At 41.8% G+C, this 177,793-nt stretch carries 144 protein-coding genes and 1 riboswitch (1 of these 145 running past the window's edge); of the genes, 89 read left to right on the plus strand and 55 right to left on the minus strand.

Translation table 11 applies throughout. The features are described 5' to 3' along the window. From Q7J63_RS19735 to Q7J63_RS19755, 5 genes are all read right to left on the minus strand, one after another. Positions 1–1,277, minus strand: the 5' portion of a protein-coding gene (locus Q7J63_RS19735; protein ID WP_304888693.1) for an FAD-dependent oxidoreductase. 76 nt of this gene lie to the left of the window's left edge; only the first 1,277 of its 1,353 coding nucleotides appear in the window; its start codon is at positions 1,275–1,277; its stop codon lies beyond the left edge, outside the window. A gap of 160 nt (positions 1,278–1,437) precedes the next feature. Then, on the minus strand, positions 1,438–2,280 hold the full coding sequence (locus tag Q7J63_RS19740; RefSeq protein ID WP_304888694.1) for a sulfurtransferase: 843 nt from the start codon (positions 2,278–2,280) through the stop codon (positions 1,438–1,440). Positions 2,281–2,735: 455 nt separating this feature from the next. After that, entirely contained in the window at positions 2,736–3,683 is a 948-nt protein-coding gene (locus Q7J63_RS19745) for a carboxylesterase (protein WP_304888695.1), read from the minus strand. Continuing rightward, positions 3,680–4,213: a hypothetical protein gene (locus Q7J63_RS19750; protein WP_304888696.1), complete on the minus strand. Its 534-nt coding sequence runs from the start codon at positions 4,211–4,213 to the stop codon at positions 3,680–3,682. The genes Q7J63_RS19745 and Q7J63_RS19750 overlap by 4 nt, the downstream gene beginning before the upstream one ends. Before the next feature lie 155 nt (positions 4,214–4,368). Next, positions 4,369–5,517, minus strand: coding sequence for a methionine aminotransferase (locus Q7J63_RS19755; protein WP_026333528.1), 1,149 nt, complete (start codon positions 5,515–5,517; stop codon positions 4,369–4,371). A gap of 383 nt (positions 5,518–5,900) precedes the next feature. Here Q7J63_RS19755 and Q7J63_RS19760 point away from each other — a divergent pair, with 383 nt between their 5' ends. The 13 genes from Q7J63_RS19760 to hisB all read left to right on the plus strand — a co-directional run bounded on the left by Q7J63_RS19760 (position 5,901) and on the right by hisB (position 18,508). Further along, complete coding sequence (locus Q7J63_RS19760; RefSeq protein WP_022582340.1) at positions 5,901–6,851, plus strand: arginase; 951 nt, start codon at positions 5,901–5,903, stop codon at positions 6,849–6,851. Positions 6,852–7,027: 176 nt separating this feature from the next. Continuing rightward, positions 7,028–8,818 (plus strand): arginine--tRNA ligase, encoded by a 1,791-nt coding sequence (gene argS / locus Q7J63_RS19765; protein WP_304888697.1) that lies wholly within the window; start codon positions 7,028–7,030, stop codon positions 8,816–8,818. A 2-nt stretch (positions 8,819–8,820) separates the two neighbouring features. Then, positions 8,821–9,411, plus strand: a complete 591-nt coding sequence (locus Q7J63_RS19770; protein ID WP_019596965.1) for a glutathione peroxidase — start codon at positions 8,821–8,823, stop codon at positions 9,409–9,411. A 77-nt stretch (positions 9,412–9,488) separates the two neighbouring features. Then, positions 9,489–10,394 (plus strand): 1,4-dihydroxy-2-naphthoate polyprenyltransferase, encoded by a 906-nt coding sequence (locus tag Q7J63_RS19775; RefSeq protein WP_304888699.1) that lies wholly within the window; start codon positions 9,489–9,491, stop codon positions 10,392–10,394. Positions 10,395–10,463: 69 nt separating this feature from the next. After that, entirely contained in the window at positions 10,464–11,309 is an 846-nt protein-coding gene (locus tag Q7J63_RS19780) for a universal stress protein (protein ID WP_019596968.1), read from the plus strand. A gap of 7 nt (positions 11,310–11,316) precedes the next feature. After that, positions 11,317–11,673, plus strand: coding sequence for a translation initiation factor (locus tag Q7J63_RS19785; RefSeq protein ID WP_304888701.1), 357 nt, complete (start codon positions 11,317–11,319; stop codon positions 11,671–11,673). 177 nt (positions 11,674–11,850) lie between these two features. Continuing rightward, on the plus strand, positions 11,851–12,603 hold the full coding sequence (locus tag Q7J63_RS19790) for an SGNH/GDSL hydrolase family protein (RefSeq protein WP_304888702.1): 753 nt from the start codon (positions 11,851–11,853) through the stop codon (positions 12,601–12,603). Between the two features lie 140 nt (positions 12,604–12,743). Further along, positions 12,744–13,142: a VOC family protein gene (locus tag Q7J63_RS19795; RefSeq protein WP_304888703.1), complete on the plus strand. Its 399-nt coding sequence runs from the start codon at positions 12,744–12,746 to the stop codon at positions 13,140–13,142. Further along, on the plus strand, positions 13,139–13,711 hold the full coding sequence (locus Q7J63_RS19800; protein ID WP_304888704.1) for a hypothetical protein: 573 nt from the start codon (positions 13,139–13,141) through the stop codon (positions 13,709–13,711). Before Q7J63_RS19795 ends, Q7J63_RS19800 begins: the two co-directional genes overlap by 4 nt. 270 nt (positions 13,712–13,981) lie before the next feature. Then, on the plus strand, positions 13,982–14,842 hold the full coding sequence (gene hisG, locus Q7J63_RS19805) for an ATP phosphoribosyltransferase (protein WP_019596975.1): 861 nt from the start codon (positions 13,982–13,984) through the stop codon (positions 14,840–14,842). A 188-nt stretch (positions 14,843–15,030) separates the two neighbouring features. Next, entirely contained in the window at positions 15,031–16,323 is a 1,293-nt protein-coding gene (gene hisD / locus Q7J63_RS19810; protein ID WP_019596977.1) for a histidinol dehydrogenase, read from the plus strand. Beyond that, on the plus strand, positions 16,323–17,381 hold the full coding sequence (gene hisC, locus Q7J63_RS19815; RefSeq protein ID WP_304888707.1) for a histidinol-phosphate transaminase: 1,059 nt from the start codon (positions 16,323–16,325) through the stop codon (positions 17,379–17,381). The genes hisD and hisC overlap by 1 nt, the downstream gene beginning before the upstream one ends. Before the next feature lie 32 nt (positions 17,382–17,413). After that, positions 17,414–18,508: a bifunctional histidinol-phosphatase/imidazoleglycerol-phosphate dehydratase HisB gene (gene hisB / locus Q7J63_RS19820; protein ID WP_026333530.1), complete on the plus strand. Its 1,095-nt coding sequence runs from the start codon at positions 17,414–17,416 to the stop codon at positions 18,506–18,508. A gap of 69 nt (positions 18,509–18,577) precedes the next feature. Here hisB and Q7J63_RS19825 read toward each other — a convergent pair whose 3' ends face one another. The 3 genes from Q7J63_RS19825 to Q7J63_RS19835 form a co-directional block, all read right to left on the minus strand. Then, on the minus strand, positions 18,578–19,648 hold the full coding sequence (locus Q7J63_RS19825; RefSeq protein WP_019596980.1) for a hypothetical protein: 1,071 nt from the start codon (positions 19,646–19,648) through the stop codon (positions 18,578–18,580). A gap of 22 nt (positions 19,649–19,670) precedes the next feature. Next, complete coding sequence (locus tag Q7J63_RS19830; protein WP_019596981.1) at positions 19,671–20,096, minus strand: hypothetical protein; 426 nt, start codon at positions 20,094–20,096, stop codon at positions 19,671–19,673. A gap of 304 nt (positions 20,097–20,400) precedes the next feature. After that, complete coding sequence (locus tag Q7J63_RS19835) at positions 20,401–21,282, minus strand: RimK family alpha-L-glutamate ligase (RefSeq protein ID WP_304888710.1); 882 nt, start codon at positions 21,280–21,282, stop codon at positions 20,401–20,403. A gap of 105 nt (positions 21,283–21,387) precedes the next feature. Here Q7J63_RS19835 and Q7J63_RS19840 point away from each other — a divergent pair, with 105 nt between their 5' ends. Further along, positions 21,388–22,140: a polyprenol monophosphomannose synthase gene (locus tag Q7J63_RS19840; protein WP_304888711.1), complete on the plus strand. Its 753-nt coding sequence runs from the start codon at positions 21,388–21,390 to the stop codon at positions 22,138–22,140. Here Q7J63_RS19840 and Q7J63_RS19845 read toward each other — a convergent pair. Beyond that, on the minus strand, positions 22,118–23,335 hold the full coding sequence (locus Q7J63_RS19845) for an FtsX-like permease family protein (RefSeq protein ID WP_304888712.1): 1,218 nt from the start codon (positions 23,333–23,335) through the stop codon (positions 22,118–22,120). The two genes, Q7J63_RS19840 and Q7J63_RS19845, sit on opposite strands and share 23 nt — an antisense overlap. 41 nt (positions 23,336–23,376) lie before the next feature. Between Q7J63_RS19845 and Q7J63_RS19850 the strand changes: the two genes are divergently transcribed. Both Q7J63_RS19850 and Q7J63_RS19855 read left to right on the plus strand, forming a co-directional pair. Next, a complete protein-coding gene (locus tag Q7J63_RS19850) occupies positions 23,377–24,576 on the plus strand; it encodes a DUF1343 domain-containing protein (RefSeq protein WP_304888714.1) in 1,200 nt (399 codons plus the stop codon). A gap of 101 nt (positions 24,577–24,677) precedes the next feature. Beyond that, the gene (locus Q7J63_RS19855) at positions 24,678–25,550 is read left to right on the plus strand and encodes a TraB/GumN family protein (protein WP_304888716.1); all 873 of its coding nucleotides are present in this window, start codon (positions 24,678–24,680) and stop codon (positions 25,548–25,550) included. 59 nt (positions 25,551–25,609) lie between these two features. Here Q7J63_RS19855 and Q7J63_RS19860 read toward each other — a convergent pair whose 3' ends face one another. The 7 genes from Q7J63_RS19860 to Q7J63_RS19890 form a co-directional block, all read right to left on the minus strand. Next, complete coding sequence (locus Q7J63_RS19860) at positions 25,610–26,113, minus strand: hypothetical protein (RefSeq protein WP_304888717.1); 504 nt, start codon at positions 26,111–26,113, stop codon at positions 25,610–25,612. Next, the gene (locus tag Q7J63_RS19865) at positions 26,091–27,200 is read right to left on the minus strand and encodes a 6-bladed beta-propeller (RefSeq protein WP_304888719.1); all 1,110 of its coding nucleotides are present in this window, start codon (positions 27,198–27,200) and stop codon (positions 26,091–26,093) included. Before Q7J63_RS19865 ends, Q7J63_RS19860 begins: the two co-directional genes overlap by 23 nt. Positions 27,201–27,529: 329 nt before the next feature. Then, positions 27,530–27,991 (minus strand): SRPBCC domain-containing protein, encoded by a 462-nt coding sequence (locus tag Q7J63_RS19870; protein ID WP_304888721.1) that lies wholly within the window; start codon positions 27,989–27,991, stop codon positions 27,530–27,532. Positions 27,992–28,002: 11 nt separating this feature from the next. Then, positions 28,003–28,410, minus strand: a complete 408-nt coding sequence (locus Q7J63_RS19875) for an SRPBCC family protein (RefSeq protein ID WP_304888723.1) — start codon at positions 28,408–28,410, stop codon at positions 28,003–28,005. A 2-nt stretch (positions 28,411–28,412) separates the two neighbouring features. Next, complete coding sequence (locus Q7J63_RS19880; RefSeq protein ID WP_304888725.1) at positions 28,413–28,769, minus strand: iron chaperone; 357 nt, start codon at positions 28,767–28,769, stop codon at positions 28,413–28,415. Between the two features lie 398 nt (positions 28,770–29,167). Then, complete coding sequence (locus tag Q7J63_RS19885; protein WP_304888727.1) at positions 29,168–29,890, minus strand: class I SAM-dependent methyltransferase; 723 nt, start codon at positions 29,888–29,890, stop codon at positions 29,168–29,170. Positions 29,891–30,123: 233 nt separating this feature from the next. After that, positions 30,124–31,461 (minus strand): polysaccharide deacetylase family protein, encoded by a 1,338-nt coding sequence (locus tag Q7J63_RS19890; RefSeq protein ID WP_304888728.1) that lies wholly within the window; start codon positions 31,459–31,461, stop codon positions 30,124–30,126. A 687-nt stretch (positions 31,462–32,148) separates the two neighbouring features. Between Q7J63_RS19890 and Q7J63_RS19895 the strand changes: the two genes are divergently transcribed. The 4 genes from Q7J63_RS19895 to Q7J63_RS19910 all read left to right on the plus strand — a co-directional run bounded on the left by Q7J63_RS19895 (position 32,149) and on the right by Q7J63_RS19910 (position 36,465). Beyond that, positions 32,149–33,075, plus strand: a complete 927-nt coding sequence (locus Q7J63_RS19895; RefSeq protein ID WP_304888730.1) for an NAD-dependent epimerase/dehydratase family protein — start codon at positions 32,149–32,151, stop codon at positions 33,073–33,075. A 118-nt stretch (positions 33,076–33,193) separates the two neighbouring features. After that, complete coding sequence (locus tag Q7J63_RS19900) at positions 33,194–34,327, plus strand: DEAD/DEAH box helicase (protein WP_304888732.1); 1,134 nt, start codon at positions 33,194–33,196, stop codon at positions 34,325–34,327. A 21-nt stretch (positions 34,328–34,348) separates the two neighbouring features. Beyond that, on the plus strand, positions 34,349–34,798 hold the full coding sequence (locus tag Q7J63_RS19905; RefSeq protein ID WP_019597006.1) for a hypothetical protein: 450 nt from the start codon (positions 34,349–34,351) through the stop codon (positions 34,796–34,798). A gap of 593 nt (positions 34,799–35,391) precedes the next feature. Further along, complete coding sequence (locus Q7J63_RS19910) at positions 35,392–36,465, plus strand: PAS domain-containing sensor histidine kinase (protein WP_019597009.1); 1,074 nt, start codon at positions 35,392–35,394, stop codon at positions 36,463–36,465. A gap of 119 nt (positions 36,466–36,584) precedes the next feature. Here the strand turns inward: Q7J63_RS19910 and Q7J63_RS19915 are convergent, their stop codons facing one another. Next, positions 36,585–37,703 (minus strand): Gfo/Idh/MocA family protein, encoded by a 1,119-nt coding sequence (locus Q7J63_RS19915; RefSeq protein WP_026333533.1) that lies wholly within the window; start codon positions 37,701–37,703, stop codon positions 36,585–36,587. A 1,722-nt stretch (positions 37,704–39,425) separates the two neighbouring features. Here Q7J63_RS19915 and Q7J63_RS19920 point away from each other — a divergent pair. After that, positions 39,426–39,659: a hypothetical protein gene (locus Q7J63_RS19920; protein ID WP_019597016.1), complete on the plus strand. Its 234-nt coding sequence runs from the start codon at positions 39,426–39,428 to the stop codon at positions 39,657–39,659. Positions 39,660–39,698: 39 nt separating this feature from the next. Next, positions 39,699–40,778 (plus strand): MBL fold metallo-hydrolase, encoded by a 1,080-nt coding sequence (locus tag Q7J63_RS19925; RefSeq protein WP_019597017.1) that lies wholly within the window; start codon positions 39,699–39,701, stop codon positions 40,776–40,778. Positions 40,779–40,836: 58 nt separating this feature from the next. On the opposite strand, the gene Q7J63_RS19930 is transcribed toward Q7J63_RS19925, so the two are convergent. Beyond that, complete coding sequence (locus tag Q7J63_RS19930; RefSeq protein WP_304888737.1) at positions 40,837–42,213, minus strand: MATE family efflux transporter; 1,377 nt, start codon at positions 42,211–42,213, stop codon at positions 40,837–40,839. Positions 42,214–42,386: 173 nt separating this feature from the next. Here Q7J63_RS19930 and Q7J63_RS19935 point away from each other — a divergent pair, with 173 nt between their 5' ends. From Q7J63_RS19935 to Q7J63_RS19970, 8 genes are all read left to right on the plus strand, one after another. Next, positions 42,387–43,868, plus strand: a complete 1,482-nt coding sequence (locus tag Q7J63_RS19935) for a potassium/proton antiporter (RefSeq protein WP_019597019.1) — start codon at positions 42,387–42,389, stop codon at positions 43,866–43,868. 4 nt (positions 43,869–43,872) lie between these two features. Next, positions 43,873–44,691 (plus strand): universal stress protein, encoded by an 819-nt coding sequence (locus tag Q7J63_RS19940; protein WP_019597020.1) that lies wholly within the window; start codon positions 43,873–43,875, stop codon positions 44,689–44,691. Positions 44,692–45,514: 823 nt separating this feature from the next. Beyond that, the gene (locus tag Q7J63_RS19945) at positions 45,515–45,949 is read left to right on the plus strand and encodes an Rrf2 family transcriptional regulator (protein ID WP_019597023.1); all 435 of its coding nucleotides are present in this window, start codon (positions 45,515–45,517) and stop codon (positions 45,947–45,949) included. Between the two features lie 229 nt (positions 45,950–46,178). Then, positions 46,179–46,904: an iron-sulfur cluster repair di-iron protein gene (gene ric / locus Q7J63_RS19950; protein WP_304888741.1), complete on the plus strand. Its 726-nt coding sequence runs from the start codon at positions 46,179–46,181 to the stop codon at positions 46,902–46,904. 354 nt (positions 46,905–47,258) lie between these two features. After that, positions 47,259–47,726: a hemerythrin domain-containing protein gene (locus Q7J63_RS19955; protein ID WP_019597025.1), complete on the plus strand. Its 468-nt coding sequence runs from the start codon at positions 47,259–47,261 to the stop codon at positions 47,724–47,726. 54 nt (positions 47,727–47,780) lie between these two features. Next, positions 47,781–48,299 carry a pentapeptide repeat-containing protein gene (locus tag Q7J63_RS19960; RefSeq protein WP_304888855.1) on the plus strand — a complete coding sequence of 173 codons (519 nt, stop codon included), beginning with the start codon at positions 47,781–47,783 and terminating at the stop codon, positions 48,297–48,299. A 198-nt stretch (positions 48,300–48,497) separates the two neighbouring features. After that, entirely contained in the window at positions 48,498–48,944 is a 447-nt protein-coding gene (locus Q7J63_RS19965; RefSeq protein ID WP_019597027.1) for a hypothetical protein, read from the plus strand. A gap of 29 nt (positions 48,945–48,973) precedes the next feature. Then, positions 48,974–50,131 (plus strand): methionine adenosyltransferase, encoded by a 1,158-nt coding sequence (locus Q7J63_RS19970; RefSeq protein ID WP_304888744.1) that lies wholly within the window; start codon positions 48,974–48,976, stop codon positions 50,129–50,131. Between the two features lie 251 nt (positions 50,132–50,382). On the opposite strand, the gene Q7J63_RS19975 is transcribed toward Q7J63_RS19970, so the two are convergent. After that, positions 50,383–50,775 carry a hypothetical protein gene (locus Q7J63_RS19975; RefSeq protein ID WP_139189644.1) on the minus strand — a complete coding sequence of 131 codons (393 nt, stop codon included), beginning with the start codon at positions 50,773–50,775 and terminating at the stop codon, positions 50,383–50,385. A gap of 921 nt (positions 50,776–51,696) precedes the next feature. Between Q7J63_RS19975 and glgP the strand changes: the two genes are divergently transcribed. Together glgP and Q7J63_RS19985 are read left to right on the plus strand one after the other, a co-directional pair. Further along, entirely contained in the window at positions 51,697–54,240 is a 2,544-nt protein-coding gene (gene glgP, locus Q7J63_RS19980) for an alpha-glucan family phosphorylase (RefSeq protein ID WP_304888746.1), read from the plus strand. Between the two features lie 225 nt (positions 54,241–54,465). After that, positions 54,466–55,695, plus strand: coding sequence for a DEAD/DEAH box helicase (locus Q7J63_RS19985; protein WP_019597033.1), 1,230 nt, complete (start codon positions 54,466–54,468; stop codon positions 55,693–55,695). Between the two features lie 74 nt (positions 55,696–55,769). Here the strand turns inward: Q7J63_RS19985 and Q7J63_RS19990 are convergent, their stop codons facing one another. Beyond that, a complete protein-coding gene (locus Q7J63_RS19990; RefSeq protein ID WP_304888749.1) occupies positions 55,770–56,429 on the minus strand; it encodes a DUF6629 family protein in 660 nt (219 codons plus the stop codon). Positions 56,430–56,523: 94 nt separating this feature from the next. Beyond that, entirely contained in the window at positions 56,524–57,561 is a 1,038-nt protein-coding gene (locus Q7J63_RS19995; RefSeq protein WP_304888750.1) for a zinc-dependent alcohol dehydrogenase family protein, read from the minus strand. A gap of 232 nt (positions 57,562–57,793) precedes the next feature. On the opposite strand from Q7J63_RS19995, the gene Q7J63_RS20000 reads away from it, so the two are divergent. From Q7J63_RS20000 to Q7J63_RS20035, 8 genes are all read left to right on the plus strand, one after another. Beyond that, the gene (locus Q7J63_RS20000; protein ID WP_019597038.1) at positions 57,794–58,537 is read left to right on the plus strand and encodes a response regulator transcription factor; all 744 of its coding nucleotides are present in this window, start codon (positions 57,794–57,796) and stop codon (positions 58,535–58,537) included. Positions 58,538–58,711: 174 nt separating this feature from the next. Next, the gene (locus tag Q7J63_RS20005; protein ID WP_304888752.1) at positions 58,712–60,076 is read left to right on the plus strand and encodes a sensor histidine kinase KdpD; all 1,365 of its coding nucleotides are present in this window, start codon (positions 58,712–58,714) and stop codon (positions 60,074–60,076) included. Between the two features lie 72 nt (positions 60,077–60,148). Beyond that, positions 60,149–61,723: a SulP family inorganic anion transporter gene (locus Q7J63_RS20010; protein WP_304888753.1), complete on the plus strand. Its 1,575-nt coding sequence runs from the start codon at positions 60,149–60,151 to the stop codon at positions 61,721–61,723. 2 nt (positions 61,724–61,725) lie between these two features. Further along, on the plus strand, positions 61,726–62,406 hold the full coding sequence (locus tag Q7J63_RS20015) for a carbonic anhydrase family protein (RefSeq protein WP_304888857.1): 681 nt from the start codon (positions 61,726–61,728) through the stop codon (positions 62,404–62,406). Positions 62,407–62,973: 567 nt separating this feature from the next. Further along, complete coding sequence (locus tag Q7J63_RS20020) at positions 62,974–63,231, plus strand: hypothetical protein (RefSeq protein WP_304888754.1); 258 nt, start codon at positions 62,974–62,976, stop codon at positions 63,229–63,231. A 188-nt stretch (positions 63,232–63,419) separates the two neighbouring features. Further along, the gene (locus tag Q7J63_RS20025) at positions 63,420–63,767 is read left to right on the plus strand and encodes a hypothetical protein (protein ID WP_304888755.1); all 348 of its coding nucleotides are present in this window, start codon (positions 63,420–63,422) and stop codon (positions 63,765–63,767) included. Positions 63,768–63,769: 2 nt separating this feature from the next. Continuing rightward, complete coding sequence (locus Q7J63_RS20030; protein WP_304888756.1) at positions 63,770–64,060, plus strand: hypothetical protein; 291 nt, start codon at positions 63,770–63,772, stop codon at positions 64,058–64,060. A 230-nt stretch (positions 64,061–64,290) separates the two neighbouring features. Beyond that, a complete protein-coding gene (locus tag Q7J63_RS20035; RefSeq protein ID WP_304888859.1) occupies positions 64,291–66,753 on the plus strand; it encodes a DPP IV N-terminal domain-containing protein in 2,463 nt (820 codons plus the stop codon). A gap of 212 nt (positions 66,754–66,965) precedes the next feature. On the opposite strand, the gene Q7J63_RS20040 is transcribed toward Q7J63_RS20035, so the two are convergent. Continuing rightward, positions 66,966–67,676, minus strand: a complete 711-nt coding sequence (locus tag Q7J63_RS20040) for a 6-phosphogluconolactonase (RefSeq protein ID WP_304888758.1) — start codon at positions 67,674–67,676, stop codon at positions 66,966–66,968. A gap of 236 nt (positions 67,677–67,912) precedes the next feature. On the opposite strand from Q7J63_RS20040, the gene Q7J63_RS20045 reads away from it, so the two are divergent. The 3 genes from Q7J63_RS20045 (at position 67,913) to Q7J63_RS20055 (ending at position 69,304) form a co-directional block, all read left to right on the plus strand. Next, complete coding sequence (locus tag Q7J63_RS20045; protein ID WP_304888759.1) at positions 67,913–68,299, plus strand: hypothetical protein; 387 nt, start codon at positions 67,913–67,915, stop codon at positions 68,297–68,299. Between the two features lie 221 nt (positions 68,300–68,520). Beyond that, entirely contained in the window at positions 68,521–68,805 is a 285-nt protein-coding gene (locus Q7J63_RS20050) for a YtxH domain-containing protein (RefSeq protein ID WP_304888760.1), read from the plus strand. Between the two features lie 46 nt (positions 68,806–68,851). Next, complete coding sequence (locus Q7J63_RS20055; RefSeq protein ID WP_139189647.1) at positions 68,852–69,304, plus strand: hypothetical protein; 453 nt, start codon at positions 68,852–68,854, stop codon at positions 69,302–69,304. A gap of 371 nt (positions 69,305–69,675) precedes the next feature. Here the strand turns inward: Q7J63_RS20055 and Q7J63_RS20060 are convergent, their stop codons facing one another. The 3 genes from Q7J63_RS20060 to Q7J63_RS20070 form a co-directional block, all read right to left on the minus strand. Next, on the minus strand, positions 69,676–70,692 hold the full coding sequence (locus Q7J63_RS20060) for an alkaline phosphatase D family protein (protein WP_304888761.1): 1,017 nt from the start codon (positions 70,690–70,692) through the stop codon (positions 69,676–69,678). Then, entirely contained in the window at positions 70,689–71,336 is a 648-nt protein-coding gene (locus tag Q7J63_RS20065) for a Crp/Fnr family transcriptional regulator (RefSeq protein WP_304888762.1), read from the minus strand. The genes Q7J63_RS20060 and Q7J63_RS20065 overlap by 4 nt, the downstream gene beginning before the upstream one ends. A gap of 272 nt (positions 71,337–71,608) precedes the next feature. Further along, complete coding sequence (locus tag Q7J63_RS20070; RefSeq protein WP_304888764.1) at positions 71,609–74,809, minus strand: carboxypeptidase regulatory-like domain-containing protein; 3,201 nt, start codon at positions 74,807–74,809, stop codon at positions 71,609–71,611. 384 nt (positions 74,810–75,193) lie between these two features. Between Q7J63_RS20070 and Q7J63_RS20075 the strand changes: the two genes are divergently transcribed. Next, entirely contained in the window at positions 75,194–76,945 is a 1,752-nt protein-coding gene (locus tag Q7J63_RS20075; protein ID WP_304888766.1) for a SulP family inorganic anion transporter, read from the plus strand. Then, positions 76,945–77,562 carry a carbonic anhydrase gene (locus Q7J63_RS20080; protein ID WP_019597057.1) on the plus strand — a complete coding sequence of 206 codons (618 nt, stop codon included), beginning with the start codon at positions 76,945–76,947 and terminating at the stop codon, positions 77,560–77,562. Before Q7J63_RS20075 ends, Q7J63_RS20080 begins: the two co-directional genes overlap by 1 nt. Positions 77,563–77,684: 122 nt before the next feature. Here the strand turns inward: Q7J63_RS20080 and Q7J63_RS20085 are convergent, their stop codons facing one another. Next, a complete protein-coding gene (locus Q7J63_RS20085; RefSeq protein ID WP_304888768.1) occupies positions 77,685–78,341 on the minus strand; it encodes a Crp/Fnr family transcriptional regulator in 657 nt (218 codons plus the stop codon). Between the two features lie 114 nt (positions 78,342–78,455). Continuing rightward, entirely contained in the window at positions 78,456–79,220 is a 765-nt protein-coding gene (locus Q7J63_RS20090; protein ID WP_304888770.1) for an SDR family NAD(P)-dependent oxidoreductase, read from the minus strand. Positions 79,221–79,366: 146 nt separating this feature from the next. On the opposite strand from Q7J63_RS20090, the gene Q7J63_RS20095 reads away from it, so the two are divergent. Further along, positions 79,367–80,194, plus strand: a complete 828-nt coding sequence (locus tag Q7J63_RS20095; protein WP_019597060.1) for a universal stress protein — start codon at positions 79,367–79,369, stop codon at positions 80,192–80,194. A gap of 252 nt (positions 80,195–80,446) precedes the next feature. Here the strand turns inward: Q7J63_RS20095 and Q7J63_RS20100 are convergent, their stop codons facing one another. The 6 genes from Q7J63_RS20100 to Q7J63_RS20125 all read right to left on the minus strand — a co-directional run bounded on the left by Q7J63_RS20100 (position 80,447) and on the right by Q7J63_RS20125 (position 88,583). Then, the gene (locus Q7J63_RS20100) at positions 80,447–82,141 is read right to left on the minus strand and encodes a Na/Pi cotransporter family protein (RefSeq protein ID WP_019597061.1); all 1,695 of its coding nucleotides are present in this window, start codon (positions 82,139–82,141) and stop codon (positions 80,447–80,449) included. A 65-nt stretch (positions 82,142–82,206) separates the two neighbouring features. After that, on the minus strand, positions 82,207–82,770 hold the full coding sequence (locus Q7J63_RS20105; protein WP_031326975.1) for a PepSY-associated TM helix domain-containing protein: 564 nt from the start codon (positions 82,768–82,770) through the stop codon (positions 82,207–82,209). A 79-nt stretch (positions 82,771–82,849) separates the two neighbouring features. Next, positions 82,850–83,704, minus strand: coding sequence for a hydroxymethylglutaryl-CoA lyase (locus Q7J63_RS20110; RefSeq protein ID WP_019597063.1), 855 nt, complete (start codon positions 83,702–83,704; stop codon positions 82,850–82,852). A gap of 178 nt (positions 83,705–83,882) precedes the next feature. Beyond that, the gene (gene metF / locus Q7J63_RS20115) at positions 83,883–84,836 is read right to left on the minus strand and encodes a methylenetetrahydrofolate reductase [NAD(P)H] (protein WP_019597065.1); all 954 of its coding nucleotides are present in this window, start codon (positions 84,834–84,836) and stop codon (positions 83,883–83,885) included. Continuing rightward, on the minus strand, positions 84,833–87,547 hold the full coding sequence (gene metH, locus Q7J63_RS20120; RefSeq protein WP_304888774.1) for a methionine synthase: 2,715 nt from the start codon (positions 87,545–87,547) through the stop codon (positions 84,833–84,835). The genes metF and metH overlap by 4 nt, the downstream gene beginning before the upstream one ends. Then, entirely contained in the window at positions 87,540–88,583 is a 1,044-nt protein-coding gene (locus Q7J63_RS20125; RefSeq protein ID WP_304888776.1) for a homocysteine S-methyltransferase family protein, read from the minus strand. The genes metH and Q7J63_RS20125 overlap by 8 nt, the downstream gene beginning before the upstream one ends. Positions 88,584–88,649: 66 nt before the next feature. Continuing rightward, positions 88,650–88,751, minus strand: a riboswitch (SAM riboswitch). A gap of 231 nt (positions 88,752–88,982) precedes the next feature. Between Q7J63_RS20125 and Q7J63_RS20130 the strand changes: the two genes are divergently transcribed. Continuing rightward, positions 88,983–89,543: a RidA family protein gene (locus Q7J63_RS20130; RefSeq protein WP_304888778.1), complete on the plus strand. Its 561-nt coding sequence runs from the start codon at positions 88,983–88,985 to the stop codon at positions 89,541–89,543. Positions 89,544–89,607: 64 nt separating this feature from the next. Here Q7J63_RS20130 and Q7J63_RS20135 read toward each other — a convergent pair whose 3' ends face one another. Both Q7J63_RS20135 and Q7J63_RS20140 read right to left on the minus strand, forming a co-directional pair. Next, on the minus strand, positions 89,608–90,915 hold the full coding sequence (locus Q7J63_RS20135) for a hypothetical protein (protein ID WP_370691936.1): 1,308 nt from the start codon (positions 90,913–90,915) through the stop codon (positions 89,608–89,610). A gap of 64 nt (positions 90,916–90,979) precedes the next feature. Further along, on the minus strand, positions 90,980–95,305 hold the full coding sequence (locus tag Q7J63_RS20140) for a PAS domain S-box protein (protein ID WP_304888782.1): 4,326 nt from the start codon (positions 95,303–95,305) through the stop codon (positions 90,980–90,982). A 151-nt stretch (positions 95,306–95,456) separates the two neighbouring features. On the opposite strand from Q7J63_RS20140, the gene Q7J63_RS20145 reads away from it, so the two are divergent. From Q7J63_RS20145 to Q7J63_RS20160, 4 genes are all read left to right on the plus strand, one after another. After that, positions 95,457–97,616, plus strand: coding sequence for a S9 family peptidase (locus Q7J63_RS20145; protein ID WP_304888784.1), 2,160 nt, complete (start codon positions 95,457–95,459; stop codon positions 97,614–97,616). Positions 97,617–97,668: 52 nt separating this feature from the next. Further along, on the plus strand, positions 97,669–100,611 hold the full coding sequence (locus tag Q7J63_RS20150; RefSeq protein ID WP_304888786.1) for a prolyl oligopeptidase family serine peptidase: 2,943 nt from the start codon (positions 97,669–97,671) through the stop codon (positions 100,609–100,611). A gap of 341 nt (positions 100,612–100,952) precedes the next feature. Next, entirely contained in the window at positions 100,953–101,879 is a 927-nt protein-coding gene (fmt, locus tag Q7J63_RS20155) for a methionyl-tRNA formyltransferase (RefSeq protein ID WP_304888788.1), read from the plus strand. Between the two features lie 103 nt (positions 101,880–101,982). Continuing rightward, positions 101,983–102,909, plus strand: a complete 927-nt coding sequence (locus Q7J63_RS20160; RefSeq protein ID WP_304888790.1) for a DUF4412 domain-containing protein — start codon at positions 101,983–101,985, stop codon at positions 102,907–102,909. A gap of 52 nt (positions 102,910–102,961) precedes the next feature. On the opposite strand, the gene Q7J63_RS20165 is transcribed toward Q7J63_RS20160, so the two are convergent. Next, positions 102,962–103,231, minus strand: coding sequence for a hypothetical protein (locus Q7J63_RS20165; RefSeq protein WP_304888791.1), 270 nt, complete (start codon positions 103,229–103,231; stop codon positions 102,962–102,964). Between the two features lie 14 nt (positions 103,232–103,245). Between Q7J63_RS20165 and Q7J63_RS20170 the strand changes: the two genes are divergently transcribed. The 4 genes from Q7J63_RS20170 (at position 103,246) to Q7J63_RS20185 (ending at position 107,336) form a co-directional block, all read left to right on the plus strand. Next, complete coding sequence (locus tag Q7J63_RS20170) at positions 103,246–103,746, plus strand: dihydrofolate reductase (protein WP_304888793.1); 501 nt, start codon at positions 103,246–103,248, stop codon at positions 103,744–103,746. Beyond that, complete coding sequence (locus Q7J63_RS20175; protein ID WP_019597078.1) at positions 103,743–104,528, plus strand: SDR family oxidoreductase; 786 nt, start codon at positions 103,743–103,745, stop codon at positions 104,526–104,528. Before Q7J63_RS20170 ends, Q7J63_RS20175 begins: the two co-directional genes overlap by 4 nt. 141 nt (positions 104,529–104,669) lie before the next feature. Then, entirely contained in the window at positions 104,670–105,935 is a 1,266-nt protein-coding gene (locus Q7J63_RS20180; protein WP_019597079.1) for a competence/damage-inducible protein A, read from the plus strand. Positions 105,936–106,019: 84 nt separating this feature from the next. Beyond that, positions 106,020–107,336: a dihydrolipoamide acetyltransferase family protein gene (locus Q7J63_RS20185; protein ID WP_304888796.1), complete on the plus strand. Its 1,317-nt coding sequence runs from the start codon at positions 106,020–106,022 to the stop codon at positions 107,334–107,336. A gap of 13 nt (positions 107,337–107,349) precedes the next feature. On the opposite strand, the gene Q7J63_RS20190 is transcribed toward Q7J63_RS20185, so the two are convergent. The 5 genes from Q7J63_RS20190 to Q7J63_RS20210 all read right to left on the minus strand — a co-directional run bounded on the left by Q7J63_RS20190 (position 107,350) and on the right by Q7J63_RS20210 (position 115,550). After that, positions 107,350–110,154: a PAS domain-containing hybrid sensor histidine kinase/response regulator gene (locus Q7J63_RS20190; protein ID WP_304888797.1), complete on the minus strand. Its 2,805-nt coding sequence runs from the start codon at positions 110,152–110,154 to the stop codon at positions 107,350–107,352. Between the two features lie 92 nt (positions 110,155–110,246). Then, positions 110,247–111,272 carry a Cache sensor protein gene (locus Q7J63_RS20195; RefSeq protein WP_304888799.1) on the minus strand — a complete coding sequence of 342 codons (1,026 nt, stop codon included), beginning with the start codon at positions 111,270–111,272 and terminating at the stop codon, positions 110,247–110,249. A 4-nt stretch (positions 111,273–111,276) separates the two neighbouring features. Next, positions 111,277–111,516 carry a hypothetical protein gene (locus Q7J63_RS20200; RefSeq protein WP_304888800.1) on the minus strand — a complete coding sequence of 80 codons (240 nt, stop codon included), beginning with the start codon at positions 111,514–111,516 and terminating at the stop codon, positions 111,277–111,279. Then, positions 111,513–111,929 (minus strand): OsmC family protein, encoded by a 417-nt coding sequence (locus Q7J63_RS20205; protein ID WP_304888802.1) that lies wholly within the window; start codon positions 111,927–111,929, stop codon positions 111,513–111,515. The genes Q7J63_RS20200 and Q7J63_RS20205 overlap by 4 nt, the downstream gene beginning before the upstream one ends. A 240-nt stretch (positions 111,930–112,169) precedes the next feature. Beyond that, a complete protein-coding gene (locus Q7J63_RS20210) occupies positions 112,170–115,550 on the minus strand; it encodes a methylmalonyl-CoA mutase family protein (protein ID WP_304888804.1) in 3,381 nt (1,126 codons plus the stop codon). A gap of 358 nt (positions 115,551–115,908) precedes the next feature. Here Q7J63_RS20210 and Q7J63_RS20215 point away from each other — a divergent pair, with 358 nt between their 5' ends. The 9 genes from Q7J63_RS20215 to Q7J63_RS20255 all read left to right on the plus strand — a co-directional run bounded on the left by Q7J63_RS20215 (position 115,909) and on the right by Q7J63_RS20255 (position 133,694). Then, entirely contained in the window at positions 115,909–116,994 is a 1,086-nt protein-coding gene (locus Q7J63_RS20215; protein ID WP_304888806.1) for a site-2 protease family protein, read from the plus strand. A gap of 10 nt (positions 116,995–117,004) precedes the next feature. After that, positions 117,005–119,650, plus strand: a complete 2,646-nt coding sequence (locus Q7J63_RS20220; RefSeq protein WP_304888808.1) for an HAD-IC family P-type ATPase — start codon at positions 117,005–117,007, stop codon at positions 119,648–119,650. Between the two features lie 7 nt (positions 119,651–119,657). Beyond that, positions 119,658–120,950 carry an acetyl-CoA hydrolase/transferase family protein gene (locus Q7J63_RS20225; RefSeq protein ID WP_019597088.1) on the plus strand — a complete coding sequence of 431 codons (1,293 nt, stop codon included), beginning with the start codon at positions 119,658–119,660 and terminating at the stop codon, positions 120,948–120,950. A gap of 218 nt (positions 120,951–121,168) precedes the next feature. Then, a complete protein-coding gene (locus Q7J63_RS20230; RefSeq protein WP_304888810.1) occupies positions 121,169–123,928 on the plus strand; it encodes a substrate-binding domain-containing protein in 2,760 nt (919 codons plus the stop codon). Between the two features lie 719 nt (positions 123,929–124,647). Next, positions 124,648–127,797, plus strand: coding sequence for a TonB-dependent receptor (locus Q7J63_RS20235; RefSeq protein ID WP_304888811.1), 3,150 nt, complete (start codon positions 124,648–124,650; stop codon positions 127,795–127,797). Between the two features lie 12 nt (positions 127,798–127,809). Next, a complete protein-coding gene (locus Q7J63_RS20240; RefSeq protein ID WP_304888813.1) occupies positions 127,810–129,552 on the plus strand; it encodes a RagB/SusD family nutrient uptake outer membrane protein in 1,743 nt (580 codons plus the stop codon). Positions 129,553–129,741: 189 nt separating this feature from the next. Further along, the gene (locus Q7J63_RS20245; RefSeq protein WP_304888814.1) at positions 129,742–131,250 is read left to right on the plus strand and encodes a glycoside hydrolase family 32 protein; all 1,509 of its coding nucleotides are present in this window, start codon (positions 129,742–129,744) and stop codon (positions 131,248–131,250) included. Positions 131,251–131,407: 157 nt separating this feature from the next. Next, the gene (locus Q7J63_RS20250; RefSeq protein WP_019597096.1) at positions 131,408–132,751 is read left to right on the plus strand and encodes a sugar porter family MFS transporter; all 1,344 of its coding nucleotides are present in this window, start codon (positions 131,408–131,410) and stop codon (positions 132,749–132,751) included. Next, the gene (locus Q7J63_RS20255; RefSeq protein WP_304888815.1) at positions 132,744–133,694 is read left to right on the plus strand and encodes a carbohydrate kinase; all 951 of its coding nucleotides are present in this window, start codon (positions 132,744–132,746) and stop codon (positions 133,692–133,694) included. Before Q7J63_RS20250 ends, Q7J63_RS20255 begins: the two co-directional genes overlap by 8 nt. Before the next feature lie 380 nt (positions 133,695–134,074). Here the strand turns inward: Q7J63_RS20255 and Q7J63_RS20260 are convergent, their stop codons facing one another. The 5 genes from Q7J63_RS20260 to rsmA all read right to left on the minus strand — a co-directional run bounded on the left by Q7J63_RS20260 (position 134,075) and on the right by rsmA (position 138,519). After that, entirely contained in the window at positions 134,075–134,473 is a 399-nt protein-coding gene (locus tag Q7J63_RS20260) for an HIT family protein (protein WP_019597098.1), read from the minus strand. A gap of 51 nt (positions 134,474–134,524) precedes the next feature. Continuing rightward, positions 134,525–134,998: a transcription elongation factor GreA gene (gene greA / locus Q7J63_RS20265; protein WP_019597099.1), complete on the minus strand. Its 474-nt coding sequence runs from the start codon at positions 134,996–134,998 to the stop codon at positions 134,525–134,527. Positions 134,999–135,362: 364 nt separating this feature from the next. Beyond that, entirely contained in the window at positions 135,363–136,292 is a 930-nt protein-coding gene (locus tag Q7J63_RS20270) for an NAD(P)-dependent oxidoreductase (protein WP_019597101.1), read from the minus strand. An 89-nt stretch (positions 136,293–136,381) separates the two neighbouring features. Further along, positions 136,382–137,749, minus strand: a complete 1,368-nt coding sequence (gene mgtE / locus Q7J63_RS20275) for a magnesium transporter (RefSeq protein WP_304888817.1) — start codon at positions 137,747–137,749, stop codon at positions 136,382–136,384. Further along, positions 137,737–138,519: a 16S rRNA (adenine(1518)-N(6)/adenine(1519)-N(6))-dimethyltransferase RsmA gene (rsmA, locus tag Q7J63_RS20280; RefSeq protein ID WP_019597103.1), complete on the minus strand. Its 783-nt coding sequence runs from the start codon at positions 138,517–138,519 to the stop codon at positions 137,737–137,739. Before rsmA ends, mgtE begins: the two co-directional genes overlap by 13 nt. A 197-nt stretch (positions 138,520–138,716) precedes the next feature. On the opposite strand from rsmA, the gene pdxA reads away from it, so the two are divergent. From pdxA to Q7J63_RS20345, 13 genes are all read left to right on the plus strand, one after another. Beyond that, entirely contained in the window at positions 138,717–139,742 is a 1,026-nt protein-coding gene (gene pdxA, locus Q7J63_RS20285; protein ID WP_304888819.1) for a 4-hydroxythreonine-4-phosphate dehydrogenase PdxA, read from the plus strand. 180 nt (positions 139,743–139,922) lie between these two features. Further along, positions 139,923–140,495 (plus strand): DUF177 domain-containing protein, encoded by a 573-nt coding sequence (locus Q7J63_RS20290; protein WP_304888820.1) that lies wholly within the window; start codon positions 139,923–139,925, stop codon positions 140,493–140,495. Positions 140,496–140,511: 16 nt separating this feature from the next. Then, entirely contained in the window at positions 140,512–140,703 is a 192-nt protein-coding gene (rpmF, locus tag Q7J63_RS20295; protein ID WP_019597106.1) for a 50S ribosomal protein L32, read from the plus strand. A gap of 301 nt (positions 140,704–141,004) precedes the next feature. Beyond that, a complete protein-coding gene (locus Q7J63_RS20300) occupies positions 141,005–142,003 on the plus strand; it encodes a beta-ketoacyl-ACP synthase III (protein ID WP_019597107.1) in 999 nt (332 codons plus the stop codon). A gap of 23 nt (positions 142,004–142,026) precedes the next feature. Further along, positions 142,027–142,590, plus strand: a complete 564-nt coding sequence (gene efp / locus Q7J63_RS20305) for an elongation factor P (RefSeq protein ID WP_019597108.1) — start codon at positions 142,027–142,029, stop codon at positions 142,588–142,590. 101 nt (positions 142,591–142,691) lie between these two features. Further along, on the plus strand, positions 142,692–143,162 hold the full coding sequence (gene accB / locus Q7J63_RS20310) for an acetyl-CoA carboxylase biotin carboxyl carrier protein (protein WP_019597109.1): 471 nt from the start codon (positions 142,692–142,694) through the stop codon (positions 143,160–143,162). A 31-nt stretch (positions 143,163–143,193) separates the two neighbouring features. Next, entirely contained in the window at positions 143,194–144,543 is a 1,350-nt protein-coding gene (accC, locus tag Q7J63_RS20315) for an acetyl-CoA carboxylase biotin carboxylase subunit (RefSeq protein ID WP_019597110.1), read from the plus strand. Between the two features lie 269 nt (positions 144,544–144,812). Then, positions 144,813–147,125 (plus strand): PSD1 and planctomycete cytochrome C domain-containing protein, encoded by a 2,313-nt coding sequence (locus Q7J63_RS20320; protein WP_304888824.1) that lies wholly within the window; start codon positions 144,813–144,815, stop codon positions 147,123–147,125. 1 nt (position 147,126) lies between these two features. After that, positions 147,127–148,584, plus strand: coding sequence for a DUF1501 domain-containing protein (locus Q7J63_RS20325; protein ID WP_019597112.1), 1,458 nt, complete (start codon positions 147,127–147,129; stop codon positions 148,582–148,584). Positions 148,585–148,606: 22 nt separating this feature from the next. After that, positions 148,607–150,748 carry a c-type cytochrome domain-containing protein gene (locus Q7J63_RS20330; protein WP_304888825.1) on the plus strand — a complete coding sequence of 714 codons (2,142 nt, stop codon included), beginning with the start codon at positions 148,607–148,609 and terminating at the stop codon, positions 150,746–150,748. A gap of 504 nt (positions 150,749–151,252) precedes the next feature. Beyond that, a complete protein-coding gene (locus Q7J63_RS20335) occupies positions 151,253–151,813 on the plus strand; it encodes an AraC family transcriptional regulator (protein WP_304888826.1) in 561 nt (186 codons plus the stop codon). Between the two features lie 116 nt (positions 151,814–151,929). Continuing rightward, the gene (locus Q7J63_RS20340; protein WP_304888828.1) at positions 151,930–152,250 is read left to right on the plus strand and encodes a hypothetical protein; all 321 of its coding nucleotides are present in this window, start codon (positions 151,930–151,932) and stop codon (positions 152,248–152,250) included. A gap of 5 nt (positions 152,251–152,255) precedes the next feature. Beyond that, the gene (locus Q7J63_RS20345; protein WP_019597117.1) at positions 152,256–152,411 is read left to right on the plus strand and encodes a lmo0937 family membrane protein; all 156 of its coding nucleotides are present in this window, start codon (positions 152,256–152,258) and stop codon (positions 152,409–152,411) included. A 190-nt stretch (positions 152,412–152,601) separates the two neighbouring features. Here the strand turns inward: Q7J63_RS20345 and Q7J63_RS20350 are convergent, their stop codons facing one another. Next, positions 152,602–153,486, minus strand: a complete 885-nt coding sequence (locus Q7J63_RS20350) for a PPK2 family polyphosphate kinase (RefSeq protein WP_304888830.1) — start codon at positions 153,484–153,486, stop codon at positions 152,602–152,604. 191 nt (positions 153,487–153,677) lie between these two features. On the opposite strand from Q7J63_RS20350, the gene Q7J63_RS20355 reads away from it, so the two are divergent. The 5 genes from Q7J63_RS20355 to Q7J63_RS20375 all read left to right on the plus strand — a co-directional run bounded on the left by Q7J63_RS20355 (position 153,678) and on the right by Q7J63_RS20375 (position 157,692). After that, positions 153,678–154,829, plus strand: coding sequence for an acyltransferase family protein (locus Q7J63_RS20355; protein ID WP_304888832.1), 1,152 nt, complete (start codon positions 153,678–153,680; stop codon positions 154,827–154,829). Between the two features lie 209 nt (positions 154,830–155,038). Beyond that, entirely contained in the window at positions 155,039–155,962 is a 924-nt protein-coding gene (locus Q7J63_RS20360) for a universal stress protein (protein WP_019597120.1), read from the plus strand. A gap of 316 nt (positions 155,963–156,278) precedes the next feature. After that, positions 156,279–156,827 (plus strand): RNA polymerase sigma factor, encoded by a 549-nt coding sequence (locus Q7J63_RS20365; protein ID WP_019597121.1) that lies wholly within the window; start codon positions 156,279–156,281, stop codon positions 156,825–156,827. Positions 156,828–156,862: 35 nt separating this feature from the next. Beyond that, a complete protein-coding gene (locus Q7J63_RS20370) occupies positions 156,863–157,237 on the plus strand; it encodes a hypothetical protein (RefSeq protein WP_019597122.1) in 375 nt (124 codons plus the stop codon). A gap of 11 nt (positions 157,238–157,248) precedes the next feature. Then, the gene (locus tag Q7J63_RS20375) at positions 157,249–157,692 is read left to right on the plus strand and encodes a hypothetical protein (protein ID WP_031326977.1); all 444 of its coding nucleotides are present in this window, start codon (positions 157,249–157,251) and stop codon (positions 157,690–157,692) included. Positions 157,693–157,742: 50 nt separating this feature from the next. Here the strand turns inward: Q7J63_RS20375 and mscL are convergent, their stop codons facing one another. Then, on the minus strand, positions 157,743–158,162 hold the full coding sequence (gene mscL, locus Q7J63_RS20380; protein ID WP_026333542.1) for a large-conductance mechanosensitive channel protein MscL: 420 nt from the start codon (positions 158,160–158,162) through the stop codon (positions 157,743–157,745). Between the two features lie 165 nt (positions 158,163–158,327). On the opposite strand from mscL, the gene Q7J63_RS20385 reads away from it, so the two are divergent. The 3 genes from Q7J63_RS20385 (at position 158,328) to pfkA (ending at position 161,845) form a co-directional block, all read left to right on the plus strand. Next, positions 158,328–160,376 carry a S9 family peptidase gene (locus Q7J63_RS20385; RefSeq protein ID WP_304888835.1) on the plus strand — a complete coding sequence of 683 codons (2,049 nt, stop codon included), beginning with the start codon at positions 158,328–158,330 and terminating at the stop codon, positions 160,374–160,376. Between the two features lie 108 nt (positions 160,377–160,484). Continuing rightward, the gene (locus tag Q7J63_RS20390) at positions 160,485–160,877 is read left to right on the plus strand and encodes a methylglyoxal synthase (RefSeq protein ID WP_019597126.1); all 393 of its coding nucleotides are present in this window, start codon (positions 160,485–160,487) and stop codon (positions 160,875–160,877) included. Then, entirely contained in the window at positions 160,859–161,845 is a 987-nt protein-coding gene (gene pfkA / locus Q7J63_RS20395; RefSeq protein ID WP_019597127.1) for a 6-phosphofructokinase, read from the plus strand. The genes Q7J63_RS20390 and pfkA overlap by 19 nt, the downstream gene beginning before the upstream one ends. Before the next feature lie 40 nt (positions 161,846–161,885). Here the strand turns inward: pfkA and Q7J63_RS20400 are convergent, their stop codons facing one another. The 3 genes from Q7J63_RS20400 to Q7J63_RS20410 form a co-directional block, all read right to left on the minus strand. Further along, positions 161,886–163,430, minus strand: a complete 1,545-nt coding sequence (locus Q7J63_RS20400) for an alpha-amylase family glycosyl hydrolase (protein ID WP_304888838.1) — start codon at positions 163,428–163,430, stop codon at positions 161,886–161,888. Between the two features lie 67 nt (positions 163,431–163,497). Continuing rightward, positions 163,498–164,559 carry a class II fructose-bisphosphate aldolase gene (gene fbaA / locus Q7J63_RS20405; RefSeq protein WP_019597129.1) on the minus strand — a complete coding sequence of 354 codons (1,062 nt, stop codon included), beginning with the start codon at positions 164,557–164,559 and terminating at the stop codon, positions 163,498–163,500. Between the two features lie 21 nt (positions 164,560–164,580). Further along, on the minus strand, positions 164,581–167,379 hold the full coding sequence (locus Q7J63_RS20410) for an alpha-amylase family glycosyl hydrolase (RefSeq protein ID WP_304888841.1): 2,799 nt from the start codon (positions 167,377–167,379) through the stop codon (positions 164,581–164,583). Positions 167,380–167,606: 227 nt separating this feature from the next. On the opposite strand from Q7J63_RS20410, the gene Q7J63_RS20415 reads away from it, so the two are divergent. The 4 genes from Q7J63_RS20415 (at position 167,607) to Q7J63_RS20430 (ending at position 173,635) form a co-directional block, all read left to right on the plus strand. Next, complete coding sequence (locus Q7J63_RS20415; RefSeq protein WP_019597131.1) at positions 167,607–168,647, plus strand: LacI family DNA-binding transcriptional regulator; 1,041 nt, start codon at positions 167,607–167,609, stop codon at positions 168,645–168,647. 200 nt (positions 168,648–168,847) lie between these two features. Continuing rightward, positions 168,848–171,274, plus strand: a complete 2,427-nt coding sequence (locus Q7J63_RS20420) for a glycoside hydrolase family 31 protein (protein WP_304888843.1) — start codon at positions 168,848–168,850, stop codon at positions 171,272–171,274. A gap of 47 nt (positions 171,275–171,321) precedes the next feature. After that, positions 171,322–172,656 carry an MFS transporter gene (locus tag Q7J63_RS20425; RefSeq protein WP_304888845.1) on the plus strand — a complete coding sequence of 445 codons (1,335 nt, stop codon included), beginning with the start codon at positions 171,322–171,324 and terminating at the stop codon, positions 172,654–172,656. A gap of 109 nt (positions 172,657–172,765) precedes the next feature. Then, on the plus strand, positions 172,766–173,635 hold the full coding sequence (locus Q7J63_RS20430; protein WP_019597134.1) for a hypothetical protein: 870 nt from the start codon (positions 172,766–172,768) through the stop codon (positions 173,633–173,635). Here the strand turns inward: Q7J63_RS20430 and Q7J63_RS20435 are convergent. The 4 genes from Q7J63_RS20435 to ribA all read right to left on the minus strand — a co-directional run. Next, the gene (locus tag Q7J63_RS20435; RefSeq protein ID WP_304888847.1) at positions 173,610–175,562 is read right to left on the minus strand and encodes a tetratricopeptide repeat protein; all 1,953 of its coding nucleotides are present in this window, start codon (positions 175,560–175,562) and stop codon (positions 173,610–173,612) included. The genes Q7J63_RS20430 and Q7J63_RS20435 overlap by 26 nt on opposite strands. A 181-nt stretch (positions 175,563–175,743) precedes the next feature. Next, positions 175,744–176,526: a 5'/3'-nucleotidase SurE gene (gene surE / locus Q7J63_RS20440; RefSeq protein ID WP_026333544.1), complete on the minus strand. Its 783-nt coding sequence runs from the start codon at positions 176,524–176,526 to the stop codon at positions 175,744–175,746. A 6-nt stretch (positions 176,527–176,532) separates the two neighbouring features. Beyond that, positions 176,533–177,168: a hypothetical protein gene (locus tag Q7J63_RS20445; protein ID WP_304888849.1), complete on the minus strand. Its 636-nt coding sequence runs from the start codon at positions 177,166–177,168 to the stop codon at positions 176,533–176,535. A 111-nt stretch (positions 177,169–177,279) separates the two neighbouring features. Then, positions 177,280–177,793: GTP cyclohydrolase II (gene ribA / locus Q7J63_RS20450; protein WP_304888851.1), on the minus strand; the 514-nt coding region annotated here is incomplete at its 5' end.

Below are 177,793 nucleotides of genomic sequence, written 5' to 3' on the forward strand. Positions count from 1 at the left end.
GCGAAAACCAGATCTCTTGCTGTCATTTTGGCCTGAAGGGCAATGGCGATCACATCTATTCTTTTACCCGCTCCCTTGCCACCAACTATTTGGCCTCCCAGGAGTCTTCCGCTGGCTTTTTCGCTCAGCAATTTTACGGTGATTTTTTCACTGTCCGGGAGATAGGATGAAAAAACCGAACTTTCAATCAGGGCCACATCATAATCCATCCCCTCTTGGTTTGCCTCTTTTTCTGACAATCCTGTACGGGAAATTTCCAAATCTTTGAATTTTGTAATTGCTGTTCCTACGACTCCCGGGAATTCGGCTTCCCCTCCGCTGATATTGATCCCAGCGATTTGCCCATGTTTGTTGGCCACTGTACCCAGTGAAATGAAAATTTCTTTCCCACTGACCAAATGGTACGACTCTGCACAATCTCCTGCTGCCCAAATATGTTCTGCAGAAGTTTCCAGTTTTTTATTCACTTGAATGGCGCCGCCGGCACCGATCTGTAGACCTGCAGCTTCTGCTATCTTCGAGTTGGGCTTCACTCCTATTCCCAAAATGACCAAGTCTGCCTTGATGCGCTTCTTGTCAGTCACGACAACTGATACCGTTCCGGATACGTCCATTTCCAAGGACTCCAGTTTTTGTCCCAGAAAAAGATCAACACCCTCCTTTTTCATATAGGCAGCGATAATCTCAGACATATCTGGATCTAAGGTTGCCATCACCTGTGGCGCCATATCAATCAGACTCACTTTCATACCCAGGTGGAGAAGGGCTTCTGCCATTTCTATTCCTATATATCCACCACCGATGATCACCGCTGTTTTTGGCTGGTGCTTTTGGATGTATCGGTCCGCAGATTTTCCGGATTCCAGTGAGGAAAATGCAAATACGCCCTTGGCTTCAATCCCTGGAAGTTTGGGTGAAATCGGGGATGTTCCTGTTGCAATCAAGAGATCATCGTATTTTTGCCAGAATTCTGTTTTATCAAGGAGGCTCAGTATCAAAATTCTTTTTTTGGATACATCAATTTCGAGCACCTCGTGTTGGATTTTCACCTCAATATTTTGGTTCAATAGAAATTCTTCTGGTGTTCGGGCAATCAGCTTTTTTGCAGATTTTACTTCTCCACCGATTAAATACGGTATTCCACAGGCAGAAAATGAGGGATGTTTTCCTTTTTCAAATACCAGAATCTTCTTTTTGATATCCAGCCTTCTCAATTTGGAAGCGGCACTCATTCCCGCAGCATTTGCTCCTATTACAACCAGTAATTCGTTTTTCATCTTTTTTTATTCGCTTTCCCAATTGGAATTTTTTTTGCAATCAATTGAAAAGTTATGGATTGCAGGGTTTTCCTTTTGGGTTCAATTCACTTTACAACCTTCTCCTTTGCTTTATTTGTTTTACCAAGAGCCACAATTAGGCCAAAATAAGGTTCGACTGTCAATTTTCTTTGGTGACCATCGGTTTATTGTTTCTTGACCATTCGCTCCAGGAGCCAACATAGAGTTTTGGTATTTCCAAACCAGCATGCGCCATAGCCAACAAGGTGTGGCAAGCTGTGACGCCTGAACCACAATGCACGATCACCTCATTTGATTTTCGCCCTGCTAAGATTCCCTCATATTTTTTCTTTAAGGTTTCGGGAGAAAGAAAGAAACCGTCCTCATCCAAGTTTTCCGTAAAAGGGACATTATTTGCTCCGGGAATATGACCGGCAACCAAATCGATCGGTTCCGTTTCGCCATGGTATCGATTTGCGTCCCGGACATCGATCACAAGGTGGTCTTTGTCTTGGGAAACCTTTTCTACTTCAGCCATATTGGCAATGGAAAGCATCCATTTCTCTACTGGATAAGGTGGGGTCTTTTTGACCGTTTCCATTCCAGAGGACATTGGAAAACCCACTTTCTCCGCTGCCTGAAACCCACCATCAAGCACCTGTACGTTTTTATGACCGATGGATGCCAACATCCACCATAGCCGGGCGGAAGCATTTGATGCATTTTTGTCATCATAAATCACCACATGGCTTTTTTCTGAAATGCCAAGCGCGGACAAGGTTTCCGAAAACTGTTTGAGGGGCGGCAAGGGATGTCTTCCCCCTTTGGAAAAATCCTCGTCAATATGGGCCAGCTGAAGATCCAAATCCACATATACTGCACCTTGCAAATGCTTCGCTTCATAATTTGATTTGGCATCTTTCCCTGCACGGGCATCCACAAGAACCAAGTTTTCCAGCTGCGCTAAACTTGGCAATTCATTGACATCAAGGATGGGTTTCATAAGCAATTGGTTATGTGGTTATGATGATTTTTTTAGATTCAATACACTTGTTGAATTTTTCCAAACGAATGGATTCACTTTTGTTGGCAATTATCCCAAAGATTTGAAGATTCGAAACCCTAAAATAATGAATCACTTTCTCACTTCGCTCAAAAACATTTCAGCCTTCTTAGATTGCTTCTGCCTTGGCTTTATTTGAAGCCAAAATATGCAATAGGTTCTCCAATAGGTGTTGAAACTGCAAGAAAATCAAACCCTGTGGAGAATAAGGCATTGTACCAAAACGGTGAAGTCATAAACAGTAGACAACCGACTGATGATGAATCATTTTTAGGATGGAATGGGATTGGAAATGCATAAAACGGGTTGAATGGAAAAAACAAGCAAAGGAAATTAAACCCAACAATACTGATGATTTTATAAGCAATCCTTTGATGCCCAATCCCGAACCAACCCTAGTTCAATTTCGCTGCCATTTGTGTAAAGACATTCTGCTGATTGCTTCGCTCCAGCGGTGAGACGCTCGGCCTCAGGCTCAATCTCGTGAAAACATGAATCTCTGAATCCATGATCTGTACCTCTATTTTATTCCCGTCAGAAAGCCGGAGACCTTTATAGATAAGAACTGTACTCGTCGTGCTGGCGGTAGGGTCAAATTTTGAATGGAATGATTTGATGAATGTTCCACTGGGTGCGACAATTCCTTTTTCAAGACCTTTTCGGACTTTTTGTATGACTTCATTGAGCTCATTTATCGTTTGGTAGGGTCTGAAGCGGTACCAGTATTTATCTTCCTCAGCCGGCTGATCGGCTTCGAGGTAGACCAACATGGGCCCGACGATATCCACGATAGTTTGAAGCTTTGCCGTAGGCACCACGATTGGATCGACAAAGAAAATGTTTTTGGGTTTTACATGCTTGTCAAAATAACCTGTCTCCATCAACTCCAAAAGCAATGCTCCACTTGTAGAAGAACCCACAAAACTAATTTTGGTATAGCCCAGTCTTTCCAACAACTCAAATTCCCGAATAATGGCGGCACGCCAATCTTCCCACTTGGAGGCTTTGAAATCTCCATAAGTGCGGCCATGCCCATCCAACAAGAGAGAGGAAACCCTATAGTCCGCATCGGCTGACCAATCCACAAATTCCTGCCACTCAAAGGTGGAAGCAGAGTAACCATGGGAAGCAATCAAAATGTGTTTGTCTAGGTCATCGGCACTCGGATTGGGGAATTTTGCGGAGACCAGATACTCCTCAGGGGCATAAAGCGAGGGATCAAACAGCACGTCCCCATCAAGAAGCGAATCGGTGATTTCAGGTGCATCGCTGCAAGCAAAAAAGAGTGAAGCCGTCAAGAATAGAGGGCCAGCGATCAAAATATTTTTCAAGAGAGTTTTCATTTTCTGTTTTCAAAAAGTTTGTAGTACAAAGTCATGTGATAATAAAGCGGTTGGAACGTTCCGGGCGTTTTGCTTTCCTCCTGCGTGTTGACATAAAACCCAATTCCAGTATTGAAAGAAAATGGGAGATTCTTTGGCGAATAATTCAAGCCCAATTCAGGCGCCATGAGGACAGCGGAGGATGGGAGTTCAGCAAAAACATCTTCTTCCAAGTCGGTATTCAAATAACCCGCATTCAATCTACCAACAAGATGCACTTGGCGCTTTTTGAAAAAATGCCAGCTTCCTGAAAATATATAACTGTCCTGTTTGAGTGCATTGGAATTGAAAGCAGTTCCCAGCCGGGAAGTCACGAAATCAAAACCCACAAAAAGTCGATCCGGTTTGAAATTCGCAAAGGAATACTGGGCGGAAACCCCGTTTTCCCAATACATCTGGTGGGTTTTCTGCAAGCGGATGCCTACGTTGAGTTGCTGGGCCTCTGCAAAGCCGGCGCAGAAAAGCAGATAAAACAAAAAGTACTTCTTCATAAGGCGTTCATGATTGATTTGTGGTGATTAATACTTAAAATAGATTTTAAAGCTAATCAAATTAACATAGTTTCCATCAGGCCAAATTCAATCTTCATCTAAAGCTGGTTTTCTCGAAACGCAATCAATCGTTTATTTGATATTTTGAAGCGTTCTTAAAAAGACAACTTTGCCAGTTTTTCCAAAGCCATTTCCAAATCCCGATCGGTTTTGGCAAAGCAAAAACGCAGCAATTTGTGATCGGTTTTCCCTTGGTAAAAAACAGAAACGGGAATGCTGGCCACCCCGATCTCCTTGGTGAGTCGGACAGCTAGATTCCTATCCGATTCATCAGTCAAGTGGCCAAAAGACACCATTTGAAAGAAACTTCCCTCAGCAGGAGAAAACTTAAATGATGTCTGCCTCAAACCCTCCAAAAACAGATCCCTTTTATCTTGGTAAAACAAAGGCAGTTCCAGATATCGGGAAGAATTCTCCAGGTATTCAGCCAAAGCATATTGCAAGGGTGTAGCAGTGCTAAAAGTCAAAAACTGATGGATTTTGCGGAATTCCTTGGTCAATTCCTTTGGGGCAAGACAATACCCGATTTTCCAGCCGGTAACATGGAACGTTTTGCCAAAGGAACCGCACACAAAAGTCCTTTCCCTTAATATCGGATGCGTCATCAGCGAAAGGTGTTTTCGTCCATCAAAAACGATATGCTCATACACTTCGTCACTGATTACATACACATCCTGGTCTTGGACTATCTCGGCCAAGGTGTTCAGATCATTTTGGTTCCAAACATGGCCACTTGGATTATGGGGAGTATTGACCATAATCAGTTTTGTTCTTTCTGTTATCGAGGATTTGACCAAGTCCCAATCCACAGAAAAATCCGGTAGCCGAAGCGGGACATAAATTGGAATTCCACCACTTAAAAGCACCGCCGGAGCATAACTGTCATAGGCCGGTTCCAGCAGAATCACCTCATCTCCATTTTTCACCACAGCAGTTACTGCCGCATACAAGGCCTCTGTGGCGCCCGACACGATCGTGATTTCTTCCTCGAAATCATATTCTACCCCATAACACAATTTGGTTTTTTCTGCCAGTCGCTCCCGCAACACTGGCACACCGCTCATGGGCGCGTATTGGTTAAATCCAGCCTTCATGTATTTGGTCACCAAATCCAATAAATGCGGATCACAATCAAATCCGGGAAAACCCTGCGAAAGATTGATAGCCCCATGGTCTGTGGCCAATTTTGACATAATGGTAAAAATCGTAGTCCCAACATGGGGAAGTTTGGAAGAAAGCGGCATGGAAGAATATTCTTGGACGGAATGTAAACTAGACCTGAAATCAAGCAATCGGTCACACTATATTATCGATATTAGGATTGAGAAAAAAGTCTTCACTGGATTTGTTTGGTGAAGAATTCACAACAATACATTTTAGCTTTTTGAATCTTGCTTGTCAAAAGTTAAAATAATAAGACTGATTCATTTTCAGACCCATGATTCACAAATCCAAGAATAATCTTGTAATCTTACTTGCACCCAAAATTGTAGCTTATACTCGGCTTTACCGAACATTTCTACAACCAACCTTTAAAGGGAAAGTCCTTAATCTGGTTATTCATTCAATTTTACCTACTTTTGCGGCGTCAAACAGAATAACAATCAGGCCCAACGCGAATAACTTTATGAGAAAAATCAAATTAGTGGAAGTTCGTTCGGAGATCGCAGCAGGAACCCGTGGCGCAAGTCTTGGGATCGACGCACTCAAAATTGCGAGTTTGGATAAGAAATCAAATTTTTTCTCTCGATTTGACCCGATCAATGTTCCTGATGCCAACAGTTACCTTTGGAAAGGGAATAAACATTCCTATGCCAAATACATTGATGGCGTATATCAGATCTTAAAAAATGTGTACAGTACCATTGAGTTGCTCAGGATGGAAAAGAAATTCCCCATCATCCTGGCTGGCGACCACTCCACAGCGGCAGGAACCATCATGGGCATTAAATCTGCCAATCCCGAAAAACGACTCGGTGTGATTTGGATCGATGCGCATGCAGATCTGCACACGCCCTACACTACCCCATCTGGCAATATGCATGGAATGCCTTTGGCCATGTGCCTTCAGGAAGACAACAAAGATTGCCAAATCAATGAAATCCCAGATGAAACCATTCAGTACTGGGAAAAAATCAAAAAAATCGGGGGTGATTTCCCAAAGATGAATGCCAAGGACATCGTTTTCATTACAGTGAGAGATACGGAAGAACCTGAAGACCACTTGATCCAAAAATACGGCATCAAAAATTTCAAAACCGAAGAAGTCAGAAGTTTGGGCGTTCCCGAGGTTGCCAGACAAGCCTTGGAAGTCCTGAAAGACTGTGAACAAATCTACATTTCCTTTGACGTGGACAGCTTGGATTCTTCCATTTCTGTGGGAACAGGCACACCGGTCGCCAATGGACTGACAGTGGAAGAAGCCATTGAACTGAACACCACTTTGATCAAGGACAAAAGGGTTTGCTGTTGGGAAATAGTGGAAGTGAATCCAACACTGGATACGGAAAACCTAATGGCAGAAAACGCCTTTGATATCTTGGAGGCGACCACAAAGTCATTGGTCGATAACTTTTAATTCAACGGGAATCAAAAGGGCATTGACCTGAGAGAAAGACAATAGATTTCCTGTGGTTCCTCACTGTGGTTTTTACACATTAAGATTATATTTGTTTTGCGAAAGAGACAATTGAAATTTCCGCAGGACAAAAAATAAAAAATCATCAAAAATTCAAGTGCAATACGGTTCATGCCATGACGATAGAACAACAGATCATAACGGGAATAAAAGAAGCTTTCCAAACACTTTTTTCACATGAGCTCAGCGCGGGTGAACTTGTTCTTCAGCCTACGCGGAAGGAATTTGAGGGAACTTTCACCTTTGTGGTTTTCCCCTTTGCCAAAGTCACCAAAATGGCTCCGGAAGCTTCCGGGATCAAAATCGGAGAATTCCTAAAAGCCAACACCAAAGTGGTGGATGACTACAATGTCGTCAAAGGTTTCCTGAACATATCCGTTGGAAAAAATGCTTGGCTCGGGGTGTTTGACAGTTTATACCAAAATCCCGATTTCGGACAATTGCCAAAAAACGGGCAAAAGGTAATGGTGGAATACAGTTCCCCCAACACCAACAAACCCCTTCACTTGGGACATTTGAGGAATAATTTCCTAGGCTATTCCGTATCCGAAATCCTAAAGGCCAATGGGTATGATGTGATCAAAGCGAATCTAGTCAATGACCGTGGCATCCATATCTGCAAATCCATGGTCGCGTATCGTCACTTCGGGAACGGAGAGACACCTGAGTCAAGTGGGTTGAAAGGTGATCATTTGGCCGGAAAATACTATGTGATCTTCGACCAGCAATACAAAAAACAAATACAAGAACTCACCGAAAAAGGCCAAACTGAGGATCAAGCCAAGAAAAATGCACCTCTGATCTTGGAGGCGCAGGAGATGCTGCTCAAATGGGAAGCAAACGATCCTGAAGTCATTGCCCTCTGGAAAACCATGAACACTTGGGTTTACGCAGGATTTGATGCCACTTACAAGAAAATGGGCGTGGATTTCGACAAGTTTTATTACGAATCCGACACCTATCTTTTGGGCAAGGACATCGTGGACGAAGGCCTCGCAAAAGAAGTCTTTTTCAAGAAAACCGATGGATCCGTTTGGGTGGATCTTTCAGCAGAAGGACTTGATGAAAAATTGGTACTTCGTGGAGATGGCACTTCCGTCTATATCACCCAGGACATGGGTACCTGCGATTTGAAATACCAGGATTTCAAGTTTGACAAGTCGGTTTATGTGGTGGGAAACGAGCAGGATTATCATTTTGATGTCCTGTTCAAGATCATGCGCAAATTGGGCCGTCCCTACGGAAATGGACTTTATCACCTTTCTTATGGAATGGTGGATCTTCCCACTGGAAAGATGAAATCCCGTGAGGGAACCGTGGTGGATGCAGATGACCTGATGCAGGAAATGATCGACACTGCCGAAAGCCACACCAAAGAACTGGGCAAAATTGATGGTTTCAACGCAGAGGAAGCTGCCGCTTTGTATGAAACCCTTGGCATGGGCGCTTTGAAATATTTTCTTCTCAAAGTGGATCCAAAAAAGAGAATGCTCTTCAATCCCAAAGAGTCGATCGAATTCCAGGGAAATACCGGGCCTTTTATCCAATACTCACATGCAAGGATTGCTGCCATCCTAAGAAAGGCCGATCAGCTCGGTGTGGATTTCAGCACAAATGGTTATGCTGGCATGGATAAATTGGAAAATGCGGAGCGGGAACTGATCGTGGTATTGTATGATTTCGAAAAGAAGATCAAAGCTGCGGGAGAGGAATTTTCACCCTCTCTGTTGGCGCAATATTTGTTTGACCTGGCAAAGGAGTACAACCGTTTTTATGCAGACCTCTCCATTTTTAATGAGTCTGACCCGAAAGTCCAGTCTTTCAGAATAGCATTGTCGGCCATGACGGCCAAAACAATAAAAGCAGGCATGAAGTTATTAGGTATAAATGTTCCAGACAGAATGTAACTATGAAAGCAATTTTAACTATTTTCACCCTAATCGCTTTGGCATGCACCTCCAGTGTTCAAAAACAAATACCGGTGGAATCGGGCCAAGCCTTTGATATAGATCAAACGAATATGGAAAAATCATTTTACGATTTCAAAATGAAGGATATTGACGGAAACGAGGTCGACTTCAACCAGTACAAAGGAAAGAAGATTTTGTTGGTAAATGTCGCCTCAAAATGCGGATATACTCCTCAATATGAGCAACTTCAGGAATTGAATGAAACCTATGGGGACAAGGTGGTCATCTTGGGTTTTCCTGCCAATAATTTCGGCGGACAGGAATCCGGAACAAATGAGGAAATCAAACAGTTTTGCACTTCCAATTTCGGGGTGACCTTCCAAATGTTTGACAAAATTTCCGTGAAAGGAATCGACAAGCATCCCCTGTACAGATGGCTTTCCGACAAAAGCCAGAATGGATGGAATGACAAAGAGCCCTCTTGGAATTTCTGCAAATATTTTATCAACGAAAAAGGTGAATTGAAACAGTTTTTCTCTTCCTCTGTCAATCCCTTGGATGAAGAAATCATAAAATTAATTGAAGCATAATAATTAGTTGTTTTTTTGCCCTAAGACCCATTTCCGCCGGAAACTGGGTCTTTTTCTTAGCTCTAAAAAATATTGATTTGGACATTACAGCGCAAAGTAAAAATAAAGCTTGGCTCTTAGCCATTCGGTTAAGAACACTCCCATTGGCATTGTCCAGTATTTTGATGGGTTCATTTCTGGCCGCATTCCAAAATGCTTTCCGCCTTGAAATCCTTCTTTTGGCAAGCGTCACCACCATCTTTTTACAAATCTTGTCCAACTTGGCCAATGACTATGGCGACACCATCCATGGAGCGGACAGTCCGGACAGGCAGGGGCCCACGAGAGCGGTTCAATCCGGTGTGATAAGTCTTGCCGAAATGAAAAAAGCCGTGATTCTCTTCGCGATTCTTTCGCTTGTAAGTGGAATTCTGCTGCTGTTTTTTGCTTTACAAGACTGGAAACTTTTTTTGGTTTTTCTGGGATTGGGGATCGCCGCAATCATTGCAGCCATTACTTATACCTCGGGAAAAAAGCCCTATGGATATGCCGGTTTGGGAGACATTTCGGTGTTCCTCTTCTTTGGATTGGTGGGGGTAATCGGTACTTATTTCCTGCATACCTTAAGTTTTGATTGGTCCATCCTCTTGCCCGCTATTTCCTTGGGACTATTCAGCACCACAGTTTTGAATATCAACAATATTCGCGACATTGACTCGGACACCAAGGCGGGGAAAAAATCCATCCCGGTGAGGATTGGCAAGAAAAAGGCAATCCTTTACAACTGGGTTTTGATTCTTGCCGGCAATTTTGCTTTGCTTGGATTTGCCTATTCCCAGCATGCGTGGTGGGCATTATCCCCTCTGATCGTATTGCCTTTTATGATCCATGTTGGATTTGGCGTCTCCAAATCGAAATCGATTGATCCCTATTTAAAAAAAATGGCTATCGCAACATTATTTTGGGTGGTTTCTTTTGGGTTAGGATTACTAATTTTTTCATAATTGTAGGCAAGGAATTTAAAAGAACAGCTTATTTTTTGTATTTTCCACTCTGAATCAAACCCTCAAAACATGAAGACTATTCTTGTACCTTACGATTTTTCAAAAGATGCTGAAAACGCCTTTGATTTTGCCCGCGGATTGGCGGCCAAAACAAAACATCATCTCAAACTGGTGCACGTAATCGAAATCCCCACTGCACATTCTTTAGGAACAATGGGTGGGGCAGAGACTGGTTATGAAATGAACCAGATATTTGTCCTCGAGCTTGTCGAAAAGCGGAAAAAACAAATGTCAGAACTGGAAGCCATGTACAAAAACCTTGGTTTTTCCTTCAGTACAAAGCTTGTTTTTGGTAATCCATATGCAGGTATCTCCAAGGAAATCGCAGAGATCGGTGCCGACCTTGTGGTCATGGGATCAAGAGGATCCAGTGGACTGGAAGAGTTGCTTATCGGTAGCAACACGGAAAAAGTCGTGCGGCATGCCACTTGCCCCGTCATCACCATCAAAGACAAAAGAGACCCGGATAACATCAAAAAAATAGTTTTTGCCAGCGACTTTCAGGAAAGCTCTAAAAAGGTGGTGACAAAACTGAAAAAACTTCAAGAGGTCCTCCAAGCCGAGTTATTCTTGGTTAAGATCAATACGCCAAGCATGTTCGAAAACAGCAGGGAATCGCTTAAAAACATCCATGCATTTATCTCTGAAAATGAACTGCAAAATGTTTCAGTGGAGATTTTCAATAGTTCCTCAGAGGAAGAAGGGATAATCGAATATGCAGAGGATATCGATGCCGATATGATTGCATTGGCCACGCATGGCCGTACGGGTTTCTTGCATCTTCTAAGCGGAAGTATTGCCGAAGATGTCGTCAATCACGCGCAGAGGCCAGTTTGGACAATGAAAGTGAAATAAATAGGAAATGGCAAAAAACAAAGGAAGCGATTGGAAAAGCAGAGAAGGTGTGGTCTACTCAACATCCGATGCATTTGAATTCAAAAATTCAGGTGAGGAGGAAATGGAAACCCTTCCCCCTGCTCACCAAAAGCTAAAAGTTACCCTTGACAAAAAGTCGCGTGGCGGCAAACAGGTAACCTTAATCGAGGGATTTATAGGCTCGGACGAGGACTTGAAAGCTTTAGGGAAAATCCTCAAAAACAAATGCGGTGTAGGTGGAAGTGCCAAAGATGGGGAGATTCTCATTCAAGGAGACCATCGGGACAAAATAATGGGTTTTCTTACCCAAGAAGGTTACAAGGCCAAGAAATCGGGAGGCTGATCAAAAAGTTTGATTTGTGAACCTTTGGAGGGCATTTAAAATCAATGTTTTGCGCATGATCAGGAGACCAAAGCCTGATCATGCCATTCACCCAAATCCCCTATCCTTTTTTCATGAATTCTTGAAGAGTTTCGGATAGATTTCTGATTGGTACAATCACCACAATCCACCAATACCATGAAAATTCAATTGCTTTATTTTTTGGAGCGTGTCCTCTTGGTCCCTTGTTTACCTTTCTTGTATTTTTCTGGAAAAAAAGCAAGGGGAAAAATCAAGAAATTGCCTCCCCAATCCGATTACCAATATATCCCCTCACTTTCCAAAGAAAATACGCTGTTGATCATCGGAGAATCTACCGTGGCGGGTGTCGGCGCAAGCAGTCCCCAAACCACTTTCGCTTCCAATATTGACCTGCTCTCTTTCAATGGGTTTGAAATCCACAACATCGGTAAAAACGGACTTCGCGCCGGGAAGTTGATGGGATTATTGATGGGCAATCCCGCCGCCAAAGAAATGCCATTTACAAGTGCAATCGTGATGATCGGGGCCAATGACTGCTTCAAATTAACGCATCCGAAAAAATTCAGAAAGGATTTGGAAATGTTTTTGCAGTTTTTGATAATGGAAAAAGGGGTGAAGAAAATCATCATCCCGATGGTACCACCGGTGCATGTTTTCCCCGCAATTCCAGGATTGCTCCGCTTTTTCATGCGGATCCACAGGTACATGTTGACCTCAGAAATCACAAGCCTCAGCCAAAAAATCATTCCACTTCATTTTGACGTTTCCAAACAGGATTTCACCGGCGAATTTTTTGCCGCGGACGGCATTCACCCTTCTGACCTGGGATACAGCATGATGGCTGAATCGGTTTTTGCGCATTTTAATTTCATTGAAAAGAAAAAGGAGGCTGCGAAGCCTCCCCTTTAACCAAAAAAAATTGAACCACAAACTAAACCAATATTCTAAAATGTTTATTCAACCAAACTATTTACCTAACTGAAAGAATATACGAATCCCGAAATGGATTTGGATTGAATGGGTTTAAAAATATTTTAAAATCACCAAAAATGAAACAAACAATTGCCCAATTTGCCTTGGTTGTGCGGGATTATGATGAAGCCATCGACTTCTATGTAGGCAAACTTGGCTTTACCTTGGAAGAGGATACGGTCATGAGTGAAACCAAAAGATGGGTAAGAATAGCACCTCCAGGTTCCGAACCCGGTAATTGCCAGGTTTTGTTGGCCAAGGCAGTTGGGGAAGAACAGGAAATGGCAATTGGCAACCAAACTGGTGGTCGGGTTTTTCTTTTTTTGCATACCGATGATTTCGAAGGTACTTATCAAAATCTCCTGTATCACGACATCAAGATCATCCGAGAAAAATCTGAAGAAAGCTTCGGGACAGTCGCCGTATTCGCCGACCTATATGGCAATCTCTGGGATTTGATCCAGCCAAACACGTGAATACTCTCTCACTTGCCAAATGGATTTCAATAATTGGCCACCCCCTCTTGCTGGGCAGCATTTATGTGGTTTTTGTCAGTTTCTATAGAATGGAAAGACCTGCTGCCATTTTGGTCAGCGGCTTGGTCATTGGATTGGTTGTGGTACCCATCACCCTCCACAATTGGCGAAAGGTGAAAAATGGGAAGTATGGGAATTTCGACGTTTCCGACCAACAACAACGGAAAAATTTCTACCCCTTTGCCCTGATTTTATTCGTGGTTCTCTTGCTGCTTTTTTATTTCCTCCAACTGCCGAGTGAGCTGATCATGACAAGTCTTGTTTTCTTTTTTTTACTGCTCATCATGGGTATTGTCAATCTGAAACTGAAGGCATCGTTGCATGCAGCAATAGCATTTTTCATCAGTCTGAGCCTCTTTGCATTGTCAATCGGGTTTGGATTGGCGCTACTTGTTTTCGCCATTGCCATCAGCTGGTCAAGATTAGTCAAGAGAAGCCATTCTCTCCAGGAACTTGTAGTTGGCGGTTTTCTGGGTGCCGCATTCGGTGGGATAAGTTTATGGGTCTAAAAATTCATGGCAAAACGAAAATAAAAACATCCTGAACTCTTTGGTAGTTATAAATAGGTCTTTAACTTTACAATTCAAATGAACAGTCGCCTTTCCCATACCGCCAAATTTTTCGCATCAGCCCATGCTGATTCTGTTCATCATTCCCACCATTCCTCCTAAGGAGGAAAATCAACATTATATCGCCCACTGGAGGCTGGTAAACCATTTGCCCGGCCCATTTATCCAAAACAACCATTGGTATTCCCATACTAAACTTATATTGCATCCATGGAAAACATTATCCGTATAGCGGTTCAAAAGAGCGGCAGATTAAGTGAAGATTCCCTCAGCCTTATCAAAGAATGTGGAATCAAATTTTACAATGGCACCGGCAAGTTAAAATCCACGTCGACCAATTTCCCCATCGAATTCCTCTTTTTAAGAGATGACGATATTCCAGGCTATGTGGCCGATGGTGTCGCAGATCTGGGAATCGTTGGAGAAAACGAGTTGGTGGAAAAGAACAAGGAAGTCAATACACTCAAGAAACTGGGATTTTCCAAATGCAGGCTTTCCCTTGCCATTCCAAAAGGCCAGGATTATCCAGGGTTGTCCTTTTTTGACGGAAAAAGCATAGCAACCTCCTATCCAAAAATCCTCGGGGATTTCCTGAAATCAAAAAATCTTCAAGCAGAAATCCATGAAATAAGCGGATCTGTAGAGATTGCTCCCAGCATCGGTTTGGCGGAAGCCATTTGTGATATCGTAAGTTCTGGATCCACCTTGATGATGAACGGATTGAAGGAAGTAGAACAAATCTTCAAATCCGAGGCAGTTCTGATCAGCAACAAAAACCTGAGCCCAGAAAAACTATCCATTGTTGATAAATTGCTGTTCAGGATGAATGCGGTACAAACCGGAAAAAGCAACAAATATGTATTGCTGAATGCACCCAACCATTCCCTTGACAAAATCATTTCCCTGATCCCGGGAATGCGCAGCCCAACCATTCTTCCCTTGGCTCAAGAAGGCTGGTCCTCTGTACATTCTGTATTGAGCGAGGAGCAGTTTTGGGAAAACATCGAAGGCCTTCGTGCTGCAGGTGCCGAAGGAATTTTGGTGGTACCAATCGAAAAAATGGTGGTCTAAAATCTATTGTCATCCACAAAAAATGACAAAAGAGTCCAACTGCCCACGTGAAATTTATAAACAAAGACATCCCTAGGCTTTATTCCCAACAATAAATTGCCTTGCCCTAAAATAAAAACTCCAAATGGTAGGCTTTTGGTTTTGGGGATACGGTACAGATATTCGGCTTCGGACAAAAAACAGAGATTATGAAAATAATTATCAATCCCCCCAGACCGGAATGGCTAAAAGCAATGGCCAGACCCGTTCAAAAGACAAAAGACATAGAGAAGATCGTCCGTCCCATCATGCGGAAGGTGAAAAGACAGGGCGACAAAGCCTTGAAAAAATTCGCTTTGGAATATGACCATGTCGAAATCCAAAATCTCCAAGCAAGCAGGGAGGAAATCAAGGCCGCCAAAGCACTTGTAAGCCCAGAACTGCAGGAGGCGATTCTTCAGGCAAAAGAAAACATCGAGAAATTCCACGAAGCCCAAGCCACTCCAGATTTGGAAATGGAAGTGATGGAAGGTGTAACTTGCATGCGGAGAAGTGTTCCCATCCAAAAAGTAGGTCTTTACATTCCGGGAGGCACAGCTCCTCTTTTTTCGACCGTTTTGATGCTGGGCATTCCGGCTAACCTCGCGGGTTGTGAACAAATCATCCTTTGCACTCCACCAAACAAGGAGGGGAACATTCACCCTGCGATTTTATATGCAGCGGATCTCATCGGCATCGATAAAATCGTAAAAGCAGGAGGAGCACAAGCGATTGCAGCACTTACCTACGGCACCGATTCCGTCCCAAAAGTGGACAAGATATTTGGTCCCGGAAATCAGTACGTGACTGCTGCAAAGCAAATGGCAGTGAAGAAAGGTGTCTCCATAGACATGCCAGCCGGACCATCAGAAGTGTTGGTATATGCGGACGAAACGGCCATTCCGGCATTTGTGGCAGCAGATCTCTTGTCTCAAGCCGAACATGGCGTGGACAGTCAGGTTATTTTGGTGGCCTCCTCCGAAAAAGTGGCCAATAAAATCCTCAAGGAAGTGGAGACTCAATTGGAGAAATTGCCCAGAATGGAAATGGCGAAAAAAGCATTGGGAAATTCAGTCGCTTTCGTGATGCCCAACCAGGACAAAGCAATCGACTTGATCAATGAATATGCCCCCGAGCACTTGATCATTTGTGTGGAAAATGAAGACGAAGTCGTGTCCAGAATCATCAATGCAGGATCGGTGTTTATCGGGAATTTCACCCCCGAATCCGCTGGGGACTATGCCTCAGGGACCAACCATACATTGCCCACCTATGGCTATGCCCGCAATTACAGCGGAGTTTCCTTGGACAGTTTTGTCAAAAAGATCACGTACCAAAAGATCACCGAAAAAGGCCTGCAAAACCTGGGTCCAACCATCGAGGTCATGGCAGCGAACGAACTGTTGTTTGCACACAAAAATGCGGTCAGCATCAGACTCAAATACCTAAAAGACAACCAATAATGGCTTTCGACCTTAAGGCTTTGCTTCGGCCACATATCGCCAATATTAAACCCTACTCTTCCGCGCGAGATGAATACTCAGGAAAGGAGGGTATTTTCTTGGATGCCAATGAAAACCCATTTGGTTCGGCCACGGCGGAGGATTTCAACCGCTATCCGGATCCCTACCAATGGGCAATAAAAGAAAAATTGGCCATTGTCAAAGATGTTCGCCCCAATCAGATTTTCATTGGAAATGGAAGCGATGAGGCCATCGATTTATTGATTCGCGCCTTCTGCAGGCCTGGAAAGGACAATGTGATCCTTCTCCCTCCTACTTATGGCATGTATGAAGTGAGCGCTGAAATCAATGATATTCAGATTAAAAAGGTCAACCTCAGCGCAGATTACCAACTCAGGCCGGATGCCATTTTGGCTGCCACAGATGAATTCACCAAAATCATCTTTATCTGCTCTCCAAACAATCCCAGCGGAAACAAAGTCGTCCGGGAAGATATCCGAAAGATCCTTGAAAACTTCAAAGGTTTGGTTGTGGTGGATGAAGCCTACACGGATTTCAGTGACGAGCCAAGTTTCACGACGGAATTGGACCAATATCCCAATCTTTTGGTGATGCAGACTTTCTCCAAGGCTTGGGGTCTGGCTTCGCTTCGATTGGGGATGGCATTTGCCTCACCCGAGATCATCAAAATTCTCAACCTGATCAAACCTCCCTACAACATCAGTGGACTGACGCAACAAAAAGCATTGGAGGCATTGGAGGGAAAAGAAAAAATGGAATCCTTGGTAAAGGACATCTTGCTGGAAAGGGAATATTTGTGGCAGGAATTGACCCATTTGGAATTTGTGTTGCATATTTATCCTTCCCATGCCAATTTTCTATTGGTCAAAGTCACGGCAGCAAGAAAAATATATGATTTCCTGATCGACAGCCAGATCATCGTGCGAGATCGCTCCAAGGTTTTGCTTTGTGACGATTGCCTAAGGATTTCTGTGGGAACAAGAGAGGAAAATGTAGCATTGATCAAAACGCTGAAGAAATTCCCAGTAGTGGGATAAAAAACAAAAATCATCCTAAACCGAGAACAACCATGAAGAAAGTACTTTTTATCGATCGAGATGGGACCTTGATTATCGAGCCACCGATTGATATGCAGGTAGATAGCCTGGAAAAACTGGAATTCCTGCCAATGGCTATTTCCAGCCTAAGAAAGATTGCAGAAGAAACGGATTACGAATTGGTGATGGTCACCAATCAGGACGGCTTGGGAACAGATTCTTTTCCAGAAGACACCTTTTGGCCTGCCCAGAATAAGATGATGACTACCCTGGCCAATGAAGGCATCCACTTCGCTGCAGTGCACATCGACCGTTCTTTTGAGCATGAAAACCTTCCTACCCGCAAACCAAGAACAGGTTTGTTGGGCCAGTATTTTGACGGGACCTATGATTTGGAAAATTCCTTTGTCATCGGAGACCGAAAAACAGATATTCAATTGGCCAAAAATCTGGGAAGCAAATCCATTTTCATTGGCGAAACTTATGAAGAGCCGACCATCTGTGTAAACTCTTGGGAGGAAATCTATCAATTCCTGAAGTATCCTTCCCGCACCGCCACCGTCGAAAGAAAAACCTCAGAAACGGAAATCAACATCAAACTCAACCTTGACGGTACCGGCAAAACAAATATCAGTACAGGCATCCACTTTTTTGACCACATGCTCGACCAATTGGGGAAACATGGCGGCACCGATCTAGACATTCAGGTGAAGGGGGATTTGCATATCGACGAGCACCACACCATCGAGGACACCGCTTTGGCCTTGGGCGAAGCTTATTTAAAGGCATTGGGTGATAAAAAGGGAATCTACCGATATGGCTTTTTGCTTCCCATGGACGATGTCTTGGCACAGGTTGCCATTGATTTTGGAGGAAGACCTTGGATGGTTTGGGAAGCCGAATTCAAAAGGGAAAAAATCGGGGAAATGCCTACGGAGATGTTTTACCATTTCTTCAAATCCTTCAGCGACACTGCCAAGTGCAACCTCAACATCAAGGCAGAAGGCAACAATGAGCACCATAAAATTGAGGCGATCTTCAAAGGTTTTGCAAGAGCCATCAAGATGGCCGTACAAAAAGATCAAACAGCACTGAATCAACTCCCAAGTACAAAAGGAGTATTATAAAAAATATGGACTGGAAGTTGAATTTCTTCATTTTCCAGTCCATATCAATTTTTGACCAAACTAATATTTTTAGCCTTGTACAATCGCTCCTTTTAAACCTGGGCTGGTCAAAAGACCTCCAAATTCACCAATCACGGAAGTAGGTACATTCAACTCAACCGCAGCTTCCACTACAGCCTGAATAAACAGATCGTAATCTGCTGAAGTGATCAAACCAGTCATTCTGGGATTGGTAGCGGGATTGTGTGCATCAACCATATTCAAACCATTGTATTCGATGTTTTGAGAACCGATGCTTTCGGCCAACAAATCACTGAAATCAGATACCAGCATGGTAAAACCCGAAGTATTTCCCGCACCAACTTCTGCCAAAAGTACTGAGAAATAAGGTTGAAGGGAATTGTATTTGCCACCTTCGTTGGTCGCAATGATCAATACAGTACCCGTCACCACCGCTCTCAATGGAATATATCCAGCCTCAATCAATTGACCTTCGTTATCGGGATCAGCAACTAAACCAGAGCCACCCAATCGGGAATAAAGGTCAAGCGATGCTCCATCGGCACGCTGTACAATGGGTTGTCTTACAGATTCCAACAACTGTCCAACAGGTCCAATCACGTCAGCAGAAGTAATTCCAGCCTGGGCTGCACCTTCCACCACTGCACCGATGAAGAGGTCATAATCTGCATTGTTGATCGTTCCATTCATCCTGGAATGCAAAGCAGGATTGTGCGCATCTGCCATGCTCAACCCCGTATAACTGAAATTTTTCGAACCTGTGGCTTGCGCCAAAAATTCTGAAAACTCCATTACCAAATGGTTTAGACCTGAGGTTTCACCTCTTCCAACCTCGCTTAACAATACGCTGAAATAAGGCTGTAAGGCATCATACTTCCCACCTTCATTCGTGGCGATGGTAACAACAGTATTGGTCACGACGGTTCTGAGGTTCAAGAAACCCTGCTCAATCATCTGACCCGAATTCATGGGATCAGCCACTCTGGTTTCTCCACCCAACTTGGTGGAATAAAACGAATCATCCATAATGGGTTCCGGTCCATCCTCCCTGTCACAGGAAGACAAGGCGACAGAAAACCCAACAAGCGCACTGGCTAACCAGTAATTTACCTTTCTCATAGTTGTTAAAATTTAGTTATAATTAATTTTCAAAGGTTTTTTGGAAAAATGCCCCCAATTTATAAGTGAGGGAGCTTTTGTTGATTGCAGGACAGCTTTGCGCCAGCATGTCGTCTGAGGGTTGGAAAAGCACAGCAGAAGTCATGAAATTGTCATTGATGTCAGACACGATCTCCTGTGGCGATTTTTGGTTGCGGTCATAAAGGCAGACAAGGTGCCCCATAGAAAGATTGACTCGGGTATCTTTCATGCCATCCGTGTTTTTGACAAAATCCCTGATCGCATAGCCTTCCAAAGAATCCAAAGCGGAGGGAAAATCAATACGGCTCATGGTCATGGTAGGCATTGCACCTTCTTTGGGTTGTGTCACCAAGTAAATGTGTATGGCCAGCGTCGCTACCAAAAGGAGTACGATGGCAACAGCTCCTATCAAAATCTTTTTAATCATGGTCTTTCAATTTCGTTTGACCACATATACGACCCCCATTTTCCTTTTGGATTTAGGGAGATTGAAAAAATCGAAATAAATTCTGATTTTATGGTTCTAAAAATTTCTCCTCCAAAACCTAAATGGCTTGATTATTCTTGGAATTGGAGATGGGTTACCGCAGTATGAACACGAAAATCAAAAATCAACTTTCGTCGAAAAGTAGAGCCTTTTAGAAGGTTTTTGCAAAACACAAAATCCAAAGTATTGCTTGAAAAAAACAATTGCACTTTGGCACGCCTAAAAATAAAACACTGGATTCTGCCTAAATCAGATCCAGTTTCTCCTTGATTGCCCCGCGATAATTGGGGATCGCTTGTTCTTCTATAAACAAAAAAAGATAGGGTTCGATCAACTCCAATTCCATCAGATAAAAGACACCTTCAATCCAAACGCCATCTACCCTGGCATAAAGACAATTCTTCGCAAAAGCATTTACTAATTGCTGTAAACAGTTCAAATCTTCAGGTTTGGGAAGGACTTTACTGATATTTCCCCCAAAAAAATGTTGCACCCTGAAATCTCCTTTTTTGGCACTTTTGAGTACGGCATGGGAAAACTTCCCATTGAAATACAAATAAGAATATTCGCCCTCCTCCACTATTTGCTTGACAAATGGCTGCACCATGAAATCTTCTGTCGCCATCAATCCAATCATCTCCTCCTTTTTGGATAGCCACATTTCCCGATCCAACTTGATCGTGTTTTTGGCTCCTCCACTGACGGTGGGCTTCAACACCAGTTGGTCCGTCTTAAAAACATCAAAGTACTCGGCCAAGTCAAAGGGTTGTTGCTTGGATAAAAAGCGGGTCGGCACAATCTGAAATCCCTGCTTTTGGACTTCCTCCAAATATCGTTTGTCCGAATTCCAAAGGATCGTTTCGATGTCATTGAAAACCGGTATACCCAGTTTCTTGATGCGCTGACACCAGTCCAAAAATTCCGAATACCGATCAAAATAGTCCCATGGGGATTTGACCAGCAGATGCGAATATGTTTCCCATTTCACCGAAGTGTCCGACCAAATCTCAAATTTGAATTCCAAACCCAGATCAATCAGGATTTCCGCCAGTATTTTATCTTCATCCAAAACGTTGGTTGCCGCATAGGAAATCTTTGATTCATAGGTAACTACAGCAATACGCATGGTTTTTTGTTTAAAGATTAATGGTGAATTTGGCCAAACTTCTGCATTTTATTAAACCGAACAAAAAAAAACTATCAATTTATTATACTTTTGGGGTCCAATCGTATGCAAAAAGAAAAACTCGTCATCATCCCCACTTACAACGAACTCGAAAACATTCGAGAGATGGTCATTTCCATAATGGAACTGGAAGGTGATTTCGATTTATTGATCATTGATGACAATTCCCCTGACGGGACCGCCCAAGAAGTCTTGGCGCTCCAAAATGAATTTGGGGAAAGACTTCACATAATTCAAAGAGAAGGTAAATTGGGATTGGGAACCGCATACATCAAAGGGTTTAAATTTGCCTTGAATTCCGGTTACCAATTCATCTTTGAAATGGATGCCGATTTTTCACACAATCCCTTGGACCTTATCAAACTCTACAAAGCTTGTGCAGAAGAAGGATTTGACATGTCAATTGGATCCCGCTATATCACAGGAGTGAATGTCGTGAACTGGCCGATGGGCCGGGTCCTGATGTCTTTTATGGCGAGCAAATATGTCCAGTTTATCACCGGAATCCCCATCAAGGATACCACTGCAGGATTCAAATGCTACAGAAGAAAAGTGTTGGAAGCGATTGATTTGGACAGCATCCGTTTTATCGGTTATGCCTTCCAAATTGAAATGAAATTTACCGTCTGGAAATTGGGTTTCAAAATCGTGGAAGTACCGATCATCTTTACGGACAGAACCAAAGGAACTTCCAAAATGAGCAAAAACATTTTTCGTGAAGCGGTACTGGGCGTGATATTTTTGAAACTGAAAAGTATCTTCAAAGGCTACAAACCTAATCAAAGCGAATTGCCTTGATGGGTTTGATATTGCTGATGAGCATTGCCGGCACGAAAAGCACGAGTGTGGTAACCAGCAAGATCATCAGATTCATCGCGATAAATACCGGCCAATTCCAATGAATCGGCACGAAAGCCATATAATAACTTTCAGGGTCCAAGGGGATCAGTTTGAATTGGTCTTGTAAAAAGCCGAGTCCCAATCCGATTGCATTGCCGATCAACAGTCCCCGACCAATGATCCGGATGCCATTCCACACGAATATTTTTCTGATTTGTGAGTTTTTTGCGCCGACGGCTTTCAGGATACCGATCATTTGGGTCCTTTCCATGATCAAGATGAAAAGAATCGACACCATGTTAAAGGCCGCCACAAACAAGATCAATCCAAGGAAAACGTATACGTTGTTGTTGAGCAGGGTCAACCAATCAAAAATCTCCAGGTATTTGTCCGTGATCTTGATCAACTTCAGGTCAAAATCCATGATCTCATACAAAGGATCGATGTAGACGTCCAATTTGGAGGGATCGTCCACAAAAATCTCGAAACCGCCCACTTGGTCATCGGTCCATCCATTGAGATTCCGAATCGTTTGGATGTCCCCAATCAGGATTTTGTCATCAAAATTTTCCAGATAGGTTTCGTACAAACCCACGATTTCAAATCTCCTGAATCTTGGGGGCTCCTGGACAAAGTACATGGTGACGCTTTCTCCAACATCCAAAAGCAGCTTGTTGGCCACTTTTTTGCTAAGGAGGATTTCATTGCTGGCGGAAGAATCCGAAAAATGGATGAATCTACCCTTGGTGATGGATGCCTTGAAAGTCAAGGAATCAAAATTTTTGTCGACGCCTTTCAACAGGACACCCTCAACTTCCTGGTCACCTTTGAGCAAACCAGGTTTATGGGCATAGACCTGAACATGTTTGATAAAATCGACCTCGGGGTAGTTTTGGTAAAAATCCGACTTCGTGGAAGTGGGTGATTCTTCGAAAGCATTTCCTGACATGAATTTCATGCCTTGATAATGTCCGGTAAAACTAAAAACCTTGTTCGAAATTTCATTTTGAAAACCGCCCAAGATCATGAAAGATATCAGGGAAATGGCCAAACCGATGGCGACACTCGCCACCGCAATCCTGTGGATGGTACCCGTGAAGCCTCCTGTACGTTTAAAACTGATTCTTTTGGCAATGAAATAGGAAAGGTTCAATGAAGTTTATTTAATTTGGTGCAAATCTAGCGCAAAATAACATGAAGCATATTAAAATAACATTTCTCTTGACTTTTTTACTTCAATTCATGGCTTTTTGCAAAAGCCCGGAAAAAGTCCCCATGAAGGAAGTTGAAAAGCAGGATACCCTTATTTTGCCAGCTGCCGATAGACCGGAAGCGTATTTGCCACTTTTGGAGGGAAAGCGCGTAGGCTTGGTGGTCAACCAAACAAGTATCCTCTCCTCAAAAGACAATATGCACCTGGCGGATTTCCTGATGATGGAAGGCATAAACGTGGTGAAGGTTTTTGTGCCAGAGCATGGCTTTAGAGGGGATGCCGATGCTGGAGAAACTGTCAACAGCGAAATTGACAAGAGCACGGGACTTCCCATTGTTTCGCTTTATGGAAACAACAAAAAACCATCGGCCGAATCGCTGAAGGACTTGGACATCATCATTTATGACCTTCAGGATGTTGGGGTTAGATTTTTCACCTACATCAGTACACTCCATTACCTGATGGAGAGTTGTGCCGAGAACAAAATGCCGCTATTGATCTTTGATCGACCCAATCCCAACGGCAATTATATCGATGGTCCGGTATTGAAAAAGGGATTTGAAAGTTTCGTGGGCATGCATCCCATCCCAGTGGTCCATGGGTTGACCGTCGGTGAATTGGCAAAAATGATCAATGGAGAAGGATGGTTGAAAGGCGGAATCAAGAGTGATATCACGGTGATCCCTGTTGCACATTGGGACCATGCCAAAGCCTACAGCTTGCCCATCAAACCCTCCCCCAACCTGCCCAACGATGTCGCAATCCGACTTTATCCTTCCCTCTGTTATTTTGAGGGAACAGATGTATCCGTTGGCCGCGGCACCTATTTTCCTTTTCAGGTTTATGGATTTCCCGATAAAAAATACGGGGACTTCAGCTTCACGCCCGTCAGCATCGTGGGCATGTCCAAAACACCCCCGCAGCAGAACAAGGAATGCTTTGGCAGGGACCTGAGAAATGAATCCCTGGACCATCAGTTCACCCTTCAATACCTCATGGAGGCTTATCAGGTGTCTGGCAAAAAGGAGAAATTTTTCAACAACTTCTTCGACAAGCTTGCCGGCAATGACCAACTCAGGAAGGACATCTTGGCTGGAAAGCCAGAATCAGAAATAAGACTGGGTTGGCAAAAAGATTTGGATGCGTATAAGATAATGAGGGCGAGGTATTTGATCTATTGAGCTTGTCCGGAGTCAAATATTATCCCCGTCATTCAACAAGGAAATAAAAATATCCCTTTTGGGATTGTAACAAAAGGTCTTCATCATCAATAATTAAATTCATGCGCATTACTCTTCAAAAATCCCTTTTTATAAGTGTTTTCTTTTTAGGATTCATCCATCAGGGATTCACTTTAGGAACCGAAGAAAAATCCCTGCTCTGGAAAATCTCCGGAAAGAATCTCAAGCAGGATTCTTATCTGTTTGGCACCATCCATGTCATTTGTGAAAATGATTTTTTTATGGATGCCCGGATAGAAAATGCCTTGAAGGAAAGCGAAAAATTGGTCCTTGAAATCGACTTGGGAGATCCCAACATGATGATGGAGATGCAGAAAATATCGATGAATCCTGAGATGAAGAACATTTCCGAAGAAATGGAGCCCGAACAGATCGTTGCACTCGATAAATTCCTGTTGGAAGCTTATGGCGCAGGACTTGATCAGTTTGGGATATTTAAACCTTTGGTCCTTTCCTCGATGGTCATGCTCAAAATGCTTCCCTGCACAGCCCAGAGCAGCTATGAAATGTACTTTATGGACAAAGCCAAGGAGCAGGAAATGTCAATAAAAGGATTGGAAACCGTTGGTTTTCAAATGGGCATATTCGACAATATCCCAAGAAAACTCCAGATTGATGAATTGGCCAAAATGGTGGTCGATGAAAATGGCATGGAAGAGTTCGGCGAACTGACCCAAAAATACCTTGAGCAGGACCTTGACGGATTGTACGGCATCATCACGGAGAATGGTGTTTTCCAGGAATTCGGAGACCAGTTGCTTACCAACAGAAACAAAAACTGGATTCCCCTGATCGAAAACCACATTGAGGAAGGTTCAACTTTCATCGCCGTCGGTGCGGGACATCTCCCCTCCGAAACGGGAGTCATTTCTCTGCTCAGAAAAGCTGGATATACGGTGGAAGCTGTGAATTGAGTGGTTAAAATGAAATCAATTTTTAGCAAATCCTTTTCAACTTCAAGATAAAATTGAATTCAATCTTGAGACAATAACTCCCTAAGCACTTTTTCAAAATCCGGTTGAGAAGGATTGGAGAAGTCAATAATGCTTCCTTTTTTCACTACAAATGAAATTGAAGTTAATTTTTTGTCTTTGATATTGTCCCTTTTAAACTCACCATCAATATCGAATAAAACGGGAGATGAGAATTTATTTAGGGACAACCATTCTTTTAAGGCCACGGTATCAGCGCCTGAATAATAAAAGATAAAATCAATTTCTGGATGGTTTACAATGTATTCTTCCCAAGCAAAATTTAGAAAAGACCACTTGGTCAAGCTCGTCGTATACGTAACAATTTGATGTTGACCATTCGTTGAGGGTATTTTGTGTTTGGTTTGAGGAACAACAATAGCTCTGAAATTTTGAGCATGGTAAATGGGATTTCCCCCTATTTTATTGTTTTCAACACTGCCACATTTCAAAAATAGACAGCAAACGAGAATAAGAGTAGGGTTAAAAATTCGGGATTTTCGCATAAATGATAACAGGATTATCCTCTTCGACAATGGCATCCATGGTCATTATGAGTTCATTTGATATATTTAAGTTGTCCTTATTCCTCACCAAGTAAGGTGCATAGCTGATGAATAATAGGTTGTCATTCTCTATTCCAATCGGGGTTAAAAAATGGCCATTCTTTTCTGCTTCAACTTTTAATTTGCGAACGTCTTTCGTATCCTTGTTTAACAGTATAATTTCCTTCCAAATCGCATTTTCTTTTTGAATGAATATATCAAATATGACAAACTGGCTGTTTTCCGATACAAATTCTATATTGGCAAAACCATTTTTATTAATCATTTCAAATCCTGACATCGCATCCATTTCCCAATAAGCATCAGGGACTTGCAATTCACCGAAACTAAAACTATATTTCAATTCAGGTCCACTTTCATTCATCTTATATACTTTAGGCTTAAATGACTCTCTAAATAATGTTTCGCCATCGCCTTCAAAAAATGAAGATTCACTAAGGGGCAACATATTTTCGTTAAAATCATTTTTGAGAAAGCTATTGATCACCTGGCCTCCAGCATCGATTGACAATAAACGGAATTCTCCTGCCATTTTATTGTAGCCAGAATATAACCAATAACCTTCCTTATTATTGATACAAAAAGTAAAGCAGTTGATGGGATATCGATCCTTAGACAATAAAGTGTTGTCGCTGGAATAGGTGCTTAGATTTATTTCATTACCAAGATTTGAGAGCGCGATGATCTTATTATTTGATAGGGTAAAGTCCAACAGATTATCAAGTTGTCCAGGTCCCTCCCCTTTTACAGCAACGTATCCAATGGATTCACCTTCCCAATTAAAGCCATGGATGGCATCCATGTTGTCTTTATCCAATATCCAAAAATCATCCTTGTTGTACTTTACATTCAAATAAGGCCCCAATAAATTGGATTGGCTTGAAGCAAGAGGAATTATCTTCGTAATAAGAAGTTTATCTGAAACCAACTCAATTTCTTTGAGCTCCAAAACCTCTGGGAAATCATGCTTATTATTACATGAAAGTAGAATGAGGATGCAAAAATAGATCTTGAGATTTTTGACCATAATTGTTTTAAATAAAAATATAGTTCAAACTAAATATATTCACTAACAAATTGATCAGGAATTACTAGAGTGGTCATTATTTTTTACCTGTGGCATTTAGCCTTTGAAACAGATTAAAATAATGGATGAACCCCAAAAAATTAGGAATATATTCTTTTTGGGGAAAACTTTTACTTTTTCTTTTGAATTTCCGGGACGTCAAATTTTTCAAAAATCTTTGTATTGTCTTTTTTTAACAAATCCAAGCGAGATATACATTGCCTTCATGAGTTTTGTTCAAAGGACTTTTTCTCTTGACCTCTTTTTTCAAGACCCATTTTGACTCTTTTTTAAGATTTCTCAATGATTTCTTTCAACTTTTTCAATGCCTTTGGATAAGTTTCCCCGAAATATTCCAGGTGGCTTTCTGCGACATCCAGATCCACGGTGATGGTTGTTTTATGGTCTGATTCTTCAAAGGTATAGTTTTCGAAACCTCCAGTCCACTGCTCCACCTCTGGTCCTTCCAAAATCTCTTCATCCCCACTGAGTACGCCAATATGTTGGATGGATAAAAATTTATTGGGGATGTTCTCGGCGATCAGGGAAACCATTCCACCGATTTGGCCATTTTCATCAGTGCCTAGAAAATGAATTTTGCTGTCTTTTTCCCATGACCCTTCGAAGGTGGATGTTGGGTTAAACTCCCCTGTCCATTGCTGATAGGTTTCCTTGTTTTCAAGTCCCAACATGGTTACGTATGCTTTTTCGGCTGAGGAATTCACATCGATTTTATAATGTAGTTTTTTCATTGCATTGGAGATTAGGATTCAACGTATTTTTTGAAATTATTGAGAATGGCTTGCCAACCTTCCCTTTGCAAATCAATTGAATTTTCTGATTCTGGATCAAAATTGATGGTCACATCGGTGGTGTCGCCAAGATCCTGAAAAGCAACCGTGACTTTCCGGCCATCTCCCAAAGTATAGGTGAATTTTTCACCAATTTTGATTTCATCATAAATGCCCTCAAAGTCAAAACCAAAACTACCGTCTTTGGCTTCCATTCTCGCTGAATACTTCCCTCCGACGCGCATGTCATTGCTTGCCATCGGACATTGCCAATCATCTGTGGCAAAATTCCATTTCGTAATGTGTTCAGGAAGCGTATAGTAATCCCAAACTTTTTGCCTATCAGCCAAAATAGTGGCCTGAATCAATATTCTCTCCATCTTTATTTTTGTTGGTTTTCGGTAACTCTAAATCTCACGATTTCTGCAATCAAATCCAGTGGTAAAGACGCGTCCAGTGGAAACTGAACGGATCCTTTTCCCTGTATATAGCCCGAGAGTTTGTCTTTGAATTTTTCATGCCCCGTCGGTGTGGCATAAAAGCCAATATGCCTGTCAAAACCTCCAAAATACACGAGAGGCTTGTTGTTTGTTTTGTAGGCAGGCATTCCGTAAGCCATACTCTCGATCGCTGCAGGAGCATTTTCCTTGATGGTCTGCCGAAGAGATTTCAACTTCCCTTGAATTTCCTCGGGAAAACCAGCGATATAATCGTCAACAGTCTGGATTTCTTTGTCCATTTTATCTTGGTCAAGGATTATTGTGAATATTGGATTTTCACTACCCCCTTTAAAATTGTTCTTATTGAAATAAAAATGCCCTTTTATCCGGTTTTGGTCATTTTAAAAAACAGATTAAATTTTGGCCGAACTACTGAAAATGAAATTTTAAATCTGCTTTTATGCCTTTTTGAAATCCCGGCAGATTGAAATACCTAGACTTTTTTAAGTTGGGAATGTATCTATTCAAAATTAGCGAAAATGAGGAATTGTAACACGCTCTTTTTTTGGAATTTGGAAATTTCTTAAAAAATTATCTGTCCTCAAATCACCAAATAAGATCTTTTTAAACAAAAATGGTTATCTACCTGTGGGTAAACACTATTGATCCTCAGTTAAAGCACCAATTGGCATCGTACTCATTCCTTTTCAAAAACCAAAAAATGCTGGATATTCATAAACTGCCCATTCTCAATGAGCCTGAACCCATTGGCCCCTAATTCCTTTGTGACTTGCTTCACGCTCATCTTGTGCAGCCTTTTGATCATCACCTTGGGGTCCTCCGCTCGGTATTCAATCAGGAGTAATTTCCCGTCGGGTTTCAGCGATTTCCTGATCTCCTGCAAAACTTCCTGGGGATGGAGCAACTCATGATAGACATCCACCATGATGGCCAAATCGATCGCATTTTCAGGGAGATTGGGTGATTTTTCGCTACCCTTTACCGTGATCACATTGTCAAATCCCATTGCTTTGCTCCGCTCTTTCAAGTATTGGATCGCCGGGTCCTGAATTTCCACGGCATAAACTTTTCCTTCCGGAACCTTTGGCGCAATGCGGAAGGTATAATACCCAGATCCTGCCCCAATATCGGCCACCACACTGTTCTTGTCAATGGGAAGGTTTTTGATGGCCAAAGCCGTATTTTCCTCTTCCGGCCGGCTTGCCCGCTCCAACCAACTCATCCCCATAAAATTCATGATGGAGGAAATCTCACGGCCCATATACACTTTACCCGTTCCATCAGGAGCTGGGCTTTTGTAGGAATAAACAGCATCCACTTCCTTTTCCAGTCGCTGGCCTTGACCGTAGCAAAGCGTGATGCTCAGAAAGATTGAAAAAAATGCCGTCAGTTGTTTCATGAATTTTGGATTTACTGTCAATGTCGAAGTGGATTTCTGAAGAAATTGTCCCTATAAAACCCAATAAATACTTTTAATGTTTGCGCTAGATTGAAAGGATTTCTACTTTACACGAGAATATCAATCAAGATAATTCAAGACTTTCTCTATTTCAAACCTACATCAAAGCGCTTCTAATTAAAAATAGGACAAAACAAGGATGCACCATAAATCAAAATCTTCATAAATATGTTTTATTTGTTGGAAATCAATATTTTATCCTTATTTACAAAAGCTTGGTAGAGAATGTATGATCCATTTTTGTCCTTGAGTACATTCAATTCCTGAACATCATTCCCCTGCTTTACCTGAGTCTTTTCCCAATCCTCGGAAACATAGGTTTTGAGCGTCAGGGGAAAATCGTACAATTCTCCCAGATCGTGTGTCAATTCCACTTGGATTTCGTCTTGGCCCGGTGTCACCGTTACTTTCGATGCCATTTTTTCACGCATGTATTTGGTCACATCACCGAAAGTCCCAACCCAAATATCTTCTTCCAAATCATGAATATATTGGAAATAAGCCCTTATGCTATCACTGCTTTGGGGTTCCCAACCGATGCCATCAATCCCATGGTACACCAATACCAGCCAAGGAGTATTGGCAGACTGGAGACTTCGGTCAATCCAGGATTTCTTTTCCGCCAAGGTGGTCTTGCTCAAAGGCCCTCTTTGCCATTGTGTATATTCCTTTTCATTGTAGGTGGGATCAAAATCCCCGGAGCGGTTGATTTCGTGCAAATAGGATTCGGGCATTCTGTTCCTCAAGGCTGGGAATTCTTTTAACGCGAACGCCATGACGCGCTCATTCTCTGTCCCAAAAGGACACTCCGCCGAAAAGGTATGCTCCATTCCCAAATTGGCCTCAATGTCCTCTTTACATTTCATCAATTCATACATCAAGTTCTCCTCATCCAAAACCGCCAATCTAGGATGGGAAATGGTATGGACCCCGAACTCGTGTCCCTGGTCTGCATATTTCTTGATTTCCTCCCAATCGATCATTTCCCCATCGATGATTTGAGGGGTTTTGAGTTGACGGATATTTTTCACTCGGATTTCTGAATATCCTTTATCGATCAAGGCACATGCCTCCTCTACCCTTCCCCGCTCAAACAGAGCCCCTGCCTGATCATGGTAAGCCACCGCTCCTTCCAGATCCACAAATCGAATGGCGGTGGCTCTTTCGAACAAGTTCTCCTCGGTGGTTTTGCTTTTGGAAGTTTCGGCGATGATTTCCAATATATCCCTGCCGATGTATTTTGCAGAGTACTGTGCCCCTGGGATTTCGCCGGTATTGATAAATATGGTTCCATGCATTCCGAGATCGTTCATGATGGGAATGGCTTTTCTGAATTGATTTAAAGTACCATCGTCATAGGTGATGGAAACTGCCAGTTTTTTTCCTTCATGCCAAGGAAGTACCTCCGTCTTCCCAATGTTTTGGGAGTCTATTGTGTTTGAATCACATCCAAAAAATAAACCTGCGGATAGCATGGCTCCTAACTTCAGAAAATTTTGTGTTTTGGTCATAATTTTGGGTTAAAGCTTACAAAGTAAAGATAAGGAAAGGCGTTTAAGTGCTGAATTCCTTGCGTAATATTTTTTTGAAAACGATTATTGAATGAGCGGCAATTCCTTGGTAGAGTTTACGAGAAATTGGTTATCGCAAAGGACGCGGGTGTCACGCGGAGAGCGCAAAGGGTTTTTCTTTGGGTTTAAAATTTGATGGTTTTCGGGAGTTTGGGGAGAGTTTAAGTTTTTTTCCTTGTGGGTTTTGCTATTGGCTTTGCGGACACTGCGGGAAATTGGTTATCCCAAAGGACGCGGAATATCACGCGGAGAGCGCAAAGGATTTTTCCTTAGGTTTAAAATTTGATGGTTTTCGGGAGTTTGGGGAGAGTTTAAGTTTTTTTCCTTGTGGGTTTTGCTATTCGCTTTGCGGACACTGCAGGAAATTGGTTATCGCAAAGGACGCAGAGTGTCACGCGAAGAGCGCAAAGGGTTTTTATTTGGGTTTAAAGATGGGATGGTTTTCGGAAGGATTTTGGACCTCTGAGAGGGATTTCATTCCCGTTGGGTGTTGCGAAACACAGGGTGAACTTATAGATAAATCTTGTTTGGCGAATGAAAAACAAGAATGTTGGCGATAAAAAAATCGATATATTCATAAAGTAAAAACATTGACGCTCTCTATTTTTAACCAAAACCAAAATCTTTATGCCTTCCTCATCTTTTCATACTGTTCTCGGCTCAACCGGAAATATTGGAACTCAACTGGCCAAAGAACTGAAAATGTACACGGACATTATCCGGTTGGTCAGCAGGAATCCCAGGAAAATCAATGACACAGACCAAATAATGAAAGCAGATTTGCTGTTGGAAAATCAGGTCGATGCGGCTGTGGCCGGATCAGACACCGTATATCTGGTGGCAGGGATTACCTACCGGACCAAACTCTGGCAAAAACAGTGGCCCGTCATTATGGGGAATACGATCCAAGCCTGCATAAAACACAATGCCAAGCTGGTCTTTTTCGACAACATGTATTGCTATGACCCGATGCATGTGGGTCATCTTACCGAAACTACACCAGTCAATCCCAAAAGCAAAAAAGGAAAAGTAAGGGCTGAAATCGCTCAAATGATATTGGACCAAATCGCTGCCGGGAAATTAAAGGCGATGATCGTCAGGGCTGCGGATTTTTATGGTCCGAATGCAAAACTCAGTTTTCTCAATGAATCCGTCATCAACCGGATGAAAGCCGGAAAAACTGCCCAATGGCTTTACGCCAAGAACAAAAAACATTCTTTCACCTACATTCCGGATGCCGCTAAGGCTACTGCTTTTTTGGCCCAACAACAAAGTGCCTGGGATCAAATTTGGCACTTGCCTACTTCAAAAGAGTACCCTAGTGGTCAGGAAATAGTCAATATTTTGGCCAAGGAATTGGACATGGCGCCAAAGCTGCAGGTTTTGCCGGGATTTATGGTTGGGATATTGGCTGTTTTTATCCCGCCATTAAAAGAGGTTTCCGAATTGAGTTATCAGCTGGAACAGGATTATTGTTTTGATTCTACCAAAATAGAAAGTACCTACAATTTGAAGGCTACTCCCTTGGAGGAGGGATTGAGAAATTGTCTTTGATCAGAACGGCCAAAGTCCCTAAAAATCAGTTTCCAATTGCCTTCAAAACAAATTAACCCGAGAATTTGGTTAAACCCCATGGAAATAAGTCCTAACTTTGCCCCTTAAATCTTTAAAAATGAACTTTTCCTCCCTCGGTTTATCGGAATACCTTTTGGAAGCCATCAAAAAGGCACGTTACGAAGAGCCCTACCCGATTCAAATAGAAGCAATTCCCGCTATTTTAAATCGCAAGGATGTCTTGGGCATCGCGCCAACAGGCTCCGGTAAAACAGCCTCCTATGTGCTCCCTATTTTGGAACTCCTGATCAAAAAGGAAGTTACCAAAAGCAGAAGTGTTAGGGTTTTGGTGGTGGTACCTACAAGGGAATTGGCCACACAGGTGGACACCGTGATCAAAGGTTTGAGCGAATTTTTGCCAAGATCGATCAAGACCATGGCGGTATTTGGAGGGGTTTCGATCAATCCCCAAATGCTGAACCTCTTTGGAACAGAGATTTTGGTGGCGACGCCGGGCAGGTTACTGGATCTGGTATCCAAAAATTCAGTGCAGATTTCGGATATTGAAATATTGGTGCTCGATGAAGCCGATAAGGTATTGAATTTGGGTTTCCGGGATGAGATAGAAGAAATTTTTGCATTGTTGCCCAAGAAAAGGCAGAATATCCTCTTTTCGGCGACAACCGAAGACTCTCTTAAATCACTGATTGCCAACCTGCTTCACAATCCTGTCACCATTGAAGTCGAGCAAGAAACGATTACACCTGATTTGATTTCCCAATCTGCCTACCTTGTTTCGCAGGAAAAAAAAGGACCTTTGCTTCGGTATTTGATCGAGAAGGAAAACTGGAATCAGGTTTTGGTATTTACCTCTTCCATTCGGGCAGCGGACAATTTGACCGTGAAGCTGAAGAAAAACGGGATTGATGCCCAAGCTTTCCATGGCGATAAAAGCCAAGGCGCAAGAACGGATGCATTGACAAAATTCAAGGCGGGAAAACTTCGCGTTTTGGTGGCAACGGATTTGGCTTCAAGGGGCATCGACATCAAGTTTCTGCCATTTGTGGTCAATTATGAATTGCCGAGGTCTCCAAAGGATTACATCCACAGGATCGGGCGAACCGGCCGTGCAGGAACTCCCGGACAGGCGATTTCACTGATTTGCGAAGAAGACAGGCATCATTTCAAAGTAATCCAGAAAAAAATGGGCCGCTGGGTAGACCTGATTGATTCGGGAAATTTTGATTTGTAATCTTTGTTCACATCTTGTAAAATGGAAGTAAAGGAAAGTATTTACAGGCAATTGCAGGAAATGCTTACTGCCAAAATCGAGGTGACAACAGCCGCTATCGCTTCCCTGAGAACAGCAAAAAACAGCGACACCAAAAGCAGCGCCGGGGACAAATATGAAACCGGAAGGGCCATGATGCAAATGGAGTTGGATAAGGAGGAGCAGCAATTGAATCAAACCAATCGGCTGAAAAATGAACTTTCCGCAATCAACCTCGAAAAAATTTATACACGGGTTGAATTCGGGAGTTTGGTGGAGACCAATCAGGGAATTTATTTTATTTCCATTCCGGTAGGAAAAGTTACTCTGGCGGATCGCGCTTATTTCGTCCTCTCTTTGGCCTCCCCCATCGGGAAACTCTTGGAGGGTAAAAAAATTGGTGAAAAGGCTATTTTCCAAGGAAGGGAATTTGTGATCCAAGGAATCCTTTGACACATTGGTTGCTGCAGAAATCCACTTTTACCCGAGTAATAGATTACCAATTCTATACCAGCCTGAAATCACCCAAAAATCGGTCTTTGTTTACAATTTTTGACTTCACCTTTTAGGCAAAATGCGCTATTCTCCAAATAGTTTGACTGCCCTTCCTTTTCAATCGCATTTGAAAACCTCTTGCATATTTCAGATTAAAATTTACGGTGACTATTATTTGTTTTTGGTTGTCAGAAACATGCATTTTGCATTTTAAGCTCATTGTCTATGGTTTTTTTTTTCCAAAACACATTTTGAATCGATATTTCCTCCCAAAATTAATCCTTAACTTTCAAACGGAAATAAACCCGATCGAATCAAATGTAAAGAGCCATTTCAAATCTTAAACCCGTGTTATGCATTACCAATTCTATTCCATCGTGAAACCGCTTAACAATAAGACTTTGTTTACTGGGGTCGGCTTCACCAAATTGGTGCCAGTCCTTAATCTCCAAGTGGTTTGATTGTCTTGCTGTTTCAAACCCAATAGATAACGGAATACATATTCCGGGTTAAAAGAAAAGTCACCACCTACATAATTCTAATTCCCCACAATGGATCCCTCTGAATTTTCAAAAAAACTAGAACTGTTTTTCGACATGTCTCCGGATCTGCTGTGCGTAGCTGGTTATGATGGTTTTTTTAAGCGGATTAATCCTGCTGTTTCGAAATTGCTGGAGTACTCCGAGGAGGAATTGTTTTCCAAACCAATCAATGAATTTGTCCATCCCGAAGACCAGCATTTTACTTCCAAAGTGAGGGAAGAGCTAAAAAAAAGCAATCCACTGCTCAATTTTGAAAATCGCTATTTGACAAAAAGTGGAGAAGTAATCTGGCTTTCATGGACCTCGATGTCCATAGATTCCGAAAAACTTGTCTTTGCCATTGCCAAAAACATCACACAAAAAAAGAAGATTGAAGAGGGCCGAAATTTACTTTTGGCCCAGTTGACCCAGTCAAACAAGGACCTCAAACAGCTCAGTTATACGACCTCACACGATCTCAGATCACCGATCAATAATTTCACCGCCATATTCAACCTTTTGGATTTCTCCAAAATTCAAGATGCCGAAACGGTGGAGCTTTTGGGTTACCTGAAATCCATCAGTGGAAATCTGAATAAAACCATCAACGATTATATCGATGTTTTGTGTCAAAAAGAATCCCTAAACGCCCAGAAAGAAAACCTTAATTTGTACCATTCCCTAAATGAAGTCCTGGACTCCATCAGTTCCTTGATTTCAAATTCCAAAACTTCCCTAACTGTTGATTTTTCTGAATTTGATGAAATTCTTTTCAACAAGGCATACCTTGAAAGCATCTTTTTGAATTTGATCACCAATTCGATTAAATACGCCAAACCGGACACCCTGCCTAGTATTTCCATTCGTACCAGAATATTCAATGGCGTCAAGCAGTTGGTTTTTTCAGATGAAGGGATGGGCTTTGACATGAATAAAGTAAAAGACAGAATATTTGGATTGAACCAAAAATTCCACAACAACATCGATAGCCACGGCATCGGGCTTTATTTGGTTTACAACCATGTATCGAACATGGGTGGTCGTATAGAAGTCGAAAGCAAAGTCAATGAAGGGGCTTCTTTTATCATTTCTTTTGGAGAATGATTGCGGATTTTGGGCTTGATGATTTTCCAATTGTTCTCAAAACCAAAATCCACAATCCCTCGCTTTAAGGAATCAAGACCAGTCCCATTGCCAACTTTTCCTTAAGAAAGCAGATTGGATCAATCCTTTAGCTCCACTTTTTGTCCGGTTTGGACGGCTAGATAAATCGCATCGATAATCTTCAAATCCTTCAATCCCTCCTCTCCATCAACAGGCACCGTTGGGATTTTATTTTCAAAAATTATCTCAGACATTTCGTCCATTTGTACCGTTTGGTGGGTGATATGCGGCAATTCCAAAGGGCCTTTGTTTGTTCGGCCCTTGATCGGTCCATATCCTGTAGAAGGCTGGAGTTCGGCAAATCCTTTTTCTCCATTTAGGAAAAAGCGGTCCAAATTGTTCATACTATAAGTGGAAAGGCATGAAGCCACTGCACCGCTAGGAAAGCCCAATTGAAATTGAATCGTTTCGTCCACACCTTCCTTGAATTTGACCGGGTCTGTCTTGGTTTCCTGCGCAGTCACCCAAATGGGTTCTTCTCCGACCATATACCGGGATCCGTTCACGGCATAGATTCCAATGTCCATCATGGCTCCACCTCCTGCCAATTGCCTATTCAACCTCCACTGACTTGGATCACCTATCTTGAAGCCGCACAATCCTTGAAAAAACATGATTTTCCCCAATTCCCCCTCTTTCCTCATCCGGATAATTTCAAGGGTATTGGCCTCAAAATGCATCCTATATCCCACCAATAATTTGACATTGGCAGACTTGCAGGCGGCAATCATTTCTTCTCCCTCTTTGGCATTCAACCCCATCGGTTTTTCACAAATGACATGTTTTCCGGCTTGGGCAACGCGAATGGCCTGATCGCGATGAAGGCCATTGGGCGTGATGATATAGACGGCATCGATGTCCGGATTATTTCTGATCCGATCAAAATTATCGTAGTTGTAACAGTTTTTGTCGGGAATGTCATACTTGCGTTGCCAAGATTCGAATTTGGAAGGAGTCCCGCTGATGATCCCCACCAATTTGGCCTTGGTGCAGGATTCCATTGCCTCTGCCACCCTTGTGGCATAACTTCCCAGCCCCATGATGGCCACCCGAAGGATTTTTCCCTTATAAGGTTTTTCAGAGATCGCCTCTTGGTTTTTTGCGGAATAACTGGATAAAATAGGGAGTGCTACGGCTGAAAGCGTAAGCTTTTGCAAGAAGTTTCTTCGTGAGTTCATTTTGAATAGTTTAGGTTTAACATCATGGCAGGCTTGTCGATTGACATTTATACCAAAATCATTGAAAAACATGGAACAAATATTCTATAAAATCAGAAATTAGTCAGTATGAAAATTGATCCGACTAAAATTATGAAAAGAATTAAAAGAGAAAAAGAGGTTCAAATGTCATTGTTTTCTTGGCAGATCCGAATGCCTTTGTATTTCCGGAAAGGAACGACTAGAAAGATACAAAAACCAAACAAATCTATTTCAAATAGCTATCGGATTTATAAACCGAAAAAACCAATTTCACCCGAGTTCTACCCGAGTTCTGCATGGCCAATTCTATTCCAGCCTGAAATGGATTGATAATCAGTCCTCGTTTGGTGTTTTGACTTCAATTTTTTGAAAACATGCATTATTCTCCAAATAATCTGATTTTCATGCAACCTCAACCCAATTGGGAATCCTAATGCATGTTTCCGTTTTAACGCAATGTCCATCCGCAATATTACCAGTAACCACCAAAATTCAAAAAACCCTTAAACGAAATCTTTATTGGAAGCTTCTTCCAGCTTCGTCCCGAAAGCTTTCGAGATTCACCCCTTTTCTTCTAAAATATTTTTTATGGCACGGTAGCGGATGATCATTTAACATAATTTAAAAATGAAGATCAAAGTGGTACATCACCCATAAAAACGGATTCCTACCTCACCATTATTAAACCCGTTTTATGCATTACGAACTCAATTCAATAGTATAATTCACTGATAATCATTTAGTTGTTTACTATTTTAACTTCTCCCTATTGGAGTCAGGAATTTTTCTCCCAATAGTCTGATTTTCTTGCAGTTTCAATCCAATTTGGAAACCTATTTCATATTTCGGGTTAAAGGAAACGCAGTCACCATCCAAATCTTGAAATTCAATTGCCAAAGAAACATCTCACCTAAATGCTAATCCCGCTGGTTTGTATATGAGGAAACGAAGTGTTTGAAAATGGGCAAGGAATCCATAAAAATCTGTTTCCTGATCTTTGGGTATTTTTAAAAATAATGATCAAAAACTGGGTGAAATCCTCCGCTGACGCCCACTTCTACTTGTCAAGTATGGACACATTTTTTTGATATAATACACTGATAATAAGTATTTAATAAATGAATTCTGTTCTCAACAATTTCAAAAACATCAATATTGTTTTTTCCTTAGACTGTCTTTTCATCCCAATAAAAAATCAGGGGTTTTTACTGGGAGTTTGAAGATCAGCAAGGGTACAGGCAATTTTTTGATTGACCATTCCTTTGTTTCAAAATTCTCAAATGGATCAAATAAAGAAGCATATGCAAGACATTTTTTGGATTGTAATTCCGCTGCCCAAAACTCCAGAAATCCTTACCCCTCTTATTGGTTTCTAGATCCTTATCCCCATTTATGCAGCTGCAATCCATGAACCAAATTGGAACTTAAACCTTATTCCCAATGCAAACGTAAATGGTGAATATTGATAAAAAGAATAAGTTTTCAATGTTCATATTTGCCCTTTTCCAGTTAAAGAATGGCTTCTAGAAAACCAAATCCCAATTCGACATTATCAATAAAAATTGTATTTTTTAAATAAAATATAATTTTACCAATTAATGTTTAACAAATTTTAAAAAATAAGGTTGTTTAATTGTTAATTAAATTAAGATTGAATTTTCTACATTTGTTTTTATTTGAACCCTTTTAATCACTATACCCATGAAAAACATTTCAGCAATGAAAAAAGCCATCGGGATTTTCCAATCTTATGGCATCCCACTTACCGGCAAGAGAAAATCTGCGAATTTTTACAGGGAATTGGATATGGACAAAATCTTTGTTTCGGGCTTGGTATTCGAATTGGAGTACGGCTTGAACAAAGAATTGGCAGATGAAAAGGCAAATCAAGTAGAAACACCATCAGAATTGATTGGCTATTTGATGAGTGCTTAGAAACTTTGTGCTTGGGATCTGGGTTGGGTTAATGACATTATGAAATCAAAAAAATATTTATTCCTCACACTGATTCCAATTTTCACGCTTTTCTATTTCAACAATCCTGAAAAAGAGCACAAAATGACTTTTATTTCCAATCCCGAATTAAATACCATCTCCGGTTTGAATAATTGGAAAGGTACGCCGATAGATGAAAAAGGGAATTTCCAGAACCTTTATCAACCTTTTAAATCCAGTTTTGGAGACCTGCTGAAATGGCAAACCAGCAAGAATCCCCAAAAGAAAGAGAAGAAAAATGAAACCAGACGGCTTTCTGTTAAAGTTGACAACGACGCACTTCAGGGCGATGCCGATTATCTCATTTGGTTGGGTCATGCAACCTATCTCATGCAAATCAACGGGAAAGTACTGCTTACCGATCCTGTATTGATTGACAATTTATTTTTAAAAAGGGAAAGCAAATTGCCGATCTCTCTGGATAATTTGCCTGCTCTGGATTATATCCTGCTCTCACACAGTCACCGAGATCATTGCGATGAGAAGACCTTGGAATACCTTTCCGAAATCAATCCTGGAGTCACATTTTTGACAGGACTTGGCATGAAGGATGTGATTATTTCATGGACGAAAGGTCAAATGATTCAGGAAGCCGGATGGTACCAGCAGTTTGACATTCCCGGTTTGGATTTTGAGATCACCTATGTGCCCAGCAGACATTGGTCGAGAAGGGGCCTGTTCGATGAAAATGTAAGTCTCTGGGGTGGATTTTATTTAAAGACCAACCAACAATCCATCTATCTCATGGGGGACAGTGGTTCCGGACCTCATTTCAAAGACATCAGTACTGCCCTTGGCGAGCCTGACTATTGTTTGATGGGAGTTGGCGCATACAAGCCGGAATGGTTCATGAACCAAGCCCATATCAGCCCATTGGATGCAATTGATGCTTTCAATGAAATGGGGGGGCGCTATTTTATCCCTATGCATTTTGGAACTTTTGATCTTTCGGATGAACCGAGGATGGAACCCCTGGATGTGTTGATCGAACATGAATCCAAACTCGAGGGGGAACTTCTCCGCGTAGTTTTGGGAAAAAACCTTTTGGTTGGAAAATAAAGAAATCCTTTGAACGAGAACAACGGGCCTAGAGCTTGGCCCCTGAACCTTCAACAAATCAAATTTTAACGGACTTCCATTTCCCCTTTCTAAATATGTAAAACGCCACCACCGCATGCAGGGAATGGCAGAAGGCAATGCTGATATAAATCCCCATCATTTCCCATCCCACCACAAAGGCCAAAAAATAAGCCAAAGGAATTTCAATCACCCAAAAAACCCCAATATTGATCAGTGCAGGGGTTTTTGTATCTCCGGCACCATTGAAAGCATTGGTCATGACCATTCCCACGGCAAAGAACACATAACCCAAAACGATCACCTTCAAGCCATCTGCCGCCAATTCCCGGACAGCATCCGTGTCGGTAAAAACACCTGCCAATACATCTCCCGCCAATAAATAAAGGACGGTTACCAAAGCGAGGAAGATCACATTGTACCTCGCCGTCAGCCAGACTGAAATTTCAGCTCTCCTGTATTTTTGGGCGCCCAAATTCTGTCCCACCAAAGTGGCAGCAGCGCCGGACAAGCCCCAAGCTGGCATCAGCGTGAAAAGCAAAATCCTAAAGGCGATGGTAAAACCAGCCACTGCCACACTACCAAATTCGGCGGCCATCCTCGTGAGCGCAATCCAACCCACCGAGTCAATCAGAAATTGCCCCATTCCCCCAACAGAAATACTCACAATCCGCTTAATCACCAGAAAATTGATCGTCAAATTCTCCTTTAAAATAACCAATTTATGCTTCCCATTGAACAGATGGTACAATTGATAAATTACCCCGACGCTTCGCCCTGCTGTAGTGGCGATGGCTGCGCCTGTCAACCCAAATCCCTCAAAACTTCCCAATCCAAAAATAAACAGGGGGTCCAAAACAATATTCAAACCGTTTGAAATCCACAATGCCCGCATGGCCAAGTGCGGCTGCCCAGCACCTCGAAAAGCCCCATTGAGCAAAAAAAGGAGCATAATCGCCGTATTTCCAGCGAAAATTATTCTACTATACTCAACACCTATTGCCAACACCTCGTTCTCAGCCCCCATCATTCTGAGTAGGTCTTCGGCAAAATAAAATCCCAACAAACCCAAGATAACCGATACCACACCCCCAAAAGCAAGCAACTGGAAGGCCGCATTTCCGGCTTCCTTATACTCCTTTTCCCCTACCCTTCTTGAGATCAATGCCGTCGCCGCCATACTGATCCCCATACCGATGGCATATACCAAGACAATTACCGCCTCTGTCAGTCCCACCGTGGCCACAGCATGCTCACCCAACCTTCCCACAAAAAAGATATCGACCACCGCAAAGAGTGATTCCATCAGCATCTCTAAAATCATGGGTATTGCCAACAAGACAATGCCAGTTTTCAAATTGACTTTTGTATAATCCTGCTCCTTGCCACCTAGGGCATCTTTTAGTAGCTGCAACATAACTGTGATTGAACCACAAATGTACTTTAAAATTCAAAAAGTGGTTCCGGAAAATTAGGTCTAAACCGGCTATTTAAAGGCCCCTAAAGACTTCTTTCTAGAATTTAAACAATTGATTTTGCCTATATTGGATGCAAATAGAAAAGCAGAAAACCTTAGTAAAATAATGACCGATGACCTTAACCATTGAAAACATCTTATTAATTGGCTCTTTATTGCTCTTTATCAGCATCATCGCTGGCAAAACTTCCTATAAATTCGGTGTCCCAACATTGGTCTTGTTTTTATTGATTGGCATCTTGGCTGGCTCTGAAGGAATTGGTGGAATCAATTTCAATGATCCCGCAACAGCCCAATTCATCGGGATCGTATCGCTGAATTTTATTCTTTTTTCGGGGGGATTGGATACGAGCTGGACATCCATAAAACCAGTTTTGTGGCAGGGTATTTCACTTTCGACCATTGGCGTCCTTCTTACTGCGGTTTCATTGGGCACATTTGTCTGGGCAATTACGGATTTCACCATTTATGAAGGTTTGCTATTGGGCGCCATCGTTTCCTCCACGGATGCCGCTGCTGTTTTCTCCATACTTCGTTCCAAGAGCCTGGCTCTCAAGTCAAATATACGTCCCACCCTTGAGCTTGAAAGTGGGAGTAACGATCCAATGGCCTATGTTTTGACAATCGCGTTTTTGGGCTTGGTCATCAATCAGGACCTCGGCATCACTTCCATCATTCCATTGTTTCTCCAACAAATGATTTTTGGGGCATTGGCGGGATATCTTTTTGGAAGGATTAGCAAATATGTTATCAACAAAATCAACCTCGACTTTGAAGGGCTATATCCAGTTCTCGTAATTGCTTTGATGTTTATCACTTTTTCCGCGACTGATTTCATAGGGGGAAATGGATTTTTGGCGGTCTATTTGTGTGCGGTTTATTTGGGGAACAGTGAACTGATGCATAAAAAAACGATCCTGAAAATGTTTGACGGATTGGCTTGGCTGATGCAAATTGTGCTTTTCCTAACTTTGGGTTTGTTGGTTTTTCCTTCACACATTGTCCCAGTTGCAGGAATTGGATTACTCATTTCACTTTTCCTGATTTTCGTGGCAAGGCCCGTCAGTGTATTTTTGAGTCTGATTTTTTTCAGAATGAAAATCAGAAGGAGGTTTTACATCTCTTGGGTAGGCTTGAGGGGAGCAGTGCCGATCGTGTTTGCAACCTATCCCCTTTTGGCTGGAATCGACAAGGCGGAAATGATTTTCAACATCGTCTTTTTCATTTCCCTGACCTCGGTTCTGTTACAAGGGACCACTTTGACCCTCATCGCAAAATGGTTGCATGTGGCTTTACCGGAAAGAGTCAAGCCCATTGCCCCCACGGACATGTTTTTATCAGAAAGGGTGAAAACAGCCATGGTGGAAATTAAAATTCCTGAATTGGGATATGCCGTTGGAAAAAAAATCATCGATCTGCAGTTCCCCAAAACGGCAATCATTGCCATGATCAAAAGGGGTGAAAAATTCCTCACGCCCAATGGTGCGACGGTCATAGAGGACCATGACACCTTGATTGTGCTTTCTGACACGCAAGCAGGAATTGAGAAAGTTTATGATTGCCTACAAATCCCAATGTTAACCACTAAACTATAAAACCATGAAAAAGCGCTTTATCGTCCTAGTTGATTTTTCGGAACATTCAGCCAATCTCATCCAGTATGCCTATGATTGGTCAAAATTGGTGGATGCAAAATTACTGCTCTACCACAAAACAACAATAGTATCCCCAGCCCTTGCTGACAATGAGACGCGGCATTCGATTGCGCAAATGATCAATGAAAAAGCACTTGATAAGCTCAAAACTTTGTCAAAAAGTACTTTGCCCGAAAACGCCAATGTTCAATATTCTGTTTCCGAAACCAATTTGTTGCTTTCTCTTCAAAATTTTCTGGAAGAACCCTTTGAACATTTGATTTTTACCGGAATGAAAGGCACTGGGTTTCTAAAGAAAATTTTCCTCGGAAGCACCACTATCCAAATTATAGAAAACATCAATAATCTAATGGTTGCGATCCCAAAAGATATTTCAAGCTTTTCGCCCATTGATTTATATGTTGCCGTGAGCGAAAATCATCCTTTGAATATTTTGGAATTGAACAGACTTCTGAATTTCACGGGAGGAAAATCCAAAAAAATCACTTTCTTCTATTTTGCAAAAGACAACGAGGAAACGCTGGGAATGGAAAAACAACTGAGGGATTTGACCTTACTTTTTGGGGAAAAATACATAACGGATTTTGAAATTTATCAGGGAACAGATGCCTTTGAAAAAATCAAATTGGTGATCAACAACAAAACCAAGGAACTGCTTGTCATTCAAAAAGGATCGAGAGAATGGACAGATCAGCTTTTTCGGAAGTTTATGATCAATGAACTCGTTTATGCTGGGGAAACACCATTGGTCATTTTGCCTTAAGGAAAAAAACAGATTTTTGGAGGCCGTCATAGAATTCTACAAAATTTAAGTTTGTGTTGCTTCCTCATATTCAAGAGCACTTTTTCGATATTTTAGCCCATTTTATGCATTACGAACTCAAATCAAGATTGTATTTTACCAATAATTCAATAGATGCTGACTGTTTTTGACTTCACCGTATTTGGCGTCAGAAATTGGTCTCCAGATAGTCTGATTTTCTTGCAATTTTAATCCCATTTGGAAACGGAATGCATATTTCGGATTTAACAGAAAGGTATTTTTGGATACTTCGGTATGAATTCGAGTATAGCCGTTGATTTTCGGACAAAAAACCTTGGAAAATTAGAGTTTAAAAAAATTTTTTCACAAGACCTGGTTGAATTAAAAGGCAACCCCAATTGCCTCAGCTAAACTTTAGCTGCACTGGCCAAGCAAAAAGTAAATGATGACAAAAACCAAAATGGTTCCAAAACATCCTCCACCCAACTTATAGGCACCGTAACCTGCAATCAATCCTTTGAACATATTATTCATATTTTCCTTTTTTAGTTTGTTAATCTATGGCACACAATCCTTAATGCAATCTAATTATATTCCAAAAATAAAAAAACCTACTCTTTCACTTTTTGATTTGGCAGATTCTATCCGAGTTCTGCTGAGAATTCGGGTTTTTTGATGAGCAAAAATAAGGAGCAATTGAAATTCATTTCTTACAAGGATTTTCAAAAAGCTTATAACATTTACTGATTTTAGCATAAATATTTAATCGGATAAAAACGTCCGATTAAATATTTATGCTTACATTTGAGAAAACTAAAGAGAAATGTTTTCAAAAACTTGTCAATACGGTATCAAGTCAACGCTTTACATTGCCTTGCAATCGATAAATGAAAATCGTGTAAGCCTCAAAGACATCGCAAAGGAAATAGATTCACCTGAGGCATTTACGGCCAAGATTCTCCAAAAACTTGTTCACGCAGGAATCATCATATCCGTGAGAGGACAAATGGGAGGTTTTCTGATTGAAAGAGAGAAAATGGATTCATTGAAATTAATCCAAATCGTAAATGCGATAGATGGGGATCACATTTTCGTGGAATGCGGATTGGGATTGAGTCAATGCAATTCAAGTTTCCCTTGTCCCCTACATGAACAATTTTCAAAGATCAGGACGGATTTGAAAGCCATGATGGAGACAACCAGCCTCTTGGGTTTTGCCACTGGACTGCACGATGGGCTTACCTTCCTGAAGCGTTAAAAAAAATTATTCAAATAAAGGATATTAGAGTCTTATTATACCTTAATCATTTAATCAAGAGAATTTACAGCAAAACAACCCAAAACAGGACGTCAAAATACTGGGGGAATTTTCAATTCTCAAAATCAGAATAGCCTCTTTTCTTCAAGTGAAGACTATTCTGATGATTTAATCATGAATTTATTTCATTGGAATTCACAAAAATATTCATAAAAAAACACATAAAAATATGACAACAGTACAGTTAAAAACAATCGGAGAAATGGTAGCAGCGGATTACAGAACCGCTCAAGTTTTTAAGAATCACAATATTGATTTTTGTTGTAAAGGCAACCGAAGCATTCAGGAAGCCAGCGAGAGTCAAAACGTAGATCCGGCTGTGGTAATCCGCGAAATTGAGGCTTTGCAAGAATTGGGAAAAGAAGAAAACGAGAATTACAAATCATGGCCACTGGATCTATTGGCGGATTACATCGAGAAAAAGCACCACAGTTATGTCTCGACCCAAATTCCCATTTTGAACCAATATTTGGAGAAACTCTGTCAAGTACATGGAAAGGTCCATCCTGAATTGTTCGAAATAGCCGAGGAGTTTAAACATTCAGGCGGCGAATTGACCGCACACATGAAAAAAGAAGAATTCATTTTGTTCCCTTTCGTACGAAAAATGATGCAGGCCAAACAAAGCAATTCTAAGCTGGAAAAACCCCATTTCGGAAAAGTTGACAATCCGGTTCAAATGATGATGCATGAACATGAAGTGGAAGGTGACCGCTTCAGGAAAATCGCTGCGCTGAGCAATGATTTTACCCCTCCAAAAGATGGATGCGGTACTTATCAAGTGACATATGCTTTGCTCAGGGAATTTGAAGAGGATTTGCACCTCCACATCCATTTGGAAAACAATATTTTATTTCCCAAATCCATCGCAATGGAAAAAGAATTGAACGGATAATCCGCCGTGGGTTTCAAATAAAAATAAGAAATGACGCTAAGGAGAGAAACCAAAAGTTGCCTTCAGAGTGATCATTTCTTGTTTTATAATCGCATACCTGTCAAGGAACATCAAGGAGTCAGTCTTTGGCTTGAAAAAATTGATTTTGCGAAAATTTTGAAAACTCAAGATTAATTTAAGCCAGAAATATGCACTAGGCTTCCTAAGAAGGTTGAAACTGCAAGAAAATCAGACAATTGGGATAATAATTCCTGACATTGATATGGTGAAGTCAACAAAAGTCAACAACTGACTAATTATGAGATAAATACAGTATTGAGCAGCATTCTCAGTATATAAAACGGGTTAAACATCATGACTGACAAAAAGCCACTTAAAAGGAATATCGAACTCCAACCCTTAAGCAGGGAGCACCACCACAGCCTTTTGTTGTGCTGGAAAATCAGAAAGGGATTTTCCCTTGAGATTCCGGTAATTAGAATAAAGTCCTATGCAGATTGGTTTTTTTTGAATTATCTTCAACCCCATTTCAAGATTGAGGAAGATTTCCTCTTCCCCATACTAGGATTGGAACATCAGTTGGTCAAAAAAGCGATCGGGGAACACCGTAGACTTGCCAGATTGTTTCACAAGGAGAAGGAAATCGAAAAGTCCTTAAGTTTGATCGAAGAAGAATTGGAAAAGCATATCCGTTTTGAAGAGCGAGAACTGTTCAATGTCATTCAGCAATCTGCCACTGAAGAACAAATGAAAGCTCTCATTGAAAACCATACTGAGACTGCTTTCGAGGAAAACCCGATGGATGAATTCTGGAAAAAATAAATGGAAAAACTAATCTACGAAGATCACACATTTGTCAATTTGGCCTTCGCCGAAATGGAAACCAAAAACAGGGAATTCGAAAACTGTTTATTTAAGAATTGCGATTTTTCGAATGGGATTTTTCTATCCTCAAAGTTCATGGATTGTACCTTTACAAACTGCAACTTTTCACTGTGCAAACTCCCTCATTGTCAAATGAACAATGTATCCTTCAAGGATTGTAAGATATTGGGCGTGAATTTCAGTAAATGTTTGGATTTCCTTTTTGAGGTAAAGTTCGAAGATTGCTCGTTGGATTATTGTTCCTTTTCCAGAAAAAAATTACCAAAAACCCAATTTATAAAATGCTCCATGCGGCATGTGGATTTTTTTGAAAGCGATCTGTCAAAATCCTCCTTCTCCGAAACGGATTTGACAAATGCCATTTTTAACAATACAATTTTGAAAGAAGTGGACTTCACCACCGCGTCAAATTACAGCATCGATCCAGAAAGAAACACCATTAAAAAAGCAAAATTCTCCCTTCTAGGAATCGAAGGACTTTTGCACAAATATGATATCAAGATAGAGTGACTAAATGGTGCATTAAAAATTTTAAATTCAACCTCAATCCCCAAATTCTTCAATTCTTATTTCAAGTTTTTTTAAGACAATATTAAGACTATCTTAAATATTCTGCAGGTTTTAACTTCTATTTTTGTATAATGGATCTCAGCAATTGGATTCATTAAACCTGTCAATAATCAATGGTTATTTTGTAAATTTAAGAATATGAACCAAGCCCATTTGCATCTCGTTTTCAATCATTTACCGATAATTATACCGATAGTAGGCCTTTTGGTTTTGATTGGTGGATTGGTCGTCCGTTCTGAAATAGTCCAGCGGACTGCATATTTGCTTTTTGTTTTGGGTGCACTGAGCACCATTCCCGCCTTCCAAACCGGAGAGGGTGCCGAGGAAATAGTGGAGGAGATGCCTGGGATAAATGAGGAATCCATTAAAATCCATGAAGAAGCTGCCGAAACTTTCAGCTTATTTTCCTACGGCCTAGGTGCGGTATCTCTTCTGGGAGTGTGGGCCAATTGGAAGAAGAAATCCTTTTCAAGAATGATTTCTATCGTAACCCTGGCGGTTTGTTTGGTGACATTGTTTTTTGCCCAACAAACAGGAAATACAGGAGGAGTAATAAGGCATCCAGAAATAACCAATAAAAATTAACTTCCCCTAAGTCAATTAAAGAAAATACGATGGCCATCCTGATTTCCAGAGAGAATTTTTATTCAAAAAGCTTTGAGGTGGCCGAAACCAAAGGATTGGGTCATCCTGACACCATTTGTGATCAAATCACCGAACAAATCTCAAGAGCACTTTGCCGCTTTTACTTGACTGAATTCGGAAGTATTCAACACCACAATGTGGACAAGGCCCTTCTGATCGGCGGTCAATCCGAACCTATATTTAATGGTGGGAAAATCCTTCAACCCATCTCTCTGATCATCGCCGGCCGGGCCACCCATCAGGCACAGGATAAATCTGTTCCCGTGGAAGAAATTGCCATCCAAACCGCCAAGCAGTGGCTCGCGAAAAACATCAGGAATCTCAATGTGGAAACCGACATCCAAATCATTTCAAAGATCAGAAAGGGAAGTATTGAATTGGTCGAGTTGTTCAACAGGTTTGGGAAAGGCGAAATCCCATTGGCCAATGACACCTCGTTTGGAGTCGGCTACTATCCACTTTCATTTTTGGAAAACAACATCCTGAAAATTGAGCGCTTATTGAACCATCCCCTAACAAAGATGAAATTTCCATTTATTGGAGAAGACATAAAGGTCATGGGCGTCAAAAATCAAAGTGAACAACTATTCACTGTCGCCATCGCAATGGTCGACCGACATATTTCTGATTTATCGGATTACATTTCAAAAATCGAAAAGGTAAAAACCTACCTGAAGGAAACGCTGAATCTGGGCCAATGCTCGATAGACATCAATACTGCCGATGATTATGAACGGGAAAGCATTTACCTGACCGTATCGGGGACGAGTGCGGAAAGTGGAGACGATGGGCAGGTGGGCAGAGGCAACCGCATCAACGGATTGATCAGCCCCTATCGCCCCATGAGCCTTGAGGCTGCCTCAGGAAAAAACCCTGTCAGTCATATTGGAAAAATATACAATTATTTCGCCATGGATTTGAGCAGAAGCCTCGTGGAAAATCATTTTGCGAGCCAGGCATATGTCTATATAGTATCGCAAATTGGAAAACCCATCACTGAACCACAACTGCTTCATATCCAGATAGATTACGAAAATTCAAATCCGGACAATCTTGATGATTTTGTAAAGGAGAAACTCCTGGAACTTCCCCGATATTGGAGAAGAATCATTGAATTCAAAGATTGAATACTTCCAGAAAATTGATTTCACCCCGGCTTATGGATCAACAATTCCATTCCAGCCGGCAATTGCACAATAACCTTCCTGTGTTTTCTGTTTTTTGATTTCAGCATATTGGTTAGACGACTTACTCTCCCAATAGTCTGGTTTTCTTGCCGTTTCCCTACCCTTAAAAATCCTAATGAATAGTTCGGGTTTACCCTCCAATTCTTGAAGAAACACGTTTTGAAGAGGATAAAATGAAGGCCAGTGGCCCCTCAATTATAATGATAGTGTGGTATTTCGTTGGAAACACCATCCCTTTTATTCGCTATTGGGATAGTGGGGGTAAGTAGCGCATTTTTCGCCAATCGAAAAAAATAAACCATCCAACTCACAATGCCTATCATTTTTGCCACCATTCCAAAAAGCACTGGATCAAAAAATCCCAACTGCATCAAATCAATCGTCAAAGAAACAGCAAAGAAAAACATAGAGATGCCCAATAGGCTATAATCGGTCCTACGAATCAACGAATGATAGGCGGTAAGGTACAACATCAAAAATGCCCCATAACCTGGAAGAATGAATATCCTGAAAATACCGAGAAAGGCTGCTACTTGTTCATGGATAAGAAACACATCATCCAGGAAAAAAATCAATGTTAACATACCGGACACAAATAAAAACCGACTCATCCTGGCTCTTCCTGCCCGACTGGAAAGAACCTTGGATACAAAAAAACATATTGTTATCGACACAGACCAAAAGAACCAACCAATCCGAAAAAAAATCCCCGTATACAAGGGGGACTCCAAGAGCGTCATCGGATGCTGGAGTAGTGTAGTGTAGGGCGCATTGGCCCACGCTTTCCCTATCAATAAGCCACAAATTAAAATTATGCAAAGCAATAGGGTCAAACCGATTGCAGCACGATTTGATTTACCTCCATTGGGCAGAAACGAAAATTGTATATTCATTTATTTTTGATCAAAAAATGTAACCCCCAGATCAATATTCAATTCTTAAATTCACCCAACAGCATTGGTATTAACTGATTACTCAAATTCAAAGGCACAATATTATCCGATTGAATATTACTTTTTGAATTGAAGCAATATAACCAAAATAAAATTTTAACGGCTATCCTTAAAATGATTTAAAAAATATTTTCATGTTTTTTCTTATAAAAATCACCACCATTCCATATCAATTGACAGAAAATAAATTTTATTTCATATTTTGATTACCTATTAAATATTAAAGTAGTATTTTTATAACTATTTCAATATTAATTGTAATCATAAAAAATCTAAACTTAGAGAATATAGAATTTGAAAAATAGAAATGAAGAAATCGCTCTCCCAATCGATTAAAATCACTTCAGTAAAATTTGACTCAAGGTGTTTTTGAGTTGATTTCAGAATGCCCAAAATCACTTTATAGTATCCACTTGATGGTGACAATGAATTGGGAGCCTCCAATACCGCTATTTTTGATGCCAAATCATTGGCATTGACTAGATTTTTTCTTTGAAAACAACACCAAACAGAAGAGGAAAAAAATCTTCTGTTTTATCTAAAACCAATCCGATGAGCGAACAAACTTTTAGCACCAATCAATTGTATGGTTTTTTACCATCCACTATCGAAGGAATCAATTCCCTGGCGGCACTTGCCCTTGACATGAGGTGGTCATGGAACCATACAGCGGATAAATTATGGCAACAGCTTGATCCAGACCTTTGGGAACTTACCAATAACCCCTGGGTGGTTTTACAGACAGTTTCACGGGATAGGGTTGAGCAATTGTTGTCTGACCCCGGTTTTCGCGAAAACCTGGATTCAATTTTACAAGCAAAGGAACAGGCCAATACCCTCCCTGCTTGGTTCCATAAAAAATTCCCAGATGTCAAACTTACTGCTGTTGCTTACTTCAGCATGGAATTTATGCTTAGCGATGCGCTTCCGATTTATGTAGGAGGCTTGGGAAATGTAGCCGGTGACCAACTTAAATCAGCAAGTGATTTGGGTGTTCCCGTAGTGGCGATCGGACTTTTTTATCAACAAGGCTATTTCCATCAAGAAATCGACAAAAATGGCAATCAGTTGGAACGCTATCCCTACAATGACCCTGGACAGTTGCCCATCACCCCCTTGAGATTGCCAAACGGCGAATGGCTGAGATTGAAGATCTCAATAGCCGGATATCCTGTTTGGCTGAGAACTTGGCAGGTTCAGGCAGGAAGGGTGAAGCTTTTTCTCTTGGACAGCAACGATGCCGCCAACCTTCCCGTCCATCGAGGAATCACCAATGAACTTTATGGAGGAGGGGCTGACCTTCGGATGAAACAGGAACTGATTCTGGGGATTGGTGGCTGGAGATTGCTCCGAGCATTGGGGATAAAACCAGAGGTTTGTCACATGAATGAAGGGCATGCTGCATTTCTGGTTTTGGAGCGCGCCAATGATTACATGAAGGAAACAGGCACTTCCTTTAAGGAGGCATTGATGGTAACGAGATCGGGAAACCTATTTACGACCCACACCGCTGTCCCAGCTGGTTTTGACCATTTCAAACCCTCATTGATGCAACAAATGTTAGGGTCCTATTCGCAGGAAGAACTGTCCATTGATTTCGATGAATTGATGGCCCTCGGAAGATGGGACCCAAAGGATCAAACAGAGGATTTCAAGATGGCTTACTTGGCCATCCGTGGTTGTGGAGCCATCAATGGGGTGAGCAGTTTACACGAAAAGGTAAGCAAAAAACTGTTTATGAATCTTTTCCCCCGATGGCCGGTGGAAGAGGTCCCGATTGGACATGTCACCAATGGGGTGCACATGCCAAGCTGGGATTCTGAGATTTCGGATAAAATCTGGACCCAAACTTGTGGAAAAGACCGATGGCGAGGAAATCTTGGGAATTTGGAGGAGCAGATGGTGGCCGTTTCGGATGAGACGCTTTGGCAAATGCGCAATTCATCCCGCAGCAATCTCGTCAATTTTACCCGCAATCAATTTGAACGGCAGTTGAGCATTTCCGGTAGGTCGACGGAGATGCTTGAGATTGCCAGACAGGTTTTCAATCCCAACACCTTGACTTTGGGTTTTGCCCGACGTTTTGTCCCCTACAAAAGACCAAACTTGCTTTTACACGACCCGGAAAGGTTGATCAGGATCCTCACCCACCCCACACATCCCGTTCAACTGGTTTTGGCGGGGAAGGCAGCCCCCTTTGACGAAGTCGGAAAGGCATTGATCCGAAAATGGATCCAATTCATCAACCAAAACAACTTGCATCACCATGTTGTCTTTTTGGATGATTATGACATGTCCTTGACCGAAAATCTGGTCCGCGGTGTGGATGTTTGGATCAATACCCCAAAACGGCCTTGGGAAGCCTCCGGAACAAGCGGAATGAAAGTATTGGTCAATGGCGGCATCAACATATCCTCACTGGATGGCTGGTGGGCGGAAGCATACTCACCGGATGTGGGTTGGGCAATAGGCGATGAGATGGATCATGGGGATGACCCTATCTGGGATATAAAAGCAGCGGAAGAACTTTATGATCTCCTTGAAAAGGAAGTGGTACCGACATTTTACAACCGTGACCCAAATGGTATACCGACGGCATGGATCAAACGAATGCGGAACAGCATGGCAAAACTGACCCCGAGATTTTCGGCAAATCGAACCGTCCGAGAATATACCGGGAAATATTACTTGCCCGCAGCTGAAAAATATTTGAGACGAGCAGCCGATAATGGGAAATTGGGAATCAAACTGATCCAGCAAAAATTGGAACTTGAGGAAAAATGGCACCAGCTGAAATTTGGAATTGTAGAGACTTCCGGCATTCAAAATGGATATTTCTTTAAGGCGGAGGTCTATCTGGGTGAAATAAAACCCTATGAAATCATGCTGGAACTCTTTGCCGATGGAATCGATGGGAGTGCGCCCAAAAGGATAAAAATGGAACCAAACTCCAAGAATCCAGAGTCGGAAGGGCTGTATTACCAGGCAGAGGTCATCACATCGAGACCGGCAGACGACTTTACGGCCCGAATCATCCCCAACTTGGAGGGATTGACGGTTCCCCTAGAGATCAATCTCATTCACTGGCAAAGGTGATGGACTTCCTCGTTTTTGAATGATTTTCAAAAACAAGGAAGTCTTCCCCCAACCCAATTATCACCTGTATTCCCAAAGTCGTATTGGCCATGAATGCTTTTACCTAGGATTCGGCATCGCCACCGAAAAAAGGATTCCAAGTATAATTGTCTTAACTTGCAGGAAATTACCGATTGCTTTTGTTTGGATTCGGTACAAAATCTTATTTCACACTTGTTATCATATATGCAATTCCAATCATTAAACATCATTGAACCTATTTTAAAGGCCCTTCAAGAGGAAGGTTATACTACTCCTACCCCGATTCAGGCGCAATCCATACCCATCGTTTTGGAAGGGAATGACCTTTTGGGCTGTGCCCAAACAGGCACGGGAAAAACGGCAGCTTTTGCCATCCCAATCCTTCAGCGCTTGGCCAACAACAAAACATTCAACAAAAAAAGAAAAATAAGAAGCCTCATCGTCACTCCTACCCGGGAATTGGCCATACAGATTGACGAAAGTTTCAAAGCCTACGGAAGACACACTGGATTGACCTCGATGGTGATATTCGGTGGCGTAAACCAAAACCCACAAGTCGCAAAGCTGAATGCAGGCGTAGATATTTTAATCGCTACACCTGGAAGACTTTTGGACTTGATGAATCAAGGATATGTCTCCCTTCGTGAGGTGGAGATTTTTGTACTTGATGAAGCTGACAGGATGCTGGACATGGGATTTATCCATGATGTCAAAAAATTATTGGCCGTGCTACCCAAAAAGAGACAATCGCTTTTCTTTTCGGCCACCATGCCACCAGAGATCATCAAACTTGCCAATACCATTCTGGACAATCCTTTGGAAGTTTCGGTTACACCGGTATCCTCCACTGTTGACATCATCAACCAATGCGTTTATTTTGTAGACAAAGGAAACAAAAACGCCTTGTTGGTCGAATTGCTCAAGGACAAAAAAATCAAAACCGCGCTCGTCTTTACCCGCACAAAACATGGTGCTGATAAAGTGGTGAAAATGCTTGTCAGCCACAACATCAAAACTGAAGCGATTCACGGAAACAAATCCCAAAACGCAAGACAACGCGCTTTGACCAATTTCAAGGACCAAACCACGCGTGTATTGGTGGCTACGGATATTGCCGCTAGGGGAATTGACGTGGATGAATTGGAATATGTCATCAATTATGAGCTTTCCAATATCGCAGAGACCTATGTACACAGGATCGGAAGGACAGGAAGAGCTGGTGCAAAAGGTACGGCCATATCTTTCTGTGATGCGGAAGAAAAAGCCTATCTCAAGGACACCGAAAAATTGATCGCCAAAAAAATCCCTGTTATTGAGGACCATCCTTTCCCTTTGATGGATCACAATCCGGTGAAGGCTCCAAAGCAACAAGGCCGAGGAAATGCTGGCCATTCCAGACCAAAACCTGCACACAACAATTCTTCAAAAAGGTAGGGAGAGAAATGATAAAATAAAATGTCTGCTTTTTTGAGACATTGTTTTATGAACTTGAGAAATAGACCGGAACTTTATCCTTCCGGTCTATTTTTTTTTGCATTCATCTTTATGATCACACCCAGAACCATCACACTCAGTAGCGCCGCAAAAAAACACCAAACCGAAATCAAGTGGTCTTCGAAATACAATTCGGCTAGCAAAAAAGAAAATAGGTTTGCCAGACCCAGTAATGGCATCCCCTTGGTACTGGAAACAAATGGACTGAACACGATGGGGATGAAGTAAAAAACAGCACTCCAAGTCACCAGTGACTTGGAAAAGTCCAGTGTATATTTGATGTGATCCCCCCTAATCTCCGCCGAGAAACCATATTCCTGGATACTATACAATAAATAAAGGGCAACGGTGAAACCCATTGCCATAAATCCACCGAGCACCATTTTTTTCAACCTATTTGTTTCAAGTAGAAAAATTGAAACCGGAATCCAAACCGGCCATACCACCTGTGCAAATCCAAGAAAAATCAAGGCGGACCAATGGCTCCAAGAACTATGGCTTGGTGCTGACAATGCTATCCATAAAATCCCTTCTGACAATTGCTGAAAGGCAAACATCAAGGGAATAGCAGCAAATGCAAATTGAGAACGTGTTTTCACCTTTGATACCGCTATTGCACCGATACTTCCAAGGACAATACTGGCTCCAAAACTTGCTTCAGCAGAGAAACACATCCGTTCTTTTTTTCGGTTTGAAAATGGGATTATTTAACAATTGTGCGCAAAAACAAGGGAATTGGCCAACGCAGGTAAAATATGCTTTTTAATTTTAGTCCTCTATTGGGAAAACAATCACTTTAGCACCTTTCACGTGCTTATGTTTCAAATCCATGATAGCTTCATTGGCTTTTTCAAAAGGGTAAGTCTCCACCACAGGCTTGATGGGGATCGATGCCGCCAGAGCCAGAAAATTTTCAACGTCCGATCTTGTGATGTTTGCTACGGTTTTGATATTCTTCTCCATCCACAAGTGATCCTGGTAGCGGATCTGTAAGAGTGCCCGCTGGTCAGTCGACTCCTTCCTGATCGCATTGATGACCAGTCCTCCACCAGGTTTTAGGTGAAACAATGCCTGTACTATCGTATTCCAAACCGGAGTGGTATCGATGATTGCGTTGAGCTTATTTGGCGGAACTTCGGAATGGTCCCCAGCCCAATTTGCACCAAGTTGAAGTGCAAATTGTCGCTCATGGAGATTCCTGGCAAAAACAAATATTTTGGATTCGGGATAGAGGTATCTTGCCATCTTCAAAACCAGATGCGCAGATGCTCCAAAACCAGATAGCCCAAGTATCTGCCCATCCAAAAGTCCTGCAAGCATCAATGCCCTGTACCCAATCGCACCCGCACACAAAAGAGGGGCCGTTTCAAGGTCTGAAAAATCACTTGGGATTTTGAAAGCATAAGACGCATCAATCACCATATATTCCGCATATCCCCCATTGGCATCCCTTCCTGTGGCCCTAAAATCAGGACACAGATTTTCCAATCCCGACAAGCAAAATTCACACTGTCCACAAGCGGAAAATATCCATGCGACACCCACCCGATCTCCTTTTTGGAATCGAAAGGTCTCTACCCCACACGCTTCAACTATTCCCACGACTTGATGACCCGGAACCACCGGGAAATAGGCAGGTGGCGTTCTTCCCTCAATTTCATCCAATTCCGTATGACAAACCCCACAGCAACGCACTTTAATCAGTATCTGATTTTTCTTTGGAACAGGCAAAGGAATATCCACCAGATGCAAAGGCTTTGTTTCTAGTGCTAGATCCGAAATATTTTGGATAAGCCAGGCTTTCATTTTTTTTTAAATCTTCAAAAGTGAGAAAAAAAATCACCTCCTCAACGGCGCCAAAAGGAATTAAAATATTGTTTTTCAATATTTTAAGGTAACGAAAATGACTGACTTATTCCTTTTTCCATTTAAGAATGTTCAAACCTTTTTGGTTGATCTATTTCCTGGTGACGAAAACCTCCCGAGAGTTCCCGGGCTGCAGGAGATCATTTTCAAATACCAAGCATACAGAAATTAAATGTTAACTTTACAATTCACCCACTGGAATCAGGACTTGAAAAGGATTTTGCTCGTAGAAGACGACCCTGCATTGAACAGGAATATCAAGGATGCTTTGATGGAGGAACAGATGAAGGTAGAAACGGTCTTTGACGGGTTGCTGGCGTCCAAAATGCTCCGCAAATCAAATTATGACTGCGTCTTGTTAGACATCAATCTGCCCTATAAAAACGGATATGATTTGTGCCAAGAATTCAGAAAATACAACAAGGAAACACCTGTGTTGATGCTGACTGCCTTTGATGAAATCGAAGACAAGGTCTTGGGATACGAATCCGGTGCAGACGATTATCTGACAAAGCCATTTTTTATGAAGGAATTGGTCTTAAAAATCAATTCCCTGATCAAGAGAAGAAGCACGAATATAAATGCCGCTAAGGTCTCCCAAACCATCATCATGGGAGATTTGATAATCCAAACAGAAATCAAAAAAGTGACTCGTCAGGGGATTGAGATCCAACTCACGCCAAGAGAATACCAAATCCTTTTGCGGCTGGTGCTTTCCAGAGGGGAATTGGTGGCCAAAAAATCCCTGATCTCCGAGATTTGGGGAACCTCATTTGATGCCAACTCCAACACCATCGAGGTGTACATCAACTTTTTGCGGAAGAAAGTTGACAAACCCTTTGGGCAAAACTCGATCAAAACCAAAATAGGCTTTGGTTACTTTTTTGAAGACAACACCGGAACCATAGCGGGATGATTAAACCCGAAATATGCAATAGGTTTCCAAATGGGAATGAAACTGAAAGAAAATCAGACTACTGGGAGAACAATTCCTAACACCAATAGGGTGAAGTCAAAAATAGTCAACACCTAATTGATTATCAGTAAATTAAAATATTAAATGGAGTTCGTAATGCATAAAACGGGTTAAATGAACATCAGGAAAAAAATAATCTGGAATTTCTCCGTGGTAACCATTGTTTTGGTGGGCATCACTTTGGTTTTCATTTACATGTTGTTTTACGATTACCGGAAGGAAGAATTTCAACAGCAGCAACAGGACAAAATCCTCACGACGCTGAATTTCCTAACAGAAATCAGGGAAATCGATGAAAAACTGATCGGTACGATGGACCGTATTTCTATTGACGAATATTACAATGAAAAGATATTGATCTTTGACGCTAACCAAAAACTGATCCACTCCAGTATCCAGCAGTCACAAATCACCTTTACCCAAAACATTCTGAATGAATTGGCTCAGGAAGTGGACAAAGTTGAGCTAAAAGAGGGGGAATTTGAAATCCTAGGAATCAAGGTTGAAAGTAAGGGTTTGGTCTATTACGGGATCAGCAAGGCGCACGATTTGGCAGGATTTCATTACTTGGATTACCTGCGGTTTATTTTTTCGCTCACTTTCATGGCCATCTCTGTGATCATCATCCTGATGTCACATTATCTATCCAAAAAGATCACAGACCCTATCGTCTCCCTAACCAAACAAATCAAGGATTTTAATTTTGAAGTCAAATTCAATCCAATAGTGACCACCGGAAGCAAGAATGAAGTGGCCATCATGGGACAGCGGTTCAATGAACTGATGCAACGCATGAACGAGGCTTTTTCCTTTCAAAAAAATGCAGTCCAACATATTTCCCATGAATTGAAAACGCCCATTGCGGTGTTGGTTTCAAATTTCGAAAGGATCGAACAGGAATCCGATTTGGAGAAAATCAAATATCTCATAAAAAACCAAAAAGAGGATACCGAAAACCTCAGCAAAATCATCAATTCCCTGATGGAGATTTCCAAAACGGAATCGGGAAGTATTCCAAAATTGACCAAAATAAGGGTGGACGAACTGATTTTTGACTTGGCTGAGGAGTTTGGTGTGCTTCACCCCGAATTCCATTTTTCCATTGAGTATGCCGAAACCATTGAAGACGAGCAAAAACTAACGGTCCCGGCAAATTTAAGGTTGTTGAAAGCGGCTTTGTCCAACTTGATGATCAATTGTATTCAATACAGCGATGATTACAAAGCTAAAATCAACATCATTCCCCGGGCAAAACTTTTGCAACTTGAATTCATCAATAAGGGCCCGGTAATCAATGAAGACGAAAAAAAGTATATCTATGAGCATTATTTCAGGGGGAAAAACAGCCAAGGAAAAAGAGGCTTTGGTTTGGGCTTGGTTTTTATCCGGAAAATATTGAGAATGCACCAAGGAGAAGTCGTCTACAGCAATGAAGATTTGATATCAAATAAATTCACGATCACCCTGCCTTTAAGTTAATCTTTATCCTTTTTAAGGCCATTTTAAGGTGCTCTTTCGGATCTTTGAAGATCAAATCAGCACTATAAATAAATGAAATTCAATTCCCAGTATTTTAAAACAGACATTTTAGCAGGCCTAGTTGTATTTTTGATAGCCCTCCCCTTGTGTCTAGGTATTGCGCTTGCCAGTGGAGCCCCTCTTTTTTCGGGGATCATTTCGGGAGTCATCGGAGGTATAGTCGTAGGCTTTCTGAGCAATTCCAATTTAAGTGTTTCAGGTCCAGCAGCTGGCCTTACCGCAATCATCTTAGCGGCAATCATCGGCCTTGGGTCTTTTGAAGCACTCTTGGTATCCATAATCATTGCCGGCTTTATCCAGCTTGCCCTTGGATATGCCAAAGCTGGTACCATCTCCAATTATTTCCCCTCCAATGTAATCGAAGGAATGTTGGCTGCCATTGGGATCATCATCATATTGACCCAACTTCCCCATGCGATCGGCTATGATGTCATCCACGAGGGAGAATTTTTCTTCATTGACAAAAACGGCACCTCCAGTCATTTGATTTCCGATATTAAAGATGCAGTCAATTTTGCCCATATGGGGGCCATCATGGTCACGGTGGTTTCTATGGCGATCCTGATCAGTTTCAATAAGATCGGTTTCCTTCAAAAATTAAAACTTCTTCCCGGTGCTTTGGTGGCCGTGGTGGTCGGAACTTTGATGAATGAATTTTTTATCAGAACGGGATCTCCTTTTGACATCAGTCAGGAGCATTTGGTCAATCTTCCGATCCCGGCTACTTTGGATGATTTCCTTGGACAATTTGCCACTCCGGACATTTCCGCAATCGGCAATCTTGATGTTTGGATCATTGGGATAACCATAGCCGTAGTGGCCAGTATAGAAACATTGCTTTGCATAGAAGCCGCCGATCAAATTGATCCCTTGAAACGATTTACCAACACGAATACCGAACTGAAAGCCCAGGGAATCGGAAACATCCTGAGCGGACTAATCGGAGGCCTACCCATGACATCTGTCATCGTAAGAACTTCTGCCAACGTTAAATCAGGAGGAAGAACAAAAGTGGCCGCCATCACCCATGGTGTTTTCCTGGCAGGTGCAGTATTGGCAATCCCTTTTATCCTGAACAAGATTCCGCTGGCCAGTCTTGCCGCTGTGCTGATCATGGTGGGTTATAAACTGGCTAGTCCAACCGTATTCAAACACATGTGGGACAATGGAAAATTTCAATTTATCCCCTTTTTGGTAACAGTTGTGGCGGTAGTAGCCACCGATTTATTGAAAGGTGTGGGAATCGGATTGGTAGTAAGTGTCTTTTTTATTTTGAAAGGCAATTTAAAATTGGCATATTTCTTCAAGAATGAAGATCATGTGGAAGGGCAAACTGTATATATTGAACTGGCACAAGAAGTCTCTTTTCTTAACAAAGCAGCGATAAAACAGACCATCATACATTTGCCAGAAAATAGTAAAATTGTTATTGACGCCTCCAAAACGGTTTATATCGACTTTGATGTTTTGCAGTTGATCAAGGATTTTATTGCCATAGGCGCAAAAGACAAAAACATTACGGTAACCCTCATTGGTTTTAGGGATGCTTATAAAATAGAAAATCAAACTCACGTACTATCAGTTTAATGATGAAAGCAATCGACAAAGAATACCAATCGAGTATAACTCCAGAGAGAGCCTTGGAAATTTTGAAGGAAGGAAATGAGCGATTTATGAACAACCTCAAAGCCAACCGAGATTTGCTTCAACAAGCCAATCAGACCAGAAACGGACAATGGCCCTTCGCCACCATCCTGAGCTGCATAGACAGCAGGACTTCAGCTGAGTTGATTTTTGACCAAGGGTTGGGAGATATTTTTTCCATCCGGATCGCCGGTAACATCGTCAATACCGACATTATCGGGAGTATGGAATTTGCCTGTAAACTCGCCGGCTCCAAACTATTGGTGGTGTTGGGACATTCCCGATGTGGAGCGGTAAAAGGGGCTTGTGACCATGTGGAAATGGGAAACCTAACCGAATTGCTTGCAAAGCTTCAAACAGCTGTATATCTGGAAAAAGAAACGCTTGACGAAAGCCAAAGGAATTCTTCCAATGCAGTTTTTGTAGAAAATGTGGCGACCATTAGCGTAAAGAGATCGGTTCAAGCCATCATCGAGAGAAGTTATATCCTCGAGCAAATGATCGAAAAGGGTAAAATTGCCATCATTGGGGCCATGCATGACTTGGACACAGGAATGGTTGAATTTTATGAGGATACCTTGATCACACATTCAAACATTGAATCGACCCGTCGCCAAGACGATTAGGCAAAAATTGATTGTTTGGGGAGGGAAACCTCTTTTTTAAAATTCTTTCGCGAGAATAGGGAAAACTCAAAAATCATATTGATGAGAATTGGCTTTGATTATGGCTCCATGAAAATAAAAGCATTCTTTATGCTATTATTTTCATGGAGCCTTGTGTTTAGAATTGGTTTGAGATTTATCGGGTTCGATCATTCATTTTTTTAGAAAAATCGCATTTCAGAAGAGCATATTTTTTTGAATTTTTTTCACCATAGCAAGAGTCAATAGCAATTCGATCAATTCCGAGGATCCAAAAACAAGGAACAATACCTTAAAAAAATTTCATTTTTCATAGCTTTTCAAATCTGTAAATTTGATTAAGCGGATTGTTTACCCTATCACAGTATAATTTTAATGATTTAGGTCAATTGGGTCTTTGACTATCTCCCAAAACAGATAGTTACCATCGATCGACCCAAAGAAGCTTTTGCCTAAATACCGGCTTATTGAGTAAAGTAAAAATTCAATTCTTTAGCATCCGAAAAAGGCGATTTTTCAAAGTCTTTGTTGAGGTAAAATAACATTGCAATGGAAAATATTAAACTGGTGATTTGGGACCTAGATGAAACCTTCTGGCAAGGTACGCTTTCAAAGGAAGGCGTAAGCCCTATTGAAAAAAAACACATCTGGTCAAAACCCTCACCGAAAGAGGGATTTTCAACAGCCTTGTTTCCAAAAACGATTATGAGCAAGCCAAAGAAAAACTGGCTGAATTTGGGATTTGGGATTATTTCGTTTTCCCCGCCATCGAATGGCAACCAAAAGGAGTCCTTATCCAAAATGTAATCCATCAATGTCAGCTTCGGGATGTCAACGTTTTGTTTTTGGACGACAATCATCTGAATTTGGAAGAAGCAAAATTCTACAATCCAAATCTTAACATCCACCTGCCCGACTTTACGGAACAAATCCTAGAACATCCTGCATTCAAAGGGAAAGATGATCAATCCGATTCAAGATTATAGCTGTACAAGTTGCTTGAAGAAAAAGGCATCGCCATGACCTCCTTCAATAGCAATATCGAATTCCTAAAAGCTTCCAACATCAGGATTCATTTCATCACGGATTTGACAGACCAAAAAGAAAGGATTTTGAAATTATTGGAACGGACGAACCAACATAATTTTACCAAAATAAGATCTGGGTCAGCCGAACTGGAAGCGCTGATCAATGACGGTGATTATTCCTCAGCCATCATCCAAGTAAAAGACAATTATGGGGATTATGGTGTAGTGGGTTTTTACAGTTTAGACCGTCAAACCCATCATCTTAAGCATTTCGTTTTTTCCTGCAGAATCCTAAATATTTGGGAAAAAATGTGAAAATGCGGCACCAATTGATGAATGGTGTTTTGGACGGCTTTGTCGAAAAAACCGAAAACTGTCACCTTTTTGGCTTGGGAAAAATAGTGACGCGCGAATCCCCATTGACTTTAAGTTCCAGGCACTTTCAAAGAGAAATTTACAGCATGATTCCCCTGGAGCTCCTCCAAATCTTAAATATTGCCTTGGATCGCAAAATTGAAGAGAAGTTAAGGCTGAAATCAAAACTGCTTTCCAAAGCACATGCTTTGGTGGACATGGCAAAAAAAGTAAAAAGAAAGATTCTCAAATAGCCCAGAATATCCATTAATTCAAATTTCATGTAGTTAAAATTCCGGAATACTTAAGGTTGAATACCATTGGTTTTTTTCCATTGATTTTTCATGGATTGCAGCACCTGCCGGAGGTGACTTGCCTCCCTCTTAAATTTGCGATTTTTACACCAATGGTTCCCCAATATTCTATGATTGTTTTAGTTTCGAAGTCTGAAATTGACATGAATATGAAAAAAAATTTAACAGTTATGGGTTTCCTTTTGCTTTTCCAGGTGGGATTTGCACAGGAAAACGTAGAAAAAGGCAACTATGAGCTTGCCGCTAGATTTTCACCCGAAAAGCTTAAAAAAATGATTTTCTCCACCTCTGTGGATCCACATTGGCTAAAGAAATCAAACAAATTCTGGTATGAGTACGAAACCCCAGAAGGTAAATTTTATTACTTGGTAGATCCTGTCCAAAAGTCAAAAACCCAATTGTTTGACAGGGATAAACTGGCCATGGAAATCACCAAGATCGTCAAGGATCCATTTGATGGACAAAACCTGAAATTGGAAAACTTGAAATTCATGGAAGATGAAAACACCATCAGGTTTAAAGTGAAAGGCACTGAAGAGGTCCTGAAAAAGGATTGGGCTGAAATCAAGGAAAAAAACAAGAGTGCCAAGGATTCCTTGGAAAAAAAGACCTTTGTTTTCCAATACAACCTGTCCAATCGACAACTCACCGAAATCAAGGATGCCGCTAAAGATCCAGAGCGTCAGGCTTGGGCAAACATTGCCCCGGATTCCTCCAAGGTGGTATTCGCACGCAACCACAATCTCTACTGGATGGACAAGGAGAATTTCCTGAAAGCCGTGAAAGATGAAAAAGACAGTACCATCGTGGAGCACAAGCTTACTGAAAACGGGGAAAAGGATTTTGATTATGGCAGTGGCGGAAGAGGAGAAGACAACGAGGAAGAAGAAAAAAACAAGGACAAACGAAAAAGAGCCGGCATCCTATGGGGACCAGACGCAAAGCAGTTTGTTTTTTCGCGAACCGACAACCGGAAAGTAAAAGATCTATGGGTATTGCACAATTCCAGAAATCCCAGACCCACTTTGGAAACCTACAAATATGCCATGCCGGGAGAAAAAGAACAGCCGGTACAAGAGCTTGCACATTATTCTTTCACAACTGAGAAATTAAATGTCCTGCCCGTGGGCACTTACAAGGACCAATCTTTGGGTCTTTGGTCAGAAAGTTTGCCGAAAAACGCAAGGGATGATGACTTCAAGCCTGTGAAATGGTTGGGAAATAAGGATTCATTTTACTTTTCTCTAAGTTCCAGAGACTTGAAAAAAATTGACATCTGCAGATGGAACCTGACGACAAATCAAAAAGAGGTAGTTGTAGAAGAAAGAAGCAACACCTATATAGAAATCGTAAAACCAGAAATCATCAATGACGGGAGAGAAATCATCCATTGGTCAGAAAGGGATGGATGGGGTCATTTGTACCTTTATGGAGCAGATGGCAGCCTTAAAAGGCAACTGACAACCGGTGCTTTTCATGTGGACGGCATTGAAAATGTGGATACAAAAGGCAGAAAAGTATTTTTTGTGGCCAATGGCCGTGAAAAAGGAGAAGACCCCTACTACACCCATCTTTACAGTGTCGGATTGGACGGTGGTGCTGTCACGCTGCTCAACAACGGGAATTTCAACCATGACGCCAACCTAAACGATCAGGGAAGTTATTTTGTCAACAATTCCTCCAGGGTCAATACCGCACCCGTTTCCGTCTTGCATGACGCCAATGGCCGCAAGGTGATGGATTTGGAAGCGACTGATTTATCCGCATTGTTTGCCGCAGGCTACAAATTTCCAGAGCCTTTCCAATTCAAGGCCGATGATGGAATCACGGATCTTTATGGGGTGATGTACAAACCTTTTGATTTTGACTCCACCAAGTCCTACCCGATCATCCAATATGTGTATCCGGGACCACAAACGGAAGCCGTCAACAAGGCCTTTGGCAGAGGGATGGATCGTGTTGATCGATTGGCACAATTTGGTTTTGTAGTCGTGACTTTGGGCAACAGAGGTGGACATCCAGGTAGGTCTAAATACTACCACAATTATGGGTATGGAAACCTTCGGGATTATGGATTGGCGGACAAAAAAGCAGGTGTCGAGCAATTGGCTGACAGGCATTCTTTTATCGACAAGTCAAGAGTGGGTATCCACGGACATTCCGGAGGTGGATTCATGTCCACTGCGGCCTTGTTGGTTTATCCAGACTTCTTTAAGGTCGCGGTGTCCAGTGCCGGAAACCATGAAAACAACATCTATAACCGTTGGTGGTCGGAGAAGCACCACGGCGTGAAAGAGCAGATTTCGCCTAAAGGAGACACTACCTTTGTCTATCAGATCGAGAAAAACCCTGATTTGGCCAAAAACCTTAAAGGAAAGCTCTTATTGGTCACTGGAGATGTAGACAACAATGTCCATCCGGCCAATACAATCCGAATGGCAAATGCACTCATCAAGGCCAACAAACGCTTCGATTTCATCATCCTGCCAGGGCAGCGACATGGATTTGGCGACATGACAGAATATTTCTTCTGGAGAATGGGCGATTATTTCGTCCAGCACTTATTGGGCGATAACTCTCCCCCACCTGTGGATATGCTGGAGGTCCAAAGAGAAAAAGCGCTAGTCAAGTAAATGAAAAAATCCAGTGGTAATCACCACTGGATTTTTTTTGTTTTCTTGGAGGGCCCTCTTTGTAGAATCCTATTTCATCTATTGACCCGATTTTCCAATCAAAAAGTTGGGATAGATTCAATTCGTTATCGATTCCAATTTTTGTTGGTGAGAAAACAACTTTTCACTAACGCAAAAACAGGCTTGTGAGAACACTCGAAAATATGTTTTCTTTAGCAACTCGTTTTGTCGATCAGACATTCTACATCTCCATGAAGCCAAAGAAATGAGGCCGGCAATTGGGTGGAAATCTCCTTTTCCATAAGCTTTTTAATCGCCTCTTGTTTTCCGCTTCCCGTGATGAGCAACAGTATTTTTTTGGATTGCATAATCCCTTTCATTCCTACAGTCATTCCGAAACTTGGGGTTTGGGACATCGCTTGAACCAAGGGATGGTCAATGGTCTCGGCACTTAGCTTTGCAACATGGCAATCGGAATACAAGATTGAAGCAGGCTCATTGAAACCAATATGTCCGTTTTTGCCCAAACCCAGAATACAGCAATCAATTGGTCCCGTATGGTCAATTTCCTCTTGGATCCGCCGGCATTCTTCCGCTGGATCCGGTGCAGCTGAATCAAAAGCCAAATACCGGTCTGAGCTGACATGAAGGGGTTTCAACACCTTCTCGTTGAGGTAGGAATGACAGGATCCTGGATCAGACATTGGAATTCCTCCCCATTCATCGAGTTTCAAAACCCTGAGTTTTTCAAATAATTCCGGATCGAATTGATATCTTTTCTCCAGCATTTGATAGAGGCCTTCGGGAGACCCTCCAGTCGCAGCAGCAATCAGCAAATACTGCTTTTTTCTCAACTCATTGAGAACCATAAGTGATGCAAATGCACTCATTTTTGAACTGTCATCAAAGTAGGTTATTTTCATAGGATTAAGATTTTTTTGATTGTTTGTTTCCAATATGAATCTGTGTTTCAGGCCTAAATACTCCCTAATTTACACAAATCACATCTTAAAAAGGCAAAATCATCTTTGTTGATCAATAATGTATTTCGTATTCTCTTTTCAGTAATTTATGTAATGTATTCTTAAAAAGTTGTAAGGTAAATTTTTTATTGTTTTCGAACTTTGCAGTTCTATTACAATAAAACCAATTTTATAAAATGATGAATCAGTTTTCTACTTCCGCAGATAAAAAGCAGAAGGTGCAAAAAGAGAAATCGAATGCTTCCTCACCAAAATATTTTTATCAATTTGCTTTCCCCAGTTTCAATAGGAACATCCTGAAAAAAACAGGGATCCTCATTTCACAATTGGGTTTCCTGATCATTATGCTCAAAGTGTTCAACTTAATGGCTGTCCACAGCACATCCCAATTGAACCAAGCACACAGAGTGGTTGAAAACGAATATCTGTATTCGAACATCTTCAACATCGGATTTTTTATCTTGTTGATTGGAGCTATTGTGTATTTATTGGGGGTACAAAAGGTTAATTTCCCCCTTCTAAACAAGGAAAAGGGATTTATGGTCAAAAATTCAATGACCTAAACTTCAATAAAGCATTTGAATATTGGAGAGTTGCCGACCTTTTTTGGCCCAAAGCCAAGATTTTTGCTTTGGTTCTATGAAGTCGCTAAAAACTGCAGCCAGAACAAGTGAATTATATAAAAAAAGCGCTCTTTACTGTAACTTTTTGAGTGACTTCTTTTCTCAACTTTGTCATGTTGAAAATCAACATCTTTTTATTACAACCCTAAAATATATTCACTATGAAATACTCAATCAACAATGGGAAGTCGCTAGGGACCATCATTACCTTAGGACTTCTTGGAGCTGCTGTTGGCGTAATGCTTATTCCTTACAAGAAGAACAAGATCAGAGAAAGAGTCATTGTTGGCGCACAGGATCTGGCTAATTTTGTCTCTGATATCTTGAAAGAGAAAGCAGATGATTTGCTTTCAACCACCGAAAGCGTCATTGAAAAAAGCAAAACCAATTTCAACCAATTTACCCACGAGGTGAATGATAAGTTGGAACAAGGTAAATACAAATAACAGGGACAAGGATACACACATTAATATTATACCAAAAAAAATAATTATGAAAGCAAACTTCCTCAAAATGGTATTCGTAGGTGCAGTGGCATTGGGAACAATGATCAGCTGTGAGAACTCCACGGAGAAAAAAATCGAAAAGGCCGAACAGAATTTAGCGGATGAAAAAATGGATGTTGCAGAAGCAAAGCAAGATCTCGAAACAGCCCGTATGGACTCTGGCGAATTCCTTGATCTTAAGTCCAAATGGGACAATAGAATCAATGAAAATGAGCTTAAAATTGCGGAATTGAAAGTGAAGGCCAAAGACCAAAAAACGGAAGTACGAAAAGAGTATGAAAAGCAGCTGGACAACTTACAGGCAGAAAACGCAAGGATAAATAACCAAATCCTAAATTACAGAGTAGACAACGGTCAAAACCTGAAAGCATTCAAAATCAGCTTAGACCAGGATCTGGATAAACTTGAAAAATCAATTGCTGCAATTTCCAAAAGATAATTAGAAATCAGCGATTCAACCCTTTTTTTGATTATTTGGTTGGGTATTTTTTATTAAAAAGGAGCGGCAATAATTGGCCGCTCCTTTTTTATTTTTTTAAGATTTAAAACCCAATTGGACCCGAAATATGCAATAGGTTTCCACATAGGATTGAAATTGAAAGAAAATCAGACAATTGGGAGACCAATTCCTGACACCGATATGGTGAAGTCAACAAAAGTCAACAACTGACTAATTATCAGACAATTAAAGTATTGAAAGGCATTCGCAATGCATAAAACGGGTTGAAGGATTCCATGTATCCTAAAATTTTTCCTGATAAATACTCTTCAGCGTTCCATTTTTGTCAGACCAAGGAATTTCAGGAGTGTTTATTGCACTTGAATTTTTTGTTCCAAATAAACCTGACCTTCTTCCCCCTTGATTTGAAAGACCATATTTCTTTCCTCCCAATCGAATTTCACGGTTCCATAATGAAGGTTTGCAATCATATTTCCGACTCGGTAGGGATTGTATTCCTCTCGGTATTCCTTCCAAGTATGTGTCAAGCCACTTGAAGTGATTTCATACAATCCTGCCGGAAAACGAGCATCCTTTAGGAGAGAAACTTCAGCGATGTGCCTGTCACCACTCAATAAAACCGGGTTTTTGGTTTTTGAACTGGCGATCAGATTCAATAGCCTTTGCCTCTCTTTGGGGAAATTTTCCCACTTTTCGAAGGGGTGTTCCGTAGGAATAAATTGGATGCCCCCGGCTATAAGGTGGACGGCTGCATCACTTGTCTTCAATTCATTTTCCAACCAGGACCACTGCGCATCTCCAAGAAGAGAACCTTCCTCATTGGGAATGTACATTTTATCTTCCTTCAAAAGCGTATCTCGGTGGTATCGGGTGTCCAAAAGGATCACTTTAATTTTATTTTCCCCAATCCCATAATCATAAGAAGCATATACCCCTTCTTGATTCCTTCTTGGACTTGTCGAAGGCTCTCCCAAAAAATCCAACATGATTTTTTGGGATTCTTTTTTCTGCATATAGTGCACACCGCCGTCATTGATTCCATAGTCGTGGTCATCCCAAACGCCGATGATATGGGAGGATTCCTTCAGCTTTTGATACTCGGGAATACTGGATTGGACATCATATTTTGATTTCAACAGCACCATGTCATGCGTATCTCCATAGATATTGTCCCCCAACCATATCCATACATCCGGGCTGTCCCGAAGGATGGGATTCCAAAGAGGCTGCGGAAGGTCATGTTTGTTGCAGGAACCAAAATTGATGGTTTCCACCTTCAATTTCTTGGCTTTTTGATTTTGGGCTAGGGAAAAATTGAACAGACAAGAACCTATCAAAAGGATTGTCAATGTTGTGGTTTTGATCATTTTTGCAAAGATTGATTGTTTAAAGACTTTATTTTTTTGGTTTTGAACAAAGGCATTCCATGAACCCTTTGATAGGATTTCAATAGCTTGGCGACGGTCTGTCGGGTTAGTCCGGTCAGTTGGGATATTTCCAAATCGGTCATCAAAGAAGGCAGGTGAATGAATTTCCCATTGGAATCTTCTATTTTCTGATCCATTTCCTGAAAAAGAGAAAGAATTCTATCCATTGGAGAAAGCGTACAAATCTTGAACAGTTTGGTTTCCACTTTGCACCACCTGGACACCACCATCCTATTGAACCACTCCGAAACGAGGTGATCATGAACGATAATTTTCTTGTAGAAACTGAGGTCATAGGTGGTCAATTCACAATCCGTCACCGCCTTTGCAAATTCAAAAAACTGACCATTCAAGTAACTTAAATTTCCAAAGACCTCTTGCCGAAAAAGAAAATCATAACAGACTTCATCGCCATCGATCGTGTAACTCCCGATCTTCACTACTCCCGAAACCATTTGAAAGACCTCATTGGGCTTTGTCGGAGGCATGTAGATGTATTCCCCTTTTTGAAATCTTCGTTGTCCCAAGACAGCGCTGCTGTGTTGAGGTTTGACCTCTTCCAATATGTACTTTTTCAGGTCCATTTCCGCCTATGAATACAGTATAAATTTGGACATAATTCTCTTGTTTTTAAGTACTCTTTTTAGGACTTCTCTAAAACTTAACCTCCCTTTAACCTGCTATTAACAATCGTGCCCCCAGGTTTCCCCAAGATTAAAAACATGGGATTTTCATTGCCAATTCTTACCCATTCATTCATGGATCATGATTTTTTAAATCCCAGAAAGTTTACCATCATAGATGGTCGTCTTCCTGGGATAATATTTTCAAAGAGGATGCTCTCTGTTTTAGGGATTTAAAAAGAATACCGCAATCCCAACTGAACTCTCCAAGGCGTTCCGTTGATGGGCAGGATGCCGACACCGGATTCTACATTATAATTGTACCGCTGCGTGGCTTGATCAAAACCTCTGATGCTTTGGAGATTTCTTCCTCCGTTCAGATTGTTGTTTACACCCCATTCCTTGTCAAGCAAGTTCATGAAGTTGAAGATGTCCCCTGATAGCTCGAGTGACTGCGACTTGAAGGTTTTGATGGTCTTGAGCAAGCGCAAATCCATGGTGTAGAAAAAGGGGTTTTCACCACCATTTCTTTTGGCAATTTTCCCAAAACTGTCCCTTAGGTATTTTTTGGTACTTTCCGAAGTGTTGGGATCATCTAAAATAGCATTGATACCGGTACGTACATTTTCGGGTGTGTTGGGGTCATTGGGATCAAAAACATAAGCCAAGGCATTGTTCAAAGGAAAGTCCCCTTGCAAAGATCCGTTGGCGACCAAAAATGAATACCTAGAACCGCCTATCCCGACCAATGAAGCACCAAGCACGAATCCTTTCCAGGTCGGTGAAGCGCCATTCAATACCAATTTGTTCTTGAATTGATTGTCAGAGTATCCCCAATTCAGCTTTCTCGAATCATCCACTACGGGAAGAAAGGTGGACGTATTTGCCACGCAACAATTGTAGGAAGAATTGTCGAACGCCTGGTTGTAGGTGTAGGATGCGGTGAAATAACCGTCTTTCCCAATTTTGACACTTCCATCCAATATCAAGGCATACTGATAAGCTTTTGCAGTAGAATTCAATTCCAACACCCTACCCAAATTGGTAGATTTTCTTGAATTCAGCCAATTGGTCTGTCCATTGGTTCCGATGGTATTGGCGGGCACAAACACTCCCCTATCTGCTTCATTGGCCAACCTGAAATAGGGATTGTCCACCAAGTTTCTTTCCAGATAAACATAATTGTTAAAGGTCTGACTGAAAAGCACATTGGCACCAAGCCTAAATCGGCTGCCCATGAATTTATTGTAGCTCAAATTGGCTTTAAAGGTATTGGGGACCCTAAAATCCGGGTTGATCGCATTGATGGTGGAAATGAAGGAAGCACCTTCGGGAATCCCCGGAGCTTGAACACCATTCCTGTACCCTACAAAATCCGCCTCGGGAACCAAATCTCCCTGAACATCAATGGCGGCAAGTAATTTTCCAGAATTCTGAATATTGTTTACTTGGGCATAATAATGTGGCTGGGCAGAGAACAAACCTGCTCCAAATTTGATCACGTTCTTATCCTGTCCCTTGATATTCCAGGTCATCTGGGCACGGGGTTGAAGATTCCTGAAATCGGCTGGCTTCACTGCTGTGTTGATTCCCAGTTCATTGAAAAGCGTTTCGTTATAAGCCGCATCGTTCATAAAGAGGGTTGCGTCATACCTGAGCCCAAAAACCGTATTGACATCCTTGTGTGGATTGAATTCCACTTGTCCGAACAATGACAAATCCAGCACAGTCTGCTTCACGATTGGCAATCCCCTGAGAGGAACTTCCCTTGCATATCGGAAAGGCGTATTGTTTTCGAATTCCTGAAGGCTATTGTAGAAAAACCTGCCGTTTTGTTCATTGCTGAGCAGGGTTTCCAGATAGGTCACCATATTGTCAGTACCCAAGGTAATGTTGAATTTACCCCTTTGCATGTAGGTGGTATTGACAAAATGAAGCTGCCTTTCAAGGTTGGTCTCGGGAGTGAACCGTTGCCCCCCGATTTGCACATTGGTGGTCTGGACAGCATTTGGATTGGCTGCTGTCGGAAAAGGGGAAACTACCCTGACAATGGCGCGCGGAATGTTGGCAAAAGGCAATTGGGTATTCGCAGTGAAAGCCCTTTCGGCATGTTGGAATTGGACCTTGAGCTCATTGGTGGTGGAAGCATTCACCATGGATCTCAAGGAGACCAAAAGACTGTTTTCTTTGGAAGAAAAGTCACCATAAACCTCTGACAAATTGATGGCGGTATTGTCATTCACACTCAAAGGGTTTGACCAATCCGTATAATTGTTTCTGATCGTCAATTTATTTCTATTGTTGATCTGCCAATCTATCCTGGCAAAGATAGTATTGGCGACCGTTTTCCGAGAAAATTCCCCGATTTGCTGGTCATTGCTTACCCCATAAAGTCTTCGGGCAATGTCCACAAATTTATCCAAACTATCTTTTCTGATCCTGAGCCTGCGCTCATCGTCTTCGCCTCTGATATCGCCGATAAACACGGGATCTCCTGCATCCTGACGATCAAAAACCGTGAAAAAATGAACTTTATCCTTGATTATCGGGCCTCCAAGACTGAAACCCCACTGCGTATTGTTGAAAGTAACTTCTCTCTTCACTCCACGGATGTCGTTTGGACTGGCCAAATTATCATTTCTATGGTATACAAAAGCCGATCCTTCCATCGTATTGGTACCTGCTTTGGTGACCGCATTCAAGGCGCCTCCAGCTTGCCTTCCCTGAGTGACATCATAGGAGTTGGTGGCAACTTCAAATTCCCGGATCGCTTCAATGGAGACGGTGTAGGGACCACGTCCAATTTGACCAGCTGTAAGTTGGTTTCTTGCATTCACCCCATCCAAAGTGACGTTGGTGGAAGTCCCCCGTTGTCCGCCAAGGTTGAGCCCTCCCCCACCTTGCAAAGGCGATAATGCCGTGAGGTTGGTGAAATTTCTTCCTTCGATGGGAAGATTTTTGATTTGCTTGGCATCAATGGAGGTGACAGCTCCCAATTTTTCGATTTGGTTTTGAAATCCCTCTCCAGTGATCACTATTTCTTCGAGTTCTCTATTGCTCGATTCCATCTTGATTTCCACATTGATCCTATCCCCCAGATTCAATTCATATCCAGTAAATCTTTGCGTGGAAAACCCGATAAAAGACACTTGGAGAGAATAGGGTTTACCCAATGGCATTTGCTGTAAATTGAAACGTCCGTCCTGGGAAGTCACCGTTCCTGTCTGAAATCCTGTTGATTCGTTTATGACCAAGATCGATGCCCCGATCAAGGGTTGTCCAACATCATCTAGAACCAATCCGCTAAAGGTGGAATTGGTGGCTTGTGCAAGTCCTTCATCATGGAATACAAAAATGATACATAATGCAAAAACGATAGCCTTCCAATTGGCCATTGATTTTACTTGGTAAAGAAAGGTGAAATTCTGTTTCATAAAATAGGTTGGTTTGTAAAACAGCAGCAAAAATCACCTTCCTGAATTCCTAAAAATGTTAAATATTAACATGTGAAGGATTGTTAAAGATTTGGTAACAGGGAGTTTTATTTGGAATGATTTCATCACGGTAAACCGTCACTAAGGACCGATTCCAAAAATGAAAATTCCCAAATGAAGGAAAAACAGATCCAAGGAAATTACACTTCAAAAAAATCAAAGCGGCCATGGCCGCTGACTTGGTTTCCCATTTATTAGGATGGAAAGCGGATTTGTAACAAATATCACTTCAACAGCGCGTTTATCTTTTCAATTTTGTATCAGAATTTAGGATACAGATAATGCTATTCTAATTTTCATTAACTTCATAGTGCCGAAAAAAATATGAAAAATACAGTTCTCAATAGAGTCAAAACCTTTCTACCCATTTTAGATTGGTTGCCCAGCTATAAAAAGTCCGATTTGCAGGGAGACCTTTCCGCTGGTCTTACGGTGGGCATCATGCTGATCCCACAAGGAATGGCTTATGCAATGTTGGCTGGACTAGAACCCATTCACGGGCTTTATGCAGTCACAGTTCCCTTGATTTTATATGCGATCTTTGGGACCTCCAGACAGTTGGCCGTCGGTCCAGTAGCCATGGTCTCCTTATTGACTGCGGCAGGGATTGCTAGTCTAAATGCTTCCTCGCCCGAACAATACTTGATGTATGCCTTATCGTTGGCATTTTTGGTAGGATTGATCCAATTTGGAATGGGCGTGCTCAGACTTGGATTCGTAGTCAACTTCCTTTCTCATCCCGTGATAAGTGGATTTACTTCGGCAGCCGCGATCATCATTGGTCTCAGTCAGATCAAGCATCTTTTCCGCATCAACCTTCCGAGTACTGAATACGTCCAGGAAATGATTGTGGCCATCTACCAAAACATCGGTGACATCCATTGGATTACTTTTGGAATTGGTGTTCTGGGGATCATTATCATCAAGTTTGGCAAAAAAATCCACAAAAGTTTTCCGGCACCCCTGGTCGCGGTGGTTTTGGGTATTTTGTTGGTTTGGGGATTTGACCTGACTGCACAGGGCGTAAAAATCGTAGGGGATGTTCCAGGTGGATTACCTTCCTTCTCTTCCCCTTCCTTTGACTTACAAACCTTAAAAACCTTGTTGCCGATAGCGCTCACCATTTCCCTTGTCGGATTTGCCGAGAGTTTTGCGGTAGCGAAAACCATTCAGGCAAAACATAAAAATTACAGGCTCAATTCCAATCAGGAATTGATCGCTTTGGGTATGGCCAATTTTGGGGCTGCTTTCTTCAAGGGTTACCCTGTTACCGGTGGTTTTTCCAGAACAGCTGTTAACAACGATGCTGGCGCAAAAACCACGATGTCCTCGATTTTCAGTGCTATATTGATCGTGTTGACGCTACTCTTCTTTACGGGTTTGTTTTACAATCTACCCAGTGCAATCTTGGCAGCGGTAGTATTGGTGGCCGTATCAGGTTTGATCGACTTCAAGGAACCTGTGCATTTATGGCACAAGGACAAATCGGATTTTGCCATGCTGGTCGCTACCTTTTTGATCACCTTGACTATGGGAATAGAAACCGGCATTATTTCCGGAATGGTCCTTTCCCTCGTGGTAGTGATCTATCGTGCATCCAGACCACATATGGCACAATTGGGACGCGTGCCGGGCACAAATGTTTTTAGAAACATTACCCGGTTTTCAAACCTTGAGCAAAAGGAAGATGTCTTGATGGCCAGGATAGATGGCCCTATTTATTTTGCCAACGTAGAATTTATAAGAGACAAATTGAACCTTTGGCTCCTGGAGAAAAAAGAGAAGGTCAAAATGATTGTCCTGAATATGGAAAGTGTTCCTAACATTGACAGTACAGGTGCGCACGAGCTCAACGAGTGGATCATATCATGGAGAAAAATAGGGACTGATGTATGTATGACTGGAATCAAAGGCCCGGTAAGAGACGTTCTGAACAGGTGGGCCATTTTGGAATCCGTCGGTGCAGACCATGTTTTCATCGATGACAACACAGCTGTCTCTGCATTTGAAAAGGCAATTGAGCAAGATGTCTTGGAAAAATATACGCCGTATGCCACTCAAACCAATGTGAAATAATGTGCAAACTTGACGTTGATAAATATTTCGCAAACAACCGAGAATGGGTGAAAACAGTTTTGGGGGAAAATCAAGACTATTTTCAAGAAATAAAGGAAGGCCAACAACCTAAGGCTTTGCTTCTCGGGTGTTCGGATAGCCGGGTATCGCCAACCACCGTTTTGGGTACCGAATTGGGTGAGCTCTTTATCCACAGAAACATTGCGAATGTAGTTTCGCATTCTGACCTCAATTTTCTATCCGTGATGCAATATGCAGTAGAGAGTTTGGAGGTCCGCGACATCATCGTCTATGGACATTATGGTTGCGGGGGCATCAAGGCGGCTTATGAAAACAAAAACAATGGATTGATTGACAACTGGCTAGCCAACATCAAGGACGTCATTCGGCATTACAACGCAGAATTGAAAGCGATTGAAGATGAAGAGGATCGCTTGAAAAGATTGGTGGAGTTAAACGTATTGGAGCAAATCGCCAACATCAAACAGACCTCTGTTTACAGGGATGCTTTGGACAAAGGGCTACAGATCCGATTGCATGCCTGGGTTTTTGATTTTTCCACTGGGATCGTCCATGACCTCAAGAAAAAATACAATATCATTCCTGCTGTTCACTAAATAAAAAATCCGGTCTGTCAAAACCGGATTTTTTATTTTATTATGGGTAATGATTTAACACGAAATATGCATACCGTTTCAATCCTATTGGGAAACGGAATGCATATTTCGGTTTTAATTATTTATTGACTGATCAACTCTTCGAAATCGTCTCTAATATAGATGACATTCCTTCCCAATTCAATCCATTTTTTCTTTTCCAATTGTTTCAGAAGTCTGGAGATCACCTCTCTTGAAGTTCCCAATTCATTGGCGATCAATTGGTGGGTGGTATTCAGTTCATTGGACTTTTGCTGTTTCATTTTGGTCACAATGTACCGCATCAACCTTTCATCCATCCGTTTGAAGGCGACGGCATCCAGTGCTACCAGCAATTCCTGAAAGCGTCTTTGGTAGGTATTGGCTACAAATTCCTTCCATTGCTTGAATTCATCTGTCCATTGTTCATGAATTTGGACGGGAATCCCCAACAAAACGGTTCTTTCCTCGGCCACAGCCCTGATTTCACTCGGTTTGGAGGCCGCACAGCAGGTGAGGGAAAGCGCACAGGTTTCACCAGCCTCAAGATGATACAAAAACAATTCTTTCCCTTCTTCATCCATCCGCATGATCTTGATGGCACCTTCTAGCACCACAGGAACCATTTTGACGAATTGACCTGGCGCCAAGATTACTTTTCCAGACTCAAAAACATGAATAGTGCCTTTTTCCAACATGGCCTTGAGAAGGTTGGGGTCAGTGATATTGGGTAATTTTTGTTTTAAATCTTCTAATTCCATATTGATAATTTATCTAAAAATAAGTCCGACCAAGAACTCAATTTAGTGATAATAGTCACACAAAAAAAATGGAAACAGTTCTTCCCTCCCCCATTAAAAACATCCCATTGGCAATCAGGCTCTTGAACGCCTATCAACCATGTAGGTGGCGCCAGATATGGATTTGCTATCGTCAGAACCCAAAAAAGTGACTAATCTTGCAATATCTTCGTTTGTGGCATAGTACTCCAAGGGAATCCGCTGTTGATACCCTTTTTTAACTTCACCGCAGGTATTAGGGGAAAAAACAGAATCGAAAGGCTTGATGAGTTTATTCCCAAGGGGCTTTGGAAAGATCGAGTTGATACGGATTACATTGGGTTTACCTTCCAATGCCTTTATCCGAATTGACCCCAAATTGGAATGTTTTTTAGTGGTATTGGCCATTAACTCTGTGGTTTCCTTCAATCCCTCGATCGAAGAATTGATAATCACAGATCCTCCCCCGTATTTTTGCATGTAAGGAAATGCATACTTCAGTCCCAACCAAACTCCCTTGACATGCACCCCTAGGACATTGTCAAAAACCTCCTCTTGGTATTTGGACAGCGATTTGACCGCTTCCTCCTTACCGGCATCCAAAAACAAAATGTCAATTCTTCCAAACTTATCTATGGCTTTGTCAATGTAAGCTTTTGAAGAACCTGCGCAGCTAACATCTGCCACGAAATAAAAAACCCTTTTGCCATTCAATTTTTCTATTGCAGATTTCAATTTCTCCTCCTCAATATCCACCAAAAGAATCCCGGAAATCCCCTCATCCAGAAATTTCCTAGCTGTAGCCAAACCAATCTCACCAGCCCCACCAGTTATAACAGCTATTTTATCTTTTAAAGTCATCAATAGTTAGTTTAATTGCCCTTAAATTTATAAAAAATATTATTATATTCAAATAATTAATATCACATTTTGAAATGACTTTCATCATGAAATTCAAAATTTATTTTTAGGAAATTTACCAACACAAAAACCAAAAGAACCATAACATGAAAAGGATAATAGTTCCAATCGATTTTTCCTCATATTCTGAGTATGCACTTTTGAGCGCCTTGAAAATTGCATCAAAGGGAAACAGCAGCATCACCTGCGTGAATGTAATTGTTTCCAGCCTGGACTGGAAGAGTCTTCCAGATAAAGAGAAAAGGAAAAATGAAGACATTCTGGATTTAGAGGCAGAAGCCAAGGACAAGCTCAAGGCATTTATCTTGGAGCACAAGTCACCTGGCGTTCCAATAGAAGCAGTGGTCGAGGTCGGAATTCCCCACGAAATCATTGTGGACATTGCAGACAAACAAGCCGCGGACCTTATTGTCATCGGAGCGTATGGAAAGGGTTTTCAGGAAGGAAAATTCATCGGCTCCAACCTCCAGAAAGTCCTTCGATTTGCAAACTGTCCAGTCTTGGCGGTGAAGAAAACCATGTCAGGGAATGATCTGCGAAAAATGGTTTTTGCCTCTCATTTTAATGAGGAATCCAAACCTGCGTTTACCCGGATGCTGCCCCTCATCAAGCAGCTGCGTTGCACCGTTCACTTTGTCTACATCAACATCCCAGAAAAATTTTCCAACTCGCCTGATGCGTCGCTAAAGATGCAAAAATATGCCCTGGGATTGGAAGACATCGTGATCCACAAACACATCTTCAACCATACAGAGGCCGAAAAAGGAATTGTGGAATTCGCTGACACAAACAAAATGGGTTTTATTGGAATTGCCACCAACAATCGGAAATTAGCCTCTGGATACCTGATAGGAGTCACCGAAACCGTTCTTTACAAATCAGAAATCCCGGTTTTGAGTGTTAAATTCAACTAAACCGACTTGTCTTTGCCATTGGAGCAGTGCATTTGGTCAGGCTGTAAGCCAAACGAAAAATTAACCTTCAAACTTTTCGCTGAATTGATTTTGCGAAAAGACCTGCTAGATAAAGATTCACCTCTATTCGGCCACTAGGAAGAATGGAGGTGTTCATTTTTTTGGAAGTGCATTGATTTTTCGACCAATCATCCATAAGCGATTAATCCTTCCGATGATCAAGAATCCATTCCCTGAAACAATTCTCTTTCCTTATTTAATTGATGGGGATGAAACAGTTTCTTTGGGTTGCTCTTCAATTTTCGAATCGATCACTTCTTTTTTCAAATGTTTCCAATGGATGACGGCACTCCCCAGATTGTCTAAACTCGAGATGATTTGTTTGATGACGTTGGTTAGGCTAGAAATGGGGATCTCAGGTTTCTTTTTCCCTACATGAATAAATAGGTTAGAGATCAAAGCCTGGTATTTCTTGTCATTTTCACCAATCCAATTCGGAATGACAGACAAGTCCGGAACGGTTTTGATATATTTTTTTAGTTTTACCAAAAAGTCAAAACTATAGGTCTTTAGTTCGACATAAAGGTCTTTCACCAACCTGTCTTCCGCATCCTCCATTTCTCGGATATTGTGCATCACATCCTTGATATCTTTGGCTGAATACACCAAGGTACGCAGGCAAAGCATCAAAGAGGTCATTTTCTTGGCATCCTCTTGGGATAAGTTTTCTTCCTGAATCCCCAAATGATAAGCAGTCAATTCATCTTCCAGACTTTTGATGCCTTGGTATTGGGAAAGCAAATCATAGGGCTGTTGGATAATCTTCCTCCAAATGGTCATATTTGACCCGTTTTTTTCGGAACCATCCCAAACTTTAACAATAAAATCCATGGTTTTTTCAAGACCCAATGCAATGTCCTTTTCCATGGCTGCAATGGCCGCCTCTGGCACTTTGATACTTACATTCTTGATATAAGTGGAATAACCTTGCGGTTCTGATTCCTTAAACCTTTGTTTCAGCCAAGACTCGAATTTATTGATGAAAGGATAAAAAATCAAGATGCCAAAGAGATTGATAAAAGTGTTGAGCAGCACGATTTCAATCAATGGATCCTCGATGGAAAAAACGGTCAAGGTAAAATCAATCAGTTGGGGAATAAATAAGAAAATGATTCCTCCTGTAACGATATTGAAAATAAAATGCGCCAAAGCCAGCCTTTTTTTGTCGGCGGCACCGTTCAATGACCCTATCATCACCGTAATCGTTGTACCGATATTTGCCCCCAGCATCAGGGCCACTCCCTCGGGCAGTCCGATGATCCCCGCGCTGACACCACTCAGGATAATAACCACCATAGCCGAACTGGATTGGATCAATGCCGTCACGACGATACCGATCACAAAATAAATCCACAATCCATAGGTGGCGAATTCACTGAGGTCTATCTGGTCGGCCACATCTTCAATGGCTGTTTTCATAAAATCCAAGCCTAGAAAAAGAAGCCCAAAACCCACGGCAAAGGCTCCGATATTCTTGAGCATTGGGCGATCTGAAAAAAACAGATAGACCAAACTACCCAATCCCAAAAAAGGCATGGAAAAAGCGGCAATACTAAGTTTAAAGCCTAAAGTAGCGACTACCCAAGCAGTGAGAGTCGTCCCAAGGTTTGCGCCAAAAATCACCCCGATTGCATTTCGGAGATTCAACACACCCGCACCCAAAAATGCCAGTACCATCAAGGTCACCAAGGAACTGCTTTGGAGTACGGCTGTGATCAGCGTTCCGACCAAAATCCCTTTCAAGGGAGTTTCAGTCCATTTCTGAAGGATATTCCGAAATGATCTGCCTGCAAGTTCCTTCAGGGAAGATTCAAGTTGATTCATCCCCCAGAGAAATACCCCAATTCCAGCTAAAAACTTCCAAAAATCAAATATCTCCTCTTGCATGTCTGTTGGTTACAGTACCAAACAAATATAAAAATATAGGTGGATAATATTGAAAAACCAGCGTTTCATTGAGTGGTTTGGGCCTTAATTTTTTTTATTTTTCTTGGATTATGCCATAAATAAAAACCACTGATGCACAAAAAAATCAAAACAAGTGAGGTGAGTGTGCTGTAGATCAATTTTGCTCTTTCACTGTTTGGGTCAATCAAAAAATCAATGATACTTCCGTCATGGATTTTTTCGATCAGGTCCGAATTTCTTTGCTTGACGGAAAGTATCTCTCCGGTAAACCCATCGATCTGGAGTTCTGTAAAATGGCCTTTGAAAACCACTTTCGCAATCCCTTTGCCCGGCCTTACATCTAACCTATCGATTTCGGCTGTCTTGCCTAAACTGTCCCGCATGTACTCCTGTCCGATGATGATCATGGAATCCAAACTGATCCAGTGTGTCCGCACTTCTACCCTCGTTCCCTGGGTCTTTGGGACCAATTCCAACTGCTTCTTCCAAGCCAATAAGATGGCGGTTGTCCCTATCACCAAAAGAAAAATCACAAATGGGATACTGATCCATTTGTGAATATTTCTGTAAATCCTTGTTTTGAAAGCTAATTTTGAGGTTTTGTTCATTCCAACATTTTCAATTCGAAATGTATCCCAAATAAACACATGGTAAAAATTCATTCCTACCAACGGCAGTATTCTAAGATTAACCTATTGGAAAAATCACATTGGCCATCTTAAGGGCTTCCCCAAACTCTATTTTATTCAATCCAAGATCGAAACCCTTTTTTTCGAGCAATTCGACCAAAACTTCCGTGGCCACATTTCCCACCAAATCATCTTCGGCCATCGGGCAACCACCGTAACCTTTCAAGGCCCCATCGAACCTTTTGCAACCAGCGGCTAACGCTGCTTCAATCTTGGGTGCCAGACTTGTAGCTTTTGTATGCAAATGAACTCCAAATTCAATATTTGGATAGGCCATTTTGTTTACCAAAAATAAATCCTTGATCAAATCCGGCGTTGCTGCACCTATAGTATCAGCAAAGGATATGATTTTTAGGTCCAATTTATTCAGTTTTTCCACAAATTCGGCAACCAAGTCTGGGGAGTAAGGATCCCCGTAAGGATTTCCGAATCCCATGCTCAGATAAGTCACTAAGGTCTTTCCATTAACTTCGCAAAGGTTTTGGATTTTCTCAACTTCGATTAAGGCTTCCTGAATGGATTTATTGGTATTTCTTTGCTGAAAAGTCTCGGAAAGGGACAGGGGGAATCCCAAATAATCAATTTGCTCAAATAAGATCGCTTCCTCTGCTCCCCTCAGATTGGCAATAATGGCCAAAAGTTTGGATTTGGATTCAAAAAGATCCAGTTGGTCCAATACCTCGGCCGTATCCCGTAGCTGCGGAATCGCCTTGGGACTGACAAAACTCCCAAAATCTATGGTGTCAAAACCCACTTGGAGGAGCTGGTTGATGTAAGCTGCCTTGATGGCAGTATCTATAAAACCAGGCATTCCCTGCATCGCATCCCTCGGGCATTCAATTATCTTGATCATGGTCCGAAGGTATGATTTTGGGACAATTTTTCATAATGGACCAAAAAATCTAATGCTCACCAAGGGTTGCGAAAAATGAGAAAAAGCCTGCTTTCCTTCGTTTCCTAATGAAAGCAGGCTTTTCAAAAACATTCCTTACCAAAGGTCAACAGGAGAATTGATCTTGGTGGGGAAAAATCTAAAAAACTTCTTTAGCTATTCTGTATGTTGCATCCGCCTTACTCATGGTATAATAATGCAACACCTGTGTGCCATTGGCAACAAGCTCCTTGCTTTGTTGGATGGCCCATTCGATACCCACTTGTTTAACATCCGCATTGGTCTTACATTTCTCCAATTCATCCATCAAATCATCCGGTAAATCAAGGAAAAAAGTCCTCGGCAACATGGAAATTTGGCCCAAAGTAGTGATGGGTTTTAGCCCGGGAATAATAGGGATCGTAATGCCTGCCTCTCTTGCCTTTTTTTCAAAATCAAAAAATTTCTGATTGTCAAAAAACATTTGAGTCACGATATATTCTGCACCAGCATCCACTTTTTCCTTCAGATGTTTGAGGTCAAATTTCATGCTGGGTGCCTCGAAATGCTTCTCGGGATAACCTGCTACTCCCACACAAAAATCAGTATGAAAACCTGTTTCAGTCTCTTCATGCAGGTATTTGCCATTGTTCATCCCGATAATCTGCTTGACCAGATCTGTGGTATATTCGTGTCCATTGGGTTCTGGTGTAAATTTACCTTCATTTTTAGGCGCATCCCCCCTGAGGGCCAATACATTTTGAACACCAATAAAATTGAGGTCAATCAGTGCGTTTTCAGTCTCTTCCTTGGTAAACCCACCACAGAGCAAATGAGGCACCGCTTCTACATGAAACCTGTTCATGATAGCCGCACAAATCCCCACTGTTCCAGGTCGTTTCTTGGTGCTTACCTTTTCCAACAATCCATTGGGATGCTTTTTATAGATAAATTCTTCACGGTGGTAAGTCACGTCCACAAATTGCGGCTTGAATTCCATCAAAGGGGCGATCCCTTCCAGAAGGTCTTTTAAGCTTTGCCCCTTTAGAGGGGGCAGTATTTCGTAAGAAAACAGGGTTTCTTTTGCCTGCTGGATATATTCATTGATTTTCATAAGCTATTTATTTCAACTTTTAATGAAGGTGTGTAGGCGAGATTTGGGGAAAGCCATCTTTCGGCCTGCACTTTATTTACCCCTTTTCTTTGGGCGTAACTCGCCACTTGATCTTCCCCGATCTTGCCCAATCCAAAATACTTGCTTTCCGGGTGTCCGAAATAAAACCCACTCACCGAGGAAGTCGGATACATCGCGAAACTATCGGTAAGGGAAATCCCAATTTTTTCCTCGACTTTCATAAGTTCGAAAAGGGTTTTTTTCTCCGAGTGTTCGGGACAGGCTGGATATCCCGGGGCTGGTCTTATCCCTTTGTATTCCTCCTTGATCAGGCTGTCATTACCAAGGTTTTCTTGACTGTCATATCCCCAAAGCTCTTTTCTGACCAATTCGTGAATATATTCGGCTCCTGCCTCAGCAAGTCTGTCTGCCAATGCTTTGAGCATGATGTCATTGTAATCATCGCCTTCAATTTTGAATTCTTCCAATTTGGATTCGATCCCCAAACCTGCTGTCACGGCAAATCCCCCAAAATAATCCACCTTATCGGGATGGATAAAATCGACAAGCGATCGGTTGGGAACACCTTTCCCTTTCTTGCCCTGCTGGCGAAGAAAATGAAAGGTAAACGCAGTTTCATTCCCTTTTTCCAACAAAACCAAGTCATCCTCTTTTCTTTGGACAGGATAAAGTCCGATCACCGCTTTTGCATGAATCCATTTTTCGGCAATGATCCTATCCAATGTTTTCTGGGCTTCCTCGTAAAGTTTTGTGGCCTCCACCCCAACGATGGGATCCTCCAAAATTTTCGGGAATTTTCCCGCCAGCATCCAGGTGCTGAAAAAAGGTGTCCAGTCAATATATTTTCTGAGCAAGGAAAGGTCCAAGTTATCCAGAACAGTTTCTCCCAAATGGGCAGGCACAAAGGGTTCATAATTCTCCCAATCAATGAAACTGGGATTGGATTTGGCTTCTTCATAGGACACCATTTGTTTCACCTGTTGTTTGGCCTCATGTTCCACCCGCAATTGCTGATAGGTTTCTTTTGTCTTTAGATGGAAGGCTTCACGGGTTTCTTCGCTGATCGCCTCGCCGGCAATGGGTACCGATTTGGAGGCATCAGCGACGTGGATCACCATACCGCTGTAAACAGGATCCACTTTCACCGCAGTATGGATCCTGGAAGTAGTTGCCCCACCGATCAGCAAAGGGATTTTCAATCCTTGCCTTTCCAATTCAGAGGCCACGTTGACCATCTCGTCCAAGGAAGGAGTGATCAAACCACTTAGCCCAATGATATCCACTTTGTTTTTGATTGCCTCGTCGATGATTTTTTGGGCATCAACCATCACACCAAGATCGATGATCTGGTAGCTGTTGCAAGCCAAGACTACACCCACAATATTTTTCCCAATATCGTGGACATCTCCTTTTACAGTCGCCAAAAGGATCTTCTTGACGGCACTTTGCTCGACATTGTAGTCCAAATCCCCAACTTTGGGCATAAATGGTTCGAGATAGGCTACGGCTTTTTTCATTACCCGGGCAGATTTGACCACTTGGGGCAAGAACATTTTCCCCTCACCAAACAAGTCTCCAACTACATTCATTCCATCCATCAATGGGCCTTCGATGACTTTAAGTGGATTGCCAAAGGCAATTCTTGCCTCTTCAATGTCATCCAAAATAAAATCGAGAATCCCCTTCACCAAAGCGTGTTCGATCCTTTTGCTTACTGGATCTTCGCGCCATGCTTCATTGACCACTTCTTTTTTATCCCCTGCCTTTACGGACTCGGCGAAGGCCAACAATTGTTCCGTAGCATCCTCGGATCGATTGAAGAGTACATCCTCCACTTTTTGCAGCAGGTCTTTTGGGATGTCATCATAGATTTCCAGCATGGCCGGATTCACAATTCCCATGTCCATTCCATGCTTGATGGCATGATAGAGAAAGGCGGAATGCATGGCTTCTCTCACTGGGTCATTGCCCCTGAAAGAAAAACTCACGTTGCTGACTCCACCACTGACCTTCGCACCGGGAAGATTTTGTTTGATCCATTGAGTGGCATGGAAAAAATCGAGGGCATTGGTTCTGTGCTCCTCCATTCCTGTGGCCACAGGAAAAATATTCGGATCAAAGATGATGTCATGTGGATTGAAACGCACCTCCTTGACAAGGATGTCATAACTTCTTTTGCAGATGTCAATTCTCCTTTGGTATGAATCGGCCTGACCTTTTTCATCAAAGGCCATCACCACCACAGCCGCACCGAATTTCTTGATGGTTTTGGCTTGAGATATAAATTCTTTTTCTCCGTTTTTTAGGCTAATGGAATTGACAATTCCTTTTCCCTGCACACATTTCAATCCCGCCAGGATGATCTCCCAACGGGAACTGTCGATCATTACGGGAATCCTGCTGATTTCGGGCTCTGAGGCGATTAAGTTTAAAAATCTCTGCATGGCAGCAACACCATCCAACATCCCTTCATCCATACAGACATCCAGAATTTGGGCACCACCTCTCACCTGATCCAGCGCCACTTCCAAGGCTTCGTCGAAATTTCCATTCAGGATCAGTCTGGCAAATTTTTTCGAACCGGTGACATTGGTCCGCTCTCCGATGTTTACGAAATTGATTTCGGGAGTGAAGACCAAAGGCTCCAACCCGGAAAGCTTCATTACATTTTGATGTCTAAGATTACTCATCTGATGTCGTTGAAAATTCTAATTTTCTGGGCGCATACTTTGCGGCGATTTGGGCAATGGCGGCAATATGGTCCGGTGTTGTCCCACAGCAACCCCCGAGGACATTGATCAAGCCGTCTTTCAGGAATTGTTCAACTTGTGCGGACATTTCCAAAGCTCCCTGATCGTATTGGCCAAATTCGTTGGGAAGCCCCGCATTTGGATATGCACTTACATAGAAAGGTGCTTTTTCAGCCAATACTTTCAAATAGGGCCTCAATTCTTTGGCGCCCAATGCGCAGTTCAAACCCACACTGAAAAGTGGGACATGGGAAACCGAAATCAAAAAAGCCTCCGTGGTTTGACCTGTTAGGGTCCTGCCCGAAGCATCTGTGATCGTCCCAGACACCATGACCGGAATCCCCCCTTCCTCTGGTTGCAGAGGCATATCACGCTCCTCGAAAACTTCCTGAATAGCAAACAATGCCGCTTTTGCATTCAATGTATCAAAGATGGTTTCGACCAAAAGGATATCCGCTCCTCCATCCAGCAATCCTCTGATTTGCTCCTTGTACGCATCCGAGAGCTGATCGAAAGTGACTGCCCTGTATGCAGGATCATTGACATCAGGAGAAATCGAAGCGGTCCTGTTCGTGGGCCCGATTGCTCCTGCGACGAACCTTGGTTGGCTGGGGTTTTTGGCTGTAAATTCCGCCGCTGCCTCACTGGCGATTTTCGCTGACTCATAGTTGAGTCGGTAAGCAAGGTATTGCAATCCATAGTCCTCTTGTGCGATGGAAGTACCACTGAAGGTATTGGTTTCGATGATGTCAGCACCCACTTCCAAGTAAGCGACATGGATGGCTTTGATGATATCAGGTCGACTTAAGGAAAGTAAATCGTTGTTTCCCTTGAGGGATTTGGGGTGGTCTGCCAGCTCGGGAGTTCTAAAATCCTCCTCGGACAATTGATATCGTTGAATCATGGTGCCCATGGCACCATCCAAAATCAATATCTTCTTTTTGGCTTGCGAAAGTAATAGATCGGTTTTATTCATTTTGCTCTGGTATATAAAAACTTAATCGAGCAAGAACCGGTAGAAAAAAGCAAAAACTTTATCAACCACTCATCTTTTTCCGGCTATTCCGAAAAGGGATTTAGCACCTTGTTTTTTCAGGTTGCTAAGACGTCATAGGGCCCTTCCCTCGGTCTTTCTCGATAAGTAAACTCAAATGTAAACCAAAAAAAATTGAATTTTGTATCTCTTTCGAGAAAATATTTGAGACTCATGGTTTTTCTATGCCATATTGAAAAATTCACAAACCCATCGATCACCTCTTGCAAACCATCCATTTTGCTTTTGTTTGATAGCCTTTAAAAATCAAATGCCAAAGAGATCAATATTTTTTTTTATTATTACATGGACAACAAACTGAAAAACCTAACCCCTTGATTTATGAAAAACCTTTTGGTTGCTTTCTCCTTTATTTGCCTACTCGCATGTAGCCCTGAACCCACGGCAGTCACCACTGTTGAAAAATCGACTTCAAATGGCTGGGATGCCGAAAAGCGCATTGAAGAATTGGGCATCACGCTTCCCATACCGGCAGTTCCTGTGGCCAATTATGTGAATGCCGTTCGGGTTGGAAATTTGATTTTTCTGTCAGGTAAAGGTCCTTCGAAACCAGATGGCACTTCCATCACCGGAAAAGTAGGGACTGACCTGAGCATCGAAGAGGGACGGGAAGCGGCAAGGCTTGTTGGGATCAACCAATTGGCGGTCCTTAAAGCGGAGCTTGGAGACTTGAATAAAGTAAAAAGAATCGTTAAGGTTTTGGGAATGGTCAATTGCCAATCAGATTTCACGGAGCAGCCCAAGGTAATGAATGGCTTTTCTGACCTAATGGTAGATGTTTTTGGAGAAAAAGGAAAACACGCCCGATCCGCGGTTGGCATGAATGCATTACCCTCCAATATCGCAGTGGAAGTTGAGCTAATCGTGGAAGTTGAGGACTAAAAAAACATTTTAAGATGCCTATCTTGAAGACTTGCTTTTTTAAATTTCTTGTTGAAACAAAAACTTAGGGCCTAAGACCGAGGCTCAACTGCAGATATGGGTTTGCCATATAACTTGACATCCCCACACCGCCAAGGGAATAATTTCCCAAGGGCAATTCATAACCTCCATGAAGGGATACGATCATGCTGAAGAGATTCTTGTTTGTCAAGGGAATCCCGTATGCAACATACAACTCTGGTTTCCCCATCAAACCCCTTGCTTTAAGATGGCCGTCCCTATCAGGCTCTTCGAACAATGCCGGGAAATCCGGTTTGTCAGTGGAAGTAAGTGTGTATCGAAGATTTGCATATCCCAATCCTGCCAATCCCCCCAATTCAAGGTTTCTTCTTTCGAAAAACTTAAGTCCTCCATTGAGGTAAACCCTGACACTGTTCAAGGTATGGTTAGAGGATTCCGTAGCCGCACCACTGAGGCCTAGGTTATAAAAATCAATTCCATACAGAAGGCCTTTGCTTTCCCCTAATAATTTCAACCCCAGGTTATTGGGTCTTCCCTCAAAAGGGCGATACCCATTTTCCACCAAAGCCGCATTCAAAACATCAGGTTCCGTAAAATGCAATCCATAACTTAGGTGAAGTCCCAGGGAGGCATCTTTGTAAAAAAAATTATGGTCTGGAAGCGTGATTCCTGCCCCAAATCTCAAAAACGGCCCACTTTGGGCATTTCCAAAAGCGATGTCTTTCATCAACCATGAATCTTCAAACGGACTGAAGGAATAGCCGAACTTGCTAATAACTTGCACCATTTCCTCCCTTCCGGGAATTTCTATATCATAGCTCAACTGAAAACCGATTTCTGTCAGAAATCCAGCAAAATGTTGGCTTCCTTTATGGATATCCCCGTCCCTGAGAATGAAACCATGGGCCGGGTTTTGGAGGAAACCATCAAGGGTTTTTTTCGGATTCCCCCTAAGCATCTGGAAATTCATGAATCCAGACCCCAAGGACATGTAATGAATCAACTGGAATCTACCTTCTTCGGTAAATGAATAGCCTACGTTCAAGTATACCCTCGTCGTTCTATAATCCAACTCATAGCCATTGAAAAGGGATTTCGGTCCGTTGTTTTGAAATAGCTCGAGTCCGAGGACAAAATCATTGTACCGGGTTTGGTACCCAAAGCCAAAATTTCGATATGCCTTCCGCATGGGAGAAAGCCCCTTTTGGTCAAGCATTTGGTTAAACTCCCGAAGATTTGCACCTGTGTTTCCATAAGTGAAATAAACACTGGATCTATTGCTGGGCATCTTCTGTGCCTCGGCCAACGAAATACAGAAAAAAAACAAAAACAAAAACAACCTCATTTTCATGCCATTCAATTTACCCTCAAAATTAAACTTATTCCATTACAAACGTTGCCATTCGTGTAGGATTTTAAACTTTGAGGTATTTAAGAATTTTGGCATAAAGATCGTCGGGACTAAACGGTTTGGGGATATAATCATTCATGCCCACCTTTTCCAATTGATCCCTCACCTCCAAAAGGGAAGATGCCGTCAGTGCAATGATCGGGGTATCTCTTCTGCTTTTATCGGGGTGATTCCTTATATATTCCGCCACTTCATACCCATCTTTATTGGGCATCTGCAAGTCCAGTAGAATCAAATTGAAGTGTTTTTTGTCGAATTCCTCCATGGCTTCCACTCCGTCATTTGCCATGACGACTTCTTGTACTTCCCATTTTTTGAGGAATTTCCTGATCATGATCTGGTTGACGATATTGTCCTCCGCCACCATGATCACAGCATTCTTCAGGTTTTTATTCCCATCACGGACAATGTCATTTGAAACCTTGGTGAGTTTTTTTGGTTTTTCAAAATTGATTTCAAAACTAAAATGGGTACCCCCCTCCTTTCTTCTTGACACCTTGATTTCCGATCCAAACAGCTCAACTAGTCGTTTCACAATGGCCAATCCCAATCCAGTACCTCCGTATTTACGGGTAGTTTCAGCGCTTGCCTGGGTAAATGCCTCAAAAACCGATTCCAGCTTTTCAACAGGAATCCCGATTCCGGAATCCAACAAATCAAAGCGAACCTTGATTTCATTTTCAGTTTGGGAAACCATCTCCAGGGAAATCTTGACAAATCCAGCTTCTGTGAATTTAATTGCATTGGAAACCAAATTGTTGATAATCTGTGCAAGTCTTACGGGATCGCCAACCAATATTTTTGGTATCGATTTGTCTGCGTCAAAGATGATTTCCAAATCTTTTTCCCTCACCTGATAGGAATAGGAATGGAGAATCCTGGTCATCAAATTATTGAGGTCAAAGTTGACTTTTTCCAGTTCGATTTTTCCGGAATCGATCTTGCTATAATCCAAGATGTCATTGATCAGGCCGAGGAGATTTTCTGCAGAAAACTGGAGAGTCCTGAGGTTTTCGAGTTGGTCAATTCTGGGATTGTCCTCAATGAGCAAATGGGCCATCCCAATCACTGCATTCATCGGAGTCCGGATCTCATGACTCATGATGGACAAAAATTGGGACTTCACTTTATTGGCTTGTTCGGCCCTCTCCTTGGCAAAAAAGAGCTCTTTTTGGGCTTCTTTGAGCTTGGTTATATCTCTGGCAATACCGGTGTAATGCCTGAACTTCCCCTGTTCATCTTGGATGGATTTACCATTGGTACTGAATATCCGATAACCTTCATTTTTGTGACGCAACCTGAATTCCAGATATTGATTTTCCTCAAAAAAATTGATGCCAGTTGCGAGTTTTTCACCAAAAACAGAGAGATCTTCTGGATGCAGGAAATCCTTTAAACTGATCCCCATTACATCCTGGTGACGGTGTCCCAAAAACTGATAAACGTTAGGCGAAACATACGTTAAGATCAAATCCGATGACAAGGAGAATATTATCTCGGTGGATTCCTCCACTAGATTTCTATATTTTTCTTCACTTTTTTTAAGGTCTTCCTTTGCCCTGGATTCTTCACTAATGTCCCTGACTATACCCAATGCATACTCGACTTCCTGATCATAAATAATAGGCCTGACGGTGAATTCATAGATCCTGTTTTTGATCACCAGGATTTTGTGGATGATTTCCTTTTTGATCAATGCCCTTGTTACCGCAGGCTGGATTTCATTGAGTTTTTTCTTATGGACTTCGGCCAATGTTTTCCCCTCAAAATCACTGGATTTCAATCCCCAATTGGCAAAATTAGTACCTTCCGCCACGATGTAACGTAAATCCCTATCGATCAAAAACACATTGGTAAGTGGAATATTGGAAGCCAATACACGGTATTGTTGTTGGCTTCTGAGGATTTCTTCCTTGCTTTTTTTCCTTTCGGTAATGTCCTGAAACAATCCCTGATGCAGCAGAATTTCTCCTGCTGCATCATACACCTTATTGGTTTTGTCCTCTACCCATCTATATTTGCCATCTTTTTTTCGAATCCTATATTCACCCGAAAATGAAGGAGCCCCATTCATGTTTTCATTTGAATAATGATGAGGGATGTCCCTCGCATCATCCGGATGGATCAAATCCAATATACTGGTGTTCGATTGCATCAAGAAGTCTGCACTGTAACCGAACTGGCTAATATTTTCGGTAATGTAGACGATCCTAAAATGGTCACCGGGGTCTACCGTAAACAAAACTGCGGGACTGTTTTCCACAATCATTTTGGCCTTTTGGGCCAAAGCTTCCTGTCTTACAACAAGTGACAGATTTCTGAAGAGATAGGAGTACCCTATCTTCTCTTGGTCATCGTTTAGAAAAACCTGAATGGAAACCTCATACGGATCTATCTTCCCCTCTTTGGTTTTGATGTTCATGTTTCCCCTGAAATTCACCTCCGCAGACACCTTTTCAATAACCTCCGAAAGGTCTCCCTCTCCAGGAATCAAAAATTCAAAAAAGGAAGTTAACTTCTGATCCAAACTGCCGTCAGTTTCGATTTGAAACTCATTGAAAGCGGCCTTGTTGAGATAGATGACTTTAAGGGAAAGGTCCGTCACGAAAATCGGGTCATTTACCTGAGTCAAAATTTGGGATTGAAGCTTGAGATAGTTTTCCGCACCTCTCTTGTGGGTCACATCCGTACAATACCCATAAATTTCAACATTTTCCGATGACTGGATTTTCCTGACTTGAATATTGTAATTGATGAATTTTTCCTTGCCTCCGTCTCCGATCAACAAAAACTCGCCGGAACTTGCGCTGAGTCCATTGATTGCGGTATTCAAGTTTTGGAACAAAGACAACCTGTCCTTTTTGTGAATCCTTTTCACCAACTCATAGACCTTTGCGGATTGTTGCGTTTCGTCCAGGTCAAATATCCTGTTAAGTCCCTTTGAAAAAAACAATCGTTTTTTTGAGTTGCTGAACCGCCACGAACCTGATTTTGCCAGAATTTCGGTTGAGGCCAACAGGTTTTTGTTTCTCTCAAGCTGCTTGTTGATCAAGCGATTGATAAAGGTACCGGCATAAATGTCTCCCAGCTGCCTAAGGACATACTCATCTTTTTCATGCCAGGCTTTTTTTTCTCGGACCGCATCCAGTCCAAAAAAACCAATCAAAATGTTTTTTGAAAATATGGGAATAAGGATTACAGATTTGATCCCCTGTTCGATATAAATATCCCTTTCGTAAGCAAATTCCTGATCCATCAATTCCACATCCGGAATGATCAATATCCCTCCTTTTTCCAAGGATTTGATTGTAAGATTCTGTGACGTGATGGGAAGGCGCTTTAGATAATCGATTTCTGGAGCTATCCCCTCCGATACCCATTCATACACATTTTCTATTTCCTGAAGATCATGGTGAACCAAGAAAATATAAGACCTGTCTGCCTTTTCAAATTCACCCAGCATTCGAAGAGATTCGCTGAAAACCGCATCGATCCCCTCAATGCTCGAATTGACGAATTTAGCAGAAATTTGGTTGATCAGGTTCTCAAGTTCAAAGCGCTTTTCAAGTGATTTTTTAGCCTTTTTGAAGTCTGTAATATCTCTGGCACTAAAAAGTATTCCCTCGATCTGTGGATCATCCAGCAGATTCCGGGCAAAACTTTCAATGAATACTTTTTGTCCATTGGGTTTGTATAACCAAAAATCAACCCCAATTTCTTCCTTACTATTCAATACCTCCTTAAAACTCCCCGATTCAATTTCGATGAGTCCATTTTGCACTAAATCCAAATAAGAGGTCCCGATAACCTGGCTTGGAGAATAACACAATTTTTCAATAACGGCAGCACTGATGAACTTGAATTTTCCTTCCCCATCCAAAATAGCCACCATATCATGGCTATATCTAAGGATACTGTTTACAAAATCCAGGTCATTTTTTGGCTTTTCTTGTTGGATAATTTTCGACATTTCCTTTTTCATCAATTCATCAACCGAAAAATGCCGCTTGCCCCTGAGGATGAACACCCGCTCTTGGTCATGGGAGGGAAGATTGACGAAAAACCATTTGTAGCGGATTTCCTCTCGGCTTTTGAAGGAAATGGATTTGATAAATTCGGTTGACGGAATTTTTCCATTGCGGAAAAATTCCAAAACCTCTAGCAATATAGCTTCACTGTCAAAAAAGGCCTCACATTTTAAAATGGAATCCCCAATGAATTCGATGTAAAATTTATTGAAAAAAAGCGTCCCATTTTCAGAAAAAATCAGAACTGGATCCTGTATTTCATCAAAAAAACTGGAAATATCAAATTTTTGAAAAACATTCATGTTCAACTCTGGGTGATAGGTGCTATTTAAATTTGATGAACTATATTAGTGATTGTGTTGGTGGCTACCAAATCTAAATAAAATCCATGGTATAAAGTCCAATATTACAGAAATCAATGGTATTAAAAACCTTATAACTAAAATTAAAATAATGTTGCACAAATTTACAAATTCACTCCTTCTTTTCCTCTTGACTTGGCATATCGCCGTTGGTCAAGGAAATGATTTGATCCAGATCACAGATTTGGCCAAAATAATCACTACCACAAACCAAGAAATCACCCCAAAAGGCAATCAGGTTCTTTTCCTGAAAAAATTTGTCGAGGAAAAGGGAAATGGTGAGTATTCCTATAAATCCCAACTTTGGGTCTCAGACCTAACTGCCCCCTTTGTTTCCAGGCCATTGACTTCATCCGAATACAACATTTCCACTTTTGCATTGTCTCCCGATGGAAAGCAGGTTGCTTATTCAAGACCCAAAGACAACAAATCGCAACTCTGGATTCTGCCCTTGGAGGGCGGTGAAAGCCAAGTGATTTCCCAAGAAAAGTATGGTGCATCCAATCCTGTTTGGTCACCGGATGGAAAAAAAATCCTCTTTACATCCACTATCCCCATGTGGGCGCTCGAAGGTCAACCCGATTGGGATAACCCAAGGCCAGGTAGAGCATATGGTGACGAGCCCAACTATAAGGCAATTGAGGCAGGATTGGCAAAGGAGGAAATCAAAGCCAATCCCGACGGAACCCTTGAGGAACTCCGGGCTTACTTGGCAAAAAACACCTCCAAGAATGATCCAAAAGTAATTGATAGGTTAAATTTTTTAGGTGAATCGGATACGAACCCCGATTTGCTTTTTAGTCATTTGGGGATATTTGATATAGCCAGCGGCACCAGCGAAAAAATCACGGATGGATTCCAAAATTTCTTTGCCGCCGATTGGGCCCCTGATGGAAGTTATGTACTCGCTTCTTCCCTGAAGAACATCGAGCATCCCGACCTCACCAACCAAACCGAAATCTGGAAAATCAACCCTTCGGACAAAACCACTTCCGTGCTTTTCACTTTGGAAAACCACAGGGTTGGAAACCCCACTTTTTCTCCTGATGGTAAATGGATCCTCTTTGGAGGCCAAAATTTGGATGAACCAAGTTACAACATGGGTATGCTCGGCATCATCAAGCCAGATGGAACCGGTTTCAAATGGTTGACCGAATCCCTTGACAGAAGTATTTCCATTGGTGCTTGGGCCGATGACAGCCAATCAATCTATTTCACCGGATCGAATTCAGGAGGTTTTTCTCTGTGGAATGTGGAAATAAAAAATTCCAAAATCGCTCCAATCATCTCTGGTCCTGTTGGCGTGACCAGTTTTGACCTCAAGGGACAGAAATTGGTGTATTCTCTCACCAAAATAGAAAACCCATCCGAAATGTTTACTTCGGATCTCTTGAATAAAAATGCAACCCAAATCACAAAATTCAATGAGGGTTGGCTTGCAGGCAAAAAAATATCAAAGCCTTCTGCGCACAAACTCAATACCGAAGATGGTTTTGTGATCGACTATTGGGTAATGGAACCCATTGACAAAAAAGAGGGAGTCCTCTACCCTACCGTATTGGAAATGCATGGGGGTCCTTCCGCAATGTGGGGCCCTGGAGAAGCTTCCATGTGGCATGAATTCCAAGTGATGACTGCCAAAGGATATGGAGTGGTTTATGCCAATCCAAGAGGAAGTGGTGGATACGGAAAGGAGTTCCAAAAGGGTAATTATAGAAATTGGGGAGATGGCCCTGCTGCAGATGTTTTGGGCGCCTTGGAAGCTTCAGAAGCACAATTCAACTGGATCGATAAGGATCAACTTTTCCTTACCGGCGGATCTTATGCGGGCTATTTGACTGCTTGGATCGTGAGCCATGACCACAGATTCAAGGCCGCATTTTCCCAAAGAGGTGTTTATGAGTTGACTTTCTTCATGGGCGAAGGAAATGCATGGAGATTGGTTCCCAATCATTTCGGTTATCCTTGGGAAGAGGGTGTCAAAGAAATATTGGACTACAACAGTCCGCAGACATACGTCCAAAACATCAAGACACCCTTGCTTATCAAGCACTCCGATGCGGATTTGCGAACAGGTGTCAGGCAATCTGAATTGTTATACAAAAGCCTTAAAATACTCGGTAGACCTGTGGAATACGTGCGCTACCCCGGCGAAGGACATGAATTGTCAAGGACCGGGGCGGTTCATAGAAGAATCGACCGTATCGGAAGAATTGTTGAATTCTTTGAGCGTTATGTTCAGCATCCATGAAATCCAACTCCTAAAAATGGCTACTTTCAGTAAAACCCAATTATAAAAATCCATGAGAAGACATCTATTATTGCCACTCATCTTGTGTTTCGTGACCATTTCCACCTTCGCACAGGAAAAGACCAATCAAGATCCCAAACCCATTGGCTGGAAGGATATTCCAAGTTGGAAATCCATATCTCCGAATTCAGTGGAACTGTCCCCTGATGGGAAATGGTTGGCCTACATTCTCTCTCCTGTAGAAGGTGACGGAGAACTGTTGCTCCAGAAAGCAGGCGATCCTGAAAGCAAAAAGAGGTATCCCATCGGATCCTCCAGCAACCCGAGCATTTCATTCTCTGATGATGGACGATGGATCGCTTTCAAAGAATCTCCAAAAGACAAAGAGAAGAAAGCCAATGAAAAAAGCAAGGGCAAACCCCTAGGCGAAAAACTAATCTTGATCGATTTGTTGATGGATAAAAAAACCGTGATCGAGAAGGTGAGTAGTTTTTCTTTCAACGGTAAATCCTCCACGCATTTGGCCATTAATCTCGGCAAAGAAGGCGCAAACGGTGATGCCAAAGGTTCCGATTTGCTGATGGTGCATTTGGCAAGTGGGAAAAGACAAAATATAGGAAACGTTTTGGAGTTTGGCTTCAACAAACCGGGAAGTCATTTGGCGTATACAATTGATGCCGAGAACAAGTCCGGAAACGGATTGTACCTGCTGAACATTTCCACAGGAAACACACAAGTTTTGGAAAGTGACACAGCCACCTACCGTTCACTTAGCTGGACCGAAAAAGGAGATGCCTTTGCCCTTCTCAAATTGGTAAAAGATAAGAAATACAAGCAGGACCATGGTAAGGTAATCGGTGTTAAAAACCTTGCCAATCCTCAGATCACTGTCTATGACCCCAAGAAGGATTCCTTGGATTTCCCAAAGGAATATACGATCAGCCCCAACAGAAAACCGCTTTGGACTGAGGACTTGACCAGATTGATGTATGGCGTACATCGCTTGGAACTTGCCAAAAAAGAAGAAGAAAAGAAATCTGAAGCAAAAGATACCCTTGCTTTGTCTGAAGATAAAAAAATCGCATTGATCAAAAGTGACACAACGATCAAATCGGTAGCGGACCTTCAAAAGGCTATTGCCAAAATGGATTCGATAAAGTCAAAACCAATGGTTTCCAAGGATGACCCCACCAAACCAGACATGACGATCTGGCATTGGCAGGACAGTCGCCTGCAATCGAGACAGCAGGTTCTGGAAAACCAAGACAAGAATTACAGTTTGTGGGCCTTGTATGATTTGGCAAGTGCCAAAAATCTTATCCTTCAAGACAGCAGCTTAAAGGATTTGAATATCCTTCCCAAGCATAATTTTGCTTTGGGCGAAGATTTGCAAGCCTATGAACTGGACATCAATCTTGATGGACAAAATTACAGGGATTTTTATGTTGTGGATTTGAAAACTGGAGAACGAAAAGCGATTTTCGAAAAATTCTACCTCCCCAATTATGCATCTTACCCAAGATCTTCCCCAGATGGCACACAGCTCCTTTTCGGAAAAGATGGACACTTCTACAGCTATGATCTGAAAACGGGTATGCAAAGCAACCTGACGGAGAATATCGCGGTAACCTTTGTGGATACGGAGGATGATCACAATGTGGTCAAACCATTGGTTTCCCCATTGGGCTGGAGTGCAGACAGCAAATATGTATTGTTGAGGGATGGCTGGGATATTTGGCAGGTCCCCTTGTCCCCAAAGGAAAAAGCCATCAATCTCACCCAAAACGGAAGGCGAGAGAAAATCAGATACCAATCTAGATTTGTGCTGGATCCGGAAGAAAAAGGGATTGATCTTTCCAAAGCCCAATACCTGAGAATGTATGGAGAACGGACCAAGAAAAGTGGAATTGTTCGATTGGAAGCCGGAAAGTCCAAGCTCCTTGCCGGTACCAAATCCCTGATTTGGGAAGATGCCAACATCAACAGGCTGTCCAAGGCGAAGTCCGCTGATGTGTATCTTTTCAGCAAGGAAACCTTCACCCTACCTACAGAATTTTATGTGACGGATGCTGCGTTGTCAAATCCGAAAATCACGACGGAAAATGCACCGGAAGCTTCCAAATTCAAATGGTCCTCTGGTGTTAGATTAATTGATTACGTCACAGACAAAGGGGACAGTTTACAGGGAGCCTTGTACCTTCCAGCCGGGTATGAAGAGGGGAAGAAATATCCGACCTTGATTTATTATTACGAAAAACTATCCCAAAACCTGCATTCCTATTCCAATCCTGGATTTAGTGGTACAGGTTGGAATCCCAATGTATACACGAGCAATGGCTATGCGGTTTTTGTCCCGGATATCGTGTATGAATTGGATGACCCCGGAATGTCTGCCGTTTGGTGTGTCCTTCCCGCGGTCAAAGAGGCCATCAAAACCGGAATCGTTGATGAAACCAATATCGGTATCCATGGACATTCGTGGGGCGGATATCAGACTTCTTTCCTGATCACTCAAACAGACATGTTCAAGGCGGCAGCGGCAGGTGCTCCACTGACGAACATGGTTTCCATGTATGACCTCATTTATTGGAATTCGGGTGGTGGAAACATGTCCATCTTTGAGGCTTCCCAAGGCCGATTCAAAGGTGCACCATGGGAAAACTGGGATTCTTATCTCCGGAATTCACCTGTATATCATGTCAAAAATGTAAACACGCCTTTGTTGATGCTACACAATGACAAAGATGGCGCAGTAGATTTCACCCAAGGCATTGAATACTACAACGCATTGAGAAGGCTGAAAAAACCAGTCATCCTTATCCAATATAAAGGCGAAAACCACGGCCTCGCCAAGCTCGAAAACAGAAAAGATTATAGTGTGAGGATGATGGAATTTTTCGATTTCCATCTCAAAGGAGCTGTCCTTCCCAATTGGATGGAGAAAGGTATCGAAAGACTGAAATTAGAGAGCCACCTTGAAGATAGAGCCTTCTAAATGCCCTCTCCAATTAAAAATTGAAACCAAATTTTGGAATTGGGTTTTCGAATTTGTCATTATTCACTGTAAAAATAAAATAAAACACATTTTACCCATTGAAAAATACCCTGTTGTGGGTATTTTTTGTTGACCTTAAAATGCATAAGTTTGAACACTTTTAATGGAAATTCTCCATTGAGTGTTTAAGTTCTAAAGAGGGTAAAACCCAAATGAAAATGCCCCTGTTTTTTTCAGGGGCTTTTTTGTTTTCACTCTGGAAGAAATGAAATCACCTCCCTATTTTCCTTCCTGAATAATTGTTCCTATTCTTGTGGGGATTTCAATCAAGCATCAAAAAAATGAATCAAAATCTTCGCATCATCTATATGGGAACACCAGAGTTTGCGGTGCCCCCCTTGGAAATATTGATAAACAATGGTTGGAATGTAGTTGCCGTAATTACAGCTCCCGACAAACCCAAAGGAAGGGGCCAAAAAATGATTCCTTCCCCCGTCAAGGAAGCTGCCGTACATCATGGAGTCCCTGTCCTGCAACCAACTAACCTTAAATCCCCTGAATTCCTGGAACTGTTAAAAAGCTATCAGGCTGATATTCAAGTGGTAGTTGCCTTCAGAATGCTGCCAGAAGTAGTTTGGAACATGCCTCCAAAAGGCACATTCAACCTCCACGCATCATTACTGCCCGATTACCGAGGAGCTGCGCCCATCAACTGGGCGATCATCAATGGAGAAAAGGAAACAGGAGTCACCACCTTTTTCCTGAAACATGAAATCGACACAGGGAGCATCATTTTTCAGGAAAAAGAACCGATTTTGCCCGAGGACAATATTGGAACACTTTACGAAAGGCTCATGCACAGAGGGGCAAAATTGGTTCTCAAAACCATTCAAGCCGTAGCAGAGGATAGTATTTCTCCAAAAATACAGGACGAATCCCTTGCGCTTCATCATGCTCCAAAAATCTTCAAGGAAACCTGCCAAATCGATTGGACCAAATCGGCCATTGATCTCCACAACCTGATCAGGGGACTTTCCCCTTACCCAGCCGCTTGGACCCTCCTTGAGGGGAAAAACTGTAAGATCTTCCGTTCCAATGTAGCGTCCACGGATTTCCAAGATCTCCAACCAGGACAATTCAAAACCGATGGCAAACACCATTTGGTATTCAAAACCGGTGAAGGCTGTCTGGAGATCAAGGAGCTTCAGCTGGAAGGAAAAAAAAGGATGGCAATAGAGGATTTCTTAAGGGGAAACAAACTTCAATAGACGGACGAATCGAAAACATCCAATTTTTTATGAATTAACCGAAATGAGGGTGGCTTTTTATATTTAGATTCTCTAACTTTAAGAAACTAGATATCAATTGGATATGAGAACTCTTTCAATTTTTTTCATTTTTGCTTTTTTTCTTGTCACACCTTTTTCATCCTCTGCCCAGATTCTCAGAAAGATCAAGGATGCTGCCAATAGAGGAGTAAGCAGAGCTGTTGAAAAAAAAGTGGAAACTGAGGCAGAAAAAATGGCCATGAGGCAGATGGAAAAAGTCTTTAGGGACATGTACCCGGAAGACAGCGTGGGAGGAATGGATTTTGGCAAAATCCTCAGCGGGATCAAGGCGGATGTGGAGGTAGAACCCTCCTATTCCTTTACAGGATATAGCGTGATGGAAATCACAGGAAAAGACGAAAAAGGCAGGGATATCGATCCGGTCCAGATCAAATCCTTTTTTTCTACCAATGAGGCTTTCATGGGAATGGAAATAGAAAATCCGGAAAAGAAAAAGGGTGAGGGGAATTCGGTGATGATTTACGATTTCAACCGAAATGCCACCATCATCCTTATCGAAAGCGAGGGACAAAGATCAAGGATGGCCTATGGCTTTGATTTTGAGAAAATGAGTGCGGGTCTGCCAGAAGGAACATTGGCAGATACCACAGCCCTGGAAGATTATTCGTTCAAAAAAACCGGGAGGTCCAAGGCAATTCTTGGCCATAGCTGCGCGGAATACCAAATGGAAAATGAGGACGGAACCGCTGATTTTTGGATTACAGAAAAACCTGTTCATGGAACCACCGCTTTTTGGGGAGGGAAAAATCCTTATTTGACCAAAAGAATGAAAAGTCAAAATGACAGATATTTCAAAGACCTACCCGAGGGAAATATGTTGGAAATGCATTTCCTAAGTAAAAAAGACAAAACGGTTTCTACCATGAAGGTGCTTGCACTGGACGATAATGCCCCTTTGGTTTTTAATATGGATGAATATCCCAGTGTTTTTGGCTCCGCATATCAATAAGCAGATCATAAGCCATGGTATGCCTTGCCAATTCCATTACAGCCTGAAATGGTTAAAAACCGGTCAGTAGCGCACTGTTTTTGGCTTCATCAAATTGGCACTTCGCCTTATCCTCCAAATTGTCTGATTCTCTTACAGTTTCAACCCCTAAATGAAACGCAATGCATATTTCGAATTTATAGGCCTTTTCAATTCCTGCCAATTCCCACAACTGATAACACAGGAAAGCGATGGATTTCGATTCTTTGATTTTGGCTTTTTTTACGCCCAATCTTAAGGTTTTGATTTTATGAGTTGGAAAACCTTGGTATCTTGTCGCCAAAAAGCAATCTTATTTTGAAAATATCAATCATCGTTGCCAAATCACTGAATAACGTGATCGGAAAAGACAACCAGCTTATCTGGAGATTGTCTTCGGACATGAAGCTGTTTAAAGGCAAAACCACTGGTTTTCCCATCATCATGGGCAGAAAGACCTACGAATCCATGGGAAAACCGCTTCCCAATAGGATTTCCATCGTAATCACCCGAAACAAGGAATATCAATTGCCCGAAGGGCATTTTGTGGTACACAGCCTAGAGGAGGCCATTCAACTCTGTATTTCAAGAAAATTTGACCAGGTATTCATCATTGGAGGTGCCGAAATTTATCAGCAGGCATTGCCCTTGTGCGATGAGCTCTTGGTCACCGAAATCAATGCCGAACTGCAAGGGGATGCTTTTTTTCCGGAAATTGACTCCGAAATATGGGAAAGGATTTCGGAAGTACACTTCCAGAAAGACGAGAAAAATGACTACGATTTCGATTTTGTGACCTATAAAAAAATTCAATCATGAATACTTCCGTCGTTTGGATTACCGGCGCCTCTTCCGGTATCGGAGAAGCTTTGGTGAAAAAATATGCAAAAGATGGAAACCGTTTGATCATTTCCTCCAGAAAGAAGGAATTATTGGAGAAATTAAAAAACGATTGCCCTACACCCGAAAATATATTTGTATTGCCATTGGACCTGACTGCTCCCGAAACATTTGGGGAAGCTTGCCGGTTGGCTATTGAGGCGTTTGGAAGCGTCGATGTACTGGTCAACAATGGCGGCATAAGCCAAAGATCCCTGGTTTTGGAAACCCAAATGGAAGTGGATAGAAAAATCATGGAAGTGAATTATTTTGGAACGATTGGCTTGAGTAAGGCACTTTTGCCCCATTTTGTCGAAAACAAAAAAGGGCATTTTGCAGTAGTAACAAGTCTCGTGGGGAAATTCGGCTCCCCGTTTAGATCCTCCTATGCGGCTTCCAAGCATGCACTTCATGGTTTTTTTGATTCCTTGAGGGCCGAACATTTCAAAGATAACATCGCTGTGACGATGATTTGTCCCGGCTTTATCAGGACCAATGTCTCTCTCAACGCCCTGACGGGCAATGGAACGGCTCTCAACCAAATGGATGAGGCACAAAAAAACGGAATGTCCCCCGAAGCCTGTGCAAAAGCTATCAAAAATGCCATTGACAATAAAAAGCAAGAGGTGTACATAGGAGGAAAGGAAACTTTGGCCATTCATCTCAAACGCTTTTTCCCTGCGCTCTTTTCCAAATTGATCAAAAAAGCAAAAGTGAGGTAAAAGAGTTCGAAATGTAAAGCTTACTCCTTTCCCAGTCTAAACCAATTGTTCTTGAATCATCTAAAAGCAAGTTGCTGCATCTTTACGCACTATTTTGCGCAGAATAAATCCCCAATAACCGCTCCTTAAAAGCCAAACAATATGTCTCCAAAAAGAGAAATAAAAGCAGAAATAATAGCCATCGGTGATGAATTGCTTTACGGACAAATCATCGACACCAACAGTCATTGGATCAGTCAAGAACTGGATTTGATCGGAGTACGGGTTGTCAGAAGAACGACGGTAGGCGACAACAGAACGGATATTTTATCTGCTTTTCAACAGGCGGAACAAAGGGCAGACATCATTCTGATGACTGGAGGACTGGGACCTACCAATGACGACCTGACCAAGCCCCTCTTGGCGGAGTATTTCAAATGCGGGACTGAACTTGTGCCAGAGGCATTGGAAGCTGTTCGCACATTTTTCGAAAAAAGGGGTCGGGAATTGACCCTCACCAACCAAATGCAAGCCTACCTTCCGACCAAATGCCAGTATGTACCCAATGAAGTCGGTACTGCGCCGGGAATGTGGTTTGAGGAAAATGGATGTGTATGGATGTCCATGCCCGGAGTCCCTCACGAAATGAAAAAACTCATGACGGATTTTGTTCTTCCAAAAGTCAAATCACTTTTTGAATTGCCGACCATCTTCCATAGGGTCATCAGAACTGTGGGAATAGGAGAAAGCTGGCTTGCCGACTTGATCAAAAATTGGGAAGAATCCTTGCCCTCCCACATACGACTGGCATATTTGCCTTCCTTGGGCCAGGTAAGAATGCGCTTAACCGCTTTTGGGGATGATTTGAGAACTTTACAAAACGAAGTTGATCTTCAAATAGAAACAGTAAAACCACTTATCGACAAGTACATTTACGGGTATGACCAGGAATCGCTTGAGGAGGCAATTGGAAGACTTTTAAAACAGGAAAACAAAAAAATAGCCTTGGCCGAAAGCTGTTCCGGCGGCTACATCTCCCATTTGATTACGAGCATCCCAGGATCCAGCGCTTATTTCCAAGGTGCTGTGGTGCCCTACCACAATACGTTTAAGAATCAGATCTTGGGTGTGAATGAAAAGGTACTGGAAGAATTCGGCGCTGTGAGTGAGCAGACCATCATCGAAATGGCGGAAAACATCCGTACTTTGTTCCAAGCGGATTATGGATTGGCGAGTAGTGGCATAGCAGGTCCCGGTGGAGGCTGGGCCGAAAAACCGGTGGGGACAGTTTGGATAGCTTGTGCATTTGAGGGAAGAACAGTGACCAAAAAACTCCAACTCACCCAAGACAGAATGCTCAACATCCAATTGACTGGAGTGGCTTTGCTCAACTTATTCAGAACATGCATTTTGGAAAAAACAGAATAAAAATTTTATTTGAAGGATTTTGTAATGCATAAAATAAAATTTAATTTTAAAAGTCGGAAATAAACCCAATTAAATAAAAGTATTATGGCACTTGTAGAAATGGTAATGCCCAAAATGGGAGAAAGCATCATAGAGGGGACAATCCTTACCTGGCTAAAAAAAGAAGGGGATCTTATCGAACAGGATGAATCCGTTTTGGAAGTGGCCACAGACAAGGTTGACACAGAAGTCCCAGCAATTGCAGGAGGTATTCTAAAGAAGATTTTGGCCAAAGAAGGAGAAGTAGTGGCTGTGGGTGTTCCCATTGCAGTCATTGAAACCGAGGCAAACGGAAGCGCAGGTGCGACTCCGACAACCTCCACGCCAACCGAATCTTCAGTGGAAAAATCGGAATTGATCGCTGCGGCACCTTCCCATACAGCCGCAATTTTGTCACAAGAAAATCCAGAGCCGAATAATTTTGGAGATGACAGGTTCTATTCCCCATTGGTTCTGAGTATAGCCAAGAATGAAAAAATTTCCCAAATGGAGCTTTCTTCCATTTCAGGAACTGGTAAATCAGGCCGTGTCACCAAACAGGATATTCTAGAATACTTGAGGACAAGGGAAGACATAAAAATCCCTGCAATCACCCAAGTCGTCAAGCCTTCTGCGAGTGCGCCAATGCCAAGGGTAGAGGTGAGTATTTCTGCTGGGGATGAAATCATCGAAATGGACAGGATGCGAAAAATGATTTCGCAGAGAATGATCGATTCCAAGCGTATTTCTGCGCATGTCACTTCTTTTGTAGAGGCGGATGTGACCAATATCGTCTTGTGGAGAAACAAGGTCAAGGATGCCTATAAGAAAAAGGAAGGTGAGGCCCTCACATTCACGCCATTTTTCATCCAAGCAGTTGCCCGAGCCATCAAGGATTTTCCAATGATCAATATATCGGTGGACGGAGAGAAAATCATCAAGAAAAAAGACATCAATGTTGGGGTAGCTGTGGCTTTGCCTTCCGGAAATCTCATTGTCCCAGTCATCAGAAATTCCGATCAGTATAACCTGACGGGACTTTCCAAAAAAATCAATGATTTGGCACTACGCGCCAGAAACAACAAACTTTCTCCAGACGAGCTATCCGGTGGTACATACACCGTTTCGAACGTAGGGTCCTTTGGCAACGTCATGGGCACTCCCATTATCATGCAGCCTCAGGTCGCTATTCTTGCCGTAGGTGCCATCACCAAAAAACCGGCGGTGGTAGAAACCCCTACTGGTGACGTGATCGCCATTAGACATAAAATGTTCCTTTCCCATTCCTATGACCACCGTGTTGTCGATGGTTCTCTGGGTGGAATGTTTGTGAGAAGAGTTGCGGATTATCTGGAAGCTTTTGATTTGAACACTGAACTATAATCGAGAAAGGGGGTCAAATGACCCCCTTTGTTTTTTTAAGCTCAAAAAAGCAAGATTGTATCACTTTGGCAATCTCAGGGATTTTCACGGGCTTTGTCAAATATTCATTCATCCCAGAAGCCAAGGCCTCTGCGATGTCTTCCTGAAAAGCATTTGCTGAAAGACCGACTATTTTAAATGCCTCTCCTCCCGCCTTTTTCCTGATGATTTGCGTGGCCTTCAAGCCGTTTAGTCTAGGCATTTGGATGTCCATGAAGATGAGATCAAGCGGCGATTTCTCTACTTTTTCGATGGCTTCATATCCATCTTTGGCTATTTCAATGTCATAACCCAATTGATTCATGAGCATTTGCATGAATTGAAGGTTGATTGCATTGTCTTCCACCAAAAGAATTTTTAGTGGATATTTTGCGGCCATGTTTTTCCAATCCAAGTCCGGGGTATTTCCTGCAAAGGATTTTACAGAAATGATGAGTGATTCTTTCGTGAAGATTTTCCCCAAAATATTAAAGGAAAAAGTAGAGCCAACATTTTCCTCACTGTCTACCTTCAACTCCCCTCCCATCAGTTCGATGAAATTTTTGGAGATGGCCAGTCCCAACCCTGTTCCGGTAAATTCCCGGGTATTGCTTCCATCCACTTGGACAAATGGTCGCGCCAGAATTTGAAGTTTGTCTTTGGGAATCCCTATTCCAGAATCCTTTATGTCAAAATGGAGTATAATATTGCTTTCCAAAAATGGCTCTCCAGTGATCAAAACATGAATTTTCCCTCCTTGAGGGGTAAATTTCAGTGCGTTTCCAATCAAATTGTATAAGATTTGATCGATTTTCTCCTTATCCAATTCGATGAAGGTAGGAATCAACCCCTCATATTGATACGTCAATTCAATGTCTTTTTTGATAGATAGTCCTGAAAAAACCTTTATTATTTTCTGGATTTCATCTTTGAAATGGAAAACACTCATTTTCAATTCCATCATCCCAGCCTCTATTTTGGAATAATCCAAAATATCGTTGATGATTTTGGAAAGTGAATCCCCTGAATCTTTGATGATTTGAATAAAATCCTTCTGATCTTTGGTCAAGGGGGTATTTTCAAACAAACCAATGATACCCAAGAGCCCATTCAGTGGCGTCCTGATTTCATGGCTCATATTGGCAAGAAATTCAGATTTGGCCTTATTGGCCTGATCTGCAGCTTTGATAGCATCCTTCAATCCTTTTTCCCAAAGTTTCTGCCCCGTGATATCTCTTGCAATGGACATGACCCTGTCATCATCCAGTTTAAACAACCGGGTTTCAAACATTTTTTTTCCCAGTTTGGTCATGATTTCAAACTCTGCGGTTTGAATCTTACCCGTTTGAACGGTTTTTTCAAAGAACCCCATAAAATGGGTATTCAATGGGGTCGGTAAAACCTCTAGGATGCTTTTTCCTAAGGATTCAGGTGCTGGGGAAAAAAGAACACTTTGGTCTTGTATGTAGTAATCCAGAAAAATTCCGGAGTTGTTATAAATGAAAATGATATCAGGTAAACTCTTTAGCACTGCCCTCAATCTATTTTCACTTTTAATGAGCTCCTGTTCTGCCAGATACTTTTCCTGGATATCCGTAAGGATACCAACATTCCCCAAAAAAGCGCCCTTTTCATCATAAAGGAGTTTTTCAAAAATCTTTACCCGAATCCAATCTCCGTTTTTCTTTTGAATTTCAAATTCAAAAGCAATGACTTCTTTAAGGTTTTTTATGGATTCATCAATAAGCAGATTGAGCTCTTGGATATAATTTGGGGAAATTTTGTCCTTAAAATTCTTGATAAACTCCTTCTGCTGGTATCCCAATACACCCTCTACTTCCTTTCCCACACTGGTCATTTCCCCCTTTGCATCTTGAAAATAAATAAACCCTTTGGATTCTTGGAGGAGAAAGGTTTGCCTTCTAAACAGTTCATTGATTTCATCGGCTTTCTGCGAAAGAATTTTATTGGCCACCTGTGTATTCCTGTTGAACTGGAAAAGAATGGCGATGACAAAAATCAGAAGAAGGAGAAGACCGGAAAAAAGAGAGATATAGGTAACGTAAATCCCTGAGGTAATTAGTTTTTTATCTTGGATAAAAATGACTGCGAAATCCTTGTCAAAAGGATGGAAATCAAAAGGATATTGATGAATGACCGCTCTATAGTTTTTGCCCGTCAAGCTATTGTTAAACTCTCCCTCATACTCTCCCTTTATCCCCTCCCGTATATCATTGGTGATTTTTTCTAGACTTAAATCATCCAAAATAAAACCCGGACTTAGATTCATTTCAGAAAAACCCAATAGTTTACCATCGATGTACACCAATTTTTCGGCCGAAGCTCCCAAATAAAAATTGCTGAGTTCGGAACTCAAAAACCTGTTGGTATTGACTTTGGTAATTATTTGAAGATTGTTCTTTTGGGATTTGAATCTGATTTCATTTCCATGATTCAGGGGGATTTCTTCCAATCCGCTGTGAAAGGTTCTTACGAAATTATTTCCTTTGTCGAAATGGAATGATACGACATGATTTGGGAAAACAACAATGATCGAGTCGACCAAATTCCTGTGATTATTAAAAATTCGTCTTGCTCTTTTCTCAAAAGCCAATTGCTCATTGGATGTTCTCTCATACGTCCATGCCTCAAGATTTTCAACGAAGAAAACCATATCTTGATCCATAGATCTGAAGGTTTTCTGAATGTCTCTTGAGGCAAATTCCACTTGCTTGGCAAGGAATTCATTTCTGGATTCCAATTGATTTTCAGAAAGTGCCTGGAAAAAACTATACCCCAAAAAAACAATTAAAAAAACTACGAAAAAAGCGAGTGCCACGAACCATTTAAAAGGTCCTGAAATTCTTTGCGCTATAGAAATGGATTGATCCCTCATTTCAACTGAAGATCCAGCACATACCAATTAAACAAATTCATTTTTTTTGCCCGAATATCAACACTTTCTTTCCCCTCTTTAAGCAAAAAATCGCTTCCTTTTGTCAATATAATATGGGTAGCCATTTTCCTCACTTCCTTATTTTTGCTTTTGAAAAGATTGAAATCCTCCATCCTGAAATTATTGGAGGTGATGGTTTGGATGTAGGTGTGATTGATCAATGGGGGCAAAGACAATGCTTCAATGGCCTTAGATTTTCCTGCTACTACTGTCCCTGCTTCATCGATAATCACAATCTGATTGGAATACCTGTTTAGGTAAAATTCCAAAATGTCATTTACCGTGATGTCAAATCCCAAAACCATCTGCAATTCTCCTTGATAATAAACAGGATGAAGCAACGAAATCATCCAACCTTTGCCTGCTGGATCCAAGTAAATTTCTTCCAGCCAGACAGGACCTTTATCAGGGTTGTGGGTCAAATCTGCCCTATAATAGAAATTAAAAGAGGTAATATCCAAATCTGGTAAAATCAAACTGGCTGGATCAAAGGGTGGAAATAATCGATTTAATTGCAAATGGCTGTTGAAGTAAACTTGGGAAACTACCTGGTGCCTCCTGACAATCTCCCTAAAATTATAATCCAGTGAATCTGTTAAAAAAATCAAATCCTCAAGGCCTTCCTTGTCCTTTGCCATAGTTGAAATATAAAGCGTACTCCTCTTGGGGTCCCCATTGGGTGCCGCATTTGCAATACCATTTTCTATGGTTAATGGGTTTTTCTTTGACTTGCTGATGATTTCCTCTTTGTGTTCATAAAGCTGTTCAGTTTCGCGGGCAAGCGAGATGATCTCATCTTCTAAAACCTTGAAATCGAATTCCAATAGTGCTATAAATGAATCCACATCCCTGTGACTGAATTCTTCCTTATTATTGGAGGAAAATCCACATGAAAAAAATATAAATTGAGTAACAATCAATATAAAATAAGGACATTTCTTCATCTTAAAATGCTTTTTCATAAAGCTAAAAATTTTCGATTTCATTCCGAAGAGTTTCTCCCATTTCTTTAAACCTTTCTAAAACCAAGTCAAAGAAATTTCCTTCAAAAAAATGATCAAGATCGGACTCCTCCAAAATATCCATTTCGGATACTTTGAAGGTTTGTTCCAGGGCCCCTTGTTCATATTTGACAATATATTTGTTGTTCCAGGAAAAAACAGAAATTCTGGTTTCTGCTTTACTGAATTCTTTTACAACCCTCATAATGGCCTTTCAACATGTGCAGAAAATGTAATTTCTGATTTGAGAGAAGAAGCTACGGAACAATATTTCTCAACAGACAAAGCCACTACTTTTGCAAATTCCTCATCGGTGGCATCCGGTGAAACCAATACAAATTTCAAATGAATATCCGTATAATAGGATGGAATTCCCTCGTTTCGTGATCCTTCTACCTCAACATAAAAATCAACAAGTGTCCTTCTTTTCTTTTTCATCATCAGCACCGCATCTACAGAGGCACAGCTTCCCAAAGCCGACAGCAATAGATCCATTGGAGACTGAGCTTGTTTTTGTGGAGCATCATACATATCGATACTTACCTTATTCCCCTGTTGGTTGACGGATTCATATTCATAGTCCGCTTTCATTCGGACAGTAACGTTTCTTTTTGACATCGTATCGTTGATTTTTTATAAGTATGTTGTTGATGATTTAATAATAACAGATAGAAAAAAGGGGGAGATTTTCAATCTATCCCCCTTTTGTATTTCAATTTAAACTTCCAAAAGTAATATCCATTTCAAAACGGATTTAATACTCAGGTGTTCACAATCCTATTCGAAATTTCTTTTCATGAATTCTCTTGGATTCATAATTTGCAAATGCCAATTCCCCTAAGGGTTTCCCTTGTCTGATCACATATTTCTCCTGTATTGTCCACCCACTTCGTAGAGGGCTTGGGTGATTTGACCCAGGGAACAGTATTTGGATGCTTCCATTAATTTTTCAAAGATATTTTGATTTTGAACGGCAGCAACGCGGAGTTTTTCCATGTGGGGTTCCGCCTTGTCTTCGTTCTTTTTATGAAGCTTTTTAAGGGTTTCGATCTGGGTTTCTTTCTCTTCATTAGTGGCTCTGATGACTTCCCCCGGAGTAACGGTCGGAGAGCCATCAGCAGACAAGAAAGTGTTCACACCGATGATTGGATATTCACCCGTATGTTTTAAGGTTTCATAATAAAGACTTTCCTCCTGGATTTTCCCTCTTTGGTACATGGTCTCCATCGCTCCCAGCACTCCTCCCCTTTCGGTGATCCGGTCAAATTCTGTATAAACAGCTTCCTCCACCAATTCGGTGAGGTCATCTATGATAAATGCTCCTTGCAGTGGATTTTCGTTTTTTGCCAAACCAAGTTCTTTGTTGATAATCAACTGGATCGCCATTGCCCTTCTTACTGAAGCTTCGGTTGGCGTGGTGATCGCCTCGTCATACGCATTGGTATGCAATGAATTGCAATTGTCATAGATCGCATACAAAGCCTGAAGAGTGGTCCTGATGTCATTGAAATCAATTTCCTGCGCATGCAGGGATCTTCCTGAGGTCTGAATATGGTATTTCAGCATTTGGGATCTTTCATCAGCACCATATTTCATCTTCATCGCTTTGGCCCAAATTTTCCTTGCCACCCTTCCGATGACAGAATATTCAGGATCAATGCCATTGGAAAAGAAGAAAGATAGATTCGGTGCAAATTTATTGATATCCATTCCCCTGGAGACATAATACTCCACGTAGGTAAAACCGTTTGACAAAGTCAGGGCCAATTGGGTGATCGGATTGGCTCCTGCTTCCGCAATGTGATAACCCGAAATGGATACCGAATAGAAATTCCTGATTTTTTGGTCAATGAAATATTGCTGTACATCTCCCATCAGCCGGAGAGAGAACTCGGTCGAAAATATACAGGTATTCTGAGCCTGGTCTTCTTTGAGGATATCTGCCTGAACCGTTCCCCTCACCTTCATCAGCGTGGAAGTTTTTATTTCTTCATAGACTTCCTTGGGCAATACTTCGTCACCCGTAACGCCGAGCAACATCAGGCCCAATCCATCATTTCCTTCTGGAATGGTACCGTTGTAGCGAGGTATTGGAGTTTCCTTTTGGCGGTAAATACTCTTGATTTTTGCATTGACTTCCTCTTCCAGACCATTTGCCTTGATGTAAACCTCACACTGCTGGTCAATGGCCGCATTCATGAAAAATGCAGTCATCGTGGCGGCTGGTCCATTGATGGTCATGGAAACAGACGTCATCGGATCGGAAAGATTGAAGCCTGAATACAATTTCTTTGCATCATCAAGGCAACAGATATTGACTCCTGAATTTCCGATTTTTCCGTAAATGTCAGGCCTATAATCCGGGTCTTCCCCATAAAGCGTGACCGAGTCAAAGGCGGTGGAAAGCCTTTTGGCAGGCATCCCCTTGGATACATAGTGAAAACGTTTGTTGGTCCGCTCTGGCCCGCCTTCTCCTGCAAACATCCGGGTAGGATCTTCGCCTTCTCTTTTGAAAGGAAATACCCCTGCGGTAAATGGAAATTCACCTGGAACATTTTCCGTCAATCCCCATTTCAACAAATCTCCCCAAGCCTCGTATTTGGGAAGGGAAACTTTTGGGATATGGGATCCCGAAAGCGAAGTATAATAGGATGCGATTTTTATTTCTTTGTCTCGAACCTTGAAAGTGTAATATTCTTCGCTGTATTTTTTGGCTTTGGCAGGCCACTCTTCCAGCCATTTTTTGTTTTTGGGATCGAGTTCCAGTTCTACCTCGGCATAAACCTCCGCAAGTTCCTTGATCAAACGGTCCTTATCCGCCACGGAGGTATTCTCGATGGCTTCCATCGATTTCTTGATGCTGAACAGTTTTTGGGCAACCTCCTTTTGCGTCTCCACCCATTTTTTATACCCCCTGTTGCTTTCAGAAATTTCCGAAAGGTAGCGGGTTCGAGCGGGGGGAATAATGTAGATTTTTTCTGACATCTCTAGGGAAACCTCAAAGGAAGTCTGCAAATCAACCCCTGTTTTGGCAACCAATTCATGGATGATCGCCTTGTAGAGGTTGTTCATGCCCGGATCATTGAACTGAGAAGCGATGGTTCCAAACACAGGAAGCGCTTCATCCGCGATGTCCCATAGGTTGTGGTTGCGTTTGTATTGTTTTTTTACATCTCTAAGGGCGTCCTGGGCTCCCCTTTTGTCAAATTTGTTCAACGCGATGATATCTGCAAAATCCAACATGTCTATTTTCTCCAGCTGCGTCGCGGCACCATACTCCGGTGTCATTACATAGAGAGACATGTCAGAGTGTTCGATGATTTCTGTATCGGATTGGCCGATTCCGGAAGTCTCCAAGATGATCAAATCAAAATCTGCAGCCTTGACGATGTCCACTGCATCCTGCACATATTTGGAAAGCGCCAGATTGGATTGGCGCGTGGCCAGGGAACGCATGTAGACATTTGGATGATGGATCGCATTCATCCGAATCCTATCGCCTAATAATGCCCCACCTGTTTTCCTTTTGGATGGATCCACAGAAATGATGGCAATATTTTTTCCCTTAAAGTCAATCAAAAATCTCCTGACCAACTCATCTACCAAGGAGGATTTCCCTGATCCTCCCGTACCGGTAATTCCTAGAACCGGTGTCTTGCTTTTGGCAGCTTTTTCCCTGATAGAGTGGAGCATTTCCTTGCTTTGTTCCGGAAAATTCTCTGCTGCGGATATGATTTTGGCGATCGCCTGTTTGTCATTGCTATTAAGTTCCAAACTTTCAGGCAGGTCCTGGCCGACCGGAAAATCGGATTGTTCGACTAGGTCATTGATCATACCCTGAAGTCCCATGGATCTTCCATCATCGGGTGCATATATTCTGGTGATGCCATATTCGTGCAATTCCCGAATTTCTTCGGGAAGGATAGTTCCTCCACCACCTCCAAAAATCTTGATCCGTTCAGCACCCCTTTCTTTCAAGAGATCGTGCATGTATTTGAAAAATTCAACGTGCCCACCTTGGTAGGATGTAATGGCGATGGCCTGGACATCTTCCTGAATGGCACAGTCCACAATTTCCTGTACAGATCGATTATGGCCCAAATGAATCACCTCACAACCGGTGGATTGAATGATTCTGCGCATGATATTGATCGCCGCATCATGCCCGTCAAATAGGGATGCTGCAGTGACTAATCGGATGTGGTTTTTGGGTTTATAAATCTCTTGAGACACTGACATTTTATACTTGGGTTAATTTGGCACAATGAAAATGGACTTATTCTGGAACAACGCCCAGAATTAAATCTTTGTTTAGGGTTGCGAATATAAGAAAAATCAAACGTTTGGGTAAAGTCATTCCTTATGGATTTCAAAACAATGCTTTGAAATTCAGCAAAATTCAATTCCATCATTAAAACAAATACGGGAATGGTTGAAAATATTAATACTTGGCATAATGCGGAGTGAAAACATTCAATCAACTTCTTAGCTGACTTTTATCATATTATGAGGGGAAATAAGGGCTTAAATTTGCAGTACAAAAGCAGTAAAAGAGTTATATTGAATCTATTAATTTCAAAATCCTAATTTTTAAGTTATGAAGCTTTCACTTTACTTGGGAACGTACAGAAATGTCAAGGTTTTTATCCACTGGACTTTTTCTCTTTTGCTGCTGTGGATTGTGATCTCGAATGTGAGGATGGGTGCTCCTGCTGTGGACATTGCATGGACAATCGGCTTTGTCTTGACACTGTTTTTTTGCGTCACCCTTCATGAATTCGGCCATGCCTTGGCAGCTCAGCGCTTTGGGATTTCCACCAAAGACATCACCCTATTGCCTATTGGTGGATTGGCAAGGCTTGAAAAACTCCCTGAAGACCCCAAACAAGAGCTCTGGGTTGCAATTGCCGGACCTTTGGTCAATATTGGAATTTTCTTGGTCCTTACCATTATCCTCAGCATTACCGGCTTCAATTTGGAGCAACTGAATATGGAGGAACTGAAAATCAATGCCAATACTTTCGTTCTCTTTGTTGCTTCTGCCAATTTGATATTGGCTTTGTTCAATCTTTTGCCGGCCTTTCCTATGGATGGTGGAAGGGTTCTCCGTGCATTTTTGGCGATTCGTCTCCCGCGGGCAAAAGCCACACAAATCGCTGGAACTATTGGACAGATGATTGCCATCGTTTTTGTTTTCTATGGCTTGTTCAACAATCCTATTTTGGTTTTCATTGGCATCTTTATCTTCTTGGGAGCTGCGGCAGAAGTAAGCCACACCACCCAGGAAAGTATTTTAAAGGGATTCAAGGTCAAGGATGCAATGATGATGAACTTTCAGTTGGTTGGTTTTGATGCTCCGCTATCTAAGGCCATCGAAAAATTATTAGGTAGCCAAGCCACCCATTTTGTGGTCGTCAAAGACGATGTTGCCGTGGGGACCCTCAGCAAGGATGAGATAATCCGAGGACTTCAGGCAGGAAATGAAAACACCCACGTTGGGTCAGTCGCCAATCAATCCCCTTTGAAAATCGAAACCGAAGAAGACCTTGACGAAGCATGGAGAAAAATGGCAACTCAAAACCAAAAAGTGGCATTTGTAATTGAAAACGGACACTTTTTAGCGATTTTGGATCAAGAAAACATCTCGGAGTTTATTTTGGTGAAATCCGCACTTTTAAAATGAAAAAATTGAAATGAAACCTTTTCAAACAAAACCTCATACCCTTGACATCCAGGATTTGCTTGAAGAATTGAACACATCAGATCAAGGGCTAAGTCCTGCGGATGTTCAAGAAAAGCAGAAGGTGTTTGGGAAAAACGAAATCCCTGATCAGGCAGGAAGACCGCTTTGGAAAATAATCCTCAAGCAATTCACCAATTTGATGGTGTATATTTTATTGCTGGCTGCCGCGATATCCTATTTCACGGAGCATTATTTGGATGTTTATGTCATTCTGGGAATAATACTCATCAATGCGGTCATTGGCTTTGTACAGGAATACAAAGCGGAAGGTGCAGTGGCAGCTTTGAGAAGTCTTCTTGTTCCAAAGTGCAAGGTGGTAAGAGAAGGAGAATTACAGACCATAGACTCAAAGGAATTGGTCCCAGGTGATCTCATCGCCTTGGAGGAGGGAGATATTATTCCAGCTGATGCGAGGGTTTGGCTGTTTAAAAATGCGAGAACCACCGAAGCTTCCCTTACGGGAGAAGCCCTTCCGGTGCAAAAAACAAATAAAAAACTTCCTGAAAACATCTCGCTGGGTGAAAAAACCAATATGGTCTGGAAAAGCACCTATCTGGCAAGCGGCTCTGTAAGAGCAATTGTCACGGGTACAGGCCTAAGAACCCAGATCGGTGATATTGCCAGTTCCCTTAAAACCATCACTCCCAAAAAGACAAATTTTCAGATAAAAACAGATCAACTCGCCAAACAAATGGCTTATATCGCCATTTCAAGTGCAATCCTGCTATTTTTGGCTGGTTATTTTTTTCTGGAGGTAGAGGTCAGTGAGGTATTGTTGATTTCCATTGCAGCATTGGTATCCGCCATCCCTGAGGGGTTGCCAGCCGTATTGTCAATTGTACTGGCTGTTGGCTCCTATCGCATGTCCCACAAGAATGCCATTATCCGCGAAATTTCTGCCACAGAAAGTCTTGGTTCCGTGAGCACAATTATCACGGACAAAACAGGAACGCTTACCCAGAACACCATGACCATCAAAAAAATATGGATTCCTGGAGTGGAAGAAGCTGAGGTGACCGGGGAAGGATGGGAGAGCAAAGGTGACCTCTTGGCTAAAAATGAAGACATCAAGTCATTTTACAAACTTTTTGAAATTGCTGCCCATTGTCACCAAACAGCTGTTTCCAAAAAAGAAAGTGGACAATACCAAGTGACTGGGGATCCCACAGAGGCTGCATTTTTGGTATTGGCCAATAAAGTTGGCCAAAAAAAGCAATTGCCCATAAAAGAAGATATTGCCTTTGATGCTGAACTGAAATACCGGTCTACGATAGTCGAGAAAAACGGAACTGAAACGCGGTTCATAATTGGTGCCCCGGAAGCCATCTTGGCCAAATGCAATTCTTATCATGACAGTTGGGGAAGTCTGCAAAAATTGAATGACATTACCATCAAGCCCATCCAGGATAAATTTGAAAAATGGTCGAAAGAGAGCTTTAGGGTGCTGGCAATGGCACAACAATCAGAGCACCTCAACCAAGATCACCACAATAATTTTGAATTTGTTGGATTGGCGGGAATGCTTGACCCACCAAGACCCGGAGTACTGGAAGCAGTGAACTCCTGCCATCAGGCCGGAATAAGGGTCATCATGGCTACAGGGGACCATTCCGAAACGGCTTTAGCGATAGGTAAAAAAGTGGGCATCGTGCTGCCGGGAAGAGAAAAAGTCTATACGGATACGGAGCTTCAACAAATGGATGAAGAACAGCTAGACAAGGCTGTTATGGAAGCGGATGTGTTTTCAAGACTAAGTCCGATAATGAAACTTAAAATCGCCCAGTCCCTTCAAAAACAAGGGGAACTGATCGCCATGACAGGAGATGGCGTCAACGATGCACCAGCGCTTAAGCAAGCCAATGTAGGTGTCTCCATGGGTATAATGGGGACAGATGTTGCAAGAGATGCATCGGTAATGGTTTTGGCGGATGACAATTTCTCAACAATCGTCCATGCGATCGAGCAGGGCCGAATTGTCTTCAATAATGCAAGGAGAACGAGTTTTTATTTGGTAACAACCAGTTTAGCTGAAATCTTCACCTTGATTTCGGCAGTAAGCCTAGGATTGTCAATGCCCCTGACCGCCACGCAAATTTTATGGATCAACCTGGTCACGGATGGTTTGTGTGACAAAGCGCTGGCAACAGAAAAAGGCCAGGGAAACGAACTCACTTCGCCGCCAATCAATCCTAAAGAAAATATTCTTAGTAAGAGGATTTTCCCATTACTCGTTATCAATATTTTGTTAATGACTGGATTGGCCATTACCGCATTCAAATGGTACCTACCAGAAGGAATTGAAAAAGCCAGAACGATCGTATTTATCGTCATGAGTTTTTCACAATTGTTTAATGTTTTCAATATGCGGAACTTAAGAGGTTCTACTTTCAAAATTGGCCTATTCAGCAATAAATGGGTAAATTTGGCCTTTCTGCTTTCTGTTCTCATCCAAATCCTGATTATCCAAACGCCTGTTCTTTCTCAATTATTTGATTTTCGCCCCGTAAGGGCTGTGGAATTCATCCTTTGGGCTTCCCTTGGATCCATGACATTTTGGGTAGTAGAAACTTATAAACTGATTCAAATCAAAAAATAATCATACCATGTACGAATACACCACAGCCGAAGAAGCTGTCAAACTAGTAAAAAGTCACCAAAGAGTATTTATCCACGGAAGTGCCGCTACCCCCACTTATTTACTGCATGCGCTAGCCGCAAGAAAAGGAGAATTGGAAAATGTAGAAGTGGTTTCCATTTCCACCTTGGGCGCCATGCCGATTGCCACTCCAGATTGTAGGGGAAGTTTCTTTATGAATTCACTTTTCGTTTCTGAGAATGTGAGACAGGCGGTCAACGGAGAGCAAGGTGGCTATGTCCCGATTTTCCTAAGTGAAATCGGGCACTTGTTCAGAAACAATATCCTCCCTCTGGATGTAGCCATCATCAATGTTTCCGAACCCGACGGCCATGGCTATTGCTCCTTGGGCGTATCCGTAGACATTGCCAAGCCAGCCATAGAGACAGCGAAGATCATCATCGCCCAAGTCAACAAACAGATGCCGCGTACCCATGGTGACGGGCATATCCATTTTAGCCGCTTCAATGCCGCAGTGGCTGTTGACGAGGATTTACCAGAAGTAAATTATGCCGACAAAATCACTGAAAAAGAGCTCAAGATCGGTCAGTACATTGCCGAACTAATTGAAGACCGGTCTACCCTACAAATGGGGATTGGCGCCATTCCCGATGCTGTATTGAAGGGACTTAAAGGACACAAAGACTTGGGTATCCATACAGAAATGTTCTCAAATGGCTTGATTGAATTGATGCTTTCAGGAGCGGTCACCAATTCCTACAAAAAGAAACATCCTGGAAAAATTGTCTCCTCCTTTGCCATAGGCACGAAGGAAATGTACAAGACCATCCATGACAACCCGGAATTCTCCTTCCATGAGGCAGCTTATGTCAACGATACCGCAGTTATCAGAAAAAATCCAAAGGTGATTTCCATCAACAGTTGTCTTGAAATGGATTTGACCGGCCAAGTCTGTGCGGATTCGATTGGAAGTTATCATTATTCCGGCGTAGGCGGACAGATGGACTTTATGCGTGGGGCATCCTTATCTGTAGGTGGAAAACCCATCATGGCGCTATCCTCCACAACCAAAAGAGGCGACACCAAGATCGTCCCCTATCTCAAACAAGGTGCGGGCGTCGTCACCACAAGAGCCCACCTCCAATATGTGGTCACTGAATATGGAGTCGCTTACCTCTACGGGAAAAATCTCCGCCAGCGTGCCTACGAACTGATGCGCATCGCACATCCAGACCACCGCGAAAGTCTCGAAAGATCAATTGTAGAAAGGTTTGGCAGTTTTCTTTACCCTGTGAGGTAACTAAATAACGGGATGAGCACCTCTTGTTTGAAGGGAAAGTTGGGTTTTTCAAACTCGAGCGCTCGATTCACTTCAAACTCGGAATAAGCAATATTAATTTTAATCCATTTTGAATGGCCTTCGAAGATCTTTTCTTCAAAGGCCATTTTTTTTTAACGGAAATTTTTCAGGAACTTGAAATGGAATTCATGAAAATGCATAAAAACCCAAAATATTAAATGAAAAAATCCTTGGCAAAACATTTCCCAATGCTTTTTCTTCAGTTTTTGTTGATTGTTGGATTTTGCTCCTGTGAAAATCCACAAGAAAAAAAATTTAAAATAGGCTTTTCACAATGTGTAACCAATGATGCTTGGAGAAAGACCATGCAGGAAGAAATGTTCCGGGAACTGTCATTTTATCCTGATTTAAGTTTGGAGATCAAGGATGCCCAAGGCAACAATGCGTTACAAATCGAACAAATCCTAGAATTTCAGAGGCAAGGTGTGGATTTGCTGATAGTCTCCCCCAATGAGTCCAGTCCCATCACACCTATTGTAGAGGAAATGTATCAATCCGGTATTCCGGTGATTGTCGTAGACAGAAAAATAAACTCAAACTTATATTCAGCTTACATAGGCGGTGATAATTACGAAATCGGGATTACAGCAGGTCAGTACATCAAAAACCTGCTCAATGGAAAAGGCAGTATTCTTGAAATCTGGGGATTAAGAGGAAGTTCCCCTGCCAAAGAGAGGCACAGGGGATTGATGGAATCCCTTGAAGGATCAGAAATCAAAATCGTTTCCCAAATAGATGGCGAGTGGGAAAAGGACACGGCAAGGATACGACTAAAGGAATATTTGCTTCAGGCCAATGCCCCTGGTTTTGACTTGGTCTTCGGGCACAATGACGTCATGACGATTGGAGCCAATGAAATTGCGCGGGAACTGAATTTACCGAGCAAAATATTTGTGGGGGTCGATGCACTTCCCGGGCCCTACGGAGGAATTCAGGCCATTACCGACGGGGTATTGGATGCCACTTTTTTTTATCCAACCGGTGGGGATAAAGCCATTGAAGTTGCCGCAAAAATACTGGCTGGAGATTCCTTTGAAAAAGAGAATATTCTTCAAACCGCCGCAGTAGATGCCTCCAACATCCGGATCATGAAACAGCAGACGGATCGGATCATCAATCAACAATCCAGCATTTTCAGGCAAATGGAAATGATCGAAAGTCAATTGAAAATTTACAAAAGTCAAAGAGGATTGCTGATTGTGTTTGGAATAACCCTATTTATTGCCATCGTATCATTGGCATATGTTTTCAAATCCCTTAAGGATAAACAAAAAATAAACAGAGAATTGCAGCGAAAAAACAAGGAAGTCAATGAGCAGAAGGAAAAAGTCTTGTCTTTTTCCAAAAAAGCCGAAGAGGCTACCCGATACAAATTGGAATTCTTCACCAATATTTCCCATGATTTCAGGACGCCACTTACCCTCATCCAAGGGCCGATAGAGGAATTGATCCATCGCAAAGATGCCGCGCCCTTTAGAAACGATTTATTGATGGTGCGTAAAAACACCTTCCGGTTGCTCAGACTGGTAAATCAATTGATGGATTTTCGGAAAATCGATTCTGGGAAATTACAATTAAAGGTTTCAGAGCAGGTATTGCCCCCGTTTTTGGAGGAAATCATGTCTGTGTTCAATAAATCTGCAAAAGACAATCAGATACATTTCCGTCTGGTGTGCGAAAATCCAAAAATCAAATTGTGGTTTGATCCAAGCATGATGGACAAAGTAATGTTCAATCTTCTTTCAAATGCGTTCAAATTCACTCCAAAAAAAGGGACAATCTTGGTAAATGTAGAAGAAGATCCCTTGAAACATGAAGTTTTGATTACAGTGGAAGATACCGGACCCGGAATGAACAAAGAAGAAACCGAACATGCTTTTGACAGGTTTTACCAAGGGAAATCCGGGACGAGAATAACCGGTTCCGGTCTGGGTCTCGCTTTATCCAAAGAGCTCGTAGAACTTCAACATGGGACCATTGACCTCAAATCAGAAATGGGTGAAAAAACGGTATTCCTACTCAGGTTCAAAATGGGTAAAAGCCATTTTGAACCTGAGGAATTGTTCTCGGACCTGATTCAAGATCAAATTCTTGATTTTGAATCATTTTTGCCTGAACAAGACGACTCATTCCCCATTGAAAATGAGCCACCGGACTTGAAAAATACTGTTTTGATCATTGAGGATGACTTGGAAATCAGAAACTACCTCAAAAATAAACTCCAAACGTCCTACAGGATTTTGGAAGCTGAGGATACTTCATCAGCTTTTCTAATTGCTTTAGATGAAATTCCAGATTTAATCACTTGTGATCTCATGCTCAAAAACGGGAATGGATTGGAACTGATAAAAAAACTGAAAGCAACACCCCAAACTTCCTCAATTCCCATCATCGTAATCTCTGCCAAATCCAGCGAAGAGGATATGTTAAAAGGAATTAAGACAGGAATTGATGATTATATCACCAAGCCCTTCAGTATTTCCTTTGTCATGGAGCGTATTAAAACAATCCTATCCAATCGAAACCAATTGAAGGAACATTTCCTGCACGAATTGCCAAGGGAAGCAAATCCTTTGAATAGTGACAAGAAATTCAATAAAGCTTTTACATCGTTGGTTGAGGAGAACTTAAGCAATCCCCATTTTGGTGTCAATGAAATCTGCAAAGAAATTGGGTTATCCAGAGGCCAACTGTATAGGAAGACAAAAACTGTCTTAGGCTACAGTGTAAACGACTACATCACCAAGGTTCGACTCAAAAAAGCGAAGTATTTATTGATCAATGATTCCGGAAGCATCGCTGATATTTCGTTTAAAGTGGGCTTCAGTACTGCTGCATATTTTTCCACCGTATTCAAAAATGCATTTGGAATAACCCCATCCGAATATCGCGAAAACCAAACCCAAGGCAAAAAATGAAACAATTTTGAAACACTGAAACAAAAATGAAAATATAAATGACGATTTAAAATCTTTTATAACGTTTGCATTGCGCTTAAACAGCCTTTTTTATTTTAAAATAGATCCCTGGAACGATTTTATAAAAATTGGAAACGGGTTTAAAATTTAATTTTTTTAAAAGCTCATAGTTTAGAGGTAACAATAAACCATGAGCCAAAAAACCATATATTATTCTACAATATATTCAATTAGCGGATTTTTAATCTGCTTAAGTACCCTTGTGGTTTCGGGTCCAATCAGACTCATAAACGCACTTGCGGGAACACTCAATGCATTCCACGACTTTTACATCAAAGGGGTGGTCTCCTTAAGTAAAGAATCATTTTTTGGAACAACATTGTTTGGCTGTTCCAATTTCATTTTCGGAATTTGGTGTGATTTCCTAAATGGTAAAACTGGAAAAAGATTTTTGATGCTGATTGTATCATTTGGCTGTTTATCACACCTATTTCTGATCACTGGAATCTTACTTATCCAAATTTCACCGGTCTTCACCTTACCCTTTTTTTTAATTTCCATTTGCACCCCAGTAGGGGTAATCCCATTCGAAATATTTCAAGACAGATACACGGCAAGTGGACAATCACACCTTATCCAAAAAAAATTCAACTACTGTACTCATTCCAAATCTATTAAACTAAAAACCAATTTTCCACAATGATAAACCCCTTAAAATCATGAAAAGACAAATTTTACTAATCATCATCGCCTTGATGGTCACTGTCCCTGCTTTTTCCCAGCAGGCAATGGTGACAGGAACGGTGACTGACAAAACCACCGGGGAAGTCATCCCAGGAGTAACCGTCCAAGTTCGGGGAACTGTCCGAGGGACGGTAACAGACATTGATGGAACATATTCCATTGCTGCTGAGCCTACAGAATCGCTCCTGTTTTCCTTCATTGGATATGAAACACTAACGGAAAATGTGGGGAACAGAAGCATTATTAATGTTTCGATTGGAGAAGATATCTCGGAAATGGAAGCAATAGTTGTCGTCGGATATGGTACTCAGCGAAAAGCAGACATGACCGGCGCCATAGTCGCAGTAAATCTGGAACCCATCAAAGGCCAAAGCATGAGCTCTGGTAATCCCATGCAAGCCCTTCAGGGCCGGGTACCTGGCCTGTTGATAGAAAAATCCGGTGACCCTTCCGGGACGAGCAGTAGGGTCCTGATCCGAGGTACTTCTACTTTAGGCAACAATGATCCTTTATATGTTATTGATGGTGTACCGACAAAGCGTCAGGAAGTGTTTGCAAGCTTAAATCCTGAGGCAATTGAGTCGATCCAAATACTCAAAGATGCCTCTGCTTCCTCCATCTACGGCTCAAGGGCTGCAAATGGGGTAATAGTAGTGACCACCAAAAACAAAGCCTCCGGGGCAGATCGGCTTACGGTAACTGTGAACTCAAATGTCTCCATGCTTTCCGAAAAAAACCAACGGTATGACATGTTAAATTCTTTGCAGCGCGGGGAAGTATTGTGGAGGGCATCTGTCAATGATGGAGCAGACCCTACAAGTGGATATGGCGAGATCTATGATTTTGATTGGAATGGGGATTTCAACAACCCTGTGCTCAACAGTGTTTCCGCCAGACCATTTGTGGGAGGAAATCCAAATGTTCCTTCCGGCGATACTGACTGGCAGAAGGAAACCTACAAGACCGGCTATGTATTCAATAATGAAGTAACAGTGTCCACCAATTCAGAAAAATCATCATTGATGATCAATCTTGGACATTTAAAAAATACGGGCGTATTAAAACACACAGGTTACGAGCGGTATACCGGAAGGTTGAATGCGAACACCTGGTTGTTCAATGATAAAGTGAGGTTTGGTGTAAATTCCCAGTTTTCAACTTCTGAAGAAACATTGGCTTCAGGGGATGTTGGAAATGCGCCAACTCCCGGATTAGCGATTACCCTAGCGCCCACCATACCTCTTCGGGACAACAATGGCGAATTTGCAGGCCCAATTGGGGCAGGATATTCGGACAGAAATAACCCTGTATTGATGCAATACCTCAATAGATGGGACAACAACCGTAAAAACAACTTCTATGGAAATGTATTTGCGGAGTGGGAAATATTGGAAAACCTGAGTTTTAAATCCAGTTTAGGAATAGATTACAATGCTTTTCATAGAAAAGACATCGAACCGAAAGTCAACAATGGATTTATCACAAGGAACAACAACAGATTGATTCATGATACCAATGAGTTTTCAAGTTTGGTGTTTTCCAATATCCTGAATTACAAACTGAGTGTGGGTAAACATCGGTTTGATGCCTTATTGGGTACCGAGTCCATAAAGGATGACTTTTCAAGCATCATGTCAATGGCTGATGGGTTTGCTGTGGAAACAGAATCCTATTTTGTTCTTGACGCAGCCACTGGAGCCAAAACCAATACTGGTCGAGTAACAGGAAGCAGACTACTATCCCAATTTGGGAAATTGAATTATGCTTTGGAAGACAAGTATCTTGCCTCGTTTACGATTCGAAGAGATGGCTCTTCACGATTTGGTAAAAACAACAGATATGGTGTTTTTCCAGCGGCCACCATTGGTTGGAGACTTAGTGAGGAAGCATTTCTGAAAAACATCAAAAAACTTTCTGACTTAAAATTCAGGGCAGGTTATGGTGAGGTTGGTAACCAAGAAATCGGCGATCTGGCACGTTTTGGTTTGTACGAATCCAGATATGGTTCCAATCAATCCCAATTTATCGGGGGATTTTTCGAATACTATTACAACGTGGGAACGGCTTATGACATCAATGGAAATGGCACAGGAAATCTCCCTTCAGGCTTTGTGTCCGTTCAGGCTGAAAACCCTGATTTGAAATGGGAAACAACCAAGGAATGGAATTTAGGACTTGATTTTAGTCTTTTTAATTTTGCGCTGACAGGTTCTTTTGATTTTTTCACTAGAAATACCAGCGACATTTTGACAAGACCTCCCATTGCTTCTGCCATAGGAGAGGGCCAACAAAGGGTTTTAAATGGCGCCTCCACCTCAACCAAGGGATGGGAATTGGCATTGAACTATGCCAAGACCTATGAAAACGGACTTTCCTTAAGCGTAAGCACTAACTTCGGCGCATTCAAAGATAGGATCACCTTTTTGCCTGAGGAAGTCAGGGCTGCTTTCCCTGGTACTGCAGAAAACTCGATCATCGGCCAATCACAATTTTCAATATTTGGCTTTAAAACCGATGGTTTGTTCCAAAGTCAGGAAGAAGTGAATTCAAGCCCAACCCAGGTTGGAGCCAGACCAGGAGGAATAAAATTTATGGATTTAAACAATGACGGGGTAATCGATGCAGACGATCGGGATTTTATAGGAAACACATTGCCTGGATTGGAATACGGAATTGGTATTAATTTGGGCTATAAAAACTTTGATTTCGCTGTATTTGGATCAGGGGTAGCTGGAAGGATTGGGCTCGACCCCTATATTTTCTGGAACAATTTCGTGTCCGGTCGTGAAAATGCAGGTTTGGGGGTATTGAACGCCTGGACGCCAAACAACACCAATACAGATATCCCTTCTACATCATTGGCATTCAATGACACAAGAACATCAGACTATCTTTATAGAAACAATTCCTATTTCAAAATCAGGAATTTACAAATCGGTTATTCCCTTTCTGAATCAATTATCTCCAAATGGGGAGCTGTGAGCGGCGCTAGGGTATACCTACAGGGAGAAAATTTAATTTGGTTTACTCCCAAAAACTACATCGGTTCTGATCCTGAGCGAACAAATGTGGACAGGATACCTGTACCTACGGTGTTTTCAATGGGACTTAATGTAAACTTCTAATTTCCAAAAATCATGAAAAACAACATATTAAAAAATATAGCGCTTTTGGCGGCTGTGGTCTTGGGATCATGTTCAGGTGACTTTCTGGAATATGAGCCAAGAGGTGTGCTTTCGAGTGAAAATGTAGCAACTCCCCAAAATGCGGAGTCATTGGTAATTGCCGCTTATGCAGGTATCGGAAATGATGAAATGATCGGGCCTTTGACCAGTCTTTGGGTTTATGGCAGTGTCCGCTCTGACGACGCTTACAAAGGAGGAGGTGGCCGGGGGGATGTGGATGTCATCGATCGGTATGAACAATATAACCTTACCATTCCAGACCAAGGGGATTGGATGGCTCCACGTACTTGGACCAATTATTACAAAGCCATTTCCAGAGCTAATTTCGCATTATCAGTGATCAATTCCATCCCTGCTGAAGATTATGCCGAAAAGACAATTCGACAGGCAGAACTTCGCTTTCTAAGAGCACATTCCCACTTTATGCTCAAAACCCTGTTCAAGAAAATTCCTTATATTACCGAGGAATTAGCCCAGGAAGAAATAGCGCAAGTGACCAATGATGTTTCGAACGATGATCTTTGGAATAAAATTGCTGAGGATTTTCTTTTTGCTTACAACAATTTACCACAGTTTCAGGATGAGGTAGGGAGAGCAAACAGAAGTGCAGCAGCAGCATATTTGGCTAAATTACGCTTGTATCAGGCCTATGAACAGGATGAACAACACCGCGTGGTCAATATCAATACTGCTCGACTAGAAGAGGTGATTTCCTTTGCTGATCAGGTCGTTGGTGGCTTGGAGCGTGATTTTGGAAACAATTTCTTTGATGGATTTGACAACGGACCTGAATCAATTTGGGCAGTTCAGTTTTCCATCAATGACGGTACTGTAGTAAGCAGATTAAGTTACGTTACAGGATTAAATTCTCCGCATGGAACAGGATTGTATGGTTGCTGTGGATTCCATTTGGCCAGCCAAAATATGGTAAATGCATTCAAGACCGGTTCCAACGGGCTACCCTTATTGGATAATTTCAATGATCAGGACATCTTTAACACGGTATTACCGAACGGCACCACCCCTCTGGCTGCTGGGGTGACAGTGGACCCAAGACTTGACCATACAGTTGGAGTTCCTGGGAGGCCATTTAAATACAAAAACACCATAAACCAGTCTGGTGATATGGTATATAATTTCAGCTGGGCCAGAGATCCAGGTGTATATGGCTATTTCGGCAATATGAAAGAGCAGCAAGCTCCCGACTGTTCCTGTTACAGAAAAGAGGGACCATTTATAGGAACGTCCAAGAATATAGATTTTATCAGGTATGCCGATGTTTTATTGTTCAAAGCAGAGGCTCTTATCCAGCTCAACCGTTGGAATGAAGCCTTGCCGATTATCAATGAGATCAGGGCCAGAGCCGCTGCCAGTGCCGAACGCCCTTTAGCTGCAGGAGCCTCCAATATCTACAATGTAGGGCTTTATGAATCATTTCCAAATAAAGATTATGCCTGGAAAGCCCTGAAATTCGAAAGAAGACTTGAGTTTGGTATGGAAGGTCAAAGATTCTTTGATTTGGTAAGATGGGGAGAAGCCGCTGAGGTATTGAATGCTTATTTGAATAAGGAAAAAATAAAACGTGACTTCTTGGCCAATGCCAAATTTACAGCAGGAAGGGATGAATATTATCCCATCCCCCAACGTGAAATTGATTTCACCAAAGGAGTTTATAAACAAAATCCAGGCTATTAAAACCAATCGTTATGCTTATCCCATACAGTTCAATTTCAAATGTATCCGGAAAAGTTTGTTGGTGGTTAAATAACCCTTAATCCAAAAGAAAATCTAAATTCTCAAACCTATATCCCTCAATGCTGCTATCGAAATCCTATAGGGGTAGCGATAGCAGCTTTTTTTCCAACACTTTTAAACAACGTAAAGATGATCAAACATTTCACCAATATTTTGACCTTGGTTTGCTTGGTTCTGGTTCTTTCCTGTAACCAACAGGGTTCCCAACTGGTTAATGAAAACACTAAGGAATTCAACGAGGCCTACCGTCCCCAATTTCACTTTTCACCTCCTTCCCAATGGATGAACGATCCGAACGGAATGGTGTATTTGGACGGTGAATACCACCTTTTTTATCAATACTATCCTGACTCCACCATTTGGGGCCCGATGCATTGGGGACATGCCATATCTGAAGACATGGTCCATTGGGAGCATATGCCTGTCGCCTTATTCCCGGATGAATTCGGCTATATATTCTCAGGATCGGCAGTTGTGGACCACAACAATACCAGTGGATTGGGAACATCCGAAAACCCAGCCATGGTCGCGATCTATACCTATCATGATCCCGAAGGAGAAAAAGCCAAAAGAGACGATTATCAAACTCAAGGTATTGCCTACAGCACGGATCGGGGAAGAACCTGGACCAAACACGAAAACAACCCCATTCTCAAAAACCCAGGCATCAAGGATTTCAGGGATCCAAAAGTTTCCTGGGTAGAATCCAATGATGGAACAGGTCAATGGATCATGGCTTTGGCTGTCTTGGATAGGATCAGTTTTTATTCATCACCCAACCTTATCGACTGGGCGCATGAGAGTGATTTCAACCCATCTTGGGGCGCTTATGGCGGCGTTTGGGAATGCCCGGATTTATTTCCTCTGACCACAGCAGATGGAGAAGTGAAATGGGTGCTTTTTGTAAGTATCAATCCAGGCGGACCCAATGGAGGCTCGGCGACGCAGTACTTCATCGGTGATTTTGATGGCTCCAATTTCAATGTAGAAAGCACCGAAGTCAAATGGCTGGATTATGGTGCAGACAATTATGCAGGCGTGACCTGGTCCAATATCCCTAAAGCGGACGGAAGAAAATTGATGATCGGCTGGATGAGCAATTGGCTTTATGCCAATGTGGTTCCGACTGAAAATTGGAGATCTGCCATGACTGTCCCAAGATCTTTGGAATTGATAAAAAAAGGAAATGATTTCTTGGTAGCGTCCAAGCCTATAAAGGAATTGGAAAAACTCCGATCTTCCACTGAAACTGCTATAGGGGAAAACATAGCGCTGCGTGAAGAATTGGTGGAATTGGAACTTATACCCAAGGCCAATGATTTCAGCATCGAATTCAGCAATGCAGCAAATGAAAAAGTCCTTATTTCCAAGAAGGGTGATGTCTTGACATTTGACAGAAGCCAATCCGGTAAAATGGATTTTTCAGGGGATTTCGGAAAGATACACCAGGCCCCAATTGCCAATGAAAAAATCCAAAGTATCAGGATATTCTTGGACAGGTCCTCTTTGGAGATTTTTGTGAATGGTGGCGAACTGGTATTGACCGAAATCCTTTTCCCAAATTCACCTTACAACAAAGTGACATTGATTGGATTTGAGAATGAAAGCAAATTACATTATCTCAAATCAATATGGTAAAAAAGGGAATTGAGTTCATTCCCTTTTTTATCAAAACTTATGGCTAAACGAACTTCCTCTATCAAAAACCTCAAAAATAAATCATTCTTGAATGGAAAATCTAAAAAAGTCATGACTTATCCCTAGTTTTAGCCATTCACCCAAATAATCATTATTCATGCAAAGTAAACATTACGTCCTTTTCCTTTCCATCACGGCTGCGCTTGGAGGGTTTTTATTTGGCTTTGACACCGCTGTCATTTCAGGCGCCGAGCGTGACATCCAAGCTTTATGGGGATTAAGTGATTTGAGCCACGGCTTGGCCGTGGCAATGGCTCTTTATGGTACGGTATTGGGCGCATTGTTTGGCGGAATTCCTGCAGACCGTTTTGGGAGAAAAACTTCTCTGATTTGGATCGGCTTGCTCTACCTGGTCTCTGCCCTTGGCTCCGCCTTCGCTCCCGAGGTGTACTCATTTATGGTTTTTAGGTTTATTGGGGGATTGGGCGTTGGTGCTTCATCGGTTGTAGCGCCGATGTACATCAGCGAAATCGCTCCGGCAAAAAGAAGGGGACAGTTAGTTGCCCTTTATCAATTCAACATTGTCTTCGGTATCTTGATGGCCTATTTCTCCAACTACCTGATCGGCACGGCCAATTTGGCCGAGGCCTGGAGATGGATGTTGGGGGTTGAAGCGATCCCTGCCTTGATTTACAGTATATTGATTATCAAAGTCCCTAAAAGCCCAAGATGGTTGATCACCAAAAAACAGGATTTTGAAGGAGCAAGGGCCATATTGACCAAAACCGATCCGGAAGGGGTCGACGAAGCAATCACGCTTGCCATTGCCGAAAGCAAGGAAATCCGAGGAAAAATGGGTTTTGGAACATTGTTTACGCCTCGATTCAAAAAAATCAGTGGTTTTGCGGTCCTCATGGCCTTTTTCAATCAAATGTCAGGGATCAATGCCATCATCTATTTCGCCCCAAGGATCTTTGAATCCGCCGGGATTTCGACTGAAAATGCACTCCTATCCACCATCGGAATCGGCGCGATCAATATCGTTGCGACCATGCTGGGACTTTACCTGATCGACAGGATCGGGAGGAAGAAATTGATGTATATCGGTTCGGTTGGGTATATTATTTCACTTTCGCTCATGGCCTACAGCTATTTCGGCGGTTTTATAAGCAGTTCCCTCCTTCCCTTCTTTGTATTTGGATTTATCGCATCACATGCCATCGGACAGGGTTCGGTGATCTGGGTTTTTATTGCTGAGATTTTCCCCAACGAGCTGCGGGCCTTCGGTCAGTCCATGGGATCTTTTACCCATTGGATTCTCGCAGCAGTCATCGCCAATATTTTCCCTTTTGTGGCCAACAGTTTCGGCGCGGGGAATATCTTTGCTTTCTTTGCCTTGATGATGGTACTCCAGCTTCTATGGGTTGCATTTAAGATGCCCGAAACAAAGGGCCGATCCTTGGAAGAAATCCAGAAAGATCTACAAAAAAGCCATGTCTAAAAAAGTCGTTTGCTTCGGAGAAATGCTATGGGATTGCTTTCCCGATTATGAAATTGCCGGAGGTGCTCCGATGAATGTTGCTTTGAATCTTCAGCAGCTCGGGCTCAAGATCCAGATGATCTCACGATTGGGGGAGGATGAAAAAGGCATCGCCCTAAGGGATTTCGTGTCCTCCTATGGATTGCCCACCACGCTTATCCAAACTGACCCTGTCCACCCCACCGGTAAAGTAGTGGTAGACAACAGAGATCGAGAAAACATCAGGTACACCATTGTATCACCGGTGGCTTGGGATTTCATCGACTTGACGGAAGAAAACAAGAAAGCGGTGGACGATGCTGCCGCGTTTATTTTTGGAAGTCTCTCGGTGAGAAACAATAAAAGCTGGGACACCCTTCATCAACTCCTACACACCAAAACCCTTAAAATTTTTGACATCAACCTCAGAGCCCCTTTTTATGATTTCGAAAAAATAGAAATTGTGCTGGGTTTCACGGACATTCTCAAAATCAATGAAGAGGAATTGATGATTGTTGCGGATCATTTCGGGATTTCTGTGGAAGAAGAATATTCGGCCTTCCCTATCAATTTGAATCCAAACAGCAAGGGTGGAGAATCTTTTGGGATTTCTCCGGTCAGTCAAAAACTTTGCGAATTCCTCACCCAGCATTTCCCTATCCAAATGGTCTGCATCACCCTGGGTTCCCAAGGTGCATTGCTTTACCAAAAGGGCGTGTTTTTCCAACATGCAGGTTATCAAGTTCAGGTAGAGGACACTGTGGGTTCAGGGGATGCCTTTTTAAGTGGGTTTGTGAAGACCTATTTGGAAGGATCATCCCCAGAAGAAATCTTGGATTTTGCTTGCAAACTGGGCGCTTTTGTCGCTACCAAAAAAGGGGGGACACCCAAATATCGAATCGAGGAGATCGATAAAATTAGCTGAAGGCTGAAAGCCTGCATGGAATTCGATTTACTCATAACCTTGGAAAAAAATGCAAAGGTGAAATCAAGCGTGGGAAATTGAACCCGGGCAATGCATCACCAACGCCATCCCATCTTGAAATCCCCTGATAATCTGTTCCTTGTTTGCGATTTCTGACTTCACCATATTCGGTGCTAAGCCTAATTCTCTAAATAGTTCGATTTTCTTGCAGTTTCAGCCCCATTGGGAGACCCAATGCATATTTCGGGTTGAAGGGTTTCATTCCCATCCGGGGAATAAAAAAAAGAGAAACACGAAAGGAAGTTTACTTCGTGTTTCTCTTTTTTTATGCGTTTTAATATTAACCTTCCAATTGACTCTTTTTACAATTCAAAAGATCTTTAGGAATCCAGTCCGCCCCTAATCACCGTAGCAATTTCGGCCAATTCCTCTTTCGAAAGCTTCATTTTTGGTCTTGTGAAATTGATATCATCCATTGTCCTGAGCGGGACAAGGTGGACATGGACATGGGGAACTTCCAATCCAATCACCGCTACCCCAACACGGGTACATTTGATGGATTTATCGATCGCCTTTGCTATTTTCTTGGAAAAGACAAAGAGCCCAGCCAATAGATCATCCTCGAGTGCAAATATATAATCTGTCTCCTTTTTTGGGACTACCAAAACGTGTCCCTTTACCAAAGGCATGATATCTAAAAATGCAATGTAATTGTCATCCTCAGCAATGATTTCTGCGGGAATTTCTCTGTTGATGATTTTAGTGAAGAGTGTTGCCATAGTTACAAAAATAAAAAAATCCCGAGGGAGAAACCATCGGGAAATAAAAATTTAATAATTAATGTCGAGAATCTCGAATTCCAATTGGCCTGCGGGGGCGTTGATGGTGGCAATGTCGCCTTTGGATTTACCAACGAGACCCATACCAAATGGAGAAGCCAGAGAAATCTTACCTTCCTTCAAGTCGGCTTCTTCCTCAGACACCAAAGTATAACTGACAGTCATCCCGTTTTTCACGTTCTTGATTTTGACAGTACTCAAAATACCAACTTTAGATGGATCCATTTTGGAATTGTCCAAGATCCTTGCGTTTCCTACCACCTCTTCCAATTTGGCAATTTTAAGTTCCAACAAACCTTGAGCGTCTTTGGCCGCATCATATTCGGCATTTTCGCTCAAATCACCTTTGTCCCTAGCTTCCGCTATCTGCTTGGAGATATCTTGTCTCCCTTTGGTCTTCAAAGTCAAAAGTTCATCTTTCAATCTTTTCAGACCCTCCTCAGTGTAATACTGTATTTTTCCCATGGTCTATTTTTTTTTACTATGGCTATGAAAAATAAAAGAACGGTCTCATTGCTGAGACCGCCTTTCATATAGTTCGTTGTATTTATCTATGACAAAGATAAAGGAATAGAAACGATTAAGCAATTTAAAGGTTTAAAAAAGAAAATTGAGGTTCAACAAAACTGGATAGGCCGAAGCGAAAATGCTTTTTGCCGTATCATGAATGAACCCGCCGAAAAAGCGGCCATATCCTTGTTCCCAATCCATTCATTTTATTTGCCTAGTCCCTACTTCCAAAGTCAAGAAATGGATTTGGTAGGAAGTGCTTTTTGAAACTTCAAGCCATTTAAAATAAATTCTAAACCCCTTTGTTTCCTACTCCTGGTTATTTGAAGGCTTTAACAATTTTGGACACCAGTACTTTATTGATTTTTTCATAGGATTGAAAAGTCCATCCGGCAACATGGGGAGAGAACATCACATTTTCCCTACTTGCCAATTTTTCGAAAGCAAGGCGTTCAGCAGATGTAAAACTGTTGAATTTCTCATTTTCCAAAACATCCAAAACTGCTCCTTTCAAAATTCCTCGTTCGAAGCCTTCGTTGATGGTGTCAAAAGAAATGATTTCTCCCCGGGCGGTATTGATCAAGTATATGGGTTTTGCAAATTGCTCCAAAACCTCAGGGGTGATGAAATTCCTGGTTTCATCGGTGAGTGGCACATGCAAGCTCAAAATATCAGCCTCCCCGACAAGCCGCTTGAAACCAACTTCCTCCACATATTCATTTCCAAAACCTTTTTTGTACTTGTCATAGGCCAAAACCAGCACATCGAATCCCCTAAGTTTTCTGGCAAATGACTCGCCCATGTTCCCATAACCAATGATGCCCACGGTTTTCCCTGCCAATTCCTCTCCCCTATTTTCCTCCCGCTGCCAAATACCCTTGCGGACCTGTACGTCGGCTTGTGAAAGATGGTTGAACAAACCAAGCAACATCCCAATGGCATGTTCCCCAACAGCATCCCGATTTCCTTCCGCTGCTGTAAAGAGTTTGATTCCCTTTTTCTCCAGGTATTCCAAATCGATTTTGTCAAGGCCTGCACCAGCCCTGCCGATAAATTTCAATCCAACCGCTTTCTCCAACAAGGCCTTATCCATCGGCGTCTTGGATCGGATGATCATGCCTTCATAGTTTCCGATGACTGCTTCTATCTCCTTTCGCGTTATTTCCGGTCTATAATCCACCAAGTGTCCTTCCTTTTCCAATAAGGAATGGATACTTGGATGCATTTCGTCTATGATGAGAATTTTCATGGGTTTTGGGGATTATGAAAATTATTGTTGAATGATTTTTTTCAGAACGGCATCCATTCTTTTTGGGCCTGCCTTTTTTTATACCTCCTTTAAAGGTTCAAAAGCAAGGTCGCAACACCGAAATAAACAGCCAATCCCAAAAGATCATTTGCCGTTGTGATGAAGGGCCCAGAAGCCATGGCGGGATTGATGCCATATTTGTCCAAGACCAGCGGTGTCACCGTCCCCATAAACGAGGCCAACAACACCACACAAAACAAGGCAATGCCCACCGTCAGTCCAAACCTGAACTCAAAACCATAAATGAAAAACACGGTGCAGAATACAAAAGCGCCGAGCATCAGGCCATTGACCAAAGCCACCAAAAGACCTTTGATAAACCTGTTGAGAATGGATTCCTCAAAAACCGATTTCGCCGCAAGCGTCTGTACCACGAGGGAAGAAGATTGGATTCCAACATTTCCTCCTGTAGCAGCAATGAGGGGTATAAAGGAAGCCAATGCAATGTATTTGCTGAGTCCATCCTCAAAATAACCGATGATTTGAGAACCCATCAATCCCCCGACTACCCCAATAAGCAACCAAGGCAACCTGGCCTTCGAAATCCTAAAGATGCTATCTGATTCTTCCACATCACTCGAAAAACCCGTCATCGCCTGGATATCTTCCTCGGACTGTTCACGGATGACATCCAAGATATCATCGACAGTAATCCTACCCAAAAGTTTATTTTTTGAATTGACCACGGGTATGGATTCCAAATCGTATTTACGCATGATTTCCGCTACCTCCTCTTGGTCCATTTGTGTGGGCACAGAGAACACCTCAGGCTCGTAGATATCGGCGATTTTGGTGTCGGAGGAGGCCAGAATGATTTTTTTGAGCGAAACCCTTCCAAGGAGGTGTTGTTTATTGTCGACTACATAGATCGAATAGATTTTTTCCACCTTTTCTGCCTGACGCCTGATTTCATCGATGGTTTGAATCACGTTCCAGTTTTGGTTCGCTTTGATGAATTCCTTTCCCATCAATCCCCCGGCACTGTCCTCATCATATCGCAAAAGATCTACGATATGTGCGGATTTTTCCTTGTCCTGGAGATGGCTGATCACATCTTCCCTGTCTTTATTGTGCACCAGATTGAGGATATCCACGGCATCATCAGATTCCATCTGATCGATCAGCTTTGCAAGCTCGAAAGCTTCCATTTCCCTGATCACTTTGACGACAGAATCTTCTTCGAGCTCTATCAGGATATCCGCCGACACATCGGACGGCATCAATCTGAGGACATAAATAGCCTCCTCCATATTGAGCTCGTCCAGGAGCGCGGCAATATCCGCCACATTGACACCCTCCAAAGACTGGATGATGTAATCATTCTGTTGGTTTTCGATCCCCTCTTGGAGGCTTTCCAAAAACTCCTTGGATAATTCGAAAGATTTTATGTTTTCCAAGATTTCTGTATTTTATTGGTTAGCTCCACGAATTCGGCCACATCCAGCTGCTCTGCTCTTTTGTCCAAAACGGGATCCGCTTTCATTTCTTCTGAAAGGGACATTCCCTTCAATGCATTCCTCAAGGTTTTTCTCCTTGTTCCAAAACCTTGTTTGACCACGCTGAAAAACATTTTTTCATCACAATCAAGTTTTTGGGTTTGGTTTCTGGTCAATCGGATCACGCCGGAATTGACTCTTGGAGGAGGATTGAAAACCTCCGGGGGAACCGAAAACAAGTATTCGATATCATAGAAAGCCTGTAGGAAAACCGAAAGGATTCCATAATCTTTGTTTCCTTTGGGCGAGGCGATTCGCTGCGCCACTTCCTTTTGGAGCATACAGACGACTTCCGTCACCTGGTCTTTGTTTTCCAGAACCTTGAAAAGAATCTGGGAAGAGATATTGTAGGGAAAATTCCCGATGATGGCATATTGCCCCTCCATAATCGGCGCAAAATCCTTTCTGAGAAAATCTGCCTCGATGATGCGCTCTGTAATCTGTGGATATTTATTGTTGAGGTAAGCAATGGATTCCTTGTCAATGTCTACCAGAAACAGCTCCCATTGTTTTTCCAATAGAAAATCTGTCAAAACTCCCATTCCAGGACCTATTTCCAAGACCTTCTTCACCCCTTGGTGGCCAGTGAGAGAATGGGCGATATTCTCGGCAATCCCCAAATCAATGAGGAAATGCTGTCCAAGGTGTTTTTTAGGTTTGACTTTTTGCATATTCAATACTCTAATATTTTTATTATAAATTGCAGGTCAAAATTAAAACAATTCTAGCTAGGGTCTCTAATTATTTGCTTTGATAAAGCGAATGTTTTTGCCCTTTTTTGACAAGGTATTGATTCCAAATAAATTCTTGGGAAGAATACCGAAACATTTTGCACAAAATCATTTGCTTTACGTCAACTCAAATTTTGATGAATCCAAGAAAAAACAAACCCATAATAGGAATCAGTATAGGAGATATTAATGGTATCAGTGCCGAGGTGACCATGAAAGCCCTGATGGACAACCGCATCCATAAAATCATTACTCCCGTGATCTATGCCCATGGAAAGGCATTGACTTTTTACAGGAAACACTTGGGCATGGATGATTTCAATTTTATGCAGATCAGGTCCATCAATGAAGTCCATCACAAAAAAATAAATGTCATCAATGTTCTGGAGGAAAGTCCTGAAGTAATTCCCGGAGTGGAAACACAGGAAGCGGGAAAGCTTGCCCTTGCCGCTCTAGACCAAGCCATCGCAGATCTCAAGGAAAACAAAATTGATGCTTTGGTGACAGCACCCCTGAACAAAAGCAATATCAATTCCGAGGCGCTCAAATTTGTTGGGCATACCGAATATCTGACAGAGGCCTTTGGCATCAATAAGAGCTTGATGTTTTTGGTGGCTGAAGGTATCCGGGTGGGGGTAGTCACCGGACATATCCCACTCAAAGAAGTTCCAAATCAGGTGACGGCAGCGAACATCAAGGGGAAATTGGAGATCATGATTCATTCTCTCCAACATGATTTTGGTATCCCAAAGCCAAGGATCGCAGTATTGGGTTTAAATCCGCATGCTGGTGAGGACGGTTTGTTAGGGGATGAAGAGGAAACCATCATCAAACCAGTCATAGGGGGATTTAAGGAAAAAGGACATTTGGTTTTTGGCCCATATCCGGCAGATGGTTTTTTTGGGATGATGCACCAGAAGAAATTCGATGGGGTTTTGGCAATGTATCATGATCAGGGATTGATTCCTTTCAAATCACTGGCATTTGAAACCGGGGTGAATTTCACCGCGGGACTCCCGATCATCCGGACTTCTCCCGATCACGGGACAGCCTACAACATCGCGGGAAAGAACATTGCCAATGAGGGATCCATGTCTGCTGCAATCTTTCAAGCTTATGACATCATTAAATCCCGGACAGGTTGGGAAGAAGAGGAGAATTGATCCATGGAAAGATTTTGAGCCTTCAAAATGGGTTTTAAGATTTGAAAAACAGTGGTTTGGGCAGTGGCGAAATAGACTGCTGAGAAAGTTTGGCAAAGATTCCCAAAATAATTTCAGACCAAATTTTATATTTCTAAATTAGTTCGCTAAATTTGCGGTCTTAAATGAATAGGAAGAGGCGTGAAATTCTTGAAAGCATACGATATTGATCTCATAAAATTAAAGGAGGGAAAGCATGATTTCACTTTTGAAGTGAAGGATGATTTCTTCGGGAATTTTGATCCGAATGATTTTGTAAGCCAAGGAAATCTGAGCGCTAAAATCCAAATCAATAAGCAAAGTTCGCTTATCGAAGCTTATTTTGAGATTAAGGGAACAGTAAAGCTGACCTGCGACAGGAGTTTGGAAGAATTTGATTTTCCCCTTTCAACTGTAGAAAAAGTGATTTATAAATACGGACCTGAGGAACAAGAACTCAGTGAAGATCTATTTATGATTCCCCAAGACACGCAGAGCATCAACGTAGCCCAGTTGATTTATGAATTTATTCTGCTTGCCCTCCCTGCAAAGAAAATTCATCCGGATTATTTAGAAGAGATGGATGATGAGGACTTTGAAGGCGATGGCGATCTAGTATATATTTCCGACAGGAAATCGGACGATGCAGACGAAATCACGGAAGCATCCGAAGAGCCTAAGGAAGACCTCGACCCAAGATGGGAAGTTTTAAAAAAATTAAAGAAAAAAGATTAATCTAAATTGTATAGAGATGGCACATCCTAAGCGCAAAATTTCAAACACCAGAAGAGACAAAAGAAGAACTCATTATAAGTTAACTGCTCCAGGTCTTGCAAAATGTCCAACCACAGGTGAATTCCATTTGCCACACAGAGCTTTTTGGCTTGATGGCAAATTGTATTACAAAGGTCAGGTAATCATGGAAAAAGAAGTTCTTGCTTAACTTCTTCAAAATCCAAAACATTAAGAAAATAGCGTAAGCTGTTTGATTAAATCCGTTCGAAACCGTAGTTTCGAATGGATTTTTTTATTTAACAATGACTGGTTTTGGGATTTTTGCAAAAGATAATCCCATCTTCCTCATTCAAATGGTAAAAACCTTTGGTGGTAAGCGTCATTTTAAATAATTTTAAAGCTTAATTGCAATTTCCTTTTGGAATAAAGTATGCTTTATAAAAAAACACCTTAAAAATCCTCAATTGTGTTGTCATTCGGCAGCGATTGGGATTTTAATCAAATAGTGAATGGAAAAAACCAGAGCAGTAATTACAGGAGTCCACGGTTGGGTTCCTGAATACATCCTTACCAATCGGGAATTGGAAACGATGGTGGATACCAATGACGAGTGGATTGTTTCCAGAACAGGAATCAAGGAAAGAAGGGTTCTAAAAGGTGAAAACCAAGGAACTTCCGTCATAGGGACCAAAGCAGTAAGTGGACTTCTGAAAAAAACCCATACTGATCCAGAAGAAATTGACTTGATCATCTGTGCCACTGTCACCCCAGATATGCCCTTTCCAGCGACAGCCAATATTATCGCTGATAACGTAGGGGCCAAGAACAGTTACAGCTTTGACATCTCGGCCGCATGTTCTGGATTTCTATATGCTTTGACCATTGCCAGCCAGTTTATTGAAACAGGCATGCACAAAAAAGTGATCGTAATAGGGGCGGATAAAATGTCTTCTATCGTAGATTATCAAGACAGGTCTACCTGCATTATTTTTGGTGATGGAGGCGGAGCCGTATTGCTGGAAGCCACAACTGAAAACATTGGAATAATGGATTCCATGTTGCATTCCGATGGATCTGGAGCTCCCTTTCTTCATATGAAAGCAGGCGGAAGCAGAAAACCTGCCACCCTTGAAACAGTAGCTGCCAGAGAGCATTTTGCATTCCAAGAAGGTTCTTCCGTTTTCAAATTCGCGGTAACCAACATGGCAGAAGTAAGTGCCCAGATAATGACCAAAAACAACCTGAAAGCGGAGGATGTAGCTTGGCTTGTCCCCCATCAAGCCAACAAAAGAATCATTGATGCAACCGCCAACCGAATGGGAATCGGCATGGATAAAGTCATGATGAACATTGAAAAATACGGAAATACCACAGCAGGAACCCTTCCCCTTTGTCTTTGGGATTATGAATCCAGAATGAAAAAAGGAGACAATATCATCCTTGCCGCTTTTGGCGGTGGATTTACCTGGGGATCTATTTTCCTGAAGTGGGGCTACGACCCAAAATAATTTAAATACTAGACAGAAAAAATATGGCATCTTTGGCAGATTTTAAAAATGGATTATGTCTTGAATTTCACAATGACATCTATACCATTACAGAATTCCAGCACGTGAAGCCTGGAAAAGGGCCAGCCTTTGTAAGAACCAAGCTGAAAAGCCTTCGATCGGGTAAAGTATTGGATAAAACTTTCAATGCTGGCGAAAAAATCACCACCGCAAGGGTGGAGAAAAGAGGACACCAGTTTCTCTATTCAGATGAAATGGGATATCACTTTATGGATACGGAAAACTTCGAGCAAATCCGAATCGATGAAAAATTGATCGAAAGATCCAACCTTTTGAAAGAGGGGCAATTGGTGGACATCATGGTCCATGAGGAAACGGAAACTCCCCTTGCTGTGGAACTCCCTCCTTTTGTGGAACTGATGATTACCTATACAGAACCCGGCATCAAAGGAGACACCGCTACCAATGCTCAAAAATCAGCGACCCTCGAAACCGGAGCAACTGTCATGGTTCCTTTGTTTGTCGAGCAAGACATCATGATCAAAGTGGATACCCGAGATGGATCCTATTCTGAAAGAGTCAAATAATATTAAATAGCGGCCAGTTTTTATTAAATTAAATCGCTGTTCAGTTTTTAAACAAAATGTAAACCCAATGTCAATTTGGGAATCCTAAACCAAGATTTTATATGAAAGCCAAAGAGATTCAAGAGTTAATAGATTTTATTTCAAACACTGGCCTAGCCGAAGTGAAAATTGAAACCGACGAATTCAAACTTTCCATCAAAAAATTTCCTGATACTACGGTAGTGAAGTCCGACAACAATCCGGGGCATCACCAAGTCTCCAATCCAGTTGCGGCAGCACCAGTGGCGGCACCTGCAGCTCCTGCACCTGTAAAGGAAGAGACAAACAATTACATTGAAGTCAAATCTCCAATGATTGGCACTTTTTACAGAACAGCCAATCCAGATTCTGACCCTTTTGTCACTGTTGGTGACCGTGTGGTGGCTGGACAGACGGTGTGCATCATCGAAGCCATGAAACTTTTCAATGAAATAGAATCAGAAATTTCCGGTAAAATCGTAAAGGTTTTGGTAGAAAACGCTACACCTGTGGAATACGATCAGCCATTGTTCCTGGTAGATCCTGCCGGTTAATTCGTTTTTGTTACTTAGACCCTAATCACCCGTGTTTAAAAAAATATTAATTGCCAATAGGGGAGAAATTGCACTGAGAATCATCCGTACCTGTAAGGAAATGGGGATCAAGACAGTAGCAGTATATTCCACCGCTGACAAAGACAGCTTGCATGTTCGATTTGCCGATGAGGCTGTTTGCATAGGACCCGCACCCAGCAGAGAATCCTATCTCAACATCCCAAGAATCATCGCGGCAGCAGAAATAACCAATGCAGATGCAATCCATCCTGGATATGGCTTTCTTTCTGAAAACGCCGAATTCTCCAGAATCTGTGAGGAATATGGAATCAAATTCATAGGCGCCAGTCCTGATATGATCAATAGGATGGGTGACAAGGCTACGGCCAAAGCCACCATGAAAGCTGCAGGAGTTCCCACCATTCCGGGATCTGTGGGGATCTTGGAAAACATGAATGATGGTGTGAAAATCGCCAATGAAATGGGTTATCCCGTCATCTTGAAAGCAACTGCCGGTGGCGGGGGCAGAGGAATGAGGATTGTAAGGGAAGAAGCGGGCTTCAAAAAAGCCTGGGATGATGCCCGTCAAGAATCTGGTGCTGCTTTTGGAAACGATGGTCTTTACCTTGAAAAATATGTAGAGGAACCCAGACATATCGAAATCCAAATCGTGGGAGATAGTGCAGGCAAGGCGTGTCATTTGTCGGAAAGAGATTGCTCAATCCAAAGAAGGCACCAAAAGTTGATTGAAGAAACCCCCTCGCCTTTTATCACTGACGAATTGAGAGAGGCCATGGGAGCCGCCGCGATAAAGGGTGCCGAAGCCATCGCTTATGAAGGTGCCGGAACCATCGAGTTTTTGGTGGATAAAAACCGGAATTTCTATTTCATGGAAATGAATACCCGGATCCAGGTAGAGCATCCCATCACGGAAGAAGTTACAGATTTTGATTTGATCAAGGAACAAATCAAGGTGGCTGCAGGTGAGAAAATCAGTGGGAAAAATTATTACCCTAAACTTTTCGCCATGGAATGCCGAATCAATGCTGAAGACCCGACCAAGGACTTCAGACCAAGTCCTGGGAAAATCCTGAATCTTCACATCCCCGGCGGACGTGGAGTAAGGGTGGACAGCCACGTTTATGCTGGCTATATCATTCCACCAAACTATGATTCCATGATTGCAAAACTGATCGTAAGTGGTCAATCAAGGGAAGAGGTGATCGTCAGAATGAAAAGAGCTCTGGAAGAATTTGTGATTGATGGCATCAAAACTACTATCCCATTCCACATTGCACTTTTGGAAGATGAGCAGTTCAAGGCTGGTAATTTCACTACTGCTTTCTTGGAGACTTTCGATTTCTCATTGATAAAAGGTTAAGCTGGTTTCGAAGGCAATATACGGGAACCTCCTGAAAGCCATTTAATTCAGTAAAAAACGGTTGGTTTTCCAATCATTTAAGTAAAAGAAGCCATTTCGAGATTTTTCTTGAAATGGCTTCTTTTTTTAGCATTACATCATTCCGAAAATCGATTTTTTTTAATTTTTGTCCCACAAAAACCAACTCAAACCTTCTTCTATATTTTTATATAATTATTCATTTTTTTTCGATTTTATTTGCGAACTTAATTTTTCCAAATACCTAAAAAATGAACATTTTTAGATTTTTATGTGCAGCACTGTTTATCCTCTTTTTGGGGAGTGGATGTGGTGTTGAGAAGAAAAACGAAATTCATTTATTTGAGAATGAACAATTAAGCTACAATTTCCATATTCGCCCCATTCTTTCAGATAAGTGTTTTGTGTGCCATGGCCCTGATGGCAATAAACGGGAAGCGGGATTGAGGTTGGATATTCCGGAAGAGGCCTATGCAGCACTGAAGGAAAGCCCTGGCAAGCACGCCATCATCCCCAATGAACCATCAAGATCCGAAATCTTCCTAAGGATTAGTTCCCTGGATCCCAATGAGATGATGCCTCCACCGGAATCCAATTTACAATTGAGCAAAGAAGATATTGAAATGATCAAAAAATGGATAGAACAGGGAGCCGAATATGAACCCCATTGGGCTTTTGTTCCTCCTAAGAAATCTATCGTCCCCAAAATCAACAACAGTGATTGGGCAAGAAATGAGATTGATTTTTTTATTGCTTCCAAAATGAATCGGGTCGGATTGAAACCAAATCCGGAGGCAAAAAGTCTCGAATTGCTAAAAAGAATCAGCTTGGACATCACAGGACTTCCTCCCACAATAGAATTGATCAAAAAATTTGACCAGGACAACAGTGATCAAGCCTATGGGAATATCATTGATTATCTATTGGGACAACCGAGTTATGGCGAAAAAATGGCTGTGCTGTGGATGGATATTTCCAGGTATGCAGACTCTTATGGCTATCAGGATGACAATATCAGAACACAATGGCCTTACCGCGATTGGGTGATTCATTCCTTTAACAAAAATCTTCCCTATGACCAATTCATCACCTGGCAGCTGGCAGGTGACCTTCTCCCAAATGCGAGCAAAGAACAGATTCTTGCCACCGCATTCAATAGAAACCACAAGTACACCGAGGAAGGTGGGGTCATCGAGGAAGAATACCGCATCGAATATATCCTTGACAAAACCAATACTTTCAGCAAAGGATTGCTCGGCATCACCATGGAATGTGCGCAATGCCACGACCATAAATACGATCCATTTTCACAAGAAAATTACTACCAGCTATTTTCTTTCTTCAACAATACCCCCGAAAAAGGCTATGAAGGGGATGTGAGCCAGTCCAAACCTGCCAAAACGCCAATCCTCTGGATAGAAAGAAATGATACTGATCAATTACTGAACTTCGTCAATCATCAGGATACCAGCAAATTGATGGTGTCGGTCATGGATGAATTGGAAACCAGACGCCCCACCTACATCTTGGATCGAGGAGTTTATGATGCCCCCACCATTGAGGTATTCCCCAACACCCCAGAAAGTGTGTTTCCCTTTCCTCAGGATTTTGAGAAAAACCGTTTGGGATTGGCAAAATGGACCGTTGACAAGAAAAACCCATTGACAGCCAGAGTTTTTGTCAACTTGGTGTGGCAAGAAATCTTCGGAAAGGGGATTGTCAAATCCACAGGAGATTTTGGAATGCAGGGGGAGCTCCCCTCCCATCCAGAGTTGTTGGATTGGTTGGCCGTGGACTTTATCGAAAACGGTTGGAACATCAAAAGACTGGTCAAACAAATCCTCAGTTCTTCCACTTACAGGCAATCTTCAAAAATAGAAAAACAAAAACTGGACATTGATCCTGACAATACCTACTTGGCCCGCTCCTCCAGAATCCGCCTTTCCGCAGAAAACATCAGGGATTTGATCTTGGAAAGCAGTGGTCTTTTGGTAAAGGAAATCGGTGGTCCAAGTGTCAAACCCTACCAACCAGAGGGGCTATGGGAGGCGGCCACATCTGGCCGAGGAGAACTCAAAACCTACACGCAGGACAAAGACGAAAAACTTTACCGACGTGGACTCTATACCTTTATCAAACTCACCTCTCCCCCACCAATGCCCATCATTTTTGACGGTTCCAACCGGGATCAATGTGAAGTCAACAGGGGAAGGACCAATACACCTTTGCAGGCATTGGTGATGTTAAATGACCCTTTGGTCCTGGAAGCATCCAGAGTTCTTGCCCAAAATTTAAACCGCAGCACGAAAGACTCGGAAAGCAAAATCGGGGTTGCTTTTCAAAGGATCCTCTGCAGAAATCCGCAAGCGAACGAGTTAAAAGTATTGACAGCCTATTTCAAGGATGAACTTTTGAGGTTTGAAGGCAATCCAGAAATTATCACTCAATTGGTTCAGGTTGGGGAATCGCCATTGGCGGAAAAGGAGATCACCCCTGAATTGGCAGCCATGATGCAGGTCGTGACAGCCCTTTACAATTTGGAGGAAACCATAACCAAGATTTGAGATGGAAAAGGAAATATTAGAAAATGGGCTGAACCAAAACAGACGGAAATTCCTATCAAAAGTTGGGCTTGGAATTGGGAGTTTGGCCTTGGGAAGTTTGTTGATCCCTGATCTGTTCAAAGGAAATGCCGGATTGGATGAAGAAGCCATGATGGCAGCCCTTCCACATTTTGCGCCCAAAGCAAAGAGAATCATTTACCTTTTCCAAAATGGAGCGCCTTCTCAACTCGAATCCTTTGATTACAAGCCCCTGCTCAACACCTATATGGGGCAGGAATTACCTGAATCCATCAGGAAGGGCCAGAGATTGACCGGCATGACATCAGGCCAAAGTTCCTTTCCGCTGGTGGGCTCCTATTTTGGTTTTCAACAATATGGGGAAGCAAAAGCATGGATCAGCGACATCTTTCCCCATACCGCCAAAATCGTGGATGATATCTGCATCATCAAATCCATGCACACCGAAGCCATCAACCACGATCCGGCATTGACCTTCTTTCAGACTGGTGCCCAAGTGGGTAACCGGCCAAGCATGGGCTCTTGGTTAAGTTATGGTTTGGGAAGTGAAAACAACAACTTGCCTGCCTTTTGTGTGCTGCTTAGCAGAGGAAAGGGAAATGGCCAGGGCGTTTATTCCAAATTATGGACAAATGGTTTTCTGGATTCCGTCCACCAAGGGGTTCAGTTTTCTGCCAGCGAAGATCCTGTCTTGTACCTTGGTGATCCCAAAGGAATGAGCAGACAGGACCGCAGGAAGATGCTGGATCAAATCGCTTCTTTGAATCAAATGAATTATGAAAATTTTGGCGATCCTGAGATCAATGCCAAAATCCAGCAATATGAAATGGCATTCCGAATGCAGACGGCTGTACCTGAAGTCACTGACATTTCGAAAGAACCCGACAGCATCATCAAACTTTATGGACCCGATTGTCTCATCCCGGGCACTTATGCAGCCAACTGCCTGTTGGCAAGAAAGTTATCAGAAAACGGTGTCAGGTTCGTCCAACTTTACCATCAAGGCTGGGACCAGCACGGCAACCTGCCCAATGAAATGGCCAATCAGGCAAAAGATGTGGATCAGGCATCCGCGGCATTGATTACCGATTTGAAACAGCGGGGCCTGCTGGATGAAACATTGGTTATTTGGGGTGGAGAATTTGGCAGGACAAATTACTGTCAAGGCAAGATTTTGGCGGACAACTATGGAAGAGACCATCACCCTAGAGCATTTTCCATTTGGATGGCGGGAGGCGGAGTCAAACCCGGCATCGTTCATGGCGAAACGGATGATTTTGGATACAACATCACCGAAGACCCTGTTCATATCCATGATTTTCAGGCGACCATCTTGCATCTTGCTGGCATCGATCATGAAAAAATGGTCTACAAACATCTGGGTAGAAGATACCGGTTGACTGATGTCTCTGGTAAGGTGGTAAAGCAAATATTGGTTTAATGGCAAATTTAACTTCAATGGTATGCCGTTAAATTCCCGCTTGGTTTCGATTTCAGAAAATGCACTTATTGCAGCACACGGTTTTATTCTAATCTTGATTATTGGACAAGACAGGATTCAACTCCCGGCCATTCTGGAAGTGGTGGGAAGGACGCACCCCTTATTGTTACACTTCCCGATCGTATTGCTTCTGATTGGAGTTGTACTTGTACTATTTCCGAAAATCCTTTCCGAATCCAAACGGCCCAAATTATTGACCAGTGGGATATTGCTTCTGGGTCTGCTATTTTCTGCCTTTACGGTTATTGCTGGATTGTTCCTTGCCACTGAGTCCGGTTATGAAAGATCGGATATCCAAAACCACCAATGGACAGGAATTCTGGTTTTTTGGCTAGGATCCCTTTTGTACTGGAGTTTTAAAAAAGATTTTGTGCCAGCCAATAAAATCATGGCGATAAGTTTGGCTGTTTGTATCCTGATTGCCGGCCACCTCGGTGCTTCCCTTACGCATGGAGAAGATTTCCTTTGGTCTCCTTTGAATCAAAAAACGCTTACCTATACTCCATTTGAGGAAGCTTTGGCATACGCGCATGTCATCCAACCCATCTTGGAACAGAAATGCGTCAGCTGTCACAAAGCTTCCAAGAAAAAAGGGGACCTTCGACTAGATGAGCCAGAATTCATTTTGACTGGGGGAGAAAATGGGCCGGCAATCGATTTTGAGAAGCCTGAAAACAGTCTGCTCCTCCGACACATCCTGCTCCCCTTGGAAGACGAGGACCATATGCCTCCCAAAGGGAAAATGCAATTGTCAGAAGATGAAATCTTATTGATCCAAGCTTGGATTAAGGATTCGGTACATTTTGAAAAAAAACTGGTTCACTTTAACGCGGAGAGTGAGTTCCTTTTATTGGCGAAGTCTAAATTCCAAACACAAAAAAACACCTATGATTTTGCCGCCGCAGATCAGGAACTTGTCCAATCGCTCAATAATTTTTATCGACGTATCCAGCCCATTCACCCCCAATCTGCTGGTTTGGAGGTTAATTTTTATGGGAAAGAAAATTTCAATTTAGAAGAAATCAAAGGCTTAGAGCCCATAAAGGAACAAATCGTAAGCATCAACCTAAGTTACATGCCTTTGAAGGAAATGGACATGGCTGTTTTGGCTGCATTCAAAAACCTTGAGAAATTGAACCTGAATTTTACAGGAATTAGGGGAAATACACTTCAAATCCTAAGTGGGTTAAAAAATTTAAGAAGTCTTTCTCTTTCGGGAAACCCAATAGCTCCATCTGAGGCCAAGGCACTTTCAGGCTTGAAGCAATTGGATTTTCTTTATCTATGGAACACTTCTCTTCCCGAAGGACAAATTAAAGAACTAAAAGCATCCTTGACCAATACAAAAATTGAGATCGGTTTTCAAAATGATGGGATTCTGTACGTCTTGAATCCCCCTATCATCGATTTTGATAAAACTATTTTTTCAGATCAAACCGAAATCCGGCTGATGCATCCAATTGAGAGCACGAAACTTTTTTATACACTGGACAATACTCCACCAGACAGCAGTAGTTCCTTAAAATACGAAAAACCGATTGTTTTGGAAAAATCCAGCACTTTGCGGGCCAGGGCTTTTGCAGCAGGCTGGTTGGGCAGTCCTGAGGCTTCAACGGTTTTTCTTAAATCAGGGAAAAAGCCAGATTTCCTCAATTTAAAATTTCCTCCGAACGCAAAATACAAAGGCAAGGGAGTAGAAACATTGTTTGACCTTCAAAAGGGGGATTTTGATTTTGGTTCGGGGAAATGGCTCGGATTTCAGGAGAATCCAATGGACCTCCTCATGGAGTTTGATCAGCCTAAAACCATCAATGAAGTTGCCATTAGCCTCTTTTTGGATGAATCCTCTTATATTTTCCCTCCCTCAACCATTGAAATATGGGTGCGGGAATTGAAGGGGGAATGGAGAATTTTCCGAAAAGACACCCCCGACCAACCCAATCAAGCCGGTGATAAGAGGTTGAATTTGATAGCATACAAAATGGAGCAATTACAAATTGAGGCTTTGAGATTGAGAATACTCCCAATCAAGTCTTTACCAAAATGGCATCCCGGCGTTGGTCAGAAAGGCTGGGTATTTATTGATGAAATTCTTTTGAATTAAGCAAGATCAAAAATTAATGGAGAAACGGGTTTGATGGCATCTCGGTAAGAATATGAAATGTCCTCAAAGGGAAATCCCGAATCAAAATCAAACTTTTAATTCGACAATTGGATCTTTGAATAAATTAAATATCCAATTTCGAAAATGTTTTTGGTGCCCTGATGTTTATTTTTTTTTTATTTAAAAATTGATTTGATTTAGAAAAAGCTACTCAATCGCCAAAGAAGCACCTCTAAAATCATCTCCTTCCACAAATCTCAAAATTGCGTTCATGGATCAATAGATCCCTATATCAATGAAAAACCCAACAATATTGATTTTATTTTCTTGATTTTTTCAGGGAAATGATGGTGAACAAAAAGCTTATCATTTGGGAAACCTCGTGGAAGTAGGTTTCAATTCACAGGCTTTGATTTTAAAACGTGGTATCAATATTGAATAAGGGACCATTATAGAATGAACGCCCCCTTTTAATTCTCATTGAATTCACCCAAACACTCCTTTATGAAAATCTACATCAAATATATGGTGAGCATGCGATGTAAATTGGTCGTTAAGGAAGAATTGAAAAAATTAGGAATTGAAATAGTTCAGATTGAACTTGGATTAGTCGAGATTTTTGAACCTGTTTCAGACAGCCAATATGAAAAGTTGAAGAAAAATCTTCTCTTAACAGGCTTGGAAATGCTTGACGACAAAAAAAGTATCCTCATCGGAAAAATTAAAAATGTGATAATTGAAATGATCCATTACTCAGATGATGTACCCAAAATCAATTTTTCTGATTACCTCAGTAAAAAATTGGATTACAACTACACCTATCTCTCCAATATTTTTTCTGAGGTAAATGGCATCACCCTTCAACAGTTTATCATTAACCATAAGATTGAAAGAATCAAGGAATTACTTCTCTATGAAGAGCTCAATTTGACAGAAATTGCACATAAATTACATTACAGCAGTGCCGCCCATTTATCCACCCAATTCAAAAGGGTTACGGGCTCTTCTCCATCAGATTTCAAACAAATGAGGGAAAAACGCTTGATTAACTTGGAAAATCTGTGATTTATGTAAACTAAACCAAATAAAATGTAAGCCTTACTTTATGAAAACTTTACAAATTTAAACTTTGAAATAAAACAAAAATCCTTCCGGGTTTTTGAAACTTTAAAATCGAAAAAATGAGAAAAATTAGACTCAGTTTAATGGCGATAATGCTCTTTTTGGCATTCAATCCCATTGCATTGCAAGCCGAATCAAGCGTCAAATCTGTGCCTGCCCACACTGGCAAAGCTGTGATGTCCGAAAAAGCCAATGTATTATTGACCAGATTGGATGAAATCAACGCTTTAGACAAATCCAACCTGAGTTCTTTGGAAAAGAAGGAGATGCGAAAAGAAGTTCGCGCTGTAAAAGAAGAATTAAAAGCTGAAGGCGGAGGAGTTTATCTTTCTGTTGGTGCTTTAATATTGGTAATCATTTTATTAATCGTTTTACTTTAATCAACATGGGAAATTTACTTTACATTGTCGCAGTAGTATTGATCATTTTATGGCTTGTAGGATTCGTTGGATACGGAACTGGCGGGATTATTCACGTACTCTTGGTTATCGCCGTTATTGCGATTCTTCTAAGAGTAATTCAAGGAAGAAGAATTCTTTGATAAATTTCGTTTAAAAATTGACCAAACCAAAAAGACGAAAAAGGATTTCTCCTTTTTCGTCTTTTTGGTTTTACAATAGGCAGAATCTGTCATTTCAGACAAAATAAGCTCACAGGAACCTCCTTTTCACCTGAAAACAAAACTTGTTTGGAATTTTAATACTTGCAGAACATCACCAAATTTGATTCTCTTAAATTTTTTCCGCAAGGAGTTGATCATGATAAAAAGCAATATTTTGCTTTATCTTATCGTCCAGTTCAGGCTCTTTGATATCCACATATTTCGAAATTTCATCATAAATGGTTTTGGCCACAATATACCTTGCTGTTTCTTTGGAGTCTGCCGGCACAATATACCAAGGTGCATTTGGGCTGGATGTTTTGTTGATGGCTTCTTCGTAATATTCGTGGTATTTGTCCCACAAAGCTCTTTCTACCAGGTCCCCAGGTGAAAATTTCCAATTGTGTTTTTCTTTTTCCAACCTTCGGACCAAGCGTTTTCTTTGTTCTTCTTTGCTCAAGTGAAGGAAAAATTTCAATACGATGGTTCCATTTTGTACGATATGATTTTCAAAATTATTGATTTGTTCAAACCTCCTTTCCCAAAATTCCGGAGTTACATCTTCTACTTCAAGTATATCCGGTAGATTCTCGTTGAGGAGATATTTTGGATTCACCCTTGTGACCAAAACATTCTCATAGTGGGTCCTATTGAAAACCGCATACTTGCCTCTTTCCGGCAAAGCAATGGTGTGTCTCCAGAGGTAATCGTGTTCAAGTTCATTGGAACTTGGGGTTTTGAAACTGTGAACCACCACTCCCCTCGGATTAAACTCCTTAAAGACCTCTCGGATCAAGCTGTCTTTTCCTGAAGTATCCATGCCCTGCAAGCAAATCAACACCGCATATTTATTGTGGGCGTACATCACGTCTTGGTGCTTGCTTAGTCGCCCCCTGACTTTTTCCAATGCCTTTATTTTTTTACTTTCTGATGCATCGATCTCCAAGAAGGTTGGTAAATCATTTAATTTGATGGGGAAAGTGACTTTAAAGTCTTCTGGTTTTATACTTTTCATGGGATTGGCTTAAATGTTTCAAACAATATCTCAACAATAAAACAAATGGAGGCAAGAAAGATCAATATAACAATTTGCGGATTCAGGTTTCCTGATTTTTAAATTTTATATTAGTTTTAGAACCATTATTAAATTATATTTTAGATAAAGTATGCTTTGATTAAATAAAATATCTAAAAACAAAACATCCTATGCCTCCAACCCTGCAGCCCACCACCACACTTCTTCAGGAGCGTTACCTTTCTTTGGACGTACTCAGGGGACTTACCATCGCCCTTATGGTGGTCGTAAATACTCCCGGAAGTTGGAACCATATTTATGGACCATTTACCCATGCTGATTGGCATGGGTTCACGCTCACGGATTTGGTCTTTCCGACTTTCCTTTTTGTAGTAGGAAATGCAATGGGCTTCAGCATGAAGAAGCTGGAAAAAGCTGGGACGGAAATCTTCTTGAAAAAAATATTCAAAAGGACAGCCGTCATTTTCCTGATCGGATGGGGGCTTAACGCTTTCCCGTTTTTCGAATTTACTGAATCCGGCCAAATTTCAATGATCAATTGGGGAGAGGTCCGTCTTTTCGGGGTCTTGCAAAGAATCGCGCTCTGTTACCTTTTGGCATCAGTCATTCTTTATTATTGGGGAAAGTTGGGGTCGATTTTATTCTCAGTAGTCGCTTTACTCGGCTATTGGGCAGTCATGTATTTCTACGGAGAGTCGGGCGATCCTTACTCCCTAACTGGAAATGCAGCTTTAAAACTTGACCTTTGGGTGGTCGGCGCAAAAAATCTCTACACCGGAGAAGGAATCCCGTTCGATCCAGAAGGCATTTTGAGTACTATTCCCGCAGTAGTCAATGTAATCGCAGGTTATTGGGCCTCTAAATTGATCCAAAAGGTAGGCAATAATACCAAAACCATAAAAGTGATCGTGATTACCGGTATTGTCTTTATTCTGCTCAGCCTTGTTTGGCACTTGTCATTCCCCATCAATAAAAAAATCTGGACAAGTTCCTATGTCTTGTTGACGGTGGGTTATGATTTGATTCTTATTGGGGTTCTGATTTATATCATCGAGGTTTGGAAAAAGAAAAAATGGACCTATTTTTTCGTGGTCTTTGGCCGCAACCCATTGATATTGTATATCCTATCGGGAATACTGATCAGTATCCTCGGGATCATTCCCATGGGGGATCAAAGTTTGAGTGGGTACATCTACGAACAAGGCTTTTTGCGATGGCTTTCCTTCAAGGATGCCTCTTTGATGTTCGCCTTGGTTTACACCGCGACGATCTGGCTCATTGGGTTTTGGATGGATCAAAAAAAGATTTATATCAAGGTTTAGATCAAATGGGAAATATCAAGTTTTCGGGACAGATTTGCTCTCCCCAGAAAAAAAGGGGACGCGAAATATCTGGGTTTTACAGGATGGATAGGGAGTTGGACGGTGTTTTGCTTATGCTGTAATTGAAAAGATCAGAACATTATTTTAAAAATTTTAGCTTTCCAAAAGTATAAACGGTTAATTTTGCAATTCGAAATCCTCAAATAGGAATGTACCAAATAAAGAAACTTATTGTTTGTCTGGATCAGAGTGATTTGGACAAGACTCTGGTAAAATTTGCCTCATTTATTGCCAATGCAAATCAGACCAAGAAGATCTATTTCACCAATGTGATCAGAAACCTGAACATTCCAAAAGATGTTTTGGAAGAATTCCCTCATCTCATTGAGAATATGGTTGAGGAAAGAAAAAATCAGATGAAGAGTTTGGTGGAATCCAATATTTCCATTTTTAAGGATATCGAACTTTCTTATGTAATCAAGGAGGGGCAGCTTTCCAAGAAGATACTCAAATTGGCACATGAAAAATCTGTCGACATGATCATTGTAGGCAGAAAGGTGAACTTACCCGGGACTGGAGTGATATCCCAAAGATTGGCCAGAAGAGCCGGTTGCTCTTTGTTGATTATTCCAGAAGGTGCCGTTCCGAAAATAGATAGACTTTTGGTCCCCAGTGATTTTTCCGATTATTCAAAAGATGCCATGGAGGCAGCCATTTTAGTCAGTGAGAAATATGGCGGAATGGCTGAAATAGTCTGTCAAAACGTTTTTACGGTTCCATCGGGGTACCATTTTACAGGAAAGAGCTATGAGGAATTCTCGGCCATCATGCTGATGCATGCTGAAATAAATTTCAAGAAATTCATCCGTAAAATTGACACTAAAAACATTAAAATCACCCCCGTCTATACCAAGGATGATGATGATGATCCTGTAGAAGAAATCCTTCAAAAAGCCAAAGATGTCCATGCCGATGCCATTATTATCGGAGCAAAAGGGAGAACTGCAGCTACGGCTTTGTTTATAGGCAGCATGGCCGAAAGATTGATCCAATTGAATGATGAATTTCCGCTTTTGGTCACTAGGCCCAAGGGTAAAAATGCCGGGATATTGGATTACATTTTAGAAATTTAACCCGAAACAGGTATTGCGCTTCCTACTGGGCTTTGAAACTTTAAGAAAATCAGGCTTTTGTGAGAGCGTGTCGTATTTATTATCGATCAATTGAAATCAATCTAGGATACTACTGACTGATTATTAAGCAATCTCAGGCTGGAACGGGAAGGGTAATGCATAACACGGGTTTTATTGCAGTACCACATTTAAAAACAATCGTTTAATTGGCCGGAGAAATCGATTTCCTTTCAAATGTGTATTTTTTTGAATTTGATTTTCTCGGAATACCGACCCTACTTTAAACCTCTGTCCAGCTTGGCAGTCTAAGGAAAGCATGACTTCATTGAGTGATTTAGAACTATTAAATTTAATCAGCGATCCAAAGACGCAAGAAAAGGGATATCGTGTTTTGATTGCGCAATACCAAAAAAGAGTCTATGGCATTATCCGCAAGATGGTCATTGTCCACGAAGATGCCGATGACATCTGTCAAAACACATTTATAAAAGCATTCAAGAACATCCCTAATTTTAAGGGGAATTCCTCCTTGTTCACTTGGCTGTACAGGATCGCCACCAATGAAAGCTTGAATTTTTTGGAAAAGAAAAAAAGGAGATTCTTCATTCCCATAGAGGATCATGAAGAAGTCATGGTGAATTATATCGATCATTCCAGCCATATCGATGGCGATGAAATACAGAGAATCCTTCAAAAGATACTCATCAGCTTGCCCGACAAACAAAGGCTGGTCTTCAATCTCAAATATTTTGAAGACCTTGGTTATGAGGAAATCAGCCAAATCACAGGAACCTCAATTGGGGCTTTGAAGGCAAGCTATCACCACGCAGTCAAAAAAATAGAAAATCAATTGCAAACCAAATAAACCTCTTCGGGATCCCATTGTCTAAAAGGAGCAACATGGAAAATTTACCAAAAAACGATATTTTCAAAATCCCGACGGGCTATTTTGATTCCCTTCCGGAAAAAATTCTGGAAAAAAGAAAGCGGAAAAAAACCAGAATGCTCTATTTTCAAAGCATTGCCGCTGCTGCGGTGGTCGTGATTGGAATGTTCATGTTTTTGCTTCCCAGTAAACCTTTGGAACAAAACAGCATGGAGGCCAACCTTGATGCCGAAGTGAACCTTTACATCAATGCTGGCTACTGGAATGCCGAGGATATCCTCAGTTTTTCCGACAACCCAAACTCCATTCTGGATGAAATCATCCAGACAGAATGGGAGGGATTTGATGAGAATGATGAATATCAATACCAAGAAGAGTTTTGGTTTTAAATCAAGAAAAAATGAAAAAAACATATCTAATATTGTTCAGCTTGATGGTTTTGGGAATAGGCAATGTATTCGGCCAAAGACCACAATCGCAATACGACAAAGAAAAATTGGAGTCTGCAAGAGTCGCATTTATCACAAATAGACTGGATTTGAAGCCTGAACAAGCCGAGAAGTTCTGGCCTGAATTCAACAAGTTTTCAGAAGAAAAAAACAATCTTATGGATCAGCTCTCTCAATTGAACCGTGCTTCGGATGGTACGATCAGTGAAGGGGAAGCCTCCAAAATGCTCGATCAGAAATTTGCGCTTCAGCAAAAAATCCTAGATCGAGAAAAAGCCTTCATGGGGGAAATCACCAAAATCATCAGGCCTACCCAAGCGATCAAACTAAGCAGTGTCAACCGGGAATTCACCAGGCATGTTTACCGAATGAATCAAAAAAGAAACAAGGACTAAAAATAAAAAGGAAGCAGCCGATTGGGCTGCTTCCTTTTTTTCCGGCATGATCAAGGGGTTTTCTTAAGAAGATCTCTGATTTCTGTCAACAAAAGTTCTGATTTGGTTGGTGCCGGAGGAGCAACTGGGGCTTCAACAGGTTTCTTTTTGGTGGAATTAATTGCTTTGATTACTAAAAAAATCACAAATGCGATAATTGTAAAATCAACCACATTCTGGATAAAGCTGCCATAACTCAACAATACAGCTGGCATATCCACACCATCTGCAGTTACATAAGCCTCTTTGAGTACGACGGCGAGGTCTTTGAAATCCACCCCTCCCAATAGCATACCCAATGGGGGCATGACAATGTCGTTTACAAAAGAGGCGACGATTTTCCCGAAAGCTCCACCGATGATCACCGCCACGGCAAGGTCAATTACATTGCCCTTGATGGCAAACTCTTTAAATTCTTTTAACATACCCATAGATTTGATGGTTAAGATTTACATTTGTTTGGTTAAAATAAAATATAGTGAAAATACAATAAATGAATCTATACCTTCTTTCGCAAATTTCAAAGTGGGTAATCGTATTTTACCTAAATGCCGTCATTGAAAGCATAAAAATGGACAAATTAACTTTCCTTATATATGAACTACCCAATTGCCACTATAAAATCAAAATCCCTTGAAATTCATGACCATAAGAGACAGGATGATTATTTCTGGATGAATGACAGGGAAAACCCAGAAGTCATTCAGTATCTGAGGGAGGAAAACGAATATTTGGATCAATCACTCAAAGAAACCGAATCTTTCAAAGAAAGCCTTTTTGAGGAGATGAAAAGTAGGATCAAGGAAGATGACGAAAGCGTCCCCTATTTCAAGGATGGATATTTCCATTATCACCGCTTTCAAAAAGGTGATGAGTATCCTCTTTTTTGCAGAAAGAAAAATTCCCTGACAGAAACTGAAGAAATCATTCTCAATGTCAATGAATTGGCCGAAGGGTACCAATATTTTCAAGTAGGCCAAATCAGCCTTTCCACCGACCAAAAGATCCTTGCCTATGCAGAAGATCATGTAGGCCGCAGGATCTACACCCTCAAATTCAAGGATCTGAAAACAGGCCTGCTTTTGGAGGACAAAATAGAGGGTGCCTCCGGAAATATGGTCTGGGCAAACGACAATAAAACGGTGTTTTACACCCGTCAGGATGCGCAAACCCTGAGATCCTTCCAAATCTACAGGCATGAATTGGGTGAAAACCCTGAGAATGACCTCTTGGTTTATGAAGAAAAGGACGACACTTTTAACTGTCATGTCAGTAAAAGCAAATCCAAGAAGTTTTTATTTATCCAAAGCCACAGCACAATTTCTTCAGAATTCAGATTTCTTTCGGCCGATGAGCCAAATGGAACCTTTGAAATGTTACAAGAAAGAGTCCCCGATCTTGAATACCAAGTGGAGCATTTTGGTGAGGATTTCTATATCTTGACCAATGCCAAGAAGGCCACGAATTTCAAATTGGTGAAGGTTTCCATAGAAAATCCAGGCTTGGAAAATTGGATTGAGGTGATTCCCCATCGGGAGGCCGTTTTGCTTGAGAGTTTTGAAATATTCAGAAATTTCCTCGTCTTGGAAGAGCGCTTTGAAGGGCTTACCAGAATAAGAATTAAACCCTGGGAAAAGAAAGATTCATTCGATTTGGATTTTGAAGAACCCACCTATACCGCATGGATCGGCCACAATCCAGAATTCGAAACCGATGTGCTTCGTTTTGGTTTCAATTCCTTGATAACCCCTGCATCTGTTTTTGATTACAATATGATTACGGGGGAGAAAAAACTACTCAAGCAGCAAGAGGTAGTGGGTGGATATGATGCAATAAAATTCCAATCAGAAAAGATTTGGGCTATTGCGGAAGATGGTGTCAAAATCCCTATTTCGTTGGTGTATAAAAAAGACCTGTTTCAAAAAAACGGAAATAACCCGCTCTTACAATATGCTTATGGATCCTATGGATACAGCACCGACCCGACCTTCAGTCCAAGTCGCTTGAGTTTGTTGGAACGTGGATTTGTTTTTGCGATAGCGCACATTAGGGGTGGCCAGGAAATGGGGAGACAATGGTATGATACAGGCAAGATGCTCAAGAAAAAGAACACTTTCACTGATTTCATAGCTTGTTCAGAATACCTCATCAAAGAAAAATATACTTCACCCGAACACCTCTATGCCATGGGCGGAAGTGCTGGAGGACTTTTGATGGGCGTGGTGATCAACTTGAAACCGGAACTGTACAAAGGTGTGATTGCAGCTGTGCCATTTGTGGATGTGGTGACGACCATGCTGGATGAAACCATTCCCTTGACCACCGGAGAATTTCATGAATGGGGGAATCCCAAAGAAAAGGAGTTTTATGATTATATCCTTTCCTACTCACCCTATGACAATATCGAACGGAAAGCCTATCCCAATCTTTTGGTAATCTCGGGACTCCATGACAGTCAGGTGCAGTATTGGGAACCCACGAAGTGGGTCGCCAAACTCCGCCAACTCAAGACAGACAGAAACCTCCTGTTGCTTTCGACCAATATGGAGGCAGGCCACGGAGGTGCCTCAGGCCGGTTCAAGGCATTGAAAGAATTGGCCTTGGAATATGTGTTTCTATGCCATTTGGAGGGACTTAAAAAATAGTCAGTCGGGTCTATGCTTTGGTATTGGCCTTTGATTAAATATAATCAAGTCCAATAAGAAATATTTAAAATTCCCTAACTTTGATTCTCAAACCTATAAAACTTCACTATGAAAATTGCATTGATTGCCCATGATGGGAAAAAAGCCGACATGGTGCATTTTCTCAGCGGATTCAAAAATGAGCTTCAAGGTGTCAATGTGGAGCTTGTAGCCACAGGAACCACCGGCTCCCATATAGAAAAGGCAGGTTTTAAAGTTCAAAAATTATTGTCAGGCCCCTACGGCGGCGATGCACAGATCGCGGCCATGGCTGCGCAAAAGGAATTGGGACTCATTATTTTTTTTAGAGATCCCTTGGATAAACATCCACACGAACCCGATGTTCAGATGCTGATGAGGATCTGTGATGTACATAATATTCCTTTGGCCACAAATCCAGCCACCGCAGAAATAATGATCAAATACATAACCACCCAACTTGAATGGAACCAAAAACTATAAAAAGAATAGGCGTACTCACATCCGGTGGGGATGCTCCAGGAATGAATGCAGCCATTAGGGCGACTGTGAGAGCAGGATTTTATTATGAACTTGAAATGTACGGGATCTACCGGGGCTACGAAGGGATGATCAATGATGAAATCAAAAAACTCGATAGCAAAAATATCACCCATATTTTGGAAAGAGGCGGGACCTTTCTGAAATCTGCAAGAAGTGCGGAATTCAGAACCCAAGAAGGCAGAAAAAAGGCCTATGACAACCTTGTCAAGCATGGAATTGATGCACTTGTGGTCATCGGGGGAGATGGATCATTGACTGGTGCACATTTATTTTACAAAGAATTTGGGATTCCAGCGATCGGTCTACCAGGTACCATTGACAATGACTTGTCCGGGACGGATTCCACCATAGGATTTGATACGGCTTGCAACACGGCGATTCAAGCGATCGATAAAATCCGAGATACAGCGACTTCCCACGATAGGCTTTTCTTCGTAGAAGTGATGGGCAGAGATGCAGGATTTATCGCCATCAATACAGGTATAGGAAGTGCTGCTGCAGCCACACTCATTCCCGAGAAAAAAATGCCCATTGAAAGATTGATAGAAAGACTTAAGGCAAGAACAAAAGCCAAGAAACAATCCAATATAGTCATTGTGGCTGAAGGAGGAAAAAGTGGTGGGGCGGCTGAAATCGCCAAAAAAGTCAAAAAACAACTTCCTTATTACGACATTAAGGTGACGATTTTGGGGCATTTGCAGCGGGGAGGGTCACCTTCATCCTTTGACCGTGTCCTTGCAAGCAAACTTGGCGTGGCAGCCATAGAGGGCTTGCTCCAGGGGAAATACGATGTGATGGCTGGAGTCATCAACCACAAAGTTGTCTATACCCCGATCGCAAAAGCCATTGTGGGAGACAAAGAAGTGGATGAGGATGATTTCAGGGTTGCCAAAATACTTTCTACCTAAAAATAAAAAAAGAGGCTGAAAAGCCTCTTTTTTTATTCCTTTATTTTTCAAGCACGATTGATGAATATGGAGGCATGGAAATACTGCCATCATCCGCTTTTGACATTCCGAAGGAATAGATCAAATTCTCATATCCTTCCGGCAGTGCAATGGTAAATCCCTGATCACTCAGATTGTGGACTACAAACAGATTTTGATCCTTGTGATTTCTAAAGTAGGCCATAATTGGCTTAGGTAAATCCTCAGAGTACAATTCCAAATTCCCCAAAGCAAGTCCCCTATTCGTATTCCGCACTGCGATGATTTCCTTGTAGTGATTGAAATAACTTGTACTCATTGATTTTTGGATGGCCAAAGGAGTGACCATTTCGTCAATGGAATAAACAGGTTCCATCCAAGTGGTTCTCCCTTTATCATTTGCTTGAATATCCCATAAAAACGGCTCTCGGATGTTTTCATCAGGCTTTCTTCCCAACATCCCGATTTCTTCCCCATAATAAAGATAAGGTGCACCAGGCATAGTCATGAGAATGGCGATGGCTTGTTTCAGTTTTCTGGGATTTTCATTCAAGGAATTCAAAAGTCTCGGTTGATCGTGATTGGATGAAAAAGTTGCGTCTATAAAATCGGGCGTAATGCCCAAATAATAATCAAGTATTTCTTTTTGTTTCTCCACCAACAAACTCCCGTTACTTTCCTTGAAAGCATCTATCAGGGTATAATGAAAGTCAAAATTGAACAATGCAGGCAATCCGGGTAAATATGGGGCCACCACTTCTTTCATATCATAAACCTCACCCACCAAATAAACGTCAGGCTTTATTTTCTCCATTTCAGATCTGAACTCAATCCAAAACTCGTGATTGTCCACAGGCCTATCATCAGGGAAAACATGTTTGGCAGCATCAAGCCTAAATCCATCCACTCCCATTTCTTCCAACCAAAACCTTCCAATTTCATAAATTTCCTTTCTCACCTTTGGATTGTCAAAATTGAGATCAGGCATTCCTCCTATAAAAAATCCGTAATAAAAGTCCTCTCCAGAACCTGGGTTATGCCATTGACGAATATTGTCACTGTCCAGGGTAATTGTTTTCTTATTCAAATAGGCAGAAATGGTGTCCTTCTGCGCCCATACATAATAATCCCTGTAAGGATTATCCCTTCCTTTCTTTGACTCCAAAAACCAAGGATGCTCGCTACTCGTGTGGTTGATGATCAAATCAATCACTATCTTAATGTCTCTTTTGTGTGCTTCCTTCATCAATTTTTTGAAATCCTCCAAAGTGCCGTAATCCGGATGAATGGCTTTGTAGTCTGTCACATCATATTTATGATAGCTTGGAGAGGGCATGATGGGCATAAACCAAATGGCATTTGCGCCGAGTTCTTTCACATGATCCAGTTTCTTGGTGACTCCATTGATATCACCAATACCATCCGAATTGGTATCATAAAACGATTGTATAAAAATTTCATAAGTAATACCGGCATTCGGCCAGTGGTTCTCCAGTTTACCGTCTCCAGAATTTTTACAGGAAACCGCGACAAAAAAAATAAAGCAATAGATAAATATTTTTTTCATGAATTTTTGTTTTAAAAAGGAAAAAGCCACCCAAAAGCGGCTTTTTCCTCACTATAATGCGTCTATTTTAATTCCTATTCACTGCATTGAGCATATCAAAGGCCACTTCAAGTCTTTTGACGAAGCTCTCCTCTCCTTTTCTCAACCAATTTCTTGGATCGTAATATTTTTTATTCGGACTATCGGGTCCATCAGGACTTCCTAATTGGGTTTGTAGGTAACCTTCGTTTGATTTGTAAAATTTCAAAACACCTTCCCAAAATGCCCATTGCATATCGGTATCGATATTCATCTTGATCGAACCATAACTGTTGGCCTCTCTGATTTCTTCCAAAGTAGATCCTGATCCACCATGAAAAACAAAGAACAAAGGTTTGCCTGTGGTTCCGAATTTTTCATTGATGTAATCTTGGGAATTTTTCAGAATGATTGGTTTCAAACTTACATTTCCCGGCTTATAAACACCATGGACATTTCCGAATGCCGCAGCGACAGTAAATAGGTCTCCTACTTGCTTCAGGTGCTCATAGGCATAAGCCACTTCCAAGGGCTGGGTATACAGTTTCGAGCTGTCAATATCCGTATTGTCCACTCCATCTTCTTCACCTCCTGTGACACCAAGCTCAATTTCAATGGCCATTTGAAGTTTGTTGAATTCTTTAAAGTATTCAACGGATGTGGCTATATTTTCCTCCAATGTTTCTTCGGAAAGATCCAGCATATGAGAACTGAACAAAGGTCTTTTGTACGCCTCATAATATGATTTTCCTTCTGCAAGCAATCCATCTATCCAAGGAAGTAATTTTTTGGCAGCGTGATCGGTATGCAATACGACTGGTACACCATAAGCCTCAGCCATTTGGTGAACATGCAATGCACCTGAAACACCACCAGCGATACTGGCTTTTTGATTTTCATTGCTCAATCCTTTACCCGCAAAAAACTGGGCACCTCCATTGGAGAATTGGATCATCACAGGTGAATTCACTTTTTTGGCTGTTTCCAAGACAGCATTCACCGTATTGGTATTGATTACATTGACCGCAGGCAATGCAAACTCACTTTCTTTTGCATATTCCAGCAAGTCTTTGAGTTCTTCTCCGTATTTTACTCCCGGTTTGAATTTCATAATTTAGATTTAAAGGTTTGGTTATTCTTTTAAAAACCGCTTTCTCAGCAGCTGACGATTGTCGTTGATCTCAAAGATATAAAGACCTGCCCTAAAATCCCTTATATCGACCTCTAAAATATTCGTGGCAGCAAAATGAACGCCCTCTTTGAGAATTCTTCCAGTGACATCCAAAATCCTGTAATTGAATTGGTTAAAGCCTGAAGGGACCATCACTTCCAACCTGTCTTTGGCTGGAACAGGAAACAGCTTAAACCCTGAAAGATCAACGATTTCTTGGTCAAGGGATGTAATCAAATCCTCTAGCAAAATTTCACCTTTCGGAATGGGAAGTCTTTTATTGGTGAAAAGCAAAAATGAGTTTGCACTCAATTTCATGTCCTTCGTGCTACCCAAAACCGAAACTTCCTCTCCCGTAAAATAATTGTACCAAAGACCGGAGGCGGGAAAGGAAAGAGAGGCATTTGCGATATCCGTCAAACCAAAATTACCATAGAGCAACATTTGAAGATCCCCATCGGAAATCTGAATGGATTTCAAGGCTTGGTTAAAATCCAATAGGACTTCTTCGGGTTTATTGAAGAGATTGAGCTCCTTTTTCAATAAAGCCATTGCCGAATAGAGGTTGAAAAGGCGCTGACGGTCGGGATTGTCGAGGTATTCCCATTTGGTGGGTTTTACTCCTAGCCTATCGTTGTTCAACTCTTGGTCGTATCCAAATTCCTCAAATTGCCAAAGCATTTTTGGTCCGGGTATGGCGAAGAAAAATGCAGACATCAATTGATTCCTGTTCACGGCATTGCTGAGGTTTCGAATGTTTAAAGGGGAAGTCTGCCCGTAGGTCAGAGATTCCCACATCGTCCTTTCTTCGTCGTGGCTTTCCATGTAACTGATCAGATTGTTATTTGCCCATCCTCTGGTTTTGAAATACGCCCAATTGAAGTTATTGGAATTTCCTTTGGCCATTTCCCTGAAATCACCATTGATATTGCCCCATAGCAGGAGTCCATGCTCAGCCAGCTCCCTTTCCTCCACGTTATCGGCAAAATGCTCCAAAATCACATAAGCGTCGGGATGATTTCCCTTGATCCGATCATAAATATGCTTCCATATTGCGATCCTTGATTCATCTTTTTGTCCCCAAAAGCCCACATTGTTTCCTGAGTTGACTTGTGTAAAACCTTTGCTCAAATCGAAACGAAATCCATCCACTTTGTATTCTGTCAGCCAATAATTGTTTACAGAATCCACAAAAGATTTGGTGTAGGCACTTTCATGGTTGAAGTCATAACCAACATTGAAGGGATGTTTGGCTGCCCTGTTGAACCAGGGATTCTCCTCGGTGGGTGCGCCATAGTCGCCGTCGTTGTAAAGCCGAACCATTGGGTTTTGACCAAAGGCATGATTGAGGACCATGTCCATGATGACCACTATATTTCTTTTGTGCGCTTCATCGATGAGTGTCTTCAACTCATCTTTGGTTCCGTAATATTTATCGGGAGCAAAAAAGAAAGCAGGATTGTATCCCCAAGAAAGATTCCCCTCAAATTCCTGAACTGGCATCAGTTCAATTGCATTGATTCCCAAATCCACCAAGTAGTCCAGTCTTTCGGTCACCGCCTTATAACTTCTCCGCTCATCAAAATCCCGAATCAGGAGTTCATAAATCACCAATTCCTCAACAGCAGGCTTCTTGTAATCTAAATATTTCCAAGGATATGCAGTTTGTGCAGTTTGGAGGTAGGTGGCTTGGAACTCTGTTTTACCGGAGGGGAAAGGCTTCAAGCCAGAATATCTGTTGTCATTGATGATCTCCAAATCATGGAAAGGGTCGGAAATTTTATCCGCATAGGGATCTCCTATCCTGATGCTGCCATCCACCAAATACTGGAAGATATATTCTTGACCCGGAATAAGCCCATTCAATTTCAACCAGAAAATCTCCCCATCCGGCGTTGCATTCATCTGATATTGAGGCAATACTTGCCAATCATTGAAATCTCCGATGACAAACACATTTTTCTTGTTCGGAGCTTCCAATGCCAAGATCACCTCTGAATCTGAGAGATAATTGATCCCTTTTTTAGCACCTATTGGCAATGGCAACTGGGGGCTTTGGCCAACCACATTGATCAGCAGCTCTTCGGAAGCTGATTGCTGGTTTTGGGTAGCTTTCGCCAAAATCGAAAAAACACCCTCTGATTGGGCTGTAAAGGAGTATTGAAGTTTATCTTTGTTGGTGGCAGCTGCTACTTCATCCCCGTCAAGGCTTAGCGTAAGATCTGCATTCTCAGAAGCCACAATTTCAATTTCTTGGGTATCCCCTATTTCAAGCAGTACGGAAAGTGCTTTGGGTTTGGTAAATGCAACCTGAAACCCTTGGCTGAGCTCGATGAAAATATCAGAATTGGTTTCTGACGCCCCTTTTTTGGTCCCATCAGCATTTCTAAAAACCAGCCCAAGTCTGTAAATCTTCTGATCTGCAGTGGTACCAAAAAAATCATTGGGCGTCATTTCCCACTCCCAGGTATTGGCAGTACCTGCTACCTTTGTCATTTTGGCATTTGAATTGGCTGTGCCCCATTGAAATGGCACGATTGCCCAAACGGTGGAGGTGGGATTCTGGAGAATCGCACCAATATGGATATAGATGGGGTCCACACCTGAAAGCTCGGTGGTTCCTTTGGAAGCATCGTATATAATCTTTACTTTTTGATCCCCCCGTGGAAATCCAGGAACCGTAGTCACCTGTCCATAAGTAAATTGAGCCATTGTCAAAAACAAAATGGCAGCCAGTAATTTTGGGAGTTGTGTTTGCATGTTAATTCGAAATATTACCCCATGAATTGCGAAAAGCAAGTTCTTTTTCCAGAAAATCACAAAAAAAGTAGTGCAAACGTCACCGCAATCGTTTGCACTTCCTAAATGAAAAAAATACTTTTTTATTGTTCTAGGGAGTATTACATTACGCGGTGGCTATCTGATCTTTTATTTCAATCCCAATCGGGACAAAACATTTGGTCAGCAGACTAGTATTATCACTATCTATGAAATTAGGACAAGTTACGATTGTAGACATTGCCAAAGAGTTGAATATCTCCCCATCGACAGTTTCCCGGGCATTGAAAGACTATCCGGGAATCAGTGATGAGACAAAAGAAAAAGTGAAAGCTTTGGCAGCAAAATGGAGCTATCGGCCCAATGCCGTGGCCATGAGCTTGCGGAGAAGCAAATCTTTCACCATCGGTGTGATCATCCCTGAAGTGGTTCATTTTTTCTTCTCAACAGTCATCAGTGGAGTGGAGGAAATCGCGTTTTCAAATGGCTACAATGTCATTCTTTGCCAAACAAATGAAAGCCTTGCCAGAGAAAAATCGAGTATAGAGACAATGCTTTCCAATCAGATTGATGGGCTGTTGGTGAGTTTTTCTAAGGAGACAGTTGATTTTGAGCACTTCAAAAAATTGATTGACATCAACTTCCCCATTGTCTTTTTTGATCGGGTTCCCGACCTTGAGAATACAGTAAATGTCACCGTCAACGATTTCCAAGGAGCTTTCGAGGCTGTCAAGCACTTGATCGCACAAGGCTGTACAAAAATCGTTCATCTCGCAGGACCCAAAAATCTGGACATCAGCAAGCAAAGGCAAAAAGGCTATATGGAAGCCTTAAAGCAGGCCAATATCCCACTGAATCAGGATTGGATCATTGAATGCCCGAAAGGCACGCAGGAAGAAAGTTTTCAGATCACCAAAGAAATTTTCGAGAAATCACCTGTTCCGGACGGGGTGTTTGCCTCCAATGATATCGCTGCGGCGGGCAGCATGATGGCACTCAAATCGCTAGGCCTTAAAATACCAGAAAATGTCGGAGTCGTTGGCTTCTCCGATTGGCAGTTTTCGGCAATGATTGACCCACCGCTTTCCACGGTTTCCCAACATGGGTTCAATATTGGTCAAACAGCCACTAAATTGCTTTTGGACCTGATCGACAAGAAAAAAGAGGCCATCACCACCAGGGAACACCGAACCATAGTGCTGGAAACTGAGCTCATTATCCGGCAATCTTCCCAAAGAAAAAAATTCTAGGTTAATTTTCATGTGGGCCGCTTTATTTGTGCAAACGTTTGAATAGGGCCATATTTTTTGTTTTGGGGCATTAATTCTTGCGTTGTTCGCCAGGGTCTGCTCCGCTTCTTTTGCCATTGTTTTTTACTTTGATTTTCCTTCCTAAATTAGATTTTTGCAATTGCCCAAATTAAAACATACAGCTTAAATTACCCATACAAATGACGGAAGTGACCAATAAAAGAAAGGGAAAGCAAAACCTTGCCATAGGAGAAGTTCAATCTTGGGAAAAATCGGAAATTGGAATCTCTGGAAAAACTTCCGAGGCTAATTTTTCGATCACTTTGTATGAAGTGCACACCATCCGGATTCAGGTGAGCAAAGACGATGATTTTTCCCCAAATCCCTACAGCGTCATTGGAAGCCCAAAAAAATTGGATTTTTCTGTTGTGGAAAATGACAAATTTATTTCTCTTGAAACTTCAAAAATCCATGTTCAAATTAATCTTTCCCCATTTGGCCTGACCTTTTTAAGCCCGGATGGGATAGTTTTGAACCAAGATGATCCAGCTTTTGCGGTTTCATGGCTGGGTACAGAAGTTAGCAATTACAAAAAAGTTCAGAAAAAGGAGCGATTCATCGGGCTGGGTGAAAAAACAGGAAATCTCGATAGGGCTGGACGTGCCTATACCAACTGGAACACGGATTATTTTGCCTATGGGGTGAATGATGATCCGCTCTATATGTCCATCCCATTCTACATAGGATTGCACAATAATCTGGCTTATGGTATATTCTTTGACAACTCCCACAAGACCGTTTTCAATTTTGGTGCTTCCAACAACCGATTTGTATATTACAGTGCTGAAGATGGTGATTTGGATTATTATTTTTTCCACGACTCGACTGTTTCAGGAATCATCAGCGCATACACCACATTGACGGGACGCATGGAGATGCCACCGCTTTGGTCTCTTGGATTCCAACAATGCCGGTATTCCTATTATCCAGATTCAGAAGTGATGACACTAGCCAACACTTTTCGTGAAAAAAACATGCCTGCAGATGTCATCTACTTGGATATCCACCATATGGAAAAGTACAAGGTATTCACATTTGACGGCGAAAAATTTCCCAACCCAAAGGCGATGGTAAGCAGCTTGAAGGAAAAGGGATTTAAAGTGGTCGTGATCATGGATCCTGGAATCAAATCTGATCAAGATTACCTTCCTTATGCCGAAGGCATAGAAAAAGGACTTTTTGTGGAATATCCCGATGGGGAAATTTATGAAGGACAGGTTTGGCCGGGCTGGTGTGCTTTCCCGGATTTCACCAAAACAGAAACCAGAGCATGGTGGGCCGAAAAAATGGCTTTCTATCAAGAAATCGGAGTAGATGGCTATTGGACGGATATGAATGAACCGGCTTCTTGGGGTCAGTTTACACCAAATCTCTTGAACTTCCATTATGAAGGAGAAGAAGTCAGCCATCGAAAAGCCAGGAATATTTATGGTCTTCAGATGGCAAGAGCTGCGATGGAGGGAAGTTTGCTTCACAATCCCGAAGAAAGACCCTTTGTCCTAAGCAGATCGGGATTTTCAGGTATCCAACGTTTTGCCGCTGCCTGGACAGGTGATAATGTGGCCAGCGAAGAACACATGATGGCGGGCATTCGCCTTGTCAATAGCCTGGGCCTCAGCGGCGTGTCTTTTGCTGGATATGATGTCGGAGGATTTTGTGGAGAATCCAGCAAATCGTTGTTTGCCAGATGGATGAGTATTGCCACTTTTGCGCCACTCTACAGGGCCCATTCCATGATCAACAGCAATGACGCAGAGCCTTGGTCATTTGGGGAAGAAGTGGAAGAAATTTCCAGAAATTACATGAAACTTCGGTATCGTCTACTGCCAACTCTATACAGCGGATTTTACAAAAGCACTGTCGATGGCTTGCCGATTGCCAGAAGTCTTGCCATCGATTTCCCACATGATCCCCATGTGTATGAAACGGCTTACCAAAATCAATATATTTTCTGTGATAAATTCCTGATCGCCCCTGTAGAAAGCACCAAGGAAATCGCCAAAGTATATCTCCCCGAGGGAGAATGGTATTACCTCTTCAATGATCAAAAATATTCGGGCAATCAGGTGATTTACGTCGATACCCCCTTGAATTACCTACCGGTTTTTGTAAAAGCAGGATCTGTACTGGCACTACAATCAGACGTTTCGCATACAGGTGAAAAGCACGATGGTATTTTAAGACTTCATTTTTACAACAGCAAAGGAAAAGCCCAGTATCTGCACTACGAAGATGATGGACATAGCATGGCATATAAAAACGGTGGATTTTTCAAAAGGGAAATCGAATGGGCATCCACAGGAGAAATACTCCATTTCAGAAAATCTGAAGGGCAGTTTGCCTCAGCATTCCACTCTGTAAAGCTTCTTTTTCACGGCCTGGATATCAAAAAAATCAAATTTGCTGGAGAGCTTATAACAACCAAGAAGGAAAACATGGCTTTTCTGGATAAACTTTCTGAATTGGATCCCTTACCGGATCAACTCCACCCCTACTTTGATATAGAGGAAATCCAAAGCGTCACCATTGATCATCTGGCTGAAGCCTTTTCGATTGAACTCCAATAGAAATCCAATACAACCCATAACCGTTAATTATCAATTGCCCCAAAATAATGCTAAAAATCATAGAAAAACCGCGCCTCAATTTTTGGCAGATCTGGAACATGAGTTTCGGGTTTCTGGGCATTCAATTTGGCTTCGCGCTTCAAGGAGGTTTTATGTCTCGTATTTTCCAAACCCTTGGTGCGGAGAAAGATGCCATTCCGCTGCTTTGGATAGCCGCACCCTTGACCGGACTGTTGGTGCAGCCCATCGTGGGTTACCTCAGCGATAGGACTTGGCATCCAACCTTCGGAAGGAGGAAACCATTTTTCTTTATTGGTGCAGTCTTGAGTACTGCCGCTTTGTTTTTCGCCCCTTATTCAAGTGCGTTGTGGATGGCGGCAGGATCACTTTGGATTTTGGACGCATCCATCAATATCAGCATGGAACCCTTCAGGGCCTTGGTTGCAGACAAACTACCAGACAGCCAACGGTCCTATGGATTTGTGGTGCAGACCTTGATTATCGGGATAGGCACTTGGGTGGCGAGTAATCTCCCTTGGATGATGACCCAGATCGGTATCCCGAACACAGCAGAACCAGGGATCATCCCCGATTCGGTTAAATTTGCATTTGGGATAGGCGCTTTTGTATTGTTAAGTTCCATTCTCTTTACCATTTTCAAAACCGAAGAGTACCCACCCGAAGACCTACAAATTTTCCAAAGGGAAAATGAGGAAAGCAAAGGTTTTTTCAATGGATTCAAGGAGATTTTCAAAAACATTGCGGAGATGCCTTTGGTGATGAAAAAATTGGGATTGGTCCAATTTTTCTCTTGGTTTGCATTTTTCACGATGTGGAGTTTCGCCACTCCAGCCATTACCGAACACATTTTCAAATCCACCGATACGTCTTCCGTGGCGTATAACGATGCTGCGGACAGCGTTGGGAATTATCTTGGAACCTATGGTTTGGTTTCCATGTTTTTTGCTTTGATTTTGGCATTTGTCACCAGTAAAATGAAAATCAACCGAAAATTGGTGCACATGTTCAGTTTAATTGCTGGCGGATTTGGTTTTATCCTGATCTATTATATTTCAGCGCCTTGGATGCTCCATATTTGCTTTGCTTTGGTGGGGATTTCTTGGGCAAGTATCCTTTCCATGCCCTACGCCATGCTTTCGGGTACGGTAAATCCCAAGCAAATGGGAGTTTATATGGGTATTTTCAACATGTTTATCGTAATCCCGCAGATTGTGGCTGCTTTGGGGGGCATCAATTTCTTGTATAAATTCTTGTTTGGCGAGGAAGTTATCTTTACTATGGTTTTGGCGGGGACTTCATTGATTCTTGCTGGATTGTGTAACCTTCTGATCACCGATAGAGGCGCCACACATGATGTTTGATCTCCACTTATCCATCCCAAAGGATGCACATCCAGAATTGAAATTTGTTTGATTTAAAGAGATTATATTAGAATTCTCAATGGAGCAATAATTTCGAAAAAAATTGATTATGGAAACTATAAGAATCATAGGCGTACCAGAACATTTTAATTATGTGTGGGAAAAAGTGGTGGAAAGTCAACCTTTTTTAGATCAGGAAATCAAGCTGGAGTGGCAAAATGAATCCAGAGGTTCGGGAGAGATGAACAAGGCGATTCGGGAAGGGAACGCAGATGTCGCCATCGTACTGACAGAAAGTTTTGTGAAAGATAAAATAGAGGGTAACCCCGGAAGTATTATCGGGTTTCATGTCAAATCCCCTTTGGTTTGGGGTATTCATGTTTCCGGAAGGTCCAAAGTGACTGAATTGGGAGAATTAAAAAATGCACCTTTTCTCATCAGCAGGTTTGGTTCAGGTTCTCACCTAATGGCTTTTTTGTTGGCCGAAAGAGAAAAATGGGATTTCAGTGTTTTGGAGTTTGAGGTTATTGGCAATATGGAAGGTGCCAAAAAAAGTTTTATCAGCGATATTCCGAAGACTTTTCTTTGGGAAAAATACACCACCAAACCTTTGGTTGACCAGGGTTCTTTCAAGAGAATTGGCGAAATACCGACGCCTTGGCCCTGCTTTGTGATCGTGGCATCCGATGAATCCATTCAAAAACACCGTGAAATATTACGAAAATTGAGGGATTTGGTCTATGAAAAATCAAGTACGCTCCGTGCTGACCCTGATTTCCCGATCCAGTTGAGCGATAAATACGGGATTTTACAGGAAGATATTCAAGCTTGGCTTAAGCAAACCCAATGGGCGGAAGATTCTCGGGTGGATTTGGAGATTTTCGAAAACACAATGAACATTTTAAAAAGATTGGGATTGATCCAGAAAAAAATAAGTCCAGACAATTTTGTTTTTAAACCACTTGTGCAGGCAAAGTAATGGTGGATTTGCGTAAGGTAAGGGTTATCAAGGTACCCTTACCTTTTTCACTTTGAATTTCCATGGCCCCATCCATCATAGGGATGATCTTCTTACAAAGGATCAAGCCCAAGCCTGTGCCCCGTTCCTGTTCCGTTCCCATACTTGATTTCATAAGTATATCCACTCCAGTAATGGCCTCCACTTGCTCTTTTGTCATACCGATGCCATAATCTTGGATTTTCAATATAGTGTTGAGAGCTGTCTCTTCGGTAAAAACAGCTATCACCCCTCCTTTTTTGGAAAATTTAAGGGCATTGCTAATAAAATTACGCAAAACTACTTGTAACAGATCCTTGTCGGCCATTATCAACGCGTTTTGCTGAATGAGAATTTTAAAGCTTACATTTTTTGTACTTGCTTGGTATTCAAAAAGGTTTAAGCAAGGCAGGATAACTTCAGAAACTTCCAATTCCGCCATATTCACCCTAAACCCATCCAGTTGTGTACGTGACCAATTGAGTAAATTGTCAAGGTTGACAAACAAGGCATCCACATCACGTTTTAAGGTATTGGAAATGGATTCAAATTCCTCTTTGCTCAGTTCCTTTTGATGGATCAAATCCAATACGCCTTTCAGTTGTGCAACAGGTGCTCTCAGATCATGGCCAAGAATGGAAAAAAGGGAATTCTTGGTAGTATTGGCATCTTGAAGTTCCAAAGATTTAATTTCCAATTCCTTCTTTTGAAGGTTTACTTTTACCTGCTCCTGTTTGAGGTTTATGTTGGTGACTTCGGCCTTTCTATTCAGAATAAAAAGCCAAATTAAAAATACCACGAATACAACCGCAGCAAGGGTCATAAAAAACACAGTCTTTTCCACCGAATCCAATTTGATGGCTTTAAGTTCATTTTCGGATTTCAAATAAAGAAGCTCCGTCTCTGACTTCTCTACCTCAAACATTCCCTGTACCAAGGCCAATCGGTTCATGTCTGATTCAGAATCAAGTTCTTGATTGAGCTCGATATAGAATTTTTGATAAATAAATGCTTTTTGTAGATCTCCGGATTCCTCATAAGCCTTCGCCAAATTTTTATAGATTTGGAGCAATTCATCCCTAAAGGAGTTGGATCTCGCTATTTCCAAGCCACTTTCCAGTACTTGAATAGATTTGGAAATCTCCCCATTTTTAAGATATGCATTGCCCAATCTGTGCAACACGGAGGTTTCAAATGATTTCAATTTCTGATGTGAGCTCACTTCCAGAGAGTGCTTATAGGTGTCAATGGCCTTGGACAATTCCCCTTTACCCATGTGGATATCTCCGATTACCCGATTTGTAAAACTGTAAAAATAATGAGAACCATCCTGTTCATTTACTTTCAAGGCCTCTAAGGCATAAACCATTGCCGAATCCAACTCCCCAATTAGGGAAAAATTCAATGCAATATTGTTCACACTCCTGATTTTGACATAAGGATCATTTAATTGAAGTCCCAGGCCATAAGCTTCCTTGAATTTTTTGAGTGCTTCTACATAATTTTTTTGTTGGTAATAGAGTGCTCCAAGATTATTCAGCACCATGGCAACCTCTCTATAATCGCCTTGAGAAACCCCTATGGTATAGGCAGTTCTAGAATACCTGAAAGCTGGCTCCCATTTTCCCAAGCGGTAGTAGATCCAACCTATATTCCCCATTGCCCTACCCAATCCCAGACTATCTTGGAATTCTACCGCCATTTTTTCGGCAGTTTCTCCATAGGACAAAGCCTCCTCCAAATCCAGTTCCCTTAATAAAAAAGTTAGCTTGTTCAGGGCATCAATTTTTAAGGAACCACTTGGCTGTTGGCGGATTACCTGTTTCAAGCTATCCGCATTCTTTTGCCTCGCATCAGTAAAATTCGGAATAATGGCGATAACAATCAAAAAAATGAATTTTCTATACATGCTTGGAATCAGGAGCGTTATTTCATGAATATTAGAAAACAAGTTGCATATAATCAATGGATTATACAACAAAAGCGGGGAATCCGAATCAGCTTTTATTGCATAATCCAATAAATTGATCAGACTCTGAGGAGTGATTTTTTAATTTTAATAATTCCAAATCGGGTCTTACCACTTAAGATCAAAACATTTCCCAGTTCCAATCCTGATTCATTTGAGAGATGGCATGGTGTGCTGTCAAGTCATATTGACAAGGGACAATGGAAACATAATTGTTGGCGATTGCCCATTCGTCATTGTCTTCTCCCTTATCAAAATTGACAAAATTGCCCGCCATCCAGAAATAATTGCGTCCATTGGGATCAAAGCGTTCCTCAAATACTTCTTGCCATTTTGCATGTGCTTGGCGACAAATCTTGATTCCTCTGATGGATTCGTTTCTTTTTGGGGGAAAGTTCACGTTTAGCGCAACTCCCTTGGCCATGCCATGATCCAGTACCTGCTTGCAGATTTTGTAGACATATTCTTCCAAATGGTCAAATTCGGCCTTGGAAGAGTAATCACAAAGACTAAAACCGATAGAAGGGTATCCTTCCAAAGCACCTTCTATTGCCGCCGACATGGTCCCCGAGTAGAGCACTGAGATGGAGGTATTGCTTCCATGGTTGATGCCACTGACCACCAGATCAGGCTTTCTTTCTTTCAACACATGATGTTTGGCCAATTTCACACAATCCGCGGGTGTACCACTGGATTTGAATGCAACTACATCCTCAAAAATATCTTCTTCATATAACCTGAGTGTCTCACCGATGGTGATGGCATGACCCATTCCGGATTGTGGGCTATCGGGTGCCACGACGACTACGTCACCCAGTTTTTTCATAATGCTAACTAATACCCTGATGCCTTTAGATGTTATTCCATCATCATTTGACACAAGAATAAGGGGCTTTTTTGACATAAATAATTAATTAAGTTGGTTGTAATAAGCTGTAATTCTCAGTAAATCACCTCTTTTGTCGTGTGAAAGTCTATTTTTTCTCATGAACAGCTCGACTTCATCTGCCCTATTTCCAAAAAAATCAAACAGCTCTTTTTTCTTTTGCGAATACTTCTGGATTTTACCATCCTTAAAAAAGTAATAATTGAAGGCCATGCGATGTGCACCCATCATTTGGGGTCCCCACATGGGGTTCATCATCATCGATCCATACATACCCACCCCTCTGTTGTCTGTGGCGATATACTCTCTACAGAGCAAAGCAATATCATCTCCCTGAGTGAGGATTTCGAAGAAAACCGGTGTTTCGTAATCTGTGGCCAAAGCATAGGGGAGCGCATAAAACACCCTTATTCCCCCATAGATTTCATCAAATATTTCAAATTGGGACACATTTGAGGCGCCAAAAGTCTCCAAGTTCTGGTCCTGCATCTGTACTAGATTGTTATCAAGATCATACTTGATGTTGCCTTGAAATACCTGACCCGCATTGGTGATTATTTTCCCTTGGTGCCAAATCTGCGAAGGAAACTGATTCTGTTGTGCAATCAGATGTTGGCCCATAAAGAATATGAAAAGAGAAGAAAGCAGTATCTTATTCATATCGATTTGTTTTTTGGTGTTACTAACTAAGTAACGCATTTGGGCTAGGATTGGTTGATTGAGCATCCAATTTTATAAAACAAAATACCCCGATTGCTCAGGGCATTTTGATCATTTGTTTTTCATGATGGTATGCCCCATCTTGTCGCGCTTGGTAGCCAGGTATTTTTCGTTGTGTGGATTCGAAAGGATCTCGATGGGAATCTGTTCTACTATTTCAAGCCCATAACCCAAAAGGCCAACTCTTTTAGTAGGGTTGTTCGAAATCAAACGGATTTTGCTTACTCCCAAATCCCTAAGAATCTGAGCTCCTACCCCGTAATCACGATTGTCCATTGGAAATCCCAAGGCAAGATTTGCCTGAACGGTGTCCATTCCCTGCTCTTGAAGTTTATATGCCTTCAGCTTATTGATCAACCCAATTCCTCTTCCTTCCTGATTCATGTACAGCACAACCCCTTTCCCCTCCTTCTGGACCATTTCCATGGCGTGGTGAAGCTGTGATCCACAATCACATCGACAGGAACCGAATATATCTCCTGTAATACAGGAAGAATGTACCCGCACCATGACCGGTTCGTCTATGGCCCATTCCCCTTTGATCAAAGCCAAATGATGGTCACCG

Source organism: Rhodonellum sp., assembly GCF_030656585.1.
GTDB classification, from domain to species: Bacteria; Bacteroidota; Bacteroidia; order Cytophagales; family Cyclobacteriaceae; genus Rhodonellum; species Rhodonellum psychrophilum.

Coding starts and splice junctions, on each gene's coding strand:
- Q7J63_RS19825 (WP_019596980.1), bottom strand. CDS start 19,648: ATGAGAAAGGTAAATTACTGGTTAGCCAGTGCGCTTGTTGGGTTTTCT.
- Q7J63_RS20335 (WP_304888826.1), top strand. CDS start 151,253: ATGAAAATCTACATCAAATATATGGTGAGCATGCGATGTAAATTGGTC.
- Q7J63_RS20160 (WP_304888790.1), top strand. CDS start 101,983: ATGAGAACTCTTTCAATTTTTTTCATTTTTGCTTTTTTTCTTGTCACA.
- Q7J63_RS20205 (WP_304888802.1), bottom strand. CDS start 111,929: ATGTCAAAAAGAAACGTTACTGTCCGAATGAAAGCGGACTATGAATAT.
- Q7J63_RS19840 (WP_304888711.1), top strand. CDS start 21,388: ATGCAAAAAGAAAAACTCGTCATCATCCCCACTTACAACGAACTCGAA.
- Q7J63_RS20080 (WP_019597057.1), top strand. CDS start 76,945: ATGTGCAAACTTGACGTTGATAAATATTTCGCAAACAACCGAGAATGG.
- Q7J63_RS19740 (WP_304888694.1), bottom strand. CDS start 2,280: ATGAAACCCATCCTTGATGTCAATGAATTGCCAAGTTTAGCGCAGCTG.
- Q7J63_RS20105 (WP_031326975.1), bottom strand. CDS start 82,770: ATGAACAAAACCTCAAAATTAGCTTTCAAAACAAGGATTTACAGAAAT.
- Q7J63_RS20410 (WP_304888841.1), bottom strand. CDS start 167,379: ATGCAAACACAACTCCCAAAATTACTGGCTGCCATTTTGTTTTTGACA.
- hisD (WP_019596977.1), top strand. CDS start 15,031: ATGAAAATAATTATCAATCCCCCCAGACCGGAATGGCTAAAAGCAATG.
- Q7J63_RS19885 (WP_304888727.1), bottom strand. CDS start 29,890: ATGAAACAACTGACGGCATTTTTTTCAATCTTTCTGAGCATCACGCTT.
- Q7J63_RS20100 (WP_019597061.1), bottom strand. CDS start 82,141: ATGCAAGAGGAGATATTTGATTTTTGGAAGTTTTTAGCTGGAATTGGG.
- Q7J63_RS20145 (WP_304888784.1), top strand. CDS start 95,457: ATGTTGCACAAATTTACAAATTCACTCCTTCTTTTCCTCTTGACTTGG.
- Q7J63_RS20090 (WP_304888770.1), bottom strand. CDS start 79,220: ATGACTTTAAAAGATAAAATAGCTGTTATAACTGGTGGGGCTGGTGAG.
- Q7J63_RS20435 (WP_304888847.1), bottom strand. CDS start 175,562: ATGTATAGAAAATTCATTTTTTTGATTGTTATCGCCATTATTCCGAAT.
- Q7J63_RS20430 (WP_019597134.1), top strand. CDS start 172,766: ATGGAAACTATAAGAATCATAGGCGTACCAGAACATTTTAATTATGTG.
- surE (WP_026333544.1), bottom strand. CDS start 176,526: ATGTCAAAAAAGCCCCTTATTCTTGTGTCAAATGATGATGGAATAACA.
- Q7J63_RS19790 (WP_304888702.1), top strand. CDS start 11,851: ATGAAAATTCAATTGCTTTATTTTTTGGAGCGTGTCCTCTTGGTCCCT.
- Q7J63_RS20385 (WP_304888835.1), top strand. CDS start 158,328: ATGAACTACCCAATTGCCACTATAAAATCAAAATCCCTTGAAATTCAT.
- Q7J63_RS19940 (WP_019597020.1), top strand. CDS start 43,873: ATGAAAAAGCGCTTTATCGTCCTAGTTGATTTTTCGGAACATTCAGCC.
- Q7J63_RS19960 (WP_304888855.1), top strand. CDS start 47,781: ATGGAAACCAAAAACAGGGAATTCGAAAACTGTTTATTTAAGAATTGC.
- Q7J63_RS20095 (WP_019597060.1), top strand. CDS start 79,367: ATGAAAAGGATAATAGTTCCAATCGATTTTTCCTCATATTCTGAGTAT.
- Q7J63_RS19770 (WP_019596965.1), top strand. CDS start 8,821: ATGAAAGCAATTTTAACTATTTTCACCCTAATCGCTTTGGCATGCACC.
- Q7J63_RS20270 (WP_019597101.1), bottom strand. CDS start 136,292: ATGAAAATTCTCATCATAGACGAAATGCATCCAAGTATCCATTCCTTA.
- Q7J63_RS19975 (WP_139189644.1), bottom strand. CDS start 50,775: ATGTTAACATTGATTTTTTTCCTGGATGATGTGTTTCTTATCCATGAA.
- Q7J63_RS20085 (WP_304888768.1), bottom strand. CDS start 78,341: ATGGAATTAGAAGATTTAAAACAAAAATTACCCAATATCACTGACCCC.
- Q7J63_RS19930 (WP_304888737.1), bottom strand. CDS start 42,213: ATGTTGCAGCTACTAAAAGATGCCCTAGGTGGCAAGGAGCAGGATTAT.
- Q7J63_RS19925 (WP_019597017.1), top strand. CDS start 39,699: ATGAAATCAAAAAAATATTTATTCCTCACACTGATTCCAATTTTCACG.
- Q7J63_RS20020 (WP_304888754.1), top strand. CDS start 62,974: ATGGAAAATATTAAACTGGTGATTTGGGACCTAGATGAAACCTTCTGG.
- Q7J63_RS20345 (WP_019597117.1), top strand. CDS start 152,256: ATGGGAAATTTACTTTACATTGTCGCAGTAGTATTGATCATTTTATGG.
- Q7J63_RS20185 (WP_304888796.1), top strand. CDS start 106,020: ATGGCACTTGTAGAAATGGTAATGCCCAAAATGGGAGAAAGCATCATA.
- mscL (WP_026333542.1), bottom strand. CDS start 158,162: ATGGGTATGTTAAAAGAATTTAAAGAGTTTGCCATCAAGGGCAATGTA.
- glgP (WP_304888746.1), top strand. CDS start 51,697: ATGAGCGAACAAACTTTTAGCACCAATCAATTGTATGGTTTTTTACCA.
- Q7J63_RS20110 (WP_019597063.1), bottom strand. CDS start 83,704: ATGATCAAGATAATTGAATGCCCGAGGGATGCGATGCAGGGAATGCCT.
- Q7J63_RS20140 (WP_304888782.1), bottom strand. CDS start 95,305: ATGAATGTTTTTCAAAAATTTGATATTTCCAGTTTTTTTGATGAAATA.
- rpmF (WP_019597106.1), top strand. CDS start 140,512: ATGGCACATCCTAAGCGCAAAATTTCAAACACCAGAAGAGACAAAAGA.
- Q7J63_RS20250 (WP_019597096.1), top strand. CDS start 131,408: ATGCAAAGTAAACATTACGTCCTTTTCCTTTCCATCACGGCTGCGCTT.
- hisC (WP_304888707.1), top strand. CDS start 16,323: ATGGCTTTCGACCTTAAGGCTTTGCTTCGGCCACATATCGCCAATATT.
- Q7J63_RS20035 (WP_304888859.1), top strand. CDS start 64,291: ATGGGTTTCCTTTTGCTTTTCCAGGTGGGATTTGCACAGGAAAACGTA.
- Q7J63_RS20360 (WP_019597120.1), top strand. CDS start 155,039: ATGTACCAAATAAAGAAACTTATTGTTTGTCTGGATCAGAGTGATTTG.
- Q7J63_RS19955 (WP_019597025.1), top strand. CDS start 47,259: ATGACTGACAAAAAGCCACTTAAAAGGAATATCGAACTCCAACCCTTA.
- pdxA (WP_304888819.1), top strand. CDS start 138,717: ATGAATCCAAGAAAAAACAAACCCATAATAGGAATCAGTATAGGAGAT.
- Q7J63_RS20355 (WP_304888832.1), top strand. CDS start 153,678: ATGCCTCCAACCCTGCAGCCCACCACCACACTTCTTCAGGAGCGTTAC.
- Q7J63_RS19755 (WP_026333528.1), bottom strand. CDS start 5,517: ATGCCGCTTTCTTCCAAACTTCCCCATGTTGGGACTACGATTTTTACC.
- Q7J63_RS19795 (WP_304888703.1), top strand. CDS start 12,744: ATGAAACAAACAATTGCCCAATTTGCCTTGGTTGTGCGGGATTATGAT.
- hisB (WP_026333530.1), top strand. CDS start 17,414: ATGAAGAAAGTACTTTTTATCGATCGAGATGGGACCTTGATTATCGAG.
- Q7J63_RS19850 (WP_304888714.1), top strand. CDS start 23,377: ATGAAGCATATTAAAATAACATTTCTCTTGACTTTTTTACTTCAATTC.
- Q7J63_RS19900 (WP_304888732.1), top strand. CDS start 33,194: ATGAACTTTTCCTCCCTCGGTTTATCGGAATACCTTTTGGAAGCCATC.
- Q7J63_RS20195 (WP_304888799.1), bottom strand. CDS start 111,272: ATGAAAAAGCATTTTAAGATGAAGAAATGTCCTTATTTTATATTGATT.
- Q7J63_RS20040 (WP_304888758.1), bottom strand. CDS start 67,676: ATGAAAATAACCTACTTTGATGACAGTTCAAAAATGAGTGCATTTGCA.
- Q7J63_RS20065 (WP_304888762.1), bottom strand. CDS start 71,336: ATGGACCTGAAAAAGTACATATTGGAAGAGGTCAAACCTCAACACAGC.
- Q7J63_RS20045 (WP_304888759.1), top strand. CDS start 67,913: ATGATGAATCAGTTTTCTACTTCCGCAGATAAAAAGCAGAAGGTGCAA.
- Q7J63_RS20180 (WP_019597079.1), top strand. CDS start 104,670: ATGTCTCCAAAAAGAGAAATAAAAGCAGAAATAATAGCCATCGGTGAT.
- Q7J63_RS20000 (WP_019597038.1), top strand. CDS start 57,794: ATGTTAACTTTACAATTCACCCACTGGAATCAGGACTTGAAAAGGATT.
- fbaA (WP_019597129.1), bottom strand. CDS start 164,559: ATGAAATTCAAACCGGGAGTAAAATACGGAGAAGAACTCAAAGACTTG.
- Q7J63_RS20375 (WP_031326977.1), top strand. CDS start 157,249: ATGAAAAAAACATATCTAATATTGTTCAGCTTGATGGTTTTGGGAATA.
- Q7J63_RS20255 (WP_304888815.1), top strand. CDS start 132,744: ATGTCTAAAAAAGTCGTTTGCTTCGGAGAAATGCTATGGGATTGCTTT.
- Q7J63_RS20210 (WP_304888804.1), bottom strand. CDS start 115,550: ATGTCAGTGTCTCAAGAGATTTATAAACCCAAAAACCACATCCGATTA.
- argS (WP_304888697.1), top strand. CDS start 7,028: ATGACGATAGAACAACAGATCATAACGGGAATAAAAGAAGCTTTCCAA.
- Q7J63_RS20135 (WP_370691936.1), bottom strand. CDS start 90,915: ATGAAAATGAGGTTGTTTTTGTTTTTGTTTTTTTTCTGTATTTCGTTG.
- Q7J63_RS20060 (WP_304888761.1), bottom strand. CDS start 70,692: ATGATCAAAACCACAACATTGACAATCCTTTTGATAGGTTCTTGTCTG.
- Q7J63_RS19985 (WP_019597033.1), top strand. CDS start 54,466: ATGCAATTCCAATCATTAAACATCATTGAACCTATTTTAAAGGCCCTT.
- Q7J63_RS19870 (WP_304888721.1), bottom strand. CDS start 27,991: ATGAAAAAACTACATTATAAAATCGATGTGAATTCCTCAGCCGAAAAA.
- rsmA (WP_019597103.1), bottom strand. CDS start 138,519: ATGCAAAAAGTCAAACCTAAAAAACACCTTGGACAGCATTTCCTCATT.
- Q7J63_RS19785 (WP_304888701.1), top strand. CDS start 11,317: ATGGCAAAAAACAAAGGAAGCGATTGGAAAAGCAGAGAAGGTGTGGTC.
- accB (WP_019597109.1), top strand. CDS start 142,692: ATGAAAGCCAAAGAGATTCAAGAGTTAATAGATTTTATTTCAAACACT.
- metF (WP_019597065.1), bottom strand. CDS start 84,836: ATGAAAATCAATGAATATATCCAGCAGGCAAAAGAAACCCTGTTTTCT.
- Q7J63_RS20445 (WP_304888849.1), bottom strand. CDS start 177,168: ATGAATAAGATACTGCTTTCTTCTCTTTTCATATTCTTTATGGGCCAA.
- Q7J63_RS20215 (WP_304888806.1), top strand. CDS start 115,909: ATGAAGCTTTCACTTTACTTGGGAACGTACAGAAATGTCAAGGTTTTT.
- Q7J63_RS20400 (WP_304888838.1), bottom strand. CDS start 163,430: ATGAAAAAAATATTTATCTATTGCTTTATTTTTTTTGTCGCGGTTTCC.
- Q7J63_RS20260 (WP_019597098.1), bottom strand. CDS start 134,473: ATGGCAACACTCTTCACTAAAATCATCAACAGAGAAATTCCCGCAGAA.
- Q7J63_RS19895 (WP_304888730.1), top strand. CDS start 32,149: ATGCCTTCCTCATCTTTTCATACTGTTCTCGGCTCAACCGGAAATATT.
- Q7J63_RS19905 (WP_019597006.1), top strand. CDS start 34,349: ATGGAAGTAAAGGAAAGTATTTACAGGCAATTGCAGGAAATGCTTACT.
- Q7J63_RS20350 (WP_304888830.1), bottom strand. CDS start 153,486: ATGAAAAGTATAAAACCAGAAGACTTTAAAGTCACTTTCCCCATCAAA.
- Q7J63_RS19830 (WP_019596981.1), bottom strand. CDS start 20,096: ATGATTAAAAAGATTTTGATAGGAGCTGTTGCCATCGTACTCCTTTTG.
- Q7J63_RS20320 (WP_304888824.1), top strand. CDS start 144,813: ATGAACATTTTTAGATTTTTATGTGCAGCACTGTTTATCCTCTTTTTG.
- Q7J63_RS20365 (WP_019597121.1), top strand. CDS start 156,279: ATGACTTCATTGAGTGATTTAGAACTATTAAATTTAATCAGCGATCCA.
- Q7J63_RS19970 (WP_304888744.1), top strand. CDS start 48,974: ATGGCCATCCTGATTTCCAGAGAGAATTTTTATTCAAAAAGCTTTGAG.
- Q7J63_RS20425 (WP_304888845.1), top strand. CDS start 171,322: ATGCTAAAAATCATAGAAAAACCGCGCCTCAATTTTTGGCAGATCTGG.
- Q7J63_RS19780 (WP_019596968.1), top strand. CDS start 10,464: ATGAAGACTATTCTTGTACCTTACGATTTTTCAAAAGATGCTGAAAAC.
- Q7J63_RS20330 (WP_304888825.1), top strand. CDS start 148,607: ATGCCGTTAAATTCCCGCTTGGTTTCGATTTCAGAAAATGCACTTATT.
- Q7J63_RS19835 (WP_304888710.1), bottom strand. CDS start 21,282: ATGCGTATTGCTGTAGTTACCTATGAATCAAAGATTTCCTATGCGGCA.
- Q7J63_RS19945 (WP_019597023.1), top strand. CDS start 45,515: ATGTTTTCAAAAACTTGTCAATACGGTATCAAGTCAACGCTTTACATT.
- efp (WP_019597108.1), top strand. CDS start 142,027: ATGGCATCTTTGGCAGATTTTAAAAATGGATTATGTCTTGAATTTCAC.
- Q7J63_RS20075 (WP_304888766.1), top strand. CDS start 75,194: ATGAAAAATACAGTTCTCAATAGAGTCAAAACCTTTCTACCCATTTTA.
- Q7J63_RS19760 (WP_022582340.1), top strand. CDS start 5,901: ATGAGAAAAATCAAATTAGTGGAAGTTCGTTCGGAGATCGCAGCAGGA.
- Q7J63_RS20420 (WP_304888843.1), top strand. CDS start 168,848: ATGACGGAAGTGACCAATAAAAGAAAGGGAAAGCAAAACCTTGCCATA.
- Q7J63_RS19920 (WP_019597016.1), top strand. CDS start 39,426: ATGAAAAACATTTCAGCAATGAAAAAAGCCATCGGGATTTTCCAATCT.
- Q7J63_RS20010 (WP_304888753.1), top strand. CDS start 60,149: ATGAAATTCAATTCCCAGTATTTTAAAACAGACATTTTAGCAGGCCTA.
- Q7J63_RS20125 (WP_304888776.1), bottom strand. CDS start 88,583: ATGAATAAAACCGATCTATTACTTTCGCAAGCCAAAAAGAAGATATTG.
- Q7J63_RS20005 (WP_304888752.1), top strand. CDS start 58,712: ATGAACATCAGGAAAAAAATAATCTGGAATTTCTCCGTGGTAACCATT.
- Q7J63_RS19880 (WP_304888725.1), bottom strand. CDS start 28,769: ATGGACAAAGAAATCCAGACTGTTGACGATTATATCGCTGGTTTTCCC.
- Q7J63_RS20055 (WP_139189647.1), top strand. CDS start 68,852: ATGAAAGCAAACTTCCTCAAAATGGTATTCGTAGGTGCAGTGGCATTG.
- Q7J63_RS20370 (WP_019597122.1), top strand. CDS start 156,863: ATGGAAAATTTACCAAAAAACGATATTTTCAAAATCCCGACGGGCTAT.
- Q7J63_RS20245 (WP_304888814.1), top strand. CDS start 129,742: ATGATCAAACATTTCACCAATATTTTGACCTTGGTTTGCTTGGTTCTG.
- Q7J63_RS19860 (WP_304888717.1), bottom strand. CDS start 26,113: ATGCGAAAATCCCGAATTTTTAACCCTACTCTTATTCTCGTTTGCTGT.
- hisG (WP_019596975.1), top strand. CDS start 13,982: ATGGAAAACATTATCCGTATAGCGGTTCAAAAGAGCGGCAGATTAAGT.
- greA (WP_019597099.1), bottom strand. CDS start 134,998: ATGGGAAAAATACAGTATTACACTGAGGAGGGTCTGAAAAGATTGAAA.
- Q7J63_RS19745 (WP_304888695.1), bottom strand. CDS start 3,683: ATGAAAACTCTCTTGAAAAATATTTTGATCGCTGGCCCTCTATTCTTG.
- metH (WP_304888774.1), bottom strand. CDS start 87,547: ATGAGTAATCTTAGACATCAAAATGTAATGAAGCTTTCCGGGTTGGAG.
- Q7J63_RS20130 (WP_304888778.1), top strand. CDS start 88,983: ATGAAAAACCTTTTGGTTGCTTTCTCCTTTATTTGCCTACTCGCATGT.
- Q7J63_RS19875 (WP_304888723.1), bottom strand. CDS start 28,410: ATGGAGAGAATATTGATTCAGGCCACTATTTTGGCTGATAGGCAAAAA.
- Q7J63_RS20220 (WP_304888808.1), top strand. CDS start 117,005: ATGAAACCTTTTCAAACAAAACCTCATACCCTTGACATCCAGGATTTG.
- Q7J63_RS20235 (WP_304888811.1), top strand. CDS start 124,648: ATGAAAAGACAAATTTTACTAATCATCATCGCCTTGATGGTCACTGTC.
- Q7J63_RS19750 (WP_304888696.1), bottom strand. CDS start 4,213: ATGAAGAAGTACTTTTTGTTTTATCTGCTTTTCTGCGCCGGCTTTGCA.
- Q7J63_RS19910 (WP_019597009.1), top strand. CDS start 35,392: ATGGATCCCTCTGAATTTTCAAAAAAACTAGAACTGTTTTTCGACATG.
- Q7J63_RS20200 (WP_304888800.1), bottom strand. CDS start 111,516: ATGAGGGTTGTAAAAGAATTCAGTAAAGCAGAAACCAGAATTTCTGTT.
- fmt (WP_304888788.1), top strand. CDS start 100,953: ATGAATCAAAATCTTCGCATCATCTATATGGGAACACCAGAGTTTGCG.
- Q7J63_RS19890 (WP_304888728.1), bottom strand. CDS start 31,461: ATGACCAAAACACAAAATTTTCTGAAGTTAGGAGCCATGCTATCCGCA.
- Q7J63_RS19865 (WP_304888719.1), bottom strand. CDS start 27,200: ATGGTCAAAAATCTCAAGATCTATTTTTGCATCCTCATTCTACTTTCA.
- Q7J63_RS19915 (WP_026333533.1), bottom strand. CDS start 37,703: ATGAACTCACGAAGAAACTTCTTGCAAAAGCTTACGCTTTCAGCCGTA.
- Q7J63_RS20415 (WP_019597131.1), top strand. CDS start 167,607: ATGAAATTAGGACAAGTTACGATTGTAGACATTGCCAAAGAGTTGAAT.
- Q7J63_RS19965 (WP_019597027.1), top strand. CDS start 48,498: ATGAACCAAGCCCATTTGCATCTCGTTTTCAATCATTTACCGATAATT.
- pfkA (WP_019597127.1), top strand. CDS start 160,859: ATGGAACCAAAAACTATAAAAAGAATAGGCGTACTCACATCCGGTGGG.
- Q7J63_RS20230 (WP_304888810.1), top strand. CDS start 121,169: ATGAAAAAATCCTTGGCAAAACATTTCCCAATGCTTTTTCTTCAGTTT.
- Q7J63_RS20300 (WP_019597107.1), top strand. CDS start 141,005: ATGGAAAAAACCAGAGCAGTAATTACAGGAGTCCACGGTTGGGTTCCT.
- Q7J63_RS20050 (WP_304888760.1), top strand. CDS start 68,521: ATGAAATACTCAATCAACAATGGGAAGTCGCTAGGGACCATCATTACC.
- ric (WP_304888741.1), top strand. CDS start 46,179: ATGACAACAGTACAGTTAAAAACAATCGGAGAAATGGTAGCAGCGGAT.
- Q7J63_RS20225 (WP_019597088.1), top strand. CDS start 119,658: ATGTACGAATACACCACAGCCGAAGAAGCTGTCAAACTAGTAAAAAGT.
- Q7J63_RS19935 (WP_019597019.1), top strand. CDS start 42,387: ATGACCTTAACCATTGAAAACATCTTATTAATTGGCTCTTTATTGCTC.
- Q7J63_RS20030 (WP_304888756.1), top strand. CDS start 63,770: ATGCGGCACCAATTGATGAATGGTGTTTTGGACGGCTTTGTCGAAAAA.
- Q7J63_RS20325 (WP_019597112.1), top strand. CDS start 147,127: ATGGAAAAGGAAATATTAGAAAATGGGCTGAACCAAAACAGACGGAAA.
- Q7J63_RS20150 (WP_304888786.1), top strand. CDS start 97,669: ATGAGAAGACATCTATTATTGCCACTCATCTTGTGTTTCGTGACCATT.
- Q7J63_RS19990 (WP_304888749.1), bottom strand. CDS start 56,429: ATGTGTTTCTCTGCTGAAGCAAGTTTTGGAGCCAGTATTGTCCTTGGA.
- Q7J63_RS20240 (WP_304888813.1), top strand. CDS start 127,810: ATGAAAAACAACATATTAAAAAATATAGCGCTTTTGGCGGCTGTGGTC.
- Q7J63_RS19995 (WP_304888750.1), bottom strand. CDS start 57,561: ATGAAAGCCTGGCTTATCCAAAATATTTCGGATCTAGCACTAGAAACA.
- Q7J63_RS20175 (WP_019597078.1), top strand. CDS start 103,743: ATGAATACTTCCGTCGTTTGGATTACCGGCGCCTCTTCCGGTATCGGA.
- Q7J63_RS20390 (WP_019597126.1), top strand. CDS start 160,485: ATGAAAATTGCATTGATTGCCCATGATGGGAAAAAAGCCGACATGGTG.
- Q7J63_RS20070 (WP_304888764.1), bottom strand. CDS start 74,809: ATGAAACAGAATTTCACCTTTCTTTACCAAGTAAAATCAATGGCCAAT.
- Q7J63_RS20340 (WP_304888828.1), top strand. CDS start 151,930: ATGAGAAAAATTAGACTCAGTTTAATGGCGATAATGCTCTTTTTGGCA.
- Q7J63_RS20015 (WP_304888857.1), top strand. CDS start 61,726: ATGAAAGCAATCGACAAAGAATACCAATCGAGTATAACTCCAGAGAGA.
- Q7J63_RS19855 (WP_304888716.1), top strand. CDS start 24,678: ATGCGCATTACTCTTCAAAAATCCCTTTTTATAAGTGTTTTCTTTTTA.